203 protein-coding genes, 4 tRNA genes, 3 pseudogenes, 2 CRISPR repeat arrays and 1 riboswitch (2 of these 213 running past the window's edge) are annotated in these 230,686 nt (G+C 56.4%); of the genes and pseudogenes, 93 read left to right on the top strand and 117 right to left on the bottom strand.

The features are described 5' to 3' along the window. Both mdoH and mdoG read right to left on the bottom strand, forming a co-directional pair. Positions 1-191, bottom strand: the 5' portion of a protein-coding gene (mdoH, locus tag KGP25_RS08685) for a glucans biosynthesis glucosyltransferase MdoH (RefSeq protein WP_223540265.1). It extends 2,338 nt beyond the left edge of the window; 191 of the gene's 2,529 nt are visible here — the first part of the coding sequence; the start codon lies at positions 189-191; the stop codon falls past the left edge of the window. Continuing rightward, positions 184-1,737, bottom strand: a complete 1,554-nt coding sequence (gene mdoG / locus KGP25_RS08680; RefSeq protein ID WP_021240787.1) for a glucans biosynthesis protein MdoG — start codon at positions 1,735-1,737, stop codon at positions 184-186. The genes mdoH and mdoG overlap by 8 nt, the downstream gene beginning before the upstream one ends. Before the next feature lie 254 nt (positions 1,738-1,991). Between mdoG and mdoC the strand changes: the two genes are divergently transcribed. Continuing rightward, complete coding sequence (gene mdoC / locus KGP25_RS08675) at positions 1,992-3,131, top strand: glucans biosynthesis protein MdoC (protein WP_048027372.1); 1,140 nt, start codon at positions 1,992-1,994, stop codon at positions 3,129-3,131. A gap of 34 nt (positions 3,132-3,165) precedes the next feature. Here the strand turns inward: mdoC and ymdB are convergent, their stop codons facing one another. From ymdB to csgB, 5 genes are all read right to left on the bottom strand, one after another. Beyond that, positions 3,166-3,708, bottom strand: coding sequence for an O-acetyl-ADP-ribose deacetylase (gene ymdB, locus KGP25_RS08670; RefSeq protein WP_223540264.1), 543 nt, complete (start codon positions 3,706-3,708; stop codon positions 3,166-3,168). Positions 3,709-3,813: 105 nt separating this feature from the next. Beyond that, positions 3,814-4,134, bottom strand: coding sequence for a type 1 fimbrial protein (locus KGP25_RS08665; protein ID WP_196346121.1), 321 nt, complete (start codon positions 4,132-4,134; stop codon positions 3,814-3,816). A gap of 160 nt (positions 4,135-4,294) precedes the next feature. Further along, positions 4,295-4,627 carry a curli assembly chaperone CsgC gene (csgC, locus tag KGP25_RS08660; RefSeq protein WP_048222497.1) on the bottom strand — a complete coding sequence of 111 codons (333 nt, stop codon included), beginning with the start codon at positions 4,625-4,627 and terminating at the stop codon, positions 4,295-4,297. 61 nt (positions 4,628-4,688) lie between these two features. Then, positions 4,689-5,141 (bottom strand): curli major subunit CsgA, encoded by a 453-nt coding sequence (gene csgA / locus KGP25_RS08655; protein ID WP_008500842.1) that lies wholly within the window; start codon positions 5,139-5,141, stop codon positions 4,689-4,691. A 41-nt stretch (positions 5,142-5,182) separates the two neighbouring features. Then, positions 5,183-5,638, bottom strand: a complete 456-nt coding sequence (csgB, locus tag KGP25_RS08650) for a curli minor subunit CsgB (protein WP_223540263.1) — start codon at positions 5,636-5,638, stop codon at positions 5,183-5,185. A gap of 764 nt (positions 5,639-6,402) precedes the next feature. Between csgB and csgD the strand changes: the two genes are divergently transcribed. From csgD to csgG, 4 genes are read left to right on the top strand one after another with little or no spacing between them, the layout of a single operon-like run. Beyond that, positions 6,403-7,053: a biofilm master transcriptional regulator CsgD gene (gene csgD, locus KGP25_RS08645; protein WP_021240790.1), complete on the top strand. Its 651-nt coding sequence runs from the start codon at positions 6,403-6,405 to the stop codon at positions 7,051-7,053. 4 nt (positions 7,054-7,057) lie between these two features. Next, the gene (csgE, locus tag KGP25_RS08640; RefSeq protein ID WP_008500845.1) at positions 7,058-7,447 is read left to right on the top strand and encodes a curli production assembly/transport protein CsgE; all 390 of its coding nucleotides are present in this window, start codon (positions 7,058-7,060) and stop codon (positions 7,445-7,447) included. 23 nt (positions 7,448-7,470) lie between these two features. Further along, positions 7,471-7,884, top strand: coding sequence for a curli production assembly/transport protein CsgF (gene csgF / locus KGP25_RS08635; RefSeq protein WP_023311106.1), 414 nt, complete (start codon positions 7,471-7,473; stop codon positions 7,882-7,884). A 26-nt stretch (positions 7,885-7,910) separates the two neighbouring features. Beyond that, on the top strand, positions 7,911-8,744 hold the full coding sequence (gene csgG / locus KGP25_RS08630) for a curli production assembly/transport protein CsgG (protein WP_045357119.1): 834 nt from the start codon (positions 7,911-7,913) through the stop codon (positions 8,742-8,744). A 43-nt stretch (positions 8,745-8,787) separates the two neighbouring features. Here csgG and KGP25_RS08625 read toward each other — a convergent pair whose 3' ends face one another. The 4 genes from KGP25_RS08625 to ghrA all read right to left on the bottom strand — a co-directional run bounded on the left by KGP25_RS08625 (position 8,788) and on the right by ghrA (position 11,703). Next, a complete protein-coding gene (locus tag KGP25_RS08625) occupies positions 8,788-9,270 on the bottom strand; it encodes a DUF1097 domain-containing protein (RefSeq protein WP_074180321.1) in 483 nt (160 codons plus the stop codon). Positions 9,271-9,366: 96 nt separating this feature from the next. Further along, entirely contained in the window at positions 9,367-9,921 is a 555-nt protein-coding gene (locus tag KGP25_RS08620; protein WP_045908295.1) for a molecular chaperone, read from the bottom strand. A 21-nt stretch (positions 9,922-9,942) separates the two neighbouring features. Beyond that, entirely contained in the window at positions 9,943-10,680 is a 738-nt protein-coding gene (locus tag KGP25_RS08615) for a phosphatase (protein WP_223540262.1), read from the bottom strand. A gap of 84 nt (positions 10,681-10,764) precedes the next feature. Continuing rightward, a complete protein-coding gene (ghrA, locus tag KGP25_RS08610) occupies positions 10,765-11,703 on the bottom strand; it encodes a glyoxylate/hydroxypyruvate reductase GhrA (RefSeq protein WP_223540261.1) in 939 nt (312 codons plus the stop codon). Between the two features lie 232 nt (positions 11,704-11,935). Between ghrA and KGP25_RS08605 the strand changes: the two genes are divergently transcribed. Beyond that, positions 11,936-12,023: transfer RNA gene (locus tag KGP25_RS08605), tRNA-Ser, on the top strand. 133 nt (positions 12,024-12,156) lie between these two features. Here the strand turns inward: KGP25_RS08605 and KGP25_RS08600 are convergent. Then, positions 12,157-13,062: a LysR family transcriptional regulator gene (locus KGP25_RS08600; RefSeq protein ID WP_025912992.1), complete on the bottom strand. Its 906-nt coding sequence runs from the start codon at positions 13,060-13,062 to the stop codon at positions 12,157-12,159. A gap of 109 nt (positions 13,063-13,171) precedes the next feature. Between KGP25_RS08600 and KGP25_RS08595 the strand changes: the two genes are divergently transcribed. From KGP25_RS08595 to KGP25_RS08585, 3 genes are all read left to right on the top strand, one after another. After that, positions 13,172-14,032: a pirin family protein gene (locus tag KGP25_RS08595; protein WP_223540260.1), complete on the top strand. Its 861-nt coding sequence runs from the start codon at positions 13,172-13,174 to the stop codon at positions 14,030-14,032. 20 nt (positions 14,033-14,052) lie between these two features. Continuing rightward, positions 14,053-14,730 carry an isochorismatase family protein gene (locus tag KGP25_RS08590; protein ID WP_223540259.1) on the top strand — a complete coding sequence of 226 codons (678 nt, stop codon included), beginning with the start codon at positions 14,053-14,055 and terminating at the stop codon, positions 14,728-14,730. Between the two features lie 147 nt (positions 14,731-14,877). Further along, positions 14,878-14,965, top strand: a tRNA-Ser gene (locus KGP25_RS08585). Positions 14,966-15,119: 154 nt separating this feature from the next. On the opposite strand, the gene phoH is transcribed toward KGP25_RS08585, so the two are convergent. The 4 genes from phoH to efeU form a co-directional block, all read right to left on the bottom strand. Continuing rightward, positions 15,120-15,908, bottom strand: coding sequence for a phosphate starvation-inducible protein PhoH (gene phoH / locus KGP25_RS08580; protein ID WP_024908976.1), 789 nt, complete (start codon positions 15,906-15,908; stop codon positions 15,120-15,122). A 500-nt stretch (positions 15,909-16,408) separates the two neighbouring features. Next, a complete protein-coding gene (gene efeB, locus KGP25_RS08575) occupies positions 16,409-17,692 on the bottom strand; it encodes an iron uptake transporter deferrochelatase/peroxidase subunit (RefSeq protein WP_048222487.1) in 1,284 nt (427 codons plus the stop codon). Positions 17,693-17,697: 5 nt separating this feature from the next. Continuing rightward, the gene (gene efeO / locus KGP25_RS08570) at positions 17,698-18,825 is read right to left on the bottom strand and encodes an iron uptake system protein EfeO (RefSeq protein ID WP_045908300.1); all 1,128 of its coding nucleotides are present in this window, start codon (positions 18,823-18,825) and stop codon (positions 17,698-17,700) included. A gap of 40 nt (positions 18,826-18,865) precedes the next feature. Then, a complete protein-coding gene (gene efeU, locus KGP25_RS08565) occupies positions 18,866-19,699 on the bottom strand; it encodes an iron uptake transporter permease EfeU (RefSeq protein ID WP_045908301.1) in 834 nt (277 codons plus the stop codon). 251 nt (positions 19,700-19,950) lie between these two features. Between efeU and KGP25_RS08560 the strand changes: the two genes are divergently transcribed. Continuing rightward, on the top strand, positions 19,951-21,135 hold the full coding sequence (locus KGP25_RS08560; RefSeq protein WP_111966927.1) for a nucleoside transporter C-terminal domain-containing protein: 1,185 nt from the start codon (positions 19,951-19,953) through the stop codon (positions 21,133-21,135). Positions 21,136-21,205: 70 nt separating this feature from the next. On the opposite strand, the gene KGP25_RS08555 is transcribed toward KGP25_RS08560, so the two are convergent. Both KGP25_RS08555 and putP read right to left on the bottom strand, forming a co-directional pair. Then, complete coding sequence (locus KGP25_RS08555) at positions 21,206-21,625, bottom strand: DUF3574 domain-containing protein (RefSeq protein ID WP_045908303.1); 420 nt, start codon at positions 21,623-21,625, stop codon at positions 21,206-21,208. A gap of 123 nt (positions 21,626-21,748) precedes the next feature. Further along, entirely contained in the window at positions 21,749-23,257 is a 1,509-nt protein-coding gene (gene putP, locus KGP25_RS08550; protein ID WP_045908304.1) for a sodium/proline symporter PutP, read from the bottom strand. Between the two features lie 423 nt (positions 23,258-23,680). Here putP and putA point away from each other — a divergent pair, with 423 nt between their 5' ends. Further along, on the top strand, positions 23,681-27,643 hold the full coding sequence (gene putA, locus KGP25_RS08545; protein ID WP_223540258.1) for a trifunctional transcriptional regulator/proline dehydrogenase/L-glutamate gamma-semialdehyde dehydrogenase: 3,963 nt from the start codon (positions 23,681-23,683) through the stop codon (positions 27,641-27,643). Between the two features lie 101 nt (positions 27,644-27,744). After that, complete coding sequence (locus KGP25_RS08540; protein ID WP_021240804.1) at positions 27,745-28,140, top strand: lysozyme inhibitor LprI family protein; 396 nt, start codon at positions 27,745-27,747, stop codon at positions 28,138-28,140. Here KGP25_RS08540 and rutR read toward each other — a convergent pair. Then, entirely contained in the window at positions 28,137-28,775 is a 639-nt protein-coding gene (rutR, locus tag KGP25_RS08535) for an HTH-type transcriptional regulator RutR (RefSeq protein WP_223540257.1), read from the bottom strand. The genes KGP25_RS08540 and rutR overlap by 4 nt on opposite strands. A gap of 245 nt (positions 28,776-29,020) precedes the next feature. Between rutR and rutA the strand changes: the two genes are divergently transcribed. The 7 genes from rutA to rutG are packed head-to-tail and all read left to right on the top strand — an operon-like array spanning position 29,021 to position 34,455. Then, positions 29,021-30,112, top strand: a complete 1,092-nt coding sequence (rutA, locus tag KGP25_RS08530; RefSeq protein WP_023617762.1) for a pyrimidine utilization protein A — start codon at positions 29,021-29,023, stop codon at positions 30,110-30,112. Then, positions 30,112-30,801: a pyrimidine utilization protein B gene (gene rutB, locus KGP25_RS08525; RefSeq protein ID WP_045908308.1), complete on the top strand. Its 690-nt coding sequence runs from the start codon at positions 30,112-30,114 to the stop codon at positions 30,799-30,801. The genes rutA and rutB overlap by 1 nt, the downstream gene beginning before the upstream one ends. 11 nt (positions 30,802-30,812) lie before the next feature. Beyond that, entirely contained in the window at positions 30,813-31,199 is a 387-nt protein-coding gene (gene rutC / locus KGP25_RS08520; RefSeq protein WP_008499822.1) for a pyrimidine utilization protein C, read from the top strand. A gap of 7 nt (positions 31,200-31,206) precedes the next feature. Next, positions 31,207-32,007, top strand: coding sequence for a pyrimidine utilization protein D (gene rutD / locus KGP25_RS08515; protein ID WP_196352612.1), 801 nt, complete (start codon positions 31,207-31,209; stop codon positions 32,005-32,007). Between the two features lie 9 nt (positions 32,008-32,016). Beyond that, on the top strand, positions 32,017-32,607 hold the full coding sequence (locus tag KGP25_RS08510) for a malonic semialdehyde reductase (RefSeq protein WP_223540256.1): 591 nt from the start codon (positions 32,017-32,019) through the stop codon (positions 32,605-32,607). Positions 32,608-32,616: 9 nt separating this feature from the next. Then, positions 32,617-33,111 (top strand): NADH-dependent FMN reductase RutF, encoded by a 495-nt coding sequence (rutF, locus tag KGP25_RS08505; protein WP_223540545.1) that lies wholly within the window; start codon positions 32,617-32,619, stop codon positions 33,109-33,111. Positions 33,112-33,132: 21 nt separating this feature from the next. After that, complete coding sequence (gene rutG, locus KGP25_RS08500; protein ID WP_223540255.1) at positions 33,133-34,455, top strand: pyrimidine utilization transport protein G; 1,323 nt, start codon at positions 33,133-33,135, stop codon at positions 34,453-34,455. Between the two features lie 106 nt (positions 34,456-34,561). Here the strand turns inward: rutG and KGP25_RS08495 are convergent, their stop codons facing one another. After that, positions 34,562-35,482, bottom strand: coding sequence for a DMT family transporter (locus KGP25_RS08495; RefSeq protein WP_223540254.1), 921 nt, complete (start codon positions 35,480-35,482; stop codon positions 34,562-34,564). 117 nt (positions 35,483-35,599) lie between these two features. After that, on the bottom strand, positions 35,600-35,770 hold the full coding sequence (locus KGP25_RS08490; RefSeq protein WP_023311077.1) for a general stress protein: 171 nt from the start codon (positions 35,768-35,770) through the stop codon (positions 35,600-35,602). 391 nt (positions 35,771-36,161) lie between these two features. On the opposite strand from KGP25_RS08490, the gene wrbA reads away from it, so the two are divergent. Both wrbA and KGP25_RS08480 read left to right on the top strand, forming a co-directional pair. Next, positions 36,162-36,758: an NAD(P)H:quinone oxidoreductase gene (wrbA, locus tag KGP25_RS08485; protein WP_006809323.1), complete on the top strand. Its 597-nt coding sequence runs from the start codon at positions 36,162-36,164 to the stop codon at positions 36,756-36,758. A 20-nt stretch (positions 36,759-36,778) separates the two neighbouring features. Then, entirely contained in the window at positions 36,779-37,006 is a 228-nt protein-coding gene (locus tag KGP25_RS08480; protein WP_008499832.1) for a YccJ family protein, read from the top strand. 33 nt (positions 37,007-37,039) lie between these two features. Here KGP25_RS08480 and agp read toward each other — a convergent pair whose 3' ends face one another. Further along, positions 37,040-38,281 carry a bifunctional glucose-1-phosphatase/inositol phosphatase gene (gene agp, locus KGP25_RS08475; RefSeq protein WP_104948910.1) on the bottom strand — a complete coding sequence of 414 codons (1,242 nt, stop codon included), beginning with the start codon at positions 38,279-38,281 and terminating at the stop codon, positions 37,040-37,042. 152 nt (positions 38,282-38,433) lie between these two features. Here agp and KGP25_RS08470 point away from each other — a divergent pair, with 152 nt between their 5' ends. Both KGP25_RS08470 and KGP25_RS08465 read left to right on the top strand, forming a co-directional pair. Continuing rightward, positions 38,434-38,877, top strand: a complete 444-nt coding sequence (locus tag KGP25_RS08470; RefSeq protein WP_045908316.1) for a helix-turn-helix domain-containing protein — start codon at positions 38,434-38,436, stop codon at positions 38,875-38,877. Positions 38,878-39,001: 124 nt separating this feature from the next. Next, positions 39,002-39,796, top strand: a complete 795-nt coding sequence (locus tag KGP25_RS08465) for an SDR family oxidoreductase (RefSeq protein WP_223540253.1) — start codon at positions 39,002-39,004, stop codon at positions 39,794-39,796. 1 nt (position 39,797) lies between these two features. Here KGP25_RS08465 and KGP25_RS08460 read toward each other — a convergent pair whose 3' ends face one another. Continuing rightward, positions 39,798-40,157, bottom strand: a complete 360-nt coding sequence (locus KGP25_RS08460) for a helix-turn-helix domain-containing protein (protein ID WP_063621345.1) — start codon at positions 40,155-40,157, stop codon at positions 39,798-39,800. A 100-nt stretch (positions 40,158-40,257) separates the two neighbouring features. Between KGP25_RS08460 and KGP25_RS08455 the strand changes: the two genes are divergently transcribed. Further along, complete coding sequence (locus tag KGP25_RS08455; RefSeq protein WP_223540252.1) at positions 40,258-41,007, top strand: SDR family oxidoreductase; 750 nt, start codon at positions 40,258-40,260, stop codon at positions 41,005-41,007. A gap of 1 nt (position 41,008) precedes the next feature. Here KGP25_RS08455 and KGP25_RS08450 read toward each other — a convergent pair whose 3' ends face one another. After that, complete coding sequence (locus KGP25_RS08450; protein ID WP_111966941.1) at positions 41,009-41,512, bottom strand: DedA family protein; 504 nt, start codon at positions 41,510-41,512, stop codon at positions 41,009-41,011. 159 nt (positions 41,513-41,671) lie between these two features. Beyond that, a riboswitch (M-box (ykoK) riboswitch) is annotated at positions 41,672-41,841 on the top strand. Positions 41,842-41,901: 60 nt separating this feature from the next. On the opposite strand from KGP25_RS08450, the gene KGP25_RS08445 reads away from it, so the two are divergent. The 5 genes from KGP25_RS08445 to KGP25_RS08425 all read left to right on the top strand — a co-directional run bounded on the left by KGP25_RS08445 (position 41,902) and on the right by KGP25_RS08425 (position 49,225). Beyond that, positions 41,902-42,903, top strand: coding sequence for a magnesium transporter (locus KGP25_RS08445; protein WP_048027328.1), 1,002 nt, complete (start codon positions 41,902-41,904; stop codon positions 42,901-42,903). Between the two features lie 163 nt (positions 42,904-43,066). After that, the gene (locus KGP25_RS08440) at positions 43,067-44,746 is read left to right on the top strand and encodes a hypothetical protein (RefSeq protein WP_223540251.1); all 1,680 of its coding nucleotides are present in this window, start codon (positions 43,067-43,069) and stop codon (positions 44,744-44,746) included. 219 nt (positions 44,747-44,965) lie between these two features. Then, positions 44,966-46,330, top strand: coding sequence for a glycoside hydrolase family 28 protein (locus KGP25_RS08435; RefSeq protein WP_223540250.1), 1,365 nt, complete (start codon positions 44,966-44,968; stop codon positions 46,328-46,330). Positions 46,331-46,369: 39 nt separating this feature from the next. Then, entirely contained in the window at positions 46,370-47,926 is a 1,557-nt protein-coding gene (locus tag KGP25_RS08430; protein ID WP_223540249.1) for an MFS transporter, read from the top strand. A 48-nt stretch (positions 47,927-47,974) separates the two neighbouring features. Next, positions 47,975-49,225, top strand: a complete 1,251-nt coding sequence (locus KGP25_RS08425; protein ID WP_223540248.1) for an MFS transporter — start codon at positions 47,975-47,977, stop codon at positions 49,223-49,225. On the opposite strand, the gene hpxK is transcribed toward KGP25_RS08425, so the two are convergent. The 7 genes from hpxK to hpxU all read right to left on the bottom strand — a co-directional run bounded on the left by hpxK (position 49,222) and on the right by hpxU (position 55,570). Continuing rightward, positions 49,222-50,460 (bottom strand): allantoate amidohydrolase, encoded by a 1,239-nt coding sequence (gene hpxK, locus KGP25_RS08420; RefSeq protein ID WP_223540247.1) that lies wholly within the window; start codon positions 50,458-50,460, stop codon positions 49,222-49,224. The genes KGP25_RS08425 and hpxK overlap by 4 nt on opposite strands. Then, on the bottom strand, positions 50,457-51,698 hold the full coding sequence (locus KGP25_RS08415) for an alanine--glyoxylate aminotransferase family protein (protein ID WP_048027317.1): 1,242 nt from the start codon (positions 51,696-51,698) through the stop codon (positions 50,457-50,459). The genes hpxK and KGP25_RS08415 overlap by 4 nt, the downstream gene beginning before the upstream one ends. 13 nt (positions 51,699-51,711) lie before the next feature. Then, positions 51,712-52,449, bottom strand: coding sequence for an amino acid ABC transporter ATP-binding protein (locus tag KGP25_RS08410; RefSeq protein WP_023327069.1), 738 nt, complete (start codon positions 52,447-52,449; stop codon positions 51,712-51,714). Beyond that, a complete protein-coding gene (locus tag KGP25_RS08405) occupies positions 52,430-53,086 on the bottom strand; it encodes an amino acid ABC transporter permease (RefSeq protein ID WP_071882588.1) in 657 nt (218 codons plus the stop codon). The genes KGP25_RS08410 and KGP25_RS08405 overlap by 20 nt, the downstream gene beginning before the upstream one ends. Further along, entirely contained in the window at positions 53,086-53,751 is a 666-nt protein-coding gene (locus KGP25_RS08400; protein WP_048027626.1) for an amino acid ABC transporter permease, read from the bottom strand. The genes KGP25_RS08405 and KGP25_RS08400 overlap by 1 nt, the downstream gene beginning before the upstream one ends. Positions 53,752-53,755: 4 nt before the next feature. After that, entirely contained in the window at positions 53,756-54,538 is a 783-nt protein-coding gene (locus KGP25_RS08395) for a transporter substrate-binding domain-containing protein (protein WP_008499846.1), read from the bottom strand. Positions 54,539-54,730: 192 nt separating this feature from the next. Then, complete coding sequence (hpxU, locus tag KGP25_RS08390; protein WP_048027314.1) at positions 54,731-55,570, bottom strand: MurR/RpiR family transcriptional regulator HpxU; 840 nt, start codon at positions 55,568-55,570, stop codon at positions 54,731-54,733. A gap of 144 nt (positions 55,571-55,714) precedes the next feature. Between hpxU and hpxW the strand changes: the two genes are divergently transcribed. From hpxW to hpxZ, 4 genes are read left to right on the top strand one after another with little or no spacing between them, the layout of a single operon-like run. Continuing rightward, positions 55,715-57,298, top strand: coding sequence for an oxamate amidohydrolase (gene hpxW / locus KGP25_RS08385; RefSeq protein ID WP_223540246.1), 1,584 nt, complete (start codon positions 55,715-55,717; stop codon positions 57,296-57,298). Positions 57,299-57,308: 10 nt separating this feature from the next. Further along, positions 57,309-57,497, top strand: coding sequence for an oxalurate catabolism protein HpxX (gene hpxX, locus KGP25_RS08380; RefSeq protein ID WP_024909607.1), 189 nt, complete (start codon positions 57,309-57,311; stop codon positions 57,495-57,497). After that, complete coding sequence (locus KGP25_RS08375; RefSeq protein ID WP_048027309.1) at positions 57,494-58,891, top strand: AtzE family amidohydrolase; 1,398 nt, start codon at positions 57,494-57,496, stop codon at positions 58,889-58,891. Before hpxX ends, KGP25_RS08375 begins: the two co-directional genes overlap by 4 nt. After that, positions 58,888-59,274, top strand: coding sequence for an oxalurate catabolism protein HpxZ (gene hpxZ / locus KGP25_RS08370; protein ID WP_008499851.1), 387 nt, complete (start codon positions 58,888-58,890; stop codon positions 59,272-59,274). The genes KGP25_RS08375 and hpxZ overlap by 4 nt, the downstream gene beginning before the upstream one ends. 115 nt (positions 59,275-59,389) lie before the next feature. Here hpxZ and puuE read toward each other — a convergent pair whose 3' ends face one another. The 3 genes and pseudogenes from puuE to KGP25_RS08355 all read right to left on the bottom strand — a co-directional run bounded on the left by puuE (position 59,390) and on the right by KGP25_RS08355 (position 61,795). Next, the gene (puuE, locus tag KGP25_RS08365; protein WP_223540544.1) at positions 59,390-60,289 is read right to left on the bottom strand and encodes an allantoinase PuuE; all 900 of its coding nucleotides are present in this window, start codon (positions 60,287-60,289) and stop codon (positions 59,390-59,392) included. Beyond that, positions 60,210-61,079 (bottom strand): annotated as a pseudogene (locus KGP25_RS08360) (aspartate/glutamate racemase family protein); the annotation flags it as partial. The gene puuE and the pseudogene KGP25_RS08360, both read right to left, overlap by 80 nt. Beyond that, entirely contained in the window at positions 61,079-61,795 is a 717-nt protein-coding gene (locus KGP25_RS08355) for a GntR family transcriptional regulator (protein WP_048027304.1), read from the bottom strand. The gene KGP25_RS08355 and the pseudogene KGP25_RS08360, both read right to left, overlap by 1 nt. A gap of 144 nt (positions 61,796-61,939) precedes the next feature. Between KGP25_RS08355 and KGP25_RS08350 the strand changes: the two genes are divergently transcribed. Beyond that, on the top strand, positions 61,940-63,436 hold the full coding sequence (locus KGP25_RS08350; RefSeq protein ID WP_223540245.1) for an NCS1 family nucleobase:cation symporter-1: 1,497 nt from the start codon (positions 61,940-61,942) through the stop codon (positions 63,434-63,436). A 100-nt stretch (positions 63,437-63,536) separates the two neighbouring features. Beyond that, positions 63,537-64,856: a guanine deaminase gene (guaD, locus tag KGP25_RS08345; protein WP_223540244.1), complete on the top strand. Its 1,320-nt coding sequence runs from the start codon at positions 63,537-63,539 to the stop codon at positions 64,854-64,856. Here guaD and uraH read toward each other — a convergent pair. Next, entirely contained in the window at positions 64,836-65,159 is a 324-nt protein-coding gene (gene uraH / locus KGP25_RS08340) for a hydroxyisourate hydrolase (protein ID WP_223540243.1), read from the bottom strand. The genes guaD and uraH overlap by 21 nt on opposite strands. Next, positions 65,156-65,656 carry a 2-oxo-4-hydroxy-4-carboxy-5-ureidoimidazoline decarboxylase gene (gene uraD, locus KGP25_RS08335; RefSeq protein ID WP_048222408.1) on the bottom strand — a complete coding sequence of 167 codons (501 nt, stop codon included), beginning with the start codon at positions 65,654-65,656 and terminating at the stop codon, positions 65,156-65,158. The genes uraH and uraD overlap by 4 nt, the downstream gene beginning before the upstream one ends. A gap of 239 nt (positions 65,657-65,895) precedes the next feature. On the opposite strand from uraD, the gene hpxO reads away from it, so the two are divergent. The 3 genes from hpxO to KGP25_RS08320 are packed head-to-tail and all read left to right on the top strand — an operon-like array spanning position 65,896 to position 69,049. Beyond that, the gene (gene hpxO, locus KGP25_RS08330; protein ID WP_223540242.1) at positions 65,896-67,050 is read left to right on the top strand and encodes an FAD-dependent urate hydroxylase HpxO; all 1,155 of its coding nucleotides are present in this window, start codon (positions 65,896-65,898) and stop codon (positions 67,048-67,050) included. A 14-nt stretch (positions 67,051-67,064) separates the two neighbouring features. After that, positions 67,065-68,102: a molybdenum cofactor-independent xanthine hydroxylase subunit HpxD gene (hpxD, locus tag KGP25_RS08325; protein ID WP_223540241.1), complete on the top strand. Its 1,038-nt coding sequence runs from the start codon at positions 67,065-67,067 to the stop codon at positions 68,100-68,102. An 11-nt stretch (positions 68,103-68,113) separates the two neighbouring features. Further along, positions 68,114-69,049, top strand: coding sequence for a PDR/VanB family oxidoreductase (locus KGP25_RS08320; protein WP_223540240.1), 936 nt, complete (start codon positions 68,114-68,116; stop codon positions 69,047-69,049). Between the two features lie 123 nt (positions 69,050-69,172). Here KGP25_RS08320 and KGP25_RS08315 read toward each other — a convergent pair whose 3' ends face one another. Genes KGP25_RS08315 through KGP25_RS08300 form a run of 4 tightly spaced genes read right to left on the bottom strand, consistent with a single transcriptional unit; the run spans position 69,173 to position 74,114 of the window. Continuing rightward, positions 69,173-69,772, bottom strand: coding sequence for a DJ-1/PfpI family protein (locus KGP25_RS08315; protein ID WP_223540239.1), 600 nt, complete (start codon positions 69,770-69,772; stop codon positions 69,173-69,175). A gap of 22 nt (positions 69,773-69,794) precedes the next feature. Continuing rightward, a complete protein-coding gene (locus KGP25_RS08310; RefSeq protein ID WP_045908342.1) occupies positions 69,795-70,985 on the bottom strand; it encodes a glycoside hydrolase family 88 protein in 1,191 nt (396 codons plus the stop codon). Between the two features lie 13 nt (positions 70,986-70,998). Continuing rightward, on the bottom strand, positions 70,999-72,279 hold the full coding sequence (locus KGP25_RS08305) for an oligosaccharide MFS transporter (RefSeq protein ID WP_223540238.1): 1,281 nt from the start codon (positions 72,277-72,279) through the stop codon (positions 70,999-71,001). Further along, on the bottom strand, positions 72,276-74,114 hold the full coding sequence (locus KGP25_RS08300) for a DUF2264 domain-containing protein (protein ID WP_223540237.1): 1,839 nt from the start codon (positions 74,112-74,114) through the stop codon (positions 72,276-72,278). The genes KGP25_RS08305 and KGP25_RS08300 overlap by 4 nt, the downstream gene beginning before the upstream one ends. A gap of 229 nt (positions 74,115-74,343) precedes the next feature. Here KGP25_RS08300 and KGP25_RS08295 point away from each other — a divergent pair, with 229 nt between their 5' ends. After that, positions 74,344-75,225: an AraC family transcriptional regulator gene (locus KGP25_RS08295; protein WP_111966961.1), complete on the top strand. Its 882-nt coding sequence runs from the start codon at positions 74,344-74,346 to the stop codon at positions 75,223-75,225. 69 nt (positions 75,226-75,294) lie between these two features. On the opposite strand, the gene KGP25_RS08290 is transcribed toward KGP25_RS08295, so the two are convergent. Continuing rightward, a tRNA-Ser gene (locus KGP25_RS08290) sits at positions 75,295-75,382 on the bottom strand. Positions 75,383-75,660: 278 nt separating this feature from the next. Here KGP25_RS08290 and KGP25_RS08285 point away from each other — a divergent pair. The 5 genes from KGP25_RS08285 to KGP25_RS08265 all read left to right on the top strand — a co-directional run bounded on the left by KGP25_RS08285 (position 75,661) and on the right by KGP25_RS08265 (position 80,702). Beyond that, on the top strand, positions 75,661-76,797 hold the full coding sequence (locus KGP25_RS08285) for a D-alanyl-lipoteichoic acid biosynthesis protein DltD (protein WP_223540543.1): 1,137 nt from the start codon (positions 75,661-75,663) through the stop codon (positions 76,795-76,797). Between the two features lie 128 nt (positions 76,798-76,925). Next, positions 76,926-78,044, top strand: coding sequence for an MBOAT family O-acyltransferase (locus tag KGP25_RS08280; protein ID WP_223540542.1), 1,119 nt, complete (start codon positions 76,926-76,928; stop codon positions 78,042-78,044). Then, the gene (locus KGP25_RS08275) at positions 78,041-79,474 is read left to right on the top strand and encodes an AMP-binding protein (RefSeq protein WP_223540236.1); all 1,434 of its coding nucleotides are present in this window, start codon (positions 78,041-78,043) and stop codon (positions 79,472-79,474) included. Before KGP25_RS08280 ends, KGP25_RS08275 begins: the two co-directional genes overlap by 4 nt. A 17-nt stretch (positions 79,475-79,491) precedes the next feature. Continuing rightward, complete coding sequence (locus tag KGP25_RS08270; protein WP_008499867.1) at positions 79,492-79,710, top strand: acyl carrier protein; 219 nt, start codon at positions 79,492-79,494, stop codon at positions 79,708-79,710. Between the two features lie 155 nt (positions 79,711-79,865). Next, positions 79,866-80,702: an alpha/beta hydrolase gene (locus KGP25_RS08265; protein WP_045908349.1), complete on the top strand. Its 837-nt coding sequence runs from the start codon at positions 79,866-79,868 to the stop codon at positions 80,700-80,702. A gap of 106 nt (positions 80,703-80,808) precedes the next feature. Here KGP25_RS08265 and KGP25_RS08260 read toward each other — a convergent pair whose 3' ends face one another. The 3 genes from KGP25_RS08260 to KGP25_RS08250 all read right to left on the bottom strand — a co-directional run bounded on the left by KGP25_RS08260 (position 80,809) and on the right by KGP25_RS08250 (position 83,203). Continuing rightward, on the bottom strand, positions 80,809-81,066 hold the full coding sequence (locus KGP25_RS08260) for a YjhX family toxin (RefSeq protein WP_045908351.1): 258 nt from the start codon (positions 81,064-81,066) through the stop codon (positions 80,809-80,811). Between the two features lie 290 nt (positions 81,067-81,356). Beyond that, positions 81,357-81,444 (bottom strand) — tRNA-Ser (locus KGP25_RS08255). A 130-nt stretch (positions 81,445-81,574) separates the two neighbouring features. After that, complete coding sequence (locus KGP25_RS08250) at positions 81,575-83,203, bottom strand: ABC transporter substrate-binding protein (protein WP_223540235.1); 1,629 nt, start codon at positions 83,201-83,203, stop codon at positions 81,575-81,577. 270 nt (positions 83,204-83,473) lie between these two features. Here KGP25_RS08250 and yccA point away from each other — a divergent pair, with 270 nt between their 5' ends. Further along, positions 83,474-84,133 (top strand): FtsH protease modulator YccA, encoded by a 660-nt coding sequence (gene yccA / locus KGP25_RS08245; RefSeq protein WP_023335168.1) that lies wholly within the window; start codon positions 83,474-83,476, stop codon positions 84,131-84,133. Positions 84,134-84,187: 54 nt separating this feature from the next. Here the strand turns inward: yccA and KGP25_RS08240 are convergent, their stop codons facing one another. After that, on the bottom strand, positions 84,188-84,664 hold the full coding sequence (locus KGP25_RS08240) for a hypothetical protein (protein ID WP_045908354.1): 477 nt from the start codon (positions 84,662-84,664) through the stop codon (positions 84,188-84,190). Beyond that, entirely contained in the window at positions 84,661-85,416 is a 756-nt protein-coding gene (locus KGP25_RS08235; protein ID WP_048027267.1) for a winged helix-turn-helix domain-containing protein, read from the bottom strand. Before KGP25_RS08235 ends, KGP25_RS08240 begins: the two co-directional genes overlap by 4 nt. Before the next feature lie 327 nt (positions 85,417-85,743). On the opposite strand from KGP25_RS08235, the gene KGP25_RS08230 reads away from it, so the two are divergent. The 6 genes from KGP25_RS08230 (at position 85,744) to tusE (ending at position 91,960) form a co-directional block, all read left to right on the top strand. Then, positions 85,744-86,469: a fimbrial protein gene (locus KGP25_RS08230; protein WP_223540234.1), complete on the top strand. Its 726-nt coding sequence runs from the start codon at positions 85,744-85,746 to the stop codon at positions 86,467-86,469. Between the two features lie 75 nt (positions 86,470-86,544). Then, the gene (locus KGP25_RS08225; RefSeq protein WP_045908356.1) at positions 86,545-87,051 is read left to right on the top strand and encodes a CS1 type fimbrial major subunit; all 507 of its coding nucleotides are present in this window, start codon (positions 86,545-86,547) and stop codon (positions 87,049-87,051) included. A gap of 72 nt (positions 87,052-87,123) precedes the next feature. After that, positions 87,124-89,841, top strand: coding sequence for a TcfC E-set like domain-containing protein (locus KGP25_RS08220; protein ID WP_223540233.1), 2,718 nt, complete (start codon positions 87,124-87,126; stop codon positions 89,839-89,841). A gap of 1 nt (position 89,842) precedes the next feature. Further along, the gene (locus KGP25_RS08215; RefSeq protein WP_223540232.1) at positions 89,843-91,000 is read left to right on the top strand and encodes a CfaE/CblD family pilus tip adhesin; all 1,158 of its coding nucleotides are present in this window, start codon (positions 89,843-89,845) and stop codon (positions 90,998-91,000) included. Positions 91,001-91,010: 10 nt separating this feature from the next. Further along, on the top strand, positions 91,011-91,562 hold the full coding sequence (locus KGP25_RS08210) for a LuxR C-terminal-related transcriptional regulator (RefSeq protein ID WP_021240850.1): 552 nt from the start codon (positions 91,011-91,013) through the stop codon (positions 91,560-91,562). A gap of 68 nt (positions 91,563-91,630) precedes the next feature. Continuing rightward, complete coding sequence (gene tusE, locus KGP25_RS08205) at positions 91,631-91,960, top strand: sulfurtransferase TusE (RefSeq protein ID WP_008499913.1); 330 nt, start codon at positions 91,631-91,633, stop codon at positions 91,958-91,960. On the opposite strand, the gene yccX is transcribed toward tusE, so the two are convergent. From yccX to KGP25_RS08190, 3 genes are read right to left on the bottom strand one after another with little or no spacing between them, the layout of a single operon-like run. Further along, positions 91,957-92,238: an acylphosphatase gene (gene yccX, locus KGP25_RS08200; protein WP_023617863.1), complete on the bottom strand. Its 282-nt coding sequence runs from the start codon at positions 92,236-92,238 to the stop codon at positions 91,957-91,959. The genes tusE and yccX overlap by 4 nt on opposite strands. 11 nt (positions 92,239-92,249) lie before the next feature. After that, the gene (locus tag KGP25_RS08195; RefSeq protein ID WP_167212513.1) at positions 92,250-93,038 is read right to left on the bottom strand and encodes an AraC family transcriptional regulator; all 789 of its coding nucleotides are present in this window, start codon (positions 93,036-93,038) and stop codon (positions 92,250-92,252) included. Positions 93,039-93,048: 10 nt separating this feature from the next. Then, positions 93,049-93,606 carry a kinase inhibitor gene (locus KGP25_RS08190; RefSeq protein WP_223540231.1) on the bottom strand — a complete coding sequence of 186 codons (558 nt, stop codon included), beginning with the start codon at positions 93,604-93,606 and terminating at the stop codon, positions 93,049-93,051. A gap of 174 nt (positions 93,607-93,780) precedes the next feature. Here KGP25_RS08190 and rlmI point away from each other — a divergent pair, with 174 nt between their 5' ends. After that, positions 93,781-94,971, top strand: coding sequence for a 23S rRNA (cytosine(1962)-C(5))-methyltransferase RlmI (gene rlmI, locus KGP25_RS08185; RefSeq protein WP_045261702.1), 1,191 nt, complete (start codon positions 93,781-93,783; stop codon positions 94,969-94,971). A 60-nt stretch (positions 94,972-95,031) separates the two neighbouring features. Then, positions 95,032-95,349, top strand: coding sequence for a heat shock protein HspQ (hspQ, locus tag KGP25_RS08180; protein ID WP_008499919.1), 318 nt, complete (start codon positions 95,032-95,034; stop codon positions 95,347-95,349). A 37-nt stretch (positions 95,350-95,386) separates the two neighbouring features. Here the strand turns inward: hspQ and KGP25_RS08175 are convergent, their stop codons facing one another. Continuing rightward, entirely contained in the window at positions 95,387-95,800 is a 414-nt protein-coding gene (locus tag KGP25_RS08175; RefSeq protein WP_008499920.1) for a CoA-binding protein, read from the bottom strand. Between the two features lie 173 nt (positions 95,801-95,973). Between KGP25_RS08175 and KGP25_RS08170 the strand changes: the two genes are divergently transcribed. Then, positions 95,974-96,636, top strand: a complete 663-nt coding sequence (locus KGP25_RS08170; RefSeq protein WP_045908361.1) for a DUF2057 family protein — start codon at positions 95,974-95,976, stop codon at positions 96,634-96,636. An 80-nt stretch (positions 96,637-96,716) separates the two neighbouring features. Then, entirely contained in the window at positions 96,717-97,175 is a 459-nt protein-coding gene (mgsA, locus tag KGP25_RS08165) for a methylglyoxal synthase (RefSeq protein ID WP_008499922.1), read from the top strand. Between the two features lie 59 nt (positions 97,176-97,234). Here mgsA and helD read toward each other — a convergent pair whose 3' ends face one another. After that, the gene (helD, locus tag KGP25_RS08160; protein ID WP_045908362.1) at positions 97,235-99,289 is read right to left on the bottom strand and encodes a DNA helicase IV; all 2,055 of its coding nucleotides are present in this window, start codon (positions 99,287-99,289) and stop codon (positions 97,235-97,237) included. A gap of 123 nt (positions 99,290-99,412) precedes the next feature. Between helD and KGP25_RS08155 the strand changes: the two genes are divergently transcribed. Further along, on the top strand, positions 99,413-99,859 hold the full coding sequence (locus KGP25_RS08155; protein ID WP_196364792.1) for a YccF domain-containing protein: 447 nt from the start codon (positions 99,413-99,415) through the stop codon (positions 99,857-99,859). Positions 99,860-99,878: 19 nt separating this feature from the next. After that, the gene (yccS, locus tag KGP25_RS08150; protein ID WP_111966972.1) at positions 99,879-102,041 is read left to right on the top strand and encodes a YccS family putative transporter; all 2,163 of its coding nucleotides are present in this window, start codon (positions 99,879-99,881) and stop codon (positions 102,039-102,041) included. Here the strand turns inward: yccS and KGP25_RS08145 are convergent. Next, positions 101,998-102,624 (bottom strand): TfoX/Sxy family DNA transformation protein, encoded by a 627-nt coding sequence (locus tag KGP25_RS08145; RefSeq protein ID WP_023618860.1) that lies wholly within the window; start codon positions 102,622-102,624, stop codon positions 101,998-102,000. The genes yccS and KGP25_RS08145 overlap by 44 nt on opposite strands. A gap of 217 nt (positions 102,625-102,841) precedes the next feature. On the opposite strand from KGP25_RS08145, the gene sulA reads away from it, so the two are divergent. Both sulA and ompA read left to right on the top strand, forming a co-directional pair. Then, entirely contained in the window at positions 102,842-103,351 is a 510-nt protein-coding gene (gene sulA, locus KGP25_RS08140) for an SOS-induced cell division inhibitor SulA (protein ID WP_032637628.1), read from the top strand. Between the two features lie 353 nt (positions 103,352-103,704). Further along, on the top strand, positions 103,705-104,760 hold the full coding sequence (gene ompA, locus KGP25_RS08135; protein ID WP_008499928.1) for a porin OmpA: 1,056 nt from the start codon (positions 103,705-103,707) through the stop codon (positions 104,758-104,760). Positions 104,761-104,826: 66 nt separating this feature from the next. Here the strand turns inward: ompA and matP are convergent, their stop codons facing one another. Further along, on the bottom strand, positions 104,827-105,279 hold the full coding sequence (gene matP / locus KGP25_RS08130; RefSeq protein ID WP_008499929.1) for a macrodomain Ter protein MatP: 453 nt from the start codon (positions 105,277-105,279) through the stop codon (positions 104,827-104,829). A gap of 186 nt (positions 105,280-105,465) precedes the next feature. Between matP and KGP25_RS08125 the strand changes: the two genes are divergently transcribed. Continuing rightward, positions 105,466-107,226 (top strand): Lon protease family protein, encoded by a 1,761-nt coding sequence (locus KGP25_RS08125; protein WP_069719498.1) that lies wholly within the window; start codon positions 105,466-105,468, stop codon positions 107,224-107,226. Between the two features lie 68 nt (positions 107,227-107,294). Beyond that, positions 107,295-107,813, top strand: coding sequence for a 3-hydroxyacyl-[acyl-carrier-protein] dehydratase FabA (gene fabA / locus KGP25_RS08120; protein WP_008499931.1), 519 nt, complete (start codon positions 107,295-107,297; stop codon positions 107,811-107,813). Positions 107,814-107,884: 71 nt separating this feature from the next. On the opposite strand, the gene rmf is transcribed toward fabA, so the two are convergent. From rmf to rlmKL, 6 genes are all read right to left on the bottom strand, one after another. Next, complete coding sequence (gene rmf / locus KGP25_RS08115; RefSeq protein WP_013097261.1) at positions 107,885-108,052, bottom strand: ribosome modulation factor; 168 nt, start codon at positions 108,050-108,052, stop codon at positions 107,885-107,887. Between the two features lie 255 nt (positions 108,053-108,307). Beyond that, positions 108,308-108,874, bottom strand: coding sequence for a membrane integrity-associated transporter subunit PqiC (gene pqiC, locus KGP25_RS08110; RefSeq protein ID WP_045908366.1), 567 nt, complete (start codon positions 108,872-108,874; stop codon positions 108,308-108,310). Then, the gene (gene pqiB / locus KGP25_RS08105) at positions 108,871-110,511 is read right to left on the bottom strand and encodes an intermembrane transport protein PqiB (RefSeq protein WP_024907768.1); all 1,641 of its coding nucleotides are present in this window, start codon (positions 110,509-110,511) and stop codon (positions 108,871-108,873) included. The genes pqiC and pqiB overlap by 4 nt, the downstream gene beginning before the upstream one ends. A gap of 4 nt (positions 110,512-110,515) precedes the next feature. Continuing rightward, on the bottom strand, positions 110,516-111,769 hold the full coding sequence (gene pqiA, locus KGP25_RS08100) for a membrane integrity-associated transporter subunit PqiA (protein WP_223540230.1): 1,254 nt from the start codon (positions 111,767-111,769) through the stop codon (positions 110,516-110,518). Between the two features lie 13 nt (positions 111,770-111,782). Further along, a complete protein-coding gene (locus KGP25_RS08095) occupies positions 111,783-113,690 on the bottom strand; it encodes an ABC transporter ATP-binding protein (protein WP_032639317.1) in 1,908 nt (635 codons plus the stop codon). A gap of 12 nt (positions 113,691-113,702) precedes the next feature. Continuing rightward, the gene (rlmKL, locus tag KGP25_RS08090) at positions 113,703-115,811 is read right to left on the bottom strand and encodes a bifunctional 23S rRNA (guanine(2069)-N(7))-methyltransferase RlmK/23S rRNA (guanine(2445)-N(2))-methyltransferase RlmL (protein ID WP_021240859.1); all 2,109 of its coding nucleotides are present in this window, start codon (positions 115,809-115,811) and stop codon (positions 113,703-113,705) included. A gap of 98 nt (positions 115,812-115,909) precedes the next feature. Here rlmKL and KGP25_RS08085 point away from each other — a divergent pair, with 98 nt between their 5' ends. Continuing rightward, positions 115,910-117,019: a YcbX family protein gene (locus KGP25_RS08085; protein ID WP_223540229.1), complete on the top strand. Its 1,110-nt coding sequence runs from the start codon at positions 115,910-115,912 to the stop codon at positions 117,017-117,019. Here KGP25_RS08085 and zapC read toward each other — a convergent pair. Next, complete coding sequence (gene zapC / locus KGP25_RS08080) at positions 117,016-117,558, bottom strand: cell division protein ZapC (protein WP_032651189.1); 543 nt, start codon at positions 117,556-117,558, stop codon at positions 117,016-117,018. The genes KGP25_RS08085 and zapC overlap by 4 nt on opposite strands. A gap of 166 nt (positions 117,559-117,724) precedes the next feature. Next, positions 117,725-118,735, bottom strand: coding sequence for a quinone-dependent dihydroorotate dehydrogenase (gene pyrD / locus KGP25_RS08075; protein WP_126534796.1), 1,011 nt, complete (start codon positions 118,733-118,735; stop codon positions 117,725-117,727). Between the two features lie 248 nt (positions 118,736-118,983). Here pyrD and ssuE point away from each other — a divergent pair, with 248 nt between their 5' ends. Genes ssuE through ssuB form a run of 5 tightly spaced genes read left to right on the top strand, consistent with a single transcriptional unit; the run spans position 118,984 to position 123,224 of the window. Then, positions 118,984-119,559 carry an NADPH-dependent FMN reductase gene (gene ssuE, locus KGP25_RS08070; RefSeq protein WP_223540228.1) on the top strand — a complete coding sequence of 192 codons (576 nt, stop codon included), beginning with the start codon at positions 118,984-118,986 and terminating at the stop codon, positions 119,557-119,559. Then, complete coding sequence (locus KGP25_RS08065) at positions 119,552-120,514, top strand: sulfonate ABC transporter substrate-binding protein (RefSeq protein ID WP_126534797.1); 963 nt, start codon at positions 119,552-119,554, stop codon at positions 120,512-120,514. The genes ssuE and KGP25_RS08065 overlap by 8 nt, the downstream gene beginning before the upstream one ends. Then, positions 120,511-121,656, top strand: coding sequence for an FMNH2-dependent alkanesulfonate monooxygenase (ssuD, locus tag KGP25_RS08060; protein WP_045908372.1), 1,146 nt, complete (start codon positions 120,511-120,513; stop codon positions 121,654-121,656). The genes KGP25_RS08065 and ssuD overlap by 4 nt, the downstream gene beginning before the upstream one ends. A 9-nt stretch (positions 121,657-121,665) precedes the next feature. Further along, entirely contained in the window at positions 121,666-122,457 is a 792-nt protein-coding gene (gene ssuC, locus KGP25_RS08055; protein ID WP_223540227.1) for an aliphatic sulfonate ABC transporter permease SsuC, read from the top strand. After that, positions 122,454-123,224, top strand: coding sequence for an aliphatic sulfonates ABC transporter ATP-binding protein (ssuB, locus tag KGP25_RS08050; protein WP_196346080.1), 771 nt, complete (start codon positions 122,454-122,456; stop codon positions 123,222-123,224). Before ssuC ends, ssuB begins: the two co-directional genes overlap by 4 nt. A 105-nt stretch (positions 123,225-123,329) precedes the next feature. Here the strand turns inward: ssuB and pepN are convergent, their stop codons facing one another. Then, on the bottom strand, positions 123,330-125,942 hold the full coding sequence (gene pepN / locus KGP25_RS08045; protein WP_196346079.1) for an aminopeptidase N: 2,613 nt from the start codon (positions 125,940-125,942) through the stop codon (positions 123,330-123,332). 254 nt (positions 125,943-126,196) lie between these two features. Between pepN and pncB the strand changes: the two genes are divergently transcribed. The 4 genes and pseudogenes from pncB to aspC all read left to right on the top strand — a co-directional run bounded on the left by pncB (position 126,197) and on the right by aspC (position 132,006). Next, positions 126,197-127,399 (top strand): nicotinate phosphoribosyltransferase, encoded by a 1,203-nt coding sequence (gene pncB, locus KGP25_RS08040; RefSeq protein ID WP_223540226.1) that lies wholly within the window; start codon positions 126,197-126,199, stop codon positions 127,397-127,399. A gap of 166 nt (positions 127,400-127,565) precedes the next feature. Beyond that, positions 127,566-128,966 (top strand): asparagine--tRNA ligase, encoded by a 1,401-nt coding sequence (gene asnS / locus KGP25_RS08035; RefSeq protein ID WP_023615887.1) that lies wholly within the window; start codon positions 127,566-127,568, stop codon positions 128,964-128,966. 606 nt (positions 128,967-129,572) lie between these two features. Next, a pseudogene (gene ompF / locus KGP25_RS08030) lies at positions 129,573-130,631 on the top strand (porin OmpF). 184 nt (positions 130,632-130,815) lie between these two features. Next, positions 130,816-132,006 (top strand): aspartate transaminase, encoded by a 1,191-nt coding sequence (aspC, locus tag KGP25_RS08025; RefSeq protein ID WP_045908377.1) that lies wholly within the window; start codon positions 130,816-130,818, stop codon positions 132,004-132,006. A 47-nt stretch (positions 132,007-132,053) separates the two neighbouring features. On the opposite strand, the gene KGP25_RS08020 is transcribed toward aspC, so the two are convergent. The 7 genes from KGP25_RS08020 to cmoM all read right to left on the bottom strand — a co-directional run bounded on the left by KGP25_RS08020 (position 132,054) and on the right by cmoM (position 142,691). After that, entirely contained in the window at positions 132,054-132,701 is a 648-nt protein-coding gene (locus KGP25_RS08020; RefSeq protein WP_223540225.1) for an MBL fold metallo-hydrolase, read from the bottom strand. Positions 132,702-132,721: 20 nt separating this feature from the next. Further along, the gene (locus KGP25_RS08015) at positions 132,722-133,273 is read right to left on the bottom strand and encodes a YcbK family protein (protein ID WP_014169403.1); all 552 of its coding nucleotides are present in this window, start codon (positions 133,271-133,273) and stop codon (positions 132,722-132,724) included. A 174-nt stretch (positions 133,274-133,447) separates the two neighbouring features. Beyond that, positions 133,448-135,271 carry a L,D-transpeptidase gene (ldtD, locus tag KGP25_RS08010; protein WP_223540224.1) on the bottom strand — a complete coding sequence of 608 codons (1,824 nt, stop codon included), beginning with the start codon at positions 135,269-135,271 and terminating at the stop codon, positions 133,448-133,450. A gap of 178 nt (positions 135,272-135,449) precedes the next feature. Next, on the bottom strand, positions 135,450-139,901 hold the full coding sequence (mukB, locus tag KGP25_RS08005; protein ID WP_063621312.1) for a chromosome partition protein MukB: 4,452 nt from the start codon (positions 139,899-139,901) through the stop codon (positions 135,450-135,452). Continuing rightward, a complete protein-coding gene (gene mukE / locus KGP25_RS08000) occupies positions 139,901-140,605 on the bottom strand; it encodes a chromosome partition protein MukE (protein WP_008499954.1) in 705 nt (234 codons plus the stop codon). Before mukE ends, mukB begins: the two co-directional genes overlap by 1 nt. After that, positions 140,586-141,908 (bottom strand): chromosome partition protein MukF, encoded by a 1,323-nt coding sequence (gene mukF / locus KGP25_RS07995; protein WP_008499955.1) that lies wholly within the window; start codon positions 141,906-141,908, stop codon positions 140,586-140,588. Before mukF ends, mukE begins: the two co-directional genes overlap by 20 nt. Before the next feature lie 3 nt (positions 141,909-141,911). After that, positions 141,912-142,691, bottom strand: a complete 780-nt coding sequence (gene cmoM, locus KGP25_RS07990; protein ID WP_032649174.1) for a tRNA uridine 5-oxyacetic acid(34) methyltransferase CmoM — start codon at positions 142,689-142,691, stop codon at positions 141,912-141,914. 124 nt (positions 142,692-142,815) lie between these two features. On the opposite strand from cmoM, the gene elyC reads away from it, so the two are divergent. Further along, positions 142,816-143,595: an envelope biogenesis factor ElyC gene (elyC, locus tag KGP25_RS07985; RefSeq protein ID WP_058654659.1), complete on the top strand. Its 780-nt coding sequence runs from the start codon at positions 142,816-142,818 to the stop codon at positions 143,593-143,595. On the opposite strand, the gene KGP25_RS07980 is transcribed toward elyC, so the two are convergent. From KGP25_RS07980 to KGP25_RS07920, 13 genes are all read right to left on the bottom strand, one after another. Next, on the bottom strand, positions 143,572-144,465 hold the full coding sequence (locus tag KGP25_RS07980) for a YcbJ family phosphotransferase (protein ID WP_045908382.1): 894 nt from the start codon (positions 144,463-144,465) through the stop codon (positions 143,572-143,574). The genes elyC and KGP25_RS07980 overlap by 24 nt on opposite strands. 142 nt (positions 144,466-144,607) lie before the next feature. Beyond that, the gene (gene kdsB / locus KGP25_RS07975) at positions 144,608-145,354 is read right to left on the bottom strand and encodes a 3-deoxy-manno-octulosonate cytidylyltransferase (protein ID WP_008499959.1); all 747 of its coding nucleotides are present in this window, start codon (positions 145,352-145,354) and stop codon (positions 144,608-144,610) included. Continuing rightward, entirely contained in the window at positions 145,351-145,533 is a 183-nt protein-coding gene (ycaR, locus tag KGP25_RS07970) for a protein YcaR (RefSeq protein ID WP_006174474.1), read from the bottom strand. Before ycaR ends, kdsB begins: the two co-directional genes overlap by 4 nt. Positions 145,534-145,578: 45 nt before the next feature. Then, positions 145,579-146,808 (bottom strand): winged helix-turn-helix domain-containing protein, encoded by a 1,230-nt coding sequence (locus KGP25_RS07965; protein WP_048222317.1) that lies wholly within the window; start codon positions 146,806-146,808, stop codon positions 145,579-145,581. A 44-nt stretch (positions 146,809-146,852) separates the two neighbouring features. After that, positions 146,853-147,830, bottom strand: a complete 978-nt coding sequence (gene lpxK, locus KGP25_RS07960; RefSeq protein WP_223540223.1) for a tetraacyldisaccharide 4'-kinase — start codon at positions 147,828-147,830, stop codon at positions 146,853-146,855. Then, a complete protein-coding gene (gene msbA, locus KGP25_RS07955; RefSeq protein ID WP_045908385.1) occupies positions 147,827-149,575 on the bottom strand; it encodes a lipid A ABC transporter ATP-binding protein/permease MsbA in 1,749 nt (582 codons plus the stop codon). Before msbA ends, lpxK begins: the two co-directional genes overlap by 4 nt. 35 nt (positions 149,576-149,610) lie before the next feature. Next, on the bottom strand, positions 149,611-151,875 hold the full coding sequence (locus KGP25_RS07950) for a ComEC family protein (protein ID WP_223540222.1): 2,265 nt from the start codon (positions 151,873-151,875) through the stop codon (positions 149,611-149,613). A gap of 214 nt (positions 151,876-152,089) precedes the next feature. After that, entirely contained in the window at positions 152,090-152,377 is a 288-nt protein-coding gene (gene ihfB, locus KGP25_RS07945; protein WP_008499965.1) for an integration host factor subunit beta, read from the bottom strand. A 170-nt stretch (positions 152,378-152,547) separates the two neighbouring features. Further along, entirely contained in the window at positions 152,548-154,221 is a 1,674-nt protein-coding gene (gene rpsA, locus KGP25_RS07940; RefSeq protein WP_008499966.1) for a 30S ribosomal protein S1, read from the bottom strand. 111 nt (positions 154,222-154,332) lie between these two features. Continuing rightward, the gene (gene cmk / locus KGP25_RS07935; RefSeq protein WP_024907794.1) at positions 154,333-155,016 is read right to left on the bottom strand and encodes a (d)CMP kinase; all 684 of its coding nucleotides are present in this window, start codon (positions 155,014-155,016) and stop codon (positions 154,333-154,335) included. Between the two features lie 184 nt (positions 155,017-155,200). Beyond that, entirely contained in the window at positions 155,201-156,484 is a 1,284-nt protein-coding gene (aroA, locus tag KGP25_RS07930) for a 3-phosphoshikimate 1-carboxyvinyltransferase (RefSeq protein WP_223540221.1), read from the bottom strand. A 69-nt stretch (positions 156,485-156,553) separates the two neighbouring features. Beyond that, positions 156,554-157,642 carry a 3-phosphoserine/phosphohydroxythreonine transaminase gene (gene serC, locus KGP25_RS07925; protein ID WP_045908388.1) on the bottom strand — a complete coding sequence of 363 codons (1,089 nt, stop codon included), beginning with the start codon at positions 157,640-157,642 and terminating at the stop codon, positions 156,554-156,556. A 162-nt stretch (positions 157,643-157,804) separates the two neighbouring features. Continuing rightward, positions 157,805-158,497 carry a DUF421 domain-containing protein gene (locus tag KGP25_RS07920; protein WP_045908389.1) on the bottom strand — a complete coding sequence of 231 codons (693 nt, stop codon included), beginning with the start codon at positions 158,495-158,497 and terminating at the stop codon, positions 157,805-157,807. A 127-nt stretch (positions 158,498-158,624) separates the two neighbouring features. On the opposite strand from KGP25_RS07920, the gene ycaO reads away from it, so the two are divergent. The 4 genes from ycaO to pflA all read left to right on the top strand — a co-directional run bounded on the left by ycaO (position 158,625) and on the right by pflA (position 164,927). Beyond that, positions 158,625-160,385 (top strand): 30S ribosomal protein S12 methylthiotransferase accessory factor YcaO, encoded by a 1,761-nt coding sequence (gene ycaO, locus KGP25_RS07915; RefSeq protein WP_045417297.1) that lies wholly within the window; start codon positions 158,625-158,627, stop codon positions 160,383-160,385. Between the two features lie 406 nt (positions 160,386-160,791). After that, positions 160,792-161,649, top strand: coding sequence for a formate transporter FocA (focA, locus tag KGP25_RS07910; RefSeq protein ID WP_008499974.1), 858 nt, complete (start codon positions 160,792-160,794; stop codon positions 161,647-161,649). Positions 161,650-161,700: 51 nt separating this feature from the next. Continuing rightward, positions 161,701-163,983, top strand: a complete 2,283-nt coding sequence (pflB, locus tag KGP25_RS07905) for a formate C-acetyltransferase (protein WP_023310992.1) — start codon at positions 161,701-161,703, stop codon at positions 163,981-163,983. A gap of 203 nt (positions 163,984-164,186) precedes the next feature. Continuing rightward, entirely contained in the window at positions 164,187-164,927 is a 741-nt protein-coding gene (gene pflA, locus KGP25_RS07900; RefSeq protein WP_008499976.1) for a pyruvate formate lyase 1-activating protein, read from the top strand. A 35-nt stretch (positions 164,928-164,962) separates the two neighbouring features. On the opposite strand, the gene KGP25_RS07895 is transcribed toward pflA, so the two are convergent. The 10 genes from KGP25_RS07895 to lrp all read right to left on the bottom strand — a co-directional run bounded on the left by KGP25_RS07895 (position 164,963) and on the right by lrp (position 178,984). Then, a complete protein-coding gene (locus tag KGP25_RS07895) occupies positions 164,963-165,493 on the bottom strand; it encodes an anti-virulence regulator CigR family protein (protein WP_048027194.1) in 531 nt (176 codons plus the stop codon). A gap of 123 nt (positions 165,494-165,616) precedes the next feature. Further along, positions 165,617-166,765, bottom strand: a complete 1,149-nt coding sequence (locus tag KGP25_RS07890) for an MFS transporter (RefSeq protein WP_008499979.1) — start codon at positions 166,763-166,765, stop codon at positions 165,617-165,619. 276 nt (positions 166,766-167,041) lie between these two features. Further along, positions 167,042-167,905, bottom strand: a complete 864-nt coding sequence (locus KGP25_RS07885) for a dimethyl sulfoxide reductase anchor subunit family protein (RefSeq protein WP_048027192.1) — start codon at positions 167,903-167,905, stop codon at positions 167,042-167,044. A gap of 1 nt (position 167,906) precedes the next feature. Beyond that, entirely contained in the window at positions 167,907-168,524 is a 618-nt protein-coding gene (locus tag KGP25_RS07880; protein WP_021240882.1) for a DMSO/selenate family reductase complex B subunit, read from the bottom strand. A 10-nt stretch (positions 168,525-168,534) separates the two neighbouring features. Continuing rightward, on the bottom strand, positions 168,535-170,979 hold the full coding sequence (dmsA, locus tag KGP25_RS07875; protein WP_223540220.1) for a dimethylsulfoxide reductase subunit A: 2,445 nt from the start codon (positions 170,977-170,979) through the stop codon (positions 168,535-168,537). A gap of 210 nt (positions 170,980-171,189) precedes the next feature. Then, positions 171,190-172,482, bottom strand: coding sequence for a serine--tRNA ligase (gene serS, locus KGP25_RS07870; protein WP_008499983.1), 1,293 nt, complete (start codon positions 172,480-172,482; stop codon positions 171,190-171,192). A 92-nt stretch (positions 172,483-172,574) separates the two neighbouring features. Beyond that, a complete protein-coding gene (rarA, locus tag KGP25_RS07865; protein WP_008499984.1) occupies positions 172,575-173,918 on the bottom strand; it encodes a replication-associated recombination protein RarA in 1,344 nt (447 codons plus the stop codon). 9 nt (positions 173,919-173,927) lie between these two features. Continuing rightward, positions 173,928-174,542, bottom strand: coding sequence for an outer membrane lipoprotein chaperone LolA (lolA, locus tag KGP25_RS07860; protein WP_024907806.1), 615 nt, complete (start codon positions 174,540-174,542; stop codon positions 173,928-173,930). A gap of 128 nt (positions 174,543-174,670) precedes the next feature. Then, a complete protein-coding gene (locus KGP25_RS07855) occupies positions 174,671-178,354 on the bottom strand; it encodes a DNA translocase FtsK 4TM domain-containing protein (protein ID WP_223540219.1) in 3,684 nt (1,227 codons plus the stop codon). A gap of 135 nt (positions 178,355-178,489) precedes the next feature. Then, the gene (lrp, locus tag KGP25_RS07850; protein ID WP_000228469.1) at positions 178,490-178,984 is read right to left on the bottom strand and encodes a leucine-responsive transcriptional regulator Lrp; all 495 of its coding nucleotides are present in this window, start codon (positions 178,982-178,984) and stop codon (positions 178,490-178,492) included. 544 nt (positions 178,985-179,528) lie between these two features. Here lrp and trxB point away from each other — a divergent pair. From trxB to KGP25_RS07815, 7 genes are all read left to right on the top strand, one after another. Continuing rightward, entirely contained in the window at positions 179,529-180,497 is a 969-nt protein-coding gene (trxB, locus tag KGP25_RS07845) for a thioredoxin-disulfide reductase (protein WP_032638969.1), read from the top strand. A gap of 114 nt (positions 180,498-180,611) precedes the next feature. Then, complete coding sequence (gene cydD, locus KGP25_RS07840) at positions 180,612-182,378, top strand: cysteine/glutathione ABC transporter permease/ATP-binding protein CydD (protein ID WP_223540218.1); 1,767 nt, start codon at positions 180,612-180,614, stop codon at positions 182,376-182,378. Continuing rightward, complete coding sequence (gene cydC, locus KGP25_RS07835) at positions 182,378-184,099, top strand: cysteine/glutathione ABC transporter ATP-binding protein/permease CydC (RefSeq protein WP_223540217.1); 1,722 nt, start codon at positions 182,378-182,380, stop codon at positions 184,097-184,099. Before cydD ends, cydC begins: the two co-directional genes overlap by 1 nt. A gap of 45 nt (positions 184,100-184,144) precedes the next feature. Further along, complete coding sequence (gene aat / locus KGP25_RS07830; protein ID WP_126534815.1) at positions 184,145-184,849, top strand: leucyl/phenylalanyl-tRNA--protein transferase; 705 nt, start codon at positions 184,145-184,147, stop codon at positions 184,847-184,849. A gap of 284 nt (positions 184,850-185,133) precedes the next feature. Then, positions 185,134-185,352: a translation initiation factor IF-1 gene (infA, locus tag KGP25_RS07825; RefSeq protein ID WP_002211347.1), complete on the top strand. Its 219-nt coding sequence runs from the start codon at positions 185,134-185,136 to the stop codon at positions 185,350-185,352. Between the two features lie 169 nt (positions 185,353-185,521). Continuing rightward, a CRISPR array of direct repeats spans positions 185,522-188,078; the repeat unit is 28 nt; unit sequence TTTCTAAGCTGCCTGTACGGCAGTGCAC. 238 nt (positions 188,079-188,316) lie between these two features. After that, entirely contained in the window at positions 188,317-188,760 is a 444-nt protein-coding gene (locus tag KGP25_RS07820) for an antitoxin Xre/MbcA/ParS toxin-binding domain-containing protein (protein WP_023327017.1), read from the top strand. Next, complete coding sequence (locus KGP25_RS07815) at positions 188,757-189,230, top strand: RES domain-containing protein (protein WP_223540216.1); 474 nt, start codon at positions 188,757-188,759, stop codon at positions 189,228-189,230. The genes KGP25_RS07820 and KGP25_RS07815 overlap by 4 nt, the downstream gene beginning before the upstream one ends. Before the next feature lie 21 nt (positions 189,231-189,251). On the opposite strand, the gene cas6f is transcribed toward KGP25_RS07815, so the two are convergent. From cas6f to clpS, 9 genes are all read right to left on the bottom strand, one after another. Then, positions 189,252-189,806 (bottom strand): type I-F CRISPR-associated endoribonuclease Cas6/Csy4, encoded by a 555-nt coding sequence (gene cas6f / locus KGP25_RS07810; RefSeq protein WP_048027175.1) that lies wholly within the window; start codon positions 189,804-189,806, stop codon positions 189,252-189,254. 9 nt (positions 189,807-189,815) lie between these two features. Then, complete coding sequence (gene csy3, locus KGP25_RS07805) at positions 189,816-190,814, bottom strand: type I-F CRISPR-associated protein Csy3 (protein ID WP_223540215.1); 999 nt, start codon at positions 190,812-190,814, stop codon at positions 189,816-189,818. Positions 190,815-190,827: 13 nt separating this feature from the next. Beyond that, positions 190,828-191,763 carry a type I-F CRISPR-associated protein Csy2 gene (csy2, locus tag KGP25_RS07800; RefSeq protein WP_223540214.1) on the bottom strand — a complete coding sequence of 312 codons (936 nt, stop codon included), beginning with the start codon at positions 191,761-191,763 and terminating at the stop codon, positions 190,828-190,830. After that, positions 191,760-193,070: a type I-F CRISPR-associated protein Csy1 gene (csy1, locus tag KGP25_RS07795; protein WP_223540213.1), complete on the bottom strand. Its 1,311-nt coding sequence runs from the start codon at positions 193,068-193,070 to the stop codon at positions 191,760-191,762. Before csy1 ends, csy2 begins: the two co-directional genes overlap by 4 nt. A gap of 16 nt (positions 193,071-193,086) precedes the next feature. Beyond that, on the bottom strand, positions 193,087-196,320 hold the full coding sequence (cas3f, locus tag KGP25_RS07790; RefSeq protein ID WP_223540212.1) for a type I-F CRISPR-associated helicase Cas3f: 3,234 nt from the start codon (positions 196,318-196,320) through the stop codon (positions 193,087-193,089). Continuing rightward, complete coding sequence (cas1f, locus tag KGP25_RS07785; RefSeq protein WP_223540211.1) at positions 196,317-197,300, bottom strand: type I-F CRISPR-associated endonuclease Cas1f; 984 nt, start codon at positions 197,298-197,300, stop codon at positions 196,317-196,319. The genes cas3f and cas1f overlap by 4 nt, the downstream gene beginning before the upstream one ends. 273 nt (positions 197,301-197,573) lie before the next feature. After that, a CRISPR array of direct repeats spans positions 197,574-198,685; the repeat unit is 28 nt; unit sequence TTTCTAAGCTGCCTGTACGGCAGTGAAC. Between the two features lie 174 nt (positions 198,686-198,859). Beyond that, entirely contained in the window at positions 198,860-199,297 is a 438-nt protein-coding gene (locus tag KGP25_RS07780) for a hypothetical protein (protein WP_069719521.1), read from the bottom strand. Positions 199,298-199,740: 443 nt separating this feature from the next. Continuing rightward, positions 199,741-202,020: an ATP-dependent Clp protease ATP-binding subunit ClpA gene (gene clpA, locus KGP25_RS07775; RefSeq protein ID WP_014831269.1), complete on the bottom strand. Its 2,280-nt coding sequence runs from the start codon at positions 202,018-202,020 to the stop codon at positions 199,741-199,743. 27 nt (positions 202,021-202,047) lie between these two features. Further along, positions 202,048-202,368, bottom strand: a complete 321-nt coding sequence (clpS, locus tag KGP25_RS07770) for an ATP-dependent Clp protease adapter ClpS (RefSeq protein WP_006174393.1) — start codon at positions 202,366-202,368, stop codon at positions 202,048-202,050. A 267-nt stretch (positions 202,369-202,635) separates the two neighbouring features. On the opposite strand from clpS, the gene cspD reads away from it, so the two are divergent. Continuing rightward, positions 202,636-202,857, top strand: a complete 222-nt coding sequence (gene cspD, locus KGP25_RS07765) for a cold shock-like protein CspD (RefSeq protein WP_008499993.1) — start codon at positions 202,636-202,638, stop codon at positions 202,855-202,857. Between the two features lie 70 nt (positions 202,858-202,927). On the opposite strand, the gene macB is transcribed toward cspD, so the two are convergent. Both macB and macA read right to left on the bottom strand, forming a co-directional pair. Continuing rightward, positions 202,928-204,868: a macrolide ABC transporter ATP-binding protein/permease MacB gene (gene macB / locus KGP25_RS07760; RefSeq protein ID WP_045908399.1), complete on the bottom strand. Its 1,941-nt coding sequence runs from the start codon at positions 204,866-204,868 to the stop codon at positions 202,928-202,930. Continuing rightward, the gene (macA, locus tag KGP25_RS07755; protein WP_045908400.1) at positions 204,865-205,980 is read right to left on the bottom strand and encodes a macrolide transporter subunit MacA; all 1,116 of its coding nucleotides are present in this window, start codon (positions 205,978-205,980) and stop codon (positions 204,865-204,867) included. Before macA ends, macB begins: the two co-directional genes overlap by 4 nt. A gap of 159 nt (positions 205,981-206,139) precedes the next feature. On the opposite strand from macA, the gene KGP25_RS07750 reads away from it, so the two are divergent. After that, positions 206,140-207,096, top strand: a complete 957-nt coding sequence (locus KGP25_RS07750) for a VirK/YbjX family protein (RefSeq protein WP_048027158.1) — start codon at positions 206,140-206,142, stop codon at positions 207,094-207,096. Here the strand turns inward: KGP25_RS07750 and KGP25_RS07745 are convergent. Next, on the bottom strand, positions 207,093-208,751 hold the full coding sequence (locus tag KGP25_RS07745) for an ATP-dependent endonuclease (protein WP_048222285.1): 1,659 nt from the start codon (positions 208,749-208,751) through the stop codon (positions 207,093-207,095). The two genes, KGP25_RS07750 and KGP25_RS07745, sit on opposite strands and share 4 nt — an antisense overlap. A 290-nt stretch (positions 208,752-209,041) precedes the next feature. Between KGP25_RS07745 and aqpZ the strand changes: the two genes are divergently transcribed. From aqpZ to hcr, 4 genes are all read left to right on the top strand, one after another. Next, complete coding sequence (gene aqpZ / locus KGP25_RS07740; RefSeq protein ID WP_008499998.1) at positions 209,042-209,737, top strand: aquaporin Z; 696 nt, start codon at positions 209,042-209,044, stop codon at positions 209,735-209,737. A 170-nt stretch (positions 209,738-209,907) separates the two neighbouring features. Further along, positions 209,908-210,807, top strand: a complete 900-nt coding sequence (locus KGP25_RS07735) for a lysine exporter LysO family protein (RefSeq protein ID WP_045908403.1) — start codon at positions 209,908-209,910, stop codon at positions 210,805-210,807. 144 nt (positions 210,808-210,951) lie between these two features. Beyond that, entirely contained in the window at positions 210,952-212,604 is a 1,653-nt protein-coding gene (hcp, locus tag KGP25_RS07730; RefSeq protein ID WP_223540210.1) for a hydroxylamine reductase, read from the top strand. 10 nt (positions 212,605-212,614) lie between these two features. Further along, entirely contained in the window at positions 212,615-213,583 is a 969-nt protein-coding gene (gene hcr, locus KGP25_RS07725) for an NADH oxidoreductase (RefSeq protein ID WP_223540209.1), read from the top strand. A 90-nt stretch (positions 213,584-213,673) separates the two neighbouring features. Here hcr and KGP25_RS07720 read toward each other — a convergent pair whose 3' ends face one another. Then, complete coding sequence (locus KGP25_RS07720) at positions 213,674-214,108, bottom strand: DoxX family protein (RefSeq protein WP_045908406.1); 435 nt, start codon at positions 214,106-214,108, stop codon at positions 213,674-213,676. Positions 214,109-214,259: 151 nt separating this feature from the next. Here KGP25_RS07720 and poxB point away from each other — a divergent pair, with 151 nt between their 5' ends. The 4 genes from poxB (at position 214,260) to KGP25_RS07700 (ending at position 219,571) form a co-directional block, all read left to right on the top strand. Continuing rightward, positions 214,260-215,978, top strand: a complete 1,719-nt coding sequence (poxB, locus tag KGP25_RS07715; RefSeq protein ID WP_023343670.1) for a ubiquinone-dependent pyruvate dehydrogenase — start codon at positions 214,260-214,262, stop codon at positions 215,976-215,978. A gap of 38 nt (positions 215,979-216,016) precedes the next feature. Continuing rightward, entirely contained in the window at positions 216,017-217,018 is a 1,002-nt protein-coding gene (ltaE, locus tag KGP25_RS07710) for a low-specificity L-threonine aldolase (RefSeq protein ID WP_045908408.1), read from the top strand. Positions 217,019-217,028: 10 nt separating this feature from the next. Continuing rightward, the gene (locus KGP25_RS07705) at positions 217,029-218,465 is read left to right on the top strand and encodes an SDR family oxidoreductase (RefSeq protein ID WP_223540208.1); all 1,437 of its coding nucleotides are present in this window, start codon (positions 217,029-217,031) and stop codon (positions 218,463-218,465) included. 92 nt (positions 218,466-218,557) lie between these two features. Continuing rightward, positions 218,558-219,571, top strand: coding sequence for an NAD(P)-dependent oxidoreductase (locus KGP25_RS07700; RefSeq protein ID WP_032649241.1), 1,014 nt, complete (start codon positions 218,558-218,560; stop codon positions 219,569-219,571). Between the two features lie 113 nt (positions 219,572-219,684). Here KGP25_RS07700 and KGP25_RS07695 read toward each other — a convergent pair whose 3' ends face one another. From KGP25_RS07695 to gspF, 12 genes and pseudogenes are all read right to left on the bottom strand, one after another. Further along, positions 219,685-221,496, bottom strand: a complete 1,812-nt coding sequence (locus KGP25_RS07695) for a chitinase (protein WP_045908411.1) — start codon at positions 221,494-221,496, stop codon at positions 219,685-219,687. A gap of 150 nt (positions 221,497-221,646) precedes the next feature. Next, positions 221,647-222,081 (bottom strand): type III secretion system invasion protein IagB, encoded by a 435-nt coding sequence (iagB, locus tag KGP25_RS07690; protein ID WP_048027141.1) that lies wholly within the window; start codon positions 222,079-222,081, stop codon positions 221,647-221,649. Positions 222,082-222,216: 135 nt separating this feature from the next. Next, positions 222,217-224,931, bottom strand: coding sequence for a glycosyl hydrolase family 18 protein (locus tag KGP25_RS07685; RefSeq protein ID WP_069719526.1), 2,715 nt, complete (start codon positions 224,929-224,931; stop codon positions 222,217-222,219). A gap of 259 nt (positions 224,932-225,190) precedes the next feature. Further along, a complete protein-coding gene (locus KGP25_RS07680; protein WP_223540207.1) occupies positions 225,191-225,988 on the bottom strand; it encodes an A24 family peptidase in 798 nt (265 codons plus the stop codon). Further along, the gene (locus KGP25_RS07675; protein WP_045908415.1) at positions 225,985-226,470 is read right to left on the bottom strand and encodes a type II secretion system protein M; all 486 of its coding nucleotides are present in this window, start codon (positions 226,468-226,470) and stop codon (positions 225,985-225,987) included. Before KGP25_RS07675 ends, KGP25_RS07680 begins: the two co-directional genes overlap by 4 nt. After that, positions 226,467-227,609 carry a type II secretion system protein GspL gene (gspL, locus tag KGP25_RS07670; protein ID WP_111966996.1) on the bottom strand — a complete coding sequence of 381 codons (1,143 nt, stop codon included), beginning with the start codon at positions 227,607-227,609 and terminating at the stop codon, positions 226,467-226,469. The genes KGP25_RS07675 and gspL overlap by 4 nt, the downstream gene beginning before the upstream one ends. Positions 227,610-227,624: 15 nt before the next feature. Beyond that, positions 227,625-228,635: a type II secretion system minor pseudopilin GspK gene (gene gspK / locus KGP25_RS07665; RefSeq protein ID WP_223540206.1), complete on the bottom strand. Its 1,011-nt coding sequence runs from the start codon at positions 228,633-228,635 to the stop codon at positions 227,625-227,627. Beyond that, a complete protein-coding gene (gene gspJ, locus KGP25_RS07660; protein WP_223540205.1) occupies positions 228,632-229,282 on the bottom strand; it encodes a type II secretion system minor pseudopilin GspJ in 651 nt (216 codons plus the stop codon). The genes gspK and gspJ overlap by 4 nt, the downstream gene beginning before the upstream one ends. Next, positions 229,279-229,662 (bottom strand): annotated as a pseudogene (gene gspI, locus KGP25_RS07655) (type II secretion system minor pseudopilin GspI). Before gspI ends, gspJ begins: the two are co-directional and overlap by 4 nt. Then, a complete protein-coding gene (gspH, locus tag KGP25_RS07650) occupies positions 229,655-230,140 on the bottom strand; it encodes a type II secretion system minor pseudopilin GspH (protein ID WP_126534828.1) in 486 nt (161 codons plus the stop codon). Before gspH ends, gspI begins: the two are co-directional and overlap by 8 nt. After that, on the bottom strand, positions 230,140-230,589 hold the full coding sequence (gene gspG / locus KGP25_RS07645) for a type II secretion system major pseudopilin GspG (RefSeq protein WP_223540204.1): 450 nt from the start codon (positions 230,587-230,589) through the stop codon (positions 230,140-230,142). The genes gspH and gspG overlap by 1 nt, the downstream gene beginning before the upstream one ends. A 3-nt stretch (positions 230,590-230,592) precedes the next feature. Beyond that, positions 230,593-230,686, bottom strand: the 3' portion of a protein-coding gene (gene gspF, locus KGP25_RS07640) for a type II secretion system inner membrane protein GspF (protein ID WP_045908421.1). 1,115 nt of this gene lie beyond the right edge of the window; 94 of the gene's 1,209 nt are visible here — the last part of the coding sequence; the start codon falls outside the window, past its right edge; it ends in the stop codon at positions 230,593-230,595.

The following is a 230,686-nucleotide window of genomic DNA, read 5'->3' as shown; positions in this document are numbered from 1 at the left end:
GCCAGCGAGTCCGGCCAGGCCTGCTCCAGACGTGCCTTTACTGACCCCAGCGGCGTATCATCATCACGGGAAAACTGACGATGTTCACCATCCAGCGCGGTGTGAACCGCGCGGATGTCGCTCTTAGGCAGTGCCGCTTTTTCGATATCCGTCAGCGGCATGGCATCAATATATTCAGATGTATTATTCATTGGCAGGTAGCTGATAGCTCCAGGTTTCACTCAGCGGCTGATCGTTACTGACCAGCGCTGCACGCATTTCAGTGGTCTGTTTCGGATCTTTCACTTTCACGCGCAGGGTCAGACGCCAGCCTTTGGTTACCGGGTTGTAACGCACGGTATTCTCAACGATTTCACCGTTATCACCGATGCTGGCCTGAGCGGCAACGGCAGTGTCCGGTGACAGTTTCTTCATATCCTGGCCTGTGAAGTCCACGACAAAGGCCACGGTACCGTCAGGCTGACGGATAAGATTAGACTGCTTCACATCACCCGTTGAGCGGCGAGTCTGCATAACATACGCGTTATCCGGCGCATGCAGCTTATCTTCGTCGCGGCTGAAGGTGATGGTGTACTTGAAGTTCATCTCTTTACCGGCTTCCGGCAGTTGATCCGGCGTCCAGTAAGCCACGATGTTATCGTTGGTTTCGTCGTTGGTTGGAATTTCGACCAGCTCAACCTTACCTTTACCCCAGTCACCGTTTGGCGTGACCCAGGCGCTTGGGCGCTGGTCATAGCGGTCGTCCAGATCTTCAAAGCGGGAGAACTGACGACCACGCTGCAGCAGGCCAAAACCTTGTGGGTTTTCCATTGCGAAGCTGCTTACCGCCAGATGTTTCGGGTTGTTCAGCGGACGCCAGATCCACTCGCCGTTACCGGCGTGAATAGACAGACCGTTGGAGTCATGCAGTTCCGGGCGGAAGTTGGTTGCCGGTGACGGCTGGTTCGGCCCAAACAGGAACATACTGGTCAGCGGCGCAACGCCCAGCTTGCCCACTTTATCACGCAGGTAAACCTTAGACTGCACGTCAACCACCGTGTCACGACCCGGCATGATCACAAAGCGATAGGCACCGGTCGCACGCGGAGAATCCAGCAGCGCATAGATAGTCAGACGTTTGTCCGTTGGTTTTGGACGTTCAATCCAGAACTCACGGAAACGTGGGAATTCTTCACCTGATGGCAGCGCGGTATCAATAGCCAGTCCGCGCGCAGAAAGCCCGTATACCTGCCCCGCGCCAATCACGCGGAAATAGCTGGCACCAAGCATGCTGACGATTTCGTCGTTTTTATCTTTGCTGTTGATCGGGTAAAGCACCTTAAAGCCAGCGAAGCCCAGGTCTTTCACCGTATCTTTGTCGTGTTGCACATTGCCAAAATTGAAGTAATCCGGGCTGTATTTAATCTTACGTACCGCTGTGGCCGTCACTTCATTGATGGCAACAGGCGTGTCGAAATACATACCCTGATGATAAAACTCAAGCTTGAACGGGGTCTTGATGTTGCTCCAGTAGGCTTTGTCGTGATTGAACTGGATCTGCTGATAGTCCGCATATTTCATATCGCGGAAAACGGAGGGCAAGTTACTTTTCGGCGCTTCGTAGCTCTTGCCCGCCATCGATTTTGCCTGTTTTGCGACATCGTCGATGTTAAAGGCCAGTGCCGATGAGGTATACAGTGATAACACCACTGCAGCACCTAACCAACGCATTTTCATCATCTGTGGTTTATGTTTCATAATAAGTAAGCACTTCCCCCTTTGTGTGCTTATATCGATCCGATCCATTTTAATGGAAACTCAGGCAATCCGACAACATTATCACTGCTTTGTTCAGCTGCTGGCTCATGGATTAAGCAAATGAAAGAACCCATTATTCACTTTGCGTGCTTATCCTGGAGACAGGGTGTCGGTCTTGGTGTAGGGTTGCTTTCGAATGTAACCATTATGAGTCTTAGGGATAAGACGAAAAGTCTGAGAATGCACAACGTTATATGAGCACAACACCAACAGAACGTGAATATTTCCTCGACTCGATCCGGGCATGGCTGATGCTATTGGGGATCCCTTTTCACATATCACTGATTTACTCCAGCCACACCTGGCATGTGAATAGCCAGATGCCGTCCTGGTGGCTGACGCTGTTTAATGACTTTATTCACGCCTTCCGTATGCAGGTGTTTTTTGTCATCTCCGGCTATTTCTCATACATGCTGTTTCTGCGATACCCGCTTAAACGCTGGTGGAAGGTGCGCGTCGAGCGCGTGGGGATCCCCATGCTGACCGCGATTCCGCTGCTGACGCTGCCTCAGTTCATTATGCTGCAATACGTCAAAGGCAAAGCGGAAAACTGGCCGAATCTGTCGCTGTATGAAAAGTACAATACGCTGGTCTGGGAGCTGGTGTCTCACCTGTGGTTCCTCTTGGTCCTGGTGGTGCTCACCACGGTGAGTCTGTTCATTTTTAGCCGCCTGCGCCACCACCTGAGTTCGACAGCCGACGCCTTTTTCGCCAACGTTACGATGGGCAAACTGTCAGTGCTCTTCTTGCTGTTGGGGATCGCTTATGCCGCCGTGCGACGGACCCTGCTTATCGTCTATTCGCCGATTTTAAGCGACGGGCTCTTTAATTTCGTGGTGATGCAGTCGCTGTTCTACATTCCGTTCTTTTTAATCGGCGCGCTGGCGTTTATTTATCCGAAGCTGAAAGCACTGTTTACCACTCCGTCACCGTGGTGCGCGATAGGTGCGGCCTTCGCGTTCGCAGCCTATCTGCTGAATCAGCGCTACGGCAGCGGCGACGCCTGGATGTACGAAACGGAAAGCGTGATCACCATGCTGCTGGGTTTGTGGATGGTGAACGTGGTATTCGCGCTCGGCCACCGCCTGCTGAACTTTAAGTCCAGCCGCGTGACCTACTTCGTCAATGCTTCGCTGTTTATTTATCTGGTGCATCACCCGTTAACGCTTTTCTTCGGGGCTTATATCACCCCGCATATCGCCTCCAACACACTGGGGTTCTTTACCGGTCTGGTGTTTGTCGTGGGGATTGCGATCGTGCTCTATGAAATCCATCTGCGGATCCCGCTCCTGCGTTTCCTCTTTTCAGGAAAACCACAGGTAAAAGCCTCATAAACAACCGCGGCGCACTAAGTGCGCCGCGCTTTCTTCAGGTGTCCAGTTCCTGCCCGCGCTGGGTCAGCAACCGTTGATAAAGGTGGGTAGTTTGTTCGTCGAAACAGACAAAGATAACCTTCTCAGGCATCGGTTTTAGCGACAGGTAGCGGTAAACGGTTTCGACGGCGATCGTCGCGGCAGCCGCCTTAGGATAGCCATACACACCGGTACTGATGGCCGGAAACGCCATTGTTTTATAGCCGTTGTCGGCAGCCAGCCGCAGACAGTTCCGGTACGCCTCTTCCAGAATACTCGCCTCATGCCGATCGCCACCGTGCCAGACAGGCCCTACTGCGTGAATGACCGCTCTGGCGGGCAGATCCCCCGCAAGCGTAATCACTGCATGGCCGGGAGGACATTCACCCTGCTGTTGCCGCACGGTTTTGCAGGCTTCCAGCAGCTGCGGTCCGGCAGCCCGGTGGATAGCCCCGTCCACACCGCCTCCCCCCATCAGGGAGGGATTGGCCGCATTGACGATGACGTCGACGTGCATGGTCGTAATATCGCCATGAATCACTTCAATTTGCGGTTTCATAAAGCCCCTCTGCAACCCGCCTTTTTCTTAAGTGTATCGCAGGGCTGCCCGGGAGAAAAAACTATCAGAAAAAATCCTCTTCCGCACAAAGCGGAAGAGAGAGCGTTATCGATACTGTATTTCGACAACCGCGAGCGTTTTTTCAGGGTTGAGGTATTTCATGCGCAGCGATGCCAGGTTCGAATCGGACACGTGGCCATTAAGCGCCTCTTCATAGCTGACCATGCGCGTTTGCATACGATTATTATCCGGGCAAGACATGGCAAACTGTCTCTGCTGCGGCGAAACTTCACAGGGGTCGGCAACAATGGCACCGCGAAAATGAATGACGCCACCGTTCACAATGGTAGCGGAATAAACCGGGAGGCTAAAAACAGAAACGATCAGGCCCAGACCCGTCACGAGTCGAGCGAAAGAGTGGTTCATTATAGGTACTCCTCAATGAAAATCGTCCTTGAGGGGTAAACGCACTTCATTATGACAAACGAAGTCTCACGTTAAGGAACATAATGACCTGGTCCCTGATATCAGCATAGCTCAACGGTACAGACCCGCCACATTCACAAGCCATTGATTCCATGAATGTTTAGATCGCACTTCCCGCTGGCGACCACTGTTGTGATAAATGAAGCGATTTTCCATCTGAGACGGTGACAACGATTTTTACCGTGTCTCCTGCGTTAATATTTAAACTCAGGCGCATTAAATCAATCGTCTGATTAGCGGGTATAAAAAGGGTATTTTGCTGTCGGGACGAACTTTGTCCCCCCTGCCCTTCCCGAACGGAAACAATCTGAACCTGACAATCACACGGCTGCGCCAGAGTGACCTGCGGAATAATGGTGGTCATATTTTCCTGCTGCGACGTTTTGAAGGTTATCTGGCTGGAAAGCGCGGCAAGGAGAATTAAGGTATTCATGATGAACTCCCGAAAAAAAACAGGGCATCAGCCCTGTTTTTTTGTAGCACAGATTTCAGCATCAGTACTGATGAGCTGTCGCGTGGTTACCGAAGCCGATCTGGGTAACGTTGACAGTCGAGTTAGAAGCAGTCTGGTCTACGAGGGCACCGTTAAAGCCGCCGGACTGGCTAACGTTCATAACAGATTTTTTACTGTTCCACTGATCAAGTGTTGCACTGTTGCCAAATCCTTTCTGGGTCAGGTTGATTTTACTGTCATCAGAACCCTGACCAACGTCAGCGCCGTTACCGCCACCTTTCTGGGTAATATTCAGCACAGAATTTCTGGCGTCTGTCTGCAGAGCAACCGCGGAGTTACCGCCACCGTCCTGATAAATATTCAGGGTTGAATTTGGGCCACTGTATCCGCCATGACCATGTCCATGACCCCAGCCGCCCTGATTAATAGAACCCGCCATAGCACTACCAGAAACTACGATTGCTGCAAGCGCTGCCACTTTGAGAAATTTCATGGTAAACCCCCATCGGATTGATTAAAGTCGTCGCGAAGGCGCTAATGTTGAATAACGTTAATCGCCATTTGCGACTGTTTCTGCACTACAACTGCGGTTTTCTGCGTACCGTACTGCGTAATATTTGCTCTATTACCCGACCCTTTCTGGATAATTTTCGCGCTATTACCGTATCCATCTTGCGTAATACCTGCATCATTCGCGTTACCGCTCTGATCGATCCAGGCAATATTGTAACCCCCTGATTGATCAACTCTCGCTCTGTTACCTGCCCCGTCCTGGGAAACAATGGACAAGAGTTTTGAACCCTCCTGGCGAACCTGAGCGTCATTGAAAACACCCTGTTGACCAATAATGGCTGCCTGATTGGGTGATGAAAGACTTAATTCGTTAACCGCAAAGTTATATTCAGGATTGGCTAAATCTGAATTCGCTGCGGTTACAAATCCAGGCGCACCCAGTAATGTAAACACCATAAATAACGATGTGTATTTCATGTTGTCACCCTGGACCTGGTTATTGAATCACGCCATAACCGTATAACCGTGTTAATTGTAAAAACGATTCGTATTGTGTTAACGCGTCGTTACGGTGAAGAGTATGTCCGCTGAAACATTTTAAATATCTCACCCGCGCGGCTTATTTTTATTTTTCAGATCACCACAAAGTCGTAATTTACATCAAAAAACACTTTATTCAGGCCAGCTTATATTTTTTATTACAGGTGTTTTGCGAAAGGGTTGTACAGCGAGGCGAAGGCTGTCCACGGGTCTTCCCGGGGTGTTTAAACGTAACGGCTGAAGAACATTTTTTCTCAGTGCGTGACACGACACCTGTTTTCTTAAGCCAGACCACTGCTCATTCCTGGACTTAGAACCAACCTGTAACTCATACTTAATTATCGTTTCATCAAAATAACAAATAACCCTATAAATCAAATAATTATAAATATTTGTATGATTTTTAAAATCTGTGCACCTCTATTAATATGTACAACTTTCTCATCATTTCTCGCCATTCATTACAAGATAATTTCACAAATTAATATTGATTTTTACATTCAGTTACATGTTTAACACTTGCTTTAAACTTCGTAAAAGCTAGATTGAAATTAGATGTACGAAATTGGTTTTATATTTACCTCCCTGTGGAGGTTATGGTCTGATTCTACACACAGCAGTGCAACATCTGTCAGTACTTCTGGTGTCCTCTAATAAACAGGAGGGCAGCTGCCAGGTGCCAAAAAAAGTGGGGTTTCATCATGTATAATGAAGTCCATAGTTTACATGGTCATACATTACTGTTGATCACAAAACCTTCTTTGCAAGCGACAGCGTTATTACAACATTTAAAGCAATCTTTATCACTGAACGGGAAATTGCATAATATTCAACGTTCTTTTGATGATATTGCCCCTGGCAGCATCATTCTGTTCGATATGATGGAAGCTGATAAAAAGCTTATCCATTACTGGCAGGATATTTTAAGCAGGAAAAACAATAATATCCGCGTGCTATTGTTGAATACACCTGACGAATATCCCTTCAGAGATATTGAAAGCTGGCCGCATATCAATGGCGTGTTCTACGTCACGGAAGAAGAAGACCGGGTGGTTGAGGGCCTGCAAGGTATATTGCGCGGCGAGTGTTATTTTTCGCAAAAGCTTGCAAGCTATCTCATTACGCACTCCGGAAATTATCGCTATAACAGCTCAGAGTCAGCACTGCTCACGCACCGTGAGAAAGAGATCCTGAATAAGTTACGCATTGGTGCTTCAAATATTGAAATCGCCCGTTCGTTATTTATCAGCGAAAATACGGTAAAGACGCACCTTTATAATCTTTTCAAGAAGATAGCTGTGAAAAACCGAACTCAGGCGGTTTCGTGGGCTAACGATAACCTCAGGCGTTAATCACATGAAACGCACTTTGAGTTGGATCGCCGCAGCGAGTTTCCTGCTCGCTGCAGGGAATCTGAAGGCCGTCGAGGTCGAAGTTCCCGGATTGTTAACAGACCACACTGTCTCATCGGTCGGGCACAGTTTTTACCGGGCCTTCAGTGACAAATGGGACAGTACTTATACCGGAAATATAACAATCAACGAGCGGCCCAGTGCACGATGGGGAAGTTGGATAACAATAACGGCCAATCAGTACGTTATTTATCAAACGTTTTTATTCCCCACAAAAATGGACTTCGATAAAAACGTAGCCTTAGCACTGGCACAATCAGAAGACGCTATTAATCGCCTGCAAATAGATAAAGCCCTATTAAGCACCAGCGATTTAGCAAAAGACGAGTTCTAGCGAACCGATATGCGGAGGCTGTCATGCGTATTGCATATGCAGTTGTTTCGATAATGCTGATCACCCCCATAAGCTGGGCCGGAAACATGACGTTTCAGTTCCGTAACCCTAACTTTGGCGGTAACCCTAACAACGGTGCGTTTCTGCTGAATGAGGCTCAGGCGCAAAACTCCTATAAGGACCCAAGCTTAAAGGATTTTAGCATTGATACCCCATCCGCCCTGGACAACTTCACTCAGGCTATCCAGTCGCAGATTTTAGGCGGGTTATTGACCAACATTAATACCGGTAAACCCGGCCGGATGGTGACCAACGACTTTATCGTTGATATCGCCAACACTGATGGACAGCTTCAGCTGAACGTGACCGATCGTAAAACCGGAAGAATATCCACCATTCAGGTTTCCGGTCTTCAAAGTAATTCAACTGACTTTTAAACAATAGCTAAATAAGGACAACGATCATGCAGCGCTTCCTGATATTTGTTGCAGTGTGCTTATTGAGCGGTTGTTTAACTGCTCCACCTAAAGAAGCTGCAAAACCAACATTAATGCCTCGGGCCCAGAGTTATCGTGATTTAACGCATTTACCTGCTCCAACGGGGAAAATATTTGTCTCCGTATACAACATTCAGGACGAAACCGGGCAATTCAAACCTTACCCGGCAAGTAACTTCTCCACGGCCGTGCCGCAAAGCGCCACCGCGATGCTGGTTACCGCACTCAAGGATTCGCACTGGTTTATTCCGCTGGAACGTCAGGGTCTTCAGAACCTGTTGAATGAACGGAAAATCATTCGTGCCGCACAGGAGAATGGTACCGTCGCGGCCAATAACCGCACGCCTCTGGAATCTCTGGCGGCAGCAAACGTGATGATTGAAGGATCGATTATTGGTTACGAAAGTAACGTTAAATCGGGTGGTGCGGGCGCGCGGTACTTCGGTATCGGTGCGGATACCCAGTACCAGCTCGACCAAATCGCCGTTAACCTGCGTGTGGTCAACGTCAGTACAGGCGAAGTGCTCTCTTCGGTGACCACCAGCAAAACCATACTGTCCTATGAAGTTCAGGCAGGGGTATTCCGCTTCATCGATTACCAGCGTTTGCTTGAGGGTGAAATTGGTTACACCTCTAACGAGCCGGTCATGATGTGTCTGATGTCAGCCATTGAAACCGGCGTGATCTTCTTAATCAACGACGGTATTGACCGCGGGCTGTGGGATCTGCAAAACAAAGCAGACGTGCAGAACCCGATACTGGTGAAATACCGCGATATGTCAGTCCCTCCGGAATCCTGACAGGAAGCGCATAAAAAAGGCGAGATGATTATCTCGCCTTTTTTTATTCGCTCACCGCCGTGATGTTTTGTGCTTTTTCCCGCCGCGACGCCAGCCAAAGACCGCTGTTTTTCATGGCATAGCCAAACAGCAACCCCAGCGCCAGGGAAGGCACCACCAGCTTCCAGTCACCCTGCCCTGCAAAGGTCGCGCACGCTCCCATAAAGGTTCCCGGCACAAACGAAAGCAGCAGATGCTTAGCCTGAACGCACATCAGGAAGGCAACCACGCCCGTCATTACGTACCCCAGTATCTCCAGATGCGGCGCCAGCGCGCTGCCTTTCATGATCACCAGCGCCCAGATAACACCGCTCATCAGCGTGCAGCCAGAGATAAAGAGCCCTTTGACGCCCCCCTGCGGGCAGGCGAAATAGGCCGTACAGCCAAGGAATCCGGCCCAGCTGAGCAATCCGAGAGACACGGCCACCCATCCCCAGAGTCCGGAGAGAATGCCCGTCGTTATTGCGATAGAAAGTAATATGTTCATGGCGCGCATCTTAGCAGAAGCGCACCACAGAAATGCGATCAGAAGCACATTATGTGCAAATTGAAATGCGGAGTTGCAGGATTTATGTGATCTAAATCACTCTTCATTCTCTTCTTCCAGCTCATCCCACATCGCCGCGATCGCGTCGCGGGTCAGCGGTGCCAGCGTTCTCCAGAATGGCGAGGTGGCATGGGCTTCGACTTTACCCAGGAATGTGCCGACCCACGGCAGCAGATACGTTTCGAAGAGGGTTTCGATGGCTTCGTTTTCATCATCCCCGGCGTTGTCTTCGATCCAGGAGGCAGCAAGCAGCAGCGTACCGATATGATCGGCTGGCGTATCGCTTAGCGGCATACCGCGGGTGGAGAGGAAAGCACGGACTTCCGCTTCCGTCGCCCCTTCCTGCCAGGCAGAACGGTATGGCGAAACGCGGCACTCTTCACCGACGAACAGCGCATTGTAATCGGTCGCAATCTGCTGCATGTCGCAGCTTTTTTGCAGACGCGCCAGTAAATCATCCTGTTCCAGCGGCCAGTTCTCCGCCAGTTTACCTTCACGAATTAACGTAAAAAGCGGAACCAACAGCGGGTCTTGCGGCTGGCGATAATAGAGCGTACCCAGCACGCGGCAAAGGATGGAAAACTCGTTCATTTTTATTATTCCATTACACAATTAAAGATCGGCAAATTCGGCAATCGGCTCCATGCCGCGCGATTCGAGGAAATCGAGCATGCGGCGCGGGGTGACGTTCAGGATTTGCGCTACCGGGAAGTTAACGTCATTCAGCACCTTCAGGCACTCGCTGAAATCGCCCAGCGTGAAGGCGGTATGGGAATCCGAACCCAGCGCCACCATGCCGCCCGCATCGCGGACGGCGGCCGCCACTTCGCGGCAGTTGGCTTCACTGCCCTTACGCGAGTGAACAAAGGAGGAGTTGTTAATCTCCAGCGCCACGCGGTGCTTCGCTGCCGCCTGCGCGACAGCCTGAATATCAATCGGGTACTTCGGGTTGCCGGGGTGGCTGATAATATGCACATTGCCGCTGGCAATGGTGGCAATCATCGCCGCGGTGTTGGTCTCTTTATCCTGAGGTGCAAAAACCGGCTCGTGGAAACCGGCGAGGATGAGGTCCAGCGACGTCAGCATCGGGCCGGTGCAGTCGATCTCACCGTCGGTATTTTTGATGTTCGCCTCAATGCCGCGCAGTATCCCAATGCCGTCCACCAGACGTGGCCAGATCCGCATATTCACAAAATGCCAGTAGTGCGGCGCATCCGCCATGTCCGGGCCATGATCGGTGATCGCGAACAGCTTAATCCCCTTAAGCTTCGCCTGGGCGATATAATCATGGAGGTTGCTATACGCGTGGGTACTGGCGACGGTGTGCATATGCAGGTCAACGGGATACATCTCTCTCTCCTCTGCGGTTTTTCCAAAGGATAGCAGTTATCAGCGGCGAATATTAGCAAAAACCCGGCGAACGCCGGGTTTCTCTCAGTAGCCGCGCTGTCTGTCGACCTGGCCGGTGACCGCGTTACCCTTCTCCATTTCGCTGATGGTATGGGATATGTACGCCACCGCTTCTGCCGGACGCGTCACGGCGGCCACGTGCGGGGTCATCGCCACGCGCGGATGTGCCCACAGCGGGCTTTCCACAGGCAGCGGCTCACGGCTATAGACATCCAGCATGGCGCCTTTTAGCTTTCCGCTGTCCAGCGCCTTCAGCAGATCGGTCTCGACCAGATGCACCCCGCGCGCCAGGTTCATGAGGTAGCTCTGATCGGCTAACTGGTTGAGCAAGTCTTCATTGATGATACCGACCGTTTCCGCCGTATTGGGCAGCAGGTTGATCAGCACGCGCGTGCCGTTCAGAAAGGCCGGGAGTTCATCCGTGCCGGCAAAGCTCTCGACGCCCGGATAATCTTTGCGGCTGCGGCTCCAGCAGCGCAGCGGAAAGCCCCACGGTGCGAGGGCTTCAGCCACCTTTGAGCCCAGCACGCCCGCACCGAGGATGCCGATGGTAAAGTCTTCACGACGGTAATCCGGCAGCGGCTCCCAGTGGGCCTGCTGTTTAAATGCCTGATAGTCATCGAAGCGGCGGAACCAGTGCAGCACCTGGCTGACCGCATATTCCTGCATCTGCTGCCCCATTCCGGTATCTTCCAGGCGGAACAGGGGAATCGCTTCCGGCAACATGTCAGGGTGCGCCTTCAGCTTGCTCAGAATGGAATCCACACCGGCTCCTAGGGCAAAAACGGCCTTTAGCTTGCGACCCTGGAGCATTTCTACCGGCGGATGCCAGACCAGCGCATAGTCAGCATGTTCGTTATCTCCACGCTTCCACTCGCGAACGCGTGCGCCGGGTAGTGCCGCCGTGAGCGCCTCGATCCAGTAGGCCGTATCAAACGTGGGGTGATAGAAAAGTATATCCATAGTCATTCCTGCCTTTTATTGCGCTGATTTATTTTGTTTTTTAACGAGGTTGTCAGCATAACAAATTTATTGCACGGCTGTGTTGTTGATAAAAAAGACGCTTTCAGCACATTTAAGAATCATGTTGTCTGAAGTTTGTCTAAACGCGCTAAATTACTGAAAAAGTGAGTTGACGGCAGTTCGGCTTTTCCTTACATTAGCGCCCGTCCCGTCAACAACGGGATGACAATATGGTGAGGTGTCCGAGTGGCTGAAGGAGCACGCCTGGAAAGTGTGTATACGGCAACGTATCGGGGGTTCGAATCCCCCCCTCACCGCCATATTTAAAGAAGAGCTCGCATGAAAATGCGGGCTTTTTTTTCGCATATTGCACGCATGCTGGGGGGATTCGAACCTTGAAACTCCCTGCGCTCTTTATGTCGGGTGGCTCTGCGCTTACCCGACCTACAAAAGCTACTCCTCCACCATCTTCGCATACTCTTCGGTCAGAAAATCCACCAGCGTCCTGACCGACGGCAGCATGCCGCGCCGCGAAGGATAAACCGCGTGAATCACTTCCCGTCGGGGTTCCCACGCGTCCAGCACCCGTACCAGTTCCCCTGACGCAAGCTGATCCTTCACCATCAATATCGGCAACTGTACAACGCCCACGCCCGCCATCGCTGCTTCCCGCAGTGCCAGCATGTCGGTGGTAATAAAGCGCGGTGCGTAGTGGATCTCCGCTTTCGCCCCTTCTGGACCACTGAGCTCCCATTTATGCACCTGTTTACCGGCCCCCATACTTAATCCAGGCCATTCACTGAGCTCGGAAGGCATTCGCGGTTTACCCATACGTTCAATCAACTGCGGACTTGCCACCAGGCAATGCCCCCTGTCAGCCAGCACCCTTAACACCAGATCGCTGTCATCAAACGGACGCGGACGCACGCGGATAGCCACATCAATACCTTCGCCAACAAGATCGACCCGACGATTGGTGGCCTCAAGCTGGAGATTAATCCCGGGGTAGCGCGCCATAAACCGCGCCAGCATCGGTCCCACGTGGACGTGCAGTAACGTGACGGGACAGGTGATCCTGACGACGCCGCGCGGCTCAGCCTGCAGCGCAGCAACGGCCTCCTCTGCCGCTTCTGCTTCTATCAGCATAGCCTTACAGTGCTGATAGAAAGTGTGCCCCACTTCCGTCACCGTAAACTGCCGCGTCGTGCGCTGTATCAACCGTACGCCAAGTCGCTCCTCCAACTGCGCGATCCTGCGGCTCAGTTTGGACTTGGGTTGGTCAAGCGCCCTTCCCGCCGCCGCAAACCCCCCGTACTCCACCACCTTCACAAACCAGACGAAGTCATTGAGATCCTGCATACATCCTCATCGTTCTATTTTAAGAACAGTGAAAGCCACTTTCACTATCTACCGGGATATTAACCCTGAATATAAGCTAATTACATCAACAGAACATCAGGAGTTAATCATGAAAAACATCACTGGCGTTTATACCGCTCCACGTCAGCACTGGGTGGGCGATGGTTTCCCGGTCCGTTCAATGTTCTCTTATCAAACCCACGGCGAGCCGCTCAGCCCGTTCCTGCTGCTGGACTACGCGGGTCCATACACCTTTCCGGCAGATGGTGCGAAACGCGGCGTCGGCCAGCACCCTCACCGGGGTTTTGAGACGGTCACTATCGTCTATTCCGGTGAAGTGGAGCATCGCGACTCCACGGGGAAAGGCGGTGTGATTGGGCCCGGCGACGTGCAGTGGATGACCGCAGGCGCAGGCATTTTGCACGAGGAGTTCCACTCCAGCGCGTTCTCGCAGAAAGGCGGGGAACTCAAAATGATGCAGCTTTGGGTCAACCTGCCGGCGAAAGACAAGATGGCCGCACCGGGCTACCAGAGCATCACGAAAGCCGACATCCCGGTGGTGACGCTGCCTGACAGTGGTGGAACGCTGCGGGTTATTGCCGGTCGCTACGACACGGTGACCGGCCCGGCGCACACCTTCTCGCCGCTCAACGTCTGGGACATCGCGCTGAACCAGGGAAGCCATCTGACGCTCAATCAGCCGGAAGGCTGGAGCACGGCGCTGGTCGTGCTTGAAGGCAGCATCACGGTAAACGGTACCGCTCAGGCGGGTGAAGCCCAGCTGGTCGTGTTAAGTCAGGAAGGCGACAAACTGCACCTGGAAGCGAACAGCGATGCAAAAGTGCTGCTGATGGCCGGTGAGCCGCTGAATGAACCGATCGTGGGCTATGGCCCGTTTGTGATGAACAGTAAAACCGAAATCAACGAAGCCATTCGTGATTTCAATTCCGGCCGCTTCGGTCAGATCTGAACGTAATAAAGGAGAAGAAGATGTCTACACCTGCGAATTTTAACGGAACCCGTCCGGCCATCGATGTAAACGATGCGGTGATGTTGCTTATCGATCACCAGAGCGGTCTGTTCCAGACCGTTGGGGATATGCCAATGCCGGAACTGCGTGCCCGTGCGGCAGCGCTGGCAAAAATCGCAACCCTGGCGAAGATCCCGGTGATCACCACCGCGTCCGTCCCACAAGGACCAAACGGACCGCTTATCCCGGAGATCCACGCCAACGCGCCGCATGCGCAATATGTTGCCCGTAAAGGCGAAATCAACGCCTGGGATAACCCGGAGTTCGTGGCGGCGGTAAAAGCCACCGGGCGTAAGACGTTGATCATTGCGGGCACCATCACCAGCGTCTGCATGGCCTTCCCGTCAATCAGCGCGGTGGCGGATGGGTATAAAGTGTTTGCGGTGATTGATGCCTCCGGCACCTACAGCAAAATGGCGCAGGAGATCACGCTGGCGCGCGTGGTGCAGGCCGGTGTGGTCCCGATGGATACGGCGGCGGTGGCCTCTGAGATCCAGCGTACATGGAACCGTGATGATGCCGCGGAGTGGGCGGAAGTGTACACCCACATCTTCCCGGCTTATCAGCTACTGATCGAAAGCTACAGCAAAGCGCAGGAAGTGGTTAAAAACAGCGAAGTGCTCGATTCACAGCGTTAATCCCTTGCTCCACGGCGTAAAAACCGTGGAGCTGATTATTGCTTAACCGAACAGGCACTAAAGCTGAAAATCTGCTTGACCGTGTCAGCGCAACTCCCTATAGTAGCGCCCCGTTGCCCCCCAAGCGGTCAGGCAGCAAAACAATATGGTGAGGTGTCCGAGTGGCTGAAGGAGCACGCCTGGAAAGTGTGTATACGGCAACGTATCGGGGGTTCGAATCCCCCCCTCACCGCCATATTTAAAGAAGAGCTCGCATGAAAATGCGGGCTTTTTTTTTCGCATATTGCAAGCACGCAGTATTGTAGGTCGGGTAAGCGCAGCGCCACCCGACGACATGCCCGCACAAAAAACAAAGCCCGGTTTCCCGGGCCTTGAACGCAACAGCAAACTCAGTAATACGCTTGCAGCGTGCGCTGGCAGAGCGCCGAGCGCACGCAGTCCTCTTTGGTGAAGCGTACCACCCCAATCATCTCATCTTCCTCAAAACGTGACATGGCGTCGCTCAGTCCGGATTTCACGCCGGACGGCAGGTCACACTGGGTAATATCGCCGTTAACGATAACCGTCACGTTCTCCCCGAGGCGCGTTAAAAACATCTTCATTTGCGCAGCGGTCACGTTCTGAGCCTCGTCAAGAATGACGACCGCATTTTCAAATGTACGTCCGCGCATATAGGCGAACGGCGCGATTTCCACCTTGCCAATCTCTGGCCGCAGGCAGTACTGCATGAAGGATGCACCCAGCCGCTTCACCAGCACGTCATAGACGGGCCTGAAGTACGGGGCAAACTTCTCCGAAATATCACCGGGCAAGAAGCCGAGATCTTCATCAGCCTGCAGTACCGGACGGGTAACAATGATTCTCTCCACGTCCTTATGGATCAGCGCTTCCGCCGCTTTGGCTGCACTGATCCAGGTTTTCCCGCATCCGGCTTCACCGGTTGCAAAGATGAGCTGTTTACTCTCGATAGCATTCAGGTAGTGCGCCTGAGCCTCATTGCGCGCCACAATTGGAGAATTATCACGGCTGTCACGGGCCATGCCAATTGCTTCTACGCCACTCATCTGCACAAGCGAGGTGACCGATTCTTCTTCACGCTGTTTATGGCTACGTGAATCCCGTCTCAGCACACGTTTTGCTTCGCGACGAGCTTTGATCACTGCTTTTTGTCTTCCCATGGATAGCACCTTGAGTTGTTGGTATTCATCACACGCGCCAGTGTCGGCACGATTATGCGCACGAACATCAGAGGGTTGGCTTCCTTGTAAGCCATTGCTTGCACTATCGGATGACGATACGGAACAGCTACGCGCACCGTTCTGCACGTCGGTCGAATCAGATTCTTGAGGGAGGGGGGAAAATTTAGTGGTGAGGAAATCGCTGCCGGAGTCTGAGCCTCCGCGCCGGGTGCTGCGGTTGTTATGTTTACCTTGTCCAGTACAGGACGCAACCATTCGCGATCTCCATAGTGATTCAGCATCACTGCCGGGAACTACCGCTGTCTTATCTTAAGTACATCAGGAGTTATCATAAATGCAACATTTATTTTACCTGAATGCAACTTTTAAGACTGTCCCTACAGTTGAAATCAGTCTCATATAGAAATATTACAGAAATATAACAGCAGGATAGTCATATGAAAAAATAATGTCCCTGCGAATCGTCGCAGGGACAATTATCAGGCTTCAATAAGACCTTGAGCGAGATACGCGTTGCTGTCGCGCACGCCTGGCAGGGCAAAGAAATAGCCGCCGCCGATGGGTTTAATGTACTCTTCCAGCGCTTCGCCGTTGAGCCGCTTCTGCACGGTCAGGAAGCCTTTTTCCAGATCGTGCTGATAGCAGACGAACAGCAGCCCCATATCGAGCTGACCGGAATTGGTGACGCCGAGCGAGTAGCTGTATCCCCGACGCATCATCAGGCTCGACTGCGTCTCTTTGGTGCGCGGATTGGCCAGACGAATATGGCTGTCCAGCGCAATTACATCGCCATTCGGATCGCTGGCGTAGTCGGGCACATCATGCTCGTTCTTCATGCCGAGCGGAGCCCCGCTTTGCTTATCGCGACCGAAGATCGTCTGCTGCTCTTTCAGCGGCGTGCGGTCCCAGAACTCCACGTGGAACTGAATAATCCGCACCGCCTGATAGCTGCCGCCCACCGCCCATGCCGGTTCATTCTGCTCGGCAGTGACCCACACCACCTCCTTCATGAGCGCGCTATCGTGGCTGTCCGGGTTGGCCGTGCCGTCCTTGAAGCCCAGCAGGTTCACCGGGGTCTCTTTGCCCTTGCTGCGGGCGGCGTGATCAGAGATAAACCCTTCCCGCTTCCAGCGCACGCTCAGCAGATCCGGCGTGTGCTTGATGATGTCGCGCAGGGCGTGGATCACCGTGTCCTGGGTGTTGGCGCAGATCTGCAGGAGCAGGTCGCCGTGACAAAGGGCGGCATCCAGGGAATCATTCGGGAAGCGCGTCATTTTTTGCAGCGCTTTCGGCTTCTGTTTTGCCAGCCCGTAGCGCGCGTCAAACAGCGATTCTCCCAGCGAAACGGTTATGGTCAGGTTATCCGGGGCAATGAATGGCCCCAGAATGCCGGAGTCCATTGGCGGCAGACGCGGGTTCGGCGTATCGGGCGCCGGTCCACCGGCGGTAAGAAACGCGATGCGCGTCGTCAGCAGGCGGAACAGACGTTCCAGATCGGCTTTATCACTGGCCAGCGAATCAAAGGCCACCAGCATCATCGACGCCTGCTGTGGCGTCAGGATACCGGCCTGATGCTCGCCATAAAACGGCTGCGTCTCCATGCGGGCATTGGGTGACAGCGTACCGGGCGCGCTTTGCGGTTTCGCCGCGTGCGCCACCGGACACCCGCCAGCCAGAGCAAGCGCGCCCCCCAGCGCCCCTACCCCTTTTAACAACCGGCGACGGGAAGGCTCAGCCACGTCGCTCTCGTTATGCTTATTCATCGTGCTTAGTCCAGACCCAGTACGCCACGCAGCAGGGAGAGATCTTCCGCCAGGGCGGTAATCGGGCCTTTCAGCGCATTACGGTCGGCATCGGTCAGCTTGTCGTAGGTCTCAAACCCGTCTTTGGTGCGGTACTTCGCCAGGATGGTGTCGACTTTTTTGAAGTTGGCATCCACTTTGGCCAGCAGCTCGCCGTTCTCTTTCTGCAGCTGAGGACGCAGCAGGTTAACAATTTTCTGCGCGCCGTCGACGTTAGCCTGGAAGTCCCACAGGTCGGTATGGCTGTAGCGATCTTCTTCGCCGCTGATTTTGCTCGCGGCCACTTCTTCAATCAGCCCGGCCGCACCGCCCACCACTTTTGATGGCGGGAAGGCCAGCTCGCTGATGCGCTTTTGCAGCTCCAGCACGTCGCTGTTCAGCTGGTCGGCATACTTCTCCATCCCTTTGGCAGAATTATCGCCAAACAGGGCTTTCTCCAGACGGTGGAAACCGGTGAATTTCGGATCGGCCGCTTTCTGCTCGAAATCATCTTCACGGGCGTCAATGCTGCCATCAAGGTCAGAGAACAGCTCGGCGATCGGCTCGATACGCTCGTAATGCTGACGGGTTGGCGCGTAGAGGGATTTCGCTTTTTCGATATCACCGGCCTTCACTGCATCGGTAAAGGCTTTGGTTGCCGCAGCCAGATCCGCCGTCTCTTTCGTGACGTACGCTTTATACGCGGTAATCGCATCGCCCAGGCTCAGTACCGCAGCGCCTTTCGCCGCATCGGCCGTCGCTTCACCTTTGACGATGAGCTTCCCTTTCGGGTTGGTCAGCAGACCGCAGGTCATCTCATACTCGCCCGGCTGCAGGTTGGCGGTCATCTTCTGGCTGAAGCCAGGGGCGATATTTTCACGCTCTTCCACCACCAGAACGCCTTTCAGGATCTCCCACTCCAGCGCCTTCTGGCTGTGGTTCTGAATAATAAACTGGGTTTTTCCGCTGTTCACCGTGAGGGTCATCGGCTCACACTGCTTGTCGTTGACGGTGACCTTAACCTGTGGAACATCCGCGCCCCAGGCGGAAAATGCAGAAGCGAACAGCGCGGCAATGCCTGCGCATAACGCACTACGACGGAACTGAATTGCCATGACTCTTCCCTTTAAAAGTATGTTGTTACTCAATCAAAGATTACGGCGCAACGCGCGACGCCTGCGTGCCGGTACGCGGCGGCATTGCGAACAGCACCAGCGCCGGAACCAGATAGATAAAGTACATCGCCACTTCGCTGACGCTCGGCGTTTCCTGATAGCCGAAGATACCTTCGAGCAGGGTGCCGGTCAGAGAGTGCGTGGAGAGAACGTTGCTGAGGTCGAACGCCACGTCCTGGAAATGGTTCCACAGGCCTGCTTCATGGAAGGCGCGAATCGCCCCTGCCGCCAGACCCGCGGCTACCAGCAGAATAAACAGGCTGGTCCACTTGAAGAAGGCGCCCAGGTTCAGGCGAATACCGCCCCAGTAGAGCAGGAAACCGAGCACCACGGCCGTGGCAAGGCCCAGCATGGCCCCCAGCGGCGGCCAGATCCCCACATCCTGCTGAAACGCCGCAAGCAGGAAGAAAACAGACTCCAGCCCTTCGCGCGCCACGGCGAAAAAGACCATCATAATGAGCGCCCAGCCGTGGTTGTTCCCCTTCTGTAGGGCGTTATCCACCGCCTGCTCCAGCTGCACCTTCACGTTACGGGAGACTTTACGCATCCAGAACACCATCCAGGTGAGGATCACCACCGCAATCACGGCGACGATACCTTCAAACAGCTCCTGCTCTTTCTGCGGAAACTCGCCGGTGGTTTCGTTGATGAGGACACCTAAGCCCAGGCAGAGCGCCGCGGCAAGGAAGACCCCGATCCACATGACGCCAATCCAGCGCCCGCGCTGGGTTCGCTTCAGATAACTGGCGATGAGGCTCACGATAAGGGCGGCTTCGAGCCCTTCACGTAACATAATGAGAAATGGAACAAACATGCCGACACCTTAAATGTTTATCGCGGTCAACTGATGCAAAGAAAGGTAAATTCTTGTGATAGTGATTATCATTACGGCAGAAAGAAACACAAGCGAAATGTGCGGTGTTTTGATGACGAGTTGTAAACGCAGAGCCTGATAATAGTTACATACGTAACGGTCAAGTTTATAAGTTATAACAAAAATGCCCATTTACGCTGATTCAGGGCTGTGGCTAAATATCCGCCTCAAACACCTGGTGAAAATAAATTATGTTTAAAATTGTCCATTTCCTGCTGGCGCTGGTCATTATTCTCGCGCTTGCCTGGCTTACGAGTTTCGACCGCCGAAAAATTCGCATTCGTTTTGTTTTACAGCTGATTGTCATTGAAATTGCCCTGGCGTTCTTTTTCCTGCACGCCGAAAGCGGGTTATTCCTGATTAAATACGTCTCGGGATTTTTTGAGTCACTGCTCAAATTTGCTGGCGAAGGGACTAATTTCGTCTTTGGCGGTATGGGAGAAAAAGGGCTGGCGTTCATTTTCCTCGGCGTACTTTGCCCGATTATTTTTATTTCCGCGCTGATTGGTATTCTTCAGCACTGGCGGATCCTGCCGATTTTTATTCGGGTGATCGGTACGCTGCTGTCCAAACTGAACGGCATGGGCAAGCTGGAATCCTTTAATGCGGTGAGCTCGCTGATCCTCGGCCAGTCGGAAAACTTCATTGCCTACAAAGGCGTGCTGGGCGATCTCTCCTCGCGTCGTCTGTTCACCATGGCGGCCACGGCCATGTCGACGGTCTCCCTGTCGATTGTCGGGGCGTATATGACCATGCTCGATGCCAAATTTGTCGTCGCGGCGCTGATTCTGAACATGTTCAGCACCTTTATTATTCTCTCCGTCATCAATCCGGCGCGCCCGGAAGCGGAGCCGGATATCAAGCTTGAAAAACTGCATGAATCGCAGAGCTTCTTCGAGATGCTCGGCGAGTATATTCTGGCCGGTTTTAAGGTGGCGATGATTATTCTGGCGATGCTGATTGGCTTTATCGCCCTTATTAGCGCCGTTAACGCCCTCTTCTCCAGCGTATTTGGCATGAGCTTCCAGCAGATCCTGGGCTATGTATTTTATCCCTTGGCATGGCTGGTGGGTATTCCGCTGAGCGATGCCTTAAACGCGGGCAGCATTATGGCGACCAAGCTGGTGGCGAATGAATTTGTGGCGATGATTGAGTTGCAGAAAATAGCACACCAGATGTCCCCGCGCGGGCTGGGGATTTTATCCGTCTTCCTCGTCTCGTTCGCGAACTTCGCCTCCATCGGCATCGTGGCCGGGGCGATTAAGGGCCTGAACGAGCAGCAGGGTAACGTGGTATCGCGTTTCGGGCTGCGTCTGGTCTACGGCGCGACGCTGGTGAGTTTGCTGTCGGCGAGCTTTGCGGGGTTGGTGCTCTGATGCAATGCCGGGTGGCGCGCAGCGATCCCGGCCTGCAAAACAACAACGGCGGGAATTCCCGCCGTTTTCATTAAAACTGCACGCACACCGGCTGATCGACACGCATCACCGACTCCTGCGCGAAGCGTGACTTATAAATCCCGCGTAACGCTTCGATGTTCTTCTCACTCTGCGCATCTTTACCGTGGATCAGCATCAGCGCCTTGCTCGGTTCACGCGCCACTTTTCCGTCGTTCCCCAGCCACTGCCCGCGGGCATCAAATACCGTTAAGCCATCGCGAAAGCGCGGCGTCACGTCCTGGTCAACAAACTGCTGCCACTCGTTGGGGGTAATCTGCGCCCCGGCAGGACGGTTTAAGCCGAAATAGAGCGTGGTTTGCTGCATCTGGTTATCCGCTTTGCAGGTTTCCACCGCCGCGTGTTGCGATGGCGCGTTGCAGCCCGCCAGCATCAATAATGCCGCCGCCATTAACCCTGTTTTGATTGTCATGCTTCGCTATCCTCATTGTTATAAGCACAGGGATATCACAGGAAAAGACGGATTTTGGCAAGAAAAAAGCCGAGTGCGCTTGCGCTTACCCGGCCTACGGTACTACGGTACTGCGTGAGAAAATTATTCTGGCTGCAGCTTAGACGGCGGCGCGGAGTGGTAATGCGCGTCGGCTTCCGCAAAGCGTTTCTGCATGGAGGCAGACGGCGCTTTACCCAACAGGCTGAAGACCACGATACCGATGCTGCCGAAGATGAAGCCCGGAATGATTTCGTACAGGCCCAGCCAGGCGAACTGTTTCCAGACGATAACGGTCACCGCACCGATAATCATCCCCGCCAGCGCGCCGTTACGGGTCATACGGGACCACATGACGGAGAACAGGACTACCGGACCAAATGCCGCACCAAAGCCTGCCCACGCGTAGCTCACGAGACCCAGCACGCGGTTTTCCGGGTTGGCCGCCAGCGCAATCGCAATCAGCGCCACCAGCAGCACCATAAAGCGCCCTACCCATACCAGCTCTTTCTGGCTCGCGCCCTTGCGCAGGAAGGCCTTATAGAGGTCTTCGGTGATGGCACTGGAGCAGACCAGCAGCTGACAGCTCAGGGTGGACATCACCGCGGCCAGGATCGCGGAGAGCAGAATACCGGCAATCCACGGGTTAAACAGAATCTGCGCCAGCTCGATAAACACGCGTTCGGCGTTCTGGTTCACCGCGCCCGCCTGCGCCGGGTTATTGCTGAAGTAGGCGATCCCGAAGAAGCCGACCGCACACGCGCCCGCCAGACACAGAATCATCCACGTCATACTGATGCGGCGCGCATGGACGATGGTGTGGTGAGAATCCGCCGCCATAAAGCGCGCCAGAATGTGCGGCTGACCGAAGTAGCCCAGACCCCAGCCCATCAGGGAGACGATGGCGACAAAGTTGAGCCCTTTCAGCATGTCGACGTTTTCGATGCTCTTCTGCTTGATCACTTCCAGCGAATCGCCAAAGCCGCCAACCGTGAAAATCACAATCACCGGGGTCAGGATCAGCGCGAAGATCATCAGGCTCGCCTGCACGGTGTCGGTCCAGCTGACGGCCAGGAAGCCGCCCACGAAGGTATAGAGGATGGTTGCCGCCGCACCGGCCCACAGGGCGGTTTCGTAGCTCATGCCGAAGGTGCTTTCGAACAGACGCGCACCGGCCACGATGCCGGAGGCACAGTAGATGGTGAAGAACACCAGGATCACCACCGCCGAGATAATACGCAGCACGCGGCTGTTATCCTCAAAGCGTCCGGTGAAGTAGTCCGGCAGCGTCAGGGCGTTATTGTTGGCCTCGGTGTGCACGCGCAGACGGCCTGCCACCAGCTTCCAGTTGATCCATGCACCCACGGTCAGACCGATGGCAATCCAGCTTTCCGAAATACCAGAGATAAAAATCGCACCGGGCAGCCCCATCAGCAGCCAGCCGCTCATGTCCGATGCGCCCGCAGAGAGTGCGGTCACCATCGGGCCTAAACTGCGTCCGCCCAGGATGTAGTCGTCAAAGTTTTTCGTTGATCGCCACGCCAAAAACCCTATCAGGATCATGCCAAAAATATAAACGAGAAATGTCACCAGCATCGGTGTGCTAATTGCCATTCAAATTCTCCAAAAGTGTCGAGCGACAACCGTCCGGGTTGCCTTGTTATATGATCACCGGAACGAGGTGACGGTATCTTGTGTTTCGGTGAGGCGCGCTATCCTGCCGTATGCGCCCTCCGCTGACAAACGATTTAACACTGCATTTACATCAATTTCATCCCCGGTTTGATACGAGTTTCCTATAGGTTGCACTCGCTCACGCTTTTACGGGTTGCACCTTTTAAAAGTGTTAACTCCCGCATAAAAACAGGCTTCCCGGGACAAAGGCAGCACGTTTTTCCAGCTAACTATCCGTTAACAATTCATTCATTTCCCGGGTTGCAAACCAGGTCACATTTAACACGGTTGCACAAAGTTGCAACATGGTGGATATTTCACGCTAACGACCAAACACGATGAAAGCACAACAGGAGCTTTGGCATGGGTATGACCACCATGGGGGTTAAGCTGGATGACGCAACCCGCGAACGGATTAAGACCGCAGCAACCCGCATTGACCGCACGCCGCACTGGTTAATTAAGCAGGCGATTTTTAACTATCTCGAAAGACTCGAGAGCGACGAGGGCCTGCCGGAGCTGCCTGCCCTGCTCGTCGGCGCCGCCAATGAAAGCGAGGAAGCGCCGGCCGCTGGCGACGAGAGCCATCAGCCGTTCCTCGAATTCGCCGAGCAGATCCTGCCGCAGTCCGTCAGCCGCGCCGCCATTACCGGCGCGTACCGTCGCGCCGAAACCGACGCCGTACCGATGCTGCTGGAGCAGGCTCGTCTGCCGGAAGCCGTTGCCGCCCAGGCGCACAGCCTGGCGTACCAGTTAGCTGACAAACTGCGCAACCAGAAGACCGCCACCGGCCGCGCCGGGATGGTTCAGGGCCTGCTTCAGGAGTTCTCCCTCTCCTCGCAGGAGGGCGTGGCGCTGATGTGCCTGGCGGAAGCGCTGCTGCGTATTCCGGATAAAGCCACCCGCGACGCGCTGATCCGCGACAAAATCAGCAACGGTAACTGGCATTCGCACATCGGCCGCAGCCCGTCGCTGTTCGTCAACGCCGCCACCTGGGGCCTGCTGTTTACTGGCAAACTGGTCTCCACCCATAACGAAGCCAACCTGTCTCGCTCCCTGAACCGCATTATCGGTAAGAGCGGCGAGCCGCTGATCCGCAAAGGTGTGGACATGGCGATGCGTCTGATGGGCGAACAGTTTGTGACCGGAGAAACCATTGCCGAAGCGCTGGCGAACGCCCGCAAGCTGGAAGATAAAGGTTTCCGCTATTCGTACGACATGCTCGGCGAAGCGGCGCTGACCGCCGCCGACGCGCAGGCCTACATGGTCTCTTACCAGCAGGCGATCCACGCCATCGGTAAAGCGTCCAACGGTCGCGGTATTTATGAAGGCCCGGGCATCTCGATTAAGCTCTCCGCCCTGCACCCGCGTTACAGCCGCGCGCAGTACGACCGGGTGATGGAAGAGCTCTACCCGCGCCTGAAGTCCCTGACCCTGCTGGCGCGCCAGTATGACATCGGCATCAACATCGACGCCGAAGAGGCCGACCGTCTGGAGATCTCCCTCGATCTGCTGGAAAAACTGTGCTTCGAGCCGGAGCTGGCGGGCTGGAACGGGATTGGTTTCGTTATCCAGGCCTACCAGAAACGCTGCCCGTTCGTCATTGATTACCTGATTGACCTGGCCAGCCGCAGCCGCCGTCGCCTGATGATCCGCCTGGTTAAAGGGGCCTACTGGGACAGCGAAATCAAACGCGCCCAGATGGAAGGGCTGGAAGGCTATCCGGTCTATACCCGCAAGGTCTACACCGACGTCTCTTACCTCGCCTGCGCGAAAAAGCTGCTTGGCGTGCCGAACCTGATTTATCCGCAGTTCGCCACCCACAACGCCCACACCCTGGCGGCGATCTACAGCCTGGCGGGTCAGAACTACTACCCGGGCCAGTACGAATTCCAGTGCCTGCACGGCATGGGTGAACCGCTGTACGAGCAGGTGACCGGTAAAGTGGCCGACGGCAAGCTGAACCGTCCGTGCCGCATCTATGCCCCGGTAGGTACCCACGAAACCCTGCTGGCCTACCTGGTGCGTCGCCTGCTGGAAAACGGCGCGAACACCTCCTTCGTTAACCGCATCGCCGACACCACGCTGCCGCTCGACGAGCTGGTCGCCGATCCGGTGCAGGCCGTTGAGAAGATGGCGGCGCAGGAAGGCCAGATTGGTCTGCCGCATCCGAAGATTGCCCTGCCGCGCGAGCTGTACGGCAAGGGCCGCGTCAACTCGGCGGGGCTGGATCTCGCCAACGAACACCGTCTGGCATCCCTCTCTTCTGCCCTGCTCAACAGCGCGCTGCAGAAGTGGCAGGCCAAACCGATGCTGGAGCAGCCCGTTGCTGACGGCGACATGCAGCCAGTCATCAACCCAGCGGAGCCAAAAGACATCGTCGGCTACGTGCGTGAAGCCACCGATGCGGAAGTGGATCAGGCGCTGGACAGCGCGGTGAATAACGCCCCTATCTGGTTCGCCACCCCGCCGCAGGAACGTGCCGCCATTCTGGAGCGCGCGGCGGTGCTGATGGAAGACCAGATGCAGTCACTCATCGGCATTCTGGTGCGCGAAGCGGGTAAAACCTTCAGCAACGCCATCGCCGAAGTGCGCGAGGCGGTCGACTTCCTGCACTACTACGCCGGTCAGGTGCGCGATGATTTCGACAACGAAACCCACCGTCCGCTCGGCCCGGTCGTCTGTATCAGCCCGTGGAACTTCCCGCTGGCGATCTTCACCGGCCAGATTGCCGCCGCCCTGGCCGCTGGCAACAGCGTGCTGGCAAAACCGGCAGAGCAGACCCCGCTGATTGCCGCGCAGGGCATCAACATTCTTCTGGAAGCAGGCGTACCGGCGGGCGTGGTCCAGCTGCTGCCGGGCCGCGGTGAAACCGTGGGCACCAAACTGACCTCCGATAACCGCGTGCGCGGCGTGATGTTTACTGGTTCGACCGAAGTGGCCTCGCTGCTGCAGCGCAATATTGCCACGCGTCTGGATGCGCAGGGTCGTCCTACTCCGCTTATCGCGGAAACCGGCGGCATGAACGCCATGATCGTTGACTCCTCCGCCCTCACCGAGCAGGTGGTGGTTGACGTGCTGGCCTCCGCCTTCGACAGCGCCGGTCAGCGCTGCTCCGCCCTGCGCGTGCTGTGCCTGCAGGATGACGTCGCAGACCACACGCTGAAAATGCTGCGCGGCGCGATGGCCGAATGTCGCATGGGCAACCCGGGCCGTCTCACCACCGACATCGGGCCGGTGATCGACGCGGAAGCCAAAGCCAATATTGAAAACCACATTCAGGCCATGCGCGCGAAAGGCCGTCCGGTGTTCCAGGCGGTGCGAGACAACAGCGAAGACGCCCGCGAGTGGCGTTCCGGCACCTTTGTGCCGCCTACGCTTATCGAGCTGGCAAGCTTCGACGAGCTGAAAAAAGAGGTCTTCGGTCCGGTGCTGCACGTGGTGCGCTACAACCGTAACAACCTCAACGAGCTGGTTGAGCAGATCAACGCCTCCGGCTATGGCCTGACGCTCGGCGTACATACCCGTATCGACGAGACCATCGCGCAGGTAACCGGTAGCGCCAAAGTGGGCAACCTGTACGTTAACCGCAACATGGTTGGCGCGGTCGTGGGCGTGCAGCCGTTCGGCGGTGAAGGCCTCTCCGGCACCGGCCCGAAAGCGGGCGGTCCGCTCTACCTGTACCGTCTGCTGGCGAACCGTCCTGAGAACGCGCTGGGCGTCACCCTGGCACGTCAGGATGCGGAGTATCCGGTGGATGCGCAGCTGAAAACCGTGCTGACCCAGCCGCTGGAAGCGCTGATCGCCTGGGCGGAAAAACGTCCTGAACTGCGTGCCGTGGCGCAGCAGTACGGCGAGCTGGCACAGGCCGGTACGCAGCGTCTGCTGCCGGGGCCGACCGGCGAGCGCAATACCTGGACGCTGATGCCGCGCGAGCGCGTTCTGTGCGTGGCGGATAACGAGCAGGACGCGCTGGTACAGCTGGCCGCCGCGATGGCCACCGGGTGTGAAGTGCTGTGGCCGGAAGATGCGCTGCATCGCGATCTCGCCAAACAGCTGCCGAAAGCGGTCTCGGCCCGTATTCACTTCGCGAAAGCCGATGCGCTGCTGACGCAGCCGTTCGATGCCGTCATTTATCACGGTGATTCCGATCAGCTGCGCGAGCTCTGCGAGCAGGTTGCGGCCCGCAGCGGGGCAATTGTTTCGGTGCAGGGCTTCGCGCGCGGGGAAACCAACCTGCTGCTGGAGCGTCTGTACGTGGAGCGCTCGCTCAGCGTCAACACCGCGGCAGCGGGCGGTAACGCCAGCCTGATGACCATCGGTTAATCGTGTAAACTCTCCCCGGTGGCGCTATGCTTACCGGGGCCACAAAACAACCGTAGGCCGGATAAGCGCAGCGCATCCGGCTTTTTTACACTGAGGGAAAGATGAAAAGAGTATTTCTCGCAGGCGCAGCACTGCTGCTGAGCGCCAGCGCGCTGGCCGACGAGTGCGACAAAGCGACCACTCAGCTTGAACTGAATACCTGTAGCGCGCAGCAATACCAGGCTGCCGATAAAAAACTCAACCAGACCTATCAGGCCGCCGTCAAGCGCGCGGAAGCTCCCCAGCGCGAGCTGCTGAAAAAGGCGCAGCAGGCCTGGATTGCCCTGCGCGACGCGGACTGTGCGTTTATCGGTTCAGGAACGGAAGGCGGCAGCGTTCAGCCGATGATCGTGAATCAGTGCCTGGCGGAGAAAACCGTGGAGCGCGAAGCGTTTCTGGCCTCGCTGATGCAGTGTGAAGAGGGCGACTTAAGCTGCCCTCTCCCACCGGGGAACTAGCGCAAGCGGATCCCTTCGATAATCATCCGCTGCACGTTTTCCAGGGTGCTGTGGAAAAACGCTTCGTCCTGGAGCGTTTTTCCGGTCACCGCCTCGATCTGGGCCGCAAAGTCAGCGTAATGCTGGGTGGAGGCCCAAATCATAAAGATCAGATGATGCGGATCGACCGGGGCCAGTTTTCCGCTGGCCACCCATCCGGCGATAATGGCCGACTTATCGTCCACCAGCTGTTTCAAATCTCCGGTCAGCTCCGCCTGCAACAGCGGCGCTCCCTGCAGCATCTCAAGGCAGAACAGCCGTGATGCCTGCGGGTAATCGCGCGACACCTCCAGCTTCAGGCGAATGTACTCTTTGATCGCCACCAGCGGGGCCAGCTCTTCGCGGAACGCTTTCAGCGGGGCCAGCCAGATATCAAGGATCTGCTGCATCACCGCAACATACAGCGCCTCTTTCGACGGGTAATAGTAGAGCAGATTGGTTTTGGATACCCCGGACTGCTCCGCCACCTGCTCCAGACGCGTGCCGTGAATGCCAAACTGCGAAAAGGTCTCCAGCGCCGCGCTGAGGATCGCCTGCTTCTTGGCGCTCACCGCCTGCGAACGTTTACCTGGTGTTTTCACTGCGCCTTGTGTCATTCCCGCTCTCCTTATTCTGCGTTGCCCTCAGCATAGCAAAACCCCCGTCTCGCCACGACATCCTGCACTCCGATCGCGCATGAATGCCTGTTTTCTGTGCAATGTTTTTGACCAGTTAGTCCACATTTAATCGCATCAAACCTCCAACCTCTGATTAACACATTAATAACACTGCCATTTTTAAAACTGGCACTGCCTTTGCAAAAACACCGTTACACCTGCGACGTAATGAAGAGAGGTTCGTGATGAAAATTGGCGTATTTGTACCCATCGGCAACAACGGCTGGCTTATCTCGACCACTGCACCGCAATACATGCCGACCTTTGAGCTCAATAAAGCCATCGTGCAGAAAGCGGAGCACTACCATTTCGACTTTGCGCTTTCGATGATCAAGCTGCGCGGCTTCGGCGGCAAAACCGAATTCTGGGATCACAACCTGGAGTCCTTCACCCTGATGGCCGGGCTGGCCGCGGTCACCTCGCGGATCCAGATCTACGCCACCGCTGCCACCCTCACCCTGCCCCCGGCGATCGTGGCGCGCATGGCCTCCACCATCGACTCCATCTCCGGCGGACGCTTTGGCGTCAACCTGGTGACCGGCTGGCAAAAACCCGAGTACGAGCAGATGGGGCTCTGGCCGGGTGACGATTACTTCTCGCGTCGCTACGACTACCTGACCGAGTACGTGCAGGTCCTGCGCGATCTGTGGGGTACCGGCAAAAGCGATTTCAAGGGTGACTTCTTCACCATGAACGACTGCCGCGTCAGCCCGCAGCCGTCGGTGCCGATGAAGGTGATTTGCGCCGGGCAGAGCGACGCGGGAATGGAGTTCTCGGCGAAATACGCCGACTTTAACTTCTGCTTCGGTAAAGGCGTTAACACGCCTGCCGCCTTCGCCCCGACCGCCGCGCGCATGAAAGAAGCCGCCGACAAAACCGGGCGCGACGTGGGCTCCTACGTGCTTTTTATGGTGATTGCCGACGAAACCGACGACGCCGCGCGCGCAAAATGGGAGCGCTATAAGGACGGAGCCGACGAGGAAGCCCTGAGCTGGCTCACCGAGCAGAGCCAGAAGGACACCCGCTCCGGGGCGGATACCAACGTTCGTCAGATGGCCGACCCGACCTCTGCCGTCAATATCAACATGGGCACGCTGGTCGGCTCGTACGCCAGCGTTGCCAGAATGCTCGATGAAGTGGCGGCCGTTCCCGGTGCGGAAGGCGTCCTGCTGACCTTCGATGACTTCCTCACCGGCGTGGAGACCTTCGGCGAGCGCATCCAGCCGCTGATGCAGTGCCGCGCCCACATCCCTGCCGTCACGAAGGAGGTGGCGTAATGACAACCCTTAACGCACGCCCGGAAGCCATTACCTTCACGCCCCAGCAGAGCGCGCTGATCGTGGTGGACATGCAAAACGCCTACGCCAGCCCCGGTGGTTATCTTGATCTGGCGGGCTTCGACGTCTCCGCTACGCAGCCTGTGATAGCGAACATCAAAACTGCCGTCGCCGCCGCGCGCGCAGCGGGCATGCTTATCATATGGTTCCAGAACGGCTGGGATGACCAGTACGTTGAGGCCGGTGGCCCCGGTTCACCGAACTTCCACAAGTCGAACGCCCTGAAAACCATGCGCAAGCGGCCCGAACTGCAGGGCAAGCTGCTGGCGAAGGGCGGCTGGGATTATCAGCTGGTGGATGAGCTGGTCCCGCAGGCGGGTGATATTGTCCTGCCGAAACCGCGCTACAGCGGCTTTTTCAACACGCCGCTCGACAGCCTGCTGCGCAGCCGGGGCATTCGCCACCTGGTCTTCACCGGCATTGCCACCAACGTCTGCGTGGAGTCGACCCTGCGCGACGGCTTTTTCCTCGAGTATTTCGGCGTGGTGCTGGAAGACGCGACCCATCAGGCCGGGCCGGATTTCGCCCAGAAGGCGGCCCTGTTCAATATCGAAACCTTTTTTGGCTGGGTCAGTAACGTTGCGGATTTCTGCGACGCCCTGAATCCCCCGCTCGCCCGTATCGCCTGAGGAGACGCACAATGCCGAAATCCGTAATCATCCCGCCGGGCACCAGCACGCCCATCGCCCCGTTTGTCCCCGGCACCCTTGCCGACGGCGTGGTGTATGTCTCCGGCACGTTGCCGTTTGATAAAGACAACAACGTGGTGTTTATCAACGACCCAAAGGCGCAAACCCGCCACGTGCTGGAGACGATCAAAACCGTGATCGAAACGGCGGGTGGCACGATGGAGGATGTGACCTTCAACAGCATCTTTATCACCGACTGGAAAAACTACGCCGCGATTAATGAAATCTACGCGGAGTTCTTCCCCGGCGATAAACCGGCCCGGTTCTGCATTCAGTGCGGGCTGGTGAAGCCAGACGCACTGGTTGAGATCGCCACCGTTGCCCACATCGCGAAGTGAGGCGGCCATGAAACTCTCCGTCTCACCGCCCCCGTATGAGGGTGCGCCCGTGGTGGTCCTTATTGCCGGTCTCGGCGGCAGCGGCAGCTACTGGTTGCCCCAACTGGCCGCGCTGGAACCGGAGTATCAGGTGGTGTGCTATGACCAACGTGGAACGGGCACTAACCCCGACGCCCTTCCGGAAGGCTACAGCCTGGCACAGATGGCGGACGAACTGGCCCAGGCGCTGGCTGAGGCCGGGATCGCACGCTACAGCGTTGTGGGCCATGCGCTGGGGGCACTGGTCGGCCTGCAGCTGGCCCTCGACAGGCCCGACGCCCTCACCGCGCTGGTGTGCGTCAACGGCTGGTTGACCCTCAACGCGCATACCCGCCGCTGCTTTCAGATCCGCGAGCGCCTGCTGCATTACGGTGGCCCGCAGGCGTGGGTTGAGGCGCAGCCGCTGTTTCTCTACCCGGCAGACTGGATGGCCGCTCGCGCCCCCCGTCTGGAGGCCGAAGAAGCGCTGGCGCTGGCCCATTTCCAGGGCAAAGCCAACCTGCTGCACCGGCTCAGCGCCCTGAAAAAAGCTGACTTCAGCCGCCATGCGTCGCGCATTCGCTGCCCGGTACAGATCATCTGTTCCGCCGACGACATGCTGGTGCCCTCTGTCTGCTCGTCTGAGCTGCAGGCAGCGATCCCGCACAGCCACAGCGCGGTGATGCGTCAGGGCGGCCATGCCTGCAACGTCACCGAGCCGGACACCTTTAACACCCTGCTGCTTAACGGGCTGGCCAGCCTGCTGCACAGTCATGAACCCGCTTTATAAGGAGCTGTAATGAGCGAAGCCATTAATCCCACCGCGCTGGAAACGCTGTTCACCGGCGCCCGCACCCATAACGGCTGGCAGGATATTGCCGTCAGCGACGAGACGCTGCGCGAAATCTACGACCTGATGAAATGGGGTCCAACCTCCGCCAACTGCTCCCCGGCGCGCATTGTGTTTGTGCGAAGCGCGGAGGGAAAAGAGAAGCTGCGCCCTGCGCTCTCCAGCGGCAACCTGGAGAAAACGCTCACCGCCCCGGTCACGGCGATTGTGGCCTGGGACAGTGAATTCTACGAGCGCCTGCCTGAACTGTTCCCGCACGGCGATGCCAGAAGCTGGTTTACCGCAAGCCCCGCGCTGGCGGAAGAGACCGCCTTTCGCAACAGCTCGCTGCAGGCCGCCTACATGATTTTCGCCTGTCGCGCGCTGGGGCTGGACACCGGCCCGATGTCGGGCTTTGACCGCCAAAAGATCGACGAGGCCTTTTTCACCGGCACGACGCTTAAAAGCAATCTGCTGATCAACATCGGCTACGGCGACCCGGGCAAACTTTACGGCCGCCTGCCGCGCCTGACCTTCGACGATGCCTGCGGGCTGGCGTAAGGAGCGATGATGACGACACCGGATAAACAAACCTTTCGCGATGCCATGGCCTGCGTCGGCGCGGCGGTGAATATCATCACCACCGACGGTCCGGCGGGGATGGCAGGCTTCACCGCCAGCGCGGTGTGCAGCGTCACGGATTCACCGCCCACCCTGCTGGTGTGCCTGAACCGCGGCGCGTCCGTCTGGCCGACGTTCAGCCAGAACCGCACGCTGTGCGTCAATACCCTCAGCGCCGGACAGGAGCCGCTCTCAAACCTGTTTGGCGGCAAAACGCCGATGGAAGAGCGCTTTGCCGCCGCCCGCTGGCAAACGGGCGACACCGGCTGCCCGCGTCTGGAGGATGCGCTGGCCTCGTTTGACTGCCGCATCAGCCAGGTGGTGAGCGTCGGTACCCATGACATTCTGTTTTGCGACATCGTTTCGATAATTCGCCACCCCGCGCCGCAGGGCCTGGTGTGGTTTGACCGCGGCTACCACGCGCTGATGCGACCCGCCTGTTAAGGCGCTCTAAGGAGACAGACCATGTTCGGATTTCCCCACTGGCAGTTGAAATCGACCTCCACAGACGCTGGCGTGGTCGCGCCGGATGAACGACTCCCGCTCGGGCAGACGATGGTGATGGGCGTCCAGCACGCGGTCGCCATGTTTGGCGCCACGGTGCTGATGCCGATGCTGATGGGACTCGATCCCAACCTCTCGATTCTGATGTCCGGTATCGGCACCCTGCTGTTCTTTTTTGTCACCGGCGGGCGCGTGCCCAGCTATCTGGGATCCAGCGCCGCCTTTGTCGGCGTGGTGATCGCCACCACCGGATTTAACGGCCAGGGAATCAACCCCAACCTGAGCGTGGCCCTCGGCGGCATCATCGCCTGCGGTCTGGTGTATACCCTGATTGGTCTGGTGGTGATGAAAATCGGTACGCGCTGGATAGAGCGAATGATGCCTCCGGTGGTCACCGGCGCGGTGGTGATGGCGATCGGCCTTAACCTTGCGCCGATCGCGGTCAGGAGCGTCTCCGGCTCGCCGTTTGAAAGCTGGATGGCCGTCGTGACCGTGCTGTGCATCGGCCTGGTAGCGGTGTTCACGCGAGGGATGATCCAGCGGCTGCTGATCCTGGTCGGGCTGATTGTTGCCTGTCTGGTGTATGCCCTGCTGGCGAACGTTTTTGGTCTCGGCAAGCCGGTTGATTTTACCCTGCTGCATCAGGCCGCCTGGTTCGGCCTGCCGAAAGTGACCTCGCCCACCTTTAACACCCAGGCGATGATGCTTATCGCCCCCGTCGCCGTTATCCTGGTGGCGGAAAACCTGGGTCACCTGAAGGCGGTCGCGGGGATGACCGGACGCAGTATGGACCCGTACATGGGCCGCGCGTTCGTCGGCGACGGGCTGGCGACCCTGCTTTCGGGCTCAGTCGGCGGCAGCGGCGTCACCACCTATGCCGAGAATATCGGCGTGATGGCGGTGACCAAAGTCTATTCGACGCTGGTCTTTGTCGCGGCGGCGGTGATGGCGATGCTGCTCGGCTTCTCGCCGAAATTCGGCGCGCTGATCCACACCATTCCGTCACCGGTGATCGGCGGAGCCTCAATCGTGGTGTTTGGGCTGATCGCCGTGGCTGGCGCGCGGATCTGGGTGCAGCATCGGGTCGATCTGAGCCAGAACGGCAACCTGATTATGGTGGCCGTTACGCTGGTGCTGGGCGCGGGCGATTTTGCCCTGACGCTGGGCGGGTTTACGATCGGCGGGATTGGCACGGCGACCTTCGGCGCTATCCTGCTTAACGCCCTGCTGAGCCGCCGGAAAGGGGATGAAACGCAAGGAGAAGCCATCAGTCCCTCCACCTGAAATAAATGTCGCTTTCTTGCCGGGTGACGCTACGCTTACCCGGCCTACATGCCTGTTGTAGGCCCGCGCAAGCGAAGCGCCGCCGGGCAAAACGGGCAGCACGCTGCTAGCGATCTGCCCCTTGTTCTGCGCCCAACCCGGCAATCGCCTTACGTCGTTTTTTTAACTTCAACTCGCTCACCAGCACCCCGGCGACAATAAACGCCGCGCCCACCAGGGCCAGCAGCGGCAGACGTTCCCCGGCCAGTCGCCCGAAAATGCCCGCCCAGACCGGCTCGCCGGTGTAGATGACCGTTGCCCGTGTTGGCGATACGCTGCGCTGCGCCCAGTTCATGGTGACCTGGATAATGGCGCTGAAAATCCCCAGCCCCAGCGCCACCACGACCAGGCCGGTGGACATCGGCGGCACGGACTCCCCTGCCGGCACCATGGTCGCAAAGGCCACCAGCGAGGCCGTGGCGAGCTGCACCACCGTCACCCGTTTGACGTCCACCTTGCCCGCCCAGGCGCTGATCAGAATAATCTCCGCCGCAATGGCAATGGCCCCAATCAGGGTGATGATTTCACCCTGTCCCAGCGCCAGAAGATTGTTTTCCGGCCCGGCAAGCAAAATCAGACCGATAAACGCCAGCACGATGCCAATACAGGACATCAGACCCGGCAGCCGCCCCAGGCACAGCCATTGTAGTAGCGGCACCAGCGGCACATACATAGCAGTGATAAACGCGGATTTGCTGCTGGAGATAGTCTGCAATCCCCATGTCTGCAGGCTGTAGCCCATCGCGATCGCCACCCCAATCGCCACGCCCGCCTTAAGCTCTTTCAGCGTCAGACCCCGCAGCGTTTTAAGGGATATTAGCCCCACGGCTATCGCCGCCGTTGCAAAGCGCAGACCAACAAAAAAGAACGGATCGCTAAGGGTCACCGCGTACTGAACGGCCAGAAACGTCCCGCCCCAGAACATGGTGATGAGAATGAGGATGGCTTCCTGCGGTTTTACGGAGAATTTAAAGCGTGAGACAGACATGCGGCACCAGCAAGTGAGAACAATTCTGTAGTGTGCGTTGCCTTTGGTTACAGTTCAATGTTGCAGAAATAAAAAAACCGCCGGGATATCCCGGCGGCAGGGGTTCAACCCGGCGTGTTACTTACTGCTGCCGTGGCTGTTTTTCCCCCCTTTCTTGCCAGCTTCAGATGCGCGTTGCGGGTCATTCTTGAAGTTACCCCCGCTATGCTGGCCACCTTTACGGCCTGCTTCTGATGCTCTTTCACGGTCTTCTGCGAAATTACCTGAACCACCACGATGGTTTGCCATCTCTAACCTCCAGAATGTGAAACATTAGACATCATATTGCATTCAGTAAAAGAGGATTCTTTCACCTCGCGGCTCAAGGACAACGCCTTTATCTGTGCCGCGTGAAACTAAGCCTAGTGGAATGAGGTCATCCGGCAAGCCGAAGGTAATATCCTGCAACATGATCTCAGTCTTTCGGGTGAGATGACGCGGCGGCAATCCATAAGCCTTTCTTATCATTTTAAAAATCCGCACCGGGAAAGTTGTATCATTTTGCTACAAAGCCATTTTTCTCCTCATGTTGTTATAAATCAAATAAATGGCGTTCATTTTTGCAGTCTGGCTGTGATGACATATCTTTAAAAGAGCGCAGCGATCCGCTGTCAGAGAAACCAACGAGGAGTGAAGCAAAATGGCAAAAGTTCTGGTGCTCTATTATTCCATGTATGGACACATTGAAACCATGGCTCACGCGGTAGCAGAAGGTGCAAACAGGGTTGATGGCGTAGAGGTTGTGGTGAAACGCGTACCGGAAACCATGCAGGCGGAAGCCTTCGCGAAAGCCGGGGGAAAAACGCAAAACGCCCCGGTCGCCACCCCGCAGGAGCTGGCGGATTATGATGCCATTATCTTCGGCACCCCGACCCGCTTCGGCAACATGTCAGGCCAGATGCGCACCTTCCTCGATCAAACCGGCGGACTTTGGGCATCCGGGGCGCTCTACGGCAAACTCGCCAGCGTATTCAGCTCTACCGGGACCGGCGGCGGTCAGGAGCAGACGATTACCTCAACCTGGACTACCCTTGCTCATCACGGGATGGTGATTGTGCCGATTGGCTACGGCGCGCAGGAGCTGTTTGACGTTTCCCAGGTGCGCGGCGGTACGCCGTACGGCGCAACCACCATTGCCGGTGGGGATGGCTCACGTCAGCCAAGCAATGAAGAACTGTCTATCGCCCGCTATCAGGGTGAATACGTCGCGGGTCTGGCCAAAAAACTGAACGGCTAACACCCAACAGGAGGACAAGCATGCCAACTCAAGAATCCAAAGCTCACCACGTGGGCGAATGGGCAAGTTTACGCAACACCTCTCCGGAGATTGCCGAAGCTATCTTTGAAGTCGCGAAATACGATGAAAAGCTGGCCGAGCAGATTTGGGAGGAAGGTAACGATGAGGTGCTGGTGCGCGCCTTCGAAAAAACGGACAAAGACTCGCTCTTCTGGGGTGAGCAAACCATCGAACGTAAAAACGTCTAAGCGTTTCCCCCCGCCGCAGCGGGGGGTTCTCTCTTACTTCGCCGCGTTATTCATCACCGCATTGAATTTATCAACAGGACAGAAGCCGTTCGCATCCACCGGGCAGCCCTTCAGCTCCAGCGTCACGCGCTGTGCCGGAGACTGCAGCGACAGCACGCTGGCGTTGCGCAACTGCTCTGAACTCTGGTAGACATACTCAATTTTCATCAGCTCCTGGTTGGCATTTTTGTCATGCCAGCGCTGGAAGACAATCTTGCCGCCGATCGGGGTACGTTCCTGCTGATCGTGCAGCTGATACGGTTTGAAATCGAGGGCGGTGAGCAGGGAAGCAATGTTCGAATCATGCCCCACCAGCAGGGTGATTTTCGGCGCTTTCGCCTGGTCGGTAACCAGCGTTTTATCGATATATTTCACCAGCGGTTTCGCCACGTTTTGCGCCACCTCGGTGGAGGTAAACAGCGAGTCCTGATAGCCGTTCTTCAGCTTCGACAGCACGCGCCACTGCTGGTCGGTTTTGATTTCTCCCCAGGCGACCTGGTCGGCCGGGAAGCCTTCGTAATACTGCAGCGTGAACGCATCCACCAGCGAGTTGCCCACCTTCAGCGGCCCGGATACGCCAGGCTCTTTTTCATAGTCGGCGCTGAAGGTATCTTTCGCGTCCGCCAGCGAGCAGACCTTTTTCTCTTTGCAGGACGGCGAGTCGGCGTAGTTCGTCATCTGCTCCAGCAGCTTATAGCTTTCGCCTAGCTGCATTTTCTGCCGTTCCGCCTCCATCGCCTTGAGCGCTTTTTCGCGGAATTCCGGCGAATTATCGGTGATCACCGGATTAAATGTCGGATCCATGGTGCCCATTTTTTCCTGATGGTGCACGGGCACATCACAGCCCGGGAACGCGCCGGTGATAAAGAATTGCGCGGTGGCGACGGTGCGCTGCAGGCTGTTAGCATAGGCGTAAACGCTCTCCGCCGGTGGACATTCTCCCGTCTTCACCATCCCCTGCTGCGCCAGCCACTCGCGCATGTAATGGCCCATATAGACCTCCAGCACGCCCCCTTTGGTTGTGAGCTGGCCGCCCGGCACCTCCCACTCCGGCCACTGCTTCGGCGTGGACTGCTCCAGCACGCTGCCGTTGTTAGCCAGCGGCGCGCGCAGGTTATGGCGACTCATGATTAAAACTTGCTCCAGCTGATACCCTTCCGGCGTCTCTTGCGCCTGCACGCCAAACGTTGCTGAAATGGAACCGGCGACTGCCAGCGCGAGTAGTGCTTTTCTCATCCCTAATTCCTCACTCGTTTTAAAATGTCGCGCTCAGTGTGACAGATTCGTCACAATTTTCCGGGAAGCATTTCTCAAACTGATGATTAACGTGCTTACGGTGTGTATGGATTAGTTTTATAATAAAACCATACCCCACCGGAGAATTCGCTGTGAAACGTACCCGCCTTGAAGAGAGCACCTGCCCCGTCGCCCGTTCGCTGGATATCATCGGCGACTGGTGGTCGCTGCTGATCGTCCGCGACGCGCTCCGCGGGATTAAACGCTTCGGCGAGTTTCAGAAAAGCCTCGGTATCGCGAAAAACATGCTGACCACGCGGCTCAAGCTGCTGGTAGACGAAGGCATTCTCCGGCTTCAGCCCGCCTCCGACGGCAGCGCCTGGCAGGAATACGTCCTGACCGACAAGGGACGCGCCCTGCAAACCGTGCTGGTTGCCCTGTCCCAGTGGGGCAATGAATTTTTGTTCGCGGAAAACGAATGCGGCACCGTGCTGGTCGATAGCGAACAGCGCAAACCCCTGCGTAAACTGGCGCTTATCGCCGACGATGGCCGCGAACTGACGCCTGAAGAGATCGTGGCTAAACTCCCCTCCTGACCGTTCCCGACGGCAAAAGCACAAAATGATCGCCAATATGGTTGCATTATAAAACCAAATAGCCGAGAGTTAATTCAGTTTCATATTGAAACCAAATAACCCACTTTGCCTGAGGTAATGCACGATGACTACGCAAATCACCACCGCCCTGATTACGGGTGCCTCTTCCGGGATCGGTGCCGTCTATGCCGATCGCCTTGCCGCGCGCGGTGCTAACCTGGTCCTGGTCGCCCGCCGCGAGGATCGCCTGAAAGCCCTCGCCGCCGACCTGCGCGCACGCTATGGCGTGGCCGTCGATATTCTGGTGGCCGATCTCACCGATGAAGCCGGGATCCGCGCGGTGGAAGACGAACTGCGCAGCAATACCGCCATTGATACGCTGATTAACAACGCGGGCACCGCGCAGATGGCACCGTTCCTCGCGGGCGAGGTGGCGCAGCATCAGGCCATTAACACCCTGAACACCACGGCGCTGATGCGTCTGACCTACGCCATCCTGCCGCGCCTGGCACAGAACAATCGCGGCACGCTGATCAATATCGCGTCCGTGCTGGCGCTGCACGTCCGGGCGGGCAGCGCGCTCTACAGCGCCACGAAGGCGTGGGTATTGAGCTTTACCCGTGGGTTACAGGAAGAATTTGCCGACAGCAGCGTGCGCATTCAGGCCGTGCTGCCCGCCGCCACCGCGACGGAGATCTGGAGCCATTCAGGCGTCACGGTGGACGATCTGCCGGAAGGATCGGTAATGACCACCGACGATCTGGTGGATGCGTCGCTGGCGGGTCTGGATCAGGGCGAACCGATCACCATCCCACCGATGCATGATGCAGGCCTGTGGGACCGCTACGAAGCGGCGCGCCTTGAGCTGTTTAGCAGCGCGCGCACCGGCATCCCGGCCCCGCGCTACGTAAAACAGTAGCCTAACGCTGAAGCTGGTCGCCGTACTCGCTCATCCAGGCGGCCAGCGGCGAGAGCGCATCCTGCAGGGTTAACCCCAGCCCGGTAATCTGATACTCCACGCGCGGCGGGATCTCCGGATAAACCGTCCGCGTCACCAGCCCGCGCTGTTCAAACAGACGCAACTGCTTCGTCAGCTCTTTCTGGGTGATGGGGGCAGCCGCCCGCAGCAGGTCGCCAAAGCGGACAGGCGTGTTAATCACAATAAGACGATAGAGGATCGGGATTGCCCATTTGCCGGAAATCAGGTTTACAAACTGCGTCATCGGGCAGGTATAGGCCTCAGATTTTTTTTCACAGCACTCCTCCAGCATTTCTGCCATAGCACACCTCTTGCCTCTTTAGTATCCATTTGGTACCTGGTTTCCTTTCGATACTAACGTTTCTATAGTACTTTCTCCAGTGACATTTCAGGAGAAGAACATGGGTCGTTTAACCGATAAGTATACGTTGATTACCGGCGGCACCAGCGGTATCGGTCTCGCCACCGCGCAGGCATTTATCGCCGAAGGGGCGCGCGTCGCCGTGACCGGACGCAACCCGGACACCCTCGCCGAAGCAGAGCGCATTCTGGGCGATAAGGCCTGGGTGATCCCAACCGATGCGGGCGATATCGCGTCGCAAAAAGCGCTGGCGGCAACCCTCGCCGCCCGCTGGCCACGCCTGGACGCGGTCTTTCTCAACGCCGGCGACGTGACGCACGCGCCGCTGGAAGCCTGGCAGGAAGAGGCCTGGGACCGTCTGATGAACATCAACCTGAAGGGACCGTTCTTTTTAATCCAGGCGCTGCTGCCGCTGCTGAATAACCCGTCGTCGGTGATCCTCTGCGGCTCCGTGAGCGCGCGCATCGGCCTGCCCACCAGCAGCGTGTATGCCGCGAGCAAGGCCGCCCTGCTGTCGCTGGCGCGAACGCTGTCGGCGGAGTTGCTGCCGCGCGGGATCCGCGTCAACGGCCTGAGCCCCGGTCCGGTGGAAACCCCGGCCTTTACGAAAACAGGCTTAAGCGAAGAGGCGCTTAACGCAATGATGGCGGAGATCATCACGCTGGTGCCGCTGGGCAGAATGGGCTCGACGACGGAGCTGGCAAAAGCCGCGCTCTATCTTGCCTCCGACGAGTCGAGCTACACTGTAGGAACAGAACTGCTGGTGGACGGCGGAATGGGGAGCCTGTAACTCAAAAGGCGCTGATGCCGGTGACGATGCCGACATACAGCGCCGCCCATACGCCGGCAGAGGCCAGGCTCACGCCGTAAACTTTCACCACGTTCAGCCTGAGCATGCCTGCCGCCAGCGGCACGATGTAGCGCAGTACCGCCAGGAAGCGCGCGGTGAACAGCACCAGCACCCCGTTTTTTTGTAGCTGATGCTGCACCCGCAGAAATTTACCGGCGTGTTTTGCCGTGAAGCGGGTCATCCAGCGCGTGTGCCCCATCCGCTGCCCTAAGTGGTAGTTCAGCGCCGAGCCCGCCGTTGCCCCCATCACCACGGCCAGCCACGCCAGGGCAGGATGCATGCTTGCCTGGCTGACGGTAATGCCCGCCAGCAGCATGACCGAGGCGGGCGGCAGCACGGAGGAGATCAGCACCGTCGACTTGCTCAGCGCCATCATAAATAACAGCGCGAACAGATGTGCCGGATACAGCGCAAAATGATTCAGCAGATTATCAAGCCACGCCATTTTCCCCTCCCCCGTTAATTATTTAATTCTCCATTTAAAATGAATAACCTTAAATAAACCCTCAACATTCCATTAATAATATTCTCCTAAACCGTTCTTAAACATTTTTTAAATTCCTGAGCGGCAACGTTAAATAAGCGTATTATTCCTCTCGTTTTACAACGATCTCGTTATGGCGAGGCTCCTGTACAAATACACGTTATCGCTCTGGTAGGTTCGAGAGAATCGACACAGGGTAAAACAGGCACTGTCGAATCAAGGCTTTGTCAGTATAACTTCCCTCGCGGGATACGGTGTACAGTGCTGAACCCAGGACGTGGGGATCTCCTCTTCGACATGCCCTGTCTTGCTCGCCCCTGAGAGATTTTATTATTCAAAGGGAATTCACTATGTCTTACGCTATTCACAACCAAAACCTGGCATTCAATGACAGCGCGATCGCGCAATATATGAATACCGATTTTATCGTCCTCGATATGGCATTATGCGTGGCGCTGGCGCGCGAGCAATTCTTCGAAAAATTAAAAGACGATGATATTCCGTCGCATATTTTTATCGAAGACCATGGCCGCCTGGCGGGGATGGTTGCCGTGCGCAAATTGCTGCAGACCACCGATACGGTGCAGCCGGTGAAGTCGCTGATGATTTCGCAGTTTTTGCAGGTCAAACCGGAGGATGAACGTGCCGATGTTGCCGGACTGCTGGCGCACGGCGGCGCGGATGTGGTGCCCGTGGTCACCCACGGCAAGCTCGTCGGCTGCCTGACCGAGCGCGAAATCGCCCATCTGCTGGAAGATGACGTCACCGAAGATGCCCAGCTTCAGGGGGCGACGCTCCCCCTGGAGAAGCCCTATCTGGAGACCAGCCCGTATAGCCTGTGGAAAAAACGCTCCGTCTGGCTGCTGCTGCTGTTTGTCGCCGAAGCCTACACCAGCTCGGTTATTCAGCATTTTGAAGAGGCGCTGGAGTCCGCCATCGCGCTGGCGTTCTTCATTCCGCTGCTGATCGGCACGGGCGGCAACAGCGGGACGCAGATCACCTCCACCCTGGTGCGCGCCATGGCGCTGGGAGAAGTGCGTCTGCGCGACGTGGGCCGCGTGCTGCGTAAAGAGATGACCACCTCGCTGATGATTGCCGCCACGCTGGGTCTTGCCGGGTGCATCCGCGCCTGGATGATGGGAATAGGGCTGGAAATAACGCTCATCGTCAGCCTGACGCTGGTCTGCATTACGCTGTGGAGCGCCATTGTCTCGTCCGTCATTCCAATGGTGCTCAAGCGCTGCGGCATTGACCCGGCGGTCGTCTCCGCGCCGTTTATCGCGACGCTGATCGACGGTACCGGGCTGATTATCTACTTTAAGATCGCGCAATATACGCTGGGGCTGGAGTGAACGATCGCGCGCCTCAACCTCCCACTGGAGGTTGAACACACCTTACTGACGAACTGAGCGGTCAGTTCGTCTTTATATATTCCGGAACGTATTGCTCTGCTTGCGAAAAGCATAAATAAAGCGAGATAGTAACCCTGTTTTCGTCGGACGAATGGATAGGGATATGTGGCAGACGCGAGCGGTAGAACTGAATACCCAGGCTTACTGGGACTGGAATAAAACCGGTGAACTGGTGGAGTGGGCTGTAGCCCATGGCTTCAATACCCTTATTGTCGGGCAGGCTGACCTCTTTAATCTGCTTGCCACACCGAAAGGGTATACGCCACATCACTACAATGACCGCTTATCCAGCCAGCAGCGGGCGCGCTGCGTTTATCTCAACCGCCTGGGCCAGCTGTGCCGACGTCAGGGGCTGCGATTTTACCTTCAGGCCAAAGAGCTCAACTTTCCAACCGATCTCTTGCTTTCCCATCCGCACCTGTTTGATCCCAACCAGGGTGTACGCTTCGACGTCGACTTCTGGTGCAGTTACCTTGCGGATAAGATTTCGCAGATCTGCCAGCGCATTCCGTCTCTCAGCGGCCTGATGATTGCGATTTCTAATACCGACGGATTGCTGCCAGTCTCACGCCCGAGTTGGGAGCAGTCATCAACGGAAAAATCCGCCCCGTTACAACGCGACGATCGCAGCTTCATGATTTATAACTGCTGCTTCACTGCCCTCTCCCGCGTGATGCAGCAGGAAAATAAACATCTGGTGCTGCGTGTATTTCCGGCGGATAACCACGATCTTGGCAACGTGCTGGAGGCCATCCGTCCCTTACCGGCGAGCGTCAGCGTCTCGATCAAGCTCACACCCGAACGTTTCTGGCCATCCTTTCCTAATAACCCCGCACTGCTGGAGGTTCGGGAGCGCGAGGTCTGGACAGAGATCGACCTGGTCGGGGAAGAGGTTGGCTGGGGCATCTTTCTATTCCCGCGTATTGATGAACTCCAGGGGCGGTTGCTCTGGTGTCGCAGTAACCCGGCCATCACTGGCGCGGTATGCAAAGTGAGCTGGGAAAGTCTGGATAACCATTGGATCATGGGGACGCTCAGCGAATGTAATCTGGTGGCCTGCAGCAGAATGCTAAGCAACGAGGGGACAACGCTGACGAAAGCGCAGCTGATGACCGACTGGCTACACGAAAGCTATGGCTGGCAACCCGACGAGCAGACCTTTGAGACATTTTGTTCCCTGCTTGAGCAAGCGGGGCAGGTGTTATACAGCGCTATTTATGTCCGCAAGCACGTTTTCCATCGTCACAGCCAGGTACCCGAAAGCTATGGCCAGGCGGTGTGGAGCCTTTACGGCCAGCTAAACCGCAATTACTGGCTGCCCGGCTCAGAACGGACAATCACCTTCGATCGCAACGATCCAGAAACGTCCGCCGCTTGCCTGTCACGTATCGCAAGGGAGAAAGACGAGGCGGACAACGCTGCCGCCGCGCTCCAGGAAGCGGCACTGCATTTCGTAAAACGCGCCGCGTTTCCCCGCTCGCTTGAACGTCGCTGGTATGAAGAGTGGCAGGGCTTGACCCTCTATTGTCGTCTCTTTTTACATGCGCAAAAGGCGTTCTTCACGCTGCGCTATGCCCGTGAGGTCGAGAACAGCTGGAGTATGCAGGAGATTAGCCATATCAATATTCAGGAGCTTTATCGATGCGCCTGTGAAATGGAGGATTACTGCCAGAAACACGCTGACGCCTCACCCGGTTTGCATGTGTTATTTGATGCCTCGCGGGTACGTGCGCTGGCTGACAGTCTGAGCCATGAATTAACGTCGCTGAGAGGGCGTTCATAACCCCTCACCCGCGTACCTGGCAACCACGATTTCTCTTTTTTGCAACACCCTTTCGGTCTGAAAAAACGCGAAATGTGACAATTTTCAATAATTAATTGTCCTTCAGAAATCAAACGTGAAGTGCTTCACCGTTACGTCAAGAAGCACCGTTTCTGCGCACTCCGGCGACGGTAAAAACGCGTTAAATCCTGGTCATCATGTTGATGAACAGGAATGACGATGAAAATTTCTTTAGACAATGCGCCACTCGATCGCAGTGGCAATACGGTACTGACGGCGCAACTGCAACAGCTTATCGATGAGATAGCCTCCGCCGGGGGCGGAACGCTGGTCGTGACGCCCGGCATCTGGCTCACCGGTACGCTGGTTTTACCCTCTCATTTTACCCTGCATCTGGAAGCCGGTGCCTGCCTGCGCGCCAGCGCAAACCCTGCCGATTACCAGCATTCGGAGACGGTGACGCTCGCAGAAATGTCAAACATGGCGCTCCTTTACGCCCGTGGCGAGCAGCACATCACCCTGAGTGGAGAAGGAAAAATTGATGGAGACGCCGCAAGCTGGTTTTCATCAGATGCGGATGACCAGGGCTATCGCCAGCCTAAATCACAGCGCCCGCGACTGGTGGTGTTTGAAGGCTGCGAACAGGTACGCCTGCAGGATATTACCCTGCATAACTCGCCGATGTGGACCGCTCACCTGGTGAGCTGCAACCACGTTTTTGTCCGGAACATCACCATTGATAATGACCTGGCGCTCGCCAACACCGATGCGCTCGATATCGACAGTTGCCAGCACGTCCATATCAGCGACAGCTACTTCAGCGCCGCCGACGACGGGATTTGCCTGAAAACCACCCGGAAACCCGCGCCGCTACAGCAGCCCATTCGTAACGTAACGGTGAACAACTGTATTGTGCGTTCCAAAAGCTGCGCCATCAAAATCGGTACGGAAACCTTTGCCGATATTGAGAACATCACCGTCAGCAACTGCACGATTTTTGAGTCCAACCGGGGTATTGGGCTGGTTTCACGTGATGGGGGGCGTTTTCAACGGCTGGTGTTCAGCAATATTCTGTTTGACTGCCGTCACGGCCATCCCTGTCACTGGGGAAAAGCCGATCCGATCTATATTTCGGTACGCCACCGTGCACCAGAGGTTCAGCCTGGCACCATCGAAAACGTCATTTTCAGTAACCTTGCAGGCCACGCTGAAGGCGCGATTAACCTGCACAGCGACACGCCGGGCAACATTCGCGACGTCATGTTTAATGGCCTCTGCGTTGAACAATGCCTCAGCGACTCGCAGGAACAAGGCTTCTACGATATTCGTCCGCCGTGCAACCCCGCGCGTCCCACCGGAATGGGGCTGGACAACGCCTACAACATCAATCCGTCTACCGGCCGTGCGCATGGGGTAGAGCCCTACCCTGGCGGTATGCCCATTTTTTACGCCAACGGCGTAAGCGGGCTGCGGCTCTGCGCCACGCACCTCTGCCGACCGGTGCCCTTGCCTGCAGGCTGGAACGCGGAAAAAACCGTCCTGCTTAACGTTCAGAACCTCGTCACCGACTCCGCCTGTGCATAAAGGTGGAACCTTTGGACGACTTCGTCACTGGGGATAAAAATGATAAAAAAAGTACGTGAAATAAAGCTGCATAACTACGTTTGTTATGGTCTTGCTGATGTAATAGGCTCTGGCGCGTTCACGCTGGTGAGCGCATGGTTACTCTTCTTCCTGACCACCTTCTGCGGCTTAACGCCGATTGAAGCAGGCTCGCTGTTTGCCGTGGCGCGCATTGTCGACGTCATCATGTGTCCGCTGATGGGCTATGTCTCCGATAACTTCCATAAAACCCGGCTGGGCCGTCGTTTTGGTCGTCGCCGCTTCTTCTTGTTGGTCAGTATTCCACTGGTGTCGGTCTACAGCCTGCTGTGGGTAGAGGGGTTTAACTACTGGATCTATCTGCTGGTCTATATTCTGTTCGAAATCGTCTATTCGATGATTATTATCCCTTACGATACGCTCTCAGCAGAAATGACCTCCGATTTTGGCAAGCGTTCGAAGCTGACCAGCGCCCGTATGTATATCGCCCAACTGGCGGGATTTGCCGCCGCCTTTCTGCCGGGACGGCTGGTGGCTTATTTTGGTTCAGACTCCGCAGATTCGTTCTTTTATGCCGGCGCGATCTTCACGCTCTCATTTATGGTCGTCCTGTTCTTTGTCTACTTCGGTACCTGGGAACGCTCGCTTGATGAGATAGAGCAATGCGAGCGTCACGTTGACGAGGGGGAAAAGCAGCCGCTCCTCGCCCGCGTTCACGCCATCTGCTACGACTTCCTGTCCACGCTGAAAATAAAAACCTTCCGCTCGCACCTGGGGATGTATCTGGGCGGCTCCGTTGCCCAGGATATCTTCAATTCGGTATTTACCTACTTCGTCGTCTTCGCCCTGATGACCACACCGGTCATGGCCTCTAACCTCCTGGCGACCATCAACGGCATGCAGTTCTTTGGCGTCGGTGTAGCAACCTGGCTCACGCTGCGTTTCTCACCCTCACGCGCGTTCGCCACCCAGGCAACACTTGCCCTTCTGGCTTTTCTCCTTTTCGGCGCGGCATGGGTAAACGGCTCTACCAGTATGGCCCTGCTCTATCTGACGGCAGGGATTGCGGGTCTGGCGCGCGGGGGGATCTACGCGATCCCGTGGAACAACTATACCTTTGTGGCGGACGTGGATGAAATCCTCACCTGCAGCCGCCGCGAAGGGATCTTTGCTGGCTTTATGAGTCTGTTGCGTAAAGCCTCCCAGGCGCTGTCAATCTTCCTGGTCGGCGTTGCGTTGCAACTCTCCGGCTTCGTTTCAGGGCAGAGCCACCAGCCGGGAACGGCCATCACAATGATCGTGATTATCATGATTGCGCTCCCCGTTGTGCTCACGCTCTGGGGGATATGGTCGGCCTTCCAGTTCAAGGTGAACAGCCGTACTCATGCCATCCTTAACGACGAGGTTGCACGCCTCAAACGTGGCGAAAAGAAAGACGCTGTCAGCGCTGAAAACAGAGCCGTGATTGAAAGTCTGACCGGCTTACCTTACGAGCAGTGCTGGGGGCAGAACACGGTGGGCCACGTCAATCGTAGCCAGATGAAATCCCGTTCGACCGTACAACTGAAAAATGCCTGATGTTCCGGGCGGGTAACCGTGCCCGCCCGGCAGGAAGAAGAGAACAACATGACTGAACATAACCTGGTGATGCAACAAGGGATATGGGCGCGGATAGGATTACCCCGGGAGCTTAGCTGGGGATTCATCGGTGTTTTTTTATTTATAACCGGAGCGACCATCGAACAAAGCTGGCTGGCTTCACTTTTGCAGCAGCGGGGCTTTGATCCTGTTGAAATTAGCCTGCTTTCATCCATCTTCGGCCTGTGCGTTGCCGTTGTCTCCTGGTTTTCCGGTATCGGAGCAGGCGTGCTGGGGGTGCGCCGGCTGATGTGGATCGCGACGGTGGTCTATTTTATCGGCTCGGTGCCCTTTATTTTTGTTGCCCTCCCCCAGAATAACTATCCGCTCATGGTGGCAACCTACGCGCTACGCGGGGTGGCTTACCCGCTGTTTGCCTACTCGTTTCTGGTATGGATAAACCAGCGCTGCGAAAGCCGTATTTTAGGCCGTGCGGTCTCCTGGTTCTGGATAGCCTTCGGTGTCGGAATGACAATTGTTGGCCCGTGGTACTCCAGCATGATGCTGGCCCGCATAGGCGAAACGGGCACGCTGTTGAGCGGCTTCGCGTTTGTTCTTTGCGGCGGGTTTTGTGCACTGGTCCTCAACCATGACCGGCCCGTTTTCAGGGACGGTTATCCGCTGAGAACAGCGCTTCTGGAGGGGATTATCGTCCTGGTGCGAGAGCCGAAAATGCGTCTGGCGGTCGTGGTGAAAACCATCAATGACATCGGTAAATTTTCGCTGGTGATCCTGATGCCGGTCTATTTACCGCAATTTGGCTTTAGCATTGCCGAGTGGCTAACAGTCTGGGGCCTGGTCAATATTGTGAATATTTTCGCCAGCTATCTGTTTGGCTGGCTGGGCGATTGCCTGGGCTGGCGAAAAACGGTGATGTGGTTTTCTGGTACGCTATGCGGCGTAGCCTCCATCGCGGTGTGTTATGCCCCCGTGCTGTTTGGCCACAGCACCCTCGCCCTGTTTCTGGCGCTCGCTCTTTACGCTATCGGCCTGGGGGCGTTTGGCCCGCTGAGCGCCCTGATCCCCTCGCTGCTGCCGGAAAACAAAGGGGCGGCGATCTCCTGTCTCAACCTTGGTTCGGGGCTAAGCAATTTCGCCGGCCCCTTCATCGTCACCGTGTGCGTCGCGCCATTGGGTGTGGAAGGGACATTGTGGGTGATAGCCGTACTCTATTTCGCCGCCAGCCTGATGACGGTACCGCTGCGCCTACCGGAAACGGCGGCACACCCGAACGCTTAAGCCGTTTCATCGCCTGCCAGTTTTTTTACCGCTCGCCCAAACGCCTCAATTGCCAGAGCGACATCCTCAGCCATCACCGATTCCGCCGGATGGTGGCTGACCCCGCCCCTGCAGCGCACAAACAGCATCCCCACAGGCCAGCGTTCCGCCAGGGCGATGGTGTCATGCCCGGCGCCGCTGGGCAGGGATAACGAGCGCCCCTGCACCGATTCCACGGCGTCGCCCAGCAGGTGCTGCAAACGTGCATCGCACGGCGTGGCGGCGATCCGGTAAAACTCCTCGGCGCTGAAGCTCAGCCCGCGACGAGCGGCAATCGACTGCGCCTGCGCCAGCAGTTCAGCGAGCAGCGCGTCAAGCGGGGCATCCTGCGGGCCGCGAATATCCAGCGAGAGCGCAACCTCGCCGGGGATGACATTGACCGCACCGGGCAGGCAGCGCAGCTCACCGACCGTCGCCACCCGGTTGCCGCCCTGCTGTCGGGTGGTGTTTTCAATCAGCACCATCCATTCGGCGGCGGCGGCCAGGGCATCCTTACGGTGATGCATCGGCACGGTACCCGCATGCCCGGCCTCGCCGGTGAAGCGGCAGTTGAGGCGGCGCGCGCCGTTAATGGCTTCCACCACGCCCAGCGCCAGCCCTTCCTGCTCCAGACACGGTCCCTGTTCGATATGCAGTTCCAGGCAGGCGCTAAAATCGTCCTGATGACGTGCCGCGAGCGCCACGCGGGCAGAATCGAGCCCCGCCAGCACCATCGCCTGCGCCACGCTGATGCCCTGAGCATCACACGTCTCCAGCCAGCCCTGCGGCCAGGTGCCCGTCAGCCCCCGGCTGCCTAGCAGGGTGATCCCAAAACGGGTTCCCTCTTCGTCACCAAAGCCGACAATCTCTATGGCCTGCGCCAGATGCACACCCTGCTGGTGCAGGCTATCCACCACTTCGATGGCGGTAAGCACCCCGAGCATGCCGTCGTAGCGCCCGGCGTTGCGTACGGTGTCCAGATGCGAGCCAAGCAGCACCGCCTGGGCTCCCTCCTGCGCGCCTTCGTAGCGTCCACAGATATTGCCCACGCTGTCCTGCCAGACGGTCATGCCCGCCTGGCGCATCCACTCCCCGACCAGCTGGTTGGCCTGCAGATGCTGCGTGGAGAGATACACCCTTGTCAGCGCATCCGGGGTTTCGCTGATGGTGGCCAGCGCGTCGGCGCGCACCATCACCCGTTCTGCCGCCGGGCTCATTGCGGCGTCTCGCGGCGATAGTGGTCCCACGCGGCCTGCATGGCGGCCCCCTGCGTGGTGGTAAATTTGAGGTAGTTCAGCACCGACTCCAGCGCACTCAGGGTGGTCATCACACAGTCCTTGCGCGCGTTATAGCCCATGGTGCCAATGCGCCACACTTTGCCGTGCAGCGGGCCAAACGAGGTGCCGATTTCAATCCCGAAATCTTCCAGCATCAGCTTACGCACCTGGTCACCGTTGACGCCCTGCGGTATCACCACGCCCAGCACGTTGTTCATCTTGTGCTTCAGGTCGCCGAAGGTCTCCAGCCCCATCGCCTGAATCCCCTTAAGCAGCGCATCGCCGTGCAGCTTATGACGCGCGATGCCGTTATCCAGCCCTTCCTGCAGGATCAGCCGCGCGCATTCGCGGGCGCCAAACAGCGCGGTGGTGGCTTCGGTGTGGTGGTTCAGCCGCTCCGGCCCCCAGTAGTCCATCACCATGCCGAGATCGAAGTAGTTGGAGTAGATCATCTCCTCGTCGCCGTCGCGGTGGGCGTCGGTGCGAATGCCCTCCTCCACGCACTTGCGGCGGCGGATCGCCTCTTCCATCCGCGCGCTCAGGGTGATCGGCGACGTGCCCGACGGGCCGCCGAGGCATTTCTGCATCCCGGCCGAGACGGCATCCAGCCCCCAGGCGTCGGTCTCCAGCGCGTTACCGCCGAGCGACGCGGTGGCGTCGGTGTAAAACAGCACGTCGTAGCGGCGGCAGATCGCGCCCAGCTCCGCGAGCGGCTGCAGCATGGTGGTGGAGGTGTCGCCCTGCACGGTCAGCAGCAAGCGCGGACGAATACGTTTTATCGCATCCTCGACCTGGTCCGGGGTAAACACCTCGCCCCACGGCACCTCGATGGTATGCACCTCTGCACGGCAGCGGCGGGCAATTTCGCACAGCAGGTGGCCAAAGCGGCCAAAGACCGGCACCAGCACCTTATCTCCCGGTCGAATGGCGGAAACCAGAATGGCTTCAATTCCCGCGCGGGAGGTGCCGTCCACCAGCATCGTCCAGCGGTTTTCGGTGCGGAATACGCCGCGATAGAGCGCCATCACCTCGTTCATGTAGTGGGTCATGGCCGGATCGTACTGGCCGATCAGCTGGCTCGACATGGCGCGCAGCACGCGCGGGTCGGCGTTGATCGGGCCCGGGCCCATCAGCAGGCGCTGCGGCGGGTTGATTTGCGGAAAGTGTGCGATATCCATTGTTCAGTCCTTATCAGTTGAGGCCGCGCACGGAGGAGATGAACTGCTTCAGTTCCGTGGTCTGCGGGTTGGCGAACAGCGTTTTGCTGTCGCCCTGCTCCCAGACTTTCCCCTGGTGCATAAACACCACGCGGTCGCCCACTTCGCGGGCAAAATTCATTTCATGGGTAACCAGTATGAGCGTCATCCCCTCGGCCGCCAGTTGCTCCAGCACTTTGAGCACTTCACCCACCAGCTCCGGATCCAGCGCGGAGGTGATCTCGTCGCAGAGTAACACTTTCGGCGACATCGCCAGCGCGCGGGCTATCGCCACGCGCTGCTGCTGGCCGCCGGAGAGACTCGACGGGTAGTAATCCAGACGATCGCCAAGGCCAACCTTCTCCAGCATCTGCTGCGCCAGCGCCCGGCATTCGGCGGCGCTTTTTTTCAGCACCCGACGCGGGGCGAGCATCACGTTCTCCAGCGCCGTCATGTGCGGGAACAGGTTGAAGCTCTGGAACACCATCCCCACAGAGCGGCTGATTTCACGCGCCTGGGAATCCCGGTCGGTAATGGTCATGCCCCCCAGCTTGATACTGCCGTCCTGATAGCCTTCCAGGCCGTTAATGCAGCGCAGCAGCGTGCTTTTGCCCGATCCGCTGCGCCCGATGATGGAGATCACCTGGCCCATGTCGATATCCAGATCGACGCCCTTGAGCACGTGGTTATCGCCGTAGTACTTCTGCACCTGATTAATGGTGATGAGAGGCATTGAATTTCGTCTCCAGATAGCGGCTGTAGCGCGACAGCGGATAACACAGAATAAAGTAGCCGAGCGCCACCAGCGCAAAGACCTTAAACGGCTGATAGGTCACGTTGGTCAGCATGGTCCCGGCCTTGGTCAACTCGACAAAACCGATAATCGATGCCAGCGCGGTGCCTTTGATCACCTGCACGGCAAAGCCGACCGTCGGCGCAATGCCGATGCGCAGCGCCTGCGGGGCGACCACGCGAAACAGGGTCTGGCCGAAGGTCAGCCCCAGGCAGCGCGAGGCTTCCCACTGCCCCTTCGGTAAAGCACGAATGCTGCCGTACCAGATATCGAGCAGAAACGCGCTGGTGTAGAACGTCAGCGCCAGCGAGGCGGCGGTCCACGGCGAAACGTCGATGCCGAACAGCGCCACGCCGAAGAAGGCCAGGAACAGCTGCATCAGCAGCGGCGTGCCCTGAAACAGCTCAATATAGCCGCGGATAATGCGCTTCACCGTGCGTCCGCCCGTCAGGCGCAGCAGCAGGAGCGGCAGCGTTACCACCGCGCCGCCGACGAACGCCACCAGCGACAGCAGCACCGTCCAGCGTCCGGCCAGCAGCAGGTTGCGAATAATGTCCCAGTCGGTAAAGGTGGTCATCATGCCTGCACCCCCAGCCATTTCCGTCCTGCCGCCATCATCAGCTGGCGCAGGGTAATCGACAGCGCTAAGTAAATCCCGGTGGTCACCAGATAGACCTCAAAGCTTAAAAACGTTCTGGACTGGATCAGGTTGGCGGCGAAGGTCAGCTCTTCATAGGAGACCTGCGACACCACCGACGAGCCGAGCATCACGATGATGCACTGGCTCACCAGCGCCGGGTAAATGCGCTGCAGCGCAGGCGGCAGCACCACGCGGATAAAGGTCTGCAGGCGGGTCAGCCCCAGCACGCGACCGGCCTCCCACTGCCCTTTCGGCGTGACCTGAATGCCCGCGCGAATAATCTCGGTGCTGTAGGCGCCCAGGTTGACCACCATGGCCAGCAGCGCCGCTTCCCCCGCCGTCATCTTCAGCCCAAGGTTCGGCAGGCCGAAGACGATGAAAAACAGCTGCACCACAAACGGCGTGTTGCGGATGATCTCCACATACCCGCCCCAGATCCGGCTGTACCAGGTGGTGCGTCCGCTGCGGATCGCCGCGCCGACAATCCCTGTTGCCAGCCCGCCGACGGTGGCCATCACCGTCAGCTGAATAGTGACCCACAGCCCGGCCAGCAGCTCCGGCCAGTGCGGCCAGAGGGCGGAAAAATCAAGTTGCTCAGTCATCGGCTCAGGCGCCAAGGTTTGCCGGCAGCGGGGCCTTCAGCCATTGCTCAGACAGACCGTTCAGCGTGCCGTCCTTAATGCCCTGCTCGATCAGCGCGTCCACTTTTGCCTTCAGGGCCGGTTCGTTTTTCTTCAGGCCAATGAAGCACGGCGAGTCTTTCAGCATAAAGCTCGGCACCGGGGCTTTCGCCGCGTTCTGGCGCGAAATGGCCGCCACCACGAGATTGCCGGTCGCCACGTACTGCACCTGGCCGGACAGATATGCCGACAGCGTAGTGTTGTTGTCTTCGTAGCGCTTCACGTCCGCGTCTTTCGGCGCCAGGCCGGTCAGCACCATGTCCTCCACCGCCCCGCGCGTCACGCCGATGGTTTTTCCGCTGAGCGCGGCGGCATCCTTCAGTTCAGCCCCTTTCGGACCAAACACGCCGAGGAAAAACGGCGCGTAGGCGCGGCTGAAGTCGATTACCTTCTCGCGCTCCGGGTTTTTACCCAGGCTGGAAATGACCAGGTCCACCTTGTCGGTTTGCAGGTACGGCACGCGGTTGGCGCTGGTCACCGGCACCAGCTGCAGCTTGAGCTTCATCTGTTTAGCCAGATAGCGCGCCATGTCGATGTCATAGCCCTGCGGCTGCAGATCGGTTCCCACCGAGCCAAACGGCGGGAAGTCCTGCGGAACGGCAATGCGGATGGTGCCGCGCTTCTCAATATCCTGAAGCTGGTCAGCCTTTGCCGGCAGCTGTGTGAAGAGGCATGCTGCCCCGGCCAGTGCAATCAACAATTTTTTCATGGTGCTTCCCCGTAACGTTAACATGAAACAAAAGATTCTTTGAATGTGATTTTGCAACTAATGTGCCAGGTCAGGCGAAACGGGGGATATTGTCATAAAGCCTGATAAAGCGGGGAATGGCGAAAAGGGGGCGCTCTTTTACGCCCCATCTGATTGCACTGTTTTAATGCAAAGCACCAGCCTGATGCCCCATTATCGCTGTTCCAGCTCGTCCAGCTGCTGGTAGAGGGAGGCAATCTCGTGAATGCGCGGGCGGCCTTTATCGAGAATGTCATGCAGGAAGGCGTTCGCCAGCAGGTTGATCAGACTGTTGACCGACGAATAGCTGTCATAGGCGGAGACGCTGTCCAGCGGGGTGCAGAGCTGCCAGCTCGCCAGCGGGAACAGGCTGTGGGCCTGCGGCTCGCACATCAGCAGCACCGGAATACCGCTGCTCTGAAGCTGCTGCATCAGCGGGCGAATGATGCGCGGGCGACGGCGGAAGGCCATCATCACCACCAGATCGTCCGGCGTTAAGTCCACCAGCTCCTCGCTCAGGCTCTGCCCCGGCTGCGGCAGCACCAGCACCTGGCCGCGCGCCTGCAGCAGCTGCTGGCGCAGGTGCAGCGCCGCCGGATAGGCGTTACGCATGCCGATAATGACGATACGGCGCGCCCTGACCATGCAGGCCATGGCGTCGGCAAACTGCTGCGCGTCGAGGGCATTGACCCACTGGGTCAGGTTTGCCATCTCCTGCTTATAGTGGCGCGCCAGCAGCGTATTGCCCTGCACCGCATCGCGATTGTCGGTGAGCGGCATCCCGCTCTGGCGCAGGGTGCGCAGCTCTTCGCGCATGTCCTTATATTTCTCATAGCCCAGACGCTTAAACAGACGGCTCACCGTGGCTTTCGATACCCCGCTCAGCTGCGCCAGCTCGGCGCTGTTGTAGCTAATGAGGTCGTCAAAATGATCGAAAATAAAATCTGCCACCCGCTGCTCCTGCGGCGACAATGACGCGTATTGTGCTTTCAGTCGTTCATCAAGCTGTTCCATAACGCCTCTGTAACGTTTGTTTCATCTCATGCTCATTATTCATTAAGCATGCCAGCTTCTGCGGCAACTGGCATGAAACTTTTTATTCAGAACTGGAACAGCTTTTGCAGCACCTTGTGACTTTCAGGGTTACGAGGACTCTTCATGCAAAGTAATGTCTCCACACACGGTATGGCGGTTGCGCCCCACCACCTCGCCAGCCAGAGCGCGCTGGCGGTGCTGCGCGAAGGCGGCAGCGCCATCGAAGCGATGGTCGCGGCGGCGGCCACCATCGCCGTGGTCTATCCGCATATGAACGGGCTGGGCGGCGATGGCTTCTGGCTTATCGTGCCCCCGGAAGGCGATCCCATCGCCATCGATGCCAGCGGCGCGGCGGGATCGCGCGCGACGCTGGCCGCCTACGACGGGCTCACGCAGATCCCCCATCGTGGCCCCCGTGCGGCGCTGACCGTCGCCGGAACCGTCAGCGGCTGGGACGAGGCGCTGAAGGTCTCGCGCGAGATGACCGGCAAGGCGCTGCCGCTGGCCCGCCTGCTGGCCGACGCTATTGACTATGCGCAAAACGGCACGCCGGTCACGGCCTCTCAGGCTCACGCCACGGCCAGTAAATTCGACGAGCTGAAGGACGTTCCCGGCTTCGCGGAAACCTGGCTGGTGGACGGCAAGCCGCCGCAGGTCGGAAGCCGCTTTTACCAGCCCGCCATGGCCACGACTCTGACGCACCTGGTGCAGGACGGCCTGGACAGCTTTTATCGCGGCCCGCTGGCGGAAGTCCTGGCGCGCGGCATGGAGACGCTGGATCTCCCCGTGACGCTGGCCGATCTCAACGCGCACGCCGCCCGACGCACCGTGCCGCTGAAGCTCAAGCATCAGCAGGGAGAGATCTTTAACCATGCCCCGCCGACGCAGGGGCTGGTCTCGCTGGCGATACTCGGCATTACCGATCGCCTGAACATGGCGGAGGCCCACGACGCCGACACCCTGCACCGCATCGTGGAAGCCACCAAGCTGGCCTTTGGCCTGCGGGATGCCCACATCACCGACCCGCGCGCGCTGAACACCGATGTTCAGCAACTGCTGGATCCCGCCGCCCTGCAGGCGCTTGCCGACAGGATTGACGACAGTCGCGCGGCGCCGTGGGGAACCGGAAAAGGTCCCGGCGATACGGTGTGGATGGGGGTGATGGACAGCAGCGGGCTTGCCGTGTCGTTTATCCAGAGCCTTTATCACGAGTTCGGCAGCGGCGTGGTGCTGCCCGATACCGGCATCGTCTGGCAGAACCGCGGCGCATCCTTCAGCCTCGATCCCGCCCATCTTCTGGCCCTCGCGCCGGGCAAACAGCCGTTCCACACCCTGAACCCGGCGGCGGCACGTCTGAAGGACGGTCGCGTGATGGTCTACGGATCGATGGGTGGCGACGGACAGCCGCAAACCCAGGCAGCGCTCTTTACCCGCTACGTTGTTCAGGGCGTCCCCCTGCAGGAGAGCATTACCCGCCCGCGCTGGCTGCTGGGGCGCACCTGGGGACAAACCTCGGACACCTTAAAGCTTGAAGGGCGTTTTTCACCCGAGACGGTCGCGCGCCTGCAGGCACTCGGCCACGAGGTGGAGCTTTTCCCTGACTTTAGTGAAGCCATGGGTCACGCGGGCGCGATTGTCCGCCACCCCAACGGGCTGTTCGAAGGGGCATTTGACCCGCGCAGCAACGGCACAGCCGCCGGATTCTGAGGAGAAAATAATGACGACACACCAACCCGACTGGCAGGCGTACCTGGCGCAAATGGAAACCGTACTCGGCGTTGAGCTGGATGACGCCCGCCGCGCCGAGCTGCAGCTGCAGTTCAGCCGCATTGCCAGCATGGCCGCCCCGCTGATGGCGCTGCCGCTCGACGACCGTCTGGAGATTGCAGGAGTGTATAAAGCATGACGCTACACGAGATGAGTATCAGCGCGATCCAGCAGGCGCTGAGCGCGGGGGAGCTGAGCGCCCACGAGATCGCCCGACAGACGCTGGAGGCGATTGCGCGCGTAAATCCGCAGATCAACGCCTGGACCACCGTGACGGAAGCACGCATGCTCGCCGAAGCCGATAATATTGATACCCTGCGACGGGAAAAGCGTCCCCTGCCGCCGCTGGCAGGTGTGCCTTATGCGGTGAAAAACCTGTTCGACGTTGCCGGTCACACCACCCTCGCCGGGGCCGAGCTGTTCAGCCAGCGCCCTGCCGCCGCGGCTGACGGCTTTGCGGTACGCCAGCTGCGCAGCGCGGGCGGGCTGCTGACCGGGATGGTCAATATGGACGCCTACGCCTACGGCTTTACCACCGAGAACAGCCACTACGGCACGACGCGTAACCCGCACGACCTGGCGCGCATTGCGGGCGGGTCGTCCGGCGGGTCAGCGGCCGCGGTGGCTGCCGGGCTGGTGCACTTTTCACTCGGCACCGACACCAACGGGTCGATTCGCGTTCCGGCCTCCCTGTGCGGCATCTACGGCCTGAAGCCCACCTTTGGCCGCCTGTCGCGCGCAGGAAGCCATCCGTTTGTCCCGAGTCTGGATCATATCGGCCCCTTCGCCCGCCGCGTGTGTGACCTGGCGTCCGTATATGACGCCCTGCAGGGACGGGACACCAGCGACGGTTTTCAGGCAGAGAGCTCCCGGGAACAGACGCGCCCCCTGCTCGATCGCGGGCTTGACGGCCTGCGCTGCACGGTACTCGGCGGCTACTTCACCACCTGGTGCGACGCGGACGCCAGAGACGCCGTGGCGCGGGTGGCGAAGGCGCTCGACGTGCAGGATGAACTACAGTTCCCGGACGCCGAGCTGGCGCGTTCGGCGGCGTTTATCATCAGCGCCGCCGAAGGGGGAAATCAGTACCTGCCCGCGCTTCGCCAGGAGCCGGCGCGTTTTGAACCGCACTCCCGCGAACGCCTGCTGGCCGGGGCGATGATCCCCTCCGCCTGGTACATTCAGGCCCAGCGGTTTCGCGCTCACGCCCGGCAGGCATTCAAAACCTTATTCGCGCAGGCCGACGTGCTGATCGCCCCGGCCACCCCGCGCAGCGCGACGCTGGCGGGCGAGCAAACCATGGAAATTAACGGTCAGCCGCTGCCCATTCGCGCCAGCATGGGGATGCTGACCCAGCCAATTTCGTTTTTGGGCCTGCCCGTGACCACCGTTCCGCTGCGCACCGCGCAGGGCGCGCCCATCGGCCTGCAGCTGATTGCCGCGCCGTTTAACGAGCAGGCCTGCCTGCGCGTCGCGCGGGTTCTGGAGGAGAGCGGCATCACCGATGCCCGTCCGGCGGAGATAGCAGCATGATGAATCACGATGACATTAACCTCCCGTGGGTGGTTGCCGAGGTGACGGCCGCGTTTTACCGCTATGAGGACGCGCTGGTGAGCAACAACGTTGCGGTGCTGGACGAGCTGTTCTGGCACGACAAAAACACGGTGCGGCTGGGGGCGGGGGAAAACCTGTACGGAATTGATGAAATCCGCGCCTTTCGCGCGGCGCGCCCCGCCGCCGGGCTGCAGCGGACGCTGCGCCACACCGTCATCACCACCTTCGGGGAGGATTATGCCGTGTGCAGCACCGAGTTTACCCGGGAGAGCACAGAACGCATTGGCCGCCAGCAGCAGACGTGGGTGCGGTTTGCCTACGGGTGGCGCATCGTGGCGGCGCAGGTGAGTTTGATGGTGTAACGCTGAAAAACCTGCCCGGTGGCGCTGCGCTTACCGGGCCTACGATGTCCCGTATGCCCTGTGGGCCCTGTAGGCCGGGTAAGGCGCAGCCGCCACCCGGCAAAACATCGCACACTTACTTCTGAAACGGATGTACCTCCCGCCAGTGGTCGGCAATCTGCTGGCGGGTACAGACCCACACCCGCTCGTGCTGCTGCACATAATCCAGGAACCGCTGCAGCGCGCGAAAACGACCCGGTCGCCCCAGCAGGCGACAGTGCATGCCGATGGACATCATCTTCGGCGCGCTTTCCCCCTCTTCGTACAGCACGTCAAAACTGTCCTTCAGATACGTATAAAACTGCTCGGCGGTGTTAAACCCCTGCGCGGTCGCAAAGCGCATGTCGTTCGCATCCAGCGTATACGGCACTATCAGGTGCGGTTTACGGGAGCCGTCGCTGCAGGCCACTTCCGTCCAGAAGGGCAAATCGTCGCCGTAGTAGTCGCTGTCGTAGTCAAAACCACCGTGCTCCACCACCAGTTGGCGGGTGTTGGGGCTGTCGCGCCCGGTGTACCAGCCCGTTGGCGGCTTACCAAACAGGTCGGTCAGAACGTGCACCGCCTTGTGCAGGTGTTCGCGCTCCTGGCTGATATCCATATTCTGATAGTGGATCCAGCGCCAGCCGTGGCTAACCACGTCGTAATCCGCGGCTTTGATCGCCTCAACGATCTCCGGGTGACGCGCCAGCGCCATCGCCACGCCGAAGACCGTCAACGGCAGGCCGCGTTTCTGAAATTCATTGTGGATCCGCCAGAACCCGGCGCGACTGCCGTATTCGTAGAGAGAGTCCATCGACATGTGTTTGTCCGGGTAGCTGGCCGCGCCAATGATGTCCGACAGGAACTGCTCGGATCCGGCATCGCCGTGCAGAACGTGGTTTTCTGCCCCTTCTTCGTAATTGAGCACAAACTGCACGGCGATGCGCGCCTGATTCGGCCACCGCGCGTGCGGCGGGTTGCCCGCGTAACCGCGCAGATCACGCGGATAATCCTGTTCAAAAAGCCCCATTGCCACCCCCAAAAAATTAAAATGGATTCAATGCCTGAAAATGCCCGCTTAACGCTTTGTTCTCCGGGAACGCCAGATCGCCGTGCTTGCTGGTCGACAGCCCCAGCGCCACCAGCGATTCCACCATCTTCACCGCCGCGCTGACGCCGTCGATCACCGGCACGCGCAGCTCGCGGGTCAACTCTTGCGCCAGCGTCGCCATGCCGCCGCAGCCCAGCACGATGGCGCCACAGCCATCCTCTTTCAGCGCCTGTATACAGCGCGCGCGTACTTTCTCCTGCGCCAGACCGCTGCCGTCTTCCAGCGCCAGCACCGGAAGGTCGATGGCGTGCAGCGCCGCACAATGGTCCTGAAAGCCATACTGGTGCAGCAGATGACGGGCAATGATCAGCGTGCGCGGAAGCGTGGTGACCACCGAAAAGCGCGTCGCGACCAGCGTCGCCATATGCATGGCGGCTTCGGCGATGCCGATTACCGGCCCCTGCGCCAGCTCGCGCGCCGCCAGCAGGCCCGGATCGCCAAAGCAGGCGATCACGTGACCGTCCACGCCCTGCTCCCTGCCTTTTTTGATCTGATCCAGGACACCGACGGCGGCGATGGCCTCATCAAAGTGGCCTTCTATAGACGGCACACCCGCGCTCGGGCAGACCGCGAGGATCTCCGTTCCCGGTGCCGCCACCGCGCGGGCTGCCGCGCCGATGGTTTCCGTCATGGCGAGGCTGGTGTTGGGGTTGATCACTTGTATACAGACAGACATTACGACTCCTTGTGGCCGGCAAACAGCCGGGCAAAATCAGGCAGGCACTCGCCCGCCCGCTCGAAGCAGAGGCTGGCGACGATATGTTCAAAATGGTGCATTAATGCATCGCTTAGCGGCTGGAGCGCCTTCTGGCGCAGCAGATCCACCAGCTGCTCGTGATCGTTGCAACGGCAGCCCTGACGCCACGGCGCGCCCCAGGTGGCAATCACCAGCGAAGAACGCTGGCTCAGGCTGGTCACCATCTCAGTGAGCACCTGGTTGCCGGAGATGGCCTGCAGCTGAATGTGGAAATTGGCGGAGTGGCGGATCGCCGCCGGGCCGTCATAGGCCTCGTGCGCCTGCTGCTCCTGACGAATAATGGCCTCCAGCGCGGCAAGGTGCGGCGGCTGGCAGTGCGCCAGCACATCCGGCAGGTTAGCGACCTCCAGCAGGGCGCGGGTGCGGAAGATGTGCCGCGCCTCTTCCACCGTCGGGCTGGCGACGTGTGCACCACGCTTGGGCGTCAGGGTGACCATTTGCACAGCGGCGAGTCGTTGAAGCACCTTGCGGATGCCCGTGCGGCTCACGCCAAAGACCTCGGCCAGCGCCTCTTCCGGCAATTTGCTCCCCGGCAGCAGCTGGTGTTCGACAATCGCGGTCATCAGCGCCTGGAAGATGGATTCGTCTTTATCATGCAGGTCTGGCGCGGTCTGCAGGGCGTTTATGTTGTTCATTCACCACTCCGAATTTTACTTTTCGTTATCGAATCGTATACATAAAAATAAAATATTGCATACAAGATTTATTATTTTGGCCTGGATCCTGCAACACCGTTTGCACTCCCACTCAACGGGTTTTCATTCACAGGAGCAGGTTTCATGCCAAACAGTCAAAAAGCACAGCAAGGTACGGCCGCTGATTCCGGTGCGGTTTACAGCCCACGTCTTTGCAATGAGGATCTGGCACCGACGCGTGACCAGAACTGGAGCTGGTACAACATCTTTTCGTTCTGGATGTCGGACGTTCACAGCATGGGGGGTTATGTTGTCGCCGCGAGCTTCTTTACGCTCGGGCTGGCAAGCTGGCAGGTGCTGCTCTGCCTGCTGGTGGGGATTTGCATCGTGCAGTTGTGCGCCAACCTGGTGGCCAAACCGAGCCAGATGGCGGGCGTGCCCTACGCGGTGATCAGCCGTCAGGCGTTTGGCGTGTTCGGGGCCAATATTCCGGCGGTGATCCGCGGGCTGATTGCCTTTGCGTGGTACGGTATTCAGACCTATCTCGCCGCCAACGCCCTGATGCTGGTGGCGCTGAAGTTCTGGCCGACGCTCTCTTCACTCACTACCGGCGCATTCCTGGGCCTGTCGCATCTGGGCTGGATCTGCTTTGCCATTATGTGGGTCCTGCAGGCGATGGTCTTCTGGCACGGCATGAGCGCCATCAAGCGCTTTATTGATATCGCCGGTCCGGCGGTCTATGTGGTGATGCTGGCCCTCGCCGGCTGGATTGTATACAAGACCGGTTTTGACGGCATTTCCTTTACCCTCGCCAGTAAATCCCTGAGCGCGGGCGAACAGACCTGGCAGATGATCACCGCCACGGCGCTGGTGGTCTCCTACTTCTCCGGTCCGCTGCTCAACTTTGGCGATTTCTCCCGCTACGGCAAAAGCATGGGTGAGATCCGCCGCGGCAACCGCTGGGGGCTGCCGTTTAACTTCCTGCTGTTCTCCATCGTTACCGTGGTGATTGTCTCCGGCACCCAGTCGCTGTTTGGCCGCATGATCACCGACCCGATTGAGACCGTCAGCCGCGTGGGTAACGATCTGGCCGTGGCGATTGGCCTGCTGACGATGATCACCGCTACCATCGGTATCAACATCGTGGCGAACTTCGTCTCACCGGCGTTTGATTTCTCTAACTGCTCGCCGCAGAAAATCAGCTTCCGCACCGGAGGCATGATTGCCGCCGTCGGCTCGATCCTGCTCACCCCGTGGAACCTGTTCAACTCGCCGGAGCTTATCCACTACACCCTGGACGTGCTCGGGGCGTTTATCGGCCCGCTGTTCGGCATCCTGATCGCCGATTTCTACCTGATTAAACGCGGCAAGGTGTCGGTTGACGATCTGTTCGACGACACGCCAAAGGGCAAATACTGGTACCGCAACGGCTTTAACCCGAAAGCCATTGGGGCGCTGATCCCGTCCGTTGCCGTGGGCCTGGTCATTAGCTTTATCCCGGCCCTGCATGAGGTGGCAAACTTCAGCTGGTTTATTGGCGTCTTCCTCGGCAGCGTCACCTACCGCTGGCTGGCGCGGGAAGAGCGCGAGACGGCAGGTGCGACGTCGTTTGGCTCCCGCGTGGCGACGCAAAAAGAGTAATTCCCTCCCTCCGGCCGCAGCATCTCTGCGGCCCGTTCATTCTGGCACCGTTCTTGCTGAGCCTTCTCACCCCCGCTACGCACACACGAAGGCAGGAACCATGATGGAATACCAGACTGCGATACGCGGTGCTTTTTTTGATATTGCCCGGGTCTGCGACAGCGCAGACGCCATTGCCCAGCACGCGCGCTACCTTGAGGACGGCCTGCTGTTTATCCAGCACGGAAAAATTCTGGCACAGATGCCGTGGCAGGAGGGCGAGCAGTATCTTGACCCGCACAAAGGCTATACCGACCTGCGCGGCAGGCTGCTGCTACCCGGTTTTGTCGATACCCACGTTCATTATCCGCAAACGGAGATGATTGGCGCCTTTGGCGAACAGCTGCTGGAGTGGCTGACCACCTACACCTTCCCGGTGGAGAGCCAGTTCGCCGATGAGGCCTATGCAAAAGAGATCGCCGAATTTTTCATTAACCAGTTGGTGAGCAACGGCACCACCACCGCGCTGGTGTTTTGCACGCTGCATCCGGAATCGGTCGAGGCACTGTTTACCGAGGCCCTGCGCCTGAACATGCGCCTTATCGCCGGAAAGGTGATGATGGACAGGCACGCGCCGGACTACCTGAGCGAAGACGCGAAGCAGAGCTACCGGCAGACCCGGGCGCTGATCCAGCGCTGGCATCACCGTGGACGGCTGGGCTATGCGATTACGCCGCGCTTTGCGCCGACGTCATCACCCGAGCTGCTTGCGGCGGTCAGCCTGCTTAGAGAGGAGTTCCCGGACACCTGGCTGCAGACCCACCTGAGCGAGAACCCCAACGAAGTGGCCTGGGTGAGCGATCTCTGGCCGGAGCATGAGCGCTATCTGGACGTGTACCACCACTACGGCCTGACCGGCGAGCGCAGCGTGTTTGCCCACGCGATCCATCTGCACCACAGCGAGTGGCAGTGTCTGCATGACACCGGCTCGGCGGTGGCGTTTTGCCCCACCTCGAACCTGTTTCTCGGCAGCGGGCTGTTTCGCCTGCCCGCCTGCTGGCAGCACAGGGTGCGGATGGGCATCGGCACCGACGTCGGGGCGGGCACCACCTTCAGCATGCTGCGCACGCTGGGGGAGGCCTACAAGGTGGGCCAGCTTCAGAGCTACCGCCTGCGCGCCAGCGAGGCGTTTTATCACGCCACGCTGGGCGGTGCGCACGCCCTCCGGCTGGACGATAAGATTGGCAACTTCGCGGCAGGCAAAGAGGCGGATTTCGTGGTTATCGACCCCGACGTGACGCCGCTGCAGCGCCTGCGCAATCGCCGCTGCCAGGATATCTACGAGCAGCTTTTCGTGCTGATGACCCTGGGCGACGAGCGCAACATCAGTGAGACCTGGGTCAACGGCGAGCGGGTGTGGTCAACTGCCCCGATAGGTTGACCATCCGCCGGGGGCAATCACAAACGGCAGATGGAAATGCTCGTCTGCCGTTTCTCCCGTCACAAACTCAATCTGCGCGCAGGGATAGATGGTCTCCCGGCCGGTATCGCTAAACCACGCCCCAATCTCCGCCACCAGCCGATAGCGGCCCGCGGGCAGAGAGGGAACGAACGCGGCGATGCGTCCCTGAACGTTGGTCACGCCCGTGGCCAGCGTCTTCCCGTCCTGTTGCAGATGAACCGTCACGCCCTCTGCGGGCTTGCCCGTCGAAATATCGAGGATATGGGTGCTGAGTGTGCTCATTCGTGAATGACTCCTTCCAGTCGCAGCAGCGTAATTTCCCGCAGCTGTTCCAGCGCGGCACGGATTTCCTGCGCGTCGCTGTTCTCCAGCCGCGCGTGCAGAGCCTGTAATATCTCCTCGCCGCTGCGTCCCTTCGCGCGGATCAGAAAGACGCGCCCATAGCGGGCTTCGTAGCGGGCATTGCCTTCACGCAGCGCCTGGGCAAGGGCGGTATCGCGATCGTTCACCGCGCCCTGCTCCTGGCGCGACAGTGCCGCCTCCGTCGCTGAACCCGCGGGCTTTTCCCCGATGCGCGGATGGGCGCTCAGGGCTTGCGTTAAGGCCGCTTCATCCCAGCGTTGCGTCAGGGCCTGCGCCGCAATGAACAACGCGTCCCGGCTCGAATAAGGCCGCCCACTCACCAGCGCGTCGGCCCAGCCGGGTATCGCCACGCAGGGCTGAAGCAGCGTAAAAGCGTCTTTCTCAGGCAGCTGATTGAAGTCGTGCAGTGCGATCATAGGTTCTCCTTGATTATCCTCCTTCAGGTCAGTGCACAAACCACGCCACTCTTGAGACAAACGTGAAACAGTCGATTCCGGATGGCTGACCAGGAAATTTTTGATTCATAAAAAGGCACGCTCACCGCGTTTGCGCACCTTAGCAGTGCAAACATCTCCCTCACAACGCCGTTTTCACCACTCTGCAGCCTGGTACGCAAATTGCTGAATGTCTTTACACCCTGCAAAAGGAGAGAAGCATGAGAGCAATCGTTATTGGTGCGGGTATTGGCGGCCTGAGCGCCGCCGTCGCGCTGAAGAAAGCGGGCATCGACTGTACCGTGTTTGAAGCCGTAAAGGAGATCAGGCCCGTCGGGGCGGCCATCTCCATCTGGCCGAACGGCGTGAAATGCATGCAGCACCTCGGCATGGGCGACATCATCGAGACCTACGGCGGACCGATGCGTTTTATGGCCTATAAGGATTACCGTCGCGGCGATACCCTGACCCGCTTTAGCCTTGCCCCGCTGGTTGAGCGTACCGGCGGGCGTCCCTGCCCCGTCTCGCGCGCTGAGCTTCAGCGCGAAATGCTGGACTTCTGGGGGCGCGACAAGGTGCAGTTCGGCAAGCGCGTCGAACGCGTTCATGAAGACGAGGCTGGCGTGAGCGTCACCTTCACCGATGGCAGCTCAGCTGCCGGGGATTTCCTGATTGCCGCCGACGGCAGCCACTCGGCGGTTCGCCCGTACGTGCTGGGGTACACGCCGGAGCGCCGCTACGCGGGCTACGTGAACTGGAACGGGCTGGTGAAGATTGACGAGGAGATCGCCCCGGCGCACCAGTGGACCACCTTCGTTGGCGAAGGCAAACGCGTGTCGCTGATGCCCGTCTCCGGTGGACGCTTCTACTTCTTCTTTGACGTGCCGCTCCCTGCGGGTCTGGCGGAGGATCGCACTACCCTGCGCGCCGATCTCACGGGCTACTTCCGCGGCTGGGCGCCGCCGGTGCAGACGCTTATCGCGGCGCTGGATCCTGAAACCACCAACCGCATTGAAATCCACGACATTGAGCCGTTCGACAGCCTGGTACGCGGCAACGTCGCGCTGCTGGGCGATGCCGGGCACAGCACCACGCCGGATATCGGCCAGGGCGGCTGCGCAGCGATGGAAGACGCCGTGGTGCTGGGGGAATGCCTGCGTGAAAATCACAACATCACGCTGGCGCTTCGGCAGTACGAGGCGCTGCGCTGTGACCGGGTGCGCGACCTGGTGCTGAAGGCGCGTAAGCGCTGCGACGTCACCCACGGCAAAGACATGGCGTTGACGCAGGCGTGGTATCAGGAGCTTCGCGAGGAGACCGGAGAGCGCATCATCAACGGTCTGTGCGAGACCATTCAGGGCGGCCCGTTAGGCTGAACGTAAGAGGGATAATGATGAAAAGAGAACCGACTCCACCCGCCCACTGTACGTTTGAGCCAGAGGACTGGCTGCGTCTGGCGAAATGCTGGCATCCGGTCGCGCGTGCCTGCGACGTCGGTCCGGCGCCGGTCAAAGCGACGCTACTGGATGAACAGCTGGTGATTTACCGCATTAACGACCAGGTCGTGGTCGCCCGTGACGTTTGCCCGCACCGCGGCGTGCCGCTGACGCTCGGCTTTCACGACGAGCACGGGATTATCTGCCCCTATCATGGCTTACGCTTTGGGGAGGACGGACGCTGCAACCGTATTCCCTCCAGCCCCGACCAGCCCGTTCCGGCGAAGCTGAACCTGATTAACTACGCCGTGGAGGAGCGGTTCGGGCTCATCTGGACCTGCCTGGGGTTTGATCCGGAAAACCCCGCGCCGCTGCCCACCATGCCGCACTGGGATGACGACGGATTTCAGCAGATTAACTGCCCGGCGTTTGAGGTCAACGGCTTTGCCGGACGTCAGGTAGAGGGTTTTCTGGACGTGGCGCACTTTGCCTGGATCCACACTGATACTTTTGCGGACCCGAATAACCCGCTGGTGCCCCACTATCAGCCGCAGGAGACGCCGTTTGGCTTCGTGGCAGATTACTGGAGCTCCGTGAGCAACTATCCCGCCAGTTCCCCCGTGCAGGCTCCGGAAGGGTTCCAGTGGTTGCGCCATTTTGAGATGCACCTGCCGTTCACCGCCACTCTGACGATTCATTTTCCGGGTGAATCGAGACTGGTCATTATGAACGCCGCATCGCCGGTGTCATCGCGCGTGACCCGCATGTTCGCCCCTATCGCCCGCAATTTTGACCTGCATATTCCGGTGGAAGATGTGCATGCCTTCAATCTGCGGATTTTTGAAGAGGACCGTCTGATGGTGGAAACCCAGCGTCCGGAAAGCCTGCCGCTGGACCTGACTCTGGAAGCGCATATCCCCGCAGATAAAAGCTCGATTGCCTACCGTCGGGGACTGAAGAAGATGGGCTTTGGCGAGTTTTTCCTGGTATGACGGAGGCCGATATGCTGAGCGTGATTGTTGACGGGCTGTGGCGAGAGGGCGACAAAAGCCTCGCCGTCAGGCTGGTGGCGGAAGACGGCGAAGCGCTGCCACCCTGGCAGCCCGGCGCACATATTGATGTTCACCTGCCCTGCGGCGTGGTTCGCCAGTATTCCCTGACCGGAGCGTGTGGCGGGGAAAGCTACCTGATCTGCGTGGGGCGGGAAACCGCCTCGCGTGGCGGGTCGCGCTACGTTCACGAGACGCTGCGTCCCGGGCAGAAGCTGATGATATCGGCCCCGCGCAACCTGTTTCCGCTTCAGCAGGCAGAGCGGGTTTTGCTCCTGGCTGCGGGAATTGGCATTACGCCGCTGTATGCGATGGCCCTGCAGCTGAAGGCGACCGGAACGCCGTTCACGCTGCACTACTACGTCAGAAACCGGGAAAGCGCGGCGTTTGCGCGCGAACTCTCTCAGTGCGATGAGTGCCTCATTCATACCGCCAGCCCGCGCACCGCGCTGGCGGAACATCTCCCGGCGGCCGAATCGGGCCTTCACGCCTGGGTCTGTGGTCCGGCAGGTTTTATGGAAAAAGTGCGTGAGGTCGCCACGGCAAAGGGATGGGCTGACGCCCATCTTCACAGCGAGGCGTTTCAGCCCGTTGCGCCCGCCGCAGGCGGTGAAACCGGGGAGATCTTCACGGTCAAGCTGGCCTCCACCGGGGAGCGCTGGCCGGTGCCTGCGGATAAAACCATCGCCCAGGTGCTGCAGGAAAATGGCGTGGCAGTCCCGCTTTCCTGTGAGATGGGGATCTGCGGAGCCTGCCTGACGCGGGTGATTGACGGCGTGGTGGATCACCGGGATAGCGTGCAGTCGGAGGCAGAAAAAAGCGCAACGGACCAGCAGGTGGCGCTGTGCTGCTCGCGGAGCCATTCCGGGGAGCTGGTGATTGGGCTGTAAACCGTCTGCACTCGCTTTCTTGCCGGGTGGCGCTGCGCTTACCCGGCCTACAATCCGTAACAATATCAATATATTGCACTATTCATTGTAGGCCCGTGCAAGCGTAGCGCCGCCGGGCGAAACTTACAAATCACACTTTGCCAGACCGTAAACGGGCTCGCTATCCTGCCACGCATAATCAATATGGCTGGCCTGCTCGCGTGCCAACGCGTCATCGCCCTGTAATCGCGCCGCCAGGGTAAAGGCGAAATCAAACACTTTACCCAGCCCACGGCCGCTCAGCAGATTGCCGTCTTCCACCACGTCGGCATCAACGTAGATGCCATCGCTGACTGTTTTCCACAGATCGCCGGAACAGACATAGCGACGCCCCTTCAGCAGTCCATTGCCGCCCAGCACGCGGGCGGCGGCGGAACAAATCGGGCAGATGTATTTGCCCGCTTCATCGTGGCGGCGGACGAAGGCAATGACCTCCGCGCTTTTCGCCAGGTTAACGCTGCCTTGCGGGCCGCCCGGTAACACCACGGCGTCAAAGGTCCGGTCGAGACTGGCCTGCAGAGTACTGTCCGCCACCATAGGGATGGCGTGATAGCTCACCACTTCGCGACTCTCGCCGCAGGCAATCGTCTGCACCGTAATATTCAGGCGGCGCAGGATATCGATAGTGACAATCGCTTCCCCTTCTTCAAAACCAGGGGCTAATAGCACGGCTACGCTTTTCATTTTGCTCTCCATTGCTTAAGGGTTACCAGTACGGGTGCCAAATCTGTCGCAGCCGCGCCAGCAGTTCAAGATAGAAATAGTCTCCCCAGCTACAGCACTGATCGACGCCCTTACCGCTGCCCATATGATAAACCGAGTGCTGCAGCAGCCCTTCGGTCGGATCGTCGTCGTGAGCAAGGTAGTTATCGGTCAGCGACAGCGCAATACGCAGCGCCATCTCTTCATAATATGCACGGTTTGCGTCGAGCGTCGGCAGCGCCTTGACCAGCTCCAGCAGGCCACAGGCGGCAATCGCCGCCGCTGAACTGTCGCGCACGGCGTCGGTACCGAGCAGCGCCAAATCCCAGTGGCAAACATCATCTTCCGGCAGACGGTTGAGGAAGTAATGCGCCAGGCTGCGGGACAGCTCAACCATCTGCTTATCGCCGGTGTGCTGATAGCTGAGCAGGAAGCCGTAAATGCCCCATGCCTGGCCTCGCGACCAGCACGAGGTATCGCTGTAGCCCTGATGGGTGTTGCCAAAGCGCGGCTCACCCGTCTGCACATCCATATAGTAAGTGTGATAAGTCGAGGCATCTTCACGCACGATATAGTTCGCGGCCTGTCCGGCATGAGCCGTCGCCGCCTGCGCATAGCGCGGATCCCCGGTCTGTTCGCTGGCCCAGTACAGCAGCGGCAGGTTCATATTGCAGTCGATGATCATTCTCCCCTGCTGCTCCGGGTCGTTTAAATCACCCCACGCCTGAATAATGTTGGCCGTCGGGTTAAAACGCTCCATCAGGCGCTCGGCTGCCAGAAGCGCCGACTGGCGAGCGGCCTCGTTGCCGGTGAGGCGCCATGCGCTGATGCAGGAGAGCGAATAGAGGAACCCGAGATCGTGCGTTGCGGTATCGATGCGCTGCTCAATACGCCGGGCGAACGACGGTAAATAGCGTTCGGCGGCTTCGCGATAATGCGCTTTGCCAGTCATCTCCCACGCCAGCCACAGCTGGCCAGGCCAAAAGCTGGTGGTCCATTCCACGTTATCGGTGCGCGGCCAGACCCCCTTCTCACAGGCCTCACCGGGGAACTTATCGCCGAAGGCGACAATATTGTTGTCGAGCTTGCGCGTGACGCGGGCTAACGCCGCTTCCAGCTTCTGGCTCAGTGCCAGGCGATCGACCTGATGCAGTTCGATCGGCCGCAGCGCTTCGGTGATAACAGATTTGGTCATAACAACTCCTGAATTAATGTTTGGCCGGTTCAACCGGGGCGGTATCTAAAGCCGGAGTAAAGGATCGTGAGTCATCGCGCGTCGACTGGCAGCGCGACAGCGTAAAGGCGGAAATCAGCGTAAATACCAGGGCGCAGCTGCCCATCAGCAGATAGGTATGCTCAAAGCCAATCTTGTCGTACAGATAGCCGGCAGGTGGGGCGACCACAATCGAACCCACGTAAATCATCGCCTGGTAGCCCAGCAGGTACATCGTGGCGTTAACCCGACGATGGAAATGTTCGGCAATGTATTTGAAGACGGAGATGAGCAGCAGCGCGATCTCGACGCCATAAAACGGTTTGATGATGGAGATAACAATCGGGTCACTGGTCAGCCCGGAGGCGATCAGCCGTGCCCCGACCACGCAGCCGCAGAACAGCAGGCCGCGCTTAGCGCCGTAGTGGTTCACCAGCCACGGGATAAACATCATCATCACGAACTCCATCCCCGACTGGACGGTACTCAGGTAGCCGTACCAGGCATTCCCCTGCTCTTTGGTGGCGAAGAACGAGACGAAGTAGCGCGGGAACTGCTGTTCGGCGATAAACATCATCCACGCCACCCCGGCGACATAGAGGCTAAACATCCAGAATTTGCGGTTTTTCAGGAGCATCAGCACATCGGCGAAGACGATCTTATTAGCGGAAATGACACTGTTATTGCGCAGCTGCTCATCGCCGATTTTGAGGCTAATCAGCACCAGCAGCATCAGTACCGAGGTACCGCTGCTGAGGAGAAAGTTGGCCAGCGGCGTGACGTTAAACAACAGCCCGGAGACCGACGCCGCCATCGCCCAGCCCAGTGAACCCCACATTCTGATGCGGCCAAACTCCAGCCCGTACAGGCGGCTAAAGCGGTCGGCGTAAGATTCAGACGCCGCCACACCGGCGTACCAGCCCAGGCTTAGATACAGCGCGCCGATGATAATCCCCGCCATCGCATGGCTTTGCAGCAGCGGCTGGTAAACCAGCGCAAAAAACGGCGCCATCAGCGCAGAAATGGCACAGACGAAATAGAGCAGCCACTTGCTCATGCCGATTTTGTCCATGATGTAGCCGTACACCGGCTTCAGGACCACCGCGAAGACGCCATTTATAGCGAACACGCTGCCGATGGTGACGCTATCGAGGCCCACTTTCTGGCTCAGCCACAGGGCGTACAGGCCAAAGCTGGATGACCACGTGAAGAAGTAAAGGAAAATAAAGGTACTCATTTTGTACTGCGCGGCGCGTACGGACGATGATGTGCTCATAGCGATGCCTCCGGAGCCAGAAGGAGCGTCGTTTCTTGTCGTGCCGTCACGAAGCGTACCGCGTCATCGCTAATGAAGGCCTGCGGGCAGCGTTGCGGATCGAAGTCGGCGGCATTTCCCGCCCACACCGCGCTGATTAACACATGCGTACCGGGGTCGAGCTCGCCGCGCAGCACCGGCACCGCCGCGCGCTCGGCGAACAGCAGATTACTGTTTGGCGGCGTCAACACCGTCTCGCCGCGGCGAGCGTGCGGATGTAAACAGAAAATGGCTGAGACATCCCGGGCATTGCGTAGCCAGCAGGCACCATCACTTTCGTGTACCTGCGGCTGCGGGCGGTTTGCCAGGCTAAAGCCGCCTTCCGCGCAGTCCAGCGCGCGCCGGGTATTGATACGATGAACGCGCAGTTGCCAGTCGCCCAGCGCCAACAGCCAGCTATCAATCACCACGTCGTGCCACGGCAGCCAGCGGCTATAAATAGTGCCGTCAGCGGTGACCACGTGCTGACATTCGCGACGGCCACGCCAGTAGTTGTCCTTTTCGGCCAGCAGCAGCATCGAATCGGGCGCGGCATGGTTCAGGCCGTAGCGGCCGCGTTCGATGGTGAAGCCAAAGCGGGTGGAATAGGCAAATTTGCAGTATTTCGCTTCGGTGTTCACGAAGTTGTTCAGCTCCAGCTGGCCGGACGTCAGCATCCACAGGTGGTCGGCCTGATGTACCACCACCTGATCCGCGTGGGCTATCGTGTGCTGCGCGGGCAACGGCGGCAGCGGCAGCTCAGCCGCCTGCCAGAAGGCATCGCCCTCATCTAATGCCAGCACCAGCAGGGTCTTCAGGCCCCAGTACGGCGACCCCGGCGCGTTGTAGTCTTCCGCCATCGCCAGGTTCGGATAGCTGTAACCGACGCTCAGTACGCCGTCGCGGTCGAATATCGGCTGCTTCAGCCACCAGCGCAGATGACGCAGGACGATGCCCTTCATCACGCCCGGCGAAAAGACTTCCAGCCCGGCGAAGGCCGCCGCACTCCAGAACGCCGCCTCGGCAAAGCGGTAGGTCAGGCTACGGCCAAACGGGATCGCCGCGCCGTCTTCAGCAAAGAAATGGATGAAGTCAGAGGAGAAACGCGCGGCCCGATCGCGCAGCGTTGCACAGCGCTTCGGATCGACCCCGGCCATGAGCTTCGTGTAAATCAGGCCATAGAAATGGAAGCCCATCGAGATGTAATAGTCGCGCGGCCGTCCCGGACCATCGGAATACCAGCCATCGCCGAGGTAGTAGTGCTCCATGGCAGCAAAATGATCTTCCAGCGCCTGCGGGTTGGTCGGCATACCGCAATAATGGAAGCCGACCTGCACCAGAATCGGGAAGAAGTGCCAGTTGTTATCGGGGATGTCCTGGGTCTCGCACTGCTTTAGCCAGCGCCATAAATGCTCTTTCTCCGTCTCAGTGAAGTGTGCCAGTACGGTTTCACCCGCCAGCGCCAGCAGCAGCCCGTAGGCCGCCATCTCGACGATTCGCTGATCGTAAGGCCCGACATCGCCCCAGTAATCAGCATGCTGCGGATCGGTGCCGTTTTTTATCGCCTGTAAATAGAATGCGAAGTGCTGCGGCTCGCTGCCGCCAGCCAACAGCGGCGTCACGCCCCACAGCAGGCGGGAAAACGTTTCCATGCTCGCCACCTGCTGACCGTAGTGAGCGGTAAAGTTCGCTAAATCAATGCGGCTGGCGTCTTTTTTAAACCAGGGCGCCACCGCGTTCAGCATGTCGTTGACCAGCCGTAGCACCTCTTCCCGGCTTGTCAGTGGATTATCCAGATGAATATTTTCAGGTTGCACAGGGTCCTCCCGCATTACACGAGGGTAGAGATAAGTTATTGTTATTAGGCTTTTTTAAAGCCACGAGTGCGACGTCTGAATGAAGAGTAACTGCTTTTATTCCTGGCGCTGAGTGAGCAGACTCACAAAATTAAACCGCCATTTCATTTTTTCTGGATTTTGTCGAACGCGAGGGGGATAAATTACAAATGATGGCCTAAAAATTTAAATCTGTTGTTCTGGAGGTAATATGGGTGAAACGCAACTACTGGAACGCATTACGCTCGATCGGCAGGCCATTTCTTTTAACCGCATGTACACCACCAGCGCGATTTACTACCACTGGCATCAATGCGTTGAATTGCTCTATATCTCCAGCGGCTACGGCATCGTGGTGGTGGATAACCAGCACTACACCGCCCGTCCGGGGCGACTCTTTATCTTCCCGCCCTTCCGTTTGCACAAAGTGCAGGTCGATCATAGCGATAAGAACCCCTATCACCGCACGACGATGCACATTGAGCAATCGGTCGTCGAAAGTGCGCTCGGCGCCTTCCCGCGCCATCAGGCCCGGTTCGCCGCGCTGGCCGCCAGCAATCTGCCAGCACAGATTTACGATCTCAGCAATCACGCGGCGTTTATCGAGAGGATCCTTGAACAATTTCAGCGCCTGGAGGGCAACGAGCAGACAGAGGCCTGCGAGGTGGCCTTTCTGATGATGCAGCTCATGACGTTTCTGCCCGAGCAGCCGCAGCCCTACCCGCCGCGCCAGCAGACCGTCGCCTCGCGGATTATGAGCTGGGTCGAAGCCCACTATGCCAGCAAGTTTTCGCTCGACCAGTTAGCCCACGACCTGGGGCTTTCACGCAGCTATACCTCACGAATTTTCCGCCAGCAGACCGGCGGTACCATCCACGAATATTTGCTGACCCGGCGAATAAAAAGCAGCTGCGAGCTGTTACGGTACAGCGATGAGCCTGTTGACGCTATTGCCCTGGCAGTCGGGTTTAGCGAGGTGACCTATTTCATTACCTGCTTTAAAAAGATGATGCGTCAGACGCCACTGCAGTATCGGCGCAGTATCCGCTGCACCAGGATTCCCTCTCAGGGCGATTTTGGACAGGTTTGCTGAACCTCCAGCCTGGCCGGGGATTTTATGCACAAAAAAACCCAGGTCGCATAACGACCTGGGTTTCGAATTTGGCGGAAGCGTAGAGATTCGAACTCTAGAACCCTTTCGGGTCGCCGGTTTTCAAGACCGGTGCCTTCAACCGCTCGGCCACGCTTCCAAAGTGAGGCGCACTATAAACATCTATTAGCGCCTTGTAAAGCAGGAATTTTTCTATTTTTCCCCACACGCGTTTGACTGCGCAAAAAGTCACCCGCACGCTGACCTCACGTCACTCTCCACGACCTTGTACATACCGTAACATAGCAACGCTCATCCTTTTAAATCGCTCTGGTATAGAATGCCACAAAAATAGACGGTCATTTGTAGTGTAATTGTTATAAATCTGAATTCCCGCAGATTTTAGACATTACTGCCATGCAGTGTTACGGGTTGATGATGAAAATCAAGAATACGCTTTGCTTACATATCCTGATGGCAACCCTGGCCATTTTGTTCCTTTGTATTCACCCGCTGGTGACGAGCTTCGATCCACCGCTCGCCTTCCAGCCGCTGATTAAATCAATGGCGGGCACGCCTAAAGAACAAGCGGAAAAAATTGCCACTATTTCTCATGCTTTAGAAGGGAATGCGATATTCTTCATTGGTGCGTCTGAGGTAGCGACCTCAGAAGATGAACATTACGCTGTCTATAATTATTTTAATAAGCAATTACACAAACCCGTCGTGGCGTATGGCGATGCGTTTGTTGATGACGAAACGCAGTTTTTACTGTTCTCACGTTTTAAAAATAGCCTTAACGCAAACAGTAAAGTTGTTTTGCTTCTGGCACCCGACAGCTTTTACTCAAAAGGTCTACCACCTGCTATCTATGCCGATAATTTCCCGGGCTCTGTTTTTAATCCTTTGATGAAGGATCCGCAGGCGCGCCCAATATTAGTCAATTATTTAAAACATATTGATAGTAAAGAAATAAGCCATTTAACCTTTGGTCAAATGCGTGTCTTTGGCTGGCACCCCGATCTGATATGGGACGAGGTGAGTTTCCAGTTTGCCAACGTCTGCACCATGATAAAAAACGACTGGCTGGCGCTGCTTCACGTCACGCCCCGGACGGTACAGCCGTGGCCGCCGCAGCCAACCACCCATATAGCCCCAGACTGGGATAAAGAGCTGGCGAATGCCCGCGAGTTAAATAAAAAACGCCAGCAGAGCGCGGCCACCCTGTGGATGGACAAAACAATTTACGAGGAGGACGGTACGCGACAGCAGTGGGATGACACGCCGGTCGTACCTGCGCAAATCGCCGCGTTCAGAAAAACCGTCCAGCTGCTGAAAGACCGGCACGTGCAGGTGATTGCTATCGTCGACCCGGTTAACCCCTGGGCGCTTTACAATACCGATACCTTCTGCCCGGTTGATAAGCAAATTCAAACCATTCTGGAAGCGAACCAGATCCCCTATTTAGATATGTACGCCATGCCTTATCAGAATGGCTGGAACTGGGATCGTTTGCACCCTTCCGAGCTGGCCTGGGTTCCTATGATTCGCTTTATTGCACAGAGCTTTAAATAATGAAAATCGCGATCCGTCTTTTTTTCCTTTATCTCCTGCTGGCGATCACCATCGTCGCGTGGACCTCTGTCGATGACAGCATGAGTATGCAGCTGCATTTTGAATATCAAAAGTTCTGAGGCCGAATGATGTATAGCTCAGGGATGTTTTTTGTCTATTTATTTTCATCCGCCCTGGCGTTTGCGCTGGTCAATCGCGTATTACGTCATCGCCTGACGTATTTATCGGCGTTATCCGTCCTCGCCGCATTAGGCTGGGGCTATATTTTTCAGGGTGATTACCGTGTTCCCGCGGTCGTTTTTTTCAGTTTTTACCTTGTCGCCACGTTAAAAGAAAAAGGATGGTTAAAAACATGGCAGGCGATTGTGTTAACGCTGCTGCCTTTATTTTTGGTGAAATTGCACCTTAATCATCATCTCGGCATGATCGGCCTCTCTTTTATGACGTTCCGCGCGGTGGACGTGCTGCTCTATCGCAGTAAAAAAGAAGGGCAGAATTTCCTGCATTATTTCTGCTATCTGTTTATGCCCTTTATTATTCTGGCGGGCCCAATGTATCGCTGGCGGACATGGATGAGCGACGTCAGCAAGCCCGTCTTTGCCCTTAACCGCGAACAGTTTTTAGTGGCGCTGGAGCAAATCATTACCGGCATTGTCCAGAAGTTCCTGTTTGCCATGCTGGTTGATTCACTTGTCGTGCAGCCCTGGAGCCATAAGCCGTTTACGCTGACCGTGGGCGTGGTGATGTCGATTGCCTATAGCGCCTACCTCTACTTTGATTTTGCGGGCTACAGCAATATGACCATCGGTGCGGGCCGCATGTTTGGGTTGAATATTCCGGCAAACTTCAATATGCCGCTTCTGGCAAAGAATCCGCAGGACTTCTGGCGCCGCTTCCACATTAGCCTGTCTGAATGGCTGCGCGATGTGGTCTTTATTCCCGTTTATATGAACCTGATGAAGTTCAACTTTTTCCGTCAGAACAAAACGCTGGCGCAAAATATCGGTATTTTTTGCACCCTGTTTTGCATGGGGGCATGGAATGGCCTGGAACGCCATTACGTCATCAGCGGCGCGCTGTTTGGCGCCATCTCTGTCGCTCACAACATGCTGCTGTGGTCAGCCAAACGCAGCCCGGCGTTACACCGCGGGTTGCAGTATCCGGCTGTTGCGTTTTTGGGACGCATTCTGACGCTGGGAAGCGCCGCGGGCTCCCTTTACATCTTTAGTGGAATGTCACCTCTATGAAAAATCACTCCGATCTTCAGGAACTGCAGAATTTCTTGCGTGCGGCATTATACGATCCCGCCTCCCCGCAGCAGCTGGCCATCAGCGGCAGCGACGAAGCCTTAAGCTGGCTGCAGCTTTCCGCTGCCGTGACGGACTGGGCACAGCGCTATCAGGGTTGCCAGCCTGTTGCCGGTACGCCGGTCGTCTTGTACGGACACCAGCAGGCCGAGTTCGCCGTGGCGATTTATAGCTGCCTGCTACACAACATTCCGTACATTCCGGTGGACTGCATTTACCCGCAGGAGCGCCTGCGGGAGATCTGCCATCTGGCCAGCGCCCCTTACTATTACGACGTCGCGACCCGGCAGTTCATCGCCACGGGTGAACCGGGCAAGGTGCTGGAGGAGCAGGATCTGGCCTATATCATGTTTACCTCAGGCAGCACCGGCAAACCTAAAGGGGTGCAGATTGGGCGTGAAAGCGTATGGCACTTCATGAAATGGGTCAGCCAGGACTTTTCGCTGCCGGAAAAACCGGTCCTGATGAACCACGCGGTGTTCAGTTTTGACCTCTCCCTGATCCCTTTGCTGGCGAATCTGGCGATGGGTGGACACATCGTGCTGAACGCCAAAGATGATATTCAGAAAGAGAACTGGCTGGAGCGACTGAAAAGCAACGCCGTCTCCGCCTGGGTTTCCACCCCCTCTTTTGCGTATCAGCAGCTACTTTCCCCACAGTTCAACAGCGAGTATTTGCCTGCGCTGAGCGTCTTTATCTTCATTGGTGAAGTGTTGAATAAAGCGCTGGTCAAACAACTGCGCCGCCGTTTCCCGCAGGCCAAAATTATTAACTCCTATGGCCCAACGGAAGCGACCATCGCAACAACCGTCGTCGAGATCACGGATGCGATCCTCAACAGCGACAGCGCCGTGCTGCCGGTGGGGGTCATGATGCCTGAGAGCAGAATGGAAATTTCCGCTGAAGGCGAGCTGATCATCTGGGGAAAAAACGTCATGCGCGGCTATCTCGGCCTGCCGCAGGAGAACGCGGCGAAATTACTTCATCGGGAAAACGAGGCGTTTCGCGGCTACCGGACCGGCGATCTGGGTTATGAAGCGGGGCTCATCTACTGTCAGGGCCGCAACGACAGCCAGGTCAAACTGAATGGCTACCGTATTGAAATTAACGAGATCGAAAACCGCCTGCTGGCGATGTCCGGCATCAACGAAGCGGTGGTTCTGCCGCTGATGAAATCCTGCGGCAGCGTGCTGCGCATTGCCGCGTTCTGCGTGACGGAGCTGGCGCCGGATACCATTAAAACCTCGCTGTCGAAGGTGGTTCCCCACTATATGGTGCCTTCACAAATTATCGTAAAAGACGCTTTGCCGCTGAATCCTAACGGCAAAATTGACCGCAAGTTGCTGGACGCTTACGCCCGCACAAATTAATGACCCCAGGAAAAATTATGGAACAAGAAATTCTCGCCCTGTTCGAAAAAGTGTTATCCCGTAAGGTGGGCTTTCACGATGAACTGATTGAATCCGACATTCTCGACTCCATCCTGGCGGTCGATATGGTCCTGGAAGTACAGGACGTTTACGGCTGCATGATCCCGCCGACAGACGTGGCGACGGTGCTGAAAACCCCGGCGGACCTGGCCCGCTATATTGAAGAAAACCGCTAAACGCCTCTGCTGTTAATCCTGTCCTGAAGGCTCTGGCGCATCGCGCCAGAGCCCAGACGCAAAATGAATATCCATCACCGGAATTAAACCAACCGCTTTTGTGATTTCTCCTACACTTTAGGGGTCGTGTTGTTCTTAACAGAGGAGTCTGCGGTATGGCATTCGTAACCACGAAAGACGGCGTCAATATTTACTACAAAGACTGGGGCCCAAAAGAGGCCCAGCCCATTGTCTTCCACCACGGCTGGCCGTTGAGTGCCGATGACTGGGATAACCAGATGCTCTTCTTCCTTGCAGAAGGCTATCGCGTTATCGCTATCGATCGCCGCGGACATGGACGATCGGACCAGGTGAGTGAAGGCCACGATATGGATCATTATGCGGCCGATGCATCAGCCGTGGTTGAAAGCCTGGATCTGCACAATGCCGTGCACGTCGGTCACTCCACCGGCGGCGGCCAGGTCGCCCGCTATGTTGCGCGGTATGGACAACCGCAGGGGCGCGTCGCGAAAGCGGTGCTCGTCAGCGCCGTCCCGCCTCTGATGGTCAAAACGGAGACGAATCCCGGCGGAACGCCCATCGAGGTCTTCGACGGTTTCCGCAAAGCGCTGGCGGCTAACCGCGCCCAGTTTTATCTCGACGTTGCCAGCGGTCCTTTCTACGGTTTTAATCGCGATGGCGCCGAGGTTTCGCAGGGTACGATCCAGAACTGGTGGCGACAGGGTATGATTGGAAGCGCCAAAGCCCACTATGAGGGGATTAAGGCGTTTTCAGAGACCGACCAGACGGAAGATTTGAAAACCATCACGGTTCCCGTTCTGGTGTTGCAGGGCGATGACGATCAGGTTGTACCGTATAAAAATGCCGCCCTTCTCCAGGACAAGCTGCTGGCGAACAGCGTGCTGAAAATTTATCCGGGCTTCCCGCACGGGATGCATACCACCCATGCGGATACTATCAACGCGGACATTCTGGCTTTTATTCGCTCATAACGCTGCGTTTCTTGCCGGGTGGCGCTGCGCTTACCCGGCCTACATTCCGCTACGATATTCCATTCAATGCATGAACGCCACCCGAGGGTGGCGTTGTTTATTCTGCTTAGCGATTATCCAGCTGGGCGCGAACGTTGTTCAGCCCGGTGGTGTTGATCCGATAAGGCTGCCCGTCCACGGATCGGATCAGCTTTTTGGTGCGGAGTTTTTTGAAGACGCTGAGCGTGCAGTCGCTCAGCACCAGCCCTTCACGGGTATAGCACTCAACGGACGTGACGCGGCCAGAACTGTCGCGGACGTGCACAATACGTCCACCTTTGGCGAGAACGTGTAAGGTACGTTGTTCCTGACGGGATAAATTCATACTGGAAAACCTGTGTAATCATCATGCGTAAAAACGAGCCCACACCCGCAGGTGCGTGCGTAAGGTTTAAGCGCAGCGATAACCAGTCCGTCCTGAAAAGGGCGGGAAGCTGATTATCTGATGAAAACATTCTCCAGCATCAATGCCTCGGTAAGCGATGAAAAGGTATTTACGGGGTGAATGATAACACCTGTTTTTTACAGGGAAATATCGGAACCTGAAAAGTGTGACCTGAATCATTCAATCCAAAAGAAAAACCCCAGGTTAACAAGTAACCTGGGGTTTATATCTGGCGGAAGCGCAGAGATTCGAACTCTGGAACCCTTTCGGGTCGCCGGTTTTCAAGACCGGTGCCTTCAACCGCTCGGCCACACTTCCTGAGTGAGGCGAACTATAAACACCTCACCGCGTGCTGTAAAGAGTGCCAGCAATCGTTCGCTGTAAAAATAGGCAAAACGTGTTTAATCGGTTGAACTGACAACACATCGACGATTTTATCAGCACAGGCCTAGTGTTTTTTGATGTACATGTCTTTCGTGTAATAGTACCCCAGCTTATCCGGCGTAAATCCGCCCACCCACGGTTTAACCAGGTGCGTACGGACGTAGTGATAAACCGGAATGGCGGGCACATCGCGTCCCAGGAGATCTTCCGCCTGCTGGTAGAACTTACCCCGCTCTTCCGTTGTTTTGGCTTTTGCGGCATTCACCAGCGCCTGGTCATATTCCGGATTGCTGTACTGGCTGGTGTTTTCGCTGTCGCCGGTGCGGAAGTTGTTAAGGAAGGTCGCCGCGTCGTCGTAGTCGGCAATCCAGGCGTAACGCACCGCGTCAAAGTTGTGGGTGTGCATGGTATCCAGCATGGTTTTCCACTCCTGATTTTGCAGCTTCGCTTCCACGCCGAGGTTTTTCTTCCACATAGAGCTGGCCGCAATCGCGATACGCTGGTGCGATTCAGAAGTGTTATAGAGCAGGTTAAAGCTCAGAGGGTGGCTTTCGTTGTACCCGGCCTCGTTGAGCAGCTTTTTCGCCTCAGCGATGCGTTTGTCCTGCGGCCAACTGGCGTAGTCCGGGTTCTGAAGCTTAACGCCGCCGATATCCGGCTGGCTGATGAGCCACGCCGGGCGCTGCCCCTGCCCTAAGACTTTCCCGGCAATGATGTCTTTATCGAGCGCCATGTTCAGCGCCTTACGCACGCGGGCGTCGTTGAACGGCGGCCGGGTGGTATTGAATTCGTAGTAATAGGTCGCCAGCTGCGGGGAGACATCGAGCTGGCTGCCCAGGGTTTTCTTGAGCTGAGCGAACTGGTTGATCGGCACCGTGTAGACAATATCAATTTCACCCGCTTTATAGCGGTTCACATCCGCGGCCTCGGAGGTGATAGGCAGATAGGTGACCTTATTAATCACGGTATGGTCATTATCCCAGTAGCGCGGGTTGCGCTCCGCCACGATGCGTTCGTTGACCACCCACTGGGACAGTTTATAGGCCCCACTGGTGACGATATGTTCAGGCTTGGTCCACTTGTCGCCAAAGCGGCCAATCAGCACTTTATCCACCGGCACCAGCGACGGGTGCGCCAGCATTGCCAGGAATGCCGCATTAGGCTGCGTCAATGTCACTTCCAGCGTGGTGTCGTTAATGGCTTTCACGCCCAGCGTTTCGGGCGCTTTTTTCCCTTGGGCGATATCCGCACCATTTACGATGTGCATGTTGCCTGGATAGCTGGCATACGGTGAAGCGGTTTTAGGATCAACCAGACGCTGCCAGCTCCAGACCACATCTTCCGCGGTAATGGCAGTGCCGTCGCTCCAGGTGATGCCTGGACGCAAATGGAACGTCCAGACGGTGTTGTCCTTGTTCTCCCATTTTTCCGCCAGCCGTGGCTGGACTTTACCCGACGGGGAAACGCTGACCAGCCCGTCGAATAAATCACTGATAATATTGAATTCGACGTCGCTTTCGACTTTATGCGGGTCGAGCGAAGCGGGCTCATTACCGTTGTTCCTGACCAGTTCCTGCTTATCGGCCAGCTGCGTTCCTGCCGGCACGTTAGCCGCCCAGGTTGCCGTGCTGGCGCACAGGATCCCGGCGGTTAACAAAGAGAGCGTAAAGCGCGTGCGTGTTTGTGGTTTCATTTCCTTCGCCTTATTGTCTGTTTTTGTGACGATCCGGAAATAACTCTTAGCGGCCTTATGGTAATAACGCAATAATTTTCAGTAACCTATAAGAGGTTGATCTGATTAATCGCGTCAAACCGCTATTCATACTGGTGAAACGTATTTATGCAGAAGAAACAACCAGCTCCCGCGCTAACCTGCTGAGTAAAGATGGGTAAAACCACTTTGAGAGTGACGCGCCGTTTCCTATTCTTTCCGTTAATTACATCTGTCATAAGAGAGTGACTCATGGATCGTATAATTACTTCCTCACGCGACCGCACATCGCTACTCAGCACCCACAAGGTGCTGCGCAATACCTATTTCATGCTCAGCCTGACGCTGGCGTTTTCGGCGATCACCGCCACCGCCAGCACCGTGCTGATGCTGCCGTCTCCGGGGCTGATCCTGACCCTGGTGGGCATGTATGGCCTGATGTTCCTGACCTACAAAACCGCTGACAAACCGGTCGGAATTCTGTCCGCATTCGCCTTCACCGGCTTCCTGGGCTACATCCTGGGACCGATGCTGAACGCGTATCTGTCTGCCGGTATGGGTGACCTTATCGGCATGGCGCTGGGCGGTACCGCACTGGTGTTCTTCTGCTGCTCGGCCTACGTGCTGACCACCCGTAAGGACATGTCCTTCCTCGGCGGCATGCTGATGGCGGGTGTTGTGGTGGTGCTGGTGGGTATGGTGGCCAACATCTTCCTGCAGCTGCCTGCCCTGCATCTGGCGATCAGCGCCGTGTTTATTCTGATTTCTTCCGGCGCGATCCTGTTTGAAACCAGCAACATCATTCGCGGCGGTGAAACGAACTATATTCGCGCCACCGTGAGCCTGTATGTATCGCTGTACAACATCTTCGTCAGCCTGCTGAGCATCCTGGGCTTCGCCAGCCGCGATTAAGCACAACGGATATGAAAAAGGAGAATGCCCCGGCATTCTCCTTTTTTTTATGCCCTACTCACCCCGGCAAATATAGGTCGGATAGCGCCGGTCCTGAATCAGCCACACGGAAGGCGAGAGTTCAGAGATGGTGAGATAGTAGCGTGCGGTCGGACTGGCAAAGCTCCCCCACTGGGCGTCGGGCGTATTGTCGTTGTGTCGACGCCAGGTTTCGGTGTAGCTCAACACAATGACGTTATCATCGTCCCGCTGCTGCCAGGTAAAATCCACGTCCCTGTCAACGATCAGATTTTGCCCGTCAGCCCTTGCCGCGCCTTTATAGGTGGTCACTCCGGTACCGTCCCGATGAAAATAGAACTGGGCAACGGTATTGACCTTCACTTCGCTGGCTTTTCCCTCATTGCGCGTAAAGTTAAATTCGGTGCTGCAGGCCAGTACATCCTTTTTAAACACACAGCCGGAATAGTAAAACAGCGCCAGGGCACTGCCGACCAATGCACCACCCAGCCCAAAAAGAAGTTTTATTTTCATTTTTGTGCCCCGCTTTTATAACGGATGGTTTTGCACAGGCTGGATTGACTGACCGGGCAGGCGCCAATGAACACCTCATCTGCGGCGGCAATAGAAAAACGGGCACTGAAATAATAAATGTCGTACTCCTCTCGTTCGCACGCCACGTTATTGGCCGCCAGCTGCGCCGCTAATTTCGATAACACCAGCGGTCTTCCGTGATCGTTGATAATCCAGAGACGACAATGCGCGATTTTCTCCTTAACCGGCATGAGTTTCGCCGGAACGAATATCCCCTGCTGCCGGCTAAAGTAGAAGCTCGCCCCCAATGCAGCAATAATCAATACGGCCGTCATCCCCCATCGTTTCAGGGAAGCGCGTTGTGGCTTTTCCACTTTCGCTGCAGACTGAGGCTGCGGTTCGGCGGGTTGAATACGCTCTCCGGGCTGAAAAATCACATCGGCCTCAAAACGAAACCCATAACGGGGTACGGTTACGATAAATTCGTACCCCTCTCCCAGTGCCTGGAAGCTTTTACGTAATTCGCTCACCGCTTTATTGAGATTATTTCCCGATGGCGTAAAGCCAAACTCCTCCCACACGCGGGTAATCAATTCCTCCCGACTCAGGTCGTGCCCTTTGTGCTTAATAAATTCCTGTAAAAGACGAACGGCGGGGGCCGAAAGCGTTAATACAGATTCCGGTTGCCCAACAAGACTTATTGCATGTGCTTCAGGATCAAATAACAACGAATTATTGCATATAAAAAACATCTTTTATTCTCGGCTGTTACCGCATGCTTTTTAATCCCTGGTACATCGACATGAAAACCCCCTCCTGACTTGCTTATTTTTCCATCAGAAGGAATTTTCTCTCCATCCCTGGTCGCGGTATTTTCGCTTAACTATACAACCTTAAAGCCAGAAAATCAGGATAAAAAACTGTATATAACGAGTTAATTAATACAAATTTTCACAAACCGCTGTTCTGGTTAAAGTTTCCCTGCCCTGAAGCGATACGAAAGCAGACGGTGTCCTGGTGTTAACGCGCCGCCTTTAAACTCAGAGCAGGCAGACTTGATCGTGAAACAGAAAAAAAGAGTGAGCGTCACAACCGCCTTTTATGTCGCCGCGCTGTCATTGCCATTTTTCCCGGAAATGGCACTGGCCAATATGAGCGTGTATCCCATGGAACTTAACGTGGATAAGTCCGGTGCGGCGCAAATTAAGGTGGCGTCAAAAACGGATGATATTCAGTTCATTCGGGTGAGGCAAAAGAAAATTCTTAATCCCGGCACGGCCCTGGAAAAAGAGATTGATGTGGCGTCGTGGAAAGAGGGTGGCGTTGTTGTCACGCCGGAAAAATTCGCCCTTGCGGCAGGCGCAATGCGCGTGGTTCGCCTGGTATCGCTTACGCCCCCGGAAAAAGAGACGACCTGGCGCGTCTATTTTGAAGGGGTCAAGCAGCCTGACAGCATTATTCCGGGCAAGGCAGAACGCCCTGCTGCGACGGCAAGACTGGGCGTCAATGTAATCTGGGGCGCTCTGATCCATCTCGCACCGGAAAAAAGCGTGGTTTCGCTGTCGATTGACCCTCAGAGGGGAACGTTAAAAAACAACGGCACGTTGCGCGTGCCGCTGAGAGAGATCGGTATTTGTGATGCGGATTCGTCGTGCAGATGGATTAAAGAAGACGCGACGATTTATCCGGATACTGAACGGAAATTAAAAACGCTCGCGAAGGCGCAAGGCCAGAAATATAAATTCCGCTACTTCAACTGGCTGAATAAAACCGCTGAAGAAGCTGATTTACCCGTCGTGCAATAACACGACGTTACCGTAAAGACCCCAAAGGGTTTGTTTAAAGAGCCAGGGTGCTCATTTGTAAATATGGAGATATCAATGCGTAAGTATTTTAAACCTCTGATGATTGTTGCCGCGATGACCACGTCCGTTAACGCGCTGGCGATTCAAAAAGATATTACCGTCAACGCCAGCGTTGATTCACAGCTGGATATGACCCAGGCCGATAACACGCCGCTGCCGGCAAGCATCGATATGCAGTACCTGCCTGGCCGTGGCCTGGAAAGCTACCGCCTGAATACCAAGGTGTGGTCTAACTCCGCGACCAGCAACGTAAAAGTCCGTCTGGTAAGCGCCGCGAAGCTGGCGAATGCCGACGGTGCTGAGACCATCCCAATGACGGTGATTCTGGGTGATAAAACCCTCTCTACCGCAGATGTGGAATATACAGGCGCCGAACTGTTCCCGGGGAGCATTGAAAACGGTTCAGCGGTACTGCCACTGACCATTTCCCAGACCACCAAAGGCATTCTGAAAACCGGTCAGTACAGCGGCGTTGTCAGCCTGATGCTGACGCAGGCGACGACCACGGAAGGCGGTGCGTAACACCACAGCACCTAAGGAATAACGTCAGAGGGTGCTCACCCTCTGACGTCAGGATGATGTCGAGGCTCGTTCATGGCGTTTCACAGAAATACCCTCCTCTTTGTTGCTTTGTTACCCGCTTCCATCCAACTCGCCTGCGCAGGGATGGCCGTCCCGCCAGGTTTTGAAGACCTGGCGAAGACGCAGCGCCTGTGGACAGAGGTGAACCTCTACGGCGAGGCGCTTGGCCTTTTTGAAACGGATATCACGCTTGAAACGGTCAGCTTTGTCGCACCTGAAACCGTGGTAGCGGCCATCAAACGCCGGTTTAATGACGACCCATCCCTCGTTGCCACCGTGTCTGCCGCGCTGGCCGTTCCGCTTGCCCGTAACGGCAACCTGGCCTGCAGCAGCAACGGCTCCGCAACGGGCTGTGATTACATCAATACCGACCGCGCGGCCATTATTTATGACGAGAATAACGCCCGCATTAACCTGTTCCTGGACAAGAAATTTCTGCCTAAGCAGACGGCAGAGAATCAATGGTATCAGCCCACTCAGGGCACCGAAAATGCGCTGATCCATCAGCAGAACATTAACTTCGTGGCCGACAGGGATTATCAGTCGGCAACCGTGCAGGGCAACGGCGCGCTGGCGCTCACCCAGGACGGCTACGTAAATCTCGACTGGACCTGGCTGGGGCAGCGTTCACGGCACCAGCAGCAGCAGGAGGTCACCGTCAACAACGCCTGGTTCCGCCAGGATATCCTGCGTCAGTACTATGTCCAGTTAGGTGAGATGGATACCCGCGATCTGTTCAGTAACGCTGGCGGAAATATCAACCTCAGCCAGCTGCCGCTGGGCAAAATTCGCGGCCTGCGCACGGGTTCAACACGGGCATGGATGAACCCGGTTCAGCAGTCGAAGGGAACCCCTGTTACCGTGCTGCTTTCCCATGACGCGCGTATCGATGCCCGCCGGGGAAATCAGTTGCTGGCGAGCTTCTATCTGAATGCCGGGGCGCAAACCCTGGACACGCGTTCGTTCCCGGACGGGAGCTACACCGTGACGCTCTCCATCTATGAAAATAACCGGCTGACGCGCACCGAGCAGGTGCCGTTTACCCGAACCGGCATTACGCCATTTGACCGCGTCGAGTGGTTCCTGCAGGCGGGCGAAACCGACAACAGCGATCAAAACGAAGAACGCCGCGCGGTTGCGCAGGCGGGCGTTCGTCTGCCCGTGACCCCGACGCTGGCGCTGACCAGCGGTGCAACGTTCAAGAAAAACCAGCGTTTCCTGGAGAACGCGCTCGACTGGAGCCGGGGCTTCAACGCGGGCCCGATCGATGGCGTGCTGAGTACCCGGTTTAGCTACCTCTACGGCAGCGAAGGTCAGCGCGGCAATATTCAGCAAATCAGCTACAACGACGGTTTTTCTTTGAGCGTCTATCGCAACGCGTTATCCGCTGAAAACTGCAACACCCAAAGCGCGGGATTTGACGCCGTGAATGGCTGTTATCGCACCCTCTCGGTGATGTTCTCCGTCCCGGTCGGCGCCTGGTATGCGAGCCTGGGGTATTCGGATAACCGCAACGAAGGCCGGTACGTTTCACGCCGGGAGCTGCCGGACAGTGACGATCGCCACGATGCGGGTCTGCCGTGGGAATCTGTCTATATGACCCGCTCGCGCACGCGGGCCTGGCAGGCTGGCCTGAGCAATGCCTTCAGCACCCATGGCCTGAACATTAACAGCAGCATTAACCTGTTTATGCGTAACGATGACGCCCGCGAAGGCAGGGATAAAGGTGGCTACCTGAGCGTGAGCCTGTCCATGGCGCATAACCGTCAGGGTGATGCCTCAAGCTACACCTCTCTGGGCGCGACATGGCAGCACCAGCAGCGTGAAAAAAACCAGCTGAGCTACAGCGTGGCGCATAACTGGTATGCCGATGCCCGCGGTGAAAATGAGTATGGCCTCAGCGCGTCGGGCATTAACAGCGACTCGCTGAATACATCAGCCTATACGCGCCAGGGCGGACGATATGGCAACGGAAGCCTGACGGTCAGCGACGCCTGGGATCGTCAGGACCGCCGCCATACGCTGAGCAGCAGCGGCAACTACAGCTCAACGCTCGCGCTTTCCCGTTCTGGCCTGTGGCTGGGCCGCTGGAGCGACGGTCGCCCTGCTTCCGCCGTCGCGGTGAACGTGGCGACGCCGGAAGATGCTCAGGATCCGCGCGTCGCCGTGTCGCTGGATAACAGCGGGAGCGCAGACATTCCGGGCAATAGCCGCGCCCTCTTCGCGGTACCGGGCTATCAGCAGACGACGTTGACGATTAACGAATCGCTGGACGTCTCCCGGGGAGCCAGCAGTGAAATCACGCAAGGGTCAGGCAGCAGAACGCTGTTTATGGTGCCAGGCAAACTGCTGCGCCGGGACGTGCAAACGACCGCAAGCTACACCTGGCTTGGCCAGTTAACCGACGAGCACCATTCGCCGTTTATCGGCGGCGTGCCGCTGAACGTGAACGGCTGGAGTGACCTTGGCAACGGCGGGTTTAGCGCGCAAAGCGACGCCCTGCTGCATAACCTCTACCTGGTGCGTCAGCAGCAATTTTATCAGTGCGCGCTGAACGTGAAGAGTATGCGTGACGTCGTGCGTTACGTCGGTTCGATTCCCTGTAAGGAATTAACCTTCTCCGCCCTGCCGGATGCTGTCCAGCAGCAGGCGCAGCTGATGCTGGCCGGACGGTCGGTCCCTGCTGGCCCGACAGCCATGAATACCGATAGCCTCACTAAAGGGAAATGATGTGATTAAGTGCCTCTTTATTTTACTGCTGTTAAGCCTGTGGGCCGGCCAGACGCTGGCGGGCGCTCCCGCGGGACGAAACTCCAGCGTTGGGATCAGCTTCGATCGTATGGCACCGCCTGCGCGTTTTGACATCTGGTTTCATGAATCGGGTGGTTATGACCCCGCCGATCCGCAAAAGTGGGGACGTAACACCCTGACCTGTGAGTCCCGGACTGACACCACGAACGGCGCCTGCATGAATGCCCCGGTCTGGTTCTCGGCGAACCCAGCCGCGCCTTATGCCATCAACTTGCGTTTTACGCATGCCCTCACCAGCAAAACGGTGGATATCAAGGTGTATGGCGATCACTACATGTTTATCAACAACAGAGTGTTTATTTTCGCCAGCTTCGTGACCGGAGGAACGGTCGACCTCCCGGCGTGGAACAGAGAGCCCTACTTCGATTTCTATATCGTAAAAAGTGAACTGGATAAGCTCGCCCTACCAGGGATCTGGACCGCCACGCTGAAGCAGAACCTGCGCCAGTGGGGAAGCGCCGACTGCGGCGGGAACTTCAATGACGTGAATGTCGGCTGTCCTGGCTATCTCACCATCGCCAAATGGCAGGCCAATATTCGCATTGAGGTGGTCGACCCAGGAAACCAGCAGATTTATCTGCCGGCCTTTCCGCACTCCACGCCCATCGTTAACCTCAACCTGACCAACTTCCCGGGGCGACCAGGGGGGAGCGAGATCCAGGGGGAAAACACGCTGGATATGTGCCTGTACGACGGCAAAAACAGCACCAGCACCCGCGCCTATCTGCGCTTTGAAGATGACGGGCTTCCCTCAGAGGGGCGTGCCGAAGGGGCGTTTTCTATCCGGCGGCGCGGTGGAAGCCAGACCGACGCGCGGGATCGACTCGATTATCGGGTCTCCGTCACTAATCCCATCACAGGCGCAACCGAAACGGTCGCGAACGGTAAAACCCTGGTCTGGCAGGGCACTAACGATCCGCAGTATCTGCGTCAGGTCGTGCTGCCCGGCGGACGCGAGAGCGTACTGTGCATTCCTGCGCCAATTATCCTGAAAACCCCCGCGTTCGCCGCCAGCAGTAAAAACGCGGGCGACTATACCGGCACGCTGCGCGTCATCTATACGCCCAGCACGTTATAACGAGGTCACCGTGAGTTACGCCATTCTCGACAATAATCGATTTTACGCCGAAGGGTTGCGCTATGCGCTGCTGCGTCGGGGCGTTCAGTTAGAAGTCCAGAGCGATACCGTACAATGGCAGCCAACGCTGCTTACCCGCCGCGTGATTGTCGTCCGCTGCCGTTTTTCCGTGGCGGCGACGCATCAGGCGCTGATCAATATTTTGCTCAGGCTGGAAGCCGCCCGCTGGAAAGGCACTCTTTATCTGGTCTGCAACGAAAAGGGGTGGGCGCTGGCGACGCATTTACGCAAGCGTTTCAGTACGCTAACGCTTTATATCATCGACGACCGGATCGCCGTTGCCGATGCGGCGTATTTGCTGGCAAAAGAGCCGCGTCGCGTTCGAAGCCTGGACTGCTGCCTGACCGTTCCTGAATTCAACGTGCTCGATCTGATGCTGACCGGGTTGCCGGTCCGCCACATTGCCATCGTGACGCACATGTCGGAGAAGCAGGTTTCAACCCATAAATGCAACGCGCTGAAGAAGCTCAATGCCAACAACCTGCTTCAGCTGCTCCTGTAGGTCACGGTTTATCCTGAGCCCGCTTTTTTGCTACACTGTCGCCGATTTTTCACCTACGACAGAAGATTATGTTCATTTTTGCAGGCCAGGAAATTGAGACCGATAGCGAAGGCTATCTGAAAGATACGACGCTCTGGAGCGAACCGCTGGCGGAGAAAATTGCGGAAAACGAAGGCATTACCCTCTCCCCCGAACACTGGGAAGTGGTGCGTTTTGTCCGCGAGTTCTACCTTGAATTCAACACCTCTCCGGCCATCCGCATGCTGGTCAAGGCGATGGCCAATAAGTTCGGTGAAGAGAAAGGCAACAGCCGCTATCTCTATCGTCTGTTCCCGAAAGGCCCGGCAAAACAGGCCACCAAAATTGCCGGCCTGCCTAAACCGGTGAAGTGCATTTAGTAGCGAATACCGAAGTTAACGTACTCCCGACCGGGTTGATGCGGTTCCGTTAGTACCTTATCAACCCGCGCGCTGCGCGGCCCGCCCGCCTTTAGCCACGCCACCAGCTTGTCGACCTGCTCCGCTTCGCCGCAGGCGACCACCTCAACGCTGCCGTCATCCATGTTGCGCGCGTATCCCGTTAGCCCAAGCTGAACGGCCTCGCGCTGGGTGCTGTAGCGGAACCCGACGCCCTGAACGACGCCGTGAACCCAGGCAATAGTGCAGACTTTTGACATTCTTCTTCTCCTTAACGTAGCGTTTTCGGCAAACAGCCGTAGTGTTGCCGAAAACGGGCGGTGAAACGAGAGCTGGACAGATACCCACATTGTAATGCGATTTCGCCGATCGGTAATCGGGTTGACTGTAACTGTGACAGCGCAATGCCCATCCTCACCTCCTCCACAATCTGGCGAAAACTCTGTGACTCCTCGCGTAACCGCCTGCGCAGCGTCGGCACGCTTAATGCGAGACGGCTGGCGACATCCTGCGCGGTCCAGGCTCTGGCGGGCGACAGCATGATGAACTGTCGCACCTGCTCGGTCAGGTTATTGTTTCGCTCAATAAGCAGCGGGCCTGCCACGCCGTCATGCAGCAATGCCAGCAACAGACCGAAGGCCTGATGTTTTTGCAACGCCTCCGGTAAATCCTGACGCACGGCGTGCAGCAGGTTATCCCACATAAATGCCAGCCCTTCGCTCAGCGGAGCGCAGAGCGAATGCAGCGTCATGCGCGGCCAGGATTTCAGGTAATGCGCTTTAAACTCGGCAACAATTTCCGGCGATAACATCAGCAAGTCCGAGTGAAACAGACCGTTTGCAGGCTGATTAATGATTTCCATCGCCGTATTGGCAGGAATAATGATGAGCTCATCCCGGGTTGCCACCAGGCGGTTATTGTCCTGCACAATCACCTTACTGCCGTGAGTGATATGGCAAATCGCCGGAAAAAAGAGCTTAACCTGGTGCAGGCGATGCATTTTGCTGGCACTCACTTCACCCGCCGTGAGATGTTTATGTCGAAAATGGAACTCCTGCACCCCGCCATCCTTATCTGCTGTAGGTTGCTGTTAACTGAGCCTTTGCCAGAACGTGACTATTGAGCATAAAACCGACCAGCGCGCCGCTGGCATTTTTGTCGACGGGCAGTTTATCCACGTCCAGCGCCCAGACGGTAATCTGATAGCGATGAGGCTTGTCCCCGGCAGGGGGGCATGCGCCGCCGAATCCAGCATAACCGAAATCATTACGCCCCTGCACAGCGCCAGCAGGTAATTTTTCGCCATTTGGGTTACCGGCACCAGCGGGCAGCGTCATTGTCTTCGCGGGAATGTTGGCTATGGTCCAGTGCCACCAGCCGCTGCCGGTAGGCGCATCCGGGTCATAGACCGTAATGGCAAAACTTTTCGTACCGGCTGGCGGATTTGTCCACGCAAGCTGCGGGGACTGGTTACCACCGTGGCAGCCGAATCCCTCAAACACCTGCTGTGGCGCTAACCGCCGGTCGCCGGAAATATCCCGGCTGGTCACGCTGAAAGACGTTGCGGCGAAAACCTGAAAACTCATGGCCGTCAGAGCGGCTATTGTGATGACACTGCGCTTTTTCATGGGTATTTCCTTTGCTGAACCGGAAACCCTAAGATAAAGCACGCAACAATGCCCCAATGTGCCTAAGCGATTTGATTTTGTGCCGAAACGCTCAACGGCATCCGCAGATGATTGCGCCTTGCTGAATGTGGTAATCTACGCGCCATTTCCCTGAAATCGACAGAACAGCAAATTATGAGTGTACGTTTAGTGTTAGCCAAAGGGCGCGAGAAATCATTACTGCGCCGTCATCCCTGGGTCTTTTCCGGCGCGGTTGCCCGTATGGAGGGCAAAGCCAGCCTCGGTGAAACCATTGATATCGTGGACCACCAGGGGAAATGGTTAGCGCGAGGCGCCTACTCGCCAGCGTCCCAGATCCGTGCCCGCGTCTGGACCTTCGATAAAGACGAAACCATCGACATCGACTTCTTCGTGCGTCGTCTGCAGCAGGCGCAGCAGTGGCGTGAGTGGCTGGCAAAACGCGACGGGCTGGACAGCTACCGCCTGATTGCCGGTGAGTCCGACGGTCTGCCGGGCGTGACCATCGATCGCTTCGGTAACTTCCTGGTGCTACAGCTCCTGAGCGCCGGGGCGGAATACCAGCGTGCCGCGCTGATTAGCGCCCTGCAAACCCTGTTCCCGGAATGTGCTATTTACGACCGCAGCGACGTGGCGGTGCGCAAAAAAGAGGGCATGGAGCTGACGCAGGGGCCGGTCACGGGTGAGCTGCCGCCTGCCCTGCTGCCGATTGAAGAACACGGCATGAAGCTGCTGGTAGATATTCAGGGCGGGCATAAAACGGGTTACTACCTTGACCAGCGCGACAGCCGCCTGGCTACGCGTCAGTACGTTGCCGACAAACGCGTGCTCAACTGCTTCTCCTACACCGGTGGTTTCGCCGTTTCGGCGCTGATGGGCGGCTGTGCCCAGGTGGTCAGCGTGGATACCTCGCAGGAAGCGCTGGACGTGGCAAAACAAAACGTCGAGCTGAACAAACTGGATCTGAGCAAAGCCGAATTTATACGCGACGACGTCTTCAAGCTGCTGCGTAAATACCGCGACCAGGGCGAGAAGTTCGACGTCATCGTGATGGATCCGCCAAAGTTTGTGGAGAACAAAAGCCAGCTGATGGGCGCCTGCCGTGGGTATAAAGATATCAACATGCTGGCCATCCAGCTGCTGAACCCGGGCGGAGTTCTGCTCACCTTCTCCTGCTCCGGCCTGATGACCACAGATTTATTTCAGAAAATCATCGCCGATGCCGCAATAGATGCTGGCCGTGATGTACAATTTATAGAGCAGTTCCGTCAGGCAGCCGATCACCCCGTGATTGCTACCTACCCGGAAGGACTGTATCTGAAAGGGTTTGCCTGTCGCGTCATGTAACTTGAAAAGAGAAATATTGCCCGCACATAACGTGTAAGTCGTATTTCCCGGGAGGTGACTATGATTGCCAGCAAATTCGGTATCGGCCAGCAGGTCCGCCACACTTTGCTCGGGTATTTGGGTGTGGTCGTGGATATCGACCCGGAGTATTCCCTTGATGAACCGTCAGCAGACGAACTGGCGGTGAACGCAGAGCTTCGCGCCGCGCCCTGGTACCATGTGGTGATGGAGGGGGATGATGGACAACCCGTTCACACCTATCTTGCTGAAGCGCAGCTAAGCAGCGAGCTGCAGGAAGAGCATCCGGAGCAACCCACTATGGATGAACTTGCTCAGACTATCCGCAAACAGTTACAGGCTCCGCGCCTGCGGAACTAAGCGTGTAAAAAAAGCCCGATGAACGGGCTTTTTTTTATTATTTCGCCAGCCCCAGACGGGGGATGTCGATCGCCGGACAGCGATCCATGACGACGTTTAACCCCGCATCCCGCGCCAGCACCGCAGCCTGCTCGTTAATCACGCCCAACTGCATCCACAGCGTTTTCGCCCCGACGGCAATAGCGTCCTGCGCCACTTCCCACGCCGCCTCGGAGTTTCGGAAGACATCAACCATATCAATTTTTTCCGGCACGTCAGCGAGCGTGGCATAACCCTGCTGGCCCAGTAAGGTTTTCCCCGCCACTTTTGGCGAGACCGGGATGACGTGGTAGCCCTGATCGAGAAGGTATTTCATCACCCGATAGCTTGGACGATCGGGTTTATCGCTCGCGCCCACCAGCGCAATGGTACGCGTGGATGTCAGAATCTCGGCAATATCGTTCTCTTTCATGGTTTTTCTCCTGGCTTTTTTAAAAGTGTACGCCAAACCGCACATCTCAACCATCCATCCCATACCGACGCATGAGGGCAAAACGGCGAAATATGTCTATATGTTAGTAAACATGATTCTCGAAAAATTTAGATACATTAATGCGGCGACAGGATTTCTGACGGGAGCCTTCTATGAAAACCGGTATTGCCACTGCTCTGATTGCGTTAGTGATGCCGGTCTGCGTTTTTGCTACCACGCTCCGGCTCTCTACCGATATTGATCTCCTGGTACTGGACGGAAAAAAGGTCTCCAGTTCCTTATTGCGCGGTGCGGACAGCATCGAATTGGATAACGGGCCGCATCAGCTGGTATTCCGGGTGGAAAAATCGATCGGTCTGGCGAATCACGAGCAAAGGATGTATATCTCCCCGCCGCTGATTGTCAGCTTTAATACCCGGCAAATCAGTCAGGTGAACATTACACTGCCTCGTCTTGAAACCGAGAAGGAATCGGCGGCCTTCGACGCTTCACCCCGCATTGAACTGCTGGACGGGGATGCGATGCCGATTCCGGTGAAGCTGGATATTCTGGCGCTGACGACCTCACCGAAAGGTCCGGACTACGAGGCCGCGACCCAGACCTATAACAAAGCGGGTAAACGCGCGTCGCTTCCTCAGTTTGCCACCATGATGGCTGACGACAGTACGCTGCTTTCCGGCGTCTCAGAACTGGACGTCATTCCTCCCCAGTCCCAGACCCTGACGGAACAACGCCTTAAATTCTGGTTCCAGCAGGCCGATGCCGACACGCGGGCCCGGTTTTTACAGTGGGCAAAACAACAACCTTCATCATAAGCCACATTTTTTACGCCTTTCTCTTGCAGCGTCAAACGGTTCCCGTCATCGTGTAGGCAGTTAACCTGATGGATATGATTATGGAACTGACAACACGCACGCTCCCGGAACGCAAACACATTGCTCTGGTGGCGCACGATCACTGTAAACAAATGCTGCTTAACTGGGTTCGCCGCCATCAGTCTTTGCTGGAAAAGCACGCCCTGTCGGCAACCGGCACTACCGGTAACCTGATCCAGCGCGAAACGGGTCTGGAGGTGAACGCCATGCTGAGCGGCCCGATGGGTGGCGATCAGCAGGTCGGCGCGCAGATCTCCGAAGGGAAGATTGATGTGCTGATCTTCTTCTGGGATCCGCTAAACGCGGTTCCGCACGACCCGGATGTCAAAGCCCTGCTGCGTCTGGCGACGGTGTGGAATATTCCGGTGGCGACAAACCTCTCGACGGCGGATTTCATCATCGAATCGCCGCAGTTTAACTCACCGGTAGATATCCTTATTCCGGACTATCAGCGTTATCTTTCAGAGAGATTGAAGTAGCTTTTTTTGCCGGGTGGCGGCTACGCCTTACCCGGCCTACCCATCCTTGCCCGTCTTCGTTAAGGCTTCCGCGCCACCGGCACATCAATACTCTTCAAAATATCGACAAACACGGATGGCTCCTCTTTATTGAACAGCAGCCACACGCGATGGCGCGCGCGGGTCATGGCCACATACAGCAAACGCCGCTCTTCGGCATCCGGGAAGTCTTCCGGCACCGGCAGCAAGGCCTGCTCCATGACCGACTCGCGGGCCGGAGCCGGGAAACCGTCGCTGCCCTCTTTCAGCCCCATGACAATCACATAGTCGGCCTGCTGCCCTTTGCTGGCGTGAATCGTCATAAATTCAAGCTGCAGCTTCGGCCAGCGGGTGGCCGCCTTTTCCAGCGCCTCGGGTTTGAGGTGATGGTAACGCGCCAGCACCAGGATACGCTCATCGGGCTTCGCGTAACCGCTGAGCTTGTCCAGCAGCGGTTCCAGCTGATCGTCCGCCAGCAGGGTCACGGCTTTTTTATCCCCTGGCCGCAGGCTATTGAGCGGTTTTGCCAGCTGATGCGGGTTCTGCTGGATAAAGCGGTTGGCGATTTCACCAATCCGTGAATTGAAGCGGTAGGTCGTGTCCAGATCGCTGCGATCGCCTTCGCCAAAATAGTGGTGGAATGCGGTCGTCAGCGAAAGCTGTGCCCCGCTGAAGCGATAGATGGCCTGCCAGTCATCCCCCACCGCAAACAGCGAGGTATGCTTATTTTGCGCCCGCAGCGCTGAGAGCAATGCTGCGCGCTGCGGAGAGATGTCCTGGAACTCATCCACCAGAATATGCTTCCACGGGCTGACAAAACGCCCCTTCTCAAGAATGATGATGGCCTGATGGATCAGGCCGGAAAAATCGACGGCATTTTCCGCTTTCAGCGCGGTTTTCCAGGCCTTCAGCAGCGGCGCCATCAGCTTGACCCGCTTCGAAAACAGATCGCGGATCGCCTCCGGCGCGCTTTCAATCATTTCTGCCTGCGTTCCGCCGTGCATTCGCATCAGGCTGACCCAGCGGTCAAGCCGTGAACCCAGCCGACGCGCCAGTTTGTCATCCTGCCAGAAGCTGCCTTCCGGCACGTCCCAGTTGAGCTCCTCCTCGAGCCACTGACGCCATCCTTTCGCCTGCGCCTTTTTCTCACTGCACTGCTGGCGCCACGTTTTGATAAACAGCGCCTGACGCGCCTGCGCGTCGTTTTCCAGCTTACTGATAGCAGGCACTTTTTTACTGCCCTGCTGAATAATATGCAGGGCAAGGGCATGGAAGGTTCTGGCCGTGATATCCCGGGTATGCAGACGTTCCTGGATCCGTTCGTCCATCTCCTGGGCCGCCTTGCGACCAAAGGCCAGAAGCAGAATTTGATCGGCGACCGCTTCCCCGGTCGTCAGCAGCCAGCCGGCACGGGCTACCAGCACCGACGTTTTACCGCTACCGGCCCCCGCCAGCACCAGCAGCGACTGCTCGCCGTTAACCACCGCGCGCGCCTGGGCCGGGTTGAGCGGAGAAGACTCCACCGTACTGAAAAAGTCGGCGTATTGGGTGAGCATGGCGTCCGTCCAGGCCTGATTATGGGCGAGCCGACTTTTATCCTTATCATTCAACCAGGCCTGGCACTGGCGCCAGGCGTCGCGACAGTTGTCAAACTCCTCCAGACGCGTCACGGAGATCGGCAGCGCCGAGAGTGCCTGCCGGATTTTTTGCTGTAGCCCGGCGGTCTGCTGACGGGTGAGCCACGAATGCTGCGCGTTGCTTTGCGCGATATCGTCCAGCACCTTCTGAAGCACCCCGGCGGCAATCACGCTCATATCCTGACTCCACCGCTGCCAGAGCGCGTTCAGGTGATGATGAAAACGCTGGGTTTCTGCCCACTCGGTGCCGTGAAGACGCACGACTTTATCGTCAGGCAGTACGAACTCCAGTTCGCCCCACACCAGCCCGCGTTTGCAGTGGATAGCCAGAAGCTGATTAAACGGAATAAGGTATTCGTGGCGTTCCCCGGAGACTTTCACCCCGGCATTAAGGAGAACCACCCGGTCGTATGGGTGTTGCGCCAGACGTTTGCCTAACGACGTTGCTTTCAGTTCCATGTTCCGCCAAATCCACGAAGAGATAATTTACCTGACAGTGTAACTGCCAGTTTTAAGGTGCTCCAGCCTAAAAAAACGTTACAATCATTGGGCGTTAATTTTATCGAAAGGAAGTGAGGGTTTATGCGTACCGTTCTGAATGTGTTGAATTTTGTGCTGGGCGGTTTTGCCACCACCCTTTCCTGGCTTTTTGCCACGCTGGTGAGCATCGTCCTGATTTTTACGCTCCCCCTGACCCGCTCCTGCTGGGAAATCACAAAACTCTCCTTCGTCCCCTACGGGAATGAAGCCATCCACGTTGACGAGCTGAATCCGGAGAACAAAAACGCCCTGATGAATACGGGTGGAACCCTGCTGAACATTCTGTGGCTGGTTTTCTTCGGCTGGTGGCTCTGCATCATGCATATTTTTGCGGGGATTGCGCAGTGCATCACGATTATTGGAATTCCGGTGGGGATCGCGAACTTTAAGATCGCCGCTATCGCCCTTTGGCCCGTCGGGCGCAGGGTTGTTCCGGTCGAAGTGGCCCAGGCGGCGCGTGAAGCCAATGCGCGTCGTCGTTTTCAGTAACTAAGGACTGGCCGCGTTTATGCTAAGCCCACTGCTTCGCCGTTATACCTGGAACAGCACCTGGCTTTATAACGTCAGGATATTTATCGCGCTTTGCGGCACGGTTGCCCTGCCCTGGTGGCTGAATGATGTCAAGCTCACCATCCCACTCACGCTGGGCGTTGTGGCCGGGGCGCTGGCGGACCTGGACGATCGTCTGGCCGGGCGTTTACGTAACCTGGTCATCACGCTCGTCTGCTTTTTTATTGCATCAGCGTCCGTTGAGTTACTTTTCCCCTGGCCCTGGCTGTTTGCCCTGGGTCTGACGCTCTCAACCAGCGGGTTTATTTTGCTGGGCGGCCTTGGGCAGCGCTATGCCACTATCGCGTTTGGCGCCCTGCTGATCGCCATCTACACCATGCTGGGCGCGTCCCTCTACGACCAGTGGTACCAGCAGCCGGTTCTGCTGTTGCTCGGTGCCATCTGGTATAACCTGCTGACCTTAACCGGTCATCTGCTCTTCCCGGTTCGCCCTCTGCAGGACAACCTTGCCCGCAGCTTTGAGCAGCTAGCCCACTATCTGGAACTGAAATCCCGGCTGTTCGACCCGGATATCGAGGAAGAAAGCCAGGCGCCGCTCTACGATCTGGCGCTGGCTAATGGCCAGCTGGTTGCCACCCTCAACCAGACAAAAGCCTCTCTGCTGACCCGTCTGCGTGGCGATCGCGGTCAGCGCGGAACGCGAAGAACCTTACACTACTATTTTGCCGCCCAGGACATTCATGAACGTGCCAGCTCCTCGCACGTGCAGTATGCCGCCCTGCGCGAGAAGTTCCGCTATAGCGACGTGATGTTCCGCTTCCAGCGCCTGCTGTCCATGCAGTCCCAGGCGTGCCAGCAGCTCTCGCGCTCCATTCTGCTGCGCACGCCCTATCAGCATGACCCACGTTTTGAACGCGTCTTCAGTCATCTTGACGCGGCGCTCGACCGCGTTCAGGCCAGCGGAACGTCACCGGAACACATTAAAGCGCTGGGCTTTCTGCTGAACAACCTGCGGGCGATTGACGCGCAGCTGGCGACCATTGAGTCCGAGCAGGCGATGGCGCTTCCGGGCAGTGAAGTGGACAATCAGCTTGCTGATGACAGCGTGCACGGTTTTAGCGATATGTGGCTTCGCCTGAGCCGCAACTTTACCCCGGAGTCGGCTCTCTTCCGCCACGCGGTGAGAATGTCGCTGGTGCTGTGCGTGGGGTATGCCTTTATCCAGATAACCGGGCTGCATCATGGCTACTGGATCCTGCTGACCAGCCTGTTCGTCTGTCAGCCGAACTATAACGCCACCCGACACCGTCTTGCGCTGCGCATTATCGGCACGCTGGTCGGCGTCGCAATCGGCCTGCCGGTGCTCTATTTCGTGCCTTCCGTCGAAGGGCAACTGATTCTGATCGTGATCACCGGCGTGCTGTTTTTCGCGTTTCGCAACGTGCAGTACGCCCATGCCACCATGTTCATCACGCTGCTGGTGCTGCTCTGCTTTAATCTGTTGGGTGAAGGGTTTGAAGTCGCCCTGCCCCGCGTGATTGATACGCTGATTGGCTGCGCGATCGCCTGGGCCGCGGTCAGCTTTATCTGGCCGGACTGGCGTTTTCGCAATTTGCCGCGCGTGGTAGACAGGGCGATGAATGCCAACTGTCGTTACCTTGACGCTATTCTGGAGCAGTATCACCAGGGCCGCGATAACCGTCTGGCTTACCGGATAGCACGTCGCGACGCGCATAACAGTGATGCTGAACTGGCTTCCGTTGTCTCTAATATGTCAACGGAGCCGCGCGCCACGGCAGAGATTCGTGAAACCGCGTTTCGCCTGCTTTGCCTTAACCATACGTTCACCAGCTATATTTCGACGCTGGGGGCCCACCGTGAGAAGCTCACCAACCCGGGAATTCTCAACCTCCTTGATGACGCCGTCTGCTATGTCGATGATGCACTGCATCACCGCCCAGCCGATGAACCGCGTGTGCAACAGGCTCTGGATGAACTGGCTCAACGCATTGCGCACCTTGACCCGGGAAACGACAGCAAAGCGCCGCTGGTTCTTCAGCAGATAGGCCTGCTTATCGCTCTGCTGCCTGAAATTTGTCGGCTGCAACAGCACATCGCTACCTGGAGGAACGACTCTCCTGTGGCTCAGGCAGCGCATTAAACCACTCCGTCAGCTCCCGGCGGATGCCTGCCGGGAGTGCCGCCTCATGCAGCCCTTCGATAGCCCCTTCCAGCGCAAAGAGAACTTTAATACTGAGCGCTTTATTCTTTGCCCGCATCTTCAGCCAGCTCGCTCTGGCACCCAGCGCCCGCAGCGTTTCTTCATTGGTGATACCGGCTTCAAAGAGCAAGACTTCAAGCTGAAAGGTCAGGTTCGGCAGATCCTTAAGACGGTTTCGTTGATGACGCTGGTAGCGCTCTTTCCTTGCCGCACTGAGCGCAAACGAGGAGAGCTGAAGCAACCTCTCCCTGTCCTGCCATAATCCGTCATCCACACGATAATAGTTGAGCAGCACCGGGCGGCCTCGCTTCATCAACGTCAAAAAGGAGGAGGCGTTTTTTACACAGTATTTTGCACTCTCCTCACACGCACGAAGATAAAGTTCGCCATCGGACACCATGGCAAAGACCGCATCATCCACCGCCAGGGTGTAGCCGCCAAACAGCGCGCGATGATGAATCTCGCCCAACGGGGACAGGTATTCCTGGGATTTATAAATCCGTTCATAAGATATCTTTTTCATGATATTTCCCTTCAGAATCATAGACTAACGACAAAATTTCTTACTAGCGGATCCGTTAGCAGGAAAATAGGCAACTTATCGTCGTTGAGCAAGATGATTTTTCGAGGGGCATCAAGATTGAATGAATTTTGCGAGTCGCTTTCCGAAAATGAGGTTGATCTTTGGGCATACAGGGGTTACTGTATATCCATACAGTAACTACAGGGCTGGAATGAATATGCACACTTCAGGCTATGCAAATCGCGCAATCTCTCTCTCTTCTGCCGCAGGCAATGTCGCGCAGAATTCCGTCGAGCGTGTTTCCACAGGGCTTATCAGTGAAGTGGTTTATCGTGAAGACCAGCCCTTGTTAACTCAACTTCTGCTACTGCCGTTATTACAACAGCTCGGTCAGCAATCGCGCTGGCAGCTTTGGCTCACGCCACAGCAAAAGCTGAGCCGCGAGTGGGTTCAGTCCGCTGGCCTGCCGCTGACCAAGGTCATGCAGATTAATCAGCTCTCGCCTTGCGATACCGTTGAGTCGATGATCCGCGCGTTACGCACAGGGAATTACAGCGTGGTGATTGGCTGGTTACCGGAAGAGTTGACGGAAGAGGAACATTTCCGCCTGACTGAAGCTGCTGAAGAAGGGAATGCGATCGGGTTCATTATGCGTCCGGTTCGATCGGATTCTTACCGCAGAGGACAACTTTCTGGGCTAAAAATTCACTCAAATTTGTATCATTGAGTGAAATTAAGATTTTTCCTGGAATTTTTTTTGACCGCAAGATGAGGTTTTAGTTCCCGACCTCAAAATTGCGGCAAGGCTTGTCTGGTGCGGTTCTCCTTAATTTTATTGCACAAAATTCGTTCGAAAAATGTTAAATAATCGGTATACGGAACTTTTTTTTTCATATGCCTGACGGACTTCACACTTGTAAGTTTTCAGCTACGTTGTAGACTTTACATCGCCAGGGGTGCTCGGCCTAAGCCGAAGATATCGGTAGATTTATATTTGACCACGCCCCCGGTGAAGGATTTAACCGTGATTCTCTCTTGAGACTTTCATGGCGAATTTTGGATGATAACGAGGCGCAAAAAATGAAAAAGACAGCTATCGCGATTGCAGTGGCACTGGCTGGCTTCGCTACCGTAGCGCAGGCCGCTCCGAAAGATAATACCTGGTATGCAGGTGGTAAACTGGGCTGGTCTCAGTTCCACGACACTGGCTGGTACAACAGCAGCCTGAACAATGATGGCCCAACTCACGAGAGCCAGCTTGGTGCAGGTGCGTTCGGTGGCTATCAGGTTAACCCGTATGTTGGTTTTGAAATGGGTTACGACTGGTTAGGTCGTATGCCATACAAAGGCGACACCGTAAACGGCGCTTTCAAAGCACAGGGCGTGCAGCTGACCGCTAAACTGGGTTACCCAGTAACTGACGATCTGGACGTGTACACCCGTCTGGGCGGCATGGTATGGCGCGCTGACTCCAGCAACAGCATCGCTGGCGACGACCATGACACCGGTGTTTCCCCAGTATTCGCTGGTGGCGTTGAGTGGGCTATGACCCGTGACATCGCTACCCGTCTGGAATACCAGTGGGTTAACAACATCGGCGACGGCAACACCGTTGGTGTTCGTCCAGACAACGGCATGCTGAGCGTAGGTGTTTCCTACCGTTTCGGCCAGCAGGAAGAAGCAGCACCAGTTGTTGCTCCAGCGCCGGCTCCAGCTCCAGAAGTACAGACCAAGCACTTCACTCTGAAGTCTGACGTTCTGTTCAACTTCAACAAAGCGACTCTGAAACCAGAAGGCCAGCAGGCACTGGATCAGCTGTACACCCAGCTGAGCAACCTGGATCCTAAAGACGGTTCTGTAGTGGTTCTGGGCTTCACCGACCGTATCGGTTCTGACGCTTACAACCAGAAACTGTCTGAGAAACGTGCTCAGTCTGTTGTTGATTACCTGATCTCTAAAGGTATCCCAGCTAACAAGATCTCCCCACGTGGTATGGGCGAATCTAACCCAGTTACTGGTAACACCTGTGACAACGTGAAAGCTCGCGCTGCACTGATCGACTGCCTGGCTCCAGATCGTCGCGTAGAGATCGAAGTTAAAGGCATCAAAGACGTTGTAACTCAGCCAGCGGCATAAGTTATCGTCTTATAAAAAAACCCCGCAATGCGGGGTTTTTTATTGTCTGAAGAAAAGTAAAAAAATCTACTTTTTACCCAACAGCGCCTGAAGGTCGTTCTTCAGTGTCGACATCTGGTTGGCGTATTTCTCTTTATGTTCTGCATCCTCAATCAGCTGCACGATGGTTTCCGACAGCGTTTTGCCCCGTCGTTGTGCCAGCCCGGCCAGGCGCTGCCAGACAACAAATTCCAGGTCGATTGATTTTTTGCGTGTGTGCTGATGCTCAGCATTAAAATGCCGTTTGCGTCGCGCACGGATAGTTTGCTTCATCCGGTTTAACAAGGCTGGATTGATGTGTTTCTCAATCCAGCCGTTAACCTGTACCGGTTCATTTTCGAGGGTCAGCAAAATATCCACGGCTTCTTGTGCAGCGCTGGCTTCGATGTAGCAGGTGATCAGCTCCCCTTCACGGTGCTTTTTGACCAGGTACTTCCATTTCCAGCCGCTTTCGAGATTTTCCAGTTGTTGATATTTCATTGCGATCTCAGTGTTACCACGTAACTCTGTTCAGAATATCAGTTTTTTAGCAATCTGCTGAAAAGAAATCATATCCTGTGAGTGAATGCAGCCAATCACCCTGTCGAAATCCCCAATCCTGCTTGGGTACAGCCCCCCGCTTACGGTATACTCCACGCTTTTACATCTGACTAAAAAACATCAACTTTGACCATTACGAAACTTGCATGGCGTGACCTTGTTCCGGATACCGAAAGTTATCAGGAACTGTTTGCACAGCCAGATCTCGCAAAAGAACACGAATTCATCCTTAGCGATACGCAGCCCCGTTTGCATTACGCGCTGGAGCAGGCATTAAGCCCATGGGCAACTGCGCCTTTCATGCTGCTCAAAGCCCCGGAAGAAGCGGAATACCTGACGTTGTTCGGGGATGCCGTGCGTCAGTTAAAGCCGGAAGCGAATGCCGTTTTTGGCGGCCAGTATCGTATTACGGGACATGATGTCACTTTCGAACCGGCGGCACAGGCCGACGGCCGTTTTGCCGCCAAGGGCGAGGTGATTACCGCGAACTGGGTCGAGGCAGAACAACTCTTTGGTTGTCTGCGCCAGTTTAACGGCGAGCTTTCGCTGCAGCCGGGGCTGGTACATCGCGCAAATGGCGGTGTTCTGATTATCTCACTGCGTACCCTGCTCTCGCAGCCGCTGCTGTGGATGCGTCTGAAAACCATCGTGCACCAGCAGCGTTTCGACTGGGTCGGCTACGATGAGTCCCGTCCTCTGCCCGTCTCTGTTCCGTCTATGCCGCTGTCGTTAACCGTCGTGCTGACGGGCGACCGTGAATCGCTGGCGGATTTCCAGGAAATGGAGCCGGAACTGGCTGAGCAGGCGGTATATAGCGAATACGAAGACAATATCCAGATTGCCGATGCCGACGATATGGCGCAGTGGTGTCAGTGGGTGATGGCCGTTGCCGAACGTTTTGCGCTGCCAACGCCTGCGGCTGACGCGTGGCCAGGCCTGATCCGCGAAGCGGTGCGCTATACCGGTGACCAGGAAACGCTGCCACTCTGCCCGCTCTGGATCGGCAAGCAGCTGCGTGAAGTGGGTGTGATTAGCGGTAACGGTGCGTTCACCGGAGAACAACTCACCCAGATGCTGGCTCAACGAGAGTGGCGAGAAGGCTATCTTGCTGACCGCATGCAAGATGAAATTCTGCTGGAACAAATTCTGGTGGAAACCGAAGGCGAACGCGTCGGGCAGATTAACGCCCTGTCGGTGATTGAATTTCCTGGCCATCCGCGCGCGTTCGGGGAGCCGTCTCGTATCAGCTGCGTTGTGCATATTGGCGATGGTGAATTTACCGATATCGAACGCAAAGCCGAGCTGGGCGGAAACATTCACGCCAAAGGCATGATGATCATGCAGGCGTTTTTGATGTCTGAACTGCAGCTTGAGCAACAGATCCCCTTCTCCGCCTCGCTGACGTTTGAGCAGTCCTACAGCGAAGTGGATGGCGATAGCGCCTCTATGGCTGAACTGTGCGCCTTAATCAGCGCCCTGGCGGAAGTGCCTATCAATCAGAATATTGCGATCACCGGTTCGGTGGATCAATTTGGTCGTGCGCAGCCTGTGGGTGGCCTCAACGAGAAAATTGAAGGCTTCTTCTCAATCTGTCAGCAGCGCGGTTTAAACGGCAAGCAGGGTGTGATTATTCCGGCTCCCAACGCACGCCATTTAAGCCTCAGTCAGGAGATCCTGGATGCGGTTGAACAAGAGCAGTTCGCTATCTGGGCCATCGAAGGGATTGAGGATGCACTACCCTTACTGACAAACCTGGTATGGGATGGCGAAGGGCAAACCACCCTGATGCAGACTATCCAGGAGCGTATTGCTCAGGCGACACAGCAGGATGCTCGTCATCGTTATCCATGGCCGTTACGCTGGCTGGGCTGGTTTAGTTCGAACTGATCGGACTTGTTCAGCGTACACGTGTTAGCTATCCTGCGTCCTTCACTAAAATAAGGCTTACTGAGAACATGGTAGATAAACGCGAATCCTATACAAAAGAAGATCTTCTTGCCTCTGGTCGCGGTGAACTGTTTGGCGCGAAAGGCCCACAGTTACCGGCCCCGAACATGCTGATGATGGACCGTGTCGTGAAAATGACCGAAACCGGCGGCAACTTCGATAAGGGTTACGTAGAAGCAGAACTCGATATCAACCCGGACCTGTGGTTCTTCGGTTGCCACTTTATCGGCGATCCGGTAATGCCTGGCTGTCTGGGTCTGGATGCGATGTGGCAGCTGGTTGGCTTCTATCTGGGCTGGCTGGGTGGTGAAGGTAAAGGCCGCGCGCTGGGCGTAGGCGAAGTAAAATTCACCGGCCAGGTTCTGCCTACAGCGAAGAAAGTGACCTATCGTATTCACTTCAAGCGCATCGTTAACCGCCGCCTGATTATGGGCCTGGCTGATGGCGAAGTGCTGGTCGACGGTCGTCTGATCTATAGCGCAAGCGACCTGAAGGTTGGCCTGTTCCAGGACACGTCCGCGTTCTGATCGTGCTTTTTGCACCCCCGGAAAGGCGAAACCTCCGCATTGCGGAGGTTTCTTTTTTAAAAGAGACGTTATCAGGCTATGAGTGCCCTGTCGCCGATGGCTTCTCGCCAGCCTCCAAGCCATTGTGACCTTTGATTTATCGTCTGATAAGGACACATTTCTTTAGAACGTCCAGCGATGCCGGCCTGATAACCACGTTGATGAGCCCGTTCCAGGCGATCTCGTTTCTGTCTCTTCATGCCTCGTTTCCCTCATTCTTTTGTCTGGTGGAAAGAAAACAGTGTCTGCACTATCTGCACAGGCACAGATAACGAATACCCCGAATTAGTCGCATCGTCAATGTTCAAAATTCATACGGGTGTCATATTTGTGAGCTACCTGGAAGATCATTTGTACAAAAATTGTGACGTGGCACAAGTAACAACCTGAAGTGAAAACGAAAAAAAACCGCAATCAGCGATAGACCGATTGCGGTTTTTGATGATGAATTTTACTTATGGCAGCCGGGAAATCTCTCTCGCGATACTGGCCGACTCCTGCGCCCAACCCTGAGCCAGGACTTTCACCATTTCGTCATAGCCATCCTTCTGCTGCTTCAGCTCCAGATGGAAAGGACGCTTAATCAGCTGCCCCTGATGATTCAGCAACCACTCCCCGCTGATCACCACTGCACCATCATAGCGGCCGTGGAAGCCCGTTACGGTGACGTTCAGCGTATCCTGATCGTTACCCAGCGGCTGCGACGCGACAACCCAGCCCGGAAGCTGGCTACCCAGATTGGCCACCAGCGTGTTGCGCAGTTGCTGATCCAGCGGGCTGGCCCACAGGTTGTTGGTCGCAATCACATATTTAACGTCGCTGGTCTGATAGACCACGCCGTTTCCTGCCAGATAATCCGGCACGGCAACCTGCTCAACCCACAGCTGGCGGTTTCCCTGACTCGCCGTGCTTTGCCCGCCGCTGTGAGTCGCCACAGGCAGCTGATAGTAGCTTTTATTCTCTACCCCTGAACTGCACGCCGTTAACAGCAGAGCGCCAACCATCAATAGCCACTTTTTCATTCTTTTGCCCTCTTCGGCTCAGGATCCTTTTTATCTTTCGCTTCGAACACCAGCGCGTTGCTCTTCTCGTTGAGCGTTTTCAGAACAGGCTGCAGTTCACGCAGGACCTGATCAAGACGCTGCATATCTGCCACCATCTTGTTATAGGCTGCTGAACCCGGCTGGAAGCCCTGCATACTGCGGTTCAGCTCACGCAGCGTTTTCTGCATGTCCTGCGGCAGCTGCTGCATGCTCTGGCTCGCCGTGATCTTGTTGATGTTATCCAGCGTGGTTTGCAGGCGCTGCATTGTCTCCTGACTCTGATGTAACGACCCGGTCGCCGCTTCAATCATCGGATTCAGTGGCAGATTGTTGATCTTATCCAGCGTCTCCATCAGACGCTGCTGGATCTGCGCCAGGCCGCTGCTCACCGTTGGGATGATCTTATAGCCACCGAATTCACGGATACCGGTAATTGGCGGTGCTTTCGGGTAGAAGTCCATATCCACATACAGCGCACCGGTGACCAGGTTGCCGGTTTTCAGCGACCCGCGCAAACCGCGTTCCATCAGCTGAGAGATATGGGCTGCAATATCCTGATTTTCGCCAATCTGGTTTAGCAGACGCTCCGGCTCAATGCGGATCAGCACCGGAATGCGATAGTCATCATCCAGCATCTGGCTCAGACCCGGGACGAAGAACGGCACTTGCCCAACCGTACCGAGGCGAATACCGCGGAACTCAACGGGCGCCCCCGGCTGCAGGCCGCGAACGGAGTCTTTAAAGAACATCAGGAAGTCAACGTGATCGGTATAGAGCGCATCCTGAATGCTTTTTTGATCGTCAAAGAGACGGAAAGCGGTGTTCTCTGCAACCGGCTGGCCCAAATCCAGGCCCTCCGGCACATCAAAACTCACGCCGCCGCCAAACAGCGTAGTCAGCGAACCCATTTCAACGCGCATACCTGCCGAAGTCAGATCCACCGCGATCCCGCTGTCTTTCCAGAAGCGGACGTTGCTGGTGACCAGGCGATCGTTTGGCGCATTAATGAAGAGCTGATAGCTGATCGCGCGTTTCTGCGGATCAAATGTGCTTTTCTCAACCGACCCGACCCGGTAGCCGCGGAACAGAACCGGGTCGCCCGCCGTGAGCTGACCTGCTTTTTTACTGTCGAGGATCACGCGGATACCCTTGGCGTCAGGCGGCGCAAGCGGCGGTGAGTCCAGGAGTTGGTATTTGGCTGGCTGGTTACCCTTAGCACCGGGCTGCAGCTCAATGTAGGCGCCCGAAAGCAGCGTCCCTAAGCCGCTGATCCCTTCACGCCCCACCTGCGGCTTAACGACCCAGAAAACGGAATCGCCGTGCAGTAGTTTTTCCATGCCGGCATTAAGGCGTGCCTTAATCTCCACATGGGTTAAATCGTCCGTCAGGGTTGCGCTTTCGACCACGCCCACATCCACGCTACGGCTTTTGATGGTCGTTTTACCGCCCTCAATCCCCTCGGCATTGGTGGTTATCAGCGTCACTTCCGGTCCCTGATGACTGTAATGATAAAACAGGATCCAGGCACCGATCAGCGCAGTCACGATGGGAAAAATCCACACCGGAGACCAGTTTTTGACCTTCTGCACTTTCGCCTCTCCACTCTTATTTTCCATGCTCTTACTCTTCCTCATGGCTTGATTCAGGCTCACGATCCCACGATAAACGAGGGTCGAAGGTCATGGCCGCAAACATGGTCATGATCACGACCAGTGCAAACATTAAAGCCCCCATCGCAGGATAAATACTCATCAAACCGCCCATCCGCACCAGCGCAGAGAGAACGGCGATGACAAACACGTCAATCATTGACCAGCGTCCGACAAACTCGACCACTTCATAAATCAGGTGCATGCGTTCGCTATCGCGTTTCCCATGACCTTTCGCATCCCAACAGAGCCAGGCGATGGCGATCATTTTTAAGGTGGGCACCATAATACTGGCGATAAAGATGACGCCAGCGACCGGATAGGAACCTTCGCCCCAGAGCAGTATCACCCCGGCGAGGATCGTCGAGGGCATTTTGTCACCGAGCAAATCGGTGATCATGATTGGCAGAATATTGGCTGGCAGATACAGCATGACGGACGTGACCAGCAGCGCCATCGTCCACTGCAGGCTATTTTTACGGCGTACGTGCCCCTTTGTTTCGCAGCGCGGACAGACGTCGAGATCGGCGGGCAGCACGGCGGTACAGCACGGGCACGAGCGAAGCCCCTGGCGAATGCCGGGCACCCCGACCTTCACCGTCTGTGAAAGCGTCGGCGCTGGCGCGATATCGTCCCACGCCCAGCGCCTGTCCACACACTGGAAGGCGCGCAGCTGCAGGACGCAGTACAGACACCAGGGAATAAAGCTGCTGCCAATCCCCACGTCGCCGTATGCCATCAGCTTCACGAAGCTGACCAGAATCCCCGCCAGAAAAATCTCGGCCATCCCCCAGCTTTTGAGCTGAAAAAGGGTACGCGCCAGTCGGATTTTCAGCGGTGCCGGCATCCTGACGCGGTTCACCAGCAAAAGGATGACGACCAGGCAAAAAGCCGGGACTATCTGGACAAACAGGAGAAAAAAGGTCCCCAGGCTGGCGTAATCTTCCGAGAACATCACGCCCGGGATTTCAAGCAAATCCACCTGGCTGGTGATCCCTCCCACCTTCATATAGATGAAGGGGAAGAGATTGGAGAGCAGCAGCATAAACAAGGCTGCCAGAGCGTAAGCAGTGGGACGCTGCCGCGGCGCGTCCCACTCGGTTGTCAACGTCGCACCGCAACGTGGACACAGGGCTTTATGTCCGTGACCAAGCTCTGGCAACGCCACGAGCATATCGCATTGCGAGCATAAAATATGCCTGTCGGCATGGTGCTGGTCACACATATGTTATCCCTGTTTATGCGCCGTTTTTCAGAGACTCAAGGTACTCCCAGCGCTCAAATGCTTCTTCCAGGGCTTTTTCAGCCGCGGACAGTTCTGACAGTACTTTCTGAGTATAGTCATGCGATTGAGTAAAGAATGACGCATCAGCAACCTGTGTTTGCAGATCCTCAAGCGCGGCCTCCAGCTCTTCAAGACGCTGCGGTAGCCCCTCCAGTTCGCGCTGCAGGTTATAGCTTAGTTTAGCCGAGGTTTTCTTGACAGTTTCTGCTTTTGTTACAGCAGGTTCAGAACTTATTTTGGACTTTGACTGCTTCGTCGCCAGCGACTGTGCCTGTTGCCCTTTTGCATCGTGATAACCGCCGACATATTGACCAATTCGCCCTTCACCTTCGAAGATCCAGCACTCGGTCACGGTGTTATCAACGAACTGACGATCGTGGCTGACCAGCATCACGGTGCCCTGATAGCCGTCAATCAGCTCTTCGAGTAATTCCAGCGTTTCGACATCCAGGTCGTTAGTCGGTTCATCGAGGATCAGCAGGTTGCTTGGCTTCAGGAACAGGCGCGCCAGCAGAAGGCGGTTTCGCTCACCGCCGGACAGCGCGCGCACCGGCGTCATGGCGCGTTTCGGATGGAACAGGAAGTCCTGCAGGTAGCCCAGCACGTGGCGAGGCTTGCCGTTCACCATCACTTCCTGCTTACCTTCGGCGAGGTTGTCCATCACCGTACGGTCCGGATCCAGCTCCGCGCGGTGCTGGTCGAAGTAGGCGACCTCCAGCTTGGTTCCGCAGTGAATACGTCCGCTGTCGGCCTGCAGCTGGCCCAACATCAGCTTCAGCAGCGTGGTTTTACCGCAGCCGTTCGGGCCAATCAGGGCGATTTTGTCGCCGCGCTGGACCTGCGCGGAGAAATCATTCACCAGCACTTTACCGTCAACCTGATAGTTGACGTTTTCCATTTCAAAGACAATCTTGCCGGAACGGGACGCCTCTTCCACCTGCATTTTGGCGCTGCCCATCACTTCACGGCGTTCGCTGCGCTCGCGACGCATCGCCTTCAGGGCACGCACGCGGCCTTCGTTACGGGTACGGCGGGCTTTGATGCCCTGGCGGATCCAGACCTCTTCCTGCGCCAGCTTGCGGTCAAACTCGGCATTCTGCAGCTCTTCCACGCGCAGGTTTTCTTCTTTTTCCAGCAGATACGTATCGTAATCGCCGGGATAGGTCACCAGCTTGCCGCGGTCGAGGTCGACAATGCGCGTCGCCATATTGCGAATAAACGAACGGTCATGCGAGATAAAGATGATGGTGCCGCTGAAGGTTTTCAGGAAACCTTCCAGCCAGTCGATCGCTTCGATATCCAGGTGGTTGGTCGGTTCGTCCAGCAGCAGCACCTTCGGCCCGCTGACCAGCGCGCGACCCAGGGCCGCTTTACGCAGCCAGCCGCCGGAGAGCGCCGACAGCTCCATATCGGGTTCCAGGCCGAGCTGGGCCAGTACTTCATTAATGCGGTTTTCAAGCTGCCACAGACCGTGGTGATCGAGCATCTCCTGCACTTTCGCCAGTTCGTTGAGGTTTTTGTCGCTCGGATCGGTCATCACCAGATGCGATATCTCGTGATAGCGCTTCAGGTATTCAGCCTGCTCGGAGATCCCTTCCGCCACGAAATCGTAAACGCTGCCGGTCACGTGACGCGGTGGATCCTGCTGCAGGCGGGAGACAATCAGATCCTGCTCGTAAACAATACGCCCGTCATCCAGCCCCTGTTCACGGTTAAGGATTTTCATCAGCGTGGATTTACCCGCGCCGTTACGGCCCACCAGACAGACGCGCTCGTTATCTTCGATGTGCAGTTCTGCATTGTCGAGAAGCGGTGAGTCGCTGAAGGAGAGCCACGCGCCGTGCATACTAATTAAAGACATTTATTTTTCCTTTCAGACCGCGGTAATCAACCAGCAGTTATGGATTTGACGGTTACGGGCAAAGTCCTGAGACAGCGTTTTTTGGCTGATTTCTTGTGCTTTCAGTCCCAGGGCTGCTAAGCCGTCATGATCCATACGGAAGCCGCGTTTGTTGTTCGAGAACATAATGGTGCCGCCTTTGCGCAGCAGGCGCTTCAGGTCGGTCATCAAGCGCAGGTGATCGCGTTGTACATCAAAGCTATCTTCCATACGCTTGGAGTTGGAGAAGGTCGGCGGATCGATAAAGATCAGGTCAAACTGCTCGTCGGTGTCACGCAGCCAGCCCAGCACGTCAGCCTGCATCAGGCGATGCTGACGTCCGGTTAAGCCGTTAAGACGCAGGTTGCGCTCCGCCCACTCCAGATAGGTACGGGACATATCCACCGTGGTGGTGCTGCGCGCGCCGCCCAGACCGGCATGCACGCTGGCGCTGCCGGTATAGGAGAAGAGATTCAGGAAGTCCTTGCCTTTACTCATCTGGCCCAGCATGCGTCGGGCGATACGGTGGTCGAGGAACAGACCGGTATCCAGATAGTCGGTCAGGTTGACCCACAGGCGCGCGTTGTATTCGCCCACTTCGATAAAGTCGCCCTTCTCGCCCATCTTCTGGTACTGATTTTTGCCTTTCTGACGTTCACGCGTTTTCAGCACCAGCTTGTTTGGCGCAATACCCAGCACGGCGATGGTGGCGGCAATGACGTCCAGCATGCGCTGACGCGCTTTTTGCGCATCAATAGTTTTCGGCGGCGCATATTCCTGAATCACCACCCAGTCCGCGTAGCGGTCAACCGCCACGTTGTACTCCGGCAGGTCGGCATCGTACAGGCGATAGCATTCAATGCCCTCCTGCTTCGCCCACTTCTCAAATTTCTTCAGGTTCTTGCGCAGGCGGTTGGCGTAATCTTCCGCCACGCCGGACGGCTTGCTGTCGGCCGCCTTCTCCGCCAGATGGTAGTTTTTCTGCACGCAGTCCAGCGGGCCGTTTTTCGCTTTAAACTGGCGATCGGCGCGCAGCTGCAGGCAGCTCAGCAGTTCCGGCGAGGCGCTGAACAGAGACAGGTTCCAGCCGCCGAAGTGGTCCTTCATATTGCGGCCCAGCAGGCTGTGCAGGGCAATCAGCGCCGGTTCGCTATCGAGACGTTCGCCGTATGGCGGGTTGCTGATGACGGTACCGTACGGGCCTTTTGGCAGCGGGTTGGTCAGGTTCGCCACGTCTTTCACTTCAAAGGTGACCAGCTCGCCGATACCGGCACGGCGGGCGTTGCTGCGCGCACGCTCAATGACGCGAGGGTCGCTATCGGAGCCGTAGAAATGAGAGGTATATTCCGCCAGCCCCTTCCGCGCGCGGGTCTGCGCGTCGTCTTTGACCTCTTTCCAGAGCGCTTCATCGTGCTGCGCCCAGCCCTTGAAGCCCCACTGGCCGCGGTGCAGTCCCGGCGCGCGGTCGGTGGCCAGCATGGCCGCTTCAATCAGCAGGGTACCGGAACCACACATCGGGTCGAGCAGCGGCGTGCCCGGCTGCCAGCCGGAGCGCATCACAATCGCGGCCGCCAGGGTCTCTTTGATGGGTGCCATACCGGTACGATCGCGGTAGCCGCGCAGGTGCAGGCCCGCGCCGCTCAGATCGAGGGAGATACTCGCCGTGTCGCCGTTCAGCCAGACGTTAATACGCAGATCGGGGTTTTCACGATCGACGTTGGGACGTTCCTTATTTTTACGCGTGAAGCAGTCCACAATGGCGTCTTTTACGCGCAGGGCACCGTACTGGCTGTTGCGGATCTCATCGTTCACGCCGTTGAAATGCACCGCAAAGGTGGCATTCGGGGTGAAGATCTCTGTCCAGTCGATCATCTGTACGCCGGTATAGAGATCAAGGTCGCTATAGACCTTGCACTCCTTCATCGGCAGCATGATGCGCGACGCCAGGCGGCTCCACATCAGGCTCTGGTAAATAAGCCGCGTGTCGCCCTCAAAATGGACACCACCCTGAACCACCTGGCACTCTTGCGCGCCCAGGCTTTCCAGTTCAGTTTTTAACAGCTCTTCCAGCCCACGGGCCGTACTGGCAAACAGAGAATTCATATCGTCACTTTTACTCTTAGAAAATTGTCGCGCATTATAGCTAATATGGCGTGTATGTCATAAAGTTGAAGGCTTATTTTCATTCGAGGGAGTGTGCAGTGGCGACGTTATCCAGGCTTTTTATTCATCCGGTGAAATCCATGCGCGGCATCGGCGTCTCTCACGCGCTGGCCGACATGAGCGGATTTGCCTTCGATCGTATTTTTATGGTCACCGAGCCTGACGGTACGTTCATTACCGCACGCCAGTTCCCTCAGATGGTTCGCTTTACCCCTTCCCCGCTTCACGACGGTTTGCACCTTACCGCGCCGGACGGTTCCAGCGCGGTGATTCGCTTTGCTGATTTTGCGCCCGTCGATGCGCCAACGGAAGTGTGGGGTAACCATTTTACCGCGCGCATCGCCCCGGATGAGATTAACCGCTGGCTGAGCGGCTTCTTTTCCCGGGACGTGCAGCTGCGCTGGGTTGGGCCTGAACTGACGCGTCGCGTGAAGCGCCACGACGCCGTTCCTCTCTCCTTCGCCGATGGCTTCCCGTTCCTGCTGACCAACGAAGCCTCGCTGCGTGATTTACAAGGCCGCTGCAAAACCAGCGTTCAGATGGAACAGTTCCGTCCGAACCTGGTGGTGACGGGTGCAGAGGCCTGGGACGAAGATACCTGGAAAGTGATCCGCATTGGCAGCGTCATTTTTGACGTGGTGAAGCCGTGCAGCCGCTGCATTTTCACGACGGTCAGCCCGGAGAAAGGCCAGAAGCACCCTTCCGGCGAACCGTTGAAGACGCTGCAGTCATTCCGCACCGCGCAGGATAACGGTGATGTCGATTTCGGCCAGAACCTGATCCCGCGCTCCAGCGGGGCGATCCGCGTCGGTGATGAGGTAGAAGTGCTCGCCCGTGGGCCAGCAAGGGTGTACGGCTCGGGTCAGGAAGAGGAGTTTGTCGACGTTGAGACAAACGTCGCCGCTGCGGTAGAGATTCACTGGCAGGGCAACGTGATCCGGGGTAATAACCAGCAGGTATTGCTTGAGCAGCTGGAACAAGCAGGGATCCGCATCCCCTATTCCTGTCGCGCAGGAATTTGCGGATGCTGCCGCATCAGGCTGGTGGATGGCGAAGTGAGTGCGTTGAAAAAATCGGCAATTGGAAATGACGGCACAATTATGTGCTGTAGCTGCGTCCCGAAAACGTCCGTACAGCTGGAAGCTTAAACCGCCTGCTCGAGGCTGAAGGCATCCACGCGAAGCTGGGGCTTCAGCCTGTCGTTCATAACCTTAATGGCATCCCCAAGCTGCATTGTCCGCCCGGCAATCGTCACGCCGGGCTGGGCCAGCAAACAGAGCGCGGCATTTTCGCCGGGCTCCACCACCAGCAGGCTCACCTCTTCTGCGGTATCGCTCAGATTGACGCTGGCCGCATCACCCGTTGCTGGGGTCCAGTTCATGCCGTGCGGCAGGAAATGCCAGCTCTTTGGCATTTGCGGTTTCAGGAAACGGATAGCCACCAGCGCATTTAATACCAGCTCGGCACGCTGCTCTTTCGAGAGCACCAGATCGCGACATTTTTCCTCAAAGGAGAAATACAGCGCAGCGTCATCAACGCAAAAGCCTGACGGGGAAAAGGCGTCCGGGGTTAACATTCGGCGGGCAAAACGAGAGCGAAACAACATGCCATTGGCTAAGTCGAGCATCATTCGGTCATGCTCGTCGCAAAAATACCAGCGCCAGTTATCGTCAGGTTTAATTCGCATGTTTCTCTCCCGTCCCCGAAACGTCCTGTACTAAAAATGTCCTGATCGCCGCTTCGTTTATAACACCATTAATAAAAGACTATAATGTCTAAATAAGCAACAGTGACGGAATATAAAACAACCAGGGCTGGAAATAAAGCCCTGGTTGTCTGATTAGGAGAAAAGATCAGATATACGTAACGATTTCTTTAATCAGCGGCGGCCCTTTAAAAATAAAGCCGGAATAGATTTGCACCAGTGACGCACCCGCTGCCATCTTCTCGCGCGCAGCAATCACCGAGTCAATGCCACCGACGCCAATAATCGGCAGACGGCCATTTAATTCCGCAGACAGAGCACGAATAATTTCGGTGCTTTTTAATTGCACAGGACGGCCGCTTAACCCACCCGCTTCGTCACAGTTTTTCATTCCCTGCACGAGGGAGCGATCGAGAGTGGTATTGGTCGCAATTACACCATCAATATTATGACGAACTAAACTGTCGGCAACCTGGATCAATTCTTCGGCAGAAAGATCCGGCGCGATCTTAACCGCGACCGGAACATATTTATGGTGGATCGACTGGAGTTCATTTTGTTTATTTTTAATGGCACTCAGAAGATCGTCCAGCGCCTCACCATATTGTAAGGATCGCAGCCCCGGGGTATTGGGGGAAGAAATATTCACCGCAATATAACCGGCATAGGCGTAGACTTTTTCCATACAAATCAGATAGTCATCTTTACCCTGCTCGACTGGCGTGTCTTTATTTTTGCCGATATTGATGCCCAGAATTCCGTCAAAGTGGGCTTTTTTAACGTTCTCAACGAGATGATCAACACCGTGGTTATTGAAGCCCATGCGGTTGATCAGCCCTTCGGCTTCCACCAGTCGGAACAGGCGCGGCTTGTCATTTCCCGGCTGCGGGCGCGGAGTAACGGTGCCGATTTCAATGGAGCCAAAGCCCATCGCGCCCAGGGCATCAATGCACTCGCCGTTTTTGTCCAGACCGGCCGCCAGACCCAGCGGATTTTTAAAGGTCAGCCCCATGCACTGCACAGGTTTTACCGGCACATGCTGGCGCACCAGCGCGGCCAGAGGCGTTCCGGTAATACGACGTAATTGCTGGAATGTCAATTCATGAGCGCGCTCAGGGTCGAGCTGGAAAAGGGCTTTACGAACGAAGGGGTAGTACATGAACTCTCCTGGATTCCCGGTGTGCAAACCGGGAGGGGATTATGGGCGATCCCGGCGCGAAAGGGAATTGACCTGCGGCAAAAAATCAGCGTAAAACGCAATCGTTTACCTTCCCGTCTATTTCTTATGCACTTTTTCGCATTTTAATTGCAGATAAATCATTTAGTGGAATAAACGCGCGGTGTCACACTCCTTAAAATTGTTATGAATGTTAGATAAAAGCAAACAATTAGTTATAAGGAGGAAGTATGCGCGTCATTACCCTGGCCGGAAGTCCACGATTCCCGTCGCGCTCCAGCGCCCTGCTGGAATATACCCGTGAAAAACTGAATGCTCTGGATGTGGAAGTGTGCCACTGGAACCTGCATAACTTCGAACCTGAAGATTTGCTCTACGCCCGTTTCGACAGCCCAGCCCTGAAAACTCTTATTGAGCAACTTAACGGCGCGGACGGCCTGATCGTGGCAACGCCCATTTATAAAGCCTCTTTTTCCGGGGCGCTAAAAACCCTGCTCGATCTGCTTCCGGAACGCGCGCTGGACGGGAAGGTGGTGCTGCCGCTGGCAACGGGCGGTACGGTTGCCCATTTACTGGCCGTGGATTATGCCCTGAAGCCGGTGCTGAACGCGCTGAAAGCGCAGGAGATCCTCCACGGCGTTTTCGCCGATGACTCACAGGTTATCGACTATCAGCATAAACCCCACTTTACGCCCAACCTGCAAACCCGCCTCGATAACGCTCTGGAAACCTTCTGGCATGCCCTGCATCGCCGGGATATCCAGGCCCCGGCGTTTGGTCAGCCTCAAGGAGTCGCCCATGTTTAAAACCTTAACCCGCATCGGACTGGCCGGTTTGATGGCATTTACCTCGCTGGCCCATGCCGCAGAAACAGCTCCGGAAAGCTTACGTATCGGCTATCAGAAAGGCAGCGTCAGCATGGTGCTGGCAAAAAGCCACCAGCTTCTGGAAAAGCGCTTCCCGGACACCAAATTCTCCTGGGTGGAGTTCCCTGCCGGCCCGCAGATGCTGGAGGCCCTTAACGTAGGCAGTATCGATCTCGGCAGCACGGGCGATATTCCACCGATATTTGCCCAGGCAGCGGGAGCGGACCTCGTCTATGTAGGCGTTGAGCCGCCCAAGCCGAAGGCCGAGGTGATCCTGGTGCCTGAAAACAGCGATATTAAAACCGTCGCCGATCTCAAAGGCCATAAGGTCGCATTCCAGAAAGGTTCCAGCTCACACAACCTGTTGCTGCGTGCCCTGCAAGAGGCCGGGCTCAAGTTCACTGACATTCAGCCCGTTTACCTGACGCCTGCCGACGCGCGCGCCGCGTTCCAGCAGAAGAACGTTGATGCCTGGGCCATCTGGGATCCGTACTACTCCGCCGCATTGCTGCAGGGCGGCGTTCGCGTGCTGAAAGACGGTACCACGCTGAAGCAAACCGGCTCGTTCTATCTGGCCGCGCGCCCTTATGCGGAAAAGAACGGCGCATTTATTCAGGGCGTGCTGGATACCTTTACCCAGGCCGATGCCCTGACTCAGAGCCAGCGTCAGGAGAGCATTGCCCTGCTGGCGAAAACCATGGGCTTACCTGAGCCGGTGATCGCGAGCTATCTCAACCACCGTCCGCCGACCACCATTACGCCCGTTGACGCGCACGTCGCCGCGCTTCAGCAGCAAACAGCCGACCTCTTCTATCAAAACCACCTGGTTCCAAAACAGGTCACTATTCGCGAACGCATCTGGCAACCCGCAGGCAAAGAAGGAGCTAAATCATGAGTCTGAATCTTTTCTGGTTTTTACCCACCCACGGTGATGGACACTATCTTGGCACAGAAGAGGGTTCACGCCCGGTTGACCATGGCTACCTGCAGCAGATTGCACAGGCGGCGGACCGAATCGGTTTCACCGGGGTGCTGATCCCGACCGGACGGTCATGTGAAGATGCGTGGCTGGTCGCCGCGTCGATGATCCCAGTCACCCAGCGTCTGAAGTTCCTGGTCGCGTTACGCCCGAGCGTCGTCTCCCCTACCGTGGCGGCACGTCAGGCGGCAACGCTGGACCGACTGTCCAACGGCCGCGCCCTGTTTAACCTGGTGACGGGCAGCGATCCGCAGGAGCTGGCGGGCGACGGCGTGTTCCTCGACCATACCGAACGCTACGAAGCCTCCGCCGAGTTCACCCGCGTCTGGCGACGCCTGCTGGAAGGGGAAACCGTTACCTTTGAAGGCAAGCATATTCACGTTCGCGACGCGAAGCTCTACTTCCCACCGGTTCAGCAGCCGCGCCCGCCGCTCTATTTTGGTGGGTCGTCGGATGTGGCGCAGGATCTGGCCGCAGAGCAGGTCGATCTCTATCTGACCTGGGGCGAACCGCCTGAACTGGTAAAAGAAAAAATTGCCCAGGTTCGCGCGAAGGCGGCCGCCCATGGCCGCAAGGTGCGCTTCGGTATCCGTCTGCATGTGATTGTGCGCGAGACCAATGAAGAAGCCTGGCAGGCGGCGGACCGCCTGATCTCCCATCTGGATGATGAAACGATCGCCAGAGCCCAGGCCGCATTTGCCAAAACCGACTCCGTCGGGCAGCACCGGATGGCGTCCCTGCACAACGGCAAGCGCGAGAACCTGGAGATCAGCCCGAACCTGTGGGCGGGCGTCGGTCTGGTGCGCGGCGGTGCAGGCACAGCACTGGTCGGCGACGGCCCGACCGTGGCCGCGCGTATCAATGAATACGCCGAACTGGGCATCGACAGCTTTATTCTCTCCGGTTATCCGCATCTGGAAGAGGCGTACAAGGTGGGCGAACTGCTGTTCCCGCACCTGGATGTCGCCATTCCGGAGGTGCCGCAGCCGCAGCGGCTCCAGCTTCAGGGCGAAGCCGTGGCGAACGAATTCATTCCACGCAAAGCCGCACAGAGCTAAGGAGTGACCATGTCTGCCACCTCACAAAAATGGCTGCTGCGCGCCGCGCCGTGGTTTTTACCCGTCGGCATTGTGGCGCTCTGGCAGCTTGCATCGTCTACCGGCTGGCTGTCGAGCCGCATTCTGCCCTCTCCGGAGGGCGTTGTAGAAGCGTTCTGGTCGCTGAGCGTTAGCGGAGAACTGTGGCAGCACCTGGCGATCAGCTCCTGGCGCGCCGTGATCGGGTTTTCCATCGGCGGCAGCATCGGGCTGGTCCTGGGCCTGATCAGCGGCCTTTCACGCTGGGGTGAACGGCTGCTGGATACCTCCATCCAGATGCTGCGTAATGTGCCGCATCTGGCGCTGATCCCGCTGGTCATTTTGTGGTTTGGAATTGATGAGAGTGCCAAGATCTTCCTTGTGGCGCTGGGCACGCTGTTCCCGATTTACATCAATACCTGGCACGGCATCCGCAATATCGATCGCGGTCTGGTGGAGATGGCGCGCAGCTATGGCTTATCGGGTTTTTCCCTCTTTATTCATGTGATTCTGCCGGGTGCCCTGCCCTCCATTATGGTCGGCGTGCGTTTTGCGCTCGGCCTGATGTGGCTGACGCTGATTGTGGCGGAAACCATCTCAGCTAACTCCGGGATTGGCTACCTGGCGATGAACGCCCGTGAATTCCTGCAAACGGACGTGGTGGTGGTTGCCATTATTATTTATGCCCTGCTCGGCAAACTCGCTGACGTCAGCGCCCAGTGGCTGGAGCGCAGCTGGCTGCGCTGGAACCCGGCCTATACCCTTCAGGAGGCGAAAGCATGAATACGGCACGACTGAATCAGGGGACCCCGTTACTGCTGAACGGCGTCACCAAACGCTACGGCGAAAACACCATTCTTAACGGGCTGGATCTGCATATTCCCGCCGGACAGTTTGTGGCCGTTGTCGGGCGCAGCGGCGGCGGCAAGAGTACGCTGCTACGGCTGCTGGCCGGACTGGAAGCCCCCAATGGTGGCGACATTCTGGCAGGGACAACGCCGCTTGCGAATATCCAGGACGATACCCGCATGATGTTCCAGGACGCGCGGCTGCTGCCGTGGAAAACGGTTATCGACAATGTCGGGCTCGGCCTTAAGGGTAGCTGGCGGGATGAAGCCCGCCAGGCGCTGGCCGCCGTTGGGCTGGAAAATCGAGCCGATGAGTGGCCTGCTGCCCTTTCGGGTGGACAGAAGCAGCGCGTGGCGCTGGCGCGGGCGTTAATTCACCGTCCGGGCCTGCTGTTGCTCGATGAACCGCTGGGCGCGCTCGACGCCCTGACGCGAATCGAAATGCAGGATTTGATTGGATCCCTCTGGCAGGCGCACGGCTTTACGGTACTGCTGGTGACGCATGACGTGAGTGAAGCCGTCGCAATGGCCGACCGGGTGCTGTTAATAGAGGACGGGAAAATCGGTCTGGATCTGACGGTGGATCTTCCGCGGCCTCGTCGCGTGGGTTCGGCAAGACTGGCGGAGCTGGAGGCTGAGGTATTGGATCGGGTGATGAAGCGGGGGGAAACGGAGTTGCGGCGAGTTAAGGCTAATGTCTGATCCCCTCACTCCGGCCCTCTCCCACGGGGAGAGGGAGAAAACACTAAAAACGGCAACCGAGGTTGCCGTTTTGCGTTTACCTGCCCACCGGGCTTTTTTTCTACATCACGCTAAGGCTTTAGCAATCTTCTCGTACAGATCGCCAGACAGGTTTTCCAGCCCTTTCAGCTGCTCAAGCGCGGCACGCATCTTCGCCTGACGCTTCGCATCGTAGCGTTTCAGACGAATCAGCGGCTCAATCAGACGCGACGCCACCTGCGGGTTACGGCTGTTCAGCTCGGTCAGCATTTCCACCATGAACTGATAACCGCTGCCGTCTTCGGCGTGGAACGCGGCCGGGTTGCTGCTGGCAAACGCGCCAATCAGCGAACGCACGCGGTTTGGGTTGCTCAGGGTAAAGGAGCGATGCTTCAGCAGGCTGCGCACGTTGCTGAGCGCATCGGCCGCCGGGCTGGTCGCCTGCAGGATGAACCACTTGTCCATCACCAAGCCATCCTGATGCCACTTGTCGTCGTACTCCTGCATCAGCGCATCGCGGCATGGCAGTTCGGCGGCAACGCTTGCGCCCAGCGCGGCCAGCGCGTCGGTCATGTTATCCGCTTCGTGATACTGCTTGCTCACCAGGGTGTTCGCCAGCTCGGTTTCACCAAACGCCAGATAGCGCAGGCAGGTGTTGCGCAGAGAACGTTTACCGATGTCCGCGTGCTCAACGCGATAAGCGTCAAGCTTGTTGGCGTTATAAATGGCGAGGAACTCGTCCGCCAGCTCAGCAGCCAGCGTACGGGTCAGCGCTTCACGCACCGCCACGATCGCGATCGGATCGATAATCTCGAACAACTCCGCGATTTCCGTTGCTGATGGCAGAGTCAGAATTTCAGCGGCGAGCGCCGGGTCAATCTTCTCATCCAGCAGGACCGCGCGGAACGCGTCAGCGACGTGAACGGGCAGCGACAGCGGCTGGCCCTGCTGATGACGGTTTACGTTGAGCTTGATGTAGGTCGCTAGCAGGCTTTGTGCGGCATCCCAGCGGGAGAAGTCGTTACGCGCGTGACGCATCAGGAACGTCAGTTGCTGATCGCTCCACTTGTACTCCAGCTTCACCGGCGCGGAGAATTCACACAGCAGCGCAGGCACCGGCTGGAAATAGACGTTATCGAAGATAAAGGTCTGCTCGGCCTGGGTCACGTTCAGCACGTGGTGTACCGGGTGACCGCCCTTCTGCAGTGGAATGACTTTGCCTTCGTTATCGTACAGCTCAATGCTGAACGGAATATGCAGCGGGTATTTCTCTTCCTGCTCTGCCGTCGGCGGCGTGCGCTGGCTGATGGTCAGGGTGTACTGCTCGGTTTCTGGATTGTAATCGTCTTTGACGGTAACAATCGGCGTACCGGCCTGGCTGTACCAGCGGCGGAAGTGGGAAAGATCGACATTAGAGGCATCTTCCATTGCCTGCACAAAATCGTCGCAGGTGGCCGCGCTGCCGTCATGACGCTCGAAGTAGAGCTGCATCCCTTTCTGGAAGTTCTCTTCACCCAGCAGAGTGTGGATCATGCGGATAATTTCAGCGCCTTTCTCATACACCGTCAGGGTGTAGAAGTTGTTCATTTCGATGACTTTATCCGGACGGATCGGATGCGCCATTGGGCTGGCATCTTCCGCAAACTGCAGGCCGCGCATGGTACGCACGTTGTTGATGCGGTTCACCGCGCGTGACCCCAGATCGGAGCTGAACTCCTGGTCACGGAAGACGGTCAGGCCCTCTTTCAGGCTCAGCTGGAACCAGTCGCGGCAGGTGACGCGGTTACCGGTCCAGTTGTGGAAATATTCGTGGCCGATGACGCGTTCGATATCGAGATAATCTTTATCGGTGGCGGTATCGGTGCGCGCCAGCACGTATTTGGAGTTAAAGACGTTCAGGCCTTTGTTTTCCATTGCGCCCATGTTGAAGAAATCAACGGCGACGATCATATAGATGTCGAGGTCATATTCGAGGCCGAAGCGCTCTTCGTCCCACTTCATGGAGTTGATGAGCGAGGTCATCGCCCACGGCGCGCGGTCCAGGTTACCACGGTCAACAAACAGCTCCAGCGCCACCTCGCGGCCTGAGCGCGTTTTGAAGGTGTCGCGCAGCACGTCGAAATCGCCCGCCACCAGCGCAAACAGGTAGCACGGTTTCGGGAAGGGATCCTGCCACTGAACCCAGTGACGGCCATTCTCCAGCTCGCCTTCACCTACGCGGTTGCCGTTGGAGAGCAGGAAGGGATACAGGGTTTTATCGGCGATGATCTTGGTGGTGAAGCGCGCCAGGACATCCGGACGGTCGAGATACCAGGTAATATGGCGGAACCCTTCCGCTTCACACTGGGTACACAGCGCCACGCCAGACTGGTACAGCCCTTCCAGCGCGGTATTGGCGGCCGGGCTGATTTCATTCACGATGCGCAGCGTAAACTGATCCGGCAGGTTGTCGATGACCAGCTGGTTGTTTTCTTCTTTATAGTCCGACCAGGCTTCATCATTAATATGCAGGGAGACCAGCGTCAGGTCTTCGCCATCCAGACGCAGCGGCACGGCAGTTGCGCTGTGGCGCGTCACCTGACTCACCGCCGTGACAACGGTTTTAGTGGCATCCAGGTCAAAAGTCAGATCGATTTCGCTAATCAGATAATCCGGCGCACGGTAGTCGTGGCGGTATTTGGCTTGTGGCTGTTGTGTCATAGAAAACCTTATGCATCGTTTGTCGAGTAACGTTTCAATATATTCCTGTTGCGCAAAACGCGCTATGCAGAATGTTCATCTTTTCAGGGTCAACACCTTTTTTTGCTACATTTGTATAACACGGGGCACAAAATGCCCTCGACCATAAAACGCGCTTATGTTGTGATCGGGGTTCAATAAATCACTAAACAAGGTATACTCCGGAGTTGTTTATTGTACTAAACGCTCCTGTGAGAGGATGCTACTGCGCACCTATGACTCAATTCGCTTCTCCAGTTCTGCATACGTTGCTGGATACCGACGCGTATAAACTGCATATGCAGCAAGCCGTTTTCCACCATTACTATGACGTTCATGTCGCGGCGGAATTCCGCTGCCGTGGCGACGACTTGCTCGGTATCTACGCAGACGCCATTCGTGAACAGGTCAATGCTATGCAGCATCTGACGCTGCAGGACGAGGAATATCAGTGGCTTTCTGGCCTGCCTTTCTTCAAAGCCGACTACCTGAACTGGCTGCGCGATTTCCGCTATAGACCGGAGCAGGTCACCGTGGTTAACGATAACGGCAAGCTGGATATTCGCCTTGAAGGTCCGTGGCGGGAAGTGATCATGTGGGAAGTGCCGCTTCTGGCGATGATCAGCGAACTGGCTCACCGCTATCGCTCACCGGAAACGGGCGTAGCGCAGGCGGTCGCCTCGCTGGAAAACAAGCTCGCTGACTTCTCCACGCTGACCGCAGGGCTGGACATGTCCCGCTTCCGTCTGATGGACTTTGGCACCCGTCGCCGTTTTTCGCGCGACGTTCAGGAGGCCATCGTTAAACGTCTGCAACAGGAGCCATGGTTCGTGGGCACCAGTAACTACGATCTGGCCCGTCGCCTCAACCTGACGCCAATGGGTACCCAGGCACACGAGTGGTTCCAGGCGCATCAGCAGATCAGCCCTGACCTGGCAAACAGCCAGCGCGCGGCACTGGCCGCATGGCTTGAGGAGTACCCGAATCAACTCGGGATCGCCCTCACCGACTGTATTACGATGGATGCCTTCCTGCGCGACTTTGGACCTGAATTTGCGGAGCGTTATCAGGGACTACGCCACGATTCAGGGGATCCGATTGAGTGGGGCGAGAAGGCCATTGCCCATTACGAGAAACTGGGCATTGACCCGATGAGCAAGGTGCTGGTCTTCTCCGATAACCTCGATCTGGCGAAAGCCGTCGAACTCTATCGCCATTTCAACGCCAGAGTGAACCTGAGCTTTGGGATTGGTACCCGGTTAACCTGCGATATTCCTCAGGTAAAACCTCTGAATATCGTGATAAAGCTGGTGGAATGTAACGGCAAGCCGGTGGCGAAACTCTCCGACAGCCCAGGCAAAACCATCTGCCATGACAAGGCGTTTGTCCGCGCATTGCGCAAAGCCTTCGATCTTCCCCAGATCAAAAAAGCCAGTTAAGCGCTTAAGGGAGCCGTCATGGCTCCCCTCTTCTTATTTATTTCTCAATTCTTCTCTTTTGACTGCGAAATTTACTTGTCTGATAGCGGATGGCAGGTAACATAGATATCCCCCCATAAGGGTGGACAAGTGTTTATTTTTTCCGACTATTAACAGAGAGAATATTATGAGCGTTGTGCCTGTAGCCGACGTACTCCAGGGCCGTGTCGCCGTTGACCAGGAAGTCACCGTGCGCGGATGGGTGCGTACCCGCCGAGATTCTAAAGCTGGCATCTCCTTCCTTGCCGTCTATGACGGTTCCTGCTTTGATCCTGTACAGGCCGTCATTAATAATTCTCTGCCCAATTACAATGATGACGTTCTGCACCTGACGACGGGCTGTTCCGTTATTGTCACCGGCGTGGTCGTGGCATCCCCGGGTCAGGGTCAGAGTTTCGAAATTCAGGCTTCTGCCATTGAAGTCACCGGCTGGGTTGAAGATCCGGATACCTATCCGATGGCGGCTAAACGTCACAGCATTGAGTATCTGCGTGAAGTGGCGCACCTGCGTCCACGTACCAACCTGATTGGTGCGGTTGCTCGCGTACGTCATACGCTGGCGCAGGCGCTGCATCGTTTCTTCGATGAGCAGGGTTATTTCTGGGTGTCTACCCCGCTGATCACCGCGTCCGATACGGAAGGCGCCGGTGAGATGTTCCGCGTCTCAACGCTGGATCTCGAAAACCTGCCGCGCACCCCGGAAGGTAAAGTGGACTATGACAAAGACTTCTTTGGTAAAGAGGCCTTCCTGACCGTATCCGGTCAGCTCAACGGCGAAACGTACGCCTGCGCGCTGTCTAAAATCTACACCTTTGGCCCTACCTTCCGTGCCGAAAACTCCAACACCAGCCGTCACCTGGCGGAATTCTGGATGCTGGAGCCTGAAGTGGCGTTCGCCAACCTGGACGATGTTGCGGGTCTGGCGGAAGCGATGCTGAAGTACGTCTTCAAAGCGGTGCTGGAAGAGCGTCCGGACGACATGAAATTCTTCGCCGAGCGCGTAGACAGCGACGCAGTAGCCCGTCTGGAGCGCTTCGTCTCTGCCGATTTTGCGCAGGTGGACTACACCGACGCGGTGGCGATCCTCGAGAAATGCGGTGAGAAGTTCGAGAACCCGGTTTACTGGGGCGTAGACCTGGCGTCTGAGCACGAGCGCTATCTGGCCGAAAAGCATTTCAAAGCGCCGGTTGTCGTTAAAAACTACCCGAAAGACATTAAGGCTTTCTATATGCGCCTTAACGAAGACGGTAAAACCGTGGCGGCGATGGACGTCCTGGCGCCGGGCATCGGTGAAATCATCGGTGGTTCACAGCGTGAAGAGCGTCTTGACGTGCTGGACGCGCGTATGGAAGAGATGGGTCTCAACCCTGCGGACTACAGCTGGTACCGCGATCTGCGTCGTTACGGTACCGTACCGCACGCTGGTTTTGGTCTGGGCTTCGAGCGTCTGATCGCCTACGTGACCGGTGTGCAGAACGTTCGTGACGTGATTCCGTTCCCACGTACACCACGTAACGCCAGCTTCTAATCGGTAAAAGACTAAAATGGCCAGCTTGTGCTGGCCATTATTTTATTCTGCATTGTCAGTTTTCGTCAGCGCAAAGTCAGCTTCTTTAAACCATCACCCCGTCACAATCCCTGGTTGTTACGTTTTATTTCCACGAAATATCCAGCCACAAAAAATAAACCCCATTCTTATTGCGATTATTACATTCTCAAGCGATAGCACAAATTTCAACCAGCTTTACAGCCATCCAGAAGGCTTTTCGGCGCCATAAGAAAAAACGAGTCGTTTAGCGTCTGTTTATATGAAATGCCTTTATCCAAATTAATCATAAGGAATTCATATATATAGGATATGTCCTGTCGCTTAATTCGCCAGGACGCTCTGAAGTTTGAGGTGGTTCACAAAGTTCCCAAAAATACACATTTAGTTACACATATTTTCTTTTGGTTACCTAATCTTGAGAATTGTAGCACTTTCAGGCTAGCGAAACGCTTCGGCGAATGGAAAGATGCCTGTCAGATACATAAAGACACCAAACTCTCATCAATAGTTCCGGAAATATTTATTGACAGAATTTATTGACGGCAGTGGCGAGTGTCATAAAAAAACCAATGAGGGTAATAAATAATGATGAAGCGCAATATTCTGGCAGTGGTAATCCCTGCCCTGCTGGTAGCCGGTGCAGCGAACGCTGCAGAAATTTATAACAAAGACGCTAATAAACTGGATCTTTACGGGAAAGCAGTTGGTCTGCATTACTTCTCTGATGATGACAGCAACGATGGCGACCAGACCTATGCTCGTCTGGGCTTCAAAGGCGAAACAAAAATTAACGACTAGCTGACCGGTTATGGCCAGTGGGAATACAACTTCCAGGGTAACAACTCTGAAGGCGCCGATGCTCAGACCGGTAACAAAACCCGTCTGGCGTTCGCAGGTCTGAAATTCGGTGATGCAGGCTCCTTCGACTACGGTCGTAACTATGGCCTGGTGTATGATGCAATCGGCATCACCGATATGCTGCCAGAGTTCGGTGGCGACACTGGCAAGAGCGATAACTTCTTCTCCAGCCGTAATGGTGGTCTGGCGACTTACCGTAACAGCGGCTTCTTCGGCCTGGTTGACGGTCTGAACTTTGGCGTTCAGTACCTGGGCAAAAATGACCGTGCTGATGCAGTACGTTCTAACGGTGACGGCTGGGCAACTTCAGTCAGCTATGATTTCGAAGGCTTTGGCGTTGTAGGTGCGTACGGCGCAGCTGACCGTACCAACAACCAGCAGACTCTGGCCTGGGGTAAAGGCGATAAAGCTGAGCAGTGGGCAACTGGCCTGAAGTATGACGCAAACAACATTTATCTGGCAGCGCTGTACGGCGAAATGCACAACGCCGCACGTTTGGGCAGCAGCGGTTTCGCTAACAAATCTCAGGACTTCTCTGTTGTCGCTCAGTATCAGTTCGACTTCGGTCTGCGTCCATCCATCGCTTACTACAAATCTAAAGCGAAAGACGTTGAAGGCATTGGTGATGAAGATTTCATCAACTACATCGACATTGGCGCGACTTACTACTTCAACAAAAACATGTCCACCTATGTTGACTACCAGATCAACCAGCTGAAAGATGACAACAAACTGGGTCTCAGCAACGATGACATCGTAGCACTGGGTCTCGTTTACCAGTTCTAATCAGTACACCACTTTGTTATATGCTTAATGAACAGGGCTACGGCCCTGTTTTTTTATGCGTGACAGAAAATAATGGCGACTTTTGAAAAGCCGCACGCTTTTCGTCGCAAACGGTTGGCATTTTGTAAATCTACCGTTAACCTGATAGCGGATTTCACTTCTGTAATCACAATGGAACTTCGTCATGTTTGAGAACATTACCGCCGCTCCTGCCGACCCGATTCTGGGCCTGGCCGATCTGTTTCGTGCCGACGACCGCCCTGGCAAAATCAACCTGGGTATTGGTGTATATAAAGATGAAACCGGCAAAACTCCGGTACTGACCAGCGTTAAGAAAGCTGAGCAGTATCTGCTGGAAAACGAAACCACCAAAAACTACCTCGGTATTGATGGTATCCCTGAATTTGGTCGCTGCACCCAGGAGCTGCTGTTCGGTAAAGGCAGCGCAATTGTGAGTGACAAACGTGCCCGTACAGCTCAGACCCCGGGCGGTACCGGCGCGCTGCGCGTGGCGGCGGATTTCCTTGCGAAAAACACCTCTGTGAAGCGTGTCTGGGTAAGCAATCCAAGCTGGCCGAACCACAAGAGCGTGTTTAACTCTGCGGGTCTGGAAGTGCGTGAATACGCCTACTACGACGCAGCAAACCACTCTCTGGACTTTGACGGCCTGCTGGCAAGCCTGAACGAAGCGCAAGCGGGTGACGTGGTGCTGTTCCACGGCTGCTGCCACAACCCAACCGGTATCGATCCAACGCTTGAGCAGTGGGAACACCTGGCGAAGCTGTCTGTAGAGAAAGGCTGGCTGCCGCTGTTTGACTTTGCCTACCAGGGCTTCGCCCGTGGTCTGGAAGAAGATGCTGAAGGCCTGCGCGCGTTCGCCGCCGTGCATCAGGAGCTGATCGTTGCCAGTTCCTATTCCAAGAACTTTGGTCTGTACAATGAGCGTGTAGGTGCCTGTACGCTTGTTGCGGCTAACGATGAGACCGTCGATCGCGCGTTCAGTCAGATGAAATCCGTTATCCGCGCTAACTACTCTAACCCACCGGCACACGGTGCATCTGTTGTTGCGACTATCCTGAGCAACGATGCGCTGCGCGCTATCTGGGAACAAGAGCTGAACGATATGCGTCAGCGTATTCAGCGCATGCGCCTGCTGTTTGTGAACACCCTGGCGGAGAAAGGCGCGGACCGCGACTTCAGCTTTATCATCAAACAGAACGGCATGTTCTCTTTCAGCGGCCTGACCAAAGAGCAGGTTCTGCGTCTGCGTGAAGAGTTCGGCGTGTACGCCGTGGCGTCTGGCCGCGTGAACGTTGCAGGCATGACGCCTGACAACATGGCGCCGCTGTGCGAAGCGATTGTCGCCGTACTGTAATTTGCGCCTATAAAAAAGCCTGCATTATGCAGGCTTTTTTATGCGGGTTACCAGACAGGCATTTCATCCTGAAGGAACGGATTATGGAGCCGTTCATAGCCCAGCGTCGACATCGGACCGTGCCCAGGGATAAACGTCACATCATCACCCAGCGGCAATAACTTCTGTTTAATCGACTGAATCAGCTGTCCGTGATCGCCGCGCGGAAAATCGCTGCGTCCTAGGCCACCTTTGAAAATCACATCGCCGGAGATCAGCAGACGGGACTGGTCATCAAAGAAGACGATATGGCCTGGCGTATGCCCAGGACAATGCAACACCTGTAAAGTCACATTCCCTATGCTAACGCGCTCTCCTTCATCCAGCCAGCGATCGGGCGTCAGAGGCTGACACTCATCAAGGCCAAACATGCGGCTTTGGGCAGGTAACCCCTGCAGCCAGAACTCATCTTCTTTTTCCGGACCGACAATCGGCACGCCGTAGTGTTCAGCCAGTTCAGCCGCTGCGCCCACATGGTCGAGATGACCATGCGTCAGTAAAATCTGCATGAGCGTCACGCCGCTGTCGGCGACTTCCTGCTTGATCTTCTCAGCGTCACCGCCGGGATCGACAAGCGCGGCCAGTTTAGTTTGTTCGCACCAGATGAGTGAACAATTCTGGGAGAACGCGGTAACCGGAATAATACGATAGTTCATACTGCTCCTGTGTTTCGTTATTACCAGTGCCGAACCGGACCGGTATCAATATGCACAAAGTTGCTGCTGGGGTAATATCCTACACCACCTGCGCGCATAGATAACGCAGCTTTGCGAATATTGGCTAACGAAACGCCCTCAATATGGAAATCCATTGCCTGGCCCTTCGTGTGATAGCTTTTTTTCGCTACCCCGCGACTGTGGGCGCGCAGTTCATTATTGGTATCAACCGAGCGATAACCAGAAATAAGCTGCACCGGCTTGCTGGTACCCAGCAGGCCCTGAAGGCGGAAAAGCTGATCAAACAGTCCTGGGTCGATGGCTTTAATTTTATTCGCGCGGAAATCACGGAAAAAATGGTTAAGTCTTGCTAATTCATCCTGAATATAGCCTCTGCCATCGAAGAACTCCGCTTTTAACGACTCACCGGTATGAAGATTGTTGAGCGTTAAAACTCGCGGACGAGGTGTCGAGAGGGTGGCAAATGCTGGCGTCGGCAAGATGGCCGCTGCGCCAAGCGCAACACCACCTAACGCCAGCAGTTTGCGGCGATTAGCGTCAAATTTGTCCATGATAATCAGGTCTACAGGTAAAAGAAATCGTAATATGCTTAGCGCACGAAGGGCACCTTAACTGGCAAAACCGGGTACGTCAAGGCGCCCAACCCCAGTGAATACGCGGCTTGCAGCGATATAGCCCCTTATTCACCCTAACTTACGACAATCATTTTTCCCGAACTGCTTCATTTACCTGATTAATTGTTCCGCTTTTGGCAAAATTTGTGCGCCAGATCGCGCGGTGAGATCATAATTGTAAATATCTGTGCGGTACTGAGTACGCCCGTCTTCGCCAACAAACGCCGTCAGATAGTAAAGATTGACCGGAATATTGTGTCGAATATTAACGTAACGCGTATCCCCCTGCTTCAGGGCATCCGAAATGCGCGTATCGTTCCAGCCCGCATCCTGCAGCAGCATATTGGCCAGCTCCGAGGCTTTGTTCACGCGCACGCAGCCAGAACTCAGCGCGCGCGTATCTTTCTGGAACAGATTGTGGTTCGGCGTATCGTGCAGATAGATAGCGTCAGAACTCGGCATATTGAATTTGTAACGCCCTAAAGAGTTATGCGCCCCCGGAGCCTGCTGGAAACGGAACGGCAAGTTAGAAGCCGTGATTGTCGACCAGTCGACCATATAAGGATCGATGGCCTCTTTACTGTTCCAGCCACGCATCACCGTATAACCATGACGTTCCAGATAACCCGGATCGTTCCAGACCTTCGGCAGAATGTCTTTACGCGCCAGCGTCGGTGGCACGTTCCACGGCGGGTTAACCACCACGTTATTCAGCGCGCTGCTCATCATCGGCGTTTTGCGATCCGGACGCCCGACAATCACGCGTGACGCCAGTTTTTCGCTACCGTCCTGGTAATAGACCAGTGAATACGCCGGAATGTTAACCATAATCCCGGTAGAGAGAGTTCCAGGCAGCAGGCGCAAACGCTGGATATTGAGCGCCAGCACCCCAGCCCGCTGCGCAGGCGATACGTTCAGCCAGTCTCGTGTCGTCTGGCCAATGACGCCATCGGCTCCCAGTCCCTGAGCGGCCTGGAATTGCTTCACTGCCGCAACCAGCTCGCGATCGTATGCTGCGGGTTTATTGCTGACGGCAATCGCTTTTTTCTCTTTCACGGGCGCTGACGGGCTGACCGCCGCATTTTGTGGATCGTCACCAGGCAGAGCGATATGTGGCCCGCCATCAAGAAGACCGGAGCGCGTCAGGATCTCACGCAGAGCAGGCACATCGCTGCTCCACTGCCCCGGACGCAGCGTCGCGGTGCCGCGCATCTGCGGCCATGGACGCGAGTCGCCCACCAGCGCGAGAAGCGACTCGTGCAGAGTGGCATATTGTGGATGCGCCGGTGCGAGGCTGGCAATAAAGCGCGGCAGTTCGCCGTTATCCAGGGCTAACTGCCACTGGTTAATCACCGACAGCGCCGGCGTCGCCAGCTTATACGGCTTGTCGCTGTACAGCCAGCGGTTGCCATTGACCGGAATACCCGCCACGAACTGCAGATAGCCCATCATGGCATCGGAAAGCACGACGTCCCGTGCCTGACCGGACACGGCAGGATCGGTTAACAGCTCAACCCACTTTGTAAACTGTGGCTGAAACCCTGCAATCGCGACCTCCGCCAGCTGCTGCTGGAAGGCGCGCACGGCATCGCGGTTTTCCCACATCGGTTTCATATCGCGGGCAGCATAGAGGAGCGTGAGCTGATTGAGATAGACCGGCGTGTAGCCTGACGGCAGCCCTGACTGCAGCTGCTGGCTGAGCGATTCGGCATCGATGCCTTCCGGCAGCGGCTTAATACCGGCCATGATAGCCGTCACCGGAGACTGTTCCAGCGGCTGGGACAACGACGTAGGCTGCGCGCCTGTCGTTGCCGAGCTGTCAGTCGGCACAATTTCAGGCTCGTCGGCCTGGGCGGTTAACAGTGGAGCAAACATCACTGCCAGGCATAAACTAAGCGCCGACAGCTGACGACCACATTCTTTCTTAAGCAACATCCCTTGCCCCCTGTTTTCACGACATGCCCATCACGTTGGGGCTTTCTTTCATTATAGGTAGACGGCTAAGCTGTTGCCTTACCTTATGTAAAGAAGTTTAAAGATAACGCAGCCCTAAGCACAAGTTAAGTTTAAAAAAAAAGCGGCGCCAGGGCGCCGCTTCGGATCGGAAAACGCGTCAGGAAGCGTCCGCCGTGGTTTCTGGCAGTGACTCTGGCGGCTGCGGCGCAAAGCCACGCAGCCCCACAACATGCACGTGTTCGCTGTTCTGGAACACTTTACGCACCAGCTTGTAGGTTGTCCCTTTTTCAGGACTGATGTTCTCCGGTGCCGCAATGATGAGCTGCATATCGAGACGTTCGCAAAGCTCAAACAGCGTAGCAATGGAGCGCGCATCAAGACGCGCCGCCTCATCCAGGAACAGCAGTCGGCATGGGGAGATGTCTTTGCCGCGCAGGCGGCGCGCTTCGTCTTCCCAGCTCTGTACCACCATCACCAGAATTGACATACCGGTACCGATCGCTTCACCGGTTGAGAGTGCTCCGGACTCCGCACGCAGCCAGCCGTCTGAACCACGGTTTACCTCTACCTCCATTTCCAGGTAATTACGGTAATCCAGCAGCTCTTCACCGATGGTTTGCGGCGTACGCTGGCCCATATCAATCTGCGGGTTCAGGCGCTGATACAGTTTCGCCAGCGCTTCAGAGAAGGTCAGACGGTTACTGTTGAACAGATCCTGATGCTGTTCGTGCTGCTCAGACAGCACTTCCAGCAAGGTGGCATGCGCTTCGCGCACGTTAACGTTGAGGCGCACGCTGTTCACCTGGCCAAACGACACGCTCTGCAGACCCTGGTTGAGCTGGCGGATACGGTTCTGCTCGCGCTGAATGGTTTTACGGATGATGTTCGCCACGCTGCGGGAGCTGATCGCCAGCTTCTGCTCGCGGGAGGTCAGCTCTTCCGTCAGACGACCCAGCTCGATTTCCATCTGTTCGATAGCCTCGACCGGATCGTCAGTACGAATGATGTCCTGACGAATACGTTCGCGCAGGTGCTGGTAAACCGCCACGAAGAACTGGATTTTACGTTCAGGACGTTTCGGATCTTCGGACATGCGCAGAACATCGCGCAGGTGTTCGTTATCCGCCACCGCCAGACGCAGGGCACCCAACGCCTTATCCGACATGGAACGCAGCTCATCGGCAGAAAGATATGCCAGCTCGCGACGGTGCAGGCGACGCTCAACGTTATTGTCTTTCACCATGCGCATCACCGCGCACCAGCCCGCCTTTGCGGTCACGACCTGCTCGCGCATTTCAAAGTAGTCGCGCTCCAGCTTGCGCAGGCGACGGGTCAGGTTATCCATTTCTGCTTCGCAGAAGGTCAGCGCTTTTTCCAGCTGATTGCGACGCGCACGGTTGTTGCTCAGCTGAGCATGCAGCTCGTCACGACGAATGCGCGCGCGCTCCTCTGCCCCGCTGTCGGCACGAACACCGATGTCCTGAAGCTCTTTCTGCAGGTCGTTCAACAGCTCTTTCTTGGTATCGAAGGAGCTTTTCAGCGAGGCCAGCACCTGGTTGTACTGGTTCAGCTGAGCGGAATGGCTGCGCATCGCCTCGCGGGCGCGGGTACGTTCCGCTTCCGCCTGCTCAAGGCGCTGACGCAGCTTTTCATTCAGATCGCTGTTACCGCTCAGCATTTCTGCCGAATCGGAGTAGCCGAAGTGGGCGCGACGCTGCACCACCTCCGTCAGGGCGAACGCCTGCTGACGCGCCTCGCGCTGCACCTGCTGCGACCAGGCATAGTCTTCTTTCAACTGCTCAAACTGTTCCGGGTCGCTCTGCAGGACAGACACGACCGGCTCCAGCTTCGCCAGCTGATTGCCGTGCTGCTGCACGAAGCGCGCGGCTTCCTGCGCTTCATCCAGGCGCTCCTGGATCTCGTCCACGCGATCGGCCAGCGTGTCATCCGCCAGCAGATTCAGGCGCGGCAGAATACGGTTAAGGGCCGCGACGCCCTCTTTCGCCTGCTCGAACTGGACGCGGCTCTGCTGGTTGTCGCTTTCATGACTGGCAATCGCCCGCTCCAGCTCGCCGCGACGGGTATTGAGCTTGCGAATTTCCGCTTCCGGATCAGCTTCAAAGGCCACGGCCAGATGGCTGCCGATAAAGCGGCTAAACGCCTGATGCAGGCGCTGGGTTTTCTGCACGTCAAACGACAGCGTCGCAAAACGTTCAGACAGCGTTTCACGCTCGGCGTGCAGGCTTTCGATGCGGCTTTCGCGCGCGGCGCGGCCAAACAGCGGCAGTTCCGGGAAGCGGGAATAGCGCCACTGACGGTCAGCGATTTTCACCACCACCGCTTTTTCCAGCTCGTCGACGCTGAATACGCTGTCATCGAACGACTGCGGATCCCCTTCGATCAGGTAAAGATCTTCCGGACAATCTTCCAGGCCGGCAAGCTGCTCAGAAATCAGCGACAGATCCGGCACCACAATCGCATTACGGGATGGACCGTACAGCGCGGAGAAGTATGGCGCATCGTCCAGACCGACATCGTCGTAAATCTCGGACAGCAGCACGCCGCCAAAACGTTCCGCCAGGGCATTGAGACGCGGGTCTTCCGCACCGCCCGGCTGGCTTAAGCGTTCAATTTCTTCGTCGACTTCACGCTTGCGCGTGCCGACTTCATCACGCTCAACAATGGCTTCGCGCTCACGCTCCAGCAACTGCTGCAGGTATTCGGTCACTTCCTGACTGGATTCAAACTGCTCGCCGCACTGTTCGCTGAGCTGGTTAAGGCTGCTCTGGGCCGCCAGCCAGACCGGTGCACGCTGCAGAAGCGCTTGCGAACGGGACTGCAGCTGTTCCAGCTCCTGACGCAGGGTCATACGCTGTTCGCTGGCGCTGGAGACCGTGTCTGAAAGCGCAGCGATACGCGCCTCGAGTTCCTGATGCAGGGCCTCAAGCTCGTCAAAATCGTAATTTTTGCCCTGACGTTTGCAGAATTCCGCCAGCAGACGCTCGGCTTCCTGCTGCTCGCGCAGGCGCTGTTCCAGCTCGTTCAGACGCATACGCAGCGGCTGAACCTGCTCGGCCAGATGGCGCTGGTTAACACCGTCGCGCAGCAGTTCACGGGCAACGTCCCAGGCTTCGTTACGCGCCAGCGGGCCGTTAATCGCCACAACTAGCTGATAAGCCTGCTCAAACTGGCTGTGTGCCGTTTGCGCAACGCTCATTTTCTGTTCGAGGGACAGCAGTTTCTCAGTGGCTTCCTGCTCTTTGGCCTGGAAGGTATCCAGCCACTCGTCGGCGCTTTCCGGCGTCAGGTCAGGCAGATGGCACAGCTCTTTCGCGCGCTGTAATGCCTGCAGTGCCTGGGTGTACTGGATCGCACGCGTCTGCTGCACGTCCAGCGCCTGCTGGTAATCGGCAAGCTGGCTTTTCAGCTCATCCACTTCCAGCTCGGCCGCTTCGGCGCGGGCTTCGTTCTCTTCCTGCATCTCGGCGGCTTCGGCCACCACTTCATTTTGCTCTTCGAGACGGATCTGCAGCTCGTCGAGGTCCGCTTCATAGCGCTCGATTTTTTCCTGCTGACGGAGCGCAGTTTGCACCAGGTTCAGGTGATCGCTGGCGGCCTGGTAGTCGGCTTCCAGGTCGCCCTCGGCACCGTTGTGCTCACCGAGCTCGCGCGCCATTTCGACGTGCTTGTACTGCTCGGCCACCAGCTGTTTACGGGAGGTAAACAGCTCGCGGCGATATTCTAATGCCTGATCGAGGTGGACGCGGCGCTCGTTGGCGTGGCGCATGTAGTCCGCCGCCACGTAGTTGGTGGCTTCGCTGATCAGGTGTTTAAACAGGTCACGGTCAGACTGGGTAACGCGAATCGCTTCCAGCGTCATGCGGTTTTCACGCAGCGCCGCTTCCATATCCTGGAAGGCCTTACGCACGCCGCTGTTTTCCGGCAGCAGGTAGTCGCGCAGGGAGCGGGTAATCGCGCTGGAGATACCGCCGTACAGAGACGCTTCAATCAGGCGATAGTATTTGCTGCGGTCTGATGCCGTGCGCAGACGACGCGCCACCACGCCCAGATCGAACATTAACGAGTGGTAGTCGGTAATCGAGTTGAACTGCTTGAACTGCACGCCTTCGATCGCTTCGAGCTTATCTTTCAGCTCCTGGAGCGTCAGCACGCGCGCCTGGCGTTCGTTCAGGGTTTCCGTCAGCAGCGCCGTTGGCTGCATGGACGTTGGAAGCCCCTGGATGGCGAACGGTTTAATATCGACTTTACGATCGCGACCGGCAACCTGCTGCAGGCGTACGCCCACCACCACGCGCTGATGGCGGGAGTTAATGACGTCCAGAACCGAATAACAGACGCCGGCCTTCAGCTTCCCGTGCAGACCTTTATCACGGGAGCCGCTTGTGGCCCCCGCTTCGGTGGTGTTACGGAAGTGAAGCAGCGTCAGGTCAGGGATCAGCGCCGTGACAAAGGCCGCCATGGTGGTGGATTTACCCGCCCCGTTACCGCCGGAGAGCGTCGTGACCAGCTCATCCAGATCGAACGTTCGGGCAAAGAAGCCGTTCCAGTTAATCAGCGTCAGTGAGCGAAATTTACCGCGTTCAATCATTACTCTTCCTCCCCGCTATCCGGCAGATTCTCTTCATGCTCATCATTGAGCTGCAAATGGTTTTCCACCGGCATCGCTTCACCGTCGCGGATCATGCGAAGCTGCGCTTCACGCGCGTCATCGCCCGCACGCACGTCGGCGCCGAAGCGGAAGACAGATTCCGTAATGCGGAATTTGCTGCTGTCGTGACCCATAAACCAGACCATCCCCAGACGACGCAGACGGTTCAGGGAAGAGCGAACCTTTTCCTGTAATTTCTGACGGTCAAGATCCGACCCCGTGGAGCGGTTGTTCACCAGCTTGAGCAGCTTGCTCTCATCTGCCAGCGTCAACAGCTCGTCGTAAAGCTCCTGCTGGGTGAAGATCCCTTCATTCGCCAGACGTTCCGGGCTGAGATAGAGGTAGCAAAGAATTTTGCCGACCATCATATCCAGCTCGGAGAGCACGGAACGCGGAATCAGCGTCGTGGAGCGCGGGCGCAGGTAGAAAAACCCTTCCGGCGCGCGGATAAGCTCCACGTTGTAGCGTGCGTAAAACTCTTCCAGGTACTCCTGGAAGTCCATCAAAAAGGCGTGATTATCCAGCTCGTCTAAGCCAATGTGACGACCGGCACGCAGCTGGCTGTCCAGCGCCGGAAATAACGGATTCGCCAGCGCCTGTGCCAGCTTAACCGGCATCACTTGTTCAATATTTGTCAATGACATGCGCCTGTACCTTGGCTCCGTAATCGTTAATTGGCTGCCACTTCGGCGGCAGTCCGGTGAAGTCTGCTTGCGCGATACCCAGGCGAACCGCCTGGTCTACCACAATGCGGGCAACGTCGAAGTGGCGCGCGCGCGGATATTGCGCCAGATAGTCGCGCACCACGAGTCCAAGATCCAGCGGAGCTTGTCTGGTTTTATAGACCGCGAGCTGTTCTTCGATCATCGCCGCAAGCTGCTCGCGAATTTCGTTAAATTCTTCGTATTCGAGATCCGGCGGCAGTTCACCGGTCACCTCTTCATCGCGCAGCGCCATCTCTTCGTCGCGCATATCCAGCAGACGATCGGCATTGGCGTAGGTCAGCGCCCACGGCGCATCGAAATAGGTCTGCACCGACTGGCGCAGACGCTGGGCAAAGACGCGGTTTTTATCCATATCGATCGCGGTACGGATAAATTTATGCACGTGTCGGTCATAGCCAATCCACAGGTCGATCGACTGCTGGCCCCAGCTGATAATACGGTCCAGTTTGCTCTGCAGGTCGAACACCAGACGGTCGATAAAGTGCAGATCGTCGTGCGCCAGCGTCGCGTCCTGGATACGCAGCAGGTTCGCCTGCAGCTTATCCCCTGCGGCTTCCAGCGTATCCTGCAGCTCACGCAGCGTACCGGAGGTTTCTGACAGCAGAAGTTCACAGCTGGAGATGGCCGCTCGCCAGTCTTTATTCAGCAGCTGTGCGATATCGTCTTTCACCTGCTGCTGCTGTTCGTCCATCAGGCGCTGGGTCAGATCGATACTGTCGAAGATTTCCGCCACCGAATATTTCAGCGGTGCATAGACGTTTCGGTGCCAGTGGAATTCGTCACCGTCTTCATCTGCCGCATCGGCGGCGCGCTTAAGCTCACCCGCCACGATCGACAGCTGCATGGAAAGACGCAGCGTGGAAAATTCACGCTGGCGGATATAATAATCGGTGATGCCGATGCCCAGTGGCGTCAGGCGATAGATGGCGTTTCCTTCCGCCTGCTCGCTGGTAAAGCGGTTCAGCAGACGTTGACGCACCATATCGTTGATCGCGTTGTTGGCACGGACGCTAATGGTTTCGCTGGTTTGCTCAAACGCATCACTGACGTGGCGGAACGCATCCACCAGTTCACCCTCGCTCATTTCACCATCCAGCCGCTCGCCGTTCAGCGTGGCGACCGCCAGCAGGAAAGAGAGTCTGTCTACCGGCAGCGAGATGGAGAAATCGTTTTTCCTGGCCCAGGCAACCAGTTCGGGGACTGTCTGGGAAAATTCACTCATAGGTTATCCTTGCATCTGCGGCTTGTGCGCGGTGACGTGAATATAGCGGCCAAGGCTGACAAAAGGCTCCTGACGGCAATACCGCGTTTCCAATTCTGTTAAGGTGTCAAAACAGTCACGCTGTTTGTGTTTTTCACGCAGATAATCATGAAACACCCTGACGCCCGTCTTCCCGACAATCTGCCAGCCAATCGCTTCCAGCCAGCCATAAACCTGCTGTGGATCGCGCGGATAGTCCGGGGAAAGCGTGCGCTTTTTCTTTTTAGGCATCCCGACCTGAACATAGTCGAAGTTTCCCGCAACCATGTTGTGCATCAGGAAGCCGTTAGCATTGTAGAACATCAGCGACAGCGTGCCGCCCGGGCGCAACATAGACCACAGGGTTTGTAACACGCTTTGCGGATCGGCAACCCACTCCAGCACCGCATGAAACAATATCAGATCAACCTGGGTTTCCAAATGCTGTGCGATGTCCTGAGCGGCGCATTGTATAAAATGCATGTTGTCGCTCACACCTTTCTCTTCTGCCGCACGCGTCGCGCGGGCGACCATTTCAGCAGAAAGATCGCAAAGCGTGACGTGATGACCGCGTTCAGCCATTTTTATGGCCGTCTGCCCTTCACCACCACCGGCGTCCAGCACGCGCAACGTTTGGCCACCGAACGTAGCCAGAATGGTGTCCAGATCCTGCCAGAGGATCGTCTGACGAAGCTGCCCCTTCGTGGTGCCATAAATGTTGCGCGAAAATTTTTCCGCGATGTCATCAAAATTGCGATCCCGCATTGGGAGAGTTCCACTCGCTAACTGCAAAACCGCTATTTTGTCACACCCGCGCGGAGAATGAACCTCTCTGGTGTAATATCACCGGCAATCACCTGCTATATGGTCAAAAAAGGAACCAAAAAGGATGCTTTTTACCCTTAAGAAATACATTGGAGGGATGATGCTTCCCCTTCCGCTGCTGCTCATCATCATCGCGCTGGGGCTGGCGCTGGTGTGGTTCAGTCGCTTTCAGAAGAGTGGCAAAACGCTTATCACGCTCGGCTGGCTGGTCTTGCTGCTGTTGAGCCTGCAACCGGTCGCGGATGGCCTGTTACGCCCCATCGAAAACAGGTACCCAACATGGCAGGGAAATCAGAAAGTGTCGTACATCGTGGTGCTGGGCGGTGGATATACCTGGGATCCTGATTGGGCCCCGAGCTCAAACCTGATCAACAACAGCCTGCCACGGCTGAACGAAGGTATTCGCCTGTGGCTGGCGAATCCGGGATCAAAAATGATCTTCACCGGCGCGGCGGCCAAAACGAACCCGGTGAGTACGGCTGAAGCAGGCGCCAGGGTCGCGGAATCTCTCGGCGTGCCGCGTTCCTCAATCATCACGCTGGACAGCCCGAAAGATACTGAAGAAGAGGCTGCTGCAGTGAAGCAGGCGATTGGCGATGCCCCGTTCTTGCTGGTGACTTCCGCCTCGCACCTGCCGCGCGCGATAATTTTCTTTGAGAAGCAAGGCCTGCACCCGCTTCCCGCACCGGCTAACCAGATGGCCATCGACGCACCGCTCAACCCGTGGGAACGGGCGATCCCCTCCCCGGTGTGGCTGATGCACAGCGACCGCGTCGGCTACGAGACGCTCGGACGTCTCTGGCAGTGGCTGAAAGGATCCTCAGGCGAGCCAGGGCAAGAGTGATTTTGTTGCCAGATCGAAGTTTGCGCGATTAAATCGTCCGGTGTTCACCAACTGCGCGACTTCGTCCCAGAGCAGGTATAGCCAGCGTCGCCAGAGAAACGCTTCCGCAACGGGGGCGCGTTGAAGGTAATGCCACAGTAAGCCTTCCGCCGCCCCGCTGTCGCTGAGCCTGAACAGCTCATATTCGCGCGGTGCCCAGAGCATGATGCCCGGCCCCACCATTGCCAGAAGCTGATCGCTGCGGGCGTCTTTGAGCATGCTGCGCAGGGTAAAATTGCCGTGGATCAGCACGCAGTTGTCATTAAAACCGTCGAACAAGGCCGGTAAGCACTCCCGGGTGCGAAACAGGATACGTTTGTCCTGCATGGTTAAACCGGTATTGTTGAACTGGTTAAGCGTTCCCCACAGCACCTCAACCCGCTGGCGGTACCACAGCGGCCAGAGGTTTTCCTGGGTGCTGTCAACCGGTCCGACAAGTCCACGGCTATCCTGACGGTGCCAGGCCAGCAGCGCCTCGACAATCTGGTCTTTCAGCTGCTCCCAGCGTTCCGGCGTTCGCGCGGGCGCTTCAACGGGCACACCGCGTAAACGTTCAATCAGCAGTACGTCCGGGCCGGGGTGTTCCTCATGGGTCATCACACCATACACCGTCGGCATACGCACGGTTCCCTCCCGCGCCAGCATCGACATTTTCCATGCAAGCTGCCTGGCAACACCGGGTGACGTGAAACTTCTTGCCATTAGCGGCATCGGGTTACCCTGACTGTCGTAAAGCGACCAGAGCGCGGTATCGGCTTTTTCACTCACGCATTCGACCCGGCTTAACTTCTCACCCAGCAGATGGCTAAGTTCGGCACGCAGCTGTTCCATATGAGATTACCCCCATTAAGACTACTGCTTTTATAATGAGCGTCCTTAATGAAGATGTCACCCGGAAGAGATCAATCAGGAAAAAGAAAGTGAAAAATAAAGCGGAGAGTGCATCCCTCCCTGCGGAGAGATGCCGGTAAGATTAACGCAATTCGGCGCGAACGCGCTCAAGATCTTCAGGGGTGTCTACGCCCGTGCCGGGGACTTCCTCAGCAACGGCAACGTGAATTTTCTCGCCGTACCAGAGCACGCGAAGCTGCTCCAGCATTTCGATATGCTCCAGCGGGCTCGGCGCCCAGGCCACATAGCGGCGAATAAAGCCAGCGCGATAACCGTAGATCCCAATATGACGCAGGAAGGTATCACCGATGGTCTCTTTAGAGAGCGCAAAGCGATCGCGATCCCACGGGATCGTGGCGCGGGAGAAATAGAGCGCATAGCCTTCCGCATCCATGACGACCTTCACCGCATTCGGGTTGAAAGCTTCTTCTGCATGATGAATGGGTACCGCCAGCGTCGCCATTCCGACCTGACGCTGCGCCAGGTTTTCGGCCACCTGACGGATAATGACCGCGGGGATCATCGGCTCGTCACCCTGCACGTTTACGATGACCGTATCATCACTGAAACCGCATTTCTCAACCACTTCCGCCAGACGTTCGGTGCCGGACTGGTGATCGGCGCGAGTCATGCACACCTCTCCGCCTGCGGCCTCAACCGCACGAGCGACATCCGGATGGTCGGTGGCAACAATCACGCGGTCAGCACCCGATTCACGCGCGCGCTCGAGGACATGCACAATCATCGGCTTGCCGTTAATATCCACCAGCGGTTTACCCGGCAGACGCGTTGAGGCATAACGCGCAGGAATAATGACGACAAAACTCATGGCTTGCTCTCTTCTGCCACCAGGGAACGGGCTTCATTTTCCAGCAATACCGGAATACCGTCACGCAGCGGGAAAGCCAGACTGTCCAGCTTGCAAATGAGCTCTTGTTTGTCCTGGCTGTAGTAAAGTTTGCCGTTGCATACCGGGCAGGCAATAATTTCAAGTAAACGGTGATCCATAGTTCCTCCGTATGGGTAATCGCTAAAGCTTAACACATTCCCTTTTCAGGGCGTGCCTGTTTCCCAGCCACTTCGACAGGATGTAAACAATCCATCAGGTACCCTGCCCAGCGTCACGTCGTCGGCACCCTGCCAGCGCGCGAATTCGCTAATGGCGGACGTTAATCCTTTTTCCAGGCTCGCCGTCACCCTGACGCCCTCTTGCAGATAAAGCGCAATGATTTCAAGCGTTCCGGTCTTGCGGTGCATTTTGGCATCCATGCGCCCGACCAGTTGCCCCTTATGCAGGAGCGGTAAAACAAAGTAGCCATACTGGCGCTTTGGGGCCGGGGTATAACATTCCAGCCGGTAGCTGAAATCAAAGAGCTGCTCGGCGCGTTTTCTGTCCCAGACGACCGGGTCGAAAGGCGACAATACCGCGCTGTGGGTTGCCTGAAGTTTCCCCTCCAGGGCCTGCGGCAATAGCGGAAGGAGATCCGCATGCAGCCACATTTCGCCCAGTGTTTCCACGGTAACGGGAATAACGCGCTGCTCGTGTTGCCACATGTCCAGCAGCGGTTTCAGCACAGGCTGGCGCAGGCGATAATAATCTGCCAGCCACTGCGCGCGAAAAATCCCCAGACTGCGGGCGCTGTTCTCCAGCATAATGGCCTCGGCCGCCTCCTGGGTAAGCAGGTCGCGCTCGTCGTCCCAGTGCGGCATCACGCGATGCGTCAGATCGTAGACGCGCTGAAAGTTACGCCGCTCAATCACCATGACTTTCCCAGAGGTAAATAACCCTTCGAGATGACGTTTGTGCGGTTTCCACTCCCACCAGCCGCTTGTCCCCTTGCGCGGGTGTTCAAAATCGGCAGAGCGTACAGGGCCGTTTTCCTGAATATGCGCGATGAGCTGCTCTATTTCAGCCGCATGTTCCTGCATCCAGGCCTGTCGGTATTTCCAGCCCATCTTTTCCGGCGCAAGCATACGGTGACGCACCAGGGCAAAATCGCTGCGAGGAAGGAAGCAGGCTTCATGCGCCCAATACTCCATCAACTCCCCCTTGCTGAGCGCCTCATCCAGCCACTGGGAAGGATAACTCCCCAGGCGGCTGAACAGCACCAGGTAAGGGCTACGTGCCACAATATTAATGGTGTCGATCTGGAGTAGCGACATGCGCTGTACGGTAGAGAGAATATCGGCAGGCTGCGCGCGGCGGCGGGGCTTTTTGAGCAGCCCCTGCGCGGCCAGGTGGAGATTACGTGCGGCTGAAAGCGAGAGTTGCGGTAGAGACATGCGTTTTCCTGTCAGTCAAAGCGTCACCAGAACCGCGTAAGCCTTTAGTGCACCAACGCAATCAGTTCCTTGAGCAAATGTTCCGGCTGCTCACCGCTGAGTTCGGCGTCAACCGGCAGATACCACCAGTTATCTTTCGCAAAGGCGCGGCATTTCACCGCATCTTTTTCGGTCATGATCAGCGACTGCCCGGGTGCGGTCAAGGCGTCTACCTGCCCTTCCACCAGCGCCTGATGGTCGGCCAGCGGAACGCGTTTTTCCAGCCGGGCACCACACTGTTCCAGCGTCGCGAAGAAGCGCGGCGGATGACCAATGCCCGCCATCGCTACCAGTGAAGGCAACTCTGAAACCGACCGGCGTTCCCCCGTCACCAGGTTGATCGCCAGGCCCGGCTGCAGGTGCATCGGGATTTCACCCGTTTTCGCCTCACCCCCGTTCACGATCACCGCATCCACAGACTTCAGACGTGAAGCGCGTTCGCGCATGGGCCCGGCAGGTAACCACCAGCCGTTACCAAAACGGCGAACGCCGTCGATGACCACAATCTCTTTATCACGCGCCAGGGCGTAATGCTGCAGACCATCGTCAGTGATGATGATTTGTACCGCGTGTTCGGTAAGCAGTGCCTGTACGGCATCGCTGCGCACCGGGGAAACCGCGACCGGTACGCCGGTACGCTGGAAAATCAATACCGGTTCATCACCCGCTTCAGCCGTCGTGGTTTCCGCCGTCAGCAACAGCGGGTAATGCGCAGCTTGACCACCATATCCGCGCGATACCACGCCCGGGCGTATACCGCGTTTTTGTAACTGCTCTACCAGCCAGATCACCACCGGCGTTTTGCCGTTGCCGCCCGCCGTAAGATTACCGACAACCACAACCGGCACCGGCGCGCGCCAGGCCCGCTTCACCCCCAGACGATAAAGCAGGCGGATGATGCCGCTCACCAGGCCGTAGAGCCAGGAGAGCGGCAAAAGCAGCAGCCACAGCGGGGATTCACCGGACCAGATGCGTGCAATCATTCGCCGAACTGCATCTTATGAAGCTGAGCGTAAACGCCGCGGTGTTCCAGCAGGTCAGCATGGCTTCCACGCTCAACAATGATACCGTCCTCAACCACGACGATTTCATCAGCCTGCTCGATAGTCGACAGACGGTGCGCAATCACCAGCGAGGTACGGTTCTTTTGCAGCTCATCCAGCGCGGACTGAATCGCGCGTTCAGATTCCGTATCCAGCGCAGAGGTCGCTTCGTCCAGGATCAGGATCGGGCTGTCGCGCAACAGCGCACGGGCAATGGCGATACGCTGACGCTGCCCACCGGAGAGCAGTACGCCGTTCTCACCGATGATGGTATCCAGACCGTTATCCATCTTGTTGATAAAGTCCATCGCGTAAGCCATACGCGCGGCGTTCTCAATCTGCTCGCGGCTGTACTCTTCAGTACGCGCATAGGCAATATTGTTTGCCACGGTATCGTTGAACAGGTGCACGTTCTGAGAGACCAGCGCTACCTGATTACGCAGCGACTGCAGGGTATACTCCCGCAGGTCGTGGCCGTCTAACAGAATTTCACCTTCGTCAATGTCGTAGAAACGGGTGATCAGGCTGGCAATGGTCGATTTCCCCGAGCCAGAACGGCCTACCAGCGCAACGGTTTTCCCCGCCGGAATGGTCAGGTTGATATTGCGCAGAGCCGGTGTTTCGCGGCCAGGATAGGTAAAGGTCACATTGCGGAACTCAACGTCGCCGTTCGCACGCTCAATGACGCGTTTGCCTTCATCTTTTTCCTGCTCGGAATCCAGAATGCTAAACAGGGTCTGGCAGGCGGCCATCCCACGCTGGAACTGGGCATTCACGTTCGTCAGTGACTTCAGCGGACGCATCAGGGCAATCATTGAGGAGAAGACCACGGTAATGGTACCCGCCGTCAGCGTCTCCATGACGCTCGGGAAGCTTGCTGCATACAGGACGAACGCCAGTGCCAGCGAGGCAATCAGCTGAATAATCGGGTCAGAGATGGAAGAGGCCGAGACCATTTTCATCCCCTGCAGACGCATTTTGTTGCTGACTTTATCAAAGCGTTTGGTTTCGACGTCCTGACCACCAAAAATCAGCACTTCTTTATGCCCTTTCAGCATCTGCTCTGCGCTGGTGGTCACCTGCCCCATCGTGTTCTGCATATTCTTACTGATATTGCGGAAGCGCTTTGACACGACGCGGATAGCAATGGAAACCACCGGTGCCAGAACGATAAGGATAAGCGACAGCTGCCAGCTGTAGTAGAACATCATCACGAACAGGCCGATGATCGACGCGCCCTCGCGCACAACGGTAATCAGCGCGCTGGAAGAGGAAGAAGCAACCTGCTCGGAGTCGTAGGTAATACGCGACAGCAGCGTCCCGGTTGACTGCTTGTCAAAGAACGCAACCGGCATGCCCATCATGTGACTGAACAGTCGACGGCGCATGGTCATCACCACTTTCCCGGATACCCAGGAAATGCAGTAGCTTGAGATATAGCTGGTGATACCGCGTAAGATCATCAGTCCGATAACCACCAGAGGCATCCATAGCAGCACTGAGCGATCCGTTTTACCAAAACCGTCATCCAGTAACGGTTTAAGAAGCGATAGCATAAAAGTATCGCTGGCTGCGTTGAGGATTAACGCTACACCCGCCACGATCAAGCCTGCTTTAAAAGGGGCAATCATCGGCCAGAGTCGGCGGAACGTTTGCCACGTGGAGAGATCTTTGTCGTTATGCATTCAAAAAACCAGCATTGTTGAAATAGCCGCATATTCTACCCGTTATCGACGGGCGCGCCAAACCACTGATGATACCAACGTGGTAAAATTTGCTCTCGCAAGCGCCGGATTTGCCAGTGATGTTGCGAGAATGTCACCGATATTTGTCCTGAGTGAGGGGTATCGTGCCAGATATACCCCTCTTTTCGATAGCGTCGGACAACTTTTGGCGACGGGAAATGCCATGCGTTATAGCGGGCCGCGGAATCCAGGGCAATCTGTCCTCCCACCCGCTGTACCAGCGGCAATGAAGACGAGGTATTGCTGCCATGATGGGGCACCTGTATCAACGTGGACGTCATATAGCGCCAGTAATGGCTAAGCATAGCCTGTTCCGCTTGCGCTTCAATATCTCCTGTTAACAGAACACTTTGCTCCCCGTCGTCCACCTTTACCACGCAGGAACGGTTATTCCCCTGGGCCGGGTAATTTTCAGGGGGCCAGTGGACGGTGAAGGTTAACCCCTGCCATTCCCATTTCTGCCCACGAAAACAGGGACGGTGTCCCGTCCTGCGCAACGGGCTTCTTATCCATATATCCGGCCATGCTTTTTGCAAAGAAACGAGACCTCCTGCATGGTCAAGATGTTCATGACTGAGAATCACCCCGTCTGGCCGCAGGTGATGCCAGCGAAGCCAGGGAATAATTAACCGCTGCGCGCTGTCTCCGTCCGGCCAGGCGAGCCCGGTATCATAAAGAATGGCTTTTCCCTGCCTTTCAATAACCATGGCCAGCCCCTGCCCCACGTCCAGCATATGCAGCGCCCAGCTCTCGCTTTTTGCCGCTCGCCAGACGGGAAACGTCAGTAAGACGCTGCCTGCAAGACAAACGGCAGGAACGGTTTTCCAGGCACGAAAACGCCAGGCAATGATGATCAACCACGGCAGTAATGCCATGGTTTGCCAGCGTTGATCGACATTCTGCCAGCCATCAGGCAGGCGCATCAGTAGCCAGAAGAGTCCCGCAAGCGACTTATCGGCAGCAAACCAGATGGCACTTTCAACCGCTGCCAGCGGTAGCAGATGGAGCAGCATACCGAGCAGGATCAGCGGGACGGAGACAAACGTTACCAGGGGCACGGCAAAGAGATTCGCGACCAGGGATGAGAGGCTGAAGCCATGGAAAATCAGAACCTGTAACGGCATGAGCAGAAGCAACATGCCGACCTGCAGATAAATCAGGTTCACTAGCGGCCGTATACGTCTTGTCCGCTGCCAGTCAGGAAGCGGCAGCCACTGAAACCAGAAAATCAGCGCGGCGACGGCAAAGGCTGACAAAGCCAGACTCTGCGAAAGTACGGCTAACGGATCGTTTAACAGTATCGCCGCGATACAGCACCCCCATACCTGCCAGGGAGACCATTGACGGCCAGCGATCCGCAACATAGCAAGCACAGCAAGTGCGATGACCGTCCGCAGCGCAGGCGGTTGCAGGCCGGTAAGCCAGGCGTAGAAAGCAGCAAAGATTAACCCGGCAAGGAGAGGCATTTGCCAGTGGACCCGATTACTGGGTAATAAAAACTGGAGTCCACGTGCAAGTAACCAGACGAGAGAGGCTGCCAGCGCGATATGCAGACCCGAAATCGCCATCAAATGCAGCGTGCCGGTTTCCCGCATAAGATCTTTTATTTCCCGCGGTACATCCAGGCGTTCCCCCATCCCAAGGCCCAGGATAACCGCTCCCCATGGATAAGCTGAAAGTCGGTTTTGCAACGACAGCAGATATTGCGCTCGCAGGCTGCAGCGCCCGTCGACGAGTTCCGCACGGGTGAAGCGCCCGCTCAATGTTTGATGTCGGGCAAAAGCGCTGCGCTGAGCATCATAACCGCCGTCGTTCAGTTCGCCGTGTGCAGGCCTGAGCCTGAGCGTCATGGTCCAGCGCTGACCGGCACAGGCTTTCTGCGGCAGATAATTGCCATACAGCGTTACGCCGGTGGAGGCCCACCAGCGCTTGCCATCGACGCTGCGAATGTTTCCCTGATGCAGAGTGGTGCCGTCGGTCGCGGTGAGCTCTACCTCAGCCTGCACGGCCCCCGTTGTTAAATGCTGCATCGGCCAGACGCTCTCTTGCGCGGCCAGAATGCCCCACGCACAAAATAACAGCGTGATACCAGCATACTTCACTCGACGGTTTTGCCATGCAGCAAGCACTATCCCGCCAGCCACCATGACCCACACGGCGTAAGGTGACGGCAATTCAGGTAACCAGAGTAACGGAACTATCGCCAGCATGGCGCAGACACTAAGCGCGGGAATTCCCATTGCTACCTCCCTGTTTCAGGGTGGCAGTATGCAAGCAGGTTGAGCGGGTCGTCAGGTGTGAAGGATGCGATTTACAGCAAGCGCAGCAAGGTATTTTACGGGTTGCAGAAAACGAAACGGAAAATGCGGGGCACCTTCAGAAAGAAAGCGACGGGTACAAAAAAAGCACCCGCAGGTGCTTTCTTTCGAACCCAGTTTAACCGGCTGGCTAAACTCAGTTGCCGTAAATATTGGCGCGATCGCGCAGTTCTTTACCCGGCTTAAAGTGTGGAACGTACTTACCTTCCAGCTCGACTTTATCGCCAGTTTTCGGGTTACGCCCGGTACGTGGAGCACGATAGTGCAGAGAAAAACTACCGAAACCGCGGATTTCAATGCGCTCGCCCTGGGCAAGAGTGGAGGCCATATGCTCCAGCATCTCTTTTACGGCATCTTCCACTGCTTTGGCAGGGATATGCGGTTGCTGACTGGCAAGTCTTTCAATCAATTCTGACTTGGTCATGATTCCTCCGGTTCCTTTCAAACCAATTAGCTGAACAGCTCATTAAACAAGGGCGGCCGTAGCCGCCCTTTGTTATTGATTACAGGACGAATCCTGTAATCTGTCAAGTTTGCTCCTCATCCTTCACGCTGTAAATGCATTACAGCGCACATGATGCTGAGAACCTGATATTACTCGCCTTTAGCTGCTTTGAAAGCTTCAGCCATTGCGTTGTTAGAGAAGTTTGCATCTTCCTGTTTGTTAACAGTTGCGATTGCATCTTTCTCATCAGCTTCGTCTTTAGCACGAACAGACAGGCTGATTGCACGGTTCTTACGGTCAACACCGGTGAACTTAGCTTCAACGTCGTCGCCTACGTTCAGAACCAGAGTGGCATCTTCAACGCGGTCACGGGAAGCTTCAGAAGCGCGCAGGTAACCTTCAACGCCGTCAGCCAGTTCTACGGTTGCGCCTTTAGCGTCAACTGCAGTCACTTTACCGTTTACGATTGCGCCTTTCTTGTTCAGTGCAACCCAGTTGTTGAACGGATCTTCTGCGAGCTGTTTAACGCCCAGGGAGATACGCTCACGCTCTGCGTCAACCTGCAGAACAACTGCAGCGATTTCGTCGCCTTTTTTGTATTCACGAACTGCTTCTTCGCCTGCAACGTTCCAGGAGATGTCAGACAGGTGAACCAGGCCATCGATGCCGCCGTCCAGGCCGATGAAGATACCGAAGTCAGTGATAGACTTGATTTTACCTTCAACACGGTCACCCTTGTTGTGGGTTTCCGCGAACTGCTGCCATGGGTTGTTTTTGCACTGCTTCAGGCCCAGGGAGATACGACGACGTTCTTCGTCGATATCCAGAACCATCACTTCCACTACATCACCAACGTTAACAACTTTGGATGGGTGGATGTTTTTGTTGGTCCAGTCCATTTCGGAAACGTGCACCAGACCTTCAACGCCTTCTTCGATTTCAACGAAGCAGCCGTAGTCAGTCAGGTTGGTTACGCGACCAGTCAGTTTAGTACCTTCTGGGTAACGCTTAGCGATAGCTACCCATGGATCTTCGCCCAGCTGTTTCAGGCCGAGGGATACACGAGTACGCTCGCGGTCGAACTTCAGCACTTTAACAGTGATTTCGTCGCCCACGTTCACGATTTCGCTTGGGTGCTTAACGCGTTTCCACGCCATGTCGGTGATGTGCAGCAGGCCATCAACGCCGCCCAGGTCAACGAATGCGCCGTAGTCAGTGAGGTTCTTAACGATACCTTTGACTTCCATGCCTTCCTGCAGGTTTTCCAGCAGCTGATCGCGTTCTGCGCTGTTTTCGGATTCGATAACGGCACGACGGGAAACAACAACGTTGTTACGCTTCTGGTCCAGCTTGATTACTTTGAACTCAAGCTCTTTGCCTTCCAGGTGCAGAGTGTCACGAACTGGACGAACGTCTACCAGAGAACCTGGCAGGAACGCACGAATACCATTCAGCTCAACAGTGAAGCCACCTTTAACTTTGCCGTTGATAACACCGACCACAGTTTCAGCTTCTTCGTAAGCTTTTTCCAGCGTGATCCATGCTTCGTGACGTTTCGCTTTCTCACGAGAAAGCAGGGTTTCACCGAAGCCGTCTTCTACTGCGTCCAGAGCAACGTCAACTTCGTCGCCAACCTGGATTTCCAGCTCGCCCTGGGCGTTTTTGAACTGCTCTGCCGGAATGGCGGACTCAGATTTCAGACCGGCGTCAACCAGTACTACGTCTTTGTCGATAGCAACAACAACACCGCGAACGATGGAACCCGGGCGGGTTTCGATTTCTTTTAAGGATTCTTCAAACAGTTGAGCAAAAGATTCAGTCATGTTTAATCTTCAGGTTAATATTAACGTCCACCTGGCTCCGTGCCGGATGGGGTTGTTTCACATACCCGCCGTCAATCCTTTGCAGCGGGGGTACTGCTAAATCGGTCGCGATTACGCGAGTGCCAGTTTTTGGCGCGCATATTGTAGCGCTTTTTCAATCACTTGCTCAATAGTTAAACTGGTTGAATCCAGAACTAATGCATCTTCTGCTGGAACAAGTGGGGCGACGGCGCGGTTACGATCGCGGTCATCGCGCTCTTTTATCTCGGATAAAAGGCGATCAAAGTTAACACTAAACCCCTTTTCCTGCAACTGAAGCATGCGGCGTTGAGCACGTTCTTCCGAAGAGGCGTCAAGGAAAATTTTCACAGGTGCATCAGGGAATACCACGGTTCCCATATCGCGTCCGTCTGCGATCAAGCCCGGTGCTTCACGAAACGCGCGCTGACGACGTAACAGCGCCTCACGAACGCGCGGGAAGGCTGCTACCTGGGAGGCCGCATTCGCCACTTCCTGAGTACGAATTTCCCCGCTCACGTCTTCCCCTTCAAGGATGACTTCCAGGTTGCCATCGGTCGACACGAAACGCACATCAAGATGCGCAGCCAGCGGAACCAGCGCTTCTTCAGACGCCACGTCCACATGATGATGCAGCGCAGCCAGAGCCAGCACGCGATAGATTGCTCCCGAATCTAAAAGATGCCATTGCAACGCTTCCGCCATCGCTTTGCACAGAGTCCCTTTCCCTGCGCCACTCGGCCCATCAATGGTGATTACCGGGGCAATTGCCGTCATCTTTTTCTCCTTAAATAAGGCATACCGTTTACATGAACGCCGCGCATTATACGCGTCAACGTGCGCAACTGTTACCTTTGCGTGCAAATTACGGATTGATTGAAGCAGAGTGTAGAAGAAATGAACGGATGTGTTCGTCAGGAAGCGTAAGGAAATGCCGCATCGGGTGATGCGGCAGGCGTTATCAGGCCAGCGTGCTAATGCGTGCCAGCTGTTCGAAGTAGTCCGGGAACGTTTTCGCCGTACATTTTGGATCAAGAATGGTGACAGGCGTGTCTGACAACGCCACCAGCGAGAAGCACATCGCCATACGGTGATCGTTGTAGGTTCCGATCTCGGCAACCTGCAGTTTTGCAGGAGGCGTGACGCGAATGTAGTCTTCGCCCTCTTCCACCTCAGCGCCGACCTTACGCAGCTCAGTCGCCATCGCGAACAGTCGGTCGGTTTCTTTTACGCGCCAGTTGTAGATATTACGCAGCGTGGTGGTGCCTTTTGCAAACAGCGCCGCTGTGGCAATGGTCATCGCCGCATCCGGAATATGGTTCATGTCCATGTCGATGGCCTTCAGCTCGCCACGGGTACAGGAGATGAAGTCATCGCCCCAGGTCACAACCGCGCCCATTTTCTCCAGCACGTCCGCAAAACGGATATCGCCCTGCACGCTGTTGCGGCCAATACCGGTTACCTTCACGGTACCGCCTTTGATCGCGCCCGCCGCCAGGAAGTAAGAAGCCGACGAGGCGTCGCCTTCAACCAGATAGCTGCCCGGCGACTGGTACTGCTGCGCCCCACGTACTACGAAGCGCTGATAAGACTGGTTTTCCACCTCGACGCCGAAGGTTTTCATCAGGTGCAGCGTGATATCGATATACGGTTTGGAGACCAGCTCACCTTTAATCGTAATTACCGTATCCTGCGGTGCCAGCGGCGCGGTCATCAGCAGCGCGGTCAGGAACTGGCTGGAAACGCTGCCGTCAACCTGGACGTGACCGCCGGTAAAGCCCCCGCGCAGACGCAGTGGCGGATAATTTTCCTGCTCCAGATACTCAATCTGCGCGCCCCCCTGGCGCAGGGCATCCACCAGATGACCAATCGGACGCTCTTTCATGCGCGGCTCACCGGTCAGCACAATGTTGTTGCGCCCAAGACACAGAGCCGCCGCCAGCGGACGCATCGCGGTACCCGCGTTGCCCAGAAACAGCTCAAGCTCTTCACCCGTCTGCAGCGCGCCGCCGTTGCCGGTCACTTCGCAGCGGGTGCGATCGTCGGAGAGAGTGTAATGAACGCCCAACGCTTTCAGCGCATTGAGCATATGGCGCACGTCATCGCTGTCCAGCAGGTTTGTAAGGACGGTGGTGCCGTTTGCCAGTGCTGCCAGCAGCAGAGCGCGGTTCGAGACACTTTTTGAACCAGGCAGATTAATGGTGCCATCTACCCGCGCGATAGGTTGTAACGTCAGGGATTCCATGAAAACTTAACTCTCAACTCAACATAATAAAAACCCCGCAGCAGGGCTACGGGGGTGAAAACAGCGCAATTAACCGTGGCGACGTTCGAAGTCGATCATGAAATCGGTCAGAGCTTTAACGCCTTCCAGCGGCATCGCGTTATAGATGGAGGCACGCATGCCGCCCACGACACGGTGACCTTTGAGCGCGTGCAGGCCTGCCGCGAAGGACTCTTCCAGGAACACTTTATCCAGGTTGCTGTCCGCCAGCTGGAACGGCACGTTCATGCGGGAACGGTTAGCTTTCGCCACATCGTTGCGGTAGAAATCGCTCTTGTCGATCACGCCATACAGCAGTTCAGCTTTCTGCTGATTCACTTTGTCCATCTGCGCCACGCCGCCGTTTTGCTTCAGCCATTTGAAGACCAGGCCGGAAAGGTACCAGGCAAACGTCGGTGGGGTGTTGAACATAGAATCGTTGTCGTTCAGCACGGTGTAATCAAGAATCGACGGGCAGGATGTATGCGCTTTACCCAGCAGATCTTCACGCACGATAACAATCGTCAGGCCTGCAGGGCCGATATTTTTCTGTGCGCCCGCGTAGATCACGCCATAACGGCTGACGTCAATTGGCGCAGACAGAATGGTGGAGGAGAAGTCAGCGGCAACCACGACATCGCTGCCGAAGTTTGGCGTCTCGTCGATGGCAATGCCGTCAATGGTTTCGTTCGGGCAGTAGTGCAGATACGCGGCGTTATCAGAAAGCTGCCACTCGCTCATTGGCTTCACCGCGCGCAGGCCGTCAACAGTCACTTTGGCGTCGATCACATTCGGCGTGCAGTATTTGTGCGCTTCTTTCACCGCACTGGCCGCCCAGTAGCCTGCGTCAACGTAGTCTGCCGTCGTTTTATCGCCCAGGATGTTCAGCGGTACGCCCGCAAACTGGCCGCGCCCGCCGCCGTGACAGAACAATACTTTGTAGTTCGAGGGAATATTCAGCAGATCGCGAAAATCCTTTTCTGCCTCTTCCGCCACCTGAATAAACTCTTTACCCCGGTGGCTGATTTCCATCACCGACGTTCCCAGACCGTTCCAGTCACAAAGTTCCTGTTGAGCCTGTTTAAGCACGTCTGCCGGTAACATTGCCGGACCTGAACTGAAATTAAAGACTTGAGCCATTTCCCCTCACCACGCTAAAAGCCATAAGTTATAACTGTGGATATCGGTTTTATCATTCAGTGACACGCGCCGCAATGTCTAAAACTTATGACCCGTGAAATGTGCCCCACGTCACACAAAACAATCTGCCGCCTCGCCAGGACAAAACCGACAAAATGGCTGTCAGGTGATGCGTTTAGCCCGGCTAACCTTCGTCCATTCCGGATTTGCACAGCGGGGGCATAATTGACGATCCCCCGGCTGCATCGCGACGACATGGCTACATCTCACGCAGGCGTACTCGCCTGACTCAGGTACGGTTCTGAAACGCTCGATCAGCATATCCGGCAGGATGCACAGTCCCGGCCTCACCTCATCGTCAGAATAGTAATAGACGCTAATCTGCCCGTTGGTTTCCATGATCGCCAGACGCACCTGCCCGAGCTGTTCCACGCTGTTGAGGCGTAGCTCCATAAAGAACTCAAACTCGGTCATATTGGCGCTCTGAACGTTTTCCCAGGCCAACTGACCGTCCTCGACGATAACGACCGGCTTCCCTTCAAGCAGATCTTCCAGCTTTTCACTTTTCGACATCAGCCACATGACAAGCCGGTAAAGCAGCGCCAGGGAGACAAAAACGATGAAGACCGGCACCATCGGCACATCATCATAGAATGCGACATCCCCCGCCGCGGAACCCAGCGTCAGGATAATCAACACTTCAAAGAGCGACATCTGCCTTACGCCACGGCGGCCCGTAATTTTGAGAAACAGGAAAACGAGAACGAAGGTATACAGGCTGCGAAGCGCGACTTCGCCTAAAAACTCTGGAGGGACTTTATCAAACGCCATCCGCTGGAGATCAAACGCTTTCATTTTTCTATGCCTTAACAGTAGGTTACTGACTGTAAGCATAGCTCAGGCATTTATTTTCGCCGAAGATAGCACCCGTCACGCAAAACCCGTATCATTGCGCGCTTTACGTACGATAAAAGTGAACGCCATGACTCAAACGTTTATCCCCGGCAAAGACGCCGCTCTGGAAGATTCCATCGCTCGCTTCCAGCAGAAACTGACCGACCTGGGTTTTAACATCGAAGAAGCCTCCTGGCTCAATCCGGTGCCTCATGTCTGGTCCGTGCATATTCGCGATAAAGACTGTGCCCTGTGCTTTACCAACGGTAAAGGCGCGACGAAAAAAGCGGCACTGGCCTCCGCGCTGGGTGAGTATTTTGAGCGTCTGTCCACCAACTATTTCTTCGCTGACTTCTGGCTGGGCGAAACCATCGCCAACGGCCCGTTCGTTCACTATCCGAACGAAAAATGGTTCCCACTGACGGAAGACGACGAACTGCCGGAAGGTATTCTCGACGCGCGTCTGCGTGCTTTCTACGATCCGGAAAACGAACTGACCGCCAGCATGCTGATCGATCTGCAGTCCGGAAACGACGATCGCGGTATTTGCGCCCTGCCCTTTACCCGTCAGTCTGACGAGCAGACCGTCTATATCCCGATGAACATCGTCGGCAACCTGTATGTGTCTAACGGCATGTCCGCCGGTAACACCCGCAATGAAGCGCGCGTGCAGGGTCTGTCTGAAGTCTTCGAGCGTCACATCAAAAACCGCATTATTGCCGAATCCATCAGCCTGCCTGAAATTCCGGCAGACGTGCTGGCGCGCTACCCGGGCGTGGTGGAATCCATCGCCAAACTGGAAGCAGAAGGTTTCCCAATCTTCGCGTATGACGGCTCGCTGGGCGGCAAGTATCCGGTGATCTGCGTCGTGCTGTTTAACCCGACCAACGGTACCTGCTTCGCCTCTTTCGGCGCGCACCCGGACTTCGGCGTGGCGCTGGAGCGTACCGTCACCGAGCTGCTGCAGGGCCGTAGCCTGAAAGATCTCGACGTGTTTACGCCGCCAACGTTTGACGATGAAGAAGTGGCCGAGCATACCAACCTCGAAACCCACTTCATCGATTCCAGCGGCTTAATTTCCTGGGATATGTTCAAGCAGGACGCGGACTATCCGTTCGTGGACTGGAGCTTCGCCGGTACTACGGAAGAAGAGTTCGCCACGCTGATGGCGATCTTCAACGCGGAAGACCAGGAAGTGTACATTGCCGATTACGAGCACCTGGGCGTTTACGCGTGCCGCATCATCGTGCCTGGCATGTCTGATATCTATCCAGCGGAAGACCTGTGGCTGGCGAACAACAGCATGGGCGCCCATCTGCGCGAAACGCTGCTGGCTCTGCCGGGCAGTGAATGGGAGAAAGAAGATTACCTGAACCTGATCGCCCAACTGGACGAAGAAGGCCACGATGACTTCACCCGCGTACGCGAACTCCTGGGTCTGGCGACCGGTAAAGATAACGGCTGGTATACCCTGCGTATCGGTGAACTGAAAGCAATGCTGGCTCTGGCGGGTGGCGATCTGGATCAGGCCCTGGCCTGGACCGAGTGGACCATGGAGTTCAACCAGTCGGTCTTCTCTGCCGAGCGCACCAACTATTACCGTTGCCTGCAAACCCTGCTGCTGCTTGCACAGGAAGAGGATCGCGAACCGCTGCAATACCTGAATGCTTTCGTGCGTATGTACGGGGCTGAGGCCGTTGAAGCAGCCAGCGCGGCCCTGAGCGGCGAAGCGCCGTTCTATGGACTGCAGGCTGTTGATAGCGATCTGAAAGCCTTCCCGGCGCATCAGTCACTGCTGAAGGCCTACGAAAAGCTGCAGAAAGCAAAAGCTGCTTACTGGTCAAAATAAGCGCACATAACATTACCAGCAGTAGGCGTATTCAATCGTCTGGGCTATATTACGGGGCAATTTCATTGCCCCGTTTTTTATTTTCTTCGGCAATGATTGTTGATTGTAATAATAAAGTTAAACACGGGTAAATATAATAATATTGATCTGGGCTTTACTGTTACTTTTTATGGTTAATACTCCATATTAATTAACTGATAAAGAGGTGGCCGAACGAAAAAATTCAACTCTTTTCATAACTTTTAAAATTTATTTTTATACGGATAATCAAATACTTACTCCGCATTTGCTGTAAATCCATACACACTGCGGGCCTATAAGCCAGGCGAGATATGATCTATATCAATTTCTCTTCTATAATGCTTTGTTAGTATCTCGTCGCCGACTTAATAAAGAGAGAGTTAGTGTGAAAGCTGACAACCCTTTTGATCTTTTACTCCCTGCTGCGATGGCCAAAGTTGCCGAAGAAGCAGGTGTCTATAAAGCAACGAAACACCCGATGAAGACGTTCTATCTGGCGATCACGGCTGGTGTGTTCATCTCTATCGCTTTCGTCTTCTACATCACCGCCACCACCGGTACTGCCGGAATGCCTTTCGGCATGGCCAAACTGATTGGCGGCATTTGTTTCTCACTGGGTCTGATTCTTTGCGTCATTTGCGGCGCCGACCTCTTCACCTCAACGGTGCTGATTGTCGTGGCAAAGGCCAGCGGAAGAATTACCTGGGGTCAGCTGGCACGTAACTGGCTTAATGTTTACGTGGGTAACCTGGTTGGCTGTCTGCTCTTTGTTTTGTTGATGTGGCTTTCTGGCGAGTACATGACCGCCAACGGTGGCTGGGGCCTTAACGTCCTGCAAACCGCCGACCACAAAATGCACCACACATTTATCGAAGCCGTTGCTCTCGGCATCCTCGCTAACCTGATGGTCTGCCTGGCTGTATGGATGAGCTACTCGGGTCGTAGCCTGATGGACAAAGCCTTAATTATGGTTCTGCCGGTTGCGATGTTTGTTGCCAGCGGCTTTGAGCACAGTATCGCGAATATGTTCATGATCCCAATGGGCATTGTTATCCGCGACTTTGCGAGCCCGGAGTTCTGGACCGCAGTTGGTTCATCCCCGGAAAGTTTCTCTCACCTGACTATTATGAATTTCATTACTGATAACCTGATCCCTGTCACTATCGGGAACATTATCGGTGGGGGTCTGTTAGTTGGGTTGACATACTGGGTCATTTACCTGCGTGGCGACGATCATCATTGATGGTTTTCTCAGGCAGTAAATAAAAAATCCACTTAAGAAGGTAGGTGTTACATGTCCGAGCTTAATGAAAAGTTAGCCACAGCCTGGGAAGGTTTTGCGAAAGGTGACTGGCAGAATGAAGTAAACGTACGTGACTTCATTCAGAAAAACTATACCCCGTATGAAGGTGACGAATCCTTCCTGGCTGGCGCAACTGACGCGACCACCAAGCTGTGGGACAGCGTAATGGAAGGCGTTAAACTGGAAAACCGCACTCACGCGCCAGTTGATTTTGACACCTCCGTTGCTTCCACCATCACTTCTCACGATGCTGGCTATATCAACAAAGCCCTTGAGAAAATCGTTGGTCTGCAGACTGAAGCACCACTGAAACGCGCAATCATCCCGTTCGGTGGTATTAAAATGGTTGAAGGTTCATGCAAAGCGTATAACCGCGAGCTGGACCCAATGCTGAAAAAAATCTTCACCGAATACCGCAAAACCCACAACCAGGGCGTATTCGATGTTTACACCAAAGACATTCTGAACTGCCGTAAATCTGGCGTTCTGACTGGTCTGCCAGATGCGTATGGCCGTGGCCGTATCATCGGTGACTACCGTCGCGTTGCGCTGTACGGTATCGACTTCCTGATGAAAGACAAGTACGCGCAGTTTGTTTCCCTGCAGTCCGATCTGGAAAACGGCGTAAACCTGGAAGCGACTATCCGTCTGCGTGAAGAGATCGCTGAACAGCACCGCGCGCTGGGTCAGATCAAAGAGATGGCGGCTAAATACGGCTGCGATATCTCTGGTCCTGCTACCAACGCTCAGGAAGCTATCCAGTGGACCTACTTCGGCTACCTGGCCGCAGTTAAGTCTCAGAACGGTGCAGCGATGTCCTTCGGTCGCGTATCCACCTTCCTGGATGCTTACATCGAACGTGACCTGAAAGCAGGCAAAATCACCGAGCAAGACGCTCAGGAAATGATTGACCACCTGGTCATGAAACTGCGTATGGTTCGCTTCCTGCGTACGCCTGAATACGATGAGCTGTTCTCCGGTGACCCAATCTGGGCAACTGAATCCATCGGCGGTATGGGCGTTGACGGCCGTACTCTGGTGACCAAAAACAGCTTCCGCTTCCTGAACACCCTGTACACCATGGGTCCTTCTCCGGAGCCGAACATCACCGTTCTGTGGTCTGAAAAACTGCCTCTGAACTTCAAGAAATTCGCCGCTAAAGTGTCCATCGACACTTCTTCTCTGCAGTACGAGAACGATGACCTGATGCGTCCGGACTTCAACAACGACGATTACGCTATCGCTTGCTGCGTAAGCCCAATGGTTGTTGGTAAACAAATGCAGTTCTTCGGTGCGCGTGCAAACCTGGCGAAAACCATGCTGTACGCTATCAACGGCGGCGTTGATGAAAAACTGAAAATGCAGGTTGGTCCTAAGTCTGAGCCGATCAAAGGCGACGTTCTGAACTTCGACGAAGTGATGGACCGCATGGATCACTTCATGGACTGGCTGGCGAAACAGTACGTCACTGCGCTGAACGTTATCCACTACATGCACGACAAGTACAGCTACGAAGCTTCTCTGATGGCGCTGCACGACCGTGACGTTATCCGCACCATGGCGTGTGGTATCGCAGGTCTGTCCGTTGCTGCTGACTCCCTGTCTGCAATCAAATATGCGAAAGTTAAACCAATTCGTGACGAAGACGGTCTGGCTATCGACTTCGAAATCGAAGGCGAATATCCGCAGTTTGGTAACAACGATTCTCGCGTTGATGACATGGCGGTTGACCTGGTAGAACGTTTCATGAAGAAAATTCAGAAACTGACTACCTACCGTAACGCTATCCCGACTCAGTCTGTTCTGACCATCACCTCTAACGTTGTGTATGGTAAGAAAACCGGTAACACCCCAGACGGTCGTCGTGCTGGCGCGCCATTCGGCCCAGGTGCGAACCCAATGCACGGTCGTGACCAGAAAGGTGCGGTTGCCTCTCTGACTTCCGTTGCTAAACTGCCGTTTGCTTACGCGAAAGATGGTATCTCTTACACCTTCTCTATCGTGCCAAACGCGCTGGGTAAAGACGACGAAGTGCGTAAAACTAACCTCGCGGGTCTGATGGATGGTTACTTCCACCACGAAGCGTCCATCGAAGGTGGTCAGCACCTGAACGTGAACGTCATGAACCGTGAAATGCTGCTCGACGCGATGGAACACCCTGAGAAATATCCTCAGCTGACCATCCGCGTATCTGGCTATGCAGTACGTTTTAACTCCCTGACTAAAGAACAGCAGCAGGACGTTATCACCCGTACTTTCACTCAGTCCATGTAAGTGGAATTGACTGAAATCACGCGTTAACAAGCGTACAATAAAGGCTCCACGTCAGTGGGGCCTTTTTAGCACCCTCTCCACCTCAGTCTCTTTTGTCCGCTATCTATACTGAATGGATAACAGCCAAAACAGACTTAACACAGCCGGCTTTGAGCTGTGCATACACAGGCCCGGGACGGGCCGATGATGGAGATATCACCGCAATGTCAACTATTGGTCGTATTCACTCCTTTGAATCCTGTGGCACCGTCGATGGCCCGGGTATCCGCTTTATCACCTTTTTCCAGGGCTGCCTGATGCGCTGCCTGTACTGCCATAACCGCGACACCTGGGATACGCACGGCGGTAAAGAAGTCACCGTCGACGATCTGATGAAAGAGGTGGTGACCTATCGCCACTTTATGAACGCCTCCGGTGGCGGTGTGACCGCATCCGGCGGTGAAGCCATTCTTCAGGCTGAATTTGTCCGCGACTGGTTCCGCGCCTGCCACAAAGAAGGCATTCATACCTGCCTGGATACCAATGGCTTTGTACGTCGCTACGATCCGGTAATTGATGAACTGCTCGAGGTGACCGATCTGGTGATGCTCGATCTCAAACAGATGAACGATGAGATCCACCAGAACCTGGTGGGCGTCTCCAACCACCGCACGCTGGAGTTTGCCAAATACATTGCCGATAAAGGCATCAAAACCTGGATCCGCTACGTGGTGGTACCAGGCTGGTCAGATGACGACGACTCCGCGCACCGCCTGGGGGAATTCACCCGCGACATGGGCAACGTCGAGAAAATCGAGCTTCTGCCCTATCACGAGCTGGGTAAACATAAATGGGTGGCCATGGGTGAAGAGTACAAGCTCGATGGCGTGAAGCCGCCGAAAAAAGAGACGATGGAACGCGTCAAAGGTATTCTTGAACAGTACGGTCACAAAGTGATGTATTAAAGAAAAGGCCCGGTGAGAACCGGGCCTTTTTTATTCTATTTAAAGACGCCGTTAATAACGGACGTCACAATGGCAGTACTCAGCGCAATTAATACCAGGTCGTCACCCACTACGCGCCATTCATAGCCGGGATAGGAAGGAAGCTGGTCCAGCATTGAGGCCGGCACGGCCTTCTTCGCAATACCCGGAGGCAGTGGTTTACCGCGCGCCAGGTTTTTTGCGATCCCCGGAGGCAGAGACTTATAGCCCGTTAAGCCGTAATTCACGGCCAGATGGCGGGCATGATCGAAGCTCACGCGAGCATCAACGTCATTACCGACATCTTTGCTGTTTTTGAAGTTCTTATCCGATTTACCAGGGTTATCCTGACCGTTATTTTGCTTATTACCATGGTTACCGGCGTTACCAGAATTCCCGTTACCATGATTGCCGCTGTTACCCTGTCCGCCTCCGTTTCCGTGACCATTGCCATTCCCGTTGCCAGGATTAGCCATGACCGGAGCCGTTGCAAACGTTAAAGACAACACTACGGCCAGTGCGGTAGTGGAAAAACGACGTATAGACATGATTACTGCCTTATTGTGGTAGGACTCACCTGAATTATCGTCCGGCGCATTAAACAAACAATAAGTAAAACTCTGAGTTGTGATGGGGACAAAAAAGCCTGTCATCGACAGGCTTTTAATTCATCAGGCATGTGCCACCGGCGTTGGATGTTCGCCCGCTTTACGCAGCAGCATTAACAGATAAATAAACGACACGCTGGCGATCATGATAAACAGTAAATTGTCGGAGTAATTCTGCATCAGCATCGCGGTAAACGTCGGCCCTAACAGGCTGCCGATGGTATAGCTCAGTAACAGCGCCTGGTTCATTGCCACCAGCTGGTGATGCTCAACTTTCTCACAGGCCCAGGCCATCGCGACGGGATAGAGCGTAAAGCCAGCAGCCCCGAGAATGAACAGCGCAGGCGCCATCGCGGCGTTGCTGAGCATAGCAAGACAGCCCATGATCACCACGAAGACCTGAACGCGCAGCACCAGCAGACGTCCAAAGCGGTCCGCCAGGCGGCCAATTGGCCACTGCCCCACAATACCCGCACTCACCATCACCGCCATCCAGAAACCAATCCCGGAGTCGCTGACGCCCTGATGGTTAAGATAGAGTGGCATCAGGCCATAGAGCGAGCCGAGGACAATCCCCGAGATAATGCAGCCGTTAACGCCCAGACGCGCCTGACGCAGCCTCAGCATTGGCCAGACGTGGGTTGCTTCCTGGTGTTCGCTATTCTGGTTCACAATGCGCGTAAAGAGCAGCGGCAGGATCGCGGCCAGCACCATACCGGTCACCCACGGCAGAACGCTCATCAGGTCGGTTGGCAGCTTGCTTACCATCAGTTGTCCCAGCACGGTGCCGACGTAATAAACCATCATGTAGGCAGCCAGCAGGCGTCCGCGGTTGCGGGAGGTGCCGCTGCACATCAGCGCACTTTCAACGACCACCCAAATCATCGCGCAGCCGACACCGGCGATAAAGCGCCATGCCATCCAGCTCCAGAAGCCGACCATCAGGCCCAGCCCCGCACACCCGGCAGCGAAAATCAGCGAGGCCAGATAATAGCTGCGGTTAAAGCCAAAGCGCTTGATCAGGCTCCCGGTCACCAGCGTACCCAGCAGGTTCCCGGTAAAAAAGGATGAGCTGACCATACCCACCTGCCAGGTCGGTAAGTTTTCATGGGCGAGCCACAGCGGGACGAGCGTATTTAACACTGCGATCGCCAGGGTCAACAGAAGCAGGCCACAGAGCAACAGCAGCACTGGCCGGGTATAGGTGGTCATGGATTAAAAAGCCGTGAGGAAGTTCAGATTTCGTGCGCATCATGCCACTGGCAAAAACAAAGTCAATCCACTGATTTAGCCGCCTCGCACAATATGTTCCCTGTCGATTTAAAAAACTTATCCTGCTAATGCCACGCCTGCTATAGATATTAATTATGTCTCTGTTTTCATTTATTAATGGGCAAAATTAAAACAACACGACAGTCGAAAAATTTCATGATCGAAAAAAGAAAAAGCCGGGCACTCAGGCCCGGCTTGATATAACCAAATACAACGTTAACTGGCGATAGCCATACCTACAGTCATATGCAACCCGTAGAACACGCCGCGACCAATCAGTTCACCCGCCAGTACCAGCACAAAAGCGAGTGACAACAGCGGCAGCGCAGGCTGATAGCCTTTGAGCTGAGGAGCAATCCAGAATACCAGCGCAGCGACCAGCAGGACGATACGCCAGGCCATCAGCGCACCGTAGTCCGGCACCAGGGCAGAGGCCTGCTGGATAGAGCTGTGAATGGTTGCCAGTTCAGAACCCTGCATCAGGGCGACCATCGCACTCACTACCAGCGCCAGAAGCGAAACAGCGGGCAGCAAACGCATAGCCCATCCGTCGACACCCGCCACGCGCAGCAGCAAGTAGCCCAGCAGCGGCCCGCCGATAAACATCGTCAGGAAGAAGCTCATTGGCGTCCAGACGCTGTACCAGGTGGGGACGGTATCAATGGTGTTATAGACACGCACCATCATCCATACGAACACCACGCCCAGCACCATGGTCAGGATCAGCCACAGGCTGCGCAGACCCGCAGGCAACTTCTTCATAGCGGCCAGCAGCCAGCCTAGCCCACCGACGGCAAAGAAAATTGCGCCACTGGCAATCTCGTTACTCAGTGATGAGGCTCCCACGCGGTTCAGAGAGTTAAACGCGCGCATCGGCGAGCCCAGGTGCAGCGTTGAGGCGATAAAGCCAATCCCCATCAGCACCCACAGGCCAAACATGCTCAACACTAAACGCTGCTGCTGTTCAGCATTGAGCTGACCTTTCAACAACGCCAGCGCGAGCACAATGAAGCCGCCCGCCACACACTGACCAAAGACCGTGAAGATCATCAGCGGCCATTCATGCCATCCACTTCCCATCTCACACCTCCTTCGGGTTTGCCAGGTAGCCGGTGGTGTCACCTGTAGGACGGCTGTTGGCGTTAGGTTTAATCACAATACTCGGCTTCGTGAAGTGCGCAGACGGCAGCGGTGCCACGGCGGCGAGCTGACCGTGTTTCTGACGCAGCTCTTCAATGGGACCGAAGTCCAGCGCGCGTAGCGGGCAGGACTCGACGCAAATCGGCTTTTTGCCATCCGCTACGCGGGTGTGGCAACCGTCGCATTTGGTCATGTGACCTTTGGCGGCGTTGTACTGCGGCGCGCCGTACGGGCACGCCATGTGGCAGTAGCGACAGCCGATGCAGACATCTTCATCCACCACCACAAAGCCGTCTTCACGCTTGTGCATCGCCCCGCTCGGGCAGACCTTGGTGCAGGCAGGATCTTCACAGTGGTTACAGGCAATCGACAGGTAATACGCAAAGACGTTCTGATGCCAGACGCCGTTATCTTCCTGCCAGTCGCCCCCGGCGTATTCGTAGATGCGGCGGAAGCTCACGTCCGGCGTCAGGTCTTTGTAATCTTTACAGGCCAGCTCGCAGGTTTTGCACCCGGTACAACGGCTGGAATCAATAAAAAATCCATACTGAGTTGTCATCGGTTACTCCTTAAACCTTTTCAACCTGGACAAGGTTTGTGTGGGATGGGTTACCCTTCGCCAGCGGCGACGGACGCTGTGTGGTCAGTACGTTAATACTGCCTGCCTGGTCGATGCGGTTGGCATCCGGGCTGTACCAGGCCCCTTCCCCTAACGCCACCACGCCGGGCATCATGCGCGGGGTGACTTTGGCTTCAATATGCACCTCGCCGCGACCGTTGAAGATACGCACGCGATCGCCATTGCTGATGCCGCGCGCTTTCGCGTCCATCGGGTTGATCCACATCTCCTGGCGGCAGGCGGCCTTCAGCACGTCGACGTTACCGTAGGTAGAGTGAACACGCGCTTTATAGTGGAAGCCGGTCAGCTGCAGCGGGAATTTCGCCGTCAGCGGATCGTTATAGTTTTCAAAGCCCGGCGTGTAGATCGGCAGTGGATCGATGACGTCCCCTTCCGGCAGCTCCCAGGTTGACGCAATGTTTGCCAGCGCTTCGGAGTAGATTTCGATTTTGCCCGACGGCGTGGTCAGCGGGTTCGCCTGCGGATCTTCACGGAACGCTTTGTACGCCACGTGGTGCCCTTCCGGATCGCGCTGTTTGTACATCCCCTGCTTGCGGAAGGTATCAAAGTCAGGGAGGTCCGGGATCGCCTTGCGGGAGAGTTCATGCAGATGGCGCATCCACCCTTCCTGAGTACGTCCCTCGGTAAACTGCTGCTCAACGCCAAGACGTTTCGCCAGCTCAGAGGTCATCTCATAAATGGTTTTGCACTCAAAGCGCGGTTTAATCGCCTGGTCGGTAAAGATCACGTAGGACATGTTGCCGCAGGAGGCGTCCAGCGCGAAATCCATCTGCTCAGAGGCGGTGCAGTCCGGCAGCAGGATATCGGCATATTTCGCTGAGGAGGTCATGTGGCAGTCGATCACCACAATCATCTCGCACTTCTTGTCGTCCTGCAGGATTTCATGGGTGCGGTTGATTTCAGAGTGCTGGTTGATGAGACAGTTGCCGGCGTAGTTCCAGATCATCTTGATCGGCACGTCCAGCTTGTCCTTACCGCGCACGCCGTCACGCAGGGCGGTCATTTCCGGGCCGCGTTCAATCGCATCGGTCCACATAAACATGGAGATGCTGGTCTGAACCGGGTTATCCAGCGTCGGCATACGTTCGAAGGGCACTTCATATGAACCTTCACGCGCGCCGGTGTTACCGCCGTGAATGCCGACGTTGCCGGTCAGAATGGAGAGCATGGAGATGGCACGGGTCGCGATTTCGCCGTTCGCATGACGCTGCGGACCCCAGCCCTGGCTGATATAGGCCGGTTTGGCTGAGCCAATCTCACGCGCCAGCTGAACGATACGCTCTGCCGGGATGCCGGTGATGGTGGAGGCCCACTCCGGCGTTTTCGCCACGCCGTCACTGCCCTGTCCGAGAATATACGCCTTGTAGTGACCGTTTGCCGGCGCTCTGGCGGGCAGCGTTTTCTCGTCATAGCCGACGCAGTATTTATCCAGGAAAGGCTGATCAACAAGGTTTTCGGTGATCATCACCCACGCGAGCGCGGAGACCAGCGCGGCATCGGTACCCGGACGGATTGGGATCCACTCGTCTTCACGTCCGGCACCGGTGTCGGTATAGCGCGGATCGATGATGATCATGCGGGCATTGGATTTAGCGCGAGCCTGTTCGAGGTAGTAGGTTACTCCGCCACCGCTCATGCGGGTTTCACCCGGGTTGTTACCGAACAGCACGACCAGCTTACTGTTTTCGATATCGGACGGGCTGTTGCCGTCAGCCCAGCCGCCGTAGGTGTAGTTCAGTCCTGCCGCGATCTGCGCAGAGGAGTAGTCGCCATAGTGATTGAGATAACCGCCGCAGCAGTTCATCAGGCGCGCCACCAGCGTTTTTCCCGGTGGCCAGGAGCGGGTCAGCGTGCCGCCAAGCGTCCCGGTACCGTAGTTCAGGTAGATAGATTCGTTACCGTACTCTTTAATCAAACGCTGCATGTTGGTGGCGATGATGTCGTAGGCTTCGTCCCAGCTAATCCGCTCGAATTTCCCTTCCCCACGCTTACCGACGCGCTTCATCGGGTATTTCAGGCGGTCCGGATTATAGACGCGACGACGCATGGAACGACCACGCAGGCAGGCACGGACCTGATGTAACCCTTCGTAGTTATCGTCACCGGTATTGTCGGTTTCGACATATTTAATTTCACCGTCCACCACATGCATACGCAGCGGACAACGGCTACCGCAGTTGACGGTACAGGCACTCCACACCACTTTTTCCGGCGAAGTGGCCGGAGACAGAGCTTCTGCCGCCGACGCCAGTCGGGTAAAGGGGAGCGAGAAGGCACTGCTGGCTACGGCCAGGCCGCCTATGGCCGTGGTTTTCATCAACCCACGGCGAGTGACCTCGGCAGCCATTAATGCTTCAGGCGCGTTGATTTTCATAGAGACTCACTTTGGTTGCTCACAAAGAAAAGAGAGGCGGCGCAAACCGCTATGTAGTTTTATATATAACGAATTTTTTCGTTATCAGCGTTTTATGCTGACTTTCATTCGTAGGAGTATTACTACTTTAGAGGGAGGGGTTATTGCGTCGTATCAAATCAAAGGTATAAAAAAAGCGCCCTGAGGCGCTTTTTTGTTTTAAGGCAAATATTAACCGATGTACTGCTGGCCTTTCATGTATGGACGCAGCACTTCAGGGATCTCGATACGACCGTCTGCCTGCTGGTAGTTTTCCAGCACGGCAACCAGGGTACGGCCCACAGCCAGACCAGAACCGTTCAGGGTATGCACCAGACGGGTTTTCTTGTCAGATTTGCTGCGGCAGCGTGCCTGCATGCGGCGCGCCTGGAAATCCCAGACGTTAGAGCAGGAGGAGATTTCACGGTAGGTGTTCTGCGCAGGCACCCACACTTCCAGATCGAAGGTTTTGCAGGCGCCAAAGCCCATATCACCGGTGCACAGCGCCATACGACGGTATGGCAGCCCCAGCAGCTCCAGCACTTTCTCCGCGTGGCCGGTCATCTCTTCCAGCGCGTCCATGGACTCTTCAGGACGAACGATCTGCACCATCTCAACCTTGTCGAACTGGTGCATACGGATCAGACCACGCGTGTCGCGACCGTAAGAACCGGCTTCAGAACGGAAGCACGGAGAGTGCGCCGTCAGTTTGATCGGCAGATCGTCTTCGTCGATGATCTCATCACGCACGAGGTTAGTCAGCGGCACTTCCGCGGTTGGGATCAGCGCGTAGTTGCTGCTGTCTGCTTCTTCGTCCAGCGGACGGGTATGGAACAGATCGCCGGCAAATTTCGGCAGCTGGCCCGTACCGTACAGCGTATCGTGGTTGACCAGATACGGCACGTAGGTTTCGCTGTAGCCATGCTGCTCGGTGTGCAGATCCAGCATGAACTGCGCCAGCGCACGGTGCAGATGGGCAATCTGGCCTTTCATTACCACGAAGCGAGAGCCGGTCAGCTTAACAGCAGCCGCAAAATCCAGGCCCGCGTGCATTTCGCCCAGCGTCACGTGATCGCGCACCTCGAAGTCAAACTCACGAGGCGTACCCCAGCGTTTCACTTCAACGTTGTCGTTTTCATCTTTGCCGACAGGCACGCTGTCGTCAGGAATATTCGGGATAGCCAGGGCAATATCACGAATTTCGGCCTGAAGAACATCCAGCTCCGCTTTCGCCTGATCCAGTTCTTCACCCAGCTTGTTCACTTCCAGGCGTAATGGCTCAATATCTTCCCCGCGCGCTTTCGCCTGGCCGATGGATTTCGATCGAGAGTTACGCTCTGCCTGCAGATTTTCAGTTTGTACCTGCAGAACTTTACGACGCTCTTCAAGAGCGCGCAGCTTATCTACATCCAGCTTAAAGCCCCGGCGTGCCAGTTTTTCAGCGACTGCGTCTGGCTCATTACGCAGCAGATTGGGATCGAGCATGCTTATCCTGTGCTTATCGAATTAAAATAGGAAATGTGACCACAGCCTGCGGTCACAAGGATACAATTGCCAACATTACCGCAACGACTGAACTAACGGTAGCGTTTTATAGGGCTATTTTGATCCTGTCCGGCGAGCCAGGTGAGCTTTTCACCAATCTTGCCTTCAAGACCTCTGTTTGTGGGGTGATAATAGCGCGTTTGTGCCATCTCCTGCGGGAAATATTCCTCCCCGGCAGCGTAGGCATTGGGTTCATCATGAGCGTAGCGGTATTCCTGCCCATACCCCATCTCTTTCATCAGTTTGGTCGGCGCATTACGCAGATGAACCGGTACATCGTAGTCCGGACGCTCACGCGCATCAGACATCGCTGCCTTGAAGGCGGTATAAACCGCATTGCTTTTCGGCGCACAGGCCAGATAGACAATCGCCTGCGCAATGGCACGCTCGCCTTCCGCAGGTCCAACCCGGGTGAAACAGTCCCATGCCGACAGCGCGACCTGCATGGCGCGAGGATCGGCATTGCCGACGTCTTCTGAGGCAATTGCCAGACAGCGGCGCGCGACGTATAACGGATCGCCGCCCGCAGTGATAATACGCGCGTACCAGTACAGCGCTGCATCCGGCGCGCTGCCGCGCACGGACTTATGCAGGGCCGAAATGAGATCGTAAAAACGGTCACCTTTATTATCGAAACGCGCGCTGCGTTCCCCGGCAATTTCGGTGAGCAGTTCCGGTTTTAGTACCCGCTTGCCAGCATCGTCGACCTCGGCCATATCGGCCATCATCTCCAGCGTGTTCAGCGCCCGACGCGCATCGCCGTTAACCAGTTCCGCAATCGCACGACGCGTCTCGTCAGGCAGAACGATATCCTGCCCCCCGTAGCCGCGCGATTTGTCGTCCATCGCCTGAGTAAGAACCTTTTCGATATCCTCGGTCGTCAGCGATTTGAGCAGGTAAACGCGCGCGCGGGAAAGCAGCGCCGAGTTCAGCTCAAACGACGGGTTTTCGGTGGTCGCCCCAATGAAGAAGATCGTGCCGTCTTCAATGTGCGGCAGGAAAGCATCCTGCTGGCTCTTGTTGAAGCGGTGGACTTCGTCCACAAAGAGAATGGTGCGCCGCCCGGCATTGCGGTTCTGCCGCGCACGCTCGATCGCTTCGCGGATCTCCTTCACGCCGGACGTCACCGCCGAGATACGTTCGACGTCTGCGTTGGCATAGCGGGCAATCACTTCAGCGAGGGTCGTTTTACCGGTGCCGGGTGGCCCCCAGAGGATCATGGAGTGCAAATGCCCCGCCTCAATGGCGCGCGGCAAGGGCTTACCGGCAGCCAGCAGGTGCTGCTGGCCGATGTACTGCGCTAAATTTTCTGGCCGCATACGTGCGGCCAGAGGTTGAAACGCGTTATCTGAAAAATCGAGCGACAGATTGCCCACTCACGCCTCTTACTTATTGCGTTGGTCGTCCACCGTTACGCCCTTCGGCGGGGTAAAGGTGAATTTCGATGCATCAACGGCGCCGTTCTGCTGAGACTTGAGCTGATAGCTGCTGCGCTGATCGTCCTGCTCAACCGCGCCGAACTGATTAATGGTACCGTTGGTGCTGACATTGATGGTGAACTGCTTCAGGTTGCCGTTGCTGCCTTTCGGGGTCAGGACAAATTCGTCACCTGTCTGTTTAATATTGTACTGCTGCCAGTCGCTGGCCTGGTTACGGGCAATCAGCATAAACGGCGTATTGCTGGTCGCATCCTTCAGCCAGGTCGCCGTGGCCTGCTCAACGAACGGGTTGAAGAACCATAAGGTTTTACCGTCAGAGACCAGAATGCTCTCATCCGGCTGGGTCATGTGCCAGTTAAACAGATTGGGGCGTTTAACCCACAAATCTCCCTGACCTTCCTGCACCGCGTTGCCGCTGCCGTCCGTCACTTTTTGGGTGAAGCTGGCGTGGAAGCTGCTTACTTTATCCAGTCGGCTTTTAAGGTCGCTGGCTGCATCAGCCCAGACGCTGCTGGCGACAAAACTGGTGAGTAATGCACATGCGATGGCGATTTTTTTCATTGTTATTCCTTAAAATACGTCTTCCCGATAGGGGGTTTCCGTCTTCTATTCTGGACCTGCCCGAAGGCAGGCGACAGAAGAAAATGCTTAATTTTGGCTGATTTACCCTTCTTTGCAATTGCGGAAGGTTAATCAAACGGTGGAGGTGCCAGCACCTCGCGGTTACCGTTATGCCCCTGCTCGCTCACAATGCCCTGCGCTTCCATCTGCTCGATGATGCGCGCAGCGCGGTTATAGCCGATGCGGAACTGACGCTGTACGCCGGAGATAGACGCTTTACGTTTTTCGGTAACGAAGTTAACCGCCTGATCGAATAACGGATCCAGCTCTTCACCGCCGTCAAAGCCACCGCCGCCACCTTCACTTTCCGTGTCGCTGGTGATGCCATCGACGTATTGCGGACGACCGCGCGCTTTCCAGTCCTGCACAACCGCGTGCACTTCCTGGTCGCGCACGAACGCGCCGTGAACACGCACCGGAGAGGTAGAGTTCGGACCGGAATAGAGCATGTCACCCATACCCAGCAGCGACTCTGCACCGCCCTGGTCAAGAATAGTACGCGAGTCAATTTTACTGGATACGGTAAAGGCGATACGCGTCGGAATGTTCGCTTTAATCAGACCGGTGATGACGTCCACGGAAGGACGCTGGGTCGCCAGCACAAGGTGAATACCGGCCGCACGCGCTTTCTGCGCCAGGCGGGCAATCAGCTCTTCCACTTTCTTACCGACGGTCATCATCAGGTCAGCGAATTCATCGACCAGCACCACGATATAAGGCAGTTTTTCCAGCACCGGATGCTGGGCATCCATGCTGTCACCCGGCTTCCAGTACGGATCCGGAATCGGACGTCCCATACGTGCCGCTTCGGCGATTTTCTCGTTATATCCGGCCAGGTTACGTACGCCCAACGCAGACATCAGCTTGTAGCGACGCTCCATCTCATTCACGCTCCAGCGCAAAGCGTTGGCGGCGTCTTTCATGTCGGTGACCACTTCGGTCAGCAGATGAGGAATACCTTCATAGACCGACAGTTCGAGCATTTTCGGGTCAATCATGATGAAACGTACATCTTCCGGCTGCGCTTTATAGAGCATGCTGAGGATCATGGCGTTCACACCGACGGATTTACCGGAACCGGTAGTCCCCGCGACCAGCAGGTGAGGCATTTTTGCGAGGTCTGCCACCACCGGCTCGCCCGCGATATCTTTGCCCAGCACCACGGTCAGCGGGGAGGGGTTATCGCGGAACTTTGTGTTATCCAGCACTTCACGCAGGTAAACGGTCTGGCGTTTCTTGTTCGGCAGCTCAAGACCAACGTAAGGTTTACCCGGTATCACTTCCACCACGCGCACCGCCACGGTCGACAGCGAACGCGCCAGGTCGCGGGACAGGTTGGAAATACGCGCGGCTTTTACGCCCGGCGCCAGGTTCAGTTCAAAACGGGTGATCACAGGACCCGGTGAGTAGTTCACCACGTCCGCCTTGATACGGAAGTCAGCCAGACGGGCCTCCACCAGACGCGCCATCTGCTCCAGCGCGAAGGTATCAACCGGTTCAACTTCTGACGGCGGCGGCGTTAACAGATCCAGAGACGGCAGCGGCGTACTTGGACGCTGCAGCGGACGGCTGTCACCGTTACGCATCAGCAGCGGGTGAATCAGGCTCTCCTGAGGCTGAGGCGCAGGCTGCTGGAACTGCGGCGGCTGTGGTGGCTGCGGCTGTGTATACGGCTGCTGAACGGGCTGTTGCGGCTGCGCGTAGGCCTGCGGTGCCGGTGGCTGGCGCACAGGCTCAGCTTCCGGCATCACGCTCGGGGTAAATAAAGGCTCGCTTGGGCCATCATCCACCAGATCTTTCATCGGCGAGAATTCAAAGTCCGACAGCGAGAACGGATTTGCACCAGCCGGTTGTTCACCAGAATAGCGCTGCTGCTGGGTGGCGGCAAACTGACGCGCCAGTTCCGCTTCTGCGGCGTCATCGTCGTCTTCCAGCGCCGGTTCATCGTGCTGATACTCTTCACCGTAGCGCTGATTCTGCTGGGCAGCGAACTGGCGGGCCAGCTCGTCCTGCTGCATTTCATCAGCATCATCGTCGTACTCAGACTCGCGCGCTTTTTCTTCAGCCATACGCTGGGAAGGCAGCTTGATGCCATAAGAAGCAAGCTCACGGCGGGTGGGCACGCGGACGCGGTTAGGACGAGGCAGCTGCGGACCAATCCCCTCTTTCACCTGAGGACGAGGTGCCCCACCGGTTGCCAGGCTAAAGACGGGTGCAGCCACGGCCGCCGCCGCGGTAGCCTGCTTCACGCTTTCCGCTACGGGTGCAACAGCAGGCGTCGGATCGACAGGTGGAACCGAAACAGAAGGCGCTTTCGTAACCGGCTCCTGCACCGGTTCAGGCACAGGCTGATACCAGGCGGCCAGCTGTTCGCGTTCACGCGCGCGGCGCTCCTCGACTTCTTCAAAATAGTACAGCGGTGGACGGGCAGGCTTCACCTCTTCCACGATTTCAGGCTCAGGTTCAGGCTGCGGTGCAACGTAAGGCTGCACAGGTTCAACCGATTCAGGCACATACTCCTGATACGGTTGAGCCATTGGCTGGTGATATTGCTGCGGTTCATACTCAGGCTGCGGCGGCTGATAAGGCTGCTGCCACTGTTCCTGTTGCATGGGGATGTAGCTTTCAGGTTCAGGCGCAATGACGGGCTCTGGCGTGTGAACACCCGGCGCAGTCTGCCACTCAACCTGAGGCTGCTGAATAACGGATTCCGGTGGCGGGACCGGCGCGGATGGCATCACGGCGTCGACAGGCGCGGCATACGCCTGTGCAGCGGTCGTCGCGGCGGCGGCTGCTGCTACCGGTTCGGTGACCGAGTGGCCGTTTAACAGCGGGTCGTATTCGTCAAAGTCCCCGGGCGTGGCCCGGCTGCCGGAGAAGAGCACATCGTCAGGATCGACGGCGACACCCGCAGCACGATACGCCACCTGCTCGTCTTCATCCATGCGTTTACCGGAGAAGAGCGCCGCATCGGTTTTACGGCCCAGCGGGTTGGCAAATTTCTCAGCCACACGCTGGCGACGCGCCAGCGCGCCGCGCAGAATTCGGGCACGACGAGACTCACGACGCTGCACAGGCGCGTCATCTTCCTCTTCATCTTCGTATTCGTCTTCATCCACCCACGTATCGTCACGGCGGGTACGATTGCTGGCAAAAGTCAGAATGGTGAGGATAAAGCTGCCAATTTTCTCGGCAATGCTCACCCAGGACCAGCCCGTAAACAGCGTCAGCCCGGCGGCCCAGATGCACAGCAGCGCCAGCGTGCCGCCGCTGCTGTGCAGCATCGGCTGGAGCGCAGAACTTAATAAGCTGCCGATCACCCCGCCAGAGGCGAAGTACCAGATATCATCGGCGTTAATCGCCGCCAGCCCGCAGGAGGTGAGGATCAGCGCCAGCGCGCCAATCAGGCGCAGCGAGACGGCGAAATAGTCGATGTAATCATCGTTCTGACGATGACGCCACGCAAACCAGCATCCGCCAATGATAATGACGGGAATGGTGTAGGCCATCACACCGAAAATGAAGAACAGCGTGTCCGCAAGCCAGGCACCGGGGACACCGCCTAAATTATGGATAGGCTCATGCCATGCAGTTTGTGACCAGCTGGGATCCGAGGGGTTGAAACTGAGTAAGGCTGCCATCAGCCAGACGGCAAAAAGGGCAATAACAATCAGCAAAGCCTCGAGGAGACGACGTCCGCTGCTTAGCTTCGATAGTGTGACTTCTTTGTCTTCAGTGTATTCCTGGCTCAAGAAAGGCTCTCCAGGTATCAGGCATATCCTGCCTGTTTGCTAAAACGGACAACAGCGCCGGGACTCCCCGGCACTGTTGCTGTATGGATTAACAGGAGTGTAATCAAACTACGCTGATTTTGCACCTGTTCCGTGTTAGCGCGTCTTAATAACCAGACGATTGCTCTGTTTGACCTCTTCCATCACCACGTACGTACGGGTGTCGTTCACGCCCGGCAGACGCAACAGGGTTTCCCCCAGCAGCTTACGGTAGGCGGACATATCAGGCACACGGGTTTTCAACAGGTAGTCGAAATCACCGGACACCAGATGACACTCTTGAATTTCTTCAAGTTTTTGTACAGCGGCGTTAAATTGCTCAAACACATCCGGCGCACCACGATTCAGAGTAATCTCAACAAATACCAGAAGTGAGGCATCCAGATAATGCGGGTTCAGCAGAGCCGTATAGCCCTGAATAAAACCCTGTCTTTCCAGTCGGCGCACACGCTCAAGGCACGGCGTCGGGGAAAGTCCCACACGTTTTGAAAGCTCGACGTTGGAAATACGCCCATCCTTTTGCAATTCATTAAGAATGTTACGATCGATACGGTCGAGATCTTTGCCAGGGCGCTTCTTGCTATCTACCATTATTATTGTCTCTCTGTATTCCTTCCCTACTCCTGCCTGGACCCTGTGCACATCACTGTTCAGAGCCTGTACCCGTTAGTCATCACATCGCCTGATTATGTAATAGACGCGATGCGGATTCGGGTTCTGTTGGTAAGAAGACCGTTGCCCGAAGGCAGTCACCGACATCACGTATGGCGTCTGTCCACGCCATGCGTAGATTTCACTGACCCGGTAAAAATGGCATTTACGTGCATGCCTATGCGGCATACGGTTAACGCGGTTTTTTTTCTTCCTTGAATGTTTTCGCAAAAGCGCAGGGGATTGTCAAAGCAAAACATCGTTTTTTAGTACAACATGCCGGATATTCATTGCGGCAGGGTATTAATCCTCATTTTATTGCCTTACAAACGACCGCTTTTCTGGAGAAAGCGTGATGTTATCGCGCGCGATTCATCGTCCATGGCTATTACACAGATTGATATCAAAATTGCTGCGCTCTTTTTTTACGGCAACAAATTCCCTACAATCCAGCCAAATGTCTGCCAACAACAATGGGGATCTCATGGGCACGGCCAAACACAGTAAGCTGCTAATCCTTGGTTCTGGACCTGCGGGATATACCGCGGCGGTCTATGCTGCACGCGCTAACCTGCACCCGGTATTAATCACCGGCATGGAAAAAGGCGGTCAGCTGACCACCACCACCGAAGTGGAAAACTGGCCAGGCGACCCGAACGACCTGACTGGGCCGCTGCTGATGGAGCGTATGCACGAGCATGCCGCTAAATTCGAAACCGAAATTCTGTTCGATCACATCAATAAGGTCGACCTGCAGAACCGTCCGTTCCGCCTGACGGGTGACAGCGGTGAATACACCTGTGACGCGCTGATCATTGCAACCGGTGCCTCTGCCCGCTATCTCGGTCTGCCGTCCGAAGAAGCGTTTAAAGGCCGCGGGGTTTCTGCCTGCGCCACCTGCGACGGTTTCTTCTATCGCAATCAGAAGGTCGCGGTCATCGGCGGCGGCAACACTGCCGTGGAAGAAGCGCTGTATCTGGCGAACATTGCCTCTGAAGTGCACCTGATCCACCGCCGCGAGACCTTCCGCGCGGAGAAGATCCTGATCAAACGTCTCATGGACAAAGTGGCAAGCGGCAACATCGTGCTGCACACCAACCGTACGCTGGAAGAGGTGACGGGCGACCAGATGGGTGTTGCCGGTCTGCGTATTCGTGATACTCAGAACACCGATAATGTCGAAACGCTGGAAGTGGCGGGTCTGTTTGTGGCCATCGGTCACAGCCCGAACACCGCAATCTTCGACGGTCAGCTTGAGCTGGAAAACGGCTACATCAAAGTGCAGTCCGGCATTCACGGTAATGCGACTCAAACCAGCATCCCGGGCGTATTCGCGGCTGGCGACGTGATGGACCATATTTATCGTCAGGCGATCACCTCTGCGGGCACCGGCTGTATGGCCGCGCTGGACGCTGAACGCTACCTCGATGGACTGGCTGAACAAGGTAAATAATCTTTACAAGTCAGTAACAAACGTAAATAAAGGCGGCGATAAGTCGCCTTTATTGTCTCCCCGTTGTAACATTGCGCTGCCCAACTTCTAATAACGTCACCTGCAAAGTACGCAATGGAAAAAACCCGTCAACAAGAGTTAACACGCTGGCTGAAACAGCAAAGCGTTCTTTCCCGCCGCTGGCTTATGATTTCCCGTCTTTTGGGTTTCGTCAGCGGTCTGTTGATTGTTGCCCAGGCATGGCTGCTGGCCCGCATTCTTAATCACATGATCATGGAGAACATTCCACGCGAAGCGCTCCTGCTGCCCTTTATTGTCCTGATCCTGATTTTTATCCTGCGCGCCTGGGTGGTGTGGCTACGTGAGCGTGTCGGTTTTCACGCCGGACAGCACATCCGCTACGAGATCCGCCGTCAGGTGCTCGACAGGCTTCAGGAAGCCGGGCCCGCGTGGATCCAGGGTAAACCGGCCGGTAGCTGGGCGACGCTGATCCTTGAGCAGATTGACGATATGCATGACTACTACGCGCGCTATCTGCCGCAGATGGCCCTTGCCGTCTTCGTTCCGCTGCTGATCGTGATCGCCATCTTCCCGGTGAACTGGATGGCGGCGCTGATTCTGATGGGCACCGCCCCGCTGATCCCGCTGTTTATGGCGCTGGTCGGCATGGGGGCTGCGGATGCCAACCGCCGTAACTTCCTCGCACTGGGTCGCTTAAGCGGTCATTTCCTCGATCGTCTGCGTGGTATGGAGACATTGCGCATTTTTGGCCGCGGTGAAGCGGAAACCGAAAATATTCGCCTGGCGTCACAGGACTTCCGTCAGCGCACCATGGAAGTACTACGCCTCGCCTTCCTGTCTTCAGGCGTTCTGGAATTCTTCACCTCGCTGTCGATTGCCCTTGTGGCGGTCTACTTCGGCTTCTCCTACCTCGGCGCGCTGGATTTCGGCCACTACGGCACGGCGGTGACCCTTTCCGCCGGTTTCCTGGCGCTGATCCTGGCGCCGGAGTTTTTCCAGCCGCTTCGCGATCTGGGAACTTTCTATCACGCCAAAGCTCAGGCGGTTGGCGCCGCCGATAGCCTTAAAACGTTCCTGGAAACGCCGCTGGCCCACCCGGAGCGCGGTGACGTGACGCTGAATGCGAAAGATCCGGTGACCATTGAAGCGCAGGACTTTTCCATTCTGTCGCCCGAAGGCAAAGTGCTCGCCGGTCCGCTGAACTTTACCTTACCTGCCAGACAACGCGTGGTCCTTGTCGGCATCAGCGGTTCCGGGAAAAGTTCTCTGCTGAACGCGTTGTCCGGTTTTATGGCCTACACCGGTTCACTGCGGATCAACAAAACCGAACTGCGCAATCTCGACCCTGACGCCTGGCGTAAACAGCTCAGCTGGGTAGGCCAAAACCCACAGCTTCCCGCCGCTACGCTGCGCGAAAATGTGCTTCTGGCGCGACCGGACGCGCGTGAAGATGAACTGCAGTCGGTTCTCGACCGCGCCTGGGTCAGCGAGTTTCTGCCGCTGCTGCCGCAAGGGGTGGATACTGTTGTCGGCGACCAGTCCGCCGGGCTGTCGGTCGGGCAGGCGCAGCGTGTAGCCGTTGCCCGCGCGCTGCTCAACCCATGCCAGTTGATGCTGCTGGACGAGCCTGCTGCCAGCCTTGACGCACACAGCGAGCAGCGCGTAATGGAAGCGCTTAACGCCGCCTCCCTGCAGCAAACCACACTGATGGTCACCCACCAGTTGGAAGGGATTGCCGACTGGGACCAGATCTGGGTCATGGAAAACGGCCGTATTGTTGAGCAAGGCGATTACGCCTCTCTCGTTGCCGCCCAGGGGCCATTTGCTACCCTGCTGGCGAACCGTCAGGAGGATATCTGATGCGCGCTCTGCTGCCTTACCTGGCGCTCTATAAGCGCCACAAATGGATGCTGACGCTGGGGATTGTGCTGGCTATTGTCACGCTGCTCGCCAGCATCGGCCTGCTCACGCTTTCCGGCTGGTTCCTGTCGGCCTCGGCCGTCGCGGGGTTCGCCGGATTATACAGCTTCAACTACATGCTTCCGGCTGCCGGGGTTCGCGGTACCGCCATCACCCGTACTGCCGGACGCTATTTCGAACGCCTGGTCAGCCACGACGCCACTTTCCGCGTACTGCAGCACCTGCGTATCTATACCTTTAGCAAACTGCTGCCCCTCTCCCCTGCCGGGCTGGCGCGTTTTCGTCAGGGAGAATTGCTTAACCGCGTGGTGGCGGATGTCGACACGCTGGATCACCTTTACCTGCGGGTGATTTCCCCGATCGTGGGCGCGTTTGTGGTGATTGTGGTGGTCACGCTGGGGCTGTCTGTTCTGGATGTCCCCGTTGCGCTGACGCTGGGTGGGATCATGCTGCTGACGCTTATCATTCTGCCGCCGCTGTTTTACCGCGCCGGGAAATCCACCGGGGAGAACCTGACGCGTCTGCGCGGGGACTACCGTCAGCAGCTGACCGCCTGGCTTCAGGGGCAGGCGGAGCTGACCATTTTTGGTGCCAGCAAGCGCTACCGCGCCCGCATGGAAAGTACGGAGCTGAACTGGCATGAAGCCCAGCGCCGCCAGTCGGAACTGACGGCCTTCTCTCAGGCGCTGATGATGCTGATCGGCGGCGTGGCGGTGATAGCCATGCTGTGGCTGGCATCCGGCGATATCGGGGGAAATACACAGCCGGGTCCGCTTATTGCCCTTTTCGTCTTCTGTGCGCTGGCCGCGTTTGAAGCGCTGGCCCCGGTGACGGGCGCCTTCCAGCATCTGGGACAGGTCATCGCTTCTGCCCTGCGCATCACGCAGATTGCCGAGCAGAAACCTGAAGTCACGTTCAGTGCCGGGCAGACCGTGGTACCAGAGCAGGTTGCGCTGACGCTTGAAGATGTCACCTTCAGCTACGACAAACAGGCGCAGAACGCGCTGGACGGTATTACCCTTTCTGTTAATGCCGGTCAGCGGATTGCGATCCTCGGCCGTACCGGCTGCGGTAAATCGACGCTGCTTCAGCTGCTGACCCGCGCCTGGGATCCGCAGCGCGGCCAGATTCGTTTTAATAACACATCGCTGACTGATTTCAGCGAGCAGGCCCTGCGCAAAACGGTCAGCGTCGTTCCGCAGCGCGTGCATCTGTTCAGCGCCACCCTGCGCGATAACCTGCTGCTGGCAGCCCCAGAGGCCACGGATGATGCGCTTCGCGCCATGCTGGAACAGGTCGGTCTGCATAAGCTGCTTGAGGACGAGGGATTGAACAGCTGGCTGGGCGAAGGTGGCCGTCAACTCTCCGGCGGTGAACTGCGCCGTCTGGCCATTGCGCGCGCGCTACTGCACGATGCGCCGCTGATGCTGCTTGACGAGCCCACCGAAGGGCTGGATGCCACGACCGAGAGCCAAATCCTTGATTTGCTGGCCAATGTCATGACCGGTAAAACCGTCCTGATGGTCACGCACCGCCTGCGCGGACTGGCGAGTTTTGATCGGATAATTGTGATGGACAACGGACACATTATTGAGCAAGGTAGTCACGCAGAGCTGTTGGCGAAACAGGGTCGCTACTACCAGTTTAAACAGCGTCTGTAGACTATATTTGTAGCGTCCTCACTCGCGTACTGGAGTTTTGCTGTCATGCGCCTGGTCCAGCTTTCTCGTCATAATATCGCGTTCCCTTCTCCGGAAGGGGCGCTGCGTGAGCCCAATGGGCTGCTGGCCCTTGGCGGTGACCTCAGCCCTGCGCGGCTATTGATGGCGTACCAGCGCGGTATCTTCCCCTGGTTTTCTCCCGGCGACCCCATTTTATGGTGGTCTCCCGATCCGCGTGCCGTGCTGTGGCCAGAGCAGTTTCACCTGAGCCGCAGCATGAAGCGTTTCCATGCGAAATCCCCCTACCGCGTCACCCTGAACCACGCCTTTGGACAGGTCATTGAAGGCTGTGCCGAAGACCGCTTTGAGGGAACATGGATAACCCGCGATATCATTACCGCCTACCACCAGCTTCATGAGCTTGGCTACGCTCACTCCATCGAAGTTTGGGACGGTGGAGCACTCGTCGGCGGCATGTATGGCGTGGCGCAGGGGACGCTGTTTTGCGGCGAATCGATGTTCTCCCGCGCGGTGAATGCCTCGAAAACGGCGCTGCTGGTCTTCAGCCAGGCATTTGCCCAGCGCGGTGGACGCCTGATCGATTGTCAGGTGCTCAATGAGCATACGGCTTCCCTCGGCGCCGTTGAGATCCCGCGCCGTCAGTACATCGAGCATCTGGATGCCAGCCGTCAGGAGAAGCTCCCCCGCGACTTCTGGATACCGAGAACGCTCTTTATGCCCAATGTCTAAATGTTTTCCGCATATTTTTTGTGAGGGTGTTATAATTATGCCGCAGAGTAGCTTCTGCCTGTTGCCCCGCCGCCGTTTGGGACCCTCGCTTCAGATAACGTCCTGACGTTTATCCTGTTGTCTCCCCTTTACGAATGCGCTTCCTGTTCGGTTGTACCGTGACGCTTGGGCAATGCGCCGAAACTGTTTTGCTGCGTTTTAATCGCGCAATTCTTTACTTAATTGATGAATTTCGGCATTATCTTGCCGGTTCAAAACTTGGTAGTGATACCCCAGAGGATTAGATGGCCAAAGAAGACAATATTGAAATGCAGGGTACCGTACTTGATACGTTGCCTAATACCATGTTTCGCGTAGAGCTGGAAAACGGTCACGTGGTAACTGCGCACATCTCCGGTAAAATGCGCAAAAACTACATCCGCATTTTGACGGGCGACAAAGTGACTGTTGAACTGACCCCGTACGACCTGAGCAAAGGCCGCATTGTCTTCCGTAGTCGCTAATTGTTTTCGCCTGTAATGGCAGATGAATATTAAATAAGGCCGGGGTTTTCCCCGGCCTTATTTTTTTGTGGTGCAGTTGATTATTTGAACAATTATTTAGCCGTTCGTTCCAGCTTCAGGGCTGTCTGTTCGACAGTGTAGAGAGTAAAGGGAGACCTTATTTTCTATTTTGCTAAACTGCGTGTACGGCAGTGCACCTTCTTTCCCTACGCGTGAGCTGGCTGTTGCCTTTCTAAGCTGTCTGTACGGCAGTGCACGGGCGGGTTACCGAATACGAACAGATGCGCTATTTCTAAGCTGCCTGTACGGCAGTGCACCTCGAAGAGATTAATCAAGTGCTCACCTCGCTTTTCTAAGCTGCCTGTACGGCAGTGCACCTCGAAGAGATTAATCAAGTGCTCACCTCGCTTTTCTAAGCTGCCTGTACGGCAGTGCACAGATTAACTTTCAAACCATAATTTCACGCTAATTTCTAAGCTGCCTGTACGGCAGTGCACTTGCGGTCGGGCAAATTAGGGGATCTGGACGTTTTCTAAGCTGCCTGTACGGCAGTGCACAATCAGTGCCACTCCCCCATTCTGTATCTGCCTTTCTAAGCTGCCTGTACGGCAGTGCACTAATGCGCCGTATCAGCGCGAGCCCATGAACATTTTCTAAGCTGCCTGTACGGCAGTGCACCGCGATTTATATGACCATCAGAGCTGGATTGCTTTCTAAGCTGCCTGTACGGCAGTGCACCAAAGCTAAGCGCCAACTCGAAGCCCGCGTTCTTTTCTAAGCTGCCTGTACGGCAGTGCACATGAGCCTCGCGTGTATAAGAAATTAGCGTAATTTCTAAGCTGCCTGTACGGCAGTGCACGGAAGGATTTTCAGCTTGCTCTTGCACAGGATTTTCTAAGCTGCCTGTACGGCAGTGCACTTATTATGCGTAGACGTCGCATGACTAAACGATTTCTAAGCTGCCTGTACGGCAGTGCACTTTACAGTCCTGCTGGAAATTTGGATATTCCGTGTTTCTAAGCTGCCTGTACGGCAGTGCACAAAACAGCAACATAAGAGCAACGGCGCGGGGCTTTCTAAGCTGCCTGTACGGCAGTGCACGTTCTCGCGCCAGACTCGATATGATTTCTACTTTTCTAAGCTGCCTGTACGGCAGTGCACTAAGATGTTTGCGTACAAGGGTTCCACCTTCATTTCTAAGCTGCCTGTACGGCAGTGCACAATCTTCGGTGTCGTTTGATTTAGCTGTGAATTTTCTAAGCTGCCTGTACGGCAGTGCACCACCGGTTGAATGCGAAACCCCGGGGGCTACTTTTCTAAGCTGCCTGTACGGCAGTGCACAACTCGCGCTTCTGCAAGCGTACGAATCGGCAGTTTCTAAGCTGCCTGTACGGCAGTGCACATACCCGCTTTACGCTAACGAGCTGCAGGAATTTTCTAAGCTGCCTGTACGGCAGTGCACCAACACGCGTTGTTAAGTTGAAACGCTCTGCATTTCTAAGCTGCCTGTACGGCAGTGCACCCGACTACCGCGCCTTTATCCATCTCGTTACCTTTCTAAGCTGCCTGTACGGCAGTGCACTGTTGAGCCTGACTGCTCCAGCGGGGATACGCATTTCTAAGCTGCCTGTACGGCAGTGCACCCGACTACCGCGCCTTTATCCATCTCGTTACCTTTCTAAGCTGCCTGTACGGCAGTGCACTGTTGAGCCTGACTGCTCCAGCGGGGATACGCTTTTCTAAGCTGCCTGTACGGCAGTGCACTTATGTGCTTTACGGTAATAGATGCGCTGGCGTTTTCTAAGCTGCCTGTACGGCAGTGCACAATACGACTGGGAGGACTTCTCCACGTTAACCTTTCTAAGCTGCCTGTACGGCAGTGCACTACCACAATTTCCCACTATACGCGCGTATAGTTTTCTAAGCTGCCTGTACGGCAGTGCACAAAAGGGGTAATACGCCCCTTTTTACTTTATGATTTCTAAGCTGCCTGTACGGCAGTGCACGTGCTTAACAGTCCTGCCGCAGATATTTCCCTTTTCTAAGCTGCCTGTACGGCAGTGCACCATTTGCACCCGCCGCCGGCTTTACTTCCGTCTTTCTAAGCTGCCTGTACGGCAGTGCACATGTTCGCGCAAAATCTCCAGCCCGCGCGGGGTTTCTAAGCTGCCTGTACGGCAGTGCACTAAGAGTCGTCATATTCTTCAATGCTGCTGCTTTTCTAAGCTGCCTGTACGGCAGTGCACCGCATAAGCGCCCACCGCCACAATTAGCCCCATTTCTAAGCTGCCTGTACGGCAGTGCACTGATATCGGGTCATACCCCTCCTTTGCGAGCTTTTCTAAGCTGCCTGTACGGCAGTGCACAGGCGTAACGCTCTGCTGTTCAACGTGTTCCATTTCTAAGCTGCCTGTACGGCAGTGCACCGATGCCGTCAGTAAAATCGCCGGTGGATACTTTTCTAAGCTGCCTGTACGGCAGTGCACCAGAGGACTGCAACGTTGGGGTACCGAGTGCATTTCTAAGCTGCCTGTACGGCAGTGCACCTCAGACCTCGCCACCAGCTCCGCCGCTGCCGTTTCTAAGCTGCCTGTACGGCAGTGCACCGAACCCCAACACTTCAATACTTCCGTCACGATTTCTAAGCTGCCTGTACGGCAGTGCACCCTGGCCCCGCGGTTAATCGCTTGGGGTGCTGTTTCTAAGCTGCCTGTACGGCAGTGCACTGAAATAATATCTCCACACCCTTATGATTTGCATACAAAAAAAGCTAAAAACCCTTCTCTCACCCTCTTTTTCACCCACCCAAATAATCATTTAAAATCAATCTATTACACAACCACTAAAAATTAGGGTCAAAACACTTTTCTTCGCATTAACCACCCGCACAAAAAACGCCCATTCCACTCCCTCTGACAAATGACTATACTTGTCTATGACAAATGACATTACTCAGGAGGTAACATGAGAACATGGATCCCCGCACAGAAACCTGCTGATAACGCACTTTGGCGTTACGCCGGTTTACCTGCCAACCGAGGTATGCGGTTGATTGAATTTCTCAATCAGGGATTGCCCGTCAGCGTGCTCGACAACATCCACGAGTGGACGTCCATGTCGAAAGCGGACATTTTGCGTGTCACGGGTATCAACGAACGTAACGTGGCCCGCCGCAAAAGCGCGGGACGGACGTTAACGCCCGACGAGAGCGAACGCGTGGCCCGTTTCGTTCGGGTGCTGGATGCTGCCGTTGACTATTTTGGCAGTAAAGAAGAAGCATGGACCTGGCTGCAGGCACCGGTGCGCGGACTGGGGAACGTGGCGCCCGTCGACTTAATAGCGACGGAAACCGGTGCGCTGGAAGTCACCGATTTAATTGGCCGCCTGGAACACGGAGTGTTCGCATGATTTTTTATCGTCTGGTGACAGGCCGCTATGCCAGCGAAGCGTGGAGTGGAAGTGGCGCAAATCAGTATGGCGGACGGTGGAATCATAAAGGCCATCCAGCTGTGTATGTCTCCACCTCTATCTCGCTGGCCTCACTGGAGATTTTGGTACATGTCAGAAAAGATACCGTGCTGAATCAGTACCAGCTTTTCAGCATTGATATCCCGGATGACCAGATAGATTACCTGGATAAAGCGTGGCTCCCTGAGGACTGGCAGGAAAATCCGGCGCCGGTATCGACAATGGATCTGGGAACCGGTTGGTTGCAGGCTAACAGTGCCCTCGCGCTCATCTTACCCTCCAGTATCATCCCGTATGAAAACAATGCCATCCTCAACCCCTTACATCCGGCGTTCCACCCGGCGCTAAATTCAGTTCAGCAACTCCCCTTTGTTTTTGATACCCGCCTGACAGAAAAAACCGCACCCTGAACGCGGATGCGGTGATGCATATCAGAACCAGGGAACCGTCGCCGTCGCGCTAAGACCGTAGGTCGTAAACGTCCCCGCGACAGGCGAGGAGAGCAATTCGCCATGACAAATAAAGAGCTTAAACGTCTGGCCCGTAGAAAGGCTGCGCAAGTTTAGCCAGGGTAAATCCGTCCTCGCCTCCTGCATCGTCAGAAGACGTTGTTGCGCCTCCTCCTCTGTCAACCATCCTTTTTTCACCGAACGTCGCATAAGCCGATGCGCGCTGCTTTTAACCTGAACGCGACTCACGCAACGCCATTGATTGACGGCAGGTACAGGCTGTATTCCCGAGGACAAGCAGTAGTCACTTAATCCTTTTCGCCAGGACAATGCTTCAAGATCGCTTAATGCCTGATGATGACCGTGTACGCGTAATACGGGGCCAGGCTTAAGGCCATATGCCGGGAAGCTGATCCCAATATCCCCCTGCCCTCGTTGTCCCAGCGCGCGGTGCAGCTTGGCCACCAGCGCAGCCATCAGCATCTCCTCGCTAAACTCCGGATCGGGCAGGACGCGGATCTCAAGATAGTGATCCATAGCCACTCCTTAGTCGCCCTTCTCACCGAAAACGCCACCGCGGATCAGAACAGCCATGACGTAATGCTGCTGCTCAACCTCAGGTTTCAGTCCTTTCGTCACCCAGTTATCCAGTAAGGTGTAGAAGTCCATTTTCTCTTTCGGTTGACGACAAGCCACACCGCGACTGGTGACTGAGCCGTACGGCTCAACGGCGATAGCGCCCAGCGCATCTACCTGAGGATGCCAGGTATCGATAGTTCGAATGGCATTCCCGATTTTCTGCGAATGCATGCCCGCAACACTGTCTACCTGATACAACAGACGGCTCTTGCTGCTGTTGCTGTCCAGGACCAGTTCCTGCGACGGGAAGATCTCCTGCCCGGCACCGAGCAGCACCTGCGCTTCGACGTTCAACAGCACAAAACCTTCACCGCTAAGTCCTTTTTCGATTTCCTGCGCCAGCGCGTTTAGGCTCTCGTCGCTGGCTGTAAAATCTCGCAGCGCATAATTGTATGCATCAAACGTCCACGACTTACTGCCCGTCACGTTCACGATGATTTTTTCAGCACCGACGCGGTTGCGCCATAAAAAACGGCCGTTCGCCAGATTAGTTGCGTAGCGGCGCGCCAGTTCGGCAAAACCGTGTTCATTGATGTAGCCATCGATAACCTGCTGAAGTTCATCCTGATACGCGCGGTCATTACACACAGAAGGCGTCGACAGGTTTCCCAGCACGCGCAGGGTAAATTTCACCTTCAGGGTATCTGCATCGGCAGGCAGCGCCGCCACATCTACACGCTGCAGGTTCGCTTTCTGGATCTCAGCATCCAGTTTTGCCGGATCGTTGGTTAGCGCGTTTTTCAGACGGTTAGAAATGGTGCCACGCACCGCTTTTTCCTGGATGCGGATCGGTTGCCACTGCTTGCCCTCCCAGCTTCCGGAATACATCACCGCATCCGAGGTTGCCAGCTTACGTTCAAATGCCAGTACGGATGCCGTTTTAACGGCAGTTGGAGCCTTTGCCATAGATAAGTCCTTTTTAATTAAGATGTTCAGTTGTCACCGGCGCGCCCGCGCCCTGACAGTAGTAGCCTGTTTCTGTCGTGCGATAACGCCAGAAAATCTCTTCCAGTGACCGAATCCGGTGCAGACCGCACCACTCGCCCACGCCATACACCGCTTCGGTAAATGCAAAGGGCGTTTCTGCATCGCGTGCGTTTGCCACGATGCCCGGCGCGTAGAGTTCAGAGATGCGCTGATAGCCCGTCATCAACGGCACCAGATAACCGGGGTTAGGTTTGGGAACAACGTGCCAGTTGGCCGGTTCGCCTTCCTGGATATTGCTATCCTCTGGCGTTTCTGCCTGTATTTTTAGCGCGGCAAAATCCAGCCAGGCGTCGAGAAGCGTTGCATCCGGGTTATGTTCAAGCAGAGTCTTATGATGCTCGCCCAGCCAGTTGCTGCGATCCCGCAAGGCAAAGCCCGGCATCAGTTGCCACTTTAATCGGCCCATCTCCTGACCGCTGGCAGGCATCGCCATAACCGAAATGTCCTGGATATTGACGATGATTCCCCCCGCCAGTCGGAGCGTCGGACATACCTGCCTGAGATGCTCGGCAAGGTCGCGCTGACCGTATTCGCCATTTGGAATTTCCCCGTGACACTCCAGCAGCAGTGAAACCGTCATGTGCATGCGCCCCTCTTCGTTAAAGGAGGCCGTTTTCGCTTCCCGTGTGAGCGGGTTGCGGGTCAGGGCAAATTGATAATCGCGGCCAGAGGTATGCGCGTGGATCTGGTGTTCGTGACTGACGACAGCACAGCCATCAATGCGCAGCCCGTGCGTTTCCTTCAACCTGCGGGACAGCACATGGGTAAATCCCAGGAAATGGGTAATGGCGGGGAAACCGTAAGTCAGGCCAGCAATTGCGTTGGCGTTTTCGACGCTGATATGGTGAAGCAGGATCAAGGAACTCATTTCAGCGCCTCCCGGATAATTTTTTCCATCTCACGTAAGTTGCTGCGTAAACGTTCACGGGTTTGCCATTCACGCTGTTCCACATACCCCACATCCTTCAATGCCTTGCTCAGGCGCCCGTTAAGCCACAGGGCAAAATCTGTCGCGACGCTTACCTGCCAGTCGTCTTTATCCCGCTCGAGACGAAAAGCCTCATCGGTTTTGGTGCGCCAGGGATCGAGCCAGAGTTGTTGATGACTGACTAGTCGTTCGCACGAGAGCGTCCAGTTTTGCCACGTATCACGCTGTAGTTCCGATGCGACCACAAAGAGCAGATCGATAAACGCATCAATGTATTCATCACGCGCTTCGCGAATACGGACGTTGGTGTAATCACCGGTTCTGGTCAATAAAGACACAAGCAATTGAACAGTGCTGTTTGCACGCCGATCAAACTGACCACCTGAAGTGAAAATAGAACGTAACGTCGTCGGCGGCTTTTCTGTTTTTTTCCACTGCGGAGGCTGACAGGAAAGCAGCCAGCTACGCCCCCCGCGCACGCTGTTGAGATAGGAAATGTTTTGCGGTTTGGTGCCACCAAAGTGTATTTCCGCTGAATCCGGGAAAAGCGTCAGCGGAATGGGATGCCAGGTTTTTTCCCGGCGTGCTTTCCAGATAGCTTTAACATCGTCGCCAAAACGGAAGGCAATCATTTTCTGATGCATGGCGTGAACAAGCGAGGTGGCAAATAACGGGCTCAACAGATGGTAATTTTCACCTGCCGGGAAATACCCCTGTTTAGCCAACTTGTGCGAAGCGGGTTCGCCGGGCGTTAACGCACGGGAAAAACCCGCAATCCATTCACTCAGTTGGTTCGCGTCATCGGTAAAAGCGGCCAGCGCAGCGTGATGCCCACGTTTCAGGCACGCCAGTAGAGAATCACCACCGTTAACCCGTGTTTGCAGTAATTTCGCCACGTCCAGCGCAGCAGCGTTTCCCACGGCATCCGGTTCCAGACCTGACAACGCAGCGGTGCAGAGATATCCTTCCTGCGCCACTGCCTCGCTGTAAATACTGCTACTTTTTGAATCCCCGTGGGTAAATTTCGCCGCATGCGTCACGAGGTTAATTTGTCCGGCTCGCTTCGCGGCATCCGTCAGCCAGGCTTTCGGTTCATAGCGAAGCTCCAGATCCCGCCGTTCTGCCGCAATCGTCGCGCTCTCTTCAGCGCTACGCTTTGCGGCCTCTTTATCAAATGCTTCCAGCTTTGTTTGCCGTCGTCCGGCAATGTACTCAGCGATGAAAGCGCTTAGTGCTTCAACTGACATACTCGCTCCTGGCTCTTTATCGATATTCCCTGAACACACCCAACACCGGGTGATACAGCCATTGCTCTGTCTCCTCCTGCCTGCTGATTCTCAATGTGATTTCGCCATACCGTCGCGATACCGCGGCCAGCTCCATCTGTCTTGCCTCGGCCAGCGCCTGTAATACCTCGCCATACTCAATCGCCATCCACGGTTCTATGCCACGAGCCATCGATAAGGTCTTCTCGCAAAACCGTCCCGCAGGCTTTAACACTCCGTTTTCCTGCATCAGGCAAAACTCAGGTTGATCACCTTCCTCTTCCATACTCAAAAAGAAAGTGTCCTGCGGCGACGAGCGGCGAAACGGTGTACGTCTCTGAAGCTCGCCGTTCCACGTCAGCGGCAGCCGCCACCACGAGGCGGCAACTGCATCTGTGCCCAACTCTGCGCCCAACAACGCGGCGCGCAAGCGAGCATGCTCCAGCGCCGCCAGCGCATTGCCGGGAAAATTTTCAACGATGCGCGGGATCGCATTCAGCGTGCGATAGCTCTCTTCGCTGAGCAGTTCCCGGAGATCGTGGTGAGGCAGAAGGTGATGCTCGGTTTCAAAACCGGGTCGGCAGTAGGCGATCTTTTCTCCGCGAAGCGCGCGAACGTTACGTTCCAGAATCACCAGATTTTCGTTGTCAGGAACGATCTGACGATGGCGCTGAATACGCCCCGCAAACTGAATAAGCGAACGCATTGAACTCGGCTCAATAATCCCCCAGTCGGCATCAAAATCGCGCCCGACCTCCAGAACTGAAGTTCCCAGCACGACAAAGAGGTGATGTTGTTCCGGTGACATCAGCGCCTGCTTAACGTCAGGCAACTTCCAGACCTGCTCCGGTTCGTGTCGCGTGAACGCCGCGTCGAGACGTTTTTCAATGGCTGCCCGCACAGCCAGCGGGTGCTGGCTGTGGTACACGCAATAATGAATGCGATGGTTGTCCGGGGATGGTAATGCCATCAGCGCCTGCGCGACGGCAACCAGCGGGTTGATATTGGCCATCCTCACCAGACCAAACGACACGGTTTTGCCGCTTTTGTGCGTGCTGCGATGATCGCCGTGCAGCGCGATCATTTGCTGGTGCAACGTCTGTGCCAGCGCAGAGACAACATCGGCATTACGGCAAGACTGCGGTATTACTGCGGCCAACTTACCCAGACGAAGCCGGGGTTGGTCTGGCAGACGTTTAATCCGCTGCCTGACAAAATCGTCATGCGCCTGACGAAATTGAGCATCGTCGGCCACATCCTGCGACTGCGCGCCATACTCATCAAACCAGGCGCAGCAGATACTCGTCAGTCTGTCCGACTGGCCGGACGCCGTCTGCCAGGCTTTGCGCCCTTCCCGATAGGCTTCAAACAGCGCTTCCGTTAAGGCGGGGGGTAATGTTGCAGAGGAAAGCAGCACGCGCGAGCCGAGCATTCCCGCCCAGTTCACCAGCCTACAAAGGGCGTGCAAATCATCAACGTCAAAATCATCAGGCTCATCAAGCACCAGATCGCTGGTCAGCAGGCGCAGCATGGCAGGGATCTGCCTGCCGCCGCGCACGCCTTCCGTTGCCGGCATCAGATGATCGATAGTTGTCACCAGCACCGGGGCACTGACCAGACGATTAAGCATCGGTTCTTTCGCCAGCCACTGCTGCGCGATACCGCTACTGGTGGCACCTTCGTAATGCACGTAATGGTGGCTGGCGAAGAATGTTTCGTCGCTGGCGCTGTTGGTATCTTCAGCATCATTGCCCTGATACAGTTCCTTCACTGCCGCAGCACCGGTCACCACGGCCAGCGTGTCGTCATCCAGCCCCAGGCGCGACTGCAGAGCCTGACCCGTCTGCAGCGTCAGCGTGCGTAACCCCAGCGCGACGCTGAAACGGCACCCTTCCTGCTCATCCGCCAGAGCGTACATAATTCGGGCATTGGCAAAGGTTTTACCGCATCCGGTCGAGGCCATATTGACGCCGAAGAAGCCCTGCCCGGCACTCTTCTCGCGCAGAGAAGACGCCACGTCCCACGCCTTGTTTTGCCAGTGAAAACGCGGATCTTTCGCCCTCTCCCGAAACGTTTTATGCCGGGCGATGGCGGGCAATAAACGGCGCAACGCCGGAAGAGAACGTCCCATCAACAGCGCCTGATGGGCGACACCGACATTGTGCTCATCCAGTTTTTGCTTAAGCTGCCCGGACTGGCGGTCGCTGTTGGCCCAGCACGGGACGGCATCGTCCTGCCAGCCGGAATAAGCGGGTTGCGAGGAGTAAACGTGATCGGCCAGCATCAGCGACAGGCGGGCGAGATGGAGGGTAAAAAGATTATCCAGCGATCCCGCCTGAAGTAGCGCGGGCAGGTTCCGGATGCGTTTACCAATCTGGCGGGCCTTCTCGCGCCAGGTTTGACTTCTTAGCGGTGTGCCGTGGGGGAATTTCCAGACATTTTTAAAATCACGCTCTTTCCACTGATGTTTTTCATTGGATTTATGATTAAGCGCGTTCCAGTCTGCATTTAGCTGCCGCTCAAGCCAGCCTTCGCTGTACAGTAACGAGGATTTTGCCGGGTACGGTTGAGGTAAACGATGGTGCGATAGTATTAGCCACGCCACCACCCTGGCGACAGGGGGCAATTTTTCGAGTGGGCTATTGCTCCACTCTACCCTGTCCATCTTCAACACTTTCAGCATGCACTTTTCATCAGCGGCTTTAAGCTGTGTCAACGATGCCAGCCACTGCGCATCCGTTTGCTCTCCCACAAACGCCTCGAACAGACGAACCGAGATCCACTCGTGGCGGTACGGCTGGCAAACGTGCTGGCTTTCCCCCTTAAGCGTTTGCTGGAAGCACATCCCCGCTTTGCCAAAATCATGAAACAGACCGGCGATCGCCGCCAGCAAGGCGATGCTTTCCGCACTTTGCCAGCGATGCTCCCCGTCGTTGCGGATAATTTGCAGCGTCGTGCGATTCGTAGGCACGCGCCCTTGCGCGTTAAAGCGACGCAAATTCCCGACTATCCACAACAGCTCGCTTTGGCCGTTTTTTTTCAGCCAGTGGCAGGCCACAGCGGTATTACGGCGTGCCGTTTTACGCAGCAGCTTGCGCAGCGTGTTAACGCCTTCCATCGTTATCGTCGTCTGCCACGCGGCATCCCCAGTACGTTCAGCAAACTGATCGATAATCTGACAGCTTTGCTCGCGCGCGCGTTTGGTGCACCGGGAGATAATCAGCACATTCATTTTGCGACGCCAGCCAGTAATTGCGAGGTGTCCTGCAAGGTGGTGATCATCACATCCAGCGCATCAGACTGTTGAAACGCGTTGATGCAGCGCTGACGAAACTGTTGACTATCCTCACCCTCCATAGCCGCAATAAACGCCTGCGGCATAATGAGGGCGTCTTTGATTAGATCGGCAATATCAAAAACCAGCCCGCCGCGCCGAGTTTTACCGTGCATGACCGCCAGACCGTGAGGAATGCCCGTTACCCAGGCCGCGACGGCCGCCATCCCGTAGGCCAGATAGTTACCCTGATCGAGAAAACGGTTGGCCATATCCGCCCCACCACCGCGTTTGGCGCGGGTAAAGCTGCCATAACCCACCGTCTGACTGGTCAGTTTGTAGAGCGATTTTGTGAGCTGCGCTTCCTGGAGCATCAGTGAGGTGTGATCCTGTGCGTTTTCCATGCCCGTTCTGGCCCGATCCAGAATAGTCTCCAGCGCGACCTTATCAGGCTGAAAAGGTGTTTCCCGATGCATCCGCAGCCTCTCCCACTGTTTTTCAATTTGCTGTAAACGGACAAACTGAAAATGCTTTGCCGCCTGCAGACGTTTTTCTTCATCAAACCAGAATGAGACCCAGTTTTGTAAATACGCCGTCGGACGGTATTCGCTTTGCGGACTGAGCCATGAGACGTCAATGTCCACCTCGTTCGCAGAATAAAGCGGCGTGCCATCCGTTCCACAGAAACCGACCATCACGCCAGCCCGGGCAAACTCCCGCATTGCCATTTGCGTAACGGATGTTCCCATTCCCAGCATCACTGCCGTGGTATTCGCGATGGGAATATTCCAGTAAAACGACTCTTTACCTTCCTGGGTGACATATTCAACTCGCCCACCATTTACCTGGATGCGACATTTCTCCAGATAATAAATGTTGGCGCGTTTCGAATGCAGGATAGTTTTTAAATCTGTTGGGGTAATGCTGTTTGCAGGCATAGCAACGGCTTTTATTTCAAGGTGTTGAATGCTGGTATGTTATCGGAGATAAGATGAAAACAAATGTGACGGGTATCAAATGAATAGTAATTATCGTGATAATAAAACTGAAGATCACTATTCCATTTAATGCATTATTTTTACAGATAATATATTGGCTAGAATATAATTAGTGCGTGAATGAATTTTTTATTTATTGTGAAAAATAAAGAGTGCAGGTTTGATGTCATTAAGGTTTAAATAGGTAGAGTGAATGTTTCATAGGGTTGGTTTTAGGTGTGCTGCCTGTACGGCAGTGAATCATGTGGTGCGCGTTTGTCGATGTTGCTCATTTTTCTAAGCTGCCAGTACGGCAGTGAACCGTCCTCCAGTCGTTCAATTGCCCCCTCTTTCTTTCTAAGCTGCCTGTACGGCAGTGAACTAACCTGCCTTTTTTGCTGCTCGGTCCATTCATTTCTAAGCTGCCTGTACGGCAGTGAACGTATTGACGGCGGCGGCCTCGATGACCTTTTATTTCTAAGCTGCCTGTACGGCAGTGAACCATACAGAGCGATCAACACATTCCTTGCTGAAATTTCTAAGCTGCCTGTACGGCAGTGAACGTTTAACCCCCATTTGCCCCGTACAATCATTCTTTCTAAGCTGCCTGTACGGCAGTGAACCCCCAGCCTGCGCTATACCAAAGCGAATTCGTTTTCTAAGCTGCCTGTACGGCAGTGAACGTAAGTTTGTTCAAGGTGGTCAAGATGTTGAATTTCTAAGCTGCCTGTACGGCAGTGAACATTTTGCATACTTCACCTTTATCACCCCAAATGTTTCTAAGCTGCCTGTACGGCAGTGAACTTTTAAAAACTCCGGTCTAAAACCCGTCCGTTTTTCTAAGCTGCCTGTACGGCAGTGAACGCAGCGGTTATCGACGGATATGCGGGCTGGCATTTCTAAGCTGCCTGTACGGCAGTGAACATTCGAACACCGGCATCCCCCCTGGCGAATCCATTTCTAAGCTGCCTGTACGGCAGTGAACGCTGGACGAATGGCGATCCGGCTACAGGGGTAATTTCTAAGCTGCCTGTACGGCAGTGAACTGCGAGCTGCCAGCAAAGTTCCTGGGCGTGCTTTTCTAAGCTGCCTGTACGGCAGTGAACTTCCCCTTTCTCAGTAGTTGCTGGACTTCGACTTTCTAAGCTGCCTGTACGGCAGTGAACATTTGGCAGCAGTTGAGTCGATGGGTGGACGTTTTCTAAGCTGCCTGTACGGCAGTGAACATTCACGGAGTGAACATTATGACTCTATCGATTTTCTAAGCTGCCTGTACGGCAGTGAACTCCAAAGGGGATATTCGCTACCGGGTGACCGTTTTCTAAGCTGCCTGTACGGCAGTGAACGAAAGGAAACAACGCCATCTTATTGTTAGCAAACAAAATAATCAACTTGTACGCATAAAACCCTTTTTTCTGGAACGCAAATCCACACCATATAAATCAATATGTTACGTAAGCATCAGAAAAAAGGGTTTAAACCAATGGCGTCAGAGGCCCTCCCGACGCCTCGGATAGCACTCAGGAAATAATGTGAATTACCGTTTCTGCACTTTGAGGCGCAACGACATCTGCGACCATCGAATGCGCAATGTCATGAAGAAGCCCTGTGAGGTGCGGCAACATATCGCGGTCAAAATGCGACACCAGCAGCACATGGTTTAACGCCCGGCTGTAGTCACATTTCGTTTCGGTATCTTCCAGCAACCACTCTTTTTGTCGCGGTTGTTCCGCTTCGTCCTCAAATTCCACCACCTGAAAATCACGCATGGATTCTGTGAGGCCGGATTTCACCTCTTCCAGGTAAGCTCCGAGGCAACGGCAAACGGGCTGCGTTTGGGGGAGTGATTTGCAGTCGAGAAGGATTTCGGTGAGCAGTTTGCAGCGCTCGGCAAGGGTTGGAAGATCGGGGTTGAGGGAGAGTTCGGTGTAGAGCTGTGAAAAATTGTTATGTTCCATTTGGTTATGACTCCGTGTGAAATGATGAGATCTCCACCCGAACGCCAACTCAGGTGGCAGACTGAACCGGTTTGGCGTACCGACCCACACGGGAAAATCGGCGCTTCAAAAGAAGCCCCGGTTCAGCCCACCATAATTGAGTCTGCGGATTATATCGCTAGCTTTCAAAAGTGTGAACGAACCTGATGATAGTTGACGTATCAACATCATTTCTCGTGTGTAATCAGGACGCCAATCCCAGTACCTGATTTTGCAGGTGCGCCGCCATTTTATTACTGTGGATTTATCCAGCAACTGACTTCGAAAGAAACTGGAAAGCGCCTCGCAAAATTCCTCTGCGGTCTGTTGCCCTCACCCCAACCCTCTCCCACAGGGAGTGGGAGAAAAGCAGGCATAAAAAAACCGGGCATTCGCCCGGTTTTTAACATTAACGTTCAACTCACTCAGTGAGCCGCTTCCGGCTTGTGCTTCGCTGCACTCTGGAAATCGTACGTCAGTTCGTTCTTCGCCTGGTCCAGCGCCACGGTCACCTGGCCGCCGTCCACCAGCGAGCCAAACAGCAGCTCGTTCGCCAGCGGTTTCTTCAGGTTGTCCTGAATCACACGCGCCATCGGACGGGCACCCATCGCACGGTCGTAGCCTTTCTCGGCCAGCCAGTTGCGGGCCTCCTGGCTTACTTCCAGCGACACGCCTTTCTGATCCAGCTGAACCTGCAGCTCGACGATGAACTTGTCCACGACCTGATGGATCACCTCGGTAGACAGGTGATCGAACCAGATAATGTTGTCCAGACGGTTACGGAACTCCGGCGTGAAGATCTTCTTGATCTCCTCCATCGCATCGGTGCTGTTATCCTGGTGGATCAGGCCGATGGATTTACGCTCGGTTTCACGTACCCCGGCGTTGGTGGTCATCACCAGCACCACGTTACGGAAGTCCGCCTTGCGCCCGTTGTTGTCGGTCAGCGTCCCGTTGTCCATCACCTGAAGCAGGATGTTGAACACGTCCGGGTGCGCTTTCTCGATTTCATCGAGCAGCAGTACCGCGTGCGGATGCTTGATCACCGCGTCGGTGAGCAGGCCGCCCTGGTCAAAGCCCACGTATCCCGGAGGCGCACCAATCAAACGGCTGACGGTGTGACGCTCCATATACTCGGACATATCAAAGCGCAGCAGCTCAATGCCCAGCGCTTTGGAGAGCTGAACCGTTACCTCGGTTTTCCCCACGCCGGTCGGACCGGCAAACAGGAAGGAGCCGACAGGCTTGTGCTCATGCCCCAGCCCGGCACGGGCCATCTTAATGGCTTCGGTTAAGGCCTCAATGGCTTTATCCTGACCAAAGACCAGCATTTTCAGGCGATTGCCGAGGGTGCGCAGCGTGTCGCGGTCGCTCTGAGAGACGCTTTTCTCAGGGATACGCGCGATGCGGGCCACCACGGACTCAATATCCGCCACGTTAACGGTTTTCTTACGCTTGCTGGCCGGCATCAGGCGCGCACGCGCCCCTGCCTCATCAATCACGTCAATCGCCTTATCCGGCAGATGACGGTCGTTGATGTATTTCACCGCCAGCTCCACCGCCGCACGTACCGCTTTCGCGGTGTAACGCACGTCGTGGTGCGCTTCGTACTTCGGCTTCAGTCCGTTGATGATCTGCACCGTTTCCTCGACGGACGGTTCGGTCACGTCGATTTTCTGGAAGCGGCGCGCCAGCGCACGGTCTTTCTCAAAGATGTTACTGAACTCCTGGTAGGTGGTAGACCCAATCACGCGGATCTTGCCGCTGGAGAGCAGCGGTTTGATCAGGTTAGCCGCATCCACCTGGCCACCGGAGGCCGCACCCGCGCCGATGATGGTGTGGATCTCATCGATAAACAGGATGCTGTTGGTGTCCTGCTCCAGCTGTTTTAACAGTGCCTTGAAGCGTTTTTCAAAATCACCGCGGTATTTCGTGCCCGCCAGCAGCGAGCCGATATCCAGCGAGTAGATGGTGCAGTCGGCAATCACTTCCGGCACGTCGCCCTGCACAATGCGCCAGGCAAGCCCTTCGGCAATCGCGGTTTTACCCACGCCAGATTCCCCCACCAGCAGCGGGTTGTTCTTGCGGCGACGGCACAGCACCTGGATCGCGCGCTCCAGCTCTTTATCGCGACCAATCAGCGGGTCGATACCGCCAACGCGAGCAAGCTGATTAAGGTTGGTGGTGAAGTTTTCCATACGATCCTCCCCGCCTGCTTGCTCTTCATTGTTATTGACCTGATTGCTGGAATCCGAGGCCTGGTTAGGCTCGTCTTTGCGCGTTCCGTGAGAGATAAAGTTAACCACATCGAGGCGGCTGACTTCGTGTTTGCGCAGCAGATAGGCAGCCTGTGACTCCTGCTCGCTGAAGATGGCGACTAAGACGTTTGCGCCAGTCACTTCGCTACGTCCGGAAGACTGGACGTGGAATACCGCGCGCTGCAGCACACGCTGGAAGCTGAGCGTCGGCTGCGTGTCGCGCTCCTCTTCACTGGCTGGCAGCACCGGTGTGGTTTGTTCGATGAAGGCTTCGAGTTCCTGACGTAGCGCCACCAGATCCACGGAGCAGGCTTCCAGCGCTTCGCGGGCAGATGGGTTGCTAAGCAGTGCGAGCAGTAAATGCTCGACGGTCATAAACTCATGTCGGTGCTCACGCGCTCTGGCGAAAGCCATGTTTAAACTGAGTTCCAGTTCTTGATTGAGCATAGGCACCTCCCCCAATTTTATGCCTTATCAGGCCTTTTCCAGCGTACACAGCAACGGATGCTCGTTCTCCCTCGCATAGTCGTTCACCATCGCCACTTTGGTTTCCGCCACTTCGGCAGTGAAGATGCCGCAGATAGCTTTGCCACGATAATGAACGGTAAGCATCAGTTGCGTTGCACGTTCTACATCATAAGAAAAGAACTTTTGTAGCACGTCAATAACAAATTCCATCGGCGTGTAATCATCGTTCATTAACATAACTTTATACATAGATGGCGGTTTTAGCGCGTCACGCACTTTGTCTTCCGCCAGCTGGTCAAAATCCAGCCAGTCGTTGGTCTTACCCATTTTGCATAACCACTTTGAATCTACCTCAGATGTTAGATAACAATCATCTATTACTGTCATCCGCGATGTCTGTCACAAACTGTTGCAATAGCGTTAACTGCTTCAAACTTTGGTTGATTATTGTCCCATCTCCAGCGCCAAACGCTTGACGACTTCTTTCGTTTCTCTAAATTGTACAAGCGTGAGATGGCGAGGTTTTGAACAGCCCCCACTCCACCACCGGTTCATTCCATCTTAACTTATAAGATTTACGAAGGATGTCGAAGCATGGAAATGGGTACTGTTAAGTGGTTCAACAACGCCAAAGGGTTTGGCTTCATCTGCCCCGAAGGCGGCGGCGAGGATATCTTCGCTCACTATTCCACCATTCAGATGGATGGTTACAGAACGCTCAAAGCCGGGCAGTCCGTCCGGTTCGATGTCCACCAGGGACCAAAAGGCAATCATGCAAGCCTTATCGTCCCCATTGAAGCAGAGACGGTTGCATAGCTCTCTGTTTTATTGTGTACATCCCGCAGTCAAAATGCCAGCCCGATCGGCTGGCATTTTTATTTTCGGGTTATTCCCGAGCCAGCGCATCCACCGGGTCCAGCCGCGCCGCGTTGCGGGCGGGCAACCAGCCAAACAAAATGCCGGTAAAGGTCGAACACAAGAATGCGGTAATAATGGCCACCGGCGAGAAGCCAATCTCCCAGCCGGGTAAAAAGAGCTGGAGCGCGAAGGCGATCATCATCGAGAGCGCAATCCCCATCGCACCGCCGACCAGACACACCAGCACGGCTTCAATCAAAAACTGCTGCAGCACGTCGCTGGCTCTGGCCCCGACCGCCATGCGGATGCCAATCTCCCGTGTACGTTCGGTTACCGACACCAGCATGATGTTCATCACCCCGATACCACCGACGACCAGCGAAATTACCGCCACCAGCGTGAGGAACAGCTGAAGAGTACGTGTGGTCTTTTCCGCCGTTTTCAAGAGGCCGTCCATATTCCAGGTGAAGAAATCCTTCTTCCCGTGGCGCAGGGTTAACAGCCGCTCCAGCTGCTGCTCGGCCAGCGCGCTGTCGTAGCCCTCCTTCACGCGCACGGTGATGGAGTTGAGCCAGGACTGCCCCATAATCCGCCCGGAGATGGTGGTATAGGGCAGCCAGACGCGCAGGATCTTGCTGCTGCCAAACATCGACTGTTTCTCTTCCGCCACGCCGATGACCGTGGCAGGCATGTTGCCGACCAGGATCACTTCGCCCACCACGTTGGCTTTATTGGGGAAGAGCTGTCTGCGCGAGTTCGCGTCCAGCACCACCACCTGCGCCCTGCCCGCCAGCTGTTCGGCGTTAAAGGTGGCGCCTTCGCTGAAGGTCATGCCGTAGACGTTGAAATAATCCCCGCTGACGCCGTTCGCGCTGGCTGCCACGTCAACATTGCCCACCCGCAGGCGCAGGTTCTGCGACACCGCAGGCGTGGCGGAGTTGACCCACGGCTGCTTCTGAATGGCCGCCAGATCGTCGTATTTCAGCGCCTGCTGATACTGCGGCTCGTCGTCCCCGAAGTCTTTGCCGGGATAGACGTCAATGGTATTGGTGCCGATTGCGCGGATATCGGCCAGCACCAGTTGCTTGGCCGCGTCGCCCACCACCACAATCGACACCACCGAGGCAATACCGATGATGATGCCGAGCATGGTCAGCAGGGTACGCATTTTATTGGCCGCCATCGCCAGCCAGGCCATGGTCAGCGCTTCACGGAAGCCGCTGGAAAATTGTCCCCAGCCGGTTGATGCCGGAAGCACTTCTTTCGGCGCCGCCGCCCTGGACTCACGCGGCGGCGGGTTGCTGACCAGCTCGCCGTCATGGATCTCAATGATTCGCTCCGCCTGCGCCGCCACCTGCGGATCGTGGGTCACGATAATAACCGTATGCCCCTGATCGCGTAGCTGGTGCAGGATCGCCATCACCTCTTCGCCGGAATGGCTGTCGAGTGCGCCGGTTGGCTCATCCGCGAGGATCACCTGCCCGCCGTTCATCAGGGCGCGGGCAATACTCACGCGCTGCTGCTGGCCGCCGGACAGCTGCGAGGGCTGGTACTCCACCCGCTCCGCCAGCCCCAGACGCGTCAGCAGCATCTGCGCGCGCTCGAGCCGTTTTTTCCGCTCGACGCCCGCATAGACCGCCGGAACTTCCACGTTCTGCGCGGCATTGAGATGAGAAAGCAGATGGTAACGCTGGAAGATAAAACCGAAGTGCTCCCGGCGCAGCTTCGCCAGCGCGTCGCCATCCAGCGTGGAGATATCCGTTCCGGCCACGCGATAGGTCCCGCTGGTCGGCTTATCCAGACAGCCGAGAATGTTCATCAGCGTCGATTTACCGGAGCCCGATGCCCCGACAATCGCCACCATCTCGCCCGCTTCCACGCGCAGGGAGATGCCCTTCAGCACCTCCACCGGGCCATCGCCCGACGGATAGCTGCGGCGAATGTCCTTCAGCTCAAGCAATGCCGTCATTTCGCGGCTCCGGGCAGGCTTTCACTGACAACAACCTCCTCGCCCTCTTCCAGCCCTTTCACCACCACCACATCGGTGTCATTGCGCGCGCCAATCACCACTTCACGCTCGCGCGTTTCGCCGTTGCGCAGCACTTTCACTTTATAGCGGCTCTCCCCGGCGGATTCACCCAGCGCAGAGAGCGGAATGGTCAGCACGTTCTTCAGACCGGTCAGCTGAATATGCACCTGCGCGGTCATGTCGAGACGCAGCACGCCCTTCGGGTTCGGCACTTCAAAACGGGCATAGTAGAAGATTGCGTCGTTCACTTTTTCCGGCGTCGGCAGAATGTCCTTCAGCACGCCTTCGTAGCGCGTCTGCGGGTCGCCCAGCACCGTAAACCAGGCGTTCTGCCCCGGCTTCAGATGGATCACATCCGCCTCGGAGACCTGGGCTTTGACCAGCATGGTGCTCATGTCCGCCAGCGTCAGAATGTTTGGCGCCTGCTGCGCGGCAATCACCGTCTGCCCCTGCAGCGTGGTGATCTGAGTGACTTCACCGGCCATCGGCGCCACGATCTGGGTGTAGTCGAGGTTGGTTTTTGCCGTATCCAGCGAGGCCTGGTTGCGTTTGATTTGTGCGTCAATCGTGCCAATCTGCGCCTGCTTCACCGCCAGTTCCGTGGTGGCCGTGTCTAAATCCTGCTTCGAGATCGCCTGGGTTTTGGCCAGCGCCTGCTGACGGGTCAGCGTCACCTGGGCCAGGTTACGCTCTGCCTGCGCCTGCGCACGCTGCGCGCGCAGCTCCATCAGGGTGGCTTCCACCTCGCGGATCTGGTTCTCAGCCTGTTCAGGATCGATCACGCCGAGCAGTTGGCCTTTTTTCACCTTATCGCCAATCTCAACCGACAGCGTTTTCAGCTGACCGCTGACCTGCGCGCCGACGTCAACCTTGCGCAGGGCATCAAGCTTACCCGTCGCGAGGACGTTTTGCTGCAGTTCGCCCGGGCGAACAATCAGCGTCTGATACTGCGGCACCGGCGCATTCAGCACCTGCCATAGCCAGTACCCACCGGCTAACACCACGACCGCCAGCAGCAGAAACAGCGTTCTGCGTTTTCCCTTGAGGTTCATAAATATTCCAAATAAATGTTCTGGCAATGATAAATGCTGATTCTATCTAAACGATTCCTCAACGAAACCCCTGTTCTCCGAAATCGTCACAATTTGTTTACGAGACGTTGAACGTTCGCCTGCTGAAATGGAAATCTTCATCAAGAAGCAGGATCTAACATGTCTTCCATCGTCGATACACCTTTTTCAAACCTGCCACAGCCTGCATCGGGTTGGCAGCTCTTCAGTCATCTGGCTTCCGGTAAGCTCACGCCAGGGCTGGCGTGGCAAAACCCCGCCTATCGACGTAAATTCATGCTCCGTTCGCTGGCGACGCCTGTAAGTACCGCTCGCCTGTTGACGAGCCTTGCAAAACAGCCGAGCCTGATGCAAATGCTGCAGGTACAGCCAGGACTGCCGTGCCGTCTGCATCGCCCCTGGCTGACGGTGAATATGAATCGCCAGCAGGCCCTTGAGTCCCTTAACTGGCACTATCAAACGATGAGCCGCCATATGCCGGCATCGCTGCTCTCGGGCTATCTGTCGAAAAAGGGCTTCACGCTGCTCACCTTAACCGGTAAAGATGAAGAGCAATTTACCGTCCGCCTGTGCGCCGATGCGTTTCTGGATAAAGAAGGGGAAGCCACCCTCGCCTTCTGCGACCATCAGAATACGGTGCTGGCCGAGATGACCTTCACCCTGTGCCAGTTTGAGGGAAAATCGACGCTGTTTATCGGCGGCCTGCAGGGCGCAAAAGCCCACGTACCCCATGAGCTGATCCAGGGCGCGACGAAGGCCTGCCATGGTCTGTTCCCGAAACGTCTGCTGGTCGAAGCCGCCATGACGCTCGGCACCGCCTTCCCTGTAGAACAGATTGTCGCCGTCAGTAACGACACCCATATTTATCGCAGCTGGCGCTACCGCAAGAAAAAAGAGGGGAAACTGTTGGCCGATTACGACAGTTTCTGGATCTCCATCGGCGGTGAAAAGCAGGATAGCGGCAACTTTATGCTGCCCCTCGTCATGCCGCGCAAACCGATGGAAGAGATCGCGAGTAAAAAGCGTTCCGAATATCGCCGCCGCTACGCGCTGCTGGATAGCCTGATTCAGCAGGTGAACCAGGCGACTCAACGTTAATCCGCTCTCCCGCGTGCCAGCCACAGCACGCGGGAAAACATCTTCCGCAGCAGGGTCGGCACCGCCTCCACGCCCCGTCTCCCCGCTTCCGTTGCCACTTCAATGGCTAAATCCGGTTTTGAAGAACGATGAATAGCTTTGGCGATCACGCGCCGCATGTTCATCGGGACATCGACCGGCACCATGGCAATTCGGTGGAATACGTCGTCGAACCCCTGACGATACATAAAGTGCTCCATGTCCATGGCGGGCAGCATGGTTAAATGGTCGCGCTCTTCTTCTCGCTCGTTATTCAGCAGGCTGCGTACGGTCGAGGCATATTTTTTGCCCGCCTCATCACCGTCGACCAGAACGTGCCACTCGATCCCCATCCGGCGGGCAAATTTGATCAGCGGCTTGAGTCCCGACTGGGCGAATTCAATCACCTTAATGCCTTCCGCATCAAAATGGTGGCCGCACTGGCGCGCCAGTTCGTTGATGACCCAGGTTTCCGTCTCTCCCTCCACCAGCAGCCAGCAGCGGGCAAAGAGCGACGACGCGCGGTTAAAGCGAATATGAAACGCGATGCGCCGCCCGTCTTCCGCGTTCAATCCCCCCGGCCCTAAGCGGAAGGCGGAGACGCGGGAAGATTCACGCACCAGACGACAGACGTGCTCTACCGGCGTTAGCGATAATAATTCACCGGAATTGGTGGTCGTAATGCGCTGGAGCGGCAGCAGGTTCAGCAGATGCCATGCCACGGAGAGCATGATGGGATGCAGGCGCGTTTCCGGGTCTTCCACCAGCAGCAGCGGCCGGGCGTCCCGGTCAAGACGAACAGTGCCTTTGGCCTGCAGTAGCGTTGAAAACAGCCCCAGCAAAATCACCCGATGGGTACGACCGCCGGGCCGGTCGATCATCCGGTTAATGATATCGAGGTAGCGCCAGCTGCGCTGCTCGTCATGAGAGCGGCGGCGCATCAGGCGATGGCGCGACTCCGACGTCCCCTGCTCGGAAAAATAGTGCTCCAGAAGCTGTACCATGGCAGACAGCCCCTGACGAATTTGACCATCGGTCAGATTTTGCGGACGCGACACCAGCTCTCTTGCCAGAAAATCCAGCTCGCGGGCGGTAACTTCCACTTCCGGCATATTCGGGACGGTACCGTTACGTATGCGCCGCATAAAACGCGCATCGCGCAGGCGCAACACCGGCGTCAGGCGGATCAGGTGGCGGGCCAAATCGTCGATATTGTCCAGCGGGATCGGACTGGCTTTTTCATCAAGAAAATCACGCAGGGTCAACACGCCCTCGTTTTCCGCCATTTCACCCTCCAGCCGATAGAAAATCCGGTGGAAGCCGTCATCGCACGGCACCCAGCAGGGTGACAGCGGGCGGAAGCGACGCACCCGATGCCGTCCGGGCTCGGATTCGCGGAACGTCAGGATGATATGCAGGTGCTTCTCGCGCCCCGTCACGTCGCCGGGCGGGAACCAGAAGTCGTCGCGAACGAAGTGATACAGATCGTCTTCGGGCGAAAGCAGTAACGTCAGCGCATCCAGCAGGCTGGACTTACCCCACGCGTTCTCGCCGATCAGGACGTTGTTCTGTTCCAGCTGCAGCGACAGGCGGTTAATACCGCGAAACCCGACAATTTCCACACGTTCGAGAAGCATAAATCCCCCGCGCAATGATCACTTTTTCCTTTAAGTTATCAGCAGTATAGCGGGAGGCGCCCTGTCACGACAGCACAACATTCACCGTGGCGAGAATTGGTCTATGCTCTATTTACCGCTGATTTGAACAAGGATTGACATCACATTGCCTTAAATCAAATTAATCGAATTTATTTAAGTGGCGAAGGGGTGTTGTTGGTTTTTAAAATACGGACTCTTTGAGTCGTCATCCCTTTATGGCGATATATCCCGCGCGCGGGAAAGCGTGCGGAAAATTATTTGAGGTGGTTATGTTTAGAAAATTGGCTGCAGAATGCTTTGGTACATTCTGGCTGGTATTTGGTGGCTGCGGTAGCGCCGTTCTGGCAGCAGCATTCCCGGAATTAGGTATCGGTTTTGTCGGCGTCGCGCTGGCATTTGGTTTGACCGTATTAACCATGGCCTTTGCCGTGGGGCATATTTCCGGCGGTCATTTTAACCCGGCAGTAACGTTAGGTTTATGGGCCGGCGGTCGTTTTCCGGCGAAAGAAGTGATTGGTTATATTGTCGCCCAGGTGGTTGGCGGTATTATCGCAGCGGGCGTTCTGTACGTGATTGCCAGCGGTAAAGCCGGGTTCGACGCGGCGGCCAGCGGCTTCGCCTCTAACGGCTTCGGCGAGCATTCTCCGGGCGGTTATTCCATGCTGTCAGCCATCGTGATTGAAATTGTGCTGACCGCAGGCTTCCTGCTGGTGATCCACGGCGCAACCGATAAACACGCGCCAGCAGGCTTTGCCCCTATTGCGATTGGTCTGGCGCTGACCCTTATTCACCTGATTTCGATTCCGGTCACCAACACCTCCGTTAACCCGGCGCGCAGTACCGCCGTCGCCATCTTCCAGGGGGGCTGGGCGCTTGAGCAGCTGTGGCTGTTCTGGGTCATGCCGATTATCGGCGGTATCCTGGGTGGCGTGCTGTACCGCACCCTGCTGGAAAAACGCGATTAATTGCGCGCGGTGTCGGGCGGCGCTAACGCTTACCCGACCTACGTGAAAGTGCACTTGTAGGCCGGGTAAGGCGCAGCCGCCACCCGGCTTTTTTATTGCTCCTTTACCTGACAGCCTTTATTGGGTAGTGTCTCTGGCGCTCAACAGATACTCAAAAGGACCGGCTGTTCATGTTTTCAGGACTCCTCATTATTCTGCTGCCCCTGATTGTGGGCTACCTTATTCCGCTGCACAGAGAATCCGCATTACGGCTCATCAACCGTTTTCTCAGCTGGATTGTTTACGTCATTCTTTTCTTTATGGGGATAAGCCTGGCCTTCCTGGATAATCTGGCGACGAATTTGCTTTCCATCCTGCATTATTCGGTGGTCACCGTGGTGGTTATTTTGCTGTGTAATATCGCCGCATTATTCTGGCTTGAGCGCACCGTTCCGTGGAAAAACCATCATCATCAGGAAAAGCTGCCTTCCCGAATTGCGATGGCGCTGGAATCATTAAAACTGTGCGGCGTCGTGGTGCTCGGTTTTCTGCTTGGGCTGACCGGCTGGGCGTTTTTACAGCACGCAACAGAGGCCAGTGAATATACGCTGATCTTCCTGCTGTTCCTGATCGGTATCCAGCTGCGAAATAATGGCATGACGCTGAAGCAAATTGTTCTGAACCGTCGGGGAATGATGGTCGCGGTCATTGTTATCGCCAGTTCCATGGTGGCGGGCGTGATTAACGCTTTTATTCTCGACCTGCCGCTGAAAACCGGCCTCGCGATGGCGTCAGGTTTTGGCTGGTATTCCCTCTCCGGTATTTTGCTGACCGAATCATTCGGTCCGGTGATTGGCAGCGCCGCCTTCTTTAACGATCTGGCGCGTGAACTGCTCGCCATTATGCTGATCCCAGGACTGGTTCGCCGCAGCCGCTCTACCGCGCTGGGCCTGTGCGGCGCGACGTCGATGGACTTTACCCTGCCAGTGTTACAACGCTCTGGCGGGCTGGAGATGGTGCCCGCCGCCATCGTTCACGGCTTTATTTTAAGCCTGCTGGTTCCGGTTCTGATGGCCGTCTTCTCGGCCTGATACTTCTTTGGCGGTAGGGTTCCTGCCGCCAAAATTGCGCTAAATCAATCTCCCTCTATTTTGTAGTAAAAAGCCCTTTTCACCGTTCTGGCACAGGCATAACCTTAAACATGTATATTAAATATAACTTTAACAGGTGTGATTATGTTTTGTGTGCAATGTGAACAAACCATCCGTACCCCGGCAGGCAATGGCTGCTCTTATGCACAGGGTATGTGCGGCAAAACCGCAGAAACATCTGACCTTCAGGACCTGCTGATTGCGGCCCTGCAAGGCCTTTCCGCATGGGCGTTTAAAGCCCGCGAATATGGCATCATCGACCACTACGTCGACAGCTTCGCCCCGCGCGCCTTCTTCTCCACGCTAACCAACGTTAACTTCGACTCTCCGCGCATTGTTGGCTATGCCCGCGAAGCCATTGCCCTGCGTGAAGCGCTGAAAGCGCAGTGTCTGAAGGCGGATGCCTGCGCCCGCGTGGAAAACCCGATGTCAGACCTTCAGCTGGTGAGTGACGATCTGGGCGAGCTGCAGCGTCAGGCGGCAGAATTCACGCCGAATAAAGACAAAGCGGCGATTGGCGAGAACATTCTCGGCCTTCGCCTGCTGTGCCTGTACGGCCTGAAAGGCGCGGCAGCCTATATGGAGCACGCGCATGTGCTCGGTCAATACGACAACGACATTTACGCGCAATACCATAAAATCATGGCGTGGCTGGGCACCTGGCCTGCCGATATGAACGCGCTGCTGGCATGCTCGATGGAAATCGGGCAGATGAACTTCAGGGTGATGAGCATTCTGGACGCCGGTGAAACCAGCACCTACGGCCATCCGACCCCAACGCAGGTCAACGTCAAAGCGACCGAGGGTAAATGTATCCTGATCTCCGGTCATGACCTGAAAGATCTCTACAACCTGCTGAAGCAGACCGAAGGCACCGGCGTTAACGTCTATACCCACGGTGAAATGCTGCCGGCGCACGGCTATCCGGAGCTGCGTAAGTTTAAGCACCTGATCGGTAACTACGGCAGCGGCTGGCAGAACCAGCAGGTGGAATTTGCCCGCTTCCCTGGCCCTATCGTGATGACCTCTAACTGCATCATCGACCCGACCGTGGGCGCGTATGACGACCGCATCTGGACCCGCAGCATCGTCGGCTGGCCGGGCGTGAGCCATCTTGAAGGTGACGATTTCGGTCCGGTGATAGCGCAAGCGCAGCAGATGGCAGGCTTCCCGTACAGCGAGATCCCGCATCTGATCACCGTCGGCTTCGGTCGTGAAACCCTGCTCGGTGCCGCTGACTCGCTGATCGATCTCGTCAGCCGTGAAAAGCTGCGCCACATCTTCCTCGTCGGCGGCTGCGACGGCGCGCGCGGCGAGCGTAACTACTTTACCGATTTCGCCACCCGCGTGCCGGAAGACTGCCTGATCCTGACCCTGGCGTGCGGCAAATACCGTTTCAACAAGCTGGAATTCGGCGACATCGAAGGTCTGCCGCGCCTGATCGATGCGGGCCAGTGCAACGATGCTTATTCGGCCATCATTCTGGCCGTTACCCTGGCAGAGAAACTGGGCTGCGGCGTGAACGACCTGCCGCTGTCGCTGGTGCTCTCGTGGTTTGAGCAGAAAGCGATTGTCATCCTGCTGACCCTGCTCTCTCTGGGCGTGACTAACATCGTGACTGGCCCGACCGCGCCAGGCTTCCTGACGCCGGACCTGCTGGCGGTGCTCAATGAAAAATTCGGTCTGCGCTCCGTGACCAACGTTGAAGACGATATGAAGCAACTGCTGAGCGCGTAAGGAGTAACTCATGACCATGCCAACCTCACACTGCCCGTGGCGCATGCAGGTTCATCACATTCATCAGGAGACGCCGGATGTGTGGACGCTGTCGCTGCTGTGCCACGACTACTATCCGTACCGTGCGGGTCAGTATGCGCTGGTTAGCGTTCGCCATTCGGCAGACACCCTGCGCGCCTACACCCTTTCTTCCACGCCGGGCGTGAGCGAGTACATCACGCTTACCGTCCGTCGCATTGAAGGCGGAGCCGGTTCAGAATGGCTGACCCGGGACGTGAAACGCGGGGATTATATCTGGCTGTCCGATGCGCAGGGTGAATTCACCTGTGACGACAAAGCGGAAGAGAAATTCCTGCTGCTGGCGGCGGGCTGTGGCGTAACGCCGATTATGTCAATGCGCCGCTGGCTGGCCAAACACCGCCCGCAGGCCGACGTGCAGGTGATCTTCAGCGTGCGCTCTCCGGAGGATGTGATTTTTGCCGAGGAGTGGCGTGATTATCCGGTGACGCTGGTGGCTGAGCACAACGCGACGCACGGTTTTGTGCCCGGTCGCCTGAGCCGCGAGCTGCTGCAAAGCGTGCCGGATATCGCGAACCGCACCGTGATGACCTGCGGCCCGGCGCCGTACATGGCTATCGTGGAAGAAGATGTGAAAGCGCTCGGCGTGACCCGCTTCTTCAAGGAGCAGTTTTTCACGCCGGTGGCAGAAGCAGCAACCAGCGGGATTACGTTTACCAAACTGCAGCCTGCGCAGACCTTCTTTGGCCGCGTGGGGACCACGCTGCTGGAGGCGCTGGAAAGCAACCACGTGCCGGTGACGGCGGCCTGCCGCGCCGGGGTGTGCGGCTGCTGTAAAACGAAGGTGGTTTCCGGGGAGTACACCGTCACCAGCACCATGACGTTGTCCGACGCGGAAATTGCCGAGGGTTACGTGCTGGCTTGCTCGTGCCATCCGCAGGGTGATCTCGTCCTCGCATAAAGGTTATGCTTTCGATCGTAGGCCCGGTAAGCGTCAGCGCCACCGGGCTTTTTGCCGGGTGGCACTACGTTTACCCGGCCTACAACCGGCCTACCGCCACGCAGGTGCTTTCCCCAGCGCAAACCGCCCTGCGCCTAAAAACGCCACCGCCAGCGAGCCGATAAAGAAGTACACCAGGCTTTCAATCGCCCATGCGCCAACCTTATCAAGGGCGAGCGTTTCCCCCATTCCCACCATCAGCCATGCCACGATCATCGTAAACGCCAACACCAGCGCGGCCGGGCGCGTAAAGAGCCCGACAATAATCAGGATCGGCGCCACCACTTCGCCAATCAACACGCCGTAGGCAATAAACCCCGGCAGCCCTTTCTCCACCAGCATGCCGCTGATAAAGCCCACCCCACCAAACAGCTTATGCAAACCGTGAAAGAGCATCAGCCCGCCGACGGCAAGTCGTAACAAGAGTTTGCCAAGATCGTCGCACGATAGCTTTTCATTAACAGCAATTAACAATGATTTAACCATTTGAAATGATTCCTGTTTTCACTGAGGTATCACCAGATTATGCCGAATAATTGCGCGTGAAAAGCGCCTTTTAATTGGGGGGATTTGACGGGCAATACGGAGACTTTCTTCTAAGCTTGTAAGCGTTATCACAAAAAGGAGACGGACAACCATGAAACAAACCGTGGCTGCATATATAGCGAAAACGCTCGAACAGGCTGGCGTAAAACGTATCTGGGGCGTCACCGGCGATTCCCTGAACGGACTCAGCGACAGCCTTAACAAGATGAAGACCATCGAATGGATGCCGACCCGCCATGAAGAGGTTGCCGCGTTCGCCGCAGGTGCTGAAGCGCAGCTTACCGGTGAACTGGCCGTCTGCGCCGGATCCTGCGGGCCAGGTAACCTGCACCTGATCAACGGTCTCTTCGACTGCCACCGCAATCACGTGCCGGTGCTGGCGATTGCCGCCCACATCCCCTCGTCCGAAATCGGCAGCGGCTATTTTCAGGAGACGCATCCGCAGGAGCTGTTCCGTGAATGCAGCCACTATTGCGAACTGGTTTCATCCCCGGAGCAGATCCCGCAGGTTCTGGCGATCGCCATGCGCAAGGCCGTGCTAAATCGCGGCGTTTCGGTGGTCGTTATTCCGGGCGACGTGGCCCTCAAGGCTGCGCCAGAAGGGGCCAGCACCCACTGGTATCACGCGCCGCAGCCGGTGGTGACGCCAGCCGAGGAGGAGCTGAAAAAGCTGGCGCAACTGCTGCGTTACGCCAGCAATATCGCCCTGATGTGCGGCAGCGGCTGCGCGGGCGCGCACAAGGAGCTGCTGGAATTTGCCGGTAAGCTGAAAGCGCCGATCGTCCACGCCCTGCGCGGCAAAGAGCACGTCGAATACGATAACCCGTACGACGTGGGCATGACCGGACTGATCGGTTTTTCTTCCGGCTTCCACACCATGATGAACGCCGACACGCTGATCCTGCTCGGCACCCAGTTCCCGTATCGCGCGTTCTACCCGACGGATGCCAAAATCATTCAGATTGATATCAACCCGGCCAGCATCGGCGCGCACAGCAAGGTCGATATGGCGCTGGTGGGCGACATCAAATCCACCCTTGCCGCCCTGCTGCCGCTGCTGGAAGAGAAAACCGATCGCAAGTTCCTCGATAAAGCGCTAAGCGACTATCGCGATGCCCGCAAGGGTCTGGACGATCTCGCCAAACCGAGCGACAAAGCCATTCACCCGCAGTATCTGGCGCAGCAGATCAGCCATTTCGCGGACGACGATGCCATTTTCACCTGCGACGTAGGCACGCCAACCGTCTGGGCGGCACGCTACCTGAAAATGAACGGCAAGCGCCGTCTGCTCGGCTCGTTCAACCACGGCTCGATGGCCAACGCCATGCCGCAGGCACTGGGCGCAAAAGCGACAGCGCCGGAGCGCCAGGTGGTGGCGATGTGCGGCGACGGCGGGTTCAGCATGCTGATGGGCGATTTCCTGTCGGTGGTGCAGATGAAGCTTCCGCTGAAAATCGTGGTCTTCAACAACAGCGTGCTGGGCTTCGTGGCGATGGAGATGAAGGCCGGCGGCTATCTGACGGACGGCACCGAGCTACACGACACCAACTTTGCCCGCATCGCCGAGGCCTGCGGCATCACCGGCATCCGCGTGGAGAAAGCCTCCGAGGTGGATGAAGCCCTGCAGCGCGCCTTCTCCATCGACGGCCCGGTACTGGTGGATGTGGTCGTCGCCAAAGAGGAGCTGGCGATCCCGCCGCAGATCAAGCTTGAGCAGGCCAAAGGCTTTAGCCTGTACATGCTGCGCGCCATCATCAGCGGTCGCGGTGACGAGGTGATCGAACTGGCAAAAACCAACTGGCTCAGGTAAAACATCTGGCATCGCCTTTTTAAATATAAGGACATGCCATGATTGATTTACGCAGTGATACCGTTACCCGCCCGAGTCGCGCCATGCTCGAAGAGATGATGGCCGCCCCGGTCGGGGACGACGTCTACGGCGACGACCCGACGGTAAACGAACTGCAGCGCTATGCCGCAGAGCTGAGCGGAAAAGAGGCCGCCCTGTTCCTGCCCACCGGCACGCAGGCCAACCTGGTGGCGCTGCTCAGCCACTGCGAGCGCGGTGAAGAGTACATTGTCGGCCAGGGCGCGCATAACTACCTCTACGAAGCCGGCGGTGCCGCGGTGCTCGGCAGCATTCAGCCGCAGCCGATTGACGCCGCGCCGGACGGCACCCTGCCCCTTGATAAGGTCGCGGCGAAAATCAAAGCCGACGATATTCACTTTGCCCGCACCAGGCTGCTCAGCCTTGAAAACACCCACAACGGCAAAGTGCTGCCGCGCGAATACCTGAAAGCCGCATGGGAGTTTACCCGCGAACGCAGGCTGGGCCTGCACGTGGACGGCGCGCGCATCTTCAACGCCGTGGTGGCGTACGGCTGCGAGCTGAAAGAGATTACACAATACTGCGACTCGTTCACCATCTGCCTCTCTAAAGGGCTGGGCACCCCAGTGGGTTCGCTACTCGTCGGCAATGCGGACTACATCAAGCGTGCCAACCGCTGGCGCAAAATGACCGGCGGCGGTATGCGTCAGGCGGGTATTCTGGCAGCTGCGGGGCTGTATGCCCTGAAAAATAACGTGGCGCGCCTGAAGGACGATCACGACAACGCCGCGTGGATGGCGGCGCAGCTGCGTGAAATTGGCGCCGACGTGATGCGCCACGACACTAACATGCTGTTCGTTCGCGTGGGCGATGACCACGCCGCTGCGCTGGGTGAATTTATGAAAGCACGTGGCGTGCTGATCAACGCCTCGCCTGTCGTGCGTCTGGTCACGCATCTCGACGTCAGCCGCGAGCAGCTGACCGACGTGGTGAAACACTGGCAGGCGTTTTTACAGCGATAAGGAGCATCACGTGCCGCAACGCATTCTGGTGCTCGGCGCCAGCGGGTATATCGGTCAGCATCTCACCGCGGCGTTAAGCCAGCAGGGGCACCAGGTGCTGGCTGCGGCACGCAACACCGAACGCCTGCAAAAACTCAGTTTAGCGGGCGTTACCTGTCACAACGTTGACCTCAACTGGCCGAAGTCACTTCCCACGCTACTGGACGGGGTCGACACCCTTTACTACCTGGTGCACAGCATGGGCGAAGGCGGGGATTTTATCGCCCACGAGCGTCAGGTGGCGATGAATGTCCGCGATGCCCTGCTGCAAACCCCAGTGAAGCAGGTGATTTTTCTCAGTTCACTCCAGGCGCCTGAACACGAGCAGTCCGATCACCTGCGCGCCCGCCAGCTGACGGCGGACATCCTGCGGGGGGCAAATATCCCCGTCACCGAACTGCGCGCCGGGATCATCGTCGGCGCAGGCTCTGCCGCCTTCGAAGTGATGCGCGATATGGTCTACAACCTGCCGGTGCTCACGCCGCCGCGCTGGGTCCGTTCGCGCACCACGCCGATTGCGCTGGAGAACCTGCTGCATTATCTGGTGGCCCTGCTGGATCATCCGGCGGAGCAACACCGCGTGCTCGAGGCGGCAGGCCCGGACGTGCTGAGCTATCAGGAGCAGTTCGAACATTTCATGCGCGTCAGCGGACGCCGCCGCTGGCTGATCCCCATTCCCTTCCCGACCCGCTGGATTTCGGTGTGGTTTTTGAATGTCATCACCTCGGTGCCGCCGACGACCGCCAAAGCGCTTATTCAGGGGCTGAAGCATGATTTACTGGCCGACGATCGCGCGCTGCGCGCCTTAATTCCCCAGGACCTGATCCGCTTTGACGATGCCGTGCGCAACACGCTCAAGGAAGAAGAAAAGCTGGTGAACTCCAGCGACTGGGGTTACGACGCCCAGGCCTTTGCCCGCTGGCGGCCGGAGTATGGTTATTACCCGAAACAGGCGGGCTGTACGGTGAAAACCCGCGCCAGCCTGGCCGCGTTGTGGGAGGTGGTGAACCAGATTGGCGGCAGAGAACGGTATTTCTTCGGTAATCTCCTCTGGCAAACGCGCGGGGCAATGGACCTGCTGGTGGGCCACCGGCTGGCAAAAGGCCGCCCGGCACGCCCGTATCTTGAGGTGGGCGACGCGGTCGACAGCTGGAAGGTGATCATCGTCGAGCCGGAAAAACAGCTGGCGCTGCTGTTCGGCATGAAAGCCCCGGGGCTGGGCCGACTCTGCTTTACCCTGAAAGACAAAGGCGATCATCGTGAACTGGACGTCCGCGCATGGTGGCATCCGCACGGAATGCCGGGTCTGTTCTACTGGCTGTTGATGATCCCTGCTCACCTGTTTATCTTCCGGGGCATGGCGAAACGCATTGCGCAACGGGCAGAACAAAAGACGGAAAAGATCTAAATAAAACTCTCTTTCTTTCACCTTTCCCATTGCATAGCGCCGTAATTCACGAAAGAATGCGCACGAAATTCTTTTCAACACAGTGGATAGCTATGAAGGTACTGGTTACCGGGGCGACCAGCGGCTTAGGCCGAAATGCGGTCGAATTTCTGCGCAATAAAGGCATCAGCGTCAGGGCTACCGGTCGCAACGAAGCGATGGGTAAACTGCTGCAAAAAATGGGCGCAGAGTTCGTCCATGCCGACCTGACGGAGCTCGTCTCCTCGCAGGCGAAGGTGATGCTCGCCGGTATCGACACGCTATGGCACTGTTCCAGTTTTACCTCCCCGTGGGGGACCCAGGAAGCCTTCGATCTCGCCAACGTGCGGGCCACCCGCCGTCTGGGTGAATGGGCCGTTGCCTGGGGCGTGCGTAACTTTATTCATATCTCGTCACCGTCACTCTATTTCGACTATCACCACCATCGCGACGTGCAGGAAGATTTCCGCCCTGCCCGCTTTGCCTGTGAATTTGCCCGCAGCAAGGCGGCCAGCGAAGAGGTCATTGACCTGCTGGCGCAGTCAAACCCGCATACCCGCTTTACGGTCCTGCGTCCGCAGAGCCTGTTCGGGCCGCACGACAAGGTATTTATTCCCCGTCTGGCGCAGATGATGCACCACTACGGCAGCGTGCTGCTGCCGCGCGGCGGCGATGCGCTGGTGGATATGACCTATTACGAAAATGCCGTTCACGCCATGTGGCTGGCCAGCCAGCCGGACTGCGATAAGCTGATCTCCGGTCGCGCCTATAACATCACTAATGGCGAACCGTGCACGCTGCGCAGCATTGTGCAGCGGCTCATCGACGAGCTGCAGATCGACTGCCGTATCCGTTCTGTTCCCTATCCCATGCTGGATATGATTGCCCGCAGCATGGAGCGCTTTGGCAGTAAAACAGCCAAAGAGCCTGCGCTGACGCATTACGGTGTCTCTAAACTCAACTTTGACTTCACGCTGGATATTTCGCGGGCGGAGAATGAGCTGGGGTATAAACCGGTTGTAACGCTGGATGAAGGGATTATGCGCACGGCGGCGTGGTTACGGGATCACGGGAAGCTTCATCGCTAGCCTTTTTGCCCGGTGGCGGCTTCGCCTTACCGGGCCTACAACTGCTCCGTACTGCCCCCTCGCCCCATTAGCCTCATGTACGAAAACGGCAACCCGAGGGTTGCCGTTTGCTTTTACAGAGCTGTCCAGGCATCTGCCCACGCCAGGCCAGCGCCTGGTTCGTAGTATGCCGGAGAGTTGTTACACCAGCCGCTGTACGGGAACGGTTTGCACTGGAACAGTTTACCGTGGTTGTTCACGATATCACCTGCGTTGTACTTGCTGTTCGCGCTCCACGCGGCGTAAGAGCCGGAAGTGCCTTCGTCCTTAGACGTGGCTTTCGCTTTCACGTTCAGCAGGTAGGACGTGGTGCTGGTCAGTTCGCCATCGCTGACGGTCAGGCCGATTTCGTACTGCTGAGCCGTTGCAGACTCTGGTGCCTTAAAGGTCACCACCGCCTTGTCCTGACCGGTCACGGTCTGGCCATCCTGGGAACGCCAGGTGTAGGTCAGCTTGTTACCGTCGGCGTCTGTGGAGCCTTCCGCGCTCAGGGAAACCTGCGCACCCGCTTCAACTGCCCCGATTGGGCCCGCAATCTGCGCCACAGGGGCGTGATTCACGGTTGCCGGTTCAACAGGGGTGGTATCTTCCGCTGGCGTGGTATCCGCTGGCGGCGTGGTGTCTGCCGGAGTTTTGTCTTCGCCTGGGGTCACTGCCGAGCCATCATCGTTAATAATGTTCACGTTATAGAACTTCTTAACGCAGTTGGTGTAGTCACCCTCTTTGAACGCGCTGAACGGCGTCTGGTAACCCACCAGCTGGCAAGAGTAGGTCTTACCGTCCGGCGTATCCGGACTCCATCCCCAGTCCTGCTCCCAGTAGATCTTCAGCGCGCCGGAGCCGCCTTCATCGAACTGCTTCATGTTGGCGCAGCCCAGCACTTCATTCGCCGGAACTGGCACTTTCAGGTAGTTCGCGAACTCTTTGTAGTACTTGATGCGGTTTTCAGACTGGGCAATCTCGGTCGGACCGCCGCACTCTACGCCACCGTTGATGATCTGGGTGGTCACGCCGAAGCCAGGAACCAGGCCGTTGGCTTTATCGTGATCGTTTGGCTGCCAGGTGCCATCGATAACCTGCAGCATGCTTGGTTTTGGCGGCTGCGGATAGGCGAAGAAGAAGATCGCACTCGCCAGGTTCAGCCAGGTATCCGCCACCAGCTCAGGTTTGTCGAGCAGGGTGCGGACGGTGCCAAACATCGCTTCCGAGAACGGACCGTAGTTGTAGTTGTAAGACAGCTGCTTTGCGCCGCGGCCAAAGTAGCTTACGAAGTCGCCGTCTTTGTCCTTACCGCATGGCCAGGTCTGTCCCTGCCAGATGTCAGGGTTACATTCGCCGTTATAGCCGCCTTTCTGGCCTTCAGTCCAGCCCATTTCACGAACGTGAACCAGGGCCTGACGCCATTCGGCTTCCGGACGCCAGCTTTCATGACCGCCGGTTTCCTGCGCAAAGTGGGCAAACATGGTCGCCAGCTCTTTGCGGCAGATGGCGTCGCTGTCGCGACCATCGTTATAGGTCTTACACAGTGCCGGGAATTTACCAACAGCCTTCAGGAAGTTACTGTAGGTGTAAGACTGAGCGCGCAGCGGGAAGAGATATTCCCAGTCGCTGGCCTTCACGATCCCTTCAACGCGCTTGACGTTGTCAGGGTTCGACGCACGACCTGGCTCAATTTGCTCAACGAGGCTGTTGTCCAGAGTCGCAATGGTGTCTTTCACCGAAACCATCAGCGGGAAATTGGTCAGCTCTTTTTCCTTTTTCGCCAGATCGCTGGCTTTCATGGTGTACGGCTCGCTGCTGGCCGCCTGCAGTGATGCAGCCTGCGCCATAAAGGGTGCAATGCATGCTCCCGCCACGAGAACGCTCAGTAATGTCCTTTTCGTCATTTCAAATAATCCTGTATTTAAGCAACTAGGGTGAGTACATTCCCGGCTTATGTATTACTCCCTTAATAAATAAGCCTGAGAGTGTGGTTCTTTTTCATTTTCTGAAGAACACCAAAAGGAATTCTTCAAAAAACAAAAATGACGCCATCGTTATTTACCCGACTTTATTTGCTGATACTTCGCCCACACTTTATGGGCATAACGCATGCGCTGCGGATAATTTTCTTTTTTCAACCCGGCGTTATAGGCACCTACCGCTTCCCAGTTATAGCCATACACTTTTATCATCCCGGACAGGATGGACGCGCCGACCATAATGGAGGTACAGGGCTCCGTCATAAGCTGGTTCTCATCAATCCCCTGACGCTCTAACTCGCTGAAGTGCGAGCTGTTAATCTGCATCAACCCGACGTCACGCGTGCCGTCGTGGTTCCAGCCTACCGCGTAGGGATTCATTCCGGATTCCACTTTGGCAATCGCATATAACAGCCACGGATCGACGTGATAATAATGTCCGGCGTTATCCCAACAGTTCGCAAATACGCTTTGACTAAACAGCAGTAAAAATAAAATCACGCGTTTCATGAGCACCTGCTCTTAAATACTGAACCTCTTCCTGCTCATAATTAGCGATCATTCTGAAGTGTTGGTCACACCCGAAGTGGGGTGTGACCAACCATTGCGGGTTGATATCATTCCCGCAATTCACGGTTCAGAAGGTTATTTGCAATCGGTTGATGCGCCTTCTTTCACCCATACGTCGCTGTTGGCCGGGTTATCACCCTGCGTCCACCATTTCGCACGGTAAACATTGCCCTGGTAGGTCGTGGTTTCGCCGCCGTTGTATGCCAGGTCAGAGCGCCAGTTCATCTTCACGTTGCTTACCATTTCCCATGCGTCCACACCGAAGTCAGGCTGGTTGCCCTGCGTCCAGTATTTCGCTTTCCACACCAGATGGTCGAAGCTGACGGTATCGCCCGTGTTGTAGATTTTGCTGGATTCCCACGCCGGATATTTGCTGGCGTTGGCGTCAACAGGCTTATCGCAGCTGCCGGTCGCCGTACCTTCATCAGATGGCGGAGTCACCTCGTCTGACGGTGGCGTCACTTCATCCGCAGGCGGGGTGACGTCTTCTGCCGGAGGCGTCACTTCGTCAGCCGGTTTTGGCGTGACCACGACCTGGACGTTGGACTGAACGCTGGTCTTGCCATCGCTCACCACCACGCTCAGGGTATAGGACGACTCAGAGCTCACCTCAGGCGCGGTGATGTTCACGTTCGCGCTATCGGTACCGGTCGCGTGCATATCAGCCGGTACGCTCCAGGCGTAGGTCAGCGCATCACCGTCTGGATCCGCCGCCTGCGCGTGCAGGGCATAAGTTTCGCCTGCCTGCAGGGTGACGTTCTGCATTGGGTTAATCACCGGCGCCTGGTTCGCTTTTGGCGCTTTGTTAACGACCTGAACATCAGCGGAGTTGCTCAGCCCCTTCGCGTCAGTCACGGTCAGTCGGAACGCCAGCGTCTGGTTGCTGGTGACGGCCGCCACGTTGAAGGAAGCCTTCGCTTTGGTGCTGTTGGTGAGGGTCACCGATGGGCCAGAGATCTGGGTCCATTTGTAGGTAATGGCATCACCGTCTGGATCGGTTGAAGCCGAACCGTCCAGGGTCACGGTAGCCGGACCTGTTACCGTCTGGTCAACCGCGGTGGCAACCGGCGCATGGTTGGTCACGACCGGATCAACTGGCGCAGAGCCGCCCATCAGGCTTTCGTTCATCGCGTTCAGGATGTCGCCGGTATCGGAGTCGATAGACCAGGCGAAGAGGCCGCCCAGGTTTTTCGACAGCACGTACTTCCCTTTTGCCGTGGTAGAGCGTGCATCTTCATAGGAGATCAGATCCCCCGTTGCCTTATTGAAGACGTACGGCGCTTCGGCAGTCGCATCGTAGCCGGATTCCCAGCCTGGCTTGCCTTTGTACTCGTTCATAATCTGACGATAGTCCACTACGCCCGGTTCCCAGGTGCCTTTCACCATGCCGGTTGCGGTACCGGTGAACGGATTGTCGCCGGTGTAGCCATGCACGCCAGTCCAGCCGCGGCCATACATGCCCGCACCCACCACGATCTTGCCTGGCTGTACGCCCTGAGCAAGCAGCGCGTCTACGCCGTTCTCGGTGGTGTAGTTCGTGTCCGGACGCCATGACGGCGCGCGCAGCGCGGCCTGGTGGCCCAGCTCGGTGTTGCTCCAGCCGCCGTAGAAGTCGTAGCTCATCAGGAAGATATGGTCGAGATCGCGCTGAGCGGTGGTGTAATCCACGTCTTCGATCTTGTCGCGGCCTGCACCCACGGCGCTGGTCAGCTCATAGGTACGACCCGTCTGCGCGGAGAGCTCGTTCAGCATGGTACGCAGATCGTGAATCAGCGCCGTGTAGGTGGCTTTATCCTGCTGCGGGTTGCCTTTGGTTTCAGTCACGCCGCCGCCGCCCGGGAATTCCCAGTCGATGTCCACGCCGTCAAAGAATTTCCAGGTCTGCAGGAACTCCTTCACGGAGGCCACGAAGCGAGAGCGGATTGCCGGGTCGCCCATGTGGTAGAACGGGTCGGACAGGGTCCAGCCGCCGATGGATGGCAGCACTTTCAGGTCAGGATGCGCTTTTTTCAGCGCCATCAGCTGGCCAAAGTTCCCTTTGTACGGGTCGTCCCAGTCGGCGACGCCCGCCTGCGGTTTTTGCAGAGCAGCCCACGGGTCATGGATGGCCACGGTAAAGTCCGGACGTCCGGCGCAGTCGCGCTGCAGCACGGAGAAGCTGTTGCCGCCCTCAACGGTTTTCAGGCCGTCGTTAATGCCGTCGCCGCCACAGATTGGAATGAAGCCATAGAGGATGTGGTTAAGGTTTGCAGCCGGGATTTTATCAACCGGGAAGTTACGATCGTAAACGCCCCATTCAGGGAAGTACGCCGCAACCACTTTATCAGGATGTTTGGCGAACGTTTTGTTGTTCTCCTGCAGCGGTGCGTTCAGCGGCAGCAGATGGCTGCCGTCGGTGTCCGCCACGATGATCAGCTTGCTGGCGCTTTTGGTACAGCCGCTGGCGTTACAGGCTTCCACCTGTTCCTGATAACGTCCGCCTTTTTTCACCTTAAAGGTGGCTGAGCCGCTTGCACCGGCTGCACCGGTCCACACGGTTTGACCATCGAGCAGCACTTTTGCAGAGGTTGGCGCGTCGCCGCTCCACACGTTCCACTCGACTTTCACATCCACGCCGTCGTTATGCACTTTGACGAGGCTGTTGTAATCCTGCGCGGCCTGATCCACTTCCACCAGCGCAAATTTGTCATTGCCGTAGCCGATGGTCGGTGCACCTGGCGCAGCTGCGAATGCAGAACCGGTTGCCGCTGCAATAAAGAGCGCCAGATATTTAGGCTTAATAAATTTCATTTTTATTTCCTGATAAATTTATTCGTAAACGTAATTGACCCATGTCTTCCTTTAAAACATGGAATATTATTCACATAGTGCGTTTTTTTAAATACGCAGACAGCCGTTACCCAAACCTTAAAGACGCGTTGTATTCCTCCATTAAAAGATACAAGCTAAAACTCCGTGTAGCTTATGCCTTTTACGATACACTGAGGATAAAAGGTCGTCCTTCTCTTTCCCCGTCGAAAAAATTTATAAAAAAACTTGACCCGGTTATTTAATATGTGAGCACAAATAACCGGCTGGTATAGAGTGCTATTCCAGCAAAAGCCAGATAAGGTCCGAAAGCGATGGTGAGGTTATTTTTATTTAATTTATTTAAAAGCAAATACCCCACGATGCCGCTTAATGCGGCAATTAATTCAATCTCAGGCAGCGCCTGCCAGCCGCACCAGGCGCCCAGCGCCGCCAGCAGTTTAAAATCGCCGTAGCCCAGCCCTTCCCGGCGGGTGAGTAGACGAAACGCCCAGTACACCAACCAGAGCGAAAGATAGCCCGCCACCGCGCCCAGCAGCGCATCGCGCAGGGGCAGTCCGTGGCTGAAGGCGTGGAACAGCAGCCCGGCCCACAGCAGCGGCTGCGTCAGGCAGTCGGGCAGCAGCTGGTGCTGTCTATCAATCATCGCCAGCGGCAGCAGAAAGGCCGCCAGCACCCACAGCGAGAAAAGGGATGCTAAGCCCGGTATCCACCAGGCGGTGACGCCAAAGAACAGCGCCATCACCAGTTCGAGTAAAAATAACCGCAGCGGAATCGCCGACTGACAGCAGCGGCAGCGTCCCCGCAGCGCCAGCCAGCTCAACAGCGGGATATTCTCCCAGGCGCGCAGCGCATGCTGGCAGACGGGACAGTGCGATGCCGGGAAAAGCAGGTTGCTGCGGCACGCCTCCTCCATCACCATCCCCGGCACGCGGTCCACCACGACGCCGAGAAAGCTCCCCAGGATCGCGCCGAGCACGCCGCTCATCGCGGCAAACCCGACGGGATAACTCTCCCGGACGAGCATCAGCCCGTTCATGCCACTTTTTTCCAGGTCAGCTGGATTTCGGCCTTCACGTCGCTCAGGTGATCCACCGGCGTGAGGTTTATTTTCTCCAGCCTGACGCCGGAGGCGAGGTTCATCTCACGCAGCCAGTTTTTTAATTCATAGACGTTGACCCGGTTCACCACAAAGGCCAGGGTCTGACCGTCCTGGCGAATATCGGTCAAGGTCAGGTTAATTTCATGCGCGCTATTCTCCACCACACTGCGTGGATTATCAGTTTTCACCTGTAGCACCGGCAGATGGTTTTTATCAATTTCTGTTTTCATCCAGTTTACCGTTTCAGTTTGTCGCGCCAGCGTCGCCTGGCTATTTTTTATCATGTTATCCAGGGGTATTACCCCCGCGTAATAGATGACGGCGCCGAATAAGGCTCCCGCCGCTATTTTTAAAATGCGTTGTTCTCTGACGCTGTATTGTTGATAACGAGATTTAAGCTGTGCAATTCGCCCTTTCATTTATATTTCCCTGTAATCATGGCCGTATACGGCGCGTCCTTTGAAATAGGCTGTAACGTAAAATCAAAATTCGCGCTGGCCTGATGAATGAAGTCCTGTAACGCCTGCTCGTTTTGCGCACTCACGCTTAACGTCAGGCCCCCCTGCGTGTCGTCATATTCAAGCAGCGTAATTTCCATTGACGGAACGGACTGACGGATTTTTTCCAGCTCGTCCATCTGCAAAAAAATGCCCTTAGGCTGCTTCTTGATGTTCTGCCCGAAGTGGTACTTGATGTTGGTCTGCTGGCGCATGCTAGGAAAATGGTGCTGATAGAGCTGGACCATCTCCTGCTGGACCTGATTTTCCTGATCGACCAGCATCCACGCAAGGGCGATGCGGGGGCCGAGCAGCAGGCCCAGAGAGAGAAGCCCCATCGCCGCGACGGCGGCCTTCATCCCTTTCGCCGCCCTCGCGCTGGTCGCCTTCGCGCTGAACGCACCGTGCAGCAGGTTGACGCGGCACGCCTGCCACTGGGGCTGGATCAGCACCAGCGGATGTTCGCCCGCCAGCTGGTCGTCAACCTCAACGCCTGGCGGGATCTCCCCGTAGCAACGCACCTCGCCGTCTCCGGCTTTTTGCATCAGCAGCGGCAAGAGGCCCGCCTCAACGTTACAGGCGGTATGCGGGGATAAGCGCAGCCAGTAGTTCTCCTCCTGCGCGACCAGCGTGCTTCCGCCCGCCGTCACCGGCAGCAGCCAGGCGTCCGGTAGGGCCTGAATCACCTTCAGGCCCGCCTCGTGAAAGCGGGTCAGCCACTGCTGCAGGCGGGCGGTATCTATCGCCACCGCGTCCACCTCGGCGCCTTTTTTGTTCAGCACCGTCCAGTGGAGATCGTCCACCTCGCCGATCAGGGTCTCCTCCGCCATCCACGAGAAGGCTGTCGCCTGCGACGCGACTTTCTTCGGCAGCGTAAAGTGGCGGAAGATCATCTCGCTGGCGGGCAGCAGCAGACAGACGCGCGCGGCCAGCGGATGATCGGCAAGGGTATGCAGCGCCTGCGGGGCGTCCAGGGTTGTAACCTGTTCGCTTCCCGACTCACACCACATGATTTTCCCGTCCTCACGGCTGTCGGGACGAACAAAAAGGACCTGTTTCATAGCGTTCTACTTTTCTTATTCAATCATTCGGTAACGACGTTGCCACGTCACAATTTCACCGGCTTCGTTATTCACCTGAAGCTGGCTCACCACGCGAAGCGTTAACTCATCGGTATTGCCGGTATAGTTGACGCGGAAATACCGGCTGTTGATGGAGAGAACCTCAGCCACCTGCGGGAGATCGTCCTTAAGCTGCGGGAAGGCCTGTTCCAGCGCTTTGCTGAAGACTTCCATGCTTTCCCAGCCGGGCTCCGGCCGCGACGCAATCAGGCGAACGGCATCGTCCGCGGTCAGTTTTCCCGGGAACAGGGCTGCCAGTAAGGGAGCCTGCTCCGGCGTCAGGGTATTGACATCCACCTTGCTGGCGGAGTCCGGCAGCGCGCATAACAGCTTGCTCACCTTCGGGTACGCCGCAGCAGGAAACGCCGGCAGCAGCTTTATCTCGGCAAGGGTGCGCATCATCTGATTCGCTGGCTGACGCGCCGGCACCACGCCAGCCCAGGCGTCCGTCTCCGCGCCCTCTTTCACCGTTGTGGTGTCGCCGTCGAGATAATCCACCAGCTGCTGATAAACCTCTTCCGCCGTCGTCTGGCTGACGCCGCCGTCCGTCAGGATCTGCTCGACAATCTTCTCTTTTCGCGGTTTTTCCGGCACGGCTGACGCCGTTTGATCCTGAGCCACTTTGTCTGCGGCCAGCAGGTTATTGACGTTGAAGCAGTCCTGCGCGTCCTCGACCTGACTGACCACCGTATAGTCTTCGCCCTGCGTCTCCAGCGGCTGGTGCCAGTCGCCCTCCGGGTCGAGCGGTTTGCTCTCGCCGCTGGCGTCGCTCTGCAAGCGATCTTTCACCACCTTTTCCTGCGCCTGCATTGCCCAGCGCAGTTGCTGCTGGCTCACCTGATAGTGGGTTTTCTGCAAATTACGGCAGAACTGCTGGCTGATTTTGGCCGCCAGGGCCGACATCATGACCAACAGGATCAACACAACCAGCAGGGCAACGCCGCGTTGTTGATGTATCCGGCTCATGGCTTCACGTCCGGCGCAGGTTGCGGGGCGGGCGTATTTTCCGCCGCCGGTGCCGCCGTTTCGGTACCCGGCTGCGGTGCCGCCGCTTCCGGCATATCTCCCGGCGTGGTAAACACCCAGCGCCAGGTCTCGCCATTTTCCATAGTCAGCGTGAGCTCCACGCCGTCTGGCAGATGGGCGGACTCACCCCAGCTTTTTTGCCAGCCCTTGCGATAAAACCGCCACTGCATCGATTTCACCTCGCTGACAATCGGCACTTCATCGGGTTTGACGTCTGCCGGGCTGTCAATGACCGGCCAGACGTCGCGATACAGGCGCCCCTCTTCCAGCCGCCAGCGCACGCGCTCCAGCTGGACCGTGCCGCTCACGCCGTTCAGCGTGGTGAATTCAACCGCATCGCCATCCTGCAAAAACAGATCCGGCTCGTTGCGCGGCGCCCGCGCCTGCAGCTGGAAAAAATCGCGCTCCATCAGGCTCCAGGCACGCTGAAGCTGGTTGAGCTTTGCCGCACTGGCATCCGTGGCTGAACTGGTGCGCATCGCGCCGTCCAGAATTTGCCAGGCCAGGGTGCTGATGACCGCGAAGATGGTCAGCGCAATCATGATCTCCAGCAGGGTAAAACCGCGCTGGCGTCGGATCGTCTTCACTTGCTCTCTTCTCCCGGCCCGATAATCTGAAGCGAAATGACCGGCTGGCTTTCATCGCCTTCGGCGTAAACGCGGATGGCATTGGCCCAGCCGCTATTGGCGGTTTTCACCCGCTGCTTGTGCCATTACCAGCTGCGTCCCCCCATAATTTCCGTCCCCTGCTCCTCGGCATCGGGAAAATCGGCTTTACCAAGCTGGGCTTCTGCCAGCTGATTTTCCGCAACCCAGCTGGCCTGCAGCGTGTCGGCCAGCCCGTGGGTGAAGCGCACGTTCAGGGAGACGGAATTCATCAGCGCCAGCGCGGCGGTGGAGAAAATGACCAGCGCCACCATCACCTCCAGGAGCGTCATCCCCTTTTGCTTAACCTTGCCTTTAGTCATCGTTTTCTACCGATACCGGGGCAGCGCCCTGCGACACCACGCGGAAGTGATGCTGTTTGTCGTAACTTTGCAGCGTCAGCGTAAAACGGCCAATCTCGCCGTCCGGCAGAAAGAGGATCTGGGGGTCGGCCTCGACGGTCGCCGCCAGACGCTGAGGCGAAAGCGATACGTGCATCTCTTCCGGGAAATTGCCCTTCGTGGTAATACGGCCTGCGGATAATGGCACCCAGCGACGTTCGCCGTTTTTATCGTCGAGCGTGACCAGCTGATAGTTATCGGTAGTGATGACCAGCCCGACAATATTTCCGTCCATTACCGCGCGGTCTGAACCATAATCAACGAGGGCTTTTAATTGCTGGCCAAATATATCCGCACCGCTGCGTGAGGGTATTGTTGATACAACCATCATGGCGCAGCTGGCAAATATCACCAGCGCCAGAATAATTTCCAGCAACGTAAAGCCGCGTTGACGCTTCATTATTTCTCTTTCTTATCCAGAGACCAGTTCGTAATATCGTCTGCGGTATTGGCTTCGCCATCAGGACCGGCAGAGAAGACGTCTACGGCGCCGTGTTCACCCGGGCTGACGAGCAGATAATCGTTGCCCCACGGGTCCTGCGGCAGGCGGCGAATATAGCCGTCGGCGCGGTAGCCGCTGGGAATAGGCGCGATCTCAGGTTTGGTCACCAGCGCCTGAAGGCCCTGCTCGGTGGTCGGGTAGCGGTGGTTATCGAGCTTATACATATCCAGCGAGCCTTCGAGCGCAACAATATCGCTGGTCGCCTTTTGCGCGTCCGCTTTTTCTTTATTACCCATTAAATTTGGCACCACCATACTCGCTAAAACGCCGAGAATAACGATCACCACCATTAATTCGAGCAGAGTGAACCCCGCCTGGCGAGCCAGACGTTTTGTTTTTATAGCCATGATTTAACCTACCATATTATTAAGTTGCAGAAGCGGCTGTAATATTGACAGCACGATGAATAAAACAATCGTCGCCATGGAGACCACCAGCGCCGGT

The sequence above is a fragment of the Enterobacter sp. JBIWA003 genome (assembly GCF_019968825.1).
Classification (GTDB): Bacteria; Pseudomonadota; Gammaproteobacteria; order Enterobacterales; family Enterobacteriaceae; genus Enterobacter; species Enterobacter quasiroggenkampii.
The sequence above is the reverse complement of the archived record's forward strand: the minus strand, read 5'-3'. Positions and strand labels throughout refer to the sequence as shown.

Excerpts from the sequence above, each read along its gene's own strand:
- mdoG (WP_021240787.1), bottom strand. The coding sequence starts at position 1,737 with ATGAAACATAAACCACAGATGATGAAAATGCGTTGGTTAGGTGCTGCA.
- mdoC (WP_048027372.1), top strand. The coding sequence starts at position 1,992 with ATGAGCACAACACCAACAGAACGTGAATATTTCCTCGACTCGATCCGG.
- ymdB (WP_223540264.1), bottom strand. The coding sequence starts at position 3,708 with ATGAAACCGCAAATTGAAGTGATTCATGGCGATATTACGACCATGCAC.
- KGP25_RS08665 (WP_196346121.1), bottom strand. The coding sequence starts at position 4,134 with ATGAACCACTCTTTCGCTCGACTCGTGACGGGTCTGGGCCTGATCGTT.
- csgC (WP_048222497.1), bottom strand. The coding sequence starts at position 4,627 with ATGAATACCTTAATTCTCCTTGCCGCGCTTTCCAGCCAGATAACCTTC.
- csgA (WP_008500842.1), bottom strand. The coding sequence starts at position 5,141 with ATGAAATTTCTCAAAGTGGCAGCGCTTGCAGCAATCGTAGTTTCTGGT.
- csgB (WP_223540263.1), bottom strand. The coding sequence starts at position 5,638 with ATGAAATACACATCGTTATTTATGGTGTTTACATTACTGGGTGCGCCT.
- csgD (WP_021240790.1), top strand. The coding sequence starts at position 6,403 with ATGTATAATGAAGTCCATAGTTTACATGGTCATACATTACTGTTGATC.
- csgE (WP_008500845.1), top strand. The coding sequence starts at position 7,058 with ATGAAACGCACTTTGAGTTGGATCGCCGCAGCGAGTTTCCTGCTCGCT.
- csgF (WP_023311106.1), top strand. The coding sequence starts at position 7,471 with ATGCGTATTGCATATGCAGTTGTTTCGATAATGCTGATCACCCCCATA.
- csgG (WP_045357119.1), top strand. The coding sequence starts at position 7,911 with ATGCAGCGCTTCCTGATATTTGTTGCAGTGTGCTTATTGAGCGGTTGT.
- KGP25_RS08625 (WP_074180321.1), bottom strand. The coding sequence starts at position 9,270 with ATGAACATATTACTTTCTATCGCAATAACGACGGGCATTCTCTCCGGA.
- KGP25_RS08620 (WP_045908295.1), bottom strand. The coding sequence starts at position 9,921 with ATGAACGAGTTTTCCATCCTTTGCCGCGTGCTGGGTACGCTCTATTAT.
- KGP25_RS08615 (WP_223540262.1), bottom strand. The coding sequence starts at position 10,680 with ATGTATCCCGTTGACCTGCATATGCACACCGTCGCCAGTACCCACGCG.
- ghrA (WP_223540261.1), bottom strand. The coding sequence starts at position 11,703 with ATGGATATACTTTTCTATCACCCCACGTTTGATACGGCCTACTGGATC.
- KGP25_RS08600 (WP_025912992.1), bottom strand. The coding sequence starts at position 13,062 with ATGCAGGATCTCAATGACTTCGTCTGGTTTGTGAAGGTGGTGGAGTAC.
- KGP25_RS08595 (WP_223540260.1), top strand. The coding sequence starts at position 13,172 with ATGAAAAACATCACTGGCGTTTATACCGCTCCACGTCAGCACTGGGTG.
- KGP25_RS08590 (WP_223540259.1), top strand. The coding sequence starts at position 14,053 with ATGTCTACACCTGCGAATTTTAACGGAACCCGTCCGGCCATCGATGTA.
- phoH (WP_024908976.1), bottom strand. The coding sequence starts at position 15,908 with ATGGGAAGACAAAAAGCAGTGATCAAAGCTCGTCGCGAAGCAAAACGT.
- efeB (WP_048222487.1), bottom strand. The coding sequence starts at position 17,692 with ATGAATAAGCATAACGAGAGCGACGTGGCTGAGCCTTCCCGTCGCCGG.
- efeO (WP_045908300.1), bottom strand. The coding sequence starts at position 18,825 with ATGGCAATTCAGTTCCGTCGTAGTGCGTTATGCGCAGGCATTGCCGCG.
- efeU (WP_045908301.1), bottom strand. The coding sequence starts at position 19,699 with ATGTTTGTTCCATTTCTCATTATGTTACGTGAAGGGCTCGAAGCCGCC.
- KGP25_RS08560 (WP_111966927.1), top strand. The coding sequence starts at position 19,951 with ATGTTTAAAATTGTCCATTTCCTGCTGGCGCTGGTCATTATTCTCGCG.
- KGP25_RS08555 (WP_045908303.1), bottom strand. The coding sequence starts at position 21,625 with ATGACAATCAAAACAGGGTTAATGGCGGCGGCATTATTGATGCTGGCG.
- putP (WP_045908304.1), bottom strand. The coding sequence starts at position 23,257 with ATGGCAATTAGCACACCGATGCTGGTGACATTTCTCGTTTATATTTTT.
- putA (WP_223540258.1), top strand. The coding sequence starts at position 23,681 with ATGGGTATGACCACCATGGGGGTTAAGCTGGATGACGCAACCCGCGAA.
- KGP25_RS08540 (WP_021240804.1), top strand. The coding sequence starts at position 27,745 with ATGAAAAGAGTATTTCTCGCAGGCGCAGCACTGCTGCTGAGCGCCAGC.
- rutR (WP_223540257.1), bottom strand. The coding sequence starts at position 28,775 with ATGACACAAGGCGCAGTGAAAACACCAGGTAAACGTTCGCAGGCGGTG.
- rutA (WP_023617762.1), top strand. The coding sequence starts at position 29,021 with ATGAAAATTGGCGTATTTGTACCCATCGGCAACAACGGCTGGCTTATC.
- rutB (WP_045908308.1), top strand. The coding sequence starts at position 30,112 with ATGACAACCCTTAACGCACGCCCGGAAGCCATTACCTTCACGCCCCAG.
- rutC (WP_008499822.1), top strand. The coding sequence starts at position 30,813 with ATGCCGAAATCCGTAATCATCCCGCCGGGCACCAGCACGCCCATCGCC.
- rutD (WP_196352612.1), top strand. The coding sequence starts at position 31,207 with ATGAAACTCTCCGTCTCACCGCCCCCGTATGAGGGTGCGCCCGTGGTG.
- KGP25_RS08510 (WP_223540256.1), top strand. The coding sequence starts at position 32,017 with ATGAGCGAAGCCATTAATCCCACCGCGCTGGAAACGCTGTTCACCGGC.
- rutF (WP_223540545.1), top strand. The coding sequence starts at position 32,617 with ATGACGACACCGGATAAACAAACCTTTCGCGATGCCATGGCCTGCGTC.
- rutG (WP_223540255.1), top strand. The coding sequence starts at position 33,133 with ATGTTCGGATTTCCCCACTGGCAGTTGAAATCGACCTCCACAGACGCT.
- KGP25_RS08495 (WP_223540254.1), bottom strand. The coding sequence starts at position 35,482 with ATGTCTGTCTCACGCTTTAAATTCTCCGTAAAACCGCAGGAAGCCATC.
- KGP25_RS08490 (WP_023311077.1), bottom strand. The coding sequence starts at position 35,770 with ATGGCAAACCATCGTGGTGGTTCAGGTAATTTCGCAGAAGACCGTGAA.
- wrbA (WP_006809323.1), top strand. The coding sequence starts at position 36,162 with ATGGCAAAAGTTCTGGTGCTCTATTATTCCATGTATGGACACATTGAA.
- KGP25_RS08480 (WP_008499832.1), top strand. The coding sequence starts at position 36,779 with ATGCCAACTCAAGAATCCAAAGCTCACCACGTGGGCGAATGGGCAAGT.
- agp (WP_104948910.1), bottom strand. The coding sequence starts at position 38,281 with ATGAGAAAAGCACTACTCGCGCTGGCAGTCGCCGGTTCCATTTCAGCA.
- KGP25_RS08465 (WP_223540253.1), top strand. The coding sequence starts at position 39,002 with ATGACTACGCAAATCACCACCGCCCTGATTACGGGTGCCTCTTCCGGG.
- KGP25_RS08460 (WP_063621345.1), bottom strand. The coding sequence starts at position 40,157 with ATGGCAGAAATGCTGGAGGAGTGCTGTGAAAAAAAATCTGAGGCCTAT.
- KGP25_RS08455 (WP_223540252.1), top strand. The coding sequence starts at position 40,258 with ATGGGTCGTTTAACCGATAAGTATACGTTGATTACCGGCGGCACCAGC.
- KGP25_RS08450 (WP_111966941.1), bottom strand. The coding sequence starts at position 41,512 with ATGGCGTGGCTTGATAATCTGCTGAATCATTTTGCGCTGTATCCGGCA.
- KGP25_RS08445 (WP_048027328.1), top strand. The coding sequence starts at position 41,902 with ATGTCTTACGCTATTCACAACCAAAACCTGGCATTCAATGACAGCGCG.
- KGP25_RS08440 (WP_223540251.1), top strand. The coding sequence starts at position 43,067 with ATGTGGCAGACGCGAGCGGTAGAACTGAATACCCAGGCTTACTGGGAC.
- KGP25_RS08435 (WP_223540250.1), top strand. The coding sequence starts at position 44,966 with ATGAAAATTTCTTTAGACAATGCGCCACTCGATCGCAGTGGCAATACG.
- KGP25_RS08430 (WP_223540249.1), top strand. The coding sequence starts at position 46,370 with ATGATAAAAAAAGTACGTGAAATAAAGCTGCATAACTACGTTTGTTAT.
- KGP25_RS08425 (WP_223540248.1), top strand. The coding sequence starts at position 47,975 with ATGACTGAACATAACCTGGTGATGCAACAAGGGATATGGGCGCGGATA.
- hpxK (WP_223540247.1), bottom strand. The coding sequence starts at position 50,460 with ATGAGCCCGGCGGCAGAACGGGTGATGGTGCGCGCCGACGCGCTGGCC.
- KGP25_RS08415 (WP_048027317.1), bottom strand. The coding sequence starts at position 51,698 with ATGGATATCGCACACTTTCCGCAAATCAACCCGCCGCAGCGCCTGCTG.
- KGP25_RS08410 (WP_023327069.1), bottom strand. The coding sequence starts at position 52,449 with ATGCCTCTCATCACCATTAATCAGGTGCAGAAGTACTACGGCGATAAC.
- KGP25_RS08405 (WP_071882588.1), bottom strand. The coding sequence starts at position 53,086 with ATGACCACCTTTACCGACTGGGACATTATTCGCAACCTGCTGCTGGCC.
- KGP25_RS08400 (WP_048027626.1), bottom strand. The coding sequence starts at position 53,751 with ATGACTGAGCAACTTGATTTTTCCGCCCTCTGGCCGCACTGGCCGGAG.
- KGP25_RS08395 (WP_008499846.1), bottom strand. The coding sequence starts at position 54,538 with ATGAAAAAATTGTTGATTGCACTGGCCGGGGCAGCATGCCTCTTCACA.
- hpxU (WP_048027314.1), bottom strand. The coding sequence starts at position 55,570 with ATGGAACAGCTTGATGAACGACTGAAAGCACAATACGCGTCATTGTCG.
- hpxW (WP_223540246.1), top strand. The coding sequence starts at position 55,715 with ATGCAAAGTAATGTCTCCACACACGGTATGGCGGTTGCGCCCCACCAC.
- hpxX (WP_024909607.1), top strand. The coding sequence starts at position 57,309 with ATGACGACACACCAACCCGACTGGCAGGCGTACCTGGCGCAAATGGAA.
- KGP25_RS08375 (WP_048027309.1), top strand. The coding sequence starts at position 57,494 with ATGACGCTACACGAGATGAGTATCAGCGCGATCCAGCAGGCGCTGAGC.
- hpxZ (WP_008499851.1), top strand. The coding sequence starts at position 58,888 with ATGATGAATCACGATGACATTAACCTCCCGTGGGTGGTTGCCGAGGTG.
- KGP25_RS08355 (WP_048027304.1), bottom strand. The coding sequence starts at position 61,795 with ATGAACAACATAAACGCCCTGCAGACCGCGCCAGACCTGCATGATAAA.
- KGP25_RS08350 (WP_223540245.1), top strand. The coding sequence starts at position 61,940 with ATGCCAAACAGTCAAAAAGCACAGCAAGGTACGGCCGCTGATTCCGGT.
- guaD (WP_223540244.1), top strand. The coding sequence starts at position 63,537 with ATGATGGAATACCAGACTGCGATACGCGGTGCTTTTTTTGATATTGCC.
- uraH (WP_223540243.1), bottom strand. The coding sequence starts at position 65,159 with ATGAGCACACTCAGCACCCATATCCTCGATATTTCGACGGGCAAGCCC.
- uraD (WP_048222408.1), bottom strand. The coding sequence starts at position 65,656 with ATGATCGCACTGCACGACTTCAATCAGCTGCCTGAGAAAGACGCTTTT.
- hpxO (WP_223540242.1), top strand. The coding sequence starts at position 65,896 with ATGAGAGCAATCGTTATTGGTGCGGGTATTGGCGGCCTGAGCGCCGCC.
- hpxD (WP_223540241.1), top strand. The coding sequence starts at position 67,065 with ATGATGAAAAGAGAACCGACTCCACCCGCCCACTGTACGTTTGAGCCA.
- KGP25_RS08320 (WP_223540240.1), top strand. The coding sequence starts at position 68,114 with ATGCTGAGCGTGATTGTTGACGGGCTGTGGCGAGAGGGCGACAAAAGC.
- KGP25_RS08315 (WP_223540239.1), bottom strand. The coding sequence starts at position 69,772 with ATGAAAAGCGTAGCCGTGCTATTAGCCCCTGGTTTTGAAGAAGGGGAA.
- KGP25_RS08310 (WP_045908342.1), bottom strand. The coding sequence starts at position 70,985 with ATGACCAAATCTGTTATCACCGAAGCGCTGCGGCCGATCGAACTGCAT.
- KGP25_RS08305 (WP_223540238.1), bottom strand. The coding sequence starts at position 72,279 with ATGAGCACATCATCGTCCGTACGCGCCGCGCAGTACAAAATGAGTACC.
- KGP25_RS08295 (WP_111966961.1), top strand. The coding sequence starts at position 74,344 with ATGGGTGAAACGCAACTACTGGAACGCATTACGCTCGATCGGCAGGCC.
- KGP25_RS08285 (WP_223540543.1), top strand. The coding sequence starts at position 75,661 with ATGAAAATCAAGAATACGCTTTGCTTACATATCCTGATGGCAACCCTG.
- KGP25_RS08280 (WP_223540542.1), top strand. The coding sequence starts at position 76,926 with ATGTATAGCTCAGGGATGTTTTTTGTCTATTTATTTTCATCCGCCCTG.
- KGP25_RS08275 (WP_223540236.1), top strand. The coding sequence starts at position 78,041 with ATGAAAAATCACTCCGATCTTCAGGAACTGCAGAATTTCTTGCGTGCG.
- KGP25_RS08270 (WP_008499867.1), top strand. The coding sequence starts at position 79,492 with ATGGAACAAGAAATTCTCGCCCTGTTCGAAAAAGTGTTATCCCGTAAG.
- KGP25_RS08265 (WP_045908349.1), top strand. The coding sequence starts at position 79,866 with ATGGCATTCGTAACCACGAAAGACGGCGTCAATATTTACTACAAAGAC.
- KGP25_RS08260 (WP_045908351.1), bottom strand. The coding sequence starts at position 81,066 with ATGAATTTATCCCGTCAGGAACAACGTACCTTACACGTTCTCGCCAAA.
- KGP25_RS08250 (WP_223540235.1), bottom strand. The coding sequence starts at position 83,203 with ATGAAACCACAAACACGCACGCGCTTTACGCTCTCTTTGTTAACCGCC.
- yccA (WP_023335168.1), top strand. The coding sequence starts at position 83,474 with ATGGATCGTATAATTACTTCCTCACGCGACCGCACATCGCTACTCAGC.
- KGP25_RS08240 (WP_045908354.1), bottom strand. The coding sequence starts at position 84,664 with ATGAAAATAAAACTTCTTTTTGGGCTGGGTGGTGCATTGGTCGGCAGT.
- KGP25_RS08235 (WP_048027267.1), bottom strand. The coding sequence starts at position 85,416 with ATGTTTTTTATATGCAATAATTCGTTGTTATTTGATCCTGAAGCACAT.
- KGP25_RS08225 (WP_045908356.1), top strand. The coding sequence starts at position 86,545 with ATGCGTAAGTATTTTAAACCTCTGATGATTGTTGCCGCGATGACCACG.
- KGP25_RS08220 (WP_223540233.1), top strand. The coding sequence starts at position 87,124 with ATGGCGTTTCACAGAAATACCCTCCTCTTTGTTGCTTTGTTACCCGCT.
- tusE (WP_008499913.1), top strand. The coding sequence starts at position 91,631 with ATGTTCATTTTTGCAGGCCAGGAAATTGAGACCGATAGCGAAGGCTAT.
- yccX (WP_023617863.1), bottom strand. The coding sequence starts at position 92,238 with ATGTCAAAAGTCTGCACTATTGCCTGGGTTCACGGCGTCGTTCAGGGC.
- KGP25_RS08190 (WP_223540231.1), bottom strand. The coding sequence starts at position 93,606 with ATGAAAAAGCGCAGTGTCATCACAATAGCCGCTCTGACGGCCATGAGT.
- rlmI (WP_045261702.1), top strand. The coding sequence starts at position 93,781 with ATGAGTGTACGTTTAGTGTTAGCCAAAGGGCGCGAGAAATCATTACTG.
- hspQ (WP_008499919.1), top strand. The coding sequence starts at position 95,032 with ATGATTGCCAGCAAATTCGGTATCGGCCAGCAGGTCCGCCACACTTTG.
- KGP25_RS08175 (WP_008499920.1), bottom strand. The coding sequence starts at position 95,800 with ATGAAAGAGAACGATATTGCCGAGATTCTGACATCCACGCGTACCATT.
- KGP25_RS08170 (WP_045908361.1), top strand. The coding sequence starts at position 95,974 with ATGAAAACCGGTATTGCCACTGCTCTGATTGCGTTAGTGATGCCGGTC.
- mgsA (WP_008499922.1), top strand. The coding sequence starts at position 96,717 with ATGGAACTGACAACACGCACGCTCCCGGAACGCAAACACATTGCTCTG.
- helD (WP_045908362.1), bottom strand. The coding sequence starts at position 99,289 with ATGGAACTGAAAGCAACGTCGTTAGGCAAACGTCTGGCGCAACACCCA.
- KGP25_RS08155 (WP_196364792.1), top strand. The coding sequence starts at position 99,413 with ATGCGTACCGTTCTGAATGTGTTGAATTTTGTGCTGGGCGGTTTTGCC.
- yccS (WP_111966972.1), top strand. The coding sequence starts at position 99,879 with ATGCTAAGCCCACTGCTTCGCCGTTATACCTGGAACAGCACCTGGCTT.
- KGP25_RS08145 (WP_023618860.1), bottom strand. The coding sequence starts at position 102,624 with ATGAAAAAGATATCTTATGAACGGATTTATAAATCCCAGGAATACCTG.
- sulA (WP_032637628.1), top strand. The coding sequence starts at position 102,842 with ATGCACACTTCAGGCTATGCAAATCGCGCAATCTCTCTCTCTTCTGCC.
- ompA (WP_008499928.1), top strand. The coding sequence starts at position 103,705 with ATGAAAAAGACAGCTATCGCGATTGCAGTGGCACTGGCTGGCTTCGCT.
- matP (WP_008499929.1), bottom strand. The coding sequence starts at position 105,279 with ATGAAATATCAACAACTGGAAAATCTCGAAAGCGGCTGGAAATGGAAG.
- fabA (WP_008499931.1), top strand. The coding sequence starts at position 107,295 with ATGGTAGATAAACGCGAATCCTATACAAAAGAAGATCTTCTTGCCTCT.
- rmf (WP_013097261.1), bottom strand. The coding sequence starts at position 108,052 with ATGAAGAGACAGAAACGAGATCGCCTGGAACGGGCTCATCAACGTGGT.
- pqiC (WP_045908366.1), bottom strand. The coding sequence starts at position 108,874 with ATGAAAAAGTGGCTATTGATGGTTGGCGCTCTGCTGTTAACGGCGTGC.
- pqiB (WP_024907768.1), bottom strand. The coding sequence starts at position 110,511 with ATGGAAAATAAGAGTGGAGAGGCGAAAGTGCAGAAGGTCAAAAACTGG.
- pqiA (WP_223540230.1), bottom strand. The coding sequence starts at position 111,769 with ATGTGTGACCAGCACCATGCCGACAGGCATATTTTATGCTCGCAATGC.
- KGP25_RS08095 (WP_032639317.1), bottom strand. The coding sequence starts at position 113,690 with ATGTCTTTAATTAGTATGCACGGCGCGTGGCTCTCCTTCAGCGACTCA.
- rlmKL (WP_021240859.1), bottom strand. The coding sequence starts at position 115,811 with ATGAATTCTCTGTTTGCCAGTACGGCCCGTGGGCTGGAAGAGCTGTTA.
- zapC (WP_032651189.1), bottom strand. The coding sequence starts at position 117,558 with ATGCGAATTAAACCTGACGATAACTGGCGCTGGTATTTTTGCGACGAG.
- pyrD (WP_126534796.1), bottom strand. The coding sequence starts at position 118,735 with ATGTACTACCCCTTCGTTCGTAAAGCCCTTTTCCAGCTCGACCCTGAG.
- ssuE (WP_223540228.1), top strand. The coding sequence starts at position 118,984 with ATGCGCGTCATTACCCTGGCCGGAAGTCCACGATTCCCGTCGCGCTCC.
- KGP25_RS08065 (WP_126534797.1), top strand. The coding sequence starts at position 119,552 with ATGTTTAAAACCTTAACCCGCATCGGACTGGCCGGTTTGATGGCATTT.
- ssuD (WP_045908372.1), top strand. The coding sequence starts at position 120,511 with ATGAGTCTGAATCTTTTCTGGTTTTTACCCACCCACGGTGATGGACAC.
- ssuC (WP_223540227.1), top strand. The coding sequence starts at position 121,666 with ATGTCTGCCACCTCACAAAAATGGCTGCTGCGCGCCGCGCCGTGGTTT.
- ssuB (WP_196346080.1), top strand. The coding sequence starts at position 122,454 with ATGAATACGGCACGACTGAATCAGGGGACCCCGTTACTGCTGAACGGC.
- pepN (WP_196346079.1), bottom strand. The coding sequence starts at position 125,942 with ATGACACAACAGCCACAAGCCAAATACCGCCACGACTACCGTGCGCCG.
- pncB (WP_223540226.1), top strand. The coding sequence starts at position 126,197 with ATGACTCAATTCGCTTCTCCAGTTCTGCATACGTTGCTGGATACCGAC.
- asnS (WP_023615887.1), top strand. The coding sequence starts at position 127,566 with ATGAGCGTTGTGCCTGTAGCCGACGTACTCCAGGGCCGTGTCGCCGTT.
- aspC (WP_045908377.1), top strand. The coding sequence starts at position 130,816 with ATGTTTGAGAACATTACCGCCGCTCCTGCCGACCCGATTCTGGGCCTG.
- KGP25_RS08020 (WP_223540225.1), bottom strand. The coding sequence starts at position 132,701 with ATGAACTATCGTATTATTCCGGTTACCGCGTTCTCCCAGAATTGTTCA.
- KGP25_RS08015 (WP_014169403.1), bottom strand. The coding sequence starts at position 133,273 with ATGGACAAATTTGACGCTAATCGCCGCAAACTGCTGGCGTTAGGTGGT.
- ldtD (WP_223540224.1), bottom strand. The coding sequence starts at position 135,271 with ATGTTGCTTAAGAAAGAATGTGGTCGTCAGCTGTCGGCGCTTAGTTTA.
- mukB (WP_063621312.1), bottom strand. The coding sequence starts at position 139,901 with ATGATTGAACGCGGTAAATTTCGCTCACTGACGCTGATTAACTGGAAC.
- mukE (WP_008499954.1), bottom strand. The coding sequence starts at position 140,605 with ATGTCATTGACAAATATTGAACAAGTGATGCCGGTTAAGCTGGCACAG.
- mukF (WP_008499955.1), bottom strand. The coding sequence starts at position 141,908 with ATGAGTGAATTTTCCCAGACAGTCCCCGAACTGGTTGCCTGGGCCAGG.
- cmoM (WP_032649174.1), bottom strand. The coding sequence starts at position 142,691 with ATGCGGGATCGCAATTTTGATGACATCGCGGAAAAATTTTCGCGCAAC.
- elyC (WP_058654659.1), top strand. The coding sequence starts at position 142,816 with ATGCTTTTTACCCTTAAGAAATACATTGGAGGGATGATGCTTCCCCTT.
- KGP25_RS07980 (WP_045908382.1), bottom strand. The coding sequence starts at position 144,465 with ATGGAACAGCTGCGTGCCGAACTTAGCCATCTGCTGGGTGAGAAGTTA.
- kdsB (WP_008499959.1), bottom strand. The coding sequence starts at position 145,354 with ATGAGTTTTGTCGTCATTATTCCTGCGCGTTATGCCTCAACGCGTCTG.
- ycaR (WP_006174474.1), bottom strand. The coding sequence starts at position 145,533 with ATGGATCACCGTTTACTTGAAATTATTGCCTGCCCGGTATGCAACGGC.
- KGP25_RS07965 (WP_048222317.1), bottom strand. The coding sequence starts at position 146,808 with ATGTCTCTACCGCAACTCTCGCTTTCAGCCGCACGTAATCTCCACCTG.
- lpxK (WP_223540223.1), bottom strand. The coding sequence starts at position 147,830 with ATGATTGCACGCATCTGGTCCGGTGAATCCCCGCTGTGGCTGCTGCTT.
- msbA (WP_045908385.1), bottom strand. The coding sequence starts at position 149,575 with ATGCATAACGACAAAGATCTCTCCACGTGGCAAACGTTCCGCCGACTC.
- KGP25_RS07950 (WP_223540222.1), bottom strand. The coding sequence starts at position 151,875 with ATGGGAATTCCCGCGCTTAGTGTCTGCGCCATGCTGGCGATAGTTCCG.
- ihfB (WP_008499965.1), bottom strand. The coding sequence starts at position 152,377 with ATGACCAAGTCAGAATTGATTGAAAGACTTGCCAGTCAGCAACCGCAT.
- rpsA (WP_008499966.1), bottom strand. The coding sequence starts at position 154,221 with ATGACTGAATCTTTTGCTCAACTGTTTGAAGAATCCTTAAAAGAAATC.
- cmk (WP_024907794.1), bottom strand. The coding sequence starts at position 155,016 with ATGACGGCAATTGCCCCGGTAATCACCATTGATGGGCCGAGTGGCGCA.
- aroA (WP_223540221.1), bottom strand. The coding sequence starts at position 156,484 with ATGGAATCCCTGACGTTACAACCTATCGCGCGGGTAGATGGCACCATT.
- serC (WP_045908388.1), bottom strand. The coding sequence starts at position 157,642 with ATGGCTCAAGTCTTTAATTTCAGTTCAGGTCCGGCAATGTTACCGGCA.
- KGP25_RS07920 (WP_045908389.1), bottom strand. The coding sequence starts at position 158,497 with ATGAAAGCGTTTGATCTCCAGCGGATGGCGTTTGATAAAGTCCCTCCA.
- ycaO (WP_045417297.1), top strand. The coding sequence starts at position 158,625 with ATGACTCAAACGTTTATCCCCGGCAAAGACGCCGCTCTGGAAGATTCC.
- pflB (WP_023310992.1), top strand. The coding sequence starts at position 161,701 with ATGTCCGAGCTTAATGAAAAGTTAGCCACAGCCTGGGAAGGTTTTGCG.
- pflA (WP_008499976.1), top strand. The coding sequence starts at position 164,187 with ATGTCAACTATTGGTCGTATTCACTCCTTTGAATCCTGTGGCACCGTC.
- KGP25_RS07895 (WP_048027194.1), bottom strand. The coding sequence starts at position 165,493 with ATGTCTATACGTCGTTTTTCCACTACCGCACTGGCCGTAGTGTTGTCT.
- KGP25_RS07890 (WP_008499979.1), bottom strand. The coding sequence starts at position 166,765 with ATGACCACCTATACCCGGCCAGTGCTGCTGTTGCTCTGTGGCCTGCTT.
- KGP25_RS07885 (WP_048027192.1), bottom strand. The coding sequence starts at position 167,905 with ATGGGAAGTGGATGGCATGAATGGCCGCTGATGATCTTCACGGTCTTT.
- KGP25_RS07880 (WP_021240882.1), bottom strand. The coding sequence starts at position 168,524 with ATGACAACTCAGTATGGATTTTTTATTGATTCCAGCCGTTGTACCGGG.
- dmsA (WP_223540220.1), bottom strand. The coding sequence starts at position 170,979 with ATGAAAATCAACGCGCCTGAAGCATTAATGGCTGCCGAGGTCACTCGC.
- serS (WP_008499983.1), bottom strand. The coding sequence starts at position 172,482 with ATGCTCGATCCCAATCTGCTGCGTAATGAGCCAGACGCAGTCGCTGAA.
- lolA (WP_024907806.1), bottom strand. The coding sequence starts at position 174,542 with ATGAAAAAAATCGCCATCGCATGTGCATTACTCACCAGTTTTGTCGCC.
- lrp (WP_000228469.1), bottom strand. The coding sequence starts at position 178,984 with ATGGTAGATAGCAAGAAGCGCCCTGGCAAAGATCTCGACCGTATCGAT.
- trxB (WP_032638969.1), top strand. The coding sequence starts at position 179,529 with ATGGGCACGGCCAAACACAGTAAGCTGCTAATCCTTGGTTCTGGACCT.
- cydD (WP_223540218.1), top strand. The coding sequence starts at position 180,612 with ATGGAAAAAACCCGTCAACAAGAGTTAACACGCTGGCTGAAACAGCAA.
- cydC (WP_223540217.1), top strand. The coding sequence starts at position 182,378 with ATGCGCGCTCTGCTGCCTTACCTGGCGCTCTATAAGCGCCACAAATGG.
- aat (WP_126534815.1), top strand. The coding sequence starts at position 184,145 with ATGCGCCTGGTCCAGCTTTCTCGTCATAATATCGCGTTCCCTTCTCCG.
- infA (WP_002211347.1), top strand. The coding sequence starts at position 185,134 with ATGGCCAAAGAAGACAATATTGAAATGCAGGGTACCGTACTTGATACG.
- KGP25_RS07820 (WP_023327017.1), top strand. The coding sequence starts at position 188,317 with ATGAGAACATGGATCCCCGCACAGAAACCTGCTGATAACGCACTTTGG.
- KGP25_RS07815 (WP_223540216.1), top strand. The coding sequence starts at position 188,757 with ATGATTTTTTATCGTCTGGTGACAGGCCGCTATGCCAGCGAAGCGTGG.
- cas6f (WP_048027175.1), bottom strand. The coding sequence starts at position 189,806 with ATGGATCACTATCTTGAGATCCGCGTCCTGCCCGATCCGGAGTTTAGC.
- csy3 (WP_223540215.1), bottom strand. The coding sequence starts at position 190,814 with ATGGCAAAGGCTCCAACTGCCGTTAAAACGGCATCCGTACTGGCATTT.
- csy2 (WP_223540214.1), bottom strand. The coding sequence starts at position 191,763 with ATGAGTTCCTTGATCCTGCTTCACCATATCAGCGTCGAAAACGCCAAC.
- csy1 (WP_223540213.1), bottom strand. The coding sequence starts at position 193,070 with ATGTCAGTTGAAGCACTAAGCGCTTTCATCGCTGAGTACATTGCCGGA.
- cas3f (WP_223540212.1), bottom strand. The coding sequence starts at position 196,320 with ATGAATGTGCTGATTATCTCCCGGTGCACCAAACGCGCGCGCGAGCAA.
- cas1f (WP_223540211.1), bottom strand. The coding sequence starts at position 197,300 with ATGCCTGCAAACAGCATTACCCCAACAGATTTAAAAACTATCCTGCAT.
- KGP25_RS07780 (WP_069719521.1), bottom strand. The coding sequence starts at position 199,297 with ATGGAACATAACAATTTTTCACAGCTCTACACCGAACTCTCCCTCAAC.
- clpA (WP_014831269.1), bottom strand. The coding sequence starts at position 202,020 with ATGCTCAATCAAGAACTGGAACTCAGTTTAAACATGGCTTTCGCCAGA.
- clpS (WP_006174393.1), bottom strand. The coding sequence starts at position 202,368 with ATGGGTAAGACCAACGACTGGCTGGATTTTGACCAGCTGGCGGAAGAC.
- cspD (WP_008499993.1), top strand. The coding sequence starts at position 202,636 with ATGGAAATGGGTACTGTTAAGTGGTTCAACAACGCCAAAGGGTTTGGC.
- macB (WP_045908399.1), bottom strand. The coding sequence starts at position 204,868 with ATGACGGCATTGCTTGAGCTGAAGGACATTCGCCGCAGCTATCCGTCG.
- macA (WP_045908400.1), bottom strand. The coding sequence starts at position 205,980 with ATGAACCTCAAGGGAAAACGCAGAACGCTGTTTCTGCTGCTGGCGGTC.
- KGP25_RS07750 (WP_048027158.1), top strand. The coding sequence starts at position 206,140 with ATGTCTTCCATCGTCGATACACCTTTTTCAAACCTGCCACAGCCTGCA.
- KGP25_RS07745 (WP_048222285.1), bottom strand. The coding sequence starts at position 208,751 with ATGCTTCTCGAACGTGTGGAAATTGTCGGGTTTCGCGGTATTAACCGC.
- aqpZ (WP_008499998.1), top strand. The coding sequence starts at position 209,042 with ATGTTTAGAAAATTGGCTGCAGAATGCTTTGGTACATTCTGGCTGGTA.
- KGP25_RS07735 (WP_045908403.1), top strand. The coding sequence starts at position 209,908 with ATGTTTTCAGGACTCCTCATTATTCTGCTGCCCCTGATTGTGGGCTAC.
- hcp (WP_223540210.1), top strand. The coding sequence starts at position 210,952 with ATGTTTTGTGTGCAATGTGAACAAACCATCCGTACCCCGGCAGGCAAT.
- hcr (WP_223540209.1), top strand. The coding sequence starts at position 212,615 with ATGACCATGCCAACCTCACACTGCCCGTGGCGCATGCAGGTTCATCAC.
- KGP25_RS07720 (WP_045908406.1), bottom strand. The coding sequence starts at position 214,108 with ATGGTTAAATCATTGTTAATTGCTGTTAATGAAAAGCTATCGTGCGAC.
- poxB (WP_023343670.1), top strand. The coding sequence starts at position 214,260 with ATGAAACAAACCGTGGCTGCATATATAGCGAAAACGCTCGAACAGGCT.
- ltaE (WP_045908408.1), top strand. The coding sequence starts at position 216,017 with ATGATTGATTTACGCAGTGATACCGTTACCCGCCCGAGTCGCGCCATG.
- KGP25_RS07700 (WP_032649241.1), top strand. The coding sequence starts at position 218,558 with ATGAAGGTACTGGTTACCGGGGCGACCAGCGGCTTAGGCCGAAATGCG.
- KGP25_RS07695 (WP_045908411.1), bottom strand. The coding sequence starts at position 221,496 with ATGACGAAAAGGACATTACTGAGCGTTCTCGTGGCGGGAGCATGCATT.
- iagB (WP_048027141.1), bottom strand. The coding sequence starts at position 222,081 with ATGAAACGCGTGATTTTATTTTTACTGCTGTTTAGTCAAAGCGTATTT.
- KGP25_RS07685 (WP_069719526.1), bottom strand. The coding sequence starts at position 224,931 with ATGAAATTTATTAAGCCTAAATATCTGGCGCTCTTTATTGCAGCGGCA.
- KGP25_RS07680 (WP_223540207.1), bottom strand. The coding sequence starts at position 225,988 with ATGAACGGGCTGATGCTCGTCCGGGAGAGTTATCCCGTCGGGTTTGCC.
- KGP25_RS07675 (WP_045908415.1), bottom strand. The coding sequence starts at position 226,470 with ATGAAAGGGCGAATTGCACAGCTTAAATCTCGTTATCAACAATACAGC.
- gspL (WP_111966996.1), bottom strand. The coding sequence starts at position 227,609 with ATGAAACAGGTCCTTTTTGTTCGTCCCGACAGCCGTGAGGACGGGAAA.
- gspK (WP_223540206.1), bottom strand. The coding sequence starts at position 228,635 with ATGAGCCGGATACATCAACAACGCGGCGTTGCCCTGCTGGTTGTGTTG.
- gspH (WP_126534828.1), bottom strand. The coding sequence starts at position 230,140 with ATGAAGCGTCAACGCGGCTTTACGTTGCTGGAAATTATTCTGGCGCTG.
- gspG (WP_223540204.1), bottom strand. The coding sequence starts at position 230,589 with ATGGCTATAAAAACAAAACGTCTGGCTCGCCAGGCGGGGTTCACTCTG.